The sequence below is a fragment of the Ketobacter sp. GenoA1 genome (assembly GCF_003671475.1).
Classification (GTDB): Bacteria; Pseudomonadota; Gammaproteobacteria; order Pseudomonadales; family Ketobacteraceae; genus Ketobacter.
In genome coordinates this window covers 57,672-252,809 of record NZ_RCHM01000032.1, presented here as the reverse complement: position 1 = coordinate 252,809, position 195,138 = coordinate 57,672, and the positions used below count along the sequence as shown (strand labels likewise).

Sequence of the window (195,138 nt, the reverse complement as noted above, 5' to 3'; positions counted from 1 at the left end):
TCCCTTAGCGGGTGCGGGGAGTGAGCTCTCTCTTATATTATCCATAGTAGTGTCCACTTATTTTTTAGTGGACACTATGGTCAAGCAGCTAAGCAGGCTTATCCAGATGGGTTTGCCGGACGGTTACGATCGAACTGGCTTTTAGAGAGATAGAAAAAATGGATGATTCTGATAAAAAGGAGATAATTAAGCTTCTTGTTGACTGGAACAAATGGCTTGTTGGTGTAGAAACCATAGCGATATCAGCATTGGGTTTGATTTTCAAAGAGAGAGATGGCGTGTCTCATGTGGCCATTGGTTGTGCGTCTGCCTCATTAGTCTTCTTTTTAGTGTCAATATTTTTGTCATCTATGCTGCTGCTAAACCTCCCCTTCATGGCAGGAAATTCAAAAGATCTTAATGCTGATTCGTTTCAGCACAACGAGATATATTTTGAATCGAAGGAGCAAGACATAACTCGTAAAAGGTGGACTATAGGTAGCTACACATCGAATATCACAAGGACATTTGGGTTTGGCCTATTTTTATTCGTTCTGGCACTGATTACGGGATTTTATCTAGATGCATAGTCTCAGTTTAAATGAATCAAATGCATAACAAGTGACTGTGGTGTCAATAGCCCCAATTAAATCTCAGTGCGCCCATAACTCATTCTGTTTAACCATTGAATTTAATATGGTGATGAACTTTCTCATCACAGCGGTTAACGCAACTTTTTTGTGCTTACCCTGCTTAACCAGATGGCGATAGAAGCCGCCTAAAATTGGATTGCATTGGATCGCACTTAAGGTCGCCATAAAGAGCGTTGTTCTCACTGTATGACGACCGCCCTTAATACGCCGTTTACCTTTGAGATTGCCGCTATCACGATTCATCGGCGCTAAGCCAGCCAGGGCTGAAATCTGTTTATTCGAGAGTTCACCCAGCTCTGGCAGATCGGCAAGCAATGTGTAAACGAGGGTATCGCCCACACCAGGCATGCTGAGAAGAATCTCTTTTCGTTGGGACCATTCTTCTTGAAGCTCAACGGCTTTGGCCAAGTGTTTCTCCGTCCACTCGATTTCGAGATTGAGTGATTTGATGATGCGATTACAGGAGCGCTCAATTTTAGAGCCCATGATTTTTGCTCGATTGTATTCCTGGGTTCGCATTTCAACCAGTTGACGGCGGCGGCATATTAGGTCTTTGATTAACCTAATATTTTTGCCTTTGTGGGTGCTGAGCTCAGGCTTCATCGCCGAAGCAAAACGGGCGATCACCTTGGCATCCAGTTTGTCGGTTTTGGCAATCTGATTGTCTGCTTGGGCGAATTTTCGTACCCGAATAGGATTGACGATACAGACAGGAAGGCCCTTTTCAAATGCAGCAGTGGCGAACTCCAACTCATATCGCCCAGTGGCCTCCAGTACAATCCTGGACACTTTGAATCGGCTGATAACCTTGATGGCTTCCTTGATGCCGGAAGGGGAATTCTCTACCGAGAAATACCGGTCTCTTTCCAGGATATGAATGTCCAATTGAAACTTACCGACGTCTACGCCGACATTAATTCCCGCTCGCTCTTTAGGGTTTGTCATAGTGACTCATCCTTGCTAAATTCGGGCTCTGAGGCCCATTCGACTGTTCGAGTTAAAAATCGGGTCGGATCTGCGCCCACACTTGTTAACGGTTTCGAAAAACCTACCATGCATCGGGCTACAGATCCGGTAACTTGGTGGCACAAGTTACGGGTCTCACTTTATCGAATTCAGGGGAATTGAACCATACAATTCGATGCACGCGGAGCCAGTTACGCTCCACATATATTATGGTATCGCTACGCTCTTTTACCATAATATATGCTCCACTACACTGGCCCGGTGATCGAGGCGTTAGCTGTAATCGAGAAAATGTGCATGGAACATAGAATCAACCCATTTAGAAAAGCCGGACTCGTCTTGCTGACCATAGGCATTATTGATATTGGTGTTATGGCCTATTGTATTGCGAACGAAATGAGCTATTCCTCAAGCTTCAATATATTTGCGGTCATAGCAGGAATATTTCTAATGAAAGGTGGCGTAAAAACTGCTCGAGTTGTTCGCTGGTTCAGCGCCTTCGCTGTTGTGGCTTTTATAGGTCTGATCTTGGTTATACCGTTTATTACTCCTATTAGCCTACTGGTAACACAAATAAAGCTTAATGCTTTGTCCATGTTAGGCTCCTTTATTTTTGGGCTGGTGCTTATAGGTGTGCTTGTTTGGGTTCACATTCAGCTATCAACACCAGAATCATTAAAGCTTTTGGCAAATGAGGGCTACAAAACGGACAAACCTAAATCAGCCTATATTGCTGGTGCCGCTTTATTGATTTTAGCAGTTGGCATATCTGTGGTTTTCCTAAATGGAGAATCAGCGCAAAAAGCTAAGTCTCTTGCTCAAACACAGCTTGGCACTGAATATCAATATCATGTTTCCAGTATGTCAATATCTGGTAATTCTGGTCATGCTTCAGTTATTGCGTATAACCGTATGGAGGTCCGTAGTGTCGAGGTGCGTTGGTAAGTCACAGCTAAAAAGTGAATATACGGACCGAAGGGTCCGTACTATCACACTGTTAGATTTTTACCCAGCGCAAAAAAACAAGGAGGCAACTATGCCCTTACTTTCGAAATCGGACTTGAAATACACCTACTCATGGACGGCGATCGCCCCTGATGATCCTAAAGTGACTGGCAAACCAGATAGCACTCTTCTAAACCGCAACGAGGGTTATGAAGTTTTAGCCTTTATAAATCGGTTCGCCGAGACACACAATTTTAAAAACAAGGCTTCTGGAATAAAAACCGAAAAACTGATCAAGGAACATCTTCCCGGTGACACTCGAAGCCATAAAAATGTAAGCAAGTGGCTTGTAGGTAACTGGAAGAAATATGACTAAATCTAACAAAAACAGGCAGCAGGACGCAGCATAGCTGCGTCTCTGCTGTTAGCGTTAGCTGAAATCGAGAAAATGGAGTCTATGTGAAGAATAATCTTCAAGTCGTTGTTAAAAAGCACGGTGGACCTGAAGTTTTAGAGATTGTTCAGGGGGTAGCACCCGAGCCAAAACCCAATGAGATAAGAGTAAAAATAACAGTTGCTGGTGTTGGCTACTCTGATGTTATGGCCCAGCGAGGCGGATATCCGCTTGCACCTAAGCCGCCATTCATTCCAGGATATGATTTTTCTGGTACGGTCGACGAAATAGGTGATGGGGTTACTGATTTTAAAAAGGGTGATAGCGTTGTAGGCTTGAACCCATATTTCGGGTGTTATTCTGAGTATTTGTGTATTCCATCTAAGTTTGTTGTCCCGTATCCGAATCATTTGGATTCTTCAGATGTTTGCAGTCTGGTTCTTAATTACTTAACTGCTTACTGCATCTTATATAAGAAGGCAAAGGTCAAAACTGGACAAAATATTCTGGTTCATTCAGCAGCAGGAGGGGTTGGTTCCGCTTTGGTTCAGTTGGCTATTTTGTCAGGCGCGAATGTATTTGGTACAGCTTCTTTGCAAAAACATGAATTAGTTAGAGGGTTGGGCGCCATTCCTATTGATTATAAATCAGATGATTTCGTTGAATTCATAAAGTCAAAATATCCAAAAGGTATTGATGCCGCATTTGACCCCATTGGGGGAAATAATCTTCGTCGTAGCTATAGCATTGTTAAGAGCGGTGGTACGGTAGTGAGTTATGGGTTTGCTGGAAATAGCTTTGGTGGAATAGTTCCAATGATATATGGCGTAATCCAGTTGGCACTATTAAAAGCTATGCCGGATGGTAAAAAAGTTTATCTTTGCGCACTACCTGCTGAGTCAAAGAAAGACATCCTTTGGTATCGAGAGGCTTTATCTTCCTTAGTTGTTTTACTAGAAGAGGGAAAGATCAAACCAATTGTAGGGGAAAAGGTAAAACTGAAGGAAGCTTACAAAGCGCATGAGCTTTTAGAGGCTGGGACAGTAAGTGGTAAAATTGTGTTGCAATGCAGCTAACAACATCGCATGCACAGGAAGCCAACTGCGCGCACTTTACCACATATTGGCTCCACTCCGTTTTTCCCATGATGCAGGCGTTAGGTGAGGATGCCATGCGAATACTATATTCAGCTAAGCAAGACCCAATGGTGATAGATACACGTAGCGCCCTCACGGAACTCAGCGAACGAGTTAGAACTATGGCTGCTTCCGCGAACCAGTTTGCTGAGTATCCGGCAGCGGTGTCTGGTCGGCCAGCACCGTACGATGAGTTGTTGAAGGGGATGCGAATAAAGATCACTCAAGGCCAAAGTAATGTAGAAATATCTCGGGATCGTTGGCTAAATTTGGAGTTGTCTTGCGGTGATCTGGACAAATTGTGTGACAACTTAATCGTAAATGAAGATGGTGCACATAATCACTTATATACAACACCAATATCATTAATAATTGAAGCCGATGATAATTTATTCTAGTGGATAGCGAAATCGGTAGCCGACGGGCGCTCTCCCTCAGCCCCCACACCACCCAGCGTGCAGATCCGCACTGAGCTGATCGTTAACCATGGTGAAGTGTATTCATTAGCTCATATGAAAACCAATCCCAGCTTATCCAGCTACCCTAATGAAATCCCTAAATTAATCTCCGGTGATTTCGCGCTGTGCCAATAGCACATTCGAAAGCGACGCCGAATCTAGTGGTCAAAATAAATGAAAATCTGGTAGCAGTCATTTATACCGAAGTAATTGATTCATCCTCTTAGATACCGACTCGCTAGGGTTTCTCCGCTATGGAGCCAAAGGCCAGGCAATCTTGAGATAATGGGCATAAGCCCCGGCTATGGCGGATCAGGGATAAGGCACGTATTATCTATATACCGGTAATATGAAAAAAACATCTACCCAAATAACCTGTTTTTGAAAACTTAGGGAATCAAACAACCACAACAGAGAAAATCCAGCCTTCGCTGTATGTTACAACAGCAAAAGAGGATACTAATGGTGGCGAGGCACTATTGAGCCGGGATGAATTGATTCTGGCTCACAAGAAACCAAACAGATCAGAATATACTGGAACAAGCAATGATGTTACTGAAATACTCGATTCAAACGTGACAAGCGAAATCAGCAAATAGCTATAACAATCCGATAAACCAAGAACAGGAGATCAACATGGCAATGGGTTCTCGATCTACAATGAATATTATTGGTATCGCTCTCGCTGTGCTTGGGATTGGTCTTGCGGTATGGGGGTATCAATTATCTGGTTCTTTCGGATCACAAATCACACAAGCGGTTACAGGTTCAGATACCGATAAGGTAATGACTTTCTACATTGCTGGTGCAGTCAGTTTTGTTGTGGGCATCTATCTTCTCGTTAAAAAGTAACACTGGAGGCAACATGGATATCATAAGCTTGATAATATTTTTAGTAGTTGGCGCGCTGGTTGGATGGCTTGCTGGCATTATTGTGAAAGGAAAAGGGTTTGGTGCGATAGGTAATATAATTGTAGGCATCGTTGGTTCAGTAATAGGTGGTTTTGTGTTCGGCTTGCTTGGCATAACGACAGGTGGGCTATTAGGCTCTATCGTCATGGCCACGATTGGCGCTGTTATATTGCTATTTCTAATTAGAGTTATTAAGAAGGCTTAGCGCAGATCGCGATCGATCACAGGCTCATATTGACTATCTGACGACTAATAAGATCCGAATCAGTATGAGTCGCAGGGGTAATTTCTGGTGGGGAACACCAGGGCATAGAGATAGAAATTTTATGTATATGTCACATCGTAAGTATTTAGGGATACTAGCACTAATCTTTGGGGTTGTGTTTTTGGTTCTAGCCGTTTCACCTCACGATCGGAGCGATTGGGCTTTGGAGAATGCCCTTGTTCTGGTATTCGCTATAGTTCTTGGTTTGTCATATAAAAGGTTCCCTCTTTCCAGAATTTCATACACGCTTATATTTATCTTTATGTGCTTGCATGAAATTGGGGCACATTTTACGTATGCAGAAGTCCCCTACGACGAGTTTTTTGTAGATGTATTTGGGTTTAGTTTGAACGAATATATGGGGTGGAGCAGAAATCATTTTGATCGGGCGGTCCATTTTCTATTTGGTGTCCTTTTGGCATATCCGGTAAGGGAGCTATATTGCAGAATTGCTGATTCGAAAGGGTTTTGGTCTTACTTTTTCCCTTTGGAACTTACCATGGCAGCTTCAATGATGTTTGAGTTGTTCGAATGGGGTGCCGCAGAGATGTTTGGCGGGGATCTAGGTGTTGCGTATCTGGGCACACAAGGTGATGTGTGGGATGCCCATAAAGATATGGCATTGGCGAGCCTTGGTGCGTTACTAACTATGTCTTTTACCCTACTGCTAAACTGGAAGATACAAAGCAACTTCCGCGATGAATGGCACGATAGCTTATCTGTAAAAAACAAGAACCCCCTTGGCGAAGATGAAATAGTACGGTTGATACATGACAAGCATAAAAAATAGTGGGTCTCCTGATGATACCCTATATGATAAAGGCGTTGATGTGTAGATTAGAAGACTGATATTGGAGCAAAGCGATATATATTTAAGTCTTTTATAACCAGCTTTGAAATGAGAATAGCAATGGATGAAATTAAGGAGCCAATATCGTGATTGATCATATGGGAATCAGTGTTAGCGATTTTGAGAAGAGCAAGCAATTCTATCAGGCGGCCCTCTCGCCTATCGGTTATACGCTAATAATGGAGCTGCCTGCTTCGGTGACCAAGCACACCGATGTCGCTGGATTCGGTGAGCCGCCCAAACCCGACTTTTGGATCAGTGCAGGCACCCCAAACTCCCCTCCCATCCATGTAGCATTTCGGGTACCTACCCGGGCGCTGGTGGACGCGTTTTACAGCGCCGCCATGGAAGCAGGTGGCCGTGATAACGGGGCTCCGGGAGTCAGGCCGCATTATCATGCAGACTATTACGGTGCCTTTGTTCTGGACCCGGATGGCCACAATATTGAAGCAGTATGTCATGAGCATGAATAGGTGTTAGCAATGGTTAAGACGACGATTTGCATCAAGAGAAAGCAAGGGATCAGCAGGGAAGAGTTCTTCGATTATTGGGAGAATCATCATGCCGAGCTAATCAAGACACTCAAAGATGATCTGAAAATTAAGCGATATGTTCAGTCACACTCTGTGGACAACGCAATAAGCGCTGCGCTGAGGGCATCCAGGGGTGGCCCCGAAATGTACGATGGCGTGGGTGAAGCTTGGTTTGAGTCTATGGAGACTTTGGCCTCCATCGGCCAGGATGAATCCTCCCTTAAAGCGATTGCACGGCTAATTGAAGATGAATCCAAATTTATAGACCTTTTAAATTCGCCATTCTGGGTATCAGTAGAAAAAGAGATAATTTAGCGAACTGCGCTATCATTTAGTTAGTACCTATACGTAGTTAGTACCGACAAGGTCATTTAGATCGCCTAATAATAGTTGGGGTAGGCAGTATGAGTTTTATTGAATCAGCTTCAGACTGGGTTGGTTTTGCTATTCTTTTGGTTTCCTATATTTTTTGTGCTTGCCATAGCCTTTCAAAAATCCACAGTTTAGGGCCTGGGCTCTTTGTTTTTCTGGCCAATCGGTTTGGTCTTTATTCTGCTTAATTTCAAAGACACCAGCTTCTGGTTTGGTGGTATGGTTTTGGGTTTTGCGATACTCAGTATATTTTAGCTAATCTTACTTTCCGGATCGTTGCTGGGGGCTTGAACCTTTTCTATTGATGTTCTGAAAAGGCCTTCACAGCTCCGAAATCCAACCCATAACGATCCAAAACCTGTTTAACACGATGTGAGTCGTTATTTGATTTCTTTAGTGCCCGACTGACGTTAAACAACTTCCTTCCCGCCTCTGCCATCGAGTCGGAGGCACGGCACACCTCAACAATATTCAACAGTTTCACCTGATCATAGTAATCCATCTGATCGACTGTCTCGATCCCAAGCAACGGCTCTAAAACTCTTCTTGGATTACTACCCTGGTCCACTCCCTGCTGCCATTTCCGTCTTAGCCGTTTGATCTCATCTTCCACCACATCCAGGGTAATGCGCCCACCATCTGCCAGTGTTCCCATGCGGGTAATACTGGCATTCAGATCCCGAAAGTTGGCAGCCCAGGTGGCTTCGGCAGAGCGGCCAAATGCCAGATATCGTTTGCGTGCATCCTTATTAAAACTCATGAGATAACCGGAACGCTTAGCGAACTTTTCAATTTCGTAATCGATATTGGGTTCCAGGTCTTCTATGCGCTCCTGCAATGAGGGTAATTGATAGGTCCACAGATCAATACGGGCCAACAGATCATCACGAAACTCACCCTGTCGGGACAACAAGGTCAGGTCTTTGTTGGTACCTGCAATCAGTTGAAAATCGCTACTTACTTCCCGATCTGATCCCAAAGGCATAAACATTTTATCTTCAATGGCGCGCAGCAGCATGGCTTGCTCATCCAAGCCAAGCTCACCGATTTCATCCAAGAATAAAAGGCCTTTATGAGCTTCCTTCAACAACCCGGGTCGCTCAGACACAGCTCCGGTATAAGCCCCCTTCTTGTGTCCGAACAAGGTGGACATGGCATTTTCACCCCGCAGGGTAGCGCAGTTAACCGCCACAAGCTTGCCGTCAATCTTACCCCGCTGCTTTCTCAGCTCATACACACGTTGCGCCAATTGGGATTTGCCGGCTCCAGTGGGGCCGGTTAGGAGGATGGGCTCCTGGGAGCGGATAGACACCTTTTCCAGCTGTTCGATCATAGTGTTGAAGGCGCGGTTATTGGTTTCGATGCCGCCCTTGAGGTAAACGGTACCTTCCTGATGCTCCTTCTGGAAGCGGGAAGCGATCTGATCATAGCGGGACAAGTCCAGATCAATGACCTGATATTGTCCGGCCGCATCGCTGTTGCGGGGAGCGGGCGAGGTTTGCAGCAATTTGCCCGGCAGGTAACCCGCCTCTGTAAGCAGGTACAAGCAGATCTGCGCTACGTGAGTACCGGTGGTGATGTGAACCAAGTATTGTTCCTTGCTATGCCGAAATGGATAGGCGCGGGCAAAGTCCAGTAACGCACTGTAGACACCTTCAAAGTCCCAGGGGTCGCGGAAATTGACGTTGTGGTACACCACTTCGGTTTCCGGTGATACACGGGCAATGTCTTCGGTAACTTGGCGAGCTAAACCTATAGAGTGGTTATCGAATAGCAGTTCCAGCCGGTCGATAAGCAGGTCATCGTGCTGGCACATTGAAATAGTGGGGCGCCATTTATCCCAACGCTTGTCGCCCTTGCCGCGCCGATCCATTGTGGTGCCCAATATACTGATTACTACCGTTTTCATGGTATCTAGAATATTAGATAGCTATCTATTTGGATAGTATTTTTTGATTATGCAGGATTCCCGAGCGCTGAACACCACCGCTCACAAAGAGAATAATCCCATTATAAACAATAGCTTATAAATTGTTTTTCAAGAAAAGCCGATTTTGGCACTCCATTCGCAATGTTTTGGGTATAACCAAGTAGATAAAACGAAAAGAAGGATAAGCGTCATGGAAAATCAAACATATGAAGTCATGCATGACGGTGGGGTACCCATCAAGTCCTGGACCGTGGGTGTGCCCTTTGAAGATCAGGCCAGACAGCAATTGAAGAACATTTCCCGTATGCCCTTTATTCATAAATGGGTGTCCGTAATGCCGGACGTACATCTCGGTAAAGGAGCCACCATCGGTAGCGTGGTGCCTACCTTGGGCGCTGTGATACCAGCAGCAGTGGGTGTGGATATTGGATGCGGAATGATGGCGGTCAAGACCAGCCTGACCGCAACACAATTACCGGATAACCTGAGCGCGTTGCGCACTGCCATTGAACGCGCAGTGCCCCATGGACGCACCTCGGGCCGTGGCCGAGTGCGTGATAAGGGTGCTTGGGAAAACGTACCCAATGATGTAATGGATGGATGGGTGCCGCTGGCGAAGCAATTCGATGTACTGCAGGAGAAGCATCCGTTATTGAAGAACACCAACAACATAAAGCATTTGGGAACCCTGGGAACAGGCAACCATTTTATTGAGATGTGCCTGGATGAGCAGGATAGCGTGTGGCTAATGCTTCACAGCGGATCACGCGGTGTGGGAAATCGTATCGGTACCCATTTTATCGAGTTGGCAAAAAAGGATATGGAACGCTGGCATATTCATTTGCCTGATTCCGATCTGGCCTATCTGCCGGAAGGAACCGATCACTTCAACGAATATGTTGAGGCGGTGGAATGGGCTCAGCACTTCGCCCGTATCAACCGCGAGGTGATGATGGCGCGGGTAATTGCCGCAGTGCGCACAACACTAGGGTTGGAGTTTGAGGCCCGCATGGAAGCGGTGAATTGCCACCATAACTATGTGTCCCGTGAGCATCACTACGGTGCAGATGTGCTGGTAACCCGAAAAGGCGCAGTGCGTGCACGCCTGGGTGAAATGGGGATTATCCCAGGAAGCATGGGAGCCAAATCCTTTATCGTGCGCGGCCTGGGTAACGCGGAAAGCTTCTGTAGTTGCAGCCACGGCGCAGGTCGGGTGATGTCACGAACCCAAGCAAAGAAGCTGGTGTCTCTGGAAGAACACCGCCAGGCCACCGCAGATGTAGAGTGCCGTAAGGATGCCGGGGTGATTGATGAGACCCCATCAGCCTACAAGCCCATTGATCAGGTAATGGCGGCGCAAAAGGATCTGGTGGAAGTTGTGTACACCCTAAAGCAGGTATTGTGTGTAAAAGGTTGAAGGTGCGGACAGGATGTTGGATTGGCCAGGGGATGGCCGTTTGATTTGGCACCGAAGAATAGATTAAGAGGAAAACATTGTGATTGTTATAGACGGATCTCAAGGTGAAGGCGGCGGGCAAATTTTTCGGACTGCTCTGACCCTGGCCATGTGTAACGGCCAAACGGTGCGAATTGAGAATATTCGCGCTGGACGAGCTAAACCCGGTTTGCTGCGGCAACACCTGACCTGCCTGCGTGCAGCGCAAGCCATCTGCAATGCCCAGGTATCCGGGGATAAGCTGGGCTCACAAAAGGTGACCTTTACACCAGGCTCTGTGCAACCCGGCGAATATCGCTTTGCAGTAGGTTCCGCTGGCAGCACAACGCTGGTGTTCCAAACAGTCTTTCTACCCCTGGCCCTGAGCCGGGGCGTGAGCGAGCTGTATCTGGAAGGGGGTACGCACAATGACATGGCGCCCTCTGTTGATTTCATTAACCACAGCTTTCTACCGGTTTTGGCTGAGCTGGGTTGGGCCACAGAGTTGGAACTGGAACGTTATGGGTTTTATCCTTCCGGAGGTGGAGCCTGGAGGGTGCGAATACATCCTGCAGGAACGATTCGAGCGTTGGCCTTAGCACAACGGGGCGAAATCAGTGAGCAACAGGCGGTGGCCGTGTCTGCCAATATTCCTGCGCATGTAACGGCGCGAGAGCTGGAACAGGTGCATAAGCGCTGCTATTGGCCCAAAGCGGATCTACAGCAGAAGCTTGTGCGCTCAATCGGGCCAGGCAACATTGTGTCCCTGCGCCTGAAGATGCCGGAGCTGACAGCCGTGTTTGAAGCCTCCGGCGCCAAGGCAATAACCGCGGAGCGGGTAGCAGGCAAGGCCATCAAGGCCATGCGCAATTATTTAAGCAGCGAAGCGGTGGTGTGTGAGCATTTGGCAGATCAATTGATTCTACCATTGGTGCTGGGTCAGGGTGGGCATTTCACTACCCTGGAACTAAGTCAGCATCTACGCACCAATATCGACGTGGTGAAGCAACTAACCGGTGCCAATATCGGCTTGAAACAACTCGCTAAACACTGCTGGCAGGTGAATGTGGAACCACTCGATAAACAAGACTTTAAGCCGTTGGCCTGATTAGCGGAGCTGTTTCTGTAGAGCAGCCTGGCGCAAGCATCCATGATGTAATGCGTACCGATCTGTGCCGAACACTTGAAGATAACTATGTAGCTCAGTTGGGTAGAGCAATCGACTAATCATCGATGGGTCGCAGGTTCAAATCCTGCCCTAGTTACCGTCGTCTATCAAACGACTCTGGTAAAGGCGAGAGCCTGGGGTTCAACTCCCCACAAGGCTAGTACCCTTGTTGAAATCTAAACGAGGCCCATGGCTCAGCTGCAGCCATAGCGCAACCGGCAACTTATGTGCCGGACGGCTGTGACAGCAGCGAAGCGCCGACCATGCAGCCGCTTTGGATGGCTGGGCCGGCACGGCAACTATTAAAGTTGAAAGTTGTGCGTCGCCACGCAGGGATACTGACTGCCGGCCCGCATTAATGACAGCCTCTGGATAGTCCGCCCTGCCCTCCCTAAATCTTTAGCCTCTGTGTGCTCGGGTGGGCCTCACCCTATTTGAAAGGAAGCAGTATAAGGAGAAGTACCATGTTGCTATGGAAAACCATAGATGTTGCAGATAATGAGCGGGTTTTACTATTCCGCCGCAACCGTTTTGAAACTGTTTTAGAGGCAGGTCGCCATCGGGTGAACACGCTGAGCGGCAACTTGCGCCTGGAAACCTTTGACCTGAGCCAGGTACTGTTTGAACATCCGCAGGCCAAGTTCCTACTGAATACTCAAGGTCAAAAACTGAAGCCTTATCTCGACGTATTCGAGGTGGCAGATAAGCAGATCGGCCTGTTGTATCGGGATGGACATCTGGTTGATGTCCTTGCACCCGGCACCTTTATGGCCGCCTGGAAAGGGGTGGAAGATGTGCGCGTGGAGATCCTGGACATCAGTACCGAGTATTCCATCGACGATAATCTGCTGGATCTGTTAAGCCGCGGTGCAAAGATCGGCAAAAGCAAAAATTTTGCATCTTCCATTTACTACACGGAAGTGCCTGATGAACACGTAGGCCTATTGCTGGTAAATGGTCGCCTGCAAAAATTATTGCTGGCAGGTAGTTACGGCTATTGGAAATACAATCGTTCCGTAGCGGTGAAATTGCTGGATCTGCGCTTGCAGTCCGTTGAAGTCGGTGGCCAGGACATCCTGACCAAAGACCGGGTAAGCCTGCGCGTTAACCTAAGTGGCAGTTACCGTATCAACGATCCGGAAACCGTCGCATTGAAGGTGAATGACTACGCAGGCTTTGTGTACCGGGAGCTGCAGCTTCGGCTGCGGGAGAGCGTGGGCACCCGCACTTTAGACGAACTACTGGAAGACAAGGACAGCTTGAACAATGCGATCACAGTAGGTGCCAAATCCACCTTCGCCGACTACGGTGTAATGATGGTGAGTTTGGGTGTGAAAGATATCATTCTGCCGGGTGATATGAAGCAGATCCTGAATCAGGTAGTGGAGGCACAAAAAGAGTCCGAAGCCAATCTGATCAAACGCCGCGAGGAAACTCAGGCCATGCGATCACTGCATAACACGGCCAAAATGATGGAAAACAACCCTGTGTTAATGCGCCTGAAGGAGCTGGAAGCACTGGAAAAAGTCACAGCACGCATCGACCGGATCTCCGTTTATGGCGGACTGGAAGGAGTGCTGAATGATCTGGTAAAGCTGGCCCCTTCCGCCAGGGCGCAAAAAGCCTTGGGGCTGGGCAATCGGTGACATTCAACTCCATTAATACAGGAGTTGAATGTCCTCTTCTAATTGAAGAGCTCCTAATCAATAAACCTCAAACAACCCCGCAGCCCCCATGCCGCCGCCAATGCACATGGTGATCACCACATACTTCACACCGCGGCGCTTACCTTCCAGCAGGGCATGGCCCACCATGCGGGCGCCGCTCATGCCAAAGGGATGGCCGATGGAGATGGCGCCACCGTTTACGTTCATTTTGGCCGGGTCAATTTCCAGTTTTTGTTGACAGTACAATACCTGTGAGGCAAAGGCTTCGTTCAACTCCCACAGGCCGATGTCGTCCACGGTTAGGCCGTGGCGTGCCAGCAGTTTGGGCACGGCAAACACCGGCCCGATGCCCATCTCATCCGCCTTGCAGCCGGCAACTGCCACGCCGCGATAGGCACCCAGTGGATTCAGGCCCAGTTTTTCGGCCATTTTGCTGTCCATCAACAACGATGCCGAGGCGCCATCGGAAAGTTGGGATGCATTGCCAGCGGTGATGAATTTGCCTTGCTTCACCCAATTGCCGTCTTTCCATACCGGTTCTAATGCAGTGAGGCTTTCCAGCGTGGTGCTGGGGCGATTGCATTCATCCTGGGTGATGGTGACTTCTTCAAAGCTGGTCTCTTTGGTTTCTTTGTTGAAGTTGGCCTTGTTCACTGTCATGGCAATGATTTCGTCGGCAAACAGGTTGTTTTGTTGTGCCGCTGCCGTGCGCTGCTGGCTCAGCAATGAGTATTCATCCTGCGCCTGGCGCGAGATACCATACCGCTGCGCTACGATTTCGGCGGTTTCGATCATGGGGATATAGGCAGTGGGATCAATGCCGGTAACGGTTTTGGATACGCTGCGATAGGTGTTTTTGTGTTTGTTCTGGGTGAGGGAGATGGATTCCACACCGCCGCCGATGGCCACGTCGTATTCGTTGCACATGATGGCCTTGGCCACCGTGGCAATGGACATCAAACCGGAGGAGCACTGGCGCTCAATGGCCATGCCTGCGGTGGTTTCCGGCAGGCCACCGGCCACGGCGCAGAGGCGGCCCAGGTTATAGGCCTGGGTGCCCTGTTGGGCGGCGGCGCCGAACACGCAATCTTCCACCAACGCAGGATCGATACCGGCTTTGGCCACCACCGCGTTTACGGTGGCGCCACCCAATGCGGGTGCTTCGGTATCATTGAAAGCGCCACGGAATGATTTGGCCAGGGCAGTTCGGGCGGTTGAGACGATAACAGCTTCACGCATGGGAAATTCCTGTGTTTATATTAAATGGGATTCTTTTCAAGCAGGGTAGTAACGGGAGATGGTATCCACCACGCAGGCGGGCCGGTCTTCCCCTTCGATTTCCACGGTGACGCGAATCACCGCCTGCACTGCATTTTTCACCTGTTCTACGGCAATCAGTTCACCCACACCGCGCACCCGGGAGTTCACTTTTACCGGGGCGGGAAAGCGCAGTTTGTCCGAGCCGTAATTCACGCCCATGCTGATGCCCTGCACGTCCACAATTTGTGGCAGGAACAGGTTCACCAGCGAGAGGGTGAGGTAGCCGTGGGCAATGGTGCAGCCAAAGCTGCCCTGCTTGGCCTTTTCCGGATCCACATGAATCCACTGGTGATCACCGGTGGCATCGGCAAACAAGTTGATGCGCGCCTGGTCGATGGTAAGCCATTCACTGCTGCCCAGGTTCTGGCCCACGGCGGCTTCCAGATCGAGGGGGGATTTAAATACGGTGGTCACAATGATCTCTCCTACGGTTTTTCGGTTGCCGTGGTTAGGCGTGTTGGCTGGAGCAGGACAGGATTTCCCCGGTCATATAACTGGAGTAATCCGATACCAGGAACATCATGATGTTGGCGATCTCCCAGGTTTCAGCACCGCGTCCATAGGCCTCACGGCCTTCCAGTTCCGCCAACAAATCCGCAGGGGCGGATTTTTTCAGCATGGGGTGTACCGCCAGCGAGGGTGATACTGCATTGATGCGCACACCGAACTCGGCGGCCTCCAACGCGGCACATCGGGTCAGGGCCATCACCCCGGCCTTGGCGGCGGCATAATGGCTTTGCTCTTTTTGCGCCCGCCAACCCAACACCGAGGCGTTATTGACTATCACGCCGCCCTGCCCTCTTGCCTTCATGGTGCGCATCATGGCGCGGGTCATGCGCATGGTGCCGTTCAGGGTGACATCGATCACTTTGAACCATTCGTCGTCGTCCATTTCCACCAGGGTGCGGCTGGTGCCCAGCCCGGCGTTGTTGATCAACACGTCCACGCCATTCAATTGCTGTTCGGCAAAGGCAATCAGGGCCTGCACGTCATCTTCCTGGGCCACGTTGCCCACTTTGCCATACACAGCATCCAACCCGGTTTCGTCTTTCAGTTTCTGCACGGATTGTTGCAGGCGGCCTTCGTGAATATCGCTCAACACAATACCGCGGCAGCCTTCTTCCACCGCCTTTTTGGCCGCTGCAAAACCGATACCGGCCCCGGCGGCGGCGGTGATCAGCACGGATTTACCAGCCAGTAACTGGTGGCCCGGCACGTAACTTGGGTTATGAATGTCCATGGGTTCTCCTACTGAATTCCTGTTTTTATAAGCGCGTTGTTGTAAGCGCGTTGTTATAAACGCGGTTCTTTGGGCATGCCCAAGCCGCGCTCGGCAATAATGTTGCGCTGGATCTGATTGGTGCCGCCGTAAATGGTGTCCGAGCGCACGAACAGGTACATGGCCTGCAGGCGGCTCAGTTGATAGGGTGCCGCTTCCAATATCTGGCTTTGTGGGCCCAACACATCCATGGCCAACTCACCCAGCTCCCGGTGCCAGCTGGCCCAGAACAATTTGTAGATCAGCGCCTCACGCTGCAGGGCACCATCGCCGCCGGACTGGCCGGAGAGCATGCGCATGGCGTTGTAACGCATGATCTTCAACTCGGTGTGGGCCTTGGCAATGCGTTGGCGCAGGGCCGGGTCCTGGGCTGCGCCATTACTTTTGGCGATCTTGACGATCTCATTAAATTCATTCTGGAACTGCATTTGCTGGCCCAGTGTGGAGACACCCCGCTCAAAGCCCAGCAATCCCATAGCCACCTTCCAGCCTTCACCGGGGGCGCCTACGATGTCGTCGGCAGCACACACGGCATCGTCAAAAAACACTTCATTGAATTCACTGGTGCCGGTCATTTGCTGAATCGGGCGCACTTCTATACCGGGCTGATCCATCTTCACCAGAAAAAAGCCCAGGCCTTTGTGGGCACGGGAATCAGGATCGGTGCGGGCCAGCACAAAGCAGTAATCCGCCTCCTGCGCCAGTGAGGTCCAGACTTTCTGGCCGTTGATCACCCATTGTTGTGTGGCTTCATCAAACCGGGCTTTGGTTTTTACATTGGCCAGGTCTGAACCGGCGCCGGGTTCGGAATAGCCCTGACACCAGAGCTCCTTGCCGCTGACAATACCCGGTAGGTATTTTTGTTTTTGCGCTTCGTTGCCGAAGGCGATGATGGTGGGGCCTGCCAAGCCTTCTCCAATGTGACCCACCCGCCCCGGGCCACCGGCACGGGCATACTCTTCAAAAAAGATCACCTGCTGTTCGATGGAGCAACCGCGGCCGCCATACTGCTGGGGCCAGCCCACACAGGTCCAGCCCCCTTTGGCCATGCGTTGTTCCCAGGCGTGGCGTTCATGGTGATACATGTGCTCATCACCGGGGCCGCCCCGATAGCGGATGGGTTCAAATTCGCCCTGCAGGTTCTGCTGCAGCCAATCGGCGACTTCCTCACGAAACTGTTCGTCTGCGGCGCTGAAACTCAATTTCACAGCACGCCCTCCCCATCCAATAGCAACGCAGCCAAGCGCTCCCGATGCCAGGCCCCGGTTCCCAAAAACTGTTCGGATGCCTTGGCCCGCTTAAAATACAAATGCACATCGTACTCCCAGGTAAAGCCCACGCCGCCATGGATCTGGATGGCCTCACTGGCATTTTTAAAAAACGCATCAGAGCAATAGGCCTTGGCCACACTGGCGGCCTCCTGCAATGCGGCCCCATCCACCGGGGTGCCAGCCTGTAACGCCTGCAGGGCCTCTTCTGCTACACAGGCTGCGTAGTACACACCAGAGCGGGCCACTTCCACCCGCAGCATCATATCCGCCGCTTTGTGTTTGATGGCCTGAAACCCTGCAATAGCACGGCCGAACTGGTTGCGCTCTTTGCTGTAGGCTACGGTCATATCCAATAATTGTTGCGCACCGCCCATCTGCTCTGCCGCCAGGGCGATGGTGGCCAGATCCAGTATCACGGCCAGGGATTGAGCCCCGTTGCATTCAACCGCTTTCGATTCATCACCCAGCAACGACGCCTTGGGTAACGTCACATTGTTCAATTTGATGCGCGCCCACTTGCGGGTTTGGTCCATGGTGGGCAGCAATTCACGCTCAATACCCTTGGTATCAGCCGCCGCAATAAACAGGTGAATGCCCTCATCTGCCTGACTTGCTGCATCGCGGGCAGCCAGTATCAGGTAATCAGCGGAGGCGCCATCGGTAACAAATTCATATCTGCCGTTCAGCTGGTAGTGTTCGCCCTGAGCGGTAAAGGTGGCATCCACTGTGGCCACATCCCAGCGGCCACCACGGGCCGCGGCCGCCGCACCGGCAAAGGCCAGGGTTGCTGTTTTGCCGGCGCAGAATTCAGGCAGATACTGTTGCTGTTGTTGGGCGCTGCCGGCCACCAACAGTGCGTTAATGCCCAGGCACACTGAAGAGAAATACGGGGAGCAAAACAGAAAGCGCCCCATCTGTTCCTGCATGGCCACCAGTTCCACATAACCCAGGCCCATGCCGCCGCAATCCTCAGGAGTATGAATCGCCTGCCAGACCAGATCCGTGCATACGGTCTGCCACAGGGCGGGATCGTAGCCCCGTTCGGTTGCCATGGCATCACGAATGGCCGCGCTGGTGGAGACTTCCTGCAGAAAGGATTCGGCAGTATCACGAATCATGTTCTGCTCGTCTGTAAACACAAACTCCATAGCGGTTCTTTACTCCTGATCCTGAATAAAAAAAGGGAGTTTCATAACGAGGGATTATGTTATGAACTCCCTAAACCCAAACTGTTTACGCACCGTAAACCTTTTGTGCGGGTATCTCTTTGGTCAGCAACTCGTCCATTGCCGTGGAAATTTCTGCCGCCTCCCAACGGGCGCCTTTGTCCACACCGGCGGTGGAACGCCAACCGTCGGCAATGGAGATCTTGCCACCTTCCACTTCAAAAACCCGGCCACTGACACCAGCGGATTCTGCACTGCACAGCCACACCACCAACGGTGCCACGTTGGCCGGGTCATAGTAGTCAAAGCCGTCTTCCGGTTTGCGCATCATGTCCGCAAACACCTCTTCGGTCATGCCGGTGCGGGCTGCGGGGGCCAGGGCATTGGCGGTGACACCATAGCGGCGCAGTTCGGCCGCCTGATTCAATGTGAGGGAGGCGATGCCCCCCTTGGCGGCAGCATAATTGGATTGCCCCACGGAGCCATTAAGCCCGGCCCCGGAGGACGTATTGATAATGCGGGCATCCACCTTCTCGCCCTGTTTGCTGCGATCGCGCCAGTGATGCACGGCGTGGCTGCTGATGCAGAAGTGGCCTTTCAGATGCACGGCAATCACGGCATCCCAATCCGCCTCACTCAGGGAGGCGAACATGCGATCGCGACAAATACCGGCGTTGTTCACCACCGCGTGCAGATCACCAAAGCATTCAATGGCCTGTTTTACGGCATTGGCGGAATCATCGTAGTTTGTGATGTCGGAGGTATTGGCAATCGCCTCACCACCGGCTGTCTTGATGGCATCCACCGTGGTTTGGGCGGCAGCGGCATTGATGTCGTTTACCACCACCTTGGCACCTTCTGCGGCCAGGGCCTTGGCATAAGCCGCCCCCAATCCACCACCGGCGCCGGTGATGATGACCACTCTGTCTTTACATATCGCTGAGCTTGGCATAATGGTTCGCTCCAGAATCCGGTTCTTGATCCGTGGTTATAATTTTTCGATGATGGTGACGTTGGCCTGGCCACCGCCTTCGCACATGGTTTGCAATCCGTAACGGCCACCAGTGCGCTCCAGTTCATGGAGCAAGGTGGTCATCAGCTTGGTGCCGGTGGCGCCCAAGGGATGGCCCAAGGCGATGGCGCCGCCGTTGACATTGGTTTTGGCGTGATCGTAATCAAGCTCCTGCAACCAGGCCAAAGGTACCGAGGCAAAGGCTTCGTTAATCTCCACCAGATCGATGTCGTTCATGGTCATGCCCGCTTTCTTCAGGGCATAACGGGTGGCGGGAATGGGTGCGGTGAGCATCCAGATGGGATCTTCTGCGCGCACGGAAATATGATGAATGCGGGCCCTGGGTGTGAGGTTGTAACGCTTCAGGGCCTGCTCCGACACAATCAGCATGGCGGATGCGGCATCACAGGTTTGCGATGAAACCCCGGCGGTGACTTTGTCGCAGCCGAACAGAAAATCCAGTTCCGCCATTTTTTCCAATGAGGTGTCCCTTGGTGTTTCATCCATGGTGACGCCTTCCAGCGGTACGATCTCGCGATCGAAACGGCCTTCGGCGATGGCGCGCAGGGCACGCTGGTGGGACTCGTAGGAGAATTCTTCCAATGCCCGGCGGGACAGATTCCATTTATCGGCAATCATCTGGGCCGAGCGGAACTGTGTGGGTGGCTGATCGCCATAGCGGGCAACCCAACCTTTTGAGCCGGTGAAGGGATCGCTGAAGCCCAGGGGTTCCGCTGCCATCATGGCAGATGAGATCGGAATCTGGGTCATGGTCTGCACACCACCGGCAATCACCACATCCATGGTGCCGGACATTACCGCCTGGGCGGCAAAATGCACCGACTGCTGGGAAGAGCCGCACTGACGATCAATGGTGGTGCCGGGCACTTCATCACTTAAGCCGGCGGCAAGCCAGCACGTGCGGGCGATATCACCGGCCAAGGGCCCGATGGTATCGACACAACCGAAGATCACGTCATCGTATTCGTTATCCGGTATCGGGTTGCGCGCTACCAAACTGCGCAACACATGGGCACCCAGGTCGGCACCGTGAACATGGGCCAGCCCCCCTTTGCGGCGGCCGGTGGGGCTGCGCAGTGCATCTACAATATAGGCTTCAGCCATGTTAATTCTCTCTCGTTGCGTTAATTTTTATGCTGTTCGCCGAAGGTTTTATCGGCGCCGATCTTGGCATTGGGATTCATCAGCCATTGGTGCAGGCGATTTTTATGGAACCCCGAATGGCCCCAGAATTTATCCAGCGCCCAGGCCCGCTTCATCCAGATGTGGAGATTGCATTCCCAGGTATAACCCATGGCGCCGTGGGACTGAATGCCGTTTTTTGCAGCCAGTAATGCCGCTTCACCGGCCGCCACTTTGGCATGGGACACCGCAAAATCGGCGTGCACCGGGCGCTGACTGACGGTATAGGCGGCACGGTACAATGCCGGTTTGGCAAACTCGGTTTTAACCGCACAGTTGGCCATGTGATGTTTCAACGCCTGATTGGCCCCGATCGCGCGGCCAAACTGATGACGCTCCGTGGTGTATTGCACAGTCATATCCACCATGGCTTCTGCCAGGCCAATCAACTGCGCCGCCATGCCCAATGCACCCCGATTCAGGGTCGCTGCCATGGCGGATACCCCCGGTGCGCCATTCACCAGACGGGTCTCTTCCTCGGCCCGCCAGTCCACCTTGAACAGGCGGCGGCTGGGGTCTACGCTCTGCAGCGGTATCAGGGTCACCCGTTCCCGTTCCACCAGATGGTATTCATTACCACTGGGCAACAGCAGATAGTCGGCAATGTGGGCATCGCTCACCGTGGGATTTACCGCATGCCCCACCGCTACCCGTCGCTCACCGCTGGCAATTTTTTCCAACAGGGTGGCGCAGCGGGTATCCCGTTGTGCCTGGCATGCCAATAGCGGGGTTGCCACCAATGCGGTTTCCACCAGGGGTTCGCACAACGCCACCCGGCCGCATTCCTGTGCCAGCAAGATAAAATCCAATTCGTTCATGCCCAGGCCACCGTAGGATTCCGGCACCAGCATGGCCGTAAGGCCCAGCTCCACCATTTTCTGCCACAGGCCGGGGTCACGGCCGGTATCGGTATCCCAACCGCTACGAATCTGATCGGCGCTGATTTCCTTATGCAGGAACTGTTTAACGTTATCGCACAACACCCGTTGATCATCGCTGAAGGTAAAATCCATGCCTTGCTACCTCTTACTCTATTTGCGTGGCATGCCCAGCAGACGCTCGGCAATGATGTTACGTTGAATTTCGTTGGTGCCGGCGTAGATGGGCCCGGATTGCGCAAACAGGAATCCATCCATCCAGTTACCCACAAGGCTCTCGGTGTGTTCGCCGGGCAGCAACTCAGCGTGATGGGCCAGTATGCGCATGGCGGTTTCGTGCATCAGTTGATCCAGCTCTGACCAGAAAATCTTGTTGACGGACGCCTCGGAGCCGATGCTGCCGCCGTTCATCAAACGGGATGCGGTTTGATAGGTGGATAGTGCATAGGCCTCCGCATCCATAAAGGATTTCACCACAGCATCCTCCACACTCAGATCCACAATATCGTTTGCGTGTTGGCGATAAAGGGCCACCAGGCGTTTCGCGGTTTCCTGAAACCGGGCCGGGCTGCGCAACATCAGGCCCCGTTCAAAGCCGGCGGTGGCCATGGCTATCTGCCAACCTTTGCCTTCATCACCCAACCGGTTGCTAACCGGCACACGCACATCGTCAAAAAAGATTTCGGCAAATCCCGGCAAGCCGTTGAGCTGGGGGATGGGGCGTACCGTAATGCCCGGCGCATCCAGCGGCACCAGAATAAAAGACAGGCCGTGGTGACGTTCAGAATCAGGGTCGGTTCGAAAAATACAGAATACCCAATCGGCAAACACCGCACGGGTGGACCAGACCTTCTGCCCATTGAGAACATACTCATCCCCGTCGCGCAGGGCTTTGGATCGAATCGCGGCCATATCACTGCCGGCACCGGGTTCAGACCAACCCTGCGCCCACATGTCTTCACCGCTGGCCATGCGGGTAATGAAGCGTTCTTTCTGTTGGCTGGTGCCGTATTCCATGAGCGTGGGGCCAAGCAAAAATATGCCATTCTGATTGACCCGCAACGGAGCCTGGGCACGATAATATTCTTCTTCAAAAATCAGCCATTCAATCAAATTGCAACCACGGCCCCCGTATTCCTTGGGCCAGGTCACCATACCCCAGTTGCCTTGCGCCAGGGTTTGTTCCCACTGCCGGTGCTGCTCGAATCCTTCCCGGGTATCGAAGGATTTCAGGGCGGTAGCCGGTACGTTTTCCTGCAACCATTGCCGCACCTCGTGGCGAAACGCAATCTGCTCTGGCGTGTAATTCAGATCCATACAATACTGCCCTCTATCAACCCTGTGCGTCGTTAAAGTTGGCACCGCGCTTTTCCACAAACGCATCGCGAGCCTCCTGGGAATCCTCGATGCGATACGCTTCCAGGGTAAAACCCTGCTCCCAACGGTATTTGTCTTCCAGGCTGCCATCCTCAATGCCGGTGAGCGCTTCTTTGGCCAGCTGAATCATGGGTGAACTTTTCTCGGCGATCTTCGCGGCAATGGCCATCGCCTCTTCCCGCAAGCGGGCCAACGCCACTACCCGTTCCACCGCACCCAGGCGGTAAGCTTCCTGGGCGTCAATGAAGTCACCGGTGTAATACATGTAACGCACTTTCTGTACCGGAAACATGCGCTGCAGATGGGCGCCACCGCCCATGGCGCCGCGATCCACTTCCGGCACGCCAAAGCGCGCACACTCAGATGCCACGATAATGTCCGCAGCACCGGAGATACCAATACCGCCACCCAGTACAAAGCCGTGCAGCGCCACAATCACCGGTTTGGGATTGAGGTGAATGGATTTGAACGTGTCGTAATTGCCCTTGTTCACCGCCACAATCTTGTTGCTGTCTGCCGCCAACTCTTTTATGTCCACACCGGCGCAAAAGCCTTTGCCTTCGGCCCGGATCACAATCACTTTAACAGCGGAATCCTGGCCCAATTCATCCAGGCGCCGGGAAATAGCCGCCCATTCCTCACTGTTAAACGCATTCACCGGGGGTTTGCAGAACACCAGTTCCGCAATACCATTTTCGATCACAGTTTCAAATGCCATGGGGTTCCCCAATTCTGCCGGGAGACATTACATTCCCGGCTCGGTTGTTGGTTAGTGGTTCAGTTGTGTGCCACCAGCTCGGCACTGTTGGCCGCCGTGCTGGCGGCGGCAAATCGATTGAGCACCGCTTCGGCTTCTGCAACGATCTGCTGTATCAGTTCTTCAACGGCCGGCAAATCGCCGATGGTGCCGGCGATCTGGCCACTGGGCAGGATTCCCTGCTGGGGATGCCCTTTCACCATGGCTTCCTGAATCATCATGGGGGCATTGGCCGCCATCAGGGTTTGCCCCAAGGTCATGCCGTTGCTCTGTTTCATCTTCCAGGCGGAACCCAGCATGCCTAAAAGGGAGCCGCCGGTAAGCCGGGTAAAAGCCAGGCCATTGCGTACCGCCAGCCACAACATACCCAACGCCGACCGGGTTTCCAGTTGCTGCAGGCACTGATTCAGAATCATGCGCTGCGGCATGCCATCGAGTTTCCTGCTGACAATAATCTGCTCGGTGGCGGATTTTAGGTATTCCTGTTTGGTGGCGTCCGGCACCGGACATTCCCGGGTCAGCAGAAAGCGGGTGCCCATGGCGATGCCTTCAGCACCATAGGACAACGCCGCCATCAAGCCGCGCCCGTCTTTGAAACCGCCGGCGGCGATTACCGGAACGTTGAGTGCATCCACCACCTGTGGCAGCAGAATATTGGAAGACACCGAGCCCGTATGGCCGCCCCCTTCACCACCCTGTACCACCACCGCGTCGGCGCCCATGGCCACCGCTTTTTCGGCATGCTTTAACGCCCCCACCGTGGGCATACAGACGATGCCGGCCTGCTTGAGTTTTTCCACCGAGCTTTTCGCCGGTGAACGGCTGTAGCTCACCGCGCGCACCCGCTGTTGAATACAGATGTCAATGATCTGGTCGGCACCGGGGGCATACATGTGAAAGTTGACACCAAAAGGGCGTGTGGTTTTTTCCTTGATGGCTGCAATGCCCTGCTCTACCTGCGCCGGGGTCATGACCGCACCGGCCAGAAAACCAAAGCCACCGGCGTTGCAGGTTGCCGCCACCAGATTCGGATCCGCCACCCAACCCATCGCGGTTTGAATAATGGGGTATTCGCAATCCAGCAACTGGCACAATCTGGTATTCAACACAGGGTTCGTCATGAGCCGTTCACCGCTTCAAGATGACAGATGAGCCGTGTCCAAACAGGCCCTGGTTTGCGGTGATACCAACCCTGGCCCCCGCCACCTGACGCGCTCCGGCATCACCACGCAACTGCCAGGTCAGTTCGCACACCTGGGCAATGGCCTGAGCCGGTACCGCCTCACCAAAACAGGCCAGGCCACCGGATGGGTTGATGGGGAGGCGGCCACCGACCCGGGTATCACCCGCCCGCACCAGCTGCGCGGCCTGCCCCCGCTCACACAATTGCAGATCCTCCATCCAATCCAACTCCAGCGCGGTGGAAAGATCATAGACTTCGGCCACATCCACATCCGCCGGGCCGATGCCGGCTTCTTCATAGGCTTTTACCGGCAATGCCGCACGAAAGCTGTGCGCCGCCACCACGGCGGCGGAATCCGTAGCAATGTCCGGCATCTCAATTACAGAAGAGGCATAGGTTGGGGTAACGGTGGAAACCGCCGCCACCTTCACCGCATCGGCGCGGCCGATTTTGCGGGCGAACTCCAGACTGGACACCACCAGGGCAGCGCCACCGTCTGAAGTGGCGCAAATGTCCATCAGGCGTAACGGGTCGGCCACCATGTTGGAGGCCGACACCTCTTCGGCTGAGAATTTTTTTCGGTAACGGGCATTTTCATTGCGGAACCCATGCTCGGCGTTCTTGACCTTCACCTGGGCAAAGTCATCCTGGGTGTCGCCGTACAACGCCATGCGACGGCGGGCATACAGAGCAAAATAGGTTGGATTGGTAATACCCAGACGAAAGCGCACCCAATCCGGATCATCCGGGCGCTCGCCTTTTTGCGGCGCCAGAAAACCTTTGGGCGTGGTGTCGGCTCCCACCACCAATGCCACATCACAGGCACCGGACAGAATCTTGGCGCGGGCTGCGGCCAACGCCTGCGATCCCGAGGCACAGGCCGCATAGCTGGTGTTGACTTCGGCGCCCTGCCAGCCCAATGCCTGGGCGAAGGTGGCGCCGGCCACATAGCCGGGATAACCACAACGCATGGTGGCGGCACCGGACACAAAGCCCACATCCTGCCACCGCACACCGGAATCCTCTAAGGCATCGCGGGCGGCTTTAACTCCGTATTCAACAAAGTTACGGCCCCATTTACCCCAGGGGTGCATGCCCACGCCCAGTACGGCGATTTCGTTATTCATACTGCTGCTCATAATGGTTTCCACTTCCAGGTGATGTGCTCCGCCGCATCGTCTTCAAACAAGGTATCCAGCACCAGTTCCATATCCATACCGGCCTCCAGGTCAGATGGATTGACGCCGGCCACCACCTGCCCCAACACAATCATTTTTTCTTTTTCCAGTTCCACCGCGGCAATGGTAAAAGGCACGAAGGGATCGGCAGCCACATAGGGTGCCGGGGGCTGGTATGCCGCATTGGTGAACGACCACACTTTACCGGTGCGGCTTAGCTGCACATCTTCAAAGTGGTCGCCATTGCAGGCGGGGTTCTTGCAAAAGTTCCGGGCACGGGGAAAGTAAAAGGTGCCGCAATCGGCGCATTGATTACCGATCAGATGGGGCTTTTCATTATCGAGGGTGAACCAGCCTTCCAGGGCCGGTTGCCTGTGTTTTTTACCAGCTGCCGCGTTAGTTTCTTCACTCATGTCGTCACCGCTGTTATCAAATTGTAGTGTGCTGCTGCCGGTTCTTTTCGTCAGCGCCGATCCCCGGGAGGATTGTCTTTCAATTGCCTGGCCCGCAGGTTCAACGGATCCATCTGCCCAATGATCTCCATCTGCAATGGGGTGGGGGCCGCGGTGGTTGGCACCTGCGCCGGTACCTGTACTTCAAAACCGGTATTGTCCAATACCTGCTCCACACTGATTCCCGGATGCAGGCTTATCAGTTGCAGCATGTGTTGCGGCCCGTTCCAATCCATCACGCACAGATCCGTAATCACCAGCCGAATGTCAATATCATCCAGTGTGTAACCCCGGGGCAGGCGCTGCGGGTTGTAACCCACGGAGCACACCACATCGCATTCATCCTCAACAAACACCCGTTTGCTGTGGGCCGGCACAAAAAAAGAATTGGCATGGCTAATGGAATTGCCGGGAAACCCGCGCGCCCCCAGCATCTGTACCTTGGGTTGCTGATAGGTGCCGCCCAATGCGGAAATATTGGTTTGTCCGTAGCGATCAATCTGCGACGGCCCCACCATGGCATGGCGTTTGCCGCTCCACACATTGTCGAAGATGCGGGAGAACCCCATCCAGGTTTCCTGCGCCTGGCCCGCGTGCGACTTGCGCCCGCTCACTGGATTAGGCTCACTCAACAGATAGGCCTCGGAATCCGTCATCATCATATCCGGGTTGCAGGTTTTCATGGCCAGGCTCGCGGCCAGGCGCGGCAACAACCCAATACCCGTTGCCAGCACTTCCCCGTCGCCACGAAACGCGTCGGCGGCAGCGGCAATCATCAGTTCCGCCAGGCTGTAATCTTGTACTGTCTGATTCATCATTGTGTTCCCGTAACGGTCCGCCCGTGTTTAATACACCGGCAGCGGTAGCGCCTGAATGGCCTCCAGGCCACCCACCGCCTGTTGGTAATCCTGCTCATCGGTTCCACTGAGGAAGCGGCTGCGATAGGCATCAAAACCGCCCTCTTTCACTGATGCGGCATACGCTTTGAAATGGTTGACGTCGAATCCGTATTCAGGATTGCAGGAAGACGGATGGGCACCACCGGCGATGGGCACCACCGCCTGGGTTTGTGCCCGCTCCCAGAAAACGTAGCGTGCTTCGTCTCCAGCGTGAAAGTAGTCGGTCTCCACCAGCTCTTCGCAACTGACCAATGTGCTGTTGGCGGCGCGGGCGAACCAATCATCCATATACAGATCAGGCCCTTTAATCTGGCACACACCGCGCGCGTCTGCCCGGTCCACATGCAACAGCGATACATCCAGGTTCAACGCCGGCATGGCCAGCCATTCCTTGTCATCATAGGGGCTGTCGATCACCTTCAGGTCGGGGCAGTGACGGATGATGTCTGTACCCAGGCCGATGGCCGTGGGAATGTAGGGCAAGCGCCACGCCGCCGCCCGCAGGCCCAGCAGCATCAGCCCTTCGTCCAATTCCATTACCTCGATATCACCTTGCTGACGGGCCAGCCGGAAATAGGGTTCCAGCGGAATGAAATCCAGTGAAACAAAGGCATACACCACTTTCCTCACCTTACCGGCGGCGCACAGCATACCCACATCGGCGCCACCGTAGGACACCAGCGTCAGATCCTGCACATCGCTGCGCAACAGTTCGCGGATCAGCGCCATGGGTTTGCGCCGGGGCCCCCAGCCACCGATGCCGATGGTCATACCGCTTTTTATCTGGCTTACGGCCTCTTGAGCGGACTGCACTTTATTCATGATCTGGCTCTCTTTAACAGGTCAGGTCTTATTATCGGGATTGAGGTGCTTTCTCTTTACATAACACGCAGTTAGGGGCGGTGAGCAGAGCCTTCAATGCGTTGAAAAAAAGCAAGCCTGAGTGCTTATTGGGCATTATGGGAATTTTACCTGTCACTAAAATCGTCCAAGTGGACTAGGACACTCTGCAACGGTTTCGATACTTTTTTGCCATAGGTTACGCACCACAAAACAATACGTTGAACAGGCAAACACCATCATGCAGAACCCCATCACCACCATTCCCAAACTGGTGGCACAGGCCGCTCGGCAATACGGCGACACGCTCTTTCTGGAAGAAGGCCAGACCCGTATTCCGTTCGATGATTTTGCCCGCCAGGTGCATTCGGTGGTGGCAGCGCTGATTGAACTCGATATCCAACCGGGTGACCGCGTTGCGGTGTGGGCGCCGAACATCAGCGAGTGGGTGATTGCGGCCATTGGCGCCCAATGCGCCGGCGCGATACTGGTCACCCTCAACACCCGTTACAAAGGCAATGAAGCCGCCTACATTCTGCAGCAAAGCCGGGCGCGCATACTGTTTTCCATCGGTTCGTTTCTGGGTTGCGATTACCCTGCGCAACTGGATCAGGAAACGTTGCCGGATCTGCAACACCTGGTGGTATTCCGTCAAGCCGACTCAGCCACGGCAACAACACGCCACCTGACCCCCTGGGAAACCTTTTTGGAACAGGGCTGCCGTGTACCGGCAGGTGCCGTGCAGCAACGGATGCAGGGTGTCAGCGACACCCACGTATCAGACATTCTGTTTACGTCCGGCACCACCGGACACCCCAAAGGCGTGATGACAAGTCACGAGCAGAATCTTCGCGCCTTTACCCATTTTGCGGAAATCGTCGGCCTGCAAAGCGGTGATCGCTATCTGGTGATCAATCCGTTCTTTCACAGCTTCGGCTACAAAGCCGGTATTCTTGCCTGTCTGTTGAAAGGGGTGACATTGCTGCCCCACGCGGTGTTTGACACCGAAGACATTCTGCAACGCATCAGCCGTGACCGTATATCGGTGCTGCCGGGGCCGCCCACCTTATTTCAGTCATTGCTGGCACATCCCGATCTGCACCAGTACGACCTTTCCACCCTGCAGCGGGCCACCACCGGGGCCGCCGTAATTCCGGTGGAGATGATCCGGCACATGAAATCCCGGCTGGGCTTCAGCACTGTGATCACCGCCTACGGCCTCACTGAAAGCTGCGGGCTGGTGACCGCCTGCCGCCAGGGGGACAGTGCCGAGATCATCGCCACTACCTCCGGGCGGGCCATCCCCGATGTGGAAGTACGTTGCGTTGACGCCAACAACCAGGAGGTACCCTGCGGTGAGCCGGGGGAAATTGTGGTACGGGGCTTTAACGTAATGCAGGGCTATTTTGAAAATGAGGCGGCTACCCGCGATGCCATCGATGCCGACAACTGGTTGCACACCGGCGACATCGGGGTGATGGACACAGCAGGCAACCTGAAAATCACCGACCGCCTGAAAGACATGTTCATCACCGGCGGTTTTAACTGCTATCCCGCGGAAATTGAAAAGACCATTGCCGCTCATCCCGACATTGTCATGAATGCGGTGATCGGCGTACCCGATCCGCGCCTGGGTGAGGTGGCAAAAGTATTTGCGGTACGCACCCCGGGCAGCACGCTGGACGCAGAACAGTTGATCAGTTGGTGCCGCGACACCATGGCAAATTACAAGGTACCCCGCCAGGTGGCGTTTGTGGACAGCTTACCCATGAATGCTTCCGGCAAAGTATTAAAACCGGAACTGCGCAAGTTATCCGGACACAGGGTATCGGGACACGGTATATCGGGACAATAGAACTCACGTTTGAGGAAAACAACAATGAAAATTCACAGCCTGGGCTACATCGGCGTTAACTGTACCGACCCATCCCGTTGGGCCCACTATGGCACACAGGTGCTGGGTATGATGGATGTCTCCCATCAGCTGGCCGACGACGACAGCGTCTATCTGAAAATGGACGATCGTCCCTGGCGCATCGTCATTCAATCTTCCGATACCGACTGCTACGCCTTCAGCGGGTGGGAAGTGGCCGGACCTGATGATTTCGCCGACGCCATCAATACCCTGGAACAACACGGCATCAACTTCGAGCGCGCCGGCGCCGAACTGACGGCGCAACGGCGGGTGCAAGATCTGGTGAGCTTTACCGATCCCGATGGCAATCGCCATGAAGTGTACTGGGGCCCCATATCGGACTTTGGCCAGTTTGCCTCGCCCCTGGGCATCCGGCAATTCATTACCGGTGAGCAGGGTTTTGGCCACGTGGTATTGCCCACACCGGGATTTGACGGCTGCTATGAGTTTTACAAAAACGTCATGGGCTTTGCGGTTTCCGATCTGATGAAGGTGCGCTTCACCCCGGATCCCAATGAGCCGGAAAAGCGCCTCTACTTTATGCATTGCAATGAACGCCACCACAGCCTGGCCATCTTCGAATCCCCCATGCCCGCCGGTTGCGTGCATGTGATGGTGGAAGTGGACCGGGTGGATGAAGTGGGCCGTTGCCTGGACCGCATCAAAGCCCACAACGTCAAGCTTACCGGCACCCTGGGCCGCCACGCCAACGACCATATGGTGAGTTTCTACATGGCCACACCTTCCGGTTTCATGCTCGAGTATGGCGCCGAAGGCCGCACGGTGGCCGATTGGAGCCGTTATTCTCCGTTCCAGAGTACAGTCAACAGTTTTTGGGGCCACGATTTCAGCGTCGGCATGGAATAGGCCATTTGAGGTAGGACATTTCACAGGGCCATTGAGACGATAGCAACAGGACAACAAGAGTAATGAACCATGTCAAAGAATGTGTCACAAGCCGGATCACGGGTTGAGCCTCAGATCGATCAGAAAGCCTTTCGCACAGCCCTGGGGCAATTTGCCACCGGGGTGACGGTGATCACCACCTGCGATGCCCGGGGCAACAAAGTGGGCATGACCGTCAACAGCTTCAGTTCTGTATCGCTCGATCCCATGCTGGTGCTGTGGAGCATTGCCCGCACCTCAAAATCCTATGAAGAATTTATCCATGCCGATCGCTTTGCCGTTCATGTCTTGAACTCACAGCAGCAGGCCATCTCCAACCAGTTTGCCTCCAATTGTGCCGACCGGTTCTGCGACGTTGAGCACACCGTGGGCGTGGGTGGTATTCCGCTGTTGAAAGACTACAGTGCACTGTTCCAGTGCCAGACGGAACACCAATACGAAGGTGGTGATCACGTCATTATCGTGGGGCGCGTGGTGGAGTTTGACAATCGTCAGCTGCCGCCGCTGATTTTTCATGCCGGGCGCTATGCCGACCTGGATTTACCGGTGGCCGTCTAAACCCGCAGCCGCTAAATCAATGGCCAATTAACAGTTCATAAAGACAAGCGAGATTCATCATGACAGCACAAGAACAAAGTCTGCAGGACGTGACCCCGGAACTGATCATACAGCGGGCCAGGGATATGATTCCATTCCTGCAGGAACAGGCAACCCACGCGCAAGCAGAACGCAAAATCCCTGATGCCACCATCGCCAAGATGCACGACGCCGGTTTCTTCCGGGTACTGCAACCCAAGCGTTGGGGCGGCTATGAAATGGACCCGCAGGTGTTCTTTGAAGTGCAGATGGCATTAGCCGAAGGCTGCATGTCAACGGCATGGATCTACGGTGTGATCGCCGTACACAACTGGCAGATCGCGTTGTTTGATCTGCAGGCGCAGGAAGATGTCTGGCGCGACGACACCAGCGTGCTGATCGCCTCTTCCTACATGCCGGTGGGCAAAGTGGAGCCCGTGGACGGCGGCTTTAAATTCAGCGGACGCTGGGCGTTTTCCAGTGGCTGCGATCATTGCGACTGGGTGTTCCTGGGCGGCGTGGTGCCTCCCACCGCTGACAACCCTAACCCGGATTACCGCACGTTTTTGGTACCCCGGGGTGATTTCAAAGTCATGGATACCTGGCATACCTTTGGTTTACAGGGCACCGGTTCCAATGACATTGTGGTAGAAGACGCCTTTGTTCCGGATTACCGCACGCACAGCTCCCTGGATGGCTTCCGCGGCACCAACCCCGGCATCGATTCCAGGGAGATTCCACTGTATAAAATACCCTTTGGCCAACTGTTCCCACGGGCGGTATCCACCTCCACCATTGGTGCAACCCAGGGCGCCATTAATGCCTATCGGGATGTGGCATCCAAACGGGTCGGCACCAACTCCGGTTCCAAAACCGCAGAAGATCCGCAGGCGCAGATGGCGGTGGCCCGTGCCCAGGCGCTGGTGGATCAACTGAAACTGCGGCTGATGCAGACCTACGATCAATTGATGGCGGATGCCCGCCAAGGTCAGCCCACCGACCTCAACTTACGCATTCAATACCGTTACGAATCCGCTGCCGTACCGGAGGCCTGTCTGGCGGAAGTGCTGGAACTGCAAAAGATGTGTGGCGGTCGCGCTATCTTCACCAACAGTCCACTGCAGCGTTTTGTACTGGACATTCTGGCCGGGCGCGCTCACGTGGCCAACAATCCCTACCAGTATGGACGTAATTACGGTGCCATTCAGCTGGGTCTGGACAACACGGACTTCTTCCTCTGAGGACACGGCACCATGACCATGAACCTGTCCCCTCGAGTGGTATTGGTAACCGGCGCCTCCCGCGGCGCCGGCAAAGGCATCGCCCAGGCATTCGGTCGCCTGGGCGACATCGTTTATGTGACCGGCCGCAGCCAACAGGAGGGTGATGCACCGTTACCCGGTACTGTCTATGCCACCGCTGAAGCGGTCACCCGCCTGGGCGGCGTTGGCGTTCCCGTCATCTGCGACCATGCCGATGACGAACAGGTGGCCTCACTTTTCCGACAGATTCAAAAAGAGCGCGGGCAGTTGGATATTCTGGTGAACAACGCCACCTGCCTGCACGATGATCTGGTGGTTCCCGGCCCGTTCTGGGAAAAATCACTGCAACTGGTGGACATCCTTAATGTGGGATTGCGTTCCAGTTACGTGGCCAGCTATCACGCCGCCAAGCTCATGGCGGCACAAAAAAGCGGGCTGATCATCAACACCAGTTCACCGGGAGCGGCCTGCTATATGCACGGCCCTGCCTATGGCGCGCAAAAAGCCGGGAGCGACAAAATGATCTGGGATATGGCCCAGGATCTGAAACCCTTCAACATCGCCTGTGCCTCCATCTGGATGGGCGTGTTGAAAACCGAGCGCCTGGACGCGGTGATGGCCGCCGACCCGGAAAAGTACGCGGCGTTTTTTCAGATGGCGGAATCACCCGAGTTCACCGGACGCGTCATTGATGCATTGTACCGGGACAAAGATCTGATGGAGAAAACCGGGCAGGCCTTTATCGGTGCCGAAATCGGCCAGGAATTGGGTGTCTGCGATGTGGACGGTTCGCAACCCCAATCCCATCGCGAAATGCTGGGTGGGCCACTGCCGTACAACCCGGCTGTTGTCATGTAGCAGCACCGTGTAAACGGCGCCCCATAACGCTTTCTATTAACAACAAGAGCAACACAATATGACCGTGCCAGCCAAACCGCAAAGCCAACAACTTAAGGTGCTGAATGATCTCAGCATTCGCTATTGTGAACTGGGCCCCGCTGGAGGCTACCCCGTTGTTTTTCTCCAAGGCAGTGGCCCCGGTGCCAGCGGCTGGCTGAATTTCCGCTACAACGCCTACGCCTTTGCCGAAGCCGGTTACCGCACCATCATTCCGGACCTGCCGGGGTTCGGTGACAGCGACAAGCCGGATACAGACTACACCCTGGATTTTTTTGTCAGCAGTGTAATCAGCATGGCGGATCAACTGGATCTGGCGCAGTTCGCCCTGGTGGGAAATTCACTGGGCGGTGCCATCAGCCTGGGGCTGGCGTTACAGCATCCGCAACGGGTCAGCCATCTTATTCTAATGGGCTGTGGTGGCCTGGAAGACCAGATCACCTACTTCCAAACCATGCCCGGCATCCAGGCCATGACCAAGATTCCGCTGGATTCCCCGGAATTCACGCCAGCCTACCTGAAAGAAGTGTTACAGCTGATCGTGTTCGATCCCTCGTTCATTACCGATGAGCTGGTCGCAGAACGCTTTCGTGTCCTGCAGAGCCAAAACAGCAGTGTGTTCAAGCGCATGGTGATCCCCAACCTGACAGAAAAACTCGCGCAGATAACCCAACCTGTTCTGGGATTCTGGGGTGCAAAGGATCACTTCTGCCCCGTATCCGGTGCGGAGAAAATTGTCACCCACTGCCCCGATGCCCAGATGATCACCCTGAGCAAATGTGGCCATTGGGCCATGATCGAACACGCGGATTTATTCAACCAGCGCAGTATTGAATTTTTGGAAGCCAACCTGCTATGAGCCTGACGCCGCAGCAACGACAACACCTGGGTGAAGAACTGTTTCATGCCTTGAGTGCGGGGCAAACCCTGGTACCACTCACTGAGCGCTTCAGTGACATCGATATTGAAGATGCCTATCACATTTCCCAGGCCATGTTGCAGGCACGCTTACATCACACCAAAGAAAAAGTGGTGGGAAAAAAAATCGGCGTAACCTCCTTGGCGGTGCAGGAAATGCTGGGCGTGTATCAACCGGATTTCGGGTTTCTTACCTCAGCCATGGAAGTGGCCAACAATGGGGAGTGCCCCATCGCCGGCAATCTGATCCAACCCCGGGCGGAAGCCGAAATCGCCTTTCTGCTGAAGCAGGATCTGCAAGGGCCCGGTGTTACCGAGCAGGATGTACTGGATGCCACCGAGTGCATCATGCCCTGCTTCGAGATTGTGGATTCCCGTATTCAGGACTGGAACATAAAAATTCAGGACACCATCGCCGACAACGCCTCCTGCGGTGTCTACGTGATCGGCGACCAACAGGTGAATCCCCATGCTGTGGATCTGCCCAACCTGGAAGTTACCGTATTTAAAAACGGCAATAAAATCAGCAGCGGCAAAGGCTCGGCCGTACAGGGTAATCCGCTGACCGCTGTGGCCTGGCTGGCCAACACCTTGGGTGAATTTGGTATTCCGTTTAAAGCGGGGGAAGTGATTCTCTCCGGGTCACTGGTTCCGCTGGAACCAGTGCTGCCGGGGGATGAAATGCACATGGAGCTGTCGGGAGTAGGCAGCGCCACCATAACGTTTCGATAAGCACGCACACAGCGGAGGACTGGGTTCTTTTCAGCATCATTCTCACGCCGCCGAGCATCGCAGAAACAATCGGATTAAGGCGACGGTTGTCTGAGCCCAAAGGGCGAGTTTCGTCGCCGCCGATTGTTTCGAGAAGCACAGGGCAGCCGCAGGCCAAGTGACATGATGCTGAAAAGAACCCAGTCCTCAGCGAACTCCGAAGTGCTAACTCGACAGACAGGAATTATTGAAGATCACCCTTTTTAAAGATTACGAGGACACAACACCATGTCACAAAAACTCAGGGCTGCCATCATCGGCCCCGGCAACATCGGCACCGACCTGCTCATGAAAGCCATGCGCAGTGACTGGATCGAACCGGTCTGGATGGTGGGCATCGAAGAATCCGAAGGCATCAAACGGGCACGGGATTTTGGTATGAAAGTCTCCACCAACGGGGTGGATGGCCTGGTCCCCCATATGAAGGAAGACAACATCCAGATTGTCTTCGACGCCACCTCCGCCTATGTGCATGCAGAAAATTCCCGCAAGGTGACTGAACAGGGCGCCATCATGATCGACCTGACACCGGCGGCCATCGGCCCCTACTGCATTCCGCCGGTTAACCTGCACCAACTGTTGCAGGAAGGGCGCAAGGAAAACGTCAACATGGTTACTTGCGGCGGTCAGGCCACTATCCCCATGGTGGCGGCGGTAAGCCGGGTGCAGCCGGTGGATTACGGCGAGATCGTGGCCACCGTAGCCTCCAAATCCGTAGGCCCCGGCACCCGCAAAAACATTGACGAGTTCACCCGCACCACCGCCGGCGCCATCGAACAAATCGGCGGTGCTAAAAAGGGTAAGGCCATCATCATCGTCAACCCGGCCGAACCACCGCTGATCATGCGCGACACTGTACACTGCCTCACTGCCAGCGAGCCGGACCAGGATAAAATCCTCGCCTCCATTCACGCCATGGTGGCAGACGTGCAGCAATATGTTCCCGGCTACCAGCTTACCAACGATCCGGTGTTTGACGGCAATCGCGTCACCATCTTTCTGCAGGTGGAAGGTTTGGGGGATTTTCTGCCGAACTATTCCGGCAACCTGGACATCATGACCGCCGCCGCCTTGCGTACCGCGGAAATGTATGCGGAAAAAGGAGCACTGTAATGAACTTTAAAGGCAAGAAAATCACTTTGCATGACATGTGCCTGCGGGACGGCATGCACCCCAAGCGCCATCAGATCAGTGTTGAGCAGATGATTGATATCGCCTGCGCCCTGGATGACGCCGGCGTTCCCCTTATTGAAGTCACCCACGGTGACGGCCTGGGCGGCGCGTCCGTCAACTACGGTTTCCCGGCTGCGACCGATGAAGCCTACCTGGACGCGGTGATTCCCAAGCTAAAACAGGCCAAGGTCTCGGCCCTGTTGTTACCGGGCATCGGCACCGTGGATCACCTGAAGATGGCGGCGGACATGGGGGTGGGCACCATTCGCGTGGCCACCCACTGCACCGAGGCCGATGTCTCCGAACAACACATCGGCATGGCGCGCCAGATGGGGCTGGATACGGTGGGCTTTTTAATGATGGCCCACATGATCAGCGCGGAAGAGCTGCTGCAACAGGCATTGCTGATGGAAAGCTATGGCGCCAACTGCATCTACTGCACCGATTCCGCGGGCTACATGCTGCCCCATGAAGTCAGCGCGCGCATCAGCCTGCTGCGCGCCAACCTGAAACCGGAAACCGAGCTGGGCTTTCATGGCCACCACAACCTGGCCCTGGGCGTGGCCAACTCCATGGCCGCTGTGGAGGCCGGCGCCAACCGCATCGATGGCTCCGCGGCCGGCCTCGGCGCCGGTGCCGGCAATACCCCCCTGGAAGTATTTGCGGCGGTACTGGACCGCATGGAGGCCGATACCGGCGTGGACATTTTCAAACTGATGGCCGTTGCCGAAGAAAAAATCATTCCCATCATGGATCACCTGGTGCGGGTGGACCGGGATTCGCTGGTGCTGGGTTATGCCGGGGTTTACTCCTCCTTCCTGCTGTTTGCGAAACGGGCCGGCGCCAAATACGGTGTGCCCTCGCAGGACATCCTGCTGGAGATGGCCAAGCGCAAGGCAATCGGTGGTCAGGAGGATCTGATCGAAGATGTGGCCATGCAGCTGGCCCGCGCCAAGGCTGGCTGAACACAAACCCCAACCTGTTGATATTGCATGGACTTTCATCGACAGGTTGGGAAAGTTTCGGCGCTTTACTTGGGTATTTAGAGGTAAGTAAGGTAATATCGAACATTCCAGAACGATAAGACTTGCCCCATGCAATCGATTGCGAAGCAAGCATATTGAGAAGTGCCCATGTCCCTGAATATCGACCACGTAGCCCTGTCTGATCTGCTGTGCTCCCTGTATGGCTCAGCGGCATCATCCCAGGCCACCAACAAGGACTTTCTCACCCGTCTGAAAGGGTTGCTGAATCTGCAACATGCCACCCTGATCGTACGCCCCCCCACCACCCACGATGCGGGGCTGATCTACAGCAGTGGCGACCACAGCGATATTGTATTGTTGGGCAGTGAGGAAGGCAGCTACACCCAGCTTTACGCACAAGACCCGCTGGTTAACCTGCCCCTCAAGGAAGTGGTGACCCTGGATGAACACACCCCCCGCGCCCAGTTGCTGAAGAGCGAATACTACGAGCTGTTCCTGAAGCCCTTTGATATTTACTATATCGCCGGAATCGACTGGCTGTACGACAAGAATTCCCGCATCTCCATTCGCTTTACCCGGGAAAAAAAACAGGGCAACTTTGTCGAGGAAGAAAAAGAATTTCTGCGCCTGTTGATTCCCCACCTGGAACAGTCTGTTGCGCTGGGCATTCAACTTCGGCAACTGGATTCCGAGCGGCAGATTTACGCGGATTCCATTTCCCGTCGCTCCATTGGCATATTCACCCTGGACAAGCACGGCGGCATTTTGCAATCCAACACCAAAGCAGAGCAGTTTTTAAAAGCCAGTGATGGCTTTCACCAGGCCCAGAACAAGATCAAACTCAATAACAGCTCCCTCAATGACACCTTCAACAAACAGATTCATGAAGCCATTGAACGGGTGCGACACAATCAAAGGGGCCAGGTCTACGCCCTGTCAGTGCCCCGTGACAACGGTAAACAGCCCTACCAGCTGCTGATCAAACCCATGCCGGTTGCCCCCCACGACGAATCCGACGTCACCCCCTATGTGACCATTCTGATTCAGGATCCGGAGAAAAACCTGGAAATCTCCGTGCGCACCCTGATGGATCTGTACCAGCTCACCATGTCCGAAGCCACCATCGCCATTCTGCTGGCGGAAGGCCACACCACCGATGAAGTGGCGGCCGAGCTGGACATCAAGAAGAACACCGTCCGCGCCCACCTGCGCTCCATGTTCGTCAAGATGGGGGTAACCCAGCAATCCATGCTGGTAACACTGGTGTTGACGAGTCTGGCCTCGGCGCAATAACCTACACTGTAGCAACCCTCTCAGCACGCAAACCAACAAGGACTGCACCGTGGCGTTAATCGTTCTGGGCCTGATACTTTGGTCAGCTGTACATCTGATACCCTCGGCCGCCCCGGGTATCAAAGCCAAATGGATTGGTGCACTTGGCAAGGGGGGGTACCGCGCGACCTTTTCCCTGCTGATCATTGCCGCCATCGTGCTCATGGTGATGGGCTGGCGCTATGCTCTGCCCACCTATCTCTATACGTTGTCGGAACAGATTCATCTGGCCACCATCGGTATCATGGCCTTTGCCGCGGTGCTTTTTGTGGCAGCCAAACTGCCCACCCGGATTAAGCGCATTATCAGGCATCCTCAACTCACTGCAGTGGCTCTGTGGGCCCTGGCCCATCTTTTGGCGAACGGGGATTCTCGATCTGTTGTATTATTCGGCGGTATGCTGGTATGGTCGGTTTTGGAAATGTTCCTGATTAATCGTCGGGAAGGCAGCCGGCCACCAACGCCGGTTACAGGGTTTGCCATCGAAATTGTGGTGCTGGCCCTGGGGGGAGCGCTGTTCATCGGCTTGATGATAGCTCACCCTTATTTATCTGGAATAACGCTGGGGTAATCAACCGGCATACGCTTGTTAGTACACAACGCAATAACAAAAAAAGAGAAGGAACGACTCATGAAGAACCCACTATGGACACGGCTCCTGGCCGTCATTCTGTGCACGCTGTTTTTATCCGCCTGTGGTGGCGGCAGCCCCGCGCAACCCACCTGGCTTAATGATGATGCCGGGCTAACCAGCAGTGTTACAGTGCTGGATGACGGTACCCAGCTGGTAAAAGACACCACTGAAATGTACCTGCGTGCCAGCACCGGTGAGCGCATCACCACTGTCAGCCTGCCCCGTGGTGCCTTTAGCGTTGCGCTCTCCAAAGGTGATCACTTTGCCCTGTACGGCATTACCGGTGGGGATGTCTGGCGCAGCACGTTATCCGCTAGCGGAGTGGTTGATTCCGACAACGTCATCTATTCCGGCACGGATCTGCCTCTGTCCCCCAGCCTGAAACAATTTGGCAGCACCGCCATTCTCTATTGGCGCGATGGCGACCTGTTCACCTGGTACTCGGAAAACGATCTCAGTGGCGGACAATATCCCCAGCCGGTTACCGACCTCACCTACACCATGACACCGGATCAACACTTCTGGTATGTGGATCCGGCCACCACGGAACTGGTTGAAACAGACCTGAACACCTTCACTGAACTCAGCCGGACACCACTGGATCCTGAATTTCAGCAGATCGGCCGCCTGTATGTGAATGACGGCTTTGCAGTGGGCACCCTGGCCACCGACCTGCACAGCGGTGTTGACCTGATCATGCAGGACCGGGCCAATCAACGCATAAGCTATGCCCGCTCCTTTGGGGGATTTGGCACCTTCAAACTGAATATGCTGGGGCAGGACGCCCAGGGCAATATTTACTATTACTACTTTGCGGCCGTGGCGCACAGCGGCTTCAGCACCGGCATGCATGTTCGCGCCATCTCCAACACCAGCCCGGAAGCCTGGGATTATAAGATTGCATCCAGCGAACCATTCACCACCCCCATCCGGGTCCATACGCTGGACAGCGGCCTGCAGATGACCCACATTGGCGAATCCACATCGTTGGTAAGCTTTGGTTTTGAGCGCACCAGTACCAGCTACTATACTCATCTCGCTGCCGACAAGACCGTAGTGGATTCATTCTTTCTGCAACCCCACAGTGTGCTGCTACCGCCCGGCAATGCCAGTTATCCGCAGCTGCAGGAACTGGGCTATCTGGTGGATCGATTTGCCACCACGGCATCCGGGGTGGTTTACATCTATGGCCGTACCGGCTATTCCACCACTACCCCTACCACCTATTTCGCCGCGCAATATTGAAGCTACACACTGGATCACCCGATATGCACCGGGTGATCCATCTCTTTAACGGGCAGGCTCCATTTGTGGAGCTGCCATTCCGCCTTGTTTCTGCCCCCCTGTCATCAAGCTGACCCAATCCTGCATCATGCTGGTCATGATCCTGCCCTTGAGCCATGATGATGACCGCGAAGCAGTGACTATGATCAAAGCAACTCTCGTCCAATTGCCGCGCCTGCTGCGCCACAGTTTTTTGCCTACCGCCGATGGGCCTTACCCTCGACTGTCACTGCAACGGATTCTGGTGATGGCCCTGTTCTGGCCGCTGTTCCTCAGCTACCTGACCATCACCGCCCTGTGTCTGGCCCTGGATCACCTGCTGTTTCCCGACTTTCGCCGAATCACCATCAAACAACCCTTGTTTGTGATTGGTGTGCCCCGCAGCGGCACCACATTCCTGCACCGTTTACTGGCCGCTGATGAGCAACGCTTTACCACCATGAGCCTGCAGGAGCTGCTGTTTGCGCCCTCCATCACCCAGCGCATGTTCTGGCGCGGTGTGGCGGGATTGGACCGCACGGTGGGCAGTCCGCTGCAACGGCTGCTGGGCTGGGCTGAAAACAAAGTGTTTGCCGGGCTGGATGCTGTGCACCACACCCGCCTCAATGATCCGGAGGAAGACTACCTGGCACTGATCCCCGTACTGCAGTGTTTTTTGCTGATCCTGCCGTTCGGCGATCCGGCGCTGATGCAGCTAAGCCGGTTCGACCAAGTGGGCAGCCCGCAACAGAAACGCATTCTGATTCATTTTTACCGGGGCCTGATCCAGCGCCATCTGTATGTCCACGGCCGCCACAAGACCTTTCTTTCCAAGAACCCAAGCTTCACCCCCATGCTGCAGACCCTGGCCCGGGGATTTCCGGATGCCCGCTTCATCGGTTGTGTGCGTAATCCCAATCAGGCAGTGCCGTCGCAGGTCAGCTCCATTCTGATGGGAGCCCGCATTTTCAGTGGCTACACCAACAACCAATGGTGGCGCCGCGAGCTGATGCAGATGCTGGCGTATTACTACCATCATCTGCTGCAAACATTGCCTGCCGAGGCTGCGGGGGGACACACTCTGGTCAAGATGGAGCAACTGGCAACCGCCCCCCTGAACACCATCGAACACCTGTACCAACACTTCGATCTGACTTTAAGCCTCGACTATGGCCAGTGGCTGCGCCACGAAGATGAAAAAGCGCAACGCTATCGTAGTGGCCATGTTTACCGGAGCCAACAACTCGGCATTTCCAGCCAGGCCCTGAAAGCCTGCTATTGCTCGGTGTATCAGGCACTGGACTATGCCCTACCGGAATAACCTGTGCCCTGCTGGAATATTTTGAAACAGGTTTCGGCCCGCTGGTAACAAAACTTCAATAATCCATCACGATACTGTGCACGATGATGAACTCAGAATTGCGAATACTGTTTATTGTGGATGCCATTCAGGGGCGCAATGGAGTCGGCACCTATTTTCAGGATCTGACTTCCCATTTGGGCAAGCGCGTAGCGCGGGTGGAACTGGTGGCGCCGAATCTGCAATCGTGCCATCCCTGCCAGGGCATGGCCCTGCCCATGCCCGGTGACGCCACCCAACAGGTGTTTCTGCCGCGCATGCGTCAACTGACGCTGCTGGCAATGGAGATGAAGCCCCAGGTTATTGTAGTGCCGGGGCCCGGCCTGTTTGCCCTGGCCGGTTTCTGGCTGGCCGGCAAACTGGGTATACCGGTGTGCATGACCCACCAAACCGATTATTCACAACTGGTGAACCTGTACTGGAAAGGCACTGGCGGCCGCATTGCCCAGGCCCTGCTGCACTGGACCAATCTGTTCATGTTTCGCGGCAGCACCACCATTGCCACCGTTAGCCGACCCCTTGCACAGCAGTTGCGTCAGCGGGGCATCACTAACCCACATCTGGTGGGTACCCCTCTCGCACCGCAGTTTATCAATGCTCCCATTATTGAACCCAAAGGCAGCGTCACCCGCATTCTGTTTGTCGGGCGCCTGGCGGCCGAAAAGAATTTGCCGGATTTTCTGCAGCTGGCGGCACAGCGGCCGGACCTTGAATTCAGCATCGTTGGTGATGGACCGCTGCGCCACAGTGTACAGGAACAGGCACAACGCACGCACAATATTCAGTTTCTTGGTTGGTGCTCCAGAGAGTGCGTGCAACAACAGTTGGATTTACACGATTTGCTGATCCTGCCCTCCTCGGTGGAGGCGTTCGGTACCGTGGCGCTGGAGGCCATGGCACGTAAACGACTGGTACTGACCACCCCGGCCTGTGGTATCAACGATTGGAAGCCCCTGGCCAAAGGATTACTCACCATGAATCCGGGGGAGTCACTGCTTCAGGCAGTGCAACGCATCGAATCCCTGGGTGCAGCACAGCGGCATTATATCTGCCAGCAGGCTTATCACGGCGCCCGCTCCCTGAATCAGGAAGCCATTGAACAGTGGCTATCGGTGTTGCAGATCACCGCCAACAAAGCACATTTGCTGCCCCGCCGCATACCGTCTGCCACCTTCGCCCTGTTGCGCCGCCTGGCGGCGTATCAAACCTGAGCGCCCACCATGAACAGCGTCAACAATGGCCTGTGTGCGCTGGTCAGCGTGCACGATGTGATGCCGGAAACCCGCACCCCGATCAGCCTGCTGTTACAACAGTTGCAGCGTGTGGAGGGATTACACCCCCAGCACATCACCCTACTGGTGGTGCCGGGCAAATCCTGGCAAACAGCGGATCTGAACTGGTTGCAGTCATTAGCCCACGCCGGACACCCATTGGCCGGGCACGGCTGGAGTCATCGGGCACCTCCCCCCGGCACGCTGTATCACCAGGTGCACAGCCTGCTGCTGTCAAGACGGGCGGCAGAACACCTGTCCCGCCCGCCGGCTGCATTGCGGCAACGCGTGCAGGCGTGTCACGACTGGTTCGTACACCACAGCCTGCCACACTGCGGCCTGTATGTACCGCCGGCCTGGGCCAACGGTAAACTGGACTGGGCCACCTGGCACGAGCGGCCGTTTTCACAACTGGAAACCCTGCATGGGGTGACCAGTCTCGACACCGGTCAACACCAGCCACTGCCGCTGACCGGTTATGAAGCCGATACCGCTGTGCGCGCCTGGTTCCTTGCCCGCTTTAACCACTGCAGCAAAGCCATCGCCCGCCACCGCAACCGGCCGCTCCGAATCAGCCTGCACCCATTTGATCTCACCTATGGTTTGGCGCAGAATGCACTGCAGGATCTTGCCGCGGCCACCCGGTTCCTGAATTATCAGGATCTGCCCGCTCGCCACTGAAGGCAAAGATCAACGGCGCTATTGCCAACCCGTTCATTGCCCATAAGGCCGTTCAGCATGACAAAGAATCATCCTGCATTATTTTATCTGTACCTCTTTATCGGCGTTGCCGCGTTGCTGCTCACCTGGGTTCACATTACCAGCTACCTCGGGCTGGGTGTGGTGGAAGCCAACGTACAGTTCTGGAAAGACGCCCTGATCAACGCCAACCCGGCCAGCACCTTTCTGGCAGTGGACATCCTGTTTCTGGCCATCGCGGTGGAGATCTGGATGGTAGTGGAGAGCCGCCGCATTAACATGAAATTCGTCTGGCTCTATATCATCATTGCCACCTTTGTCGGCATCAGCTTTGCTGTGCCTCTGTATCTGGCCATGCGTGAAAAACAGTTGGCCGCAAACAACGGCGATGTGCGCCTGGCGCTGAAAAGTTATGACATGATCTTGCTGTGCTTGCTCGGTGCCGTCACTTTGGCAACCGGGATATGGTTATATGTGAGGTAAGCAGCCAATTAATCACTCTGCTCTTCAACATAGCGATACCAGTATGCATAACAGGCTCTATGCCAAGGCATAGAAATATTCTGATATGAGCGAAAATCCCTAGTACAAATCAGCCGTCCAAAACGCCTGGCAATAGGTGGCTGTTGTTCAATTTGTTTTAACTCACTCGAAAACTCTTCACGGGAGTGTTCTTTTAAAGTATCCAAAACATCCAACAGCCTCACTGTATCAATTTGTAACGAAATGATATCTTTGCTCAGATAAGGTGGTAACTGCCTGCGTTCCGCTATTTCTTTTGCAAGATTAACGTAAAAATCAATCTCATTAGGAGTAGGATCTTTCCAAGGTTCAACCCCTTCCACTAGAGGATATGAAAAATCAAAAGATATTTCAGGTCCATGTCGAAGAAACTCCGTCCAGTAATACAAGCAGTGCTGGGCATACTGAAAACTGATGGTATGGGCAAATTCATCAAGCCCTTGACTGGCGCAAGAATATCGATCGTACACCTTCCACCATTTATTCTTACTTTTGGCATAGTTTATTTCCTCAATCGGAAGCATTTCTCGAATCATAGAAACTCCCATCATAAACCGCACAAAGCGCTCATCCACAAAACCGTAATCTATTTCCAGCTGGGCATGATCAGGAATAGGCTGCGACATCACCGTACCAATCTGATCCGGGCTCATACGGAGAACTTTTTGCAAATATTCCGGCACGCTGTATGACGCCTCAGAGCGGGTAAAATTGGTAAACAACAACAAAACCACGGCAACTACCAATATAAAAACTTTGTTATTGGTCATATTTCTTCTTTGCTGGCACAGCCCTGACGCATACCCAGCTGAACCAGCATTTCTCCCTTAACGTTTATTCTTCTTGTGCGCGGACAAATACCATACGGACCCAAAAGTCAAAAATCAGACTTCCATTAAATCTACTGGGATCAGTTGAATTGGGCAACTCGTAAGTTAGCGTAAATTTGTCAGGAGGATGAGAAATAACTCACGCAAAAAACCAGTTAAAACACACATCCAGATCAATCGCTACCCGGACTTCGACTCACACTTACTTTGCTTAAAGTCATAATTCTTCGTATTGATCTATGGTTATATATCCGGTAATCACTCCAATACGATTATTGAAAGAGGTGCTATCGTGGCCCAATTTGTTAAAAGCCCCCTGGACGCCGTATCCGGCATCTGCTCAAATCAATGTGTGTGGGTGCACTCCATGGCAGCAACCCCTTGGGTATTGCTGGACGCCCTGGCGGAGCATGCGTTGCAACACAGCAATATCGAACTGTACCAATTGCACCTGGAACACGCCGAAGGGCTGGCCAAGGCCGTGGATGGCGGCCACCTTGCACCCAAAGCCTATTTCGCCAGTGAATACAACCGACAGCTGATCCAGGCAGGCAAGGCCGACTATATTCCTATTTCTTTATCGGACATTCCGCGCCTGTTTCGCAAGGGTGAGCAACGTATCGATGTGGCCTTGATTCAGGTTGCACCACCGGACCGGCACGGCATCTGTTCACTGGGCATTTCCGTGGAAGCCACCCGCGCTGCCTGTGAAGTGGCCGACATTGTGATTGCGCACATCAATCCGCAAATGCCCCGCACGCACGGTGACGCGTTTATTCACCTGAACCAGATCGATATCGCCTATGAACAGGATCTTCCCCTGCCGGAACACAGCCCGTCGGTTCTCAACCAGATCAATCGCCGCATCGGCGAACAGATCGCCACCTTGATTGATGATGGTGACTGTCTGCAAATGGGCATCGGCGATATTCCCGACGCCACCCTGGCCTGCCTGGGTCAACACCAACACCTGGGCATTCACACCGAAATGTTTTCCGATGGTGTGATCGAATTGTGTGAACGCGGTGTCATCGACAACAGCCGGAAGCGTAAGCATGCGGGCAAATTGGTCACCGGCTTTGTCCTGGGCAGCAAAAAACTGTACGACTTTGTGGATGACAACTCGGCAGTGGTGTTCCTGGATATTGAATACATCAACAGCATCGAAACCATTTGCCGCAACCCCAACATGGTGAGCATCAACAGTGCCCTGCAGGTGGATCTCTCAGGCCAGATTTGTGCCGATTCTCTGGGTACGCATATTTATTCCGGTGTGGGAGGTCAACTGGATTTTGTCATGGGTGCCAACCTGTCGGATCACGGCCGTTCCATTCTGGCCTTTCCCTCCACTGCCGGTGGTGGCCAATATTCCCGCATTGTTCCCGTTTTGGCACTGGGCTCCGGCGTGGTGACCCCCAGAGGCAGCGTACACTATGTGGTAACGGAATACGGCACCGCCAATCTGCGCGGTAAAAGCCTGCGTGAGCGCAGCCGGGCGCTGATCAACATAGCCCATCCGGATTTTCGTGAAACACTGGAAAAGCAGGCGTACGAATACTGGCACGTGCGCGGGTAACACACCGCCGCTGTAACAATCTCCAATGCCGAGACTCTATCAATAGTGCCCGGGCATATTGGAGCTAACCATGATGAAATCATTTAGTTTTACCTTACTGCTGACCCTGCTATCGACCCTGCTGCTGCCGGCAACGGCACACCCGAAGGCCAGCCGCCTGTACATCAGCCAAGGCCCCCATACCCAACTGCTGGAACTGTACACCTCCCAAGGCTGCAGCAGCTGCCCACCAGCGGACCGCTGGCTCAGCCAATGGCAGCATGACCCCCGGCTCTGGCAACAGGTGGTACCGGTGGCGTTTCATGTGGATTACTGGGACTGGATCGGATGGCAGGATGCTTTTGCCACCCCCGCCTACGGCCAGCGGCAACGCAACTATAAACAATCCGGCGCCATCAAATCCGTTTACACCCCCGGTTTCGTGCTGGACGGCCGGGAGTGGCGGGGCTGGTTCAGTGGCGGATCGTTGCCCCCAGCGACAACCAAGAAAGGCACACTGACCACCCGCATTGCCGACCAGCGAATGACCGTGCAATACCAAGCCCAATCCCTTCCCGGCAATCTTATAGTGCATGTGGCGTTACTGGGTTTTGATTTACAAACCAAGATCATGGCCGGGGAAAATACCCAGCTCAACCTGCACGAGGATTTTGTTGTACTCTGGCATCAAACCGCCGACCAGTCGCAACCCTGGGAATTTCAGATGCCGGATAAAAACACCTTACCCACCCGGCAACTGGGATTTGCCGCCTGGATCATCCAAGCCGGCCACCCGCAACCGGTACAAGTGGTGGGTGGCATGTTCTGAAGCGGACATTGATCACAGAGCCGCCATCGCAGCAGGCTTTTCATTTACATTTACGGTCATTGTGGTATCCCGGTAAGGGAACCCATAACCGAGAACACCAAACCAATGGAGAGCAAATGATGATCAACACTTACCTGAACGCTATTAAACTCGGTCTACTTGTGTTGCTGGCTGGTTTGGCCCAGGGTTGCACTGTCTACTGGAGTGGCATGGTGGACAACAAAAGCGGCGCCAACATTACGGTGACCGGCAAGGGGCCCGACGCAACCACCTGGCAGGTCAATGCCGATGAAGAAGTGAAGATCACCTGGAAATACAAATGTCTGGAAGTGGCGGAAGCGGGAACATCCTATTATTTTGATGCCCGTAACCCACCCAAGGAAGCCAGGAAAATGACCGGCATCACCTACACCATCTATACCCTGTACCGGGATCAGCAAATGTATTATGTCATGGAAGGTGGCAATCCCCAGGCACTGCCCGTGCTGGACAGCTGCCCCGCTGCCTGAATGCGCCGGTAGAACCGTACTCCGCTGTAATTCCGGTGTGATTCACTGGGCCCGCCTGCCTCAGTGAATCACGCCGCCTGCTTCCACTATTTTCAGTGTGTTGGTGCCACCGTTGACGTTAACGTAATCGCCCTTGGTCAGTATCACCTTATCGCCGGTCTCGACCACGGCTTGCTCCATCAGCAGATCCACCACTTTCTGGTTCACCTCACTGGGGGCAAGCGCAGCGCTGTCAAAGTTTACGGTACTGATTCCACGATACACAGCCAGGCGCCGCTGACAGGCGGCGTGGGGTGTGAATGCAAAAATCGGCAGGCCGGATCGAATGCGGGACATCATCATCGGCGTGGCACCGGTTTCGGTCATGGCGATAATGGCTTTCACCCCCGCCAGACGATTGGCCACGAACATGGCAGCAGTGGCAATGGATTCATCAATCAAAGTGGGAACATGATCATCCCGTTTCCATTGATCGCGCATCTGATAAGAGCGCTCCGCACCCAGGATGATGCGATGCATGGCCTGCACCGTGGCCTCGGGAAACTGACCCGTGGCGGTTTCGGCCGACAGCATCACCGCATCGGTACCATCCAGCACCGCATTGGCAACATCCGACACCTCGGCCCGGGTGGGCTGGGGATGATTGATCATAGATTCCATCATCTGGGTGGCGGTGATCACAAACCGGTTCAGCTGACGGGCACGCCAGGTAATGTGCTTCTGCACGCCCACCAACTCGGCATCGCCGATCTCCACCGCCAGATCACCCCGCGCCACCATCACGCCATCGGAAGCCAGAATAATATTATCCAGCGTGGTATTGTCGGCCACCGCTTCCGCCCGTTCAATCTTGGCCACGATGCCGCCCTGACCACCGGCCTCGCGGTACAGTTGCCGCGCCTCGTTCACATCCGCTTCATCCCGGGGGAACGACAGCGCCACATAATCCACATCCATCGCCGCCGCAGTGACTATATCGGCTTTATCTTTTGCGGTGAGTGCTTTGGCGGTAAGGCCACCGCCTTTACGGTTAACCCCTTTTTTATCGCTCAGCACACCACCCTGTACCACGCGGCAATGCACCGCCGGGCCTTCGACACTTTCCACCGTCAGCTCAAGCAAACCGTCATTCAATAACAGGGTGTCACCGGCCTCGCAATCATTGGGCAGTTCCTTGTACGCCAGGCCTACGGCGTGTTCATCTCCGGCACTCTCATCCATTGCCGCATCCAGCACAAAGGGCTCGCCTCTGTGCAGGGTAACCTCCCCTGCGCGGAAGCGGGCAATGCGAATCTTGGGACCCTGCAAATCCACCAGCGTTGCCACATTGCTGCCTGCCTCTGCCGCCACTTTGCGAATGCGTTTGCCAACCGCCTGATGATGTTCCGCGGATCCGTGTGAAAAGTTAAGACGAAATACATTCACACCCGCATCGATTAATGTTCTGAGCATGGCTTCGCTGTCGCAGGCAGGGCCTACGGTTGCAACAATTTTGGTACGACGAACCATTGATTACCCCTGGATAAACGCCATCACGGTGACAGCATATTGGCTGGTATCACTAATTTATCGTAATCGGCTGCATTAAGAAAACCCAATGTGGTGACAGCGTGTTTCAAAGAGGCGTTGTTTTCATAGGCCCATTTGGCGGCCAGCGCGGCATTGTCGTAGCCAATATGGGGGGTTAATGCCGTTACCAGCATTAAAGACTGTGCCATGTATTCATCCAACTGCTGCTCATTGGCGACAATGCCCATCAGACAATTGCAATTGAAACTGTTGATGCCGTCGGCCAGCAGGGTAATGGATTCCCACAGGGTGTGAAGGATCAGCGGCTTGTATACATTCAATTCGAACTGGCCCTGGGTGTTGGCCATGGCAACGGCGGAATCATTCGCCATCACCCGCAGACACACCATGGTGAGCGCTTCGATCTGCGTGGGATTCACCTTGCCGGGCATAATCGAACTGCCCGGTTCATTGGCCGGCAGTTTGATCTCGGCCAAACCACAGCGGGGGCCGCTGCCCATCAAACGCAAATCACTGGCCATTTTGTAAAGCGAGGTGGCCAGCAACCGTAAGCGGCCATGACAATCCAGCAGGGCATCGTGGGCGGCCATGAACATGAATTTATTGTCCGCCGGCCGGTAGGCAATGCCCGTCAGGTTGGAAATTTTCTGCACCACCGCGTCGCTCCAGCGGGCATGGGTGTTCAATCCGGTACCCACGGCACTGCCGCCAATGGCAAGGCACTGCAGAGCAGGTTGCACCGCAGTAAGCTGTTCCCGGGCAAATTCAATCTGACTGTAATAAGCACCGAATTCCTGCCCCAAGGTCACCGGGGTTGCATCCATCATATGGGTGCGGCCGCTCTTGATGCGCTGTTCAAACTGCCGCTGTTTCTGTTGCAGGGCTTGCAACAAGCCATCCAGCGCCGGCGCCAGACATTGCAACAACCCCTGCATGACCGTCAGGTGCATGGCGGTGGGAAAGGTATCATTGGAAGACTGGGACAGATTCACATGATCATTGGGATGCACCGGTGTGCGACTGCCGCGGTCATGGCCTGCCAGTTCATTGGCGCGGTTGGCAATTACCTCGTTCAGATTCATATTGGTCTGGGTGCCACTGCCGGTTTGCCAGATTGATATGGGAAACTGATCGCGATGCAGACCGGCAATGACCTCGTCGCAGGCATCCACAATAAAACCGGACAACTCGGCACTGAGTTTGCCCAGTTCCAGATTGGTCAGGGCTGCTGCCTTTTTCAGAATGGCGTACTGCTCGATGAATTCCGGTGGGAAGGTCTGGGTGCCGATTTTGAAATTTTGCAGGGCGCGTTGGGTTTGGGCGCCCCACAATGCCTGTTCCGGCACCTCTATTTCACCCAGTGCATCCGCTTCCTTACGTGTTGCCATAACATTCTACCCAACTAATTGTTTGAGAACGTAATGCAATATTCCACCGCTGATGAAGTACTGGAATTCATCTTCCGTATCCAACCGGCACTTCAATTCACAACTTTCACGGGAACCGTCCGAGCGCACCACGGTAAGCACGATGGGTGCTCCGATGGTAAGCTCCGCCAGCCCAGCCAACTCAATCTGTTCACTGCCATCCAGTTGTAATGTTTTTCGATTGACACCGTCGGGAAATTCCAGCGGCAATACTCCCATCCCCACCAGGTTGGAACGGTGGATACGCTCAAAGCTTTCCGCAATGACCGCTTTCACACCCAATAAGCGCGTGCCTTTCGCCGCCCAATCGCGGCTTGAACCGGTGCCGTATTCACTGCCGGCGATCACCACCAGCGGTGTGTTCTGCTGCAAGTACTTCATGGCGGCATCATAAATGGACATCTCATCGCCATCCGGTTGCAGGCGCGTTACCCCGCCTTCCACACCGGGGCACATTTCATTTTTGATGCGGACATTGGCAAAGGTGCCCCGCATCATCACCTCATGATTACCGCGCCGCGAACCATAGGAATTGAAATCCTTTTTCTCAACACCATGCTCTTTCAGATAGCGCCCGGCAGGGCTGGCCTCGGCAATGCTGCCGGCCGGCGAAATATGATCGGTGGTAATGCTGTCACCCAACAGGGCCAGAATACGGGCACCGCTGATATCGCTCAGCGCCGGCTGGGTTTCGCCGGTGAAATAAGGCGGGTTCTGGATATAGGTGGAATCATGGCGCCAGGGATAGGTTTTACTGGGCTCGGCCTGAATGGCCTGCCACTGTTCGTCACCAGTGAACACATCCGCGTACTGCGCGCTGAACATATCGCTGGTTACGCTGGCCATAGCCTGCTGGATTTCCGCGTTGGTAGGCCAGACATCCCGCAGGTAAATTTTTTCTCCCTGGGCGTTTTCGCCGATGGCATCGGTATCCAGATTCAATAACGTGGTACCAGCCAGTGCCAGCACCACCACCAAGGGCGGAGAAGCCAGCCAGTTACCGCGCACTTTAGGGTGAATGCGGCCCTCGAAATTGCGATTTCCGGAAAGTACCGAGCACACGGTGAGCTGCCCGGCTTCGATGGCCTCTTCAATGGGGTCCGGCAAAGGGCCGGAGTTACCGATACAGGTGGTGCATCCGTAGCCCACCAGATTGAAGCCCAATTGATCCAGCGCATCCTGCACCCCGGCTTTCGCCAGATAGTCGGTTACTACTTTTGAGCCCGGTGCCAGCGATGTTTTGACCCAGGGCTTGCGCTGTAAGCCTTTGGCCAGTGCCTTCTGTGCCACCAGCCCCGCCGCCAGCATCACCGCCGGGTTGGAGGTGTTGGTACAGGAAGTGATGGCGGCAATAACCACATCGCCATCGTTCAAGGAATAGGATTCACCGGCCACCGGCACCGCATCCGGTTCAGCGCGGCCGGAAAGATTGATCAGCTCGGTGACCGCCTTACCCAACTCCGGCAGGGCAACCCGATCCTGGGGTCGTTTGGGCCCGGCCACACTGGGCATGACGCTATCCAGGTTCAGGCTCAGGCTGCTGCTGTAAACCCGGGGATGGGATTCATCCCGCCACAGACCCTGTGCCTTGCAATACTGTTCCACCAGTTTGATCTGATGCTCACTGCGCCCGGACAACGCCAGGTAATTCAGTGTTTCCTGATCCACCGGAAAGAATCCGCAGGTGGCACCGTATTCCGGCGCCATGTTGGCGATGGTGGCCCGATCCGCCAGCGGCAATTGATCCAGCCCACTGCCATAGAACTCCACGAACTTACCCACCACACTGTGCTGACGCAACATCTGCACCACGGTGAGCACCAGATCCGTGGCGGTGACGCCATCCCGCAACTGTCCGCTCAATTCAAAGCCCACCACTTCGGGAATCAGCATCGACACCGGCTGCCCCAACATGGCCGCTTCCGCTTCGATGCCACCAACACCCCAGCCCAAAACACCCAGGCCGTTGATCATGGTGGTGTGGCTGTCAGTGCCCACCAGCGTGTCCGGATAGACATAGGTTTTGCCGTCGATCTCTTTGTACCAGGCCACCTTGGCCAGGTATTCCAGATTCACCTGATGGCAAATACCGGTACCCGGCGGTACCACGCGAAAGTCATTAAACGCCGACTGCCCCCAGCGCAAAAACTGGTAACGCTCCTGATTGCGTTCCATCTCGATGGCAACGTTGTCGGCGTAGGCAGACGCATCGGCAAAGCGGTCCACCATCACGGAATGATCGATTACCAGATCCACCTGGCTCAGCGGATTGATGACGGCGGGATCTTTGCCCAGGTTGGCAACCGCATCGCGCATGGCCGCCAAATCCACCACTGCCGGTACCCCGGTGAAATCCTGCATCAAAACCCGCGCCGGGCGATAGGCTATCTCCTGGCTCGATGACCGGGTTGCGGGCCAGGCCAGAATGGCCTCGATATGCTCCGGCTTGACCGAGCGTCCGTCTTCATTGCGCAGCAGATTTTCCAGCAGAACTTTAAGGGAGTAGGGCAGCTGTTCCACTGCGCCTTGGCCCTGCTGCAGTTTGGATAGATTAAAAAAGTGGTACGTCTGATTATCAACGCTGAGTTGATCAAGAACCTGAAATGAATCTTCGTCGGATGCGGACATAGAAACCCTCCAATGGATTAAGCGCTAGGCTGTTAGACAGCAACCCCGGGAGCGGGATTCGGCGAGCGGGTGACTAAGTCTTTTTCATGGTGAAGCGTTAACCGGACGTTGTCAAATCAGGCCCCGAAACCGGGGCCCTTGATCAACGTGCCAAACGGGTAACCGGGGTGAAGGTGGTATCCGCCCGGGTGGCTTTGACACGCTCCGGAAACTGCTCACGGGCGGCTTTTTCCGCCAGCTTCACCAGCCATTGATTGGCGCCGGGGATCGACATGCGCAGCAGCTCCGATCCCATCCGCAGCGGTGCCTGGGCCGGCCAGAAATACTTGGCCAGGCGATTGTTCCGCAAGCCCAACTGATCCCCCGCCCTGTCACCCAGGATAAATCGACTGTAACCGGCCCGCAGGGTTTGCTCCAGATCCCCCAGCCGCTGTTGCCACCAGGCATCCCCATCAATGGTGGGAGGGGCACTGGCCAGCGACTGTCCCAGCGCCAGGGTATCGGCATCGGCGTCGCAGACGGTGGCAATGGTGTGATACAACGCGCGCATGGAGTCCGCCTCGCAGGCCGGCAGCACACGCTCCTCCACACCCATCAGATAGCCCACATAGCGCCACAGATGAATCACGGCTTCGCGCTCCCGTTTGGTGAACAAGAAACCGATGGCGCGCAAACCGGTAAGAAAAATCGATGAAAATTCCAAAATGGTGGCCATGCTGTCCCATTGGTTCAGGGGGTGCCCCCAGGCCGGATCCCACTTACTGGAATCCAGCAGCATACGCCGCACCTGGGCATGCATCAGGCGCACCCGCACGGCACTTTTGAAACCGTCCTGATCACGTTCCAGGCCGCCCACGGTGGTCACGTCCATCCAGAATTTTCCGGTTTCCACCAAACGCCTGGGGGTGCGCTTGTCCAGTTGCCCGGTAAACACCAGGGGCTTGGCCGCCGCCCCACCCAGATAGCCGCCCATCAACGCCAGATTGCGCAACACCAGTTCGCCATAGGGGCCCACACGACGGGAAACATCACAACCCAGTTTCAGCTTGTCACGATCCAGCCAGATGGGCTCATCATCCACCTGGGCAAACAGATCGAGCAACGGTTGGGGCGGATTCGCAATGCTTGCGATGCCCTGCTCCAGCGCCTGATCCAGCAGCTTGCGACCCTCGCCGGGGTTCAGATCCTTGTACATCTGCACCACCGCATCGGCCAACGGATCCCCCATCAGCATATGCCGCTCGATATCCTGCATCTGTGCCGCAGTGGGATGAGGATCACTGCCGTAGATCAACTTGAAGGCCCGGCGCACGGTTTTAAGCTGCGGCCGGTTGATATCCCCCATACGGGAGACGTAGCGGATATTCTGGTTGACGCTCATGTTCATGACTGTTCCCTCCCACAGAAAACGCCTTGCCACAGAAAACGCCTTGATTGCCGCTGCATGTTATTCGCTGCAGTTGACGACTGGCAGGCGCAGAATCAGATGGGCCCTGAACAGAACCCATGAGTTCTGCTCAGGTTAGCAAGGTATCCATCAGGAAACAAGCTTCATATTCTGTCTCAGCCTTTGCGGGCTCTGTCCTAGTTTACCTGCCGCTCCCGGCCTTCCCAGTATGGCTTGCGCAGCTCCCGCTTCAGCAATTTACCAGAGGGATTGCGGGGCAGAGCATCCAGGAAATCCACTGACTTGGGCACCTTGTAACCAGCGATTCTCTGCCGGGCAAAGGCGATGATGTCATCGGCGGACGCGTCCGCACCGGGCTTCAGCACCACACAGGCTTTCACCGCCTCGCCCCACTTGTCATCGGGCACACCAATCACCGCCACATCGGCCACCGCGTCCATGTCGAACAGAGCACTTTCCACTTCCGCCGGGTAGACGTTTTCACCCCCGGACAGCACCATGTCCTTGATGCGATCCTGCACGTAGACATAACCGTCCTCATCCTTGTAGCCCGCATCACCGGTATGAATCCAACCATCGATCAGGGTGGATTCGGTGGCCTGCGGTCGCTTCCAGTAGCCCAGCATATTAGACGGCGATTTGATGCAGATTTCGCCGATGGTGCCACGGGGCACGATATTGCCGGATTTATCCTTGATCTCCACTTCTATGCCGGGGCGGGTTTTGCCGGCAGAGCGCATCCGCGGATTGCCGTTGGGATCGTGATCTTCCGCCGGCAGGTAGGTGCCATAGCCGATGGTTTCGGTCATACCGTATAGCTGCACGAACCCACACTGAAACACCTCCATGGCCTGTTTCAGTAACGGCAATGGAATGGGAGAAGCACCATACACCATGTATTTCAGGGTGGAGAAATCCGTGTCCTTGCAGGTGGGGTCCGCCAGCACAAACTGCATGGCCGCCGGTACAATGAACATCTTGCTGATGCCGTGATCGCGGATGGCCTGCAGGCAAGCAGCCGGGGTGAACTCACTCAACACCACGTTTTTGGCGCCGGCATAAAGGCCGATCAGGGCCCAGCCTGTGCCGCCGATGTGGAAATTGGGCATGGCGTTGAGGCTGACGTCATCGGCGCTCCAGGTGGTCCACTCCTCTTCCGGCTGGCCGGAATGTTCCTGGGCTTCATTCAAGGCATAGAAAGCATAATGGGACACCATAACGCCCTTGGGATGGCCGGTGGTGCCGCTGGTGTACATCTGCACCGCCACAGCGTCGGGTTGCACTTCCACCGCAGGGTCCACCGTGGATTGCGCATCCCGCCAGGCCGGGAAGCTCTCGTATTGATCGGCGCTGTTTTCCAGCAAAATCACCTTTTTCACATGGCCCATCTGCCCTTTGATTTGCTCGTACAGAGGCAGGAACTCCCGCTCCAGCAAAAGCACCGGTGCCTCCGCATCCTGGAGAATGTACGCCACTTCCGGTGGTGCCAGGCGCCAGTTGATCCCCACGGTCACCATGCCGGCCTTGGCCGCACCGATCAGCAGCTCGTAGTACCAGTCGGAATTCTTGCCCATCACCGCAATGCGGGATTGAGGCGCTAGATCCAGTGCCAGCAGACCGTTGGCAATCTGGTTGGTGTGTTCATCATAGGCCCGGTAGGTGGTGGTGCGATCGCCGAAAATAAAGGCGGTGGCGTTGGGCCGCTGGCGGCCATGGAAGCGGGCGATGTCTCCCAGGTTTTTGATTGCCGGGTAATATGGCATGTTGGTATCCCTCTGAAACGGTTTGAACATTATTCTTATGGAGTCTGCTTTAGAGCCTAATCAGGGTGATAACCCAAATCAATGGCGCGAACGCTCAAGGAATCAGGGCCGAATCGACCACTCCGGCAACCTGCAATCCCCCTGCAGGCTGGGTTAAGATGCAGGGCAAGCCCACTTGAAGACCCGGTGCACTATGCCCGAAACACCAGCGAACACCGTGCCCCATCTGGTACCTGATCTGCATACCCAGCTGAGCCAGCTGCTGGGGCCACGGCTGTCCTGCAACCGAGACATCTGCCGCCAGCACGGCCATGGGGAAAGCCACCATCCCCCCGCACCGCCTGCGGCGGTGGCCTTCGTGGAATCGGAGGCAGAACTGATCCGCGTGGTGCGCCTGTGCCATCAACATCACACGCCCATGGTGGCCTTTGGCGCCGGCACCAGCGTTGAAGGGCAACTGCAATGCCTGGAAGGGGGTTTGTGCATCGATTTCTCCCCCATGAACCGCATTCTGGCGATCAATGCCGCCGACCAGAATTGCGTGGTGGAACCCGGTGTGACCCGGGAACAGCTGAATCACCAACTAAGGCATCAGGGCTTGTTCTTTCCGGTGGACCCCGGCGCCAATGCCAGCCTCGGCGGTATGGTGGCCACCGGCGCCTCCGGCACCACCACCCTGCGTTACGGCAGCATGAAACACAATGTCCTGTCCCTGCGGGCGGTACTGGCCAACGGTGAATGCATCACCACCGGCAGCGGCGCCCGCAAATCCAGCGCCGGATACAATCTGGGAGATTTGCTGGTGGGCTCGGAAGGCACCCTTGCCCTGATCAGCGCCATACAACTGAAACTGTACGCTATTCCGGAGCAGGTCACCGCTGCCCGGGTGCAGTTTGCCAGCGTGCAGCAGGCGGTGAACGCAGTAATCAGCATGATCCAGCACAATGTTCCGGTGGCACGACTGGAGCTGTTGGATGCCGGTAGTTTACGCGCTGTTAACCGGTACTGCCGGACACACTACCCGGAGCAACCCACACTGTTCATCGAATTTCACGGTACGGCCAATGCCCTTGGTGAACAGGTCGACACCGCCAACACCCTGTGCCGGGCGCAAGCCGGATTCGATTTCGTCTGGACCGAACGCGAAGAAGAAAAGAAACAGATGTGGCATGCCCGCCACAACGCCTACTATGCGGCACTGGCCCAGGTGCCCGACGGCAAAGGCTGGGTAACCGACGTCTGTGTGCCCCTGTCCGCCCTGGCGGAGTGTATCGAGGCCACACAGGCAGACCTGGCCGGCGAGCAGCTTGATATTCCCATTGTGGGGCATGTGGGGGATGGTAACTTTCATCTGCTGTTCAGCATTCCCCCACAGGATGACCGGCTGCTGCAAAAAGCACAGCGCATTAACCAACGCCTGATTCAGCGGGCCCATCAATTGGGTGGCACCTGTACCGGTGAACACGGCATCGGCCTGGGTAAAAAGGATTACCTGCTGCAGGAGAAAGGCGCGGCGGGCATTGCCGTGATGCAAGCCATCAAACAGGCACTGGATCCTTTACACTTGTTAAACCCCGGTAAAATTTTCTGACCCGATGGCATACACTTCAGGTTTAATCAATCAGGAGCCAACATGGACGCGCTGCTAGATCTGTTCGAAAACTTCAATGCCGATTCCATTAACCAACTGGACCAGTATTACACCGAAGACTGTTATTTCCGCGACCCGTTTAACGAGGTACACAACCGTGACCAGTTGCGTGAATTGTTTAAAGACATGCTGAAACTGAAAGATCTCTCGTTCGAGGTGCATGAAAAAATCCAACAGGGTGACAAAGCCTTCATCAACTGGGATTTTCGCTTCAGCATCCTGGGCAAACCACAATGCATTCACGGCGGCAGTTTGTTGCACTTTGCCGCCGATGGTAAAGTGCAACGCCATGTGGATTACTGGGATGCCGCAGAAGGTGTCTACGAAAAGCTGCCGGGCTTCGGCACCCTGGTGCGGCTGGTGAAAAAACTGTTTTAGCAGGCAGTTGGCATTGTGCCTGAATCAGAGTTTGAGGTGCTCGATCACCTTCGCCATCCGGCTGGAGAGTTCCGCCAGAATCTGCGCTGCTCCGGCATTGCGCTTGACGCTTTCCGATACGGACTCCATCTCCTCACTGAGTTTGGTGACGCTGCCGCTGACGTCTTCCACCGTTTTGGTCTGTTGAATGATGCTCTGCGCAATTTGCCCGTTGGCATCGTTTATGGCCTGCACGTTACTGGCGATTTCATGGATCACCTTGTCGGCGCTGTCCGCCTGCTCAACACAACGTTGCGCTGCATCGGAACGGGCATTCATTACTTCCACCGCCGTGCTGGAGCTGGATTCCAGCTTATGCAGCATGACTTTGATTTCCTCGGTGGAATCCTGCACCCGCCGGGCCAGGTTACGCACCTCATCGGCCACCACCGCAAAGCCCCGGCCCTGCTCGCCGGCGCGGGCAGCCTCAATCGCGGCGTTCAGCGCCAGTAGATTAGTCTGCTCTGCAATGGAATTGATCACGTCCAACGCGCTACTGATGGCCCCGGTTTCCTCCGCCAGTTGCTGTACCACTTCGGCACTTTCGCGAATGTCGGCCGCCAACCGGGTGATGGATTCCACCACGTATTCAATCTGCTGATTACCTTCTGCCGCCACCGTCACCGAGGCCAGGGAACGCTGGTTGTTGTCCGTGGCGTTATCCTGCACGTGCTGGTTGTTGGCCGCCATATGGGTAATGGCATCCACCAGGCGGGTGGCTTCGCCCTGTTGCACCTCAATACTACGGGCATTGCCATCCACCTCCTGCACCAGATTCTTCGACATCACGTCCATGGTCATGGCAGCCGAACGGATCTCGGTCACAATTCGCGCCAGATCTTTCACCATGCCATTGAAGGCTTCGGTCATCTGACCCACTTCATCACGGGAGCGGGATTCCACGCTCACCCGCAGATCGCCCCGCTGCTGCACTTCATTCATGGTATCCCGCAGCAGCTGCATGGGTTTGGACACAAACTGGATCAGCATCTGGGAGCAAAACAGCACCACCAACATGGCAAGAAAAACCAACACCGCATAGTAGGGCGCCTTATCCAAAGCCAGCTCCAGCAATGATGGCTGCTTCAGAGCCAGGCCCAGGGTGCGGCCACCCCGGGTGCGATAACTGAGGTAGCGCAGGTCATCGGCCACGAACACATCGTGCCAGACCCGGCTGAGCCAATTACGGCCCGCCAGGGCATCATCGAACCCACTGGCCGGTTTTGCCGCCGCCCCGGCCTGCTTGCCCACCAGGGCCCAGCGTTGCTGCAGATCCCCGGTGGTCATGGAGGAATCAGGGGAGCCGAGCCAGGATGCGCGGCCACCTTCCACCTCAAACAGACCCGGCACCGCAAACGGCATACGGGGAGAGGTGGCGGTATCGGCCCCGGCCACCAGCGACAAGGTCTGCTCCGCCTGTCGTACGGCCTGTTGCAACATCCCCTGCCGGTAATCCACCAGGGCAGACAGCACCAAAATCAACAGCGCGGCAAAGCTCACGCCATTTAGCAGCCAGAATTTGAATTTAAGCGGTAAATCAATAAGATAGCGAATCAAAATACAAAACCATCAGATGAAATAGTGACTCTATGTGATTGATTATAGTAGACATTAGCGCCCCTGCAGGGATGGTTCATTAACCGGCATTAGTGTGTTGTTGCAGGTTTGAAAGTGCCCGGGCCAACCTCCCTCTCCATACGCAGTGTAGAGGCCGGAACCCTGCTTGATGGGTATGTTATAGGGTGGGATTCAGCACCTAATTGAAATCAATCTTATATAAAACATGACAGCATAACGGGCTATCAATGGGAACATCGGGATGGTCAAATTCATAACCAGCAGAATACATACCGATCTTCTTCATGACAGCTTGTGAGCGCGTGTTAACTTTAGCGGTAAACGATACGACTTGATTGATATTTAACGTATTTGCAGCATAGCTTAACGAAGCGGTTGCCGCCTCCGTCGCATAACCATTGCCCCAGTATGATTTTGCCAAGCGCCACGCGACCTCAACACTGGGCGAAAAAGGTAACGCCATATTGGTTTTTTGCAGGCCTACCACACCAATAAACTCACCGGACGATCTAAGCTCAACAGCCCAAGGCCCCCACCCTTCAATTCTGATCTTATTACGAATTGCTCGTGCAAGCTCATCACTCTCTGACCGAGAAAGTACGCTTGGAAAAAATTCCATAACCTCTGGATCAGCATTCAACTCAGCAAATGGCTCTAAATCGTTATCTGTCCAATCTCTTAATATAAGCCTGTCTGTTTTCATTAGCTTTGATTCAAAATCTGTAAGCGCAAAAAAAGCACAACAACCACCTTTTTTATTAGCGCCTGAATTCAGTAATCTTCTCTAACTCCAAAATTGATTCGTTTATATCTTCAACTCGTTTTTGAAGTATTGCCTGGGCATCATAGAGCCCCCTATTGTAAAAATACGAACCAATTTCTTCCGATACAAAATCCAGGAGAAACAGCGCATCAAACTGACCGATCTCGGAGTTAAGCTCGTCTCTGAAATATGCTTGAATTTTCTGGGCTAATATTTCCTTTTCATCTTTGGAAAATTCTATTGTCGACAAAATTACCTCCATCCAGGGGTCACTGCTATATTCGAAAGATTGTTCTGGGGCTTATCAGGGCCGTACGTAAGACACAAGCAAACTTTTTAATGACCAGTACAACCAACCAATGCAATCCACATCTCTACCTGCAACCAAAAAACTTTTGCTGTTCCGAATTGATGCACCGCCAGTGAAATATTGGTACAGCAACTTAATGAACCAAACCTTCGTGATTTCCAAGGACCAAATCACGCTACCCCCGGCATATCCAAATTATGGTCTTGCTTTGTGCGGCCCCTGTCCACTGTATATACGTACACATCCATAGCAATTGTGCCCAACAACATATTTATAAGCCGGGGCATTTATGCGAAGCTTCGCCCCTGACATTTTCAGCCCATTCTGACCAGCCAAGGAGACAACCGTGCCCGGATTGTTACCCCATATCGACCCCGATGGACTTTTGGAATACTCCGTTGTATTCACCGACCGTTCGTTGAACCACATGTCCCAACAGTTCCAGCAGGTGATGCGGGATATCTCAGAAAACCTGAAAGAGGTCTACCAGGCCGAGGCTGTGGTGGTGGTGCCCGGCGGTGGCACCTATGGTATGGAGGCGGTGGCTCGCCAGTTCGCCCACGACAAACGTTGCCTGGTGATCCGCAATGGCTGGTTCAGTTTTCGCTGGAGTCAGATCTTTGAAGCCGGCAGCATTCCCGCCAGCTGTACAGTGCTGAAAGCCAAGCCGCAAAGCGATGCCCCCCATTCACCCTTTGCCCCGGCGGCCATCGATGAGGTGGTGAACACCATCCTGACGGAGAAACCCGATCTGGTATTTGCACCCCATGTGGAAACGGCTTCGGGTATCATGTTGCCCGATGCCTATATCAAGGCGGTGGGGGAAGCCGTTCACCAGGTAGGGGGGTTGTTCGTACTGGATTGCATCGCCTCAGGCACAGTGTGGGTGGACATGGAGGCCAACCAGGTGGACATCCTGATTTCCGCACCGCAAAAAGGCTGGAGTGCGTCGCCCTGCAGCGCTCTGGTAATGCTGGGTAAAGAGGCCCGCGATCGCATTGAACAGACAAACAGCAGCAGCTTTGCCTGCGATCTGAAAAAATGGCTGCAGATCATGGAGGCTTACGAAAACGGTGGCCACGCCTATCATGCCACCATGCCCACCGACGCCTTGAAAAAATTCCGTGACACTATGCTGGAAACCAAGGCCCTGGGCCTGGACAACCTGCGGCAGCAACAGCTGGAACTGGGTAAACGGGTGCGGGAACTGTTTGCGCAACAGGGTTACCAGAGCGTGGCCGCGGATGGTTTCGGCGCCCCCGGTGTGGCTGTGTTCTACACCGATGACGCAACACTGCAAACTGGAAAGCCGTTTCTGCAACAGGGATTGCAGGTGGCCGCCGGGGTGCCATTGCAATGTGATGAACCGGCGGATTACCGATCTTTCCGAATCGGCCTGTTCGGTCTGGATAAACTGCAGAACATCGAGCGCACGGTGGCCAATCTGCAAACCGCGTTACAACAGGTACAACAAGACACGTAAGCCTAGATGCCGGCTCTGCCCCAGGGCCGGGCCGATGTTACAGGCCGGCTACAGCTCCGGTTCGGCCGCAGGTTCTGCCTGCGCCTCTGCGCGCTGATTGGCCGCCTGTATGGCCTGCAGCTGTTCGGTTAACGCCTTCACCTTGGCTTCCAGCGACTGCTCCAACTCGGCCACCCGTTGATTGATTTCCTCTGTTGCTGCCTGATTAGCTGTGCCTTTATCTGTATTTTTATCTACCTCTTTAACTGCCCCTTTTTCTGCCTCTGCCACTAACTCTGACTCAGCCTTTTGTGCTGTAGGCCGACCTGCAGGCTGCCCATCCTTATTGTGTTGCGCAGCGGCCGTTAACAGATCCACCTGTGTCATCAACTCCTGATCGCGCACATCATCGGCACCGATGGCACCGGCCATGGTATGCAACTTGGTGGTCAGTAATATCAACCAGCGCTCCATGGATTGACGATCCATATTCACCAGTTTCTGCATATCCGCAGCCACGGCACTGGCAATGGCAAGCGAGAACTCAGCCTCCCGTTTTGCAGCCAGAATAGCGGCTTCATCACGGCTATTCTGTGCCACCACCCTGTTGGCTTTATTCAGGGCGCCCAGCGCGTTACTGTAGCTCAACGCCGCATAGCGCCCCACCAAGGCATGCTCGTGCCACTCTACCTGACGGCTCAACTCGTACAGATAAAAACGCTGGGCGGCGGCTATCTCCAACGCCCGTTGCCTCTGCAACAATCGCGGCAGACCCTGCACCGCCTTGTCTGACCTTCCATCCGCCACATATTCTACGAGGCTGATCTGAGCGCGCTCCAATTCCTGATACTCATACCGGAAATGCACCGGTGCCTGAAACTTCTTCAACCAGGTGAAGTTTTCATTTGCTTCGGCAAAAATGGAATCCGCCTGCCGCTTGTTGGCTTCCGCCCTGGACAAGGCTTCATTGGCCTGGGCCAGCAACGACAAAGCCTGGCCACCCATCGAATCGCCGAAGAACAATGAAATGGATTTATTGACGTTGTCCGGATCCGCCTGGAAACGCTCCGCATAACGACGCGCCTCTGCCAACGCACTGCGGGCCTGGGCCATTTGATCCGGAGCATAGGTTTCTACGTGATCAGCCTGGGCCTTGGCCAGGCGCGCCTCGGTCACCTGCAAGGCCGACAGCACCTGATCGATTCGCTGCTGATCACTGCTTTGCTGCTCAACCTGGTCCACCATCCTGGCGCTGTGTGATGAGCAGCCTGTAAGCAGAAGCCCCTGCACCATCGCCAGCAGTAATAGCCACGATGATACGGATAATGAAAAAGCGGGAACTTTAACTGAAACATTCATGGGATAGTCCTTCCTTAACGCCACCCTGAAATCCGGGATATACAAAGAAAGCCTATGAAAGATTTCCCATTCACGTCAGATTAATGGGGAGTTAAAAAGCACCGCCATATGGTTCACCAAAATAATCAAATCAATCATGGCGTTATCCGGCAAACTCAATGTGAGTTCACCAGCTGCGCCGCTTATTGGCTGATTATCCTTCAGGTTTTCATGAGCCGCCCCGATTGCTGGCGACTTACTAAGCCGACTTACCAAGGCACTTGCGCAGCCTGGGCTTCGGCTACTGCCGCGGCAAAATCTGCGGGCAACAAAAAGCCCTGTTCCAGCGCAACGCCCGCTGCCGCCGTGAAGCGGGCAACGTATTCCTCATGGGAGGAATACAATGCGGCCAGTTTTTTCTGATCGAAGGGTACCGAGTTGCCCAGGAACGGGCAGGCAAAGGAGTTTACCAAAAAATTTCCTCCACTGCCGATCACACCGTAATTGGCATAGTTGTGGGTTGCCGTTGGCACCTCCAGGTGCGGCAAACGGATTCCGCCCAGAGCATTGCCGTGTTCATCCCGCACCACCTTCCAGTTACGGTATTCAATGCGGTCAGATTGTGGCGGAGGCTCACCGCCGGTAATCCATTGGCTCATGGCAGACAGCGCGGCGTTCACAACATAATGCTGCGGAATCTGATTGAGGGAGTTGCGGCATACCAACTGAATGGTGGATAGCGCCGGAAAGTCCCGCTGGTACTGGGGCAGAAGATTGCCCACCCCATAGGCATCGTAATGGGATGCACCGGGCAACTCCCAGCTACGCAAATACTCGGTGTCTGCCTGCCGCGCCAGTCGGAACAGGAACATAAAAATATCCTGCTCGGTTTCAAACTGCAGAATCTTAAGGCGATTATCCGGGCGAATGTATACCCGCGAAGGGGACACCAGGCTGATACCGGCTTTTAAAGGTGCCGCCAGGGCAAAACGGGAATACAGCAAGATGGCATCGTACATCTGCACTGCCTGGGCCTGAAAGGCGTTGACGTAAGTGGTCAGCCGGATGGCTGACTGGGATTCTCCCGCCCCGATTATTCCCTTTACCGGCAATCCATCCAGCAACAACGCCGATTGATTGCGCACGGCGTTGGCCGCTTGCGAGAAAAGATCATAAGACACCCCATCATTGGGTAGGCTCAATTCACCGTAACGTTCCCTGTCCCAGGATTTCAACATGGTGACACCGAAGAACTGAGCACTGACTCCGATCCAGGCATACCCCTCCCGCAACAACTCATCATGGGATTGCGCCCAGATTACATCCACGTCCATAAACGCCGTATTGTTGAGCCATTCCACCACGACAATGCCGTTGAACTGTTGCGGATCGGCTGGACGACGTACCAGCAGGCGCGTTGCATAGGGTACATCCGCCTGGGCAATGGTGGTATTCCAAAGCCCATCACTGCGCCAGCGGCCATCGGCATCGTAAAGATTGGCGGTGCCGGACATCTGAAATTCACGCTCAACATAACCATATTGGGATAAATCAAGAATGGATGAGATGAACGGTCGTTGCTTGAGGCCGGCATTATCCGGTATTGGGGTCAACAGCGGCTGTGCCACCAGGGCATCTGCGTGGCTGCTCGGCGACAGTAATACAGTGAGGCTGGCCAACCACAGGATAAGCAGCCTTAGCATCACGCGGGAATCAATTTGCGTTGGCATCATACATTCCTTGTCTCATTTTTATTATGTTGGTTTGTATTTTTTGATAGTGGGTTGTGTGCAGCCAGGGGGCAGCCGGTAACAACATCAGAATTCAATATACCGAACAAGCAAAAACCACCACTACCCACACAACTGCCCGCACCACTACCCACACAGTCTTATCCCACTGCATGCAACAGCGCAACCCCGCACAGCAAATTGCATATATTGAACAATCGTTTACGACAAAGCGCCGTGCTGCTTTCGTTTCTTGACCTAAGTCAACGCGTTTTCATGACCGAACCGATAATGTTGCAACACCATAACTAAACAACAATGTTGCTTATATAAATCGGGAGATTCACATTATGCCTACGACGGCCCCACCACAGTATTTCGATTGTGATAACCATTTTTATGAATCGGCTGAATCCTTTCTGCGCTACTTGCCGGAACAGTACAAACAAGCCCTGCAGTTCGTTGACGTTGAAGGCCGAACAAAAATGATGGTCAACGGCAAACTATCGGATTACATCCCCAACCCAACCTTTGAGGTGGTGGCAGCACCGGGCAGCACGGTGGAGTATTTCAAGGGCAACAACCCGGATGGGAAATCCTACCGTGATTTTATGGTGGTAGAGCGCTGCATTCCTGAGTACCGTATCAAGACCGCAGAACGCTACCAACTGCTGCAACAACATGGCCTCCGTGGCACCCTGATATTCCCGACTCTGGCTTCGGTGGTGGAAGGACACATGTACGAGGATCCCGATCTGTGTCATGCCATGATTCACTCCCTGAACCGGTGGATGCTGGATGAATGGGGTTTTGGTGAGGATGGCAAGTTCTTCGCCACGCCGGTGATTACCCTGATGGATGCCGACAAAGCCCTGGAAGAAGCCAAATGGATTGCTGCGCAGGGCTCAAAAGTTGTGTTGATGCGGCCCTCATACGTGCCCGGCGCAAATGGAAATCGCGGTATGGGTTCGGCGGAATTCGATCCCGTCTATTCCCTGCTTGAAGCGCACGATATTGTCATCACCTTTCATAACTCCGATAACGGCGTGTACGACCTGTATGAGCGCCATCAACGCAGTGAGGTGGCTCTGCAAGGGGAATATCAACCCTTTAAAAAGAGTGATCCGCTGGAGATGGTGATGGACCTGAACCAGGTCACCGTTGGCCATAACCTGGCCGGCCTCATTTGCCACGGCGTATTCGATCGCCACCCCAAATTGAAAGTTTGCTATGTGGAAACCGGCGTCGCCTGGCTTTATCCGCTGTGGGATAGGCTGGAGCACGTCTACAAAATGGCGCCCCAGCTTTTCACCGAACACCCGCACGACACCATCCGCAAACACGTCTGGTTCCACCCCCACTTTGAAGAAAACGTCGACAGGCTGGTGGCCATGGTAGGGGTGGACCACATCATTTTTGGCAGCGACTGGCCGCATCCGGAAGGGCTGGCGAGGCCCGCTGACTGGGTGGAATGCCTGGCCAATTTCAGCGACGAAGACAAGGCCAAGATCATGGGCGGCAATATGATGAAGTTGCTGAACCTTGATGACAGCCAGAATGACAGGGCCGCCGGCACACAGGTGGCTTGAGGCAATGCATCAGGTGCCGACTGATCAAGGGGCCAGAGTCTGCGCCCCTTGTTTTTTTCCGCCATTTTGTTCTGCGCCAAACTCAGCGTTGCACGGTGTAATTGGATTCTTTCAATACCCAGGTGGACGCTGTAATGCCCTGCTCGCGCAACTTGAACTTCTGCACTTTGTTGGTGGGCGTATAGGGTAAGGTCTCCACAAATTCCATGTACTGCGGCACAAAATAATAGGGGGCATTCTGGTTGATGTACTCCGCCATTTGCTCGTAGGTAATATCCGCATCGGGCTTTAACACCAGATTCAATTTCAACAGGGATTCCCCCTTCACCTCATCTGATGGTATTCCGAATGCCGCCACATCCTTCACCAGTGGATGTTTGCGCAACACCATCTCCACTTCCATGGTGGAAATGTTACGGCCGGCAAAACGCAGCGCGTCCTTTTTACGATCCACAAACCAGTAGGCACCGCTGGGGTCTTTCTTACCTACATCCCCGGTGTGATACCAGCCATCCCTGAACGCCTCCTGCGTGGCTTTGGGATCATCAAAGTAACCGTTAAATATCAGGTTGGGTTCAAGGCACTTGATACAGATTTCACCCACCTCACCATCGGCCACCGGATTACCGTCGTCATCCAACAGTGCCAGCTCGGTGTCGTCCAGCGGCATCCCCAGGGAACTGAACGGCACTTTGCCCAGGCAATTCACCGGTGTACAGATCAGCATGGCTTCACTCTGCCCCAACCCCATGGGCAACAGCTCTACCCCGAAGCGTTCGGAGAATGGCGCCACCATGGCTTCCGGCATGGGCACCATCTGGGCAATGCGTAACGGGTTGTCACGATCATCCGGCTGTGGCGGTGCATTAAACAAAAAGTGGTGCATGGCACCCAGGGTAAAGGTTTGGGTGGCACCGAAATGCCGTATGCGATCCCAGAACGTGGTCACCGAAAAGCGCTTTTCCAGTACCACCGGAATGCCTTCGTACAAGGCTCTGAATACCGCCGTGATCCAGGCACCGGAATTGTAGAGCGGCAACACATTGTAGATCACATCCCCTTCACGACTGCCAAAGTAAAGGGAAGCGGCCTGGGCGATAGGGCGAATCCAGCAATTATGGCTCTGCAACACACCTTTTGATTTGCCGGTGGTGCCGGAGGTCCAGAGCACCGCACAAGTATCCCCGTAGTCCATGCCGGTGTAGTCCGGCGTGATGGGCGCATGATCACCAAGGGCGGCAAAACTGATGGCACCCGGCAATCTGATCTGGTCATCTGCCCCCAACACCACCAGTTTTTCGCCACTCAGGGCTTCAGAGACGGCCTCCACACGATCCAGCAATGCCACTTCGGTAACCAGTACCTTGGCCCGACTGCGTTGCAGGGTATCGCTCAACCAGGCACCTTTGTAATCGGTGTTGATGGGCACCCACACCGCCCCCAGCTTGTTGGTGGCCAGGGCCAGCAACACGGTTTCAATACCGCTGTCCAGATAAAAGCAGACCCGATCACCGGCCTGCACACCCAGCGCCTGCAAACCGGCGGCAATGCAATTACATTCCGCTTCGGCCTGGGCAAAGGTCAGGCGGCGTTCATCGGTGATCAAAAACTCGGTGTCCCCCCCCTGCTGGGCTTGCATGGCCAGCATTTTGGGCAGAATACGATTGCGGGTATCGGTCAGATCGAGCTTGTTCACGGGGCCTCTCTACAGTCGGCTGGACTCGTTATTGGTTGTTGTATTGGCCGCATTCTGTGGGCGACCACCATTTATGCAATTATTTTTGCAATATACTAGCATAATGATAGACTGGCGCAACCGCTCTGGCGTATCCACAACAATAACGAAGGCAAGCTCCATGGCAAGTGAAACCACCGCAACGCAATTGGATCAGCTCCCCGGTACCGGGGTGGAACCGCCTCTGATCGCCGAGGCCGACAGCCTGAACTGGAATGACAGCTTTGATGTAATCGTGGTGGGATTGGGGGCCGCCGGGGTCAGCTCGGCCATTGAGGCGGCCGATCGCGGCGCCAGGGTTGCCTTCATCGACCGTTTTGAAGGGGGTGGCACCACCGCCCGCAGCGGCAGCGTCATGTACGCCGGCGGCGGCACCGCCCTGCAGCGGCGGCTGGGGGTAGAGGACACGCCGGACAACATGTTCAACTGCCTGCGCCACGAGGTACAGGATGCGGTCAGTGAAGCCACATTGCGCCGGTTTTGTACCGACAGCCCGGCCAACTTTGACTTTGTCACCGCCAACGGCACCCGCTACAGCGGCACACTGTTCCCCAACAAAACCAGTTACCCCGTGCACGGACACAGCCTCTATTATTCCGGCAATGAACTGATCTATACCCAGGATGCAAAACCCGCCCCCAGGGGCCACCTGGCTGATGGGATCAAGCGTTTTACCGCCTTCGGCCCGGCCTTTATCGGCCCGCTGATCAAGAGCGCATTGAAAAAAGGCGTCACCCCGATTCGCAGAACCCGGGTCACCCGGCTGATCAAAAACAACAACGGCGAGATCATCGGCGTGGAGGCCATGCAGGTGCCCGGCGGCTGGACCGGCCTCAAACACAAGGTGCTGTCCACCCTCGCCTCCTACGCGCAGATTTATTTTGCCCCGGCTGCCCGGGGCTATCGCAAGAAATTGTTTGCACTGGAACAGCGCTGCGCCCACCCGGTCCGTTATCGCGCCGGGGGCGGTGTGGTGCTCGCGGCCGGGGGCTTCATCCTCAACAAAGAAATGACCGCCCGATACCTGCCTGACTTTCAACGGGCGCTGAAGCTGGGCACCACCGGTGACACCGGTGCCGGCATTGCCCTGGGGGTCAGTGTGGGCGGTGTCGCACAACGCCTGGGAACGGCCACCGCCTGGCGTTTCATTAATCCGCCCCAGGACTGGCCCAAGGCGGCCATCGTCAACCTGCAGGGCAAACGTTATGTCAACGAAGCCATGTACGGTGCGGTAATCGGCACCCGCATGATGGCGGAAAACAACGGCGAGTGCATTCTGATAATGGACAAACCATTGTTTGAATCCAGCCTGGCCAACCTGAATCTGAAAAGCTCCCGCCTGGTTACCTGGATGCAGGCCAAAACTGCTGTACGCACCGCCAAGTCGGCAGCGACGCTGGATGAATTGGCAGCACGCCTGAAGATTGATGGACAGCAACTGAAGCTCACCATCGAGCATTACAATGCTGCCGCCCGTGGTGAACGCCAGGACGAGTTCGGCAAGGCCCCCGGTGACATGCAAACCATCACCCAAGGGCCGTTCTACGCCATCAATATGTCCGTCGGAAAAGGCGACATCACCTCAGTGATTTCCCTCGGCGGGCTCAAGGTATGCGAGCAGACCGGATCGGTGCTGGATGCCGACAACCAACCCATTCCCGGTTTATTTGCTGCCGGCCGTAGTGCCATCGGCGTGGCATCCAATGCCTATGTCAGCGGATTGTCCATTGCCGATGGTGTTTTTTCCGGGCGCCGTGCCGGCCAGTACGCCTGGCAACGGGCACAGGGCACACAGCAGCCCCAGCCGGACGCCACTGCCCGGGGCACCGCGCAACCGGCATAAGAACTGTGGTACCGACAATGGTACCGGCTGCCGGGTTGCCCGGTTAGCCTCCGGCTGCGGTAATAGTTCCGATTTTCTCCACCTGCAGTTTATGCCAGTATGGGTTTCCACCCCCCCATCTGAAAGGAGCCACAGCATGTGCCCACAGGGAGAAAACGATTTTCAATCGGTGAGACCCAGGGACTGGAAGCCCATCAACCATTCTCACCTGCAAACCATCATCGGCAACTGGCGCCAATGCCGGGACACCGATCGATCCGGGGAATCGATTCTTGAATACGATTTGCATCAGTTCAACGAATACACCCACGGCAACGGCAAGTACGTTTGCATCGCTGCCCGGGGCAGTGGGGAGGCCAGAAATGCCACCCGTTACCTTTATCAGTTTGAACGCAACAACGCCGACAACAGTTACGATCTGTACTGGGCAGCCCGCTGTGCCGATCACAACTATAATAATCCGCGCAGCATTGACTTTCCGTCGAATCAGTACCGTATTGCTGCGCCTGTTCCGGTGGTGGCCCCTGCTCCTGTACCCGCACCGGCCCCGGCACCAGCCCCGGTAGTAGCGCCGGTAGTAGCGCCGGCACCGGCGCAAACGCCGCCCGCCAATGCCACCCCCACCTGGGCCAGTATCGTCAGGGGCGGCAAGTAATCCCACTTACATCCAGTGATTACGTCCGCGTACTGAGTTGATACTTTTGCCGTAGCTCAGTACCTGGCAATCCACATCGTATTTGGTGGCATAGCCGCTGGTGACCCAGAAATCGATAAACCAGTTTCTGAAGCCGTCTACGGTTTCAAACCAGAACTCGCCGTAGTTGGGATCCATAAAGCAGACATCCTGACCAACCCAGGCCGCCATGGCATGACCGCCGCCTTCGCGGTGAATGGAAATGGAACGGTAACCCCAGCGCCCTTTTAAAATACGGTTAACCATCTGCACCGCACGGCCGTAAGGTGTCGCCCCCGTGTCCACATCCTCAAAAATCATGGCATTGCTGTGGCCCTGCAAAATAATGCCCACGGTTTTCAGTATATTGTTTTCCCACAGGGTTTGATTGCCATTGGCTTTGGACTGCTTATGGGCGTCGATCAGCATGGCGGCAGAACTGACTTTGACAAAACCATCCTGAATCAACCAGCCCCAGAAATCTTCATCGTTGGCATGATTGGCTATCCAGAAGGTAGACATGGCCTTACACACACCGTGCATACCCTGGGGCTTATAATATTTTCCCACCCCCAATTGCGCCATCTGGGTCTTTCCCTTGGCTTCATTCGGGGTGCCCCCCTGGACAAAAATCTTGGTGCAGGCGCCCTGGTTTTCCAGCGCTTTGGCCTGGATCTTTGCCATTTTGGCGGTACGGTTAAGGTCAGCATCGATTAAATGTGCATTCGGTAGAACAGTGGTGCGTGGCATTGTGTTTCCTCATTGAAATCCGGTTTTGTGTTTTACTGCTGCTCAACCGGATAGTTTCAACAAAGGTGCCAGGTTCCCCGGCCAAAACTGTGACATATGGCGGGTTTGCCGGGGGGCACATTACCCGCCGGCGCGGCTGACGTGTCACTTCCGCCGCAGGCACATGTCACAGCCGGTATATCACCCTGGCGCACCGTTTCCAGACAAATATGCATTATATTTGCAATATAGTTGCATAATAAGTACTATCCTATTCAATCAACATCCAAATTCACTTAAAAGAATGACGCATTATGGATACCCGATTCAGTCAAGATCAACAGACCCTGCGCCAGGAGCTGCGTGAATACTTCACCAATCTGATGAGCCCGGACAAGGTAGCAGCCTGTATGGGCAAAGAAGGGGGGCCGGTATTCCGCGGCCTGGTGGAGCAACTGGGCGCCGACGGCATGCTGACACTGGGCTGGCCCGAGCAGTACGGGGGTAAAAACTTCACGGCCATTGAGCAGTTGATTCTGTTTGAAGAGGCCTGGAAAACCCACGCGCCTTTTCCGCTGATCACCCTGAACTCGGTGGCCCCCTCGCTGATGGCCTTTGGTACCGAAGAGCAAAAGCAGACCTTTCTGCCGCAGATTTCCGCCGGTAAATGCATCTTTGCCATCGGCTACACCGAGCCCGGTTCGGGCACCGACCTGGCCTCACTGAAAACCAAGGCTGAATTTGATGGTGAACACTGGATCATCAACGGCACCAAGGTCTGGACCAGTGCCGGCCATGATTGCGAATACATCTGGCTGGCGGCCCGCACCAGTAACGAAGGCAAACGCCCGTCCGATGGCATCACCCTGTTTATCGTCGATGCCAATGATCCCGGTTACAGCCATGCGCCTATCCATACCCTGGCCGGCGTGGATACCAATATGACCTATTACGAAAACGTTAAGGTGCCCGCCAACCGGGTGGTGGGGGAAGTCAATGGGGGTTGGAAGGTCATCACCTCGCAGTTAAATCACGAGCGTATTGTACTGGCCGCCATGTCTGTCATTTCCCGCAAACAATACGGTTATGTGCTGCAGGCGCTGTCGCAGACGGATGCCGACGGCAAACGGCGCCTGGATGACCCGCTGGTGGCCAGCAAAATGGGGGCGCTCTACGCCCGCCTGCACGCCATGGAGGTATTGAACCTGCGCAATGCCAACATGGTGGACGAACACAAAATCGATGTGGGGCTGGCCTCCGGTGGCAAGGTCTTCAATACCCTGGAACAGATCCGCATTCTACGGGAATTGCAGGAGCTGGCCGGTGAAGACATTGCCGTACAGTATCAAAGCCCGGATGCGTTGTTTAATGGCCATCTGGAGTACGATTACCGTGCGGCCCAGATCATGACGGTGGGCGGTGGCGTAATGGAAGTGATGCGTTCCATGACGGCCTCCTTCGCCTTACGCATGCCCAATACCATTGTCTGACCAGCGCCGGGAGTCGATCATGAATTTTGAGTACAGTGAAGATCAGCAATCCATCCAGGATGTGGCAGTAAGGATGTTCCGCGACTGGTGTGCTGACGAAACCATACGGAACCTTTATAAATCACCTCAACCCATGCACCAGGAACTCTGGCAACAGGTCGCGCAAAGCGGCTTGCTGGGCACGACCCTGCCGCTGGAATACGGCGGCTCAGCCATGGGGATCACTGAGCTGTGCCTGATACTGGAGCAGCAGGGCAGGAACGTTGCCCCCATCCCCATTCTGGAATCGGTGGTGGCGGCGGCCATGCCCATTGCCCGCTTTGCCAACGACGATTTGAAACAGCGCTGGCTGCCGGGAGTAATCAGTGGCGACACAATCCTGTCAACGGCCCACCCCTACCAGGGTTTGCAGAATCGGGCTCCGCTCAGCGCCCGTGCCTGTGGAGACGGCTGGGAACTGAGCGGCCACAGCAACCTGGTGGGTTACGCGAGCCTGGCCCAGGGCTTTGTGGTGAGCGCGCAACTGGATGACGGTGGCCATTGGGTGGGCTTTGTGGCGGCCGACAGCGCGGGTTTGAGCATCACGGCGCAACGGGCTACCAACGGCGAAGCCTGCGGCCACCTGTATTTCGATGGGGTTAGCGTGACGCCCGGCAACCTGATCGCCACCCACAGCGAGGCCGAAACCCTGTTGCAGTGGCAACGTCAGCACACCTTTGCCGCCATGGCGGCGCTGCAGCTGGGGGTTTTACAGGAAGGCCTGCAGCGGGCGGCGCAATACACCACCGAGCGCACTCAGTTCGGGCGCCCCCTGGCCGCCTTCCAGGCGGTTTCCCAGCAGGCAGCCGACGCCTATATGGCCATTGAAGCGCTGCGCGGCGTGTACTGGCGTTTGCTGGACATTCTGGATAATGGTGCCGACGAGCTGGAAACCAATCTTGCCGCTCACAGCGTCAAATTCTGGATCTGCGAATCCGGCCATATCGCGGCGCACATCATCCTGCACGTTCACGGCGGTATTGGTCAGGATCTGGATTATCCAGTGCATCGTTTCTTCAGCTGGGCCAAGAAAAACGAAGCCTACCTGGGTGGCGCCGATCAGCATGCCGCGCAACTGGGCCACCTGATCCAAAGTAACCCGCAGGCTTTGATCTGAATACAAAAGAAGGGCGCCAAACGACGCCCTTCTTGCAATACCCGGGTATTTCCCGGCATTGTTTACACGTTGCCTAAGTTATTGCCAGGCAATTGCAGTGCCGTGATGCACCGGTTCAGGCCACCTGGGTTTCATGCTTCTGCTCTTTTTCGGAATCAAAATCCAGCAACTTGGATTTGCAATCCCGCACGGCATCAAAGAAATCCTCGCCCCATTGCTGGATATCATGATGGGCGACAATATCAAAAGCCTCGCGAATGCGGCTGCGTGCTTCATCCTTATTCATGGTTAGCCCCAGATAACAGGCATTGACCATTTCCTGCGGATCATAGGGGTTGGCCAGCACCGCACCACGCAATTCGGCAGCGGCTCCGGCAAACTCCGACAACACCAGAACCCCGTTCCCTTCCGCCATGCCCTGGGCCGCAATGTATTCCTTGGCCACCAGATTCAGGCCATCCCGCAACGGTGTAATCCACATCACATCGGCAATGGTGTAATAGGCCACCAGTTCTTCGAAGGGGAACGCTCTGAAGAAAAACTGCACCGGAGTCCAACCAACCTTGGCAAAGCGGCCATTGATGCGCCCCACCGCCTGCTCGATCTGGTTTTGCAATTTGCGGTAGATGGTCATCTCTTGGGCTGCAGGCACACACACCATAAACAGCGACACTTTGCCCTGCAGTTCATCATGCTCTGCCAACAGTCGCTCATAGGCTTCCAGCTTCTCCAGGATACCCTTGGTGTAATCCAGGCGCTCCACCGACAGAATCAGTTTGGTGCGACTGAACTCATACCGCAGTTGCGCCATCTTGGCCTGAATACCGGAATCGTCCAACGCGGAGGAAACCCGTTTTAAATCCAGCCCCACCGGATGTGCCACCAGCCGGATGCGGCGATCATAGACCTGTATTTCCGTGGTCATTTCATCCAGCCCCACGGCGCAACCATAGGTGAGGAAACGCGGTGCGCAATTGGCCTTGGCCTTGACCTCCACCGGCATCACGCCGCGCGCCACATCCACAAAATTTTCGGCCTGCCGCGGAATATGAAAACCAATGACGTCGCACTGCATCAGGCTGCCGACAATCTGTTTCCGCCAGGGCAGCACATTGAACACATCCGCCGAGGGAAAATAGGTATGATGAAAAAAGGCAATGATCACATCCGGCCGCAATTCCCGCAGAAACGCCGGCACCATCCACAGGTTGTAATCGTGAATCCAGACGGTTGCCCCCTCTGCGGCTTCCGCCGCCGTGCGCTCGGCAAAGGCCTTGTTCACTTTCAGGAACACCTGCCAATGATCCTCACGGAAATTGGCGCGCTCCCAAAAGGTATGCAATGTGGGCCAGAATGCTTCCTTGGAAAAGCGCTTGTAGAATATGTCCACTTCTTTTTTGGTGAGCGGCACCCTTGCCGCCACCAAATGGGGATATTTCTGCGCATCCACCTCGGTGTGGGTTTCAAAACTCGATGCTTTACCTTCATGCACTGACCAGGCGACCCAGGAACCGGGCTTGTCATCGGAAAAGAAGCTCAGCAAAGTGGGAATGATCCCGTTGGGGGATTTGGGCCTGCGCCGTATCATTTTCCCATTTTCCTCAACTTCCTCGTAAGGAAGGCGGTGATACACAATCACCAGATCCGATTGCCCCGGCTCCAGTACATCCTGGGTTTCCGCGGCAATTCCCTTGGTACCGAGAAATCCAAAGTGTTCGATGGCTTCCAGAATACCACCGCACCCTGGCGCTTGCGCATGCAGAACCCGGGTGGAATTTTCCGTGGCGGTGAGCAGCCCTTTTTCGGAGGCGCCGACACACACGCCGTTATAGCCTTGCTCAAACAGGGAAAGATCGTTCAGGGTATCCCCTGCCACCAGCACATGGCTTTGTTCAATTTGCAGATGTTCAACCAGGTTACGCAGGGTTTTGCCCTTGTTCACACCCCGGGGTAAAACATCCAGGAACTTGTTCGAGGAATACAACAGATCACATCCCAGATCTTCCACAATGCCCTTCAGTTCATCGGTCACGGCATCGACGCTGCAAAAATAGGAACAGCGGCGTTCCTGCGGCACTTCCTGTCGTTGCAGCCCTTCAATGTGCGCAACGGATTCCTCAATCAAACGCTCACCGGGCCAGAGATTATCAATCTCGCCCTGGATGGCCTGCACCGGTTGCTGGGTGCGGCCGTCCACCACGGTCCCCCCCACATCACAAATAATGTAATCCGGTTGCGGCAGGGTAGGGTCGGATAACAACGGCAATACGGATTCCAGTCCGCGCCCGGTGACAAACACCAATTGAATTTCGGGGTGGGAAACCACCAGTTGATAGAGTTTTAATCGACTGTCTGGGTCACCGGCTAGAAAGGTACCATCGAGATCGGTCGCTAAAAGCATTGTTTCCTCCTGATTGGGGCGCTCGATAAAAATCGCGGCAGGTGTGCCCGCGAAATCCGCGCCGTTCAGCACTTAATGTGTCAGGAGATCAGAAAACCACGCGCATAGTGCTGCAGAAAAACGCGGCGATTAGGTTCAGGAACAAGCGTTGGATACTTTCAACCCCTAGAATCGAACTCCAGACACTGATCATGGTTAAATAAGCAAGAAATGCACCAAAACGGTTCACGGCTAGGGCGATTCTTCTACAGAGCACGCCGGGCGGGGGCTGGAGCGCAACGATGCGTTCCGGGCCCCGGGCCAACGGCCTGGTCAGTTATGCAACGCTTGGGTGCACTGCGTAAATATTAGCCGTGGAAAGTCTGTTCCGAGCCATCCTGCTCGTCTATATAGGTTATGGTGGACGTATTAAAATTCAAGTCAACAAACAGATGGCAGTAATGTTCACCATGACGCCAAGCCATGGCCACGCTGGAATCATTGGAATAATTCAGTTCAAAGCGCCCCTGAAAAGCCGGGTAATTTGAGCGGAAACGCATCAGACGCAGCAAACGTTGCACCACCGGTTGCTCCACGGCCTCGTCCACTTCCTCCAGCGTATAGTACTTGCGATTGATGTCCCGTAACTCACCGGTGCGCTCCATCAAATCCCGATCGTTCACTCCGGCCAGCAGGCCTACGTAATACACCTGCGGTATGCCCGGCGCAAAAAACTGAATGGCCCGGGCTGCAATGTAGGCATCATCGTTCTGCATCATGGCATCATAGAAGGTGCAGGTAAGCTGATAGATGGCACCCACGCTGTGAATATTGGCCGCCGAGCGCCGCAGTATGGGATCAGCCGAGCGGGCATCGATGTTATCAATCAGATCCTTGATCTTGTCATCCGGCAACACGCCTTCCACATCGGGAATACAGATTCCATCATGGGTATCCAGTACGGTTATCATATTGCGCGGACACATTCGCAGCCAGTTTTTCAGATACACACTGTTAGCATCCAGCAGGGAATAGAGCAGCAGGGGCGGTAACGCAAACCCATAAGGATGCATATTGCGGCGGGAGATCGCGTATTGGTAACTGGTATGGTCGTGCACCTCCGGCAAACACTCGGCGCCGTGGCGCTGCGCCACTTCGTTCACCCATTCCAGTATGCGATACACATTCGGCTCCACCAAAAAGCAGCTGGTGCCGATTTTTTTGGTGGTGTAACCGAAGGCATCCAGACGAAACAGAGTAACGCCCTTCTCCGTCAGAAAACGGATATAGCGCTCCATCAACTCATAGGTTTTTTCCGATTCATAATTCAGGTCGATCTGATGCTCGGTGAAAGTACACCACACAGATGCCCTGCCACCGTTGGCAAACTCCACTTCCCGAAACGGTTCCTTTTCCTTGCGGATGTGAATCTTGGCCATGTCATCCGGTGTGATCTCACCGAACTTTTCCACATCCACAAACAGATCCGCGTATTCAGAATCGAAGCCCTTGGCAACGAAGTCCCTGAACTCCACTGACTCATCGGAAATGTGATTGACGGTAAGATCCGCGCACAGATCGTAACGACTGGAAATGCGTTCGATGTCTTCCCAGGTACCGAAGGCAGGATCCACCTCTTCATGGGTCAGCGGCGAAAACCCGCCATCGGCGTTGGACGGATAGAAAGGAAGAATGTGCACACCACCAATGGCATCGTGCAGGTGTTTTTCAATCACCGTATTCAGGTCACGAAGATTATTTCCCAAGCGATCCGGATAGCAAATCAATTGAACAGCGTTGCGCAGTGGCATATTTTGCTCCAAGACATTCTTGATGGTTTTTTACCATACCGACTTCGAAACCGGTGTGCAAATGGGTCGGCCTGGCAACGAAATCAGGCAATCCAGATCTGCTGGGTATTCACAAATTCCCGGATACCATGTGGCCCCAGTTCACGCCCGTAACCGGAGCGGCCGATACCGCCGGAAGGCAACCGGGGATCGGTTTTCACAATACCGTTGACAGCGATTTGCCCTGCTTGCAGCGAGGCAATGGCCAGATTGATGCAATCCTGGTTGGTGGTCCAGATGCTGGCGCCCAAACCGTACTCCGTGGCATTGGCCAGCGTCAGCGCCTGCTCGATATCATTGACCGGTGTTATGCTCAGCACCGGGCCAAAGGTTTCTTCTTCGAATACCGGCATACCCGGCTGCACATCCAGCAGCAAGGTGGGCGGATAAAAAAATCCACCACCGGCCGGCAGGTCTCCCCCCAGAATGCAGCGGGCTCCGGCGTTAACCGAATCCGTTACCTGCTGATGCAGATGCTCCCGTAAATCCGAGCGTGCCAATGGCCCCAGTTGGTTGCTCTCATTGCGCGGGTCACCCATGGCGATCTTACTGAAACGCTCATATAACTTTTCACAAAAACTGTCATAGATACTGGCTTCAACCAATAGCCGTTTGGCGGCAATACAGGATTGGCCGGCATTGATCATGCGTGACAAGGTAACAATATCGGCGGCCTTTTCCAGATCGGCATCCGCCATCACAATACAGGGATCAGAACCACCCAGCTCCAGTACCGCCGGTTTTAATCCAGCCGCTGCCCTCGCCGCAACCTTTTGTCCGGCACCACTGGAACCGGTGAACGACACCGCTTTAACCGCCGGGTGATCAATGGCGGCCGCCACCTGTTCGTTGGTGATGGGCAGGTTAGCCATGACGTTTTGCGGCAGGCCGGATGCGTGAAACACCTCGGTTAACCGGCGTGCTGTTGCCGGTACATTGGGATCCGCTTTCATAACACAGGTGTTACCCGCCATCAGCGCCGGGGCCACAAAACGCAATGCCAGCCACACCGGTGCATTCCAGGGCAGTATGCCCAACACCGTACCCAGGGGCGGATACTGTACGTAACTGGTGCTGGCATCGGAATCCAGAAACTCCGGCGCCAGATACTGATCTGCGTGATCGGCATAAAATTCCGCGCACCAGGCGCCTTTCTCCACCTCACCCAATCCTTCGGCCAGTGGCTTACCCATTTCAAGCGCCATCAGCTCTGCCAGCTCGGACTTCGCCTCCCGCATGCCGGTGGCCATGTTGCGCAGATAAACCGCCCGTTCAGCGATGGATTTGGCGCGCCACGCGGTAAACCCTGCAGCCACCTGCGCAATCAGATCATGGGCGGCATCCGGCGCCAGAGACTGCGCCGTCGGCAGCGCTTCTCCGGTGGTGGGATTAACTGGTGTTAGCATACTTTTCTCCTAGCTTAATTCTTACACGGGTTGTCACACAGATCTCAAACAGGGGATACGGACTTCCTGCGCGTTTTTGATGCTTTCACATTGCTGTCCGTATTGGCGTCCGCTGGGGCATCCTCCGCTTCAGCCTGACGCGATTGCACCAGCTCCATGTGTTCGCCGGATGCAGCGCCCTCGGACTTTACGGTAAAATCCCGCTCCAACGTAAAGAATGAACGACAACCGTCGTCGGTGATCACAATGGTGTCCGAAATTCCACAGGTCTTATCACCATCCACCCCCCACATCCACGGAATCATGTGGAAGGTCATGCCTTCTTTCAAAACCGCCGAGTTACCCTGTTTCAGGCTAATGATGTAACCCTCATCCCAACTGGGGGGAAAGGCAATTCCGATGGAATAACCGGAACGGGTAATCAGGCGCGCACCCACGTTGTTGTCAGTAATGATGTTACGCACCATGTTATCCACGTCCGACACGGTCATGCCGGGCTGAACCATACGGTGAACAGCATTCAATGCCCGCTTCATGGTTTCCTGGGCTTCGTACATGGAATCTGTCATTTCACCCAGCAACACGGTACGCATCATGGCGGTGTGATAGCGCCGGTAACAGCCACCCACTTCCAGAAACACATGCTCACCGGGCTGCACTACACGCCCTTCAAAGGTGGCATGACCAATCATGGTACGGGGGCCCGACGTGACATAAGGCATCACCGCCGGGGTCTCGCCACCGGCACGGAACATGGCGGCGCTGATGGCCGCGCCGATTTCGTTTTCTGTAATCCCGGCACGACAGGCTTCAATCCCCGCTTTCATTCCCGCTTCGGTGGCAATGGCGGCCCGCTGCATGACCTCAATCTCCACGGCGGATTTGCAAATACGGCCTTCCTCCACGATACCAAAGCAATCCAATAGCTTACCGTCCTTGAGGGAGGTATGAATGCAATCCTGCTGGTAGGCAGGGAAGAAGTAGCTGTTGCGCTCATATCCGATGCGTTTATCGGCCAGCCCGAATTCGCGCAGGGCGTCCACCAGCATCTGAATGGCATCACCGGTATCCGGGTAGGGCCGGGTCACCTCCACCCAGGTGCGGGCGAACACATTGGATTCTTCCAATGCCCGGGTAATCATGAACGGCTCCTTTTCCAACGGCACCACCAGGGCCTGGAAGAAGGAATAGCCGGTGGTCTGATAATCCGTCAGATAAGCGATATTCTCCGGATCGGTGATCACCACCGCATCCAGATGGCGCTCGGCAATGCGCTGCCGCAATTCCACCAACCGACGCTGGAATTCCGAATAGGGAAACGTCATGTCATCACGTTCAATCATGCGGCCTCCTCCATCACAAAACGCACCGCGTCCACCAGAATATCCAAACCGGCCAGCAAGTCCTCCCGGGGAATGGTAAGCGGTGGTATCAGCTTCAACACCCGGCCGCCGGTACCACAGCTCGCAATAATCAAACCGTGTTCAAAGCAGCGTTTGACGATGGCCGTGGCACGTTCACCATTGCGCACATCCAACCCCATGATCAGGCCCTTGCCACGCAGCTGCAGACTGTTGTCTGCCTTCAGCAACGGCTCCAGTTGGGTGCGGGTCAATTGCGTTTTCTCCGCGACTTCCTGCATCAACTCATCGTTCTCGAAATAACTCAACGCCTCCGCACCGGCCACGAACGACAGGTTCTGGCCACGAAATGTGCCGGTGTGTTCTCCCGGGGACCAATGCTTATCCAGTTCGGGATGCACCAGATTCATGGCCATGGGTGTGCCAATGCCGCCAATACCTTTTGCCAGACAGATGATATCTGGCTCTACATCCATATCGTCAAAACTGAAATAAGAACCGGTCCGGCCACAGCCCACCTGAATCTCGTCCACGATCAGTACGGCACCCAGTTCCCGAGCCAATGCGGACAACGCTTTCAGCCATTCCTTGCCCGCCACATTAACGCCGCCTTCGGCTTGTATCACTTCCACCAGAAACGCCGCCGGTGCATCCAGGCCGCTGGAAGGATCCCGGTAACGGGACGCCAGCGCCTGCAATGACTGGATGCCACAATCGGCTTCACACCCAACACACCGGGTTTCGCAGCCAAAGGGTTCATGACTGACGTGTAGCAAAGGCACGCCGGATGCACCACGAAAATACTGATTGGCGGTGGCCGCCAGGGCCCCCAGTGTCATGCCGTGAAAACCATGGCTGAATGCCACGATCTGGTGGCGACCGGTGGCCCGCCGTGCCAGTTTCATGGCCGCCTCCACCGCATTGGTGCCGGTTGGCCCCATAAACTGCATGCGGTGCGGCATGTTCCTGGGCGCAAGAATCACGTCAGTGAAACGCTGCATGAAATTGGCCTTGGCGCTGGTCTGCATATCCAGACTGTGCAGCACACCATCTTTCTGCATGTAGTCGATCATTGCCTGAATCATGCGCTCGTTGTTGTGGCCAAAATTCAAAACCCCGGCACCGGCAAAAAAATCAATGTATTCCTTTCCATTCTCATCGGTTTGACGGGCATTCTTCGCTGAAGAAAACACCACGGGAAACATCCGGCTATAGGCACGGATACTGGACTCTCGTTCTTCAAAGATGCTCATGTTCTCTCCTTTGTTTTCCGTTATTAGATTGCAGACAAGCCCGCCAAGCGGCAAAACCACCGGCAGACATCTGCAATCAATCGATCATTAAAGTCATAGTGAGGGCTGTGGCAGGGAACATGATGACCCTGGCCATCATCGCTGCCGATCAGCGCAAAGGCGCCGGGAATTGCCTGCAGGTAGTAACTGAAATCTTCCGACGCCATGATCGGCATCGGGTGACCATGCTGCAGCGTTTCCGCACCGAACAGATCAACCCAGGCCTGCCGCGCCTGTGTGGCCGGCGCGGCATGATTGATGGTGGCCTGGTAGCGGGGTTCATGGGTTACGGTGCATTGCACCCCCCAGGATGCCGCGGTTTGTGTGGCCACCTCGGTAATGAGTTGATTAATGGTGTGCCGGGTAGATTCATCGGGGACGCGAATGCTGCCGCCCAATTGCGCTGTTTCGGGGATCACGGTGGGGGCGGTACCGGCATTAAACTGGGTAACACTGATCACCGCCGCAGCCTGGGGCGACAGACGGCGGCTTACGATTTGCTGCAAAGCGAGGGTGATGGCGCTGGCGGCGAGCAAAGGGTCGCGACAGGCTTCCGGTTGGCTGGCATGGCCGCCGCGTCCGATCACATCAATAATAAAGGTGCCATTGCCGCACATGACCAGTGAATCAGGGCAGGCCATGGCGCCATAAGGCAACGCCGGCCAATTGTGCCAGCCATAAATACAGGCAACCCCTTCCAGGGCACCGTCACGAATCATTTCCCGCGCTCCGTGAAAACCCTCTTCCGCGGGCTGGAAGATCAGTACCACCGGTTGTGGTAACTGCGATTCATGCCGTTTCAACCAGCGGGCGGTGGCCAATAGCGTTGCCGTATGACCATCGTGGCCGCAGGCATGCATGCAGCCTTCGTTTTGTGACTGCCAGTCTTTGCCGGTTTGCTCCGTGATGGGCAAGGCATCCATATCCCCTCGCAGCGCGATGGCCGGGCCCCCTGCCCCGGAATTCAACCAGGCGATGGTGCCGGTTTCAGCGCAGGGCCGCCAGGGGATCGATAACTCATCCAGTTCATGACGCACCGCCAAAGCGGTCTGATGCTCTTGCCAACTTAATTCCGGACGCGCATGTAGTTGTCTTCGAAATGCCTGCGCAAATTCGACGGTGTCTTGCCAATGGTTCGGCATTCAGCGTCTCCTGCCTGTGTTCACGAAGCCCCGAATGCAAATAGCAGGGTACCTACTGCAACAACTAGTACACTTAACTATAGATAGCAAGGCGCGTTTTCAGTGCGGCTGACTGATAACAGTGCGGGTGCAAGGGCTGTTCCACACACCGGAAAAACTGCTTTCCGAACCCCGGAACAGGCACATAAACCCCTGCAAAAACAGGTATCTAGATGCATTGATTTTTTTTGGTCAGGGCATATACGGGAGGGGGTGGCGCACCACGACACGCCTGATCAGCACATTGTAGTGCATAGCGATGTGGTGCACAGCGATCAGAAAGCGATCGATTTGATTTATTGGTTGGAAATCAAACGCTCCTTACGGGCCTCATACTGCTTTTTCTTTTCCTCAATACGGCCCAGCTCTTCCAGCGTGACCAAGCCCGGCCCACGGACACCGGACATCACCAACAGCGCCACCGGGTTGTAGCGCAGCACCCGGGGCACCGCCCGCGCGTACCCGCGCAACCGTTTGCACAGTTTTTCGTAGGCGGCCTGATCCCGATCGCTCCAGGGCAGATCAAAACGCTGCCGGTACAGTGGGTGCAACGCGCCGATGGCGGCAACCCGCATGGTAGGGTACACCAGCTTGCGATGCAGCTTATCCGCCAGGGGTTGGGCCGATTTAACGTGCTTCAAACGGGCCGGCAGTTCGATACCACGGCTGGTGAGGAACTTCACGGTATCGTTATAGGTCATGGTGTTGAGGATCAGATCTTCATAATAGGCGTAGAAATCTTTCAACGTGGGCTCGATATGACGCTGAGGAATACCCAGCAGCAGACACAACTGCGTGTATTCCTCATACAACACCGCTTTCTCCCGGGTGCTCAGCGGTTTGCCCATATCCTCGCGAATGCGAATTACCCCATCCAGGAAGGTATCCGGTACGATTCGGAAGGTTTTCGGATCAAGGGCGTAGTATTTGGAACCATCATCCAGGGTACCCTTGATGTTGGCGTGCAGGCTGCGCAGGTCGGTGGCTTCACGCTGCGCGAAATCACCGCCGTCGTACAAAAACCGAATCATGGACCAGTTGGTGCGCCGCCCCCGGGCCTGGGGATCCGACTTGTATATGCCGTACCGGTTCACTGCGGTACCCACCGCAGGCAACGCCGATTGCATGGTGGCAATGGGCAACATCAACGGAAAGTGTGCCAGATCCGTTAACGTATCCCACATGATGGAACCTCGACCGGGCGCACGCCCCCGGGGTACTGCTTTCACCGCTGCCATTCCACCTCTCCTGTCATAGCCGGTTGAATTACGGAACACACCAACAGGTGCCACTGGAAAGGCTTATTGTAATGCGAGAAATTCTAGCTTACTCTCACATTATACAAAATCGAATTATCGTCTCAAAGAACAAGATATTCTTTTTAAAATCAAAATATTACAAGCGGATCACAAACCGAAGACCCTGAGCGCGGTCGCGGCTAGCCCCGGACGCTCGTGTTTTCGGCACTATTCCAGCACGGGGTTCAATAAGGGTAAGGGGGCTTCCCAACCGCTCAGGCAAACTGCCCAGGGGCCCGGTTCACACTCATCCCGACCGGCGCGCCGCAGGCCAATGATACGGGCCTGATCCACACCTTCCGCTGAATAGGCGGCAAAGTCCGAGGATGAATCGCCAAAAGCCGCCATCACTTCCCAGCCCCGTGTCTGCCATTCCCGCAGCACACGGCGTTTGAAGGTTTCGGCGTCGGCCCGATCCGCAGCGCTCTGGGTCACATACAGGTTACCCAGCGGAAACCCCTCATCCTCCAGCCAACCGGGAATATGGCATTGCAACAGCTGAATGCGGGCGGTGATGTAGATGATTTCATAGCCCAGCGCCGCGTATTGACTCACCGCCGCGGCAGCCCCGTCGCGGGCACGCCAGAACTGCCAGGGGGAAGGGGTAAGGGTACCGTCAATATCAAACACCACGGCGCTTTGCTGTGTGGGCGTAGCGTTAGGAAAACGCTCCGGCAGATTCGCACAGGCGGAGCAGAACAGGATCAGGCCGATGAGAAAATGAATACGCATAGAACCTCCCGCCAAGGCCGGTCGGAGTCGCCGATAGACGCATTATTGCAAAAATACGAAAATTATTCCCCCTGCCTCATATAATGCAGGGGTAAAACAGGTTCTTAACCAAGGCATTCACGTGCACGGAAAACAACCCCGCAAGCGGCGGCGCCCGCAACAGGCGCGCGCCATTAAAAAGTACAATGAAATTCTGGATGCCAGTGCCCGGGTGTTGGAAAACCTGGGCTTTCAACAGGCCACCATGAGCGAAATACACCTGGAAAGCGGCCACCCTTACGCCACCATCTATCAGTATTTCAGCAACAAAGAGGACGTTTACCTGGCTTGGCTGGAACGTTTTATGGATGAAGCCATCTTTGAGCTGGCCCACCGTGTCGCCAAAACACCGGGCACGGACCTGACCCAACGTATTGAACTGGGGGTACATTACTCACTGCAGCAAATCATTACCCACCGCCACACTCTGGAAAAACTGCTCAATGGCATGTCACTGGTTACCTCGCGCATGGTGGAGCACCTGGAAGACAAGAGCCGCAGGCTGATCCAACAGGCTTTCGCCCGCCAATTGCAAGCCTCGCCGGACGACGCTCTGTTTGAACAACTGCTTACCGCCACCCGTGCCGGCAATGGCTATTGGCTGATGTTGATGCTCAATACCCGCCACGACATCCATCTTGAAAGAGAAACCCGTAATGTCACGTCTTTGATCCGGGCGCTGCTTGCCAATTAAACTGGTGCCATCTATTCGGAGAATCGAAATGCAGCGGGCGTACAGCCAGTGGCACAGCGAAAGGCATAGGAAAAACTGGCCGGTGTACTGTAGCCCAGACGATATGCAATTTCCTTCAAAGAAAGATCGGTCTCAAGCAGATAGGCTTTCGCCCTGGCGATCTTAACAGACTTGATATACTGCGAAATGGAGCAACCGGTTTGCTCACGAAACAACTTGGAGAAATAGCGCTCGCTGAAACCACACAGCGATGCCAGCTCCGTCACACTGGGCGCTTTGCCATCAGCACTCGACAAACACTGCTCAATCAATTCAAAATCCTGAGCGCTTAACCGTCTGGGTTGACTGGCCGGCTGTTTTTCCACATACGACCAGTGGGCACATTCCACCAGCAATGCCTGACCCAGGGCATCCACAACTTTGTCACTGATAGGGCTGGGATAAATGGCTTCATTCATCAGTCTGAACATAATGGAAGACACCAATGTGCTTCGCACATCCAATGCATCCAACAAACGCACCTGGGAAATGGCCGCCAGGGAGCCCATAATGCTTTCCGCATAGCCGACGCTGAAGGTACAGGTTACGGTGCGCATCACCCCAGCCGAGATAGTCGCTATGATTTCACGGCCGGGCAGCATCATCATCAAGGCACTGGAACCCAATGCGCGGGGCTCCTCCCCTCCATAGCCGTACCTTACCGCTGCCGTGGATGCCACCAGCAACGAAAAACCCATCCGGTTGGGCATGAAGTTCAATACCGTAGGCTGGGTAAACCTGAGCTCATTAACGGCAATAACGGCATGCTTCGCTTCGTGCAGGATTGCGCCCTGGCGCAACTTGGCCTTAAGTGGCGAAGCGGACTCGGTGATGGTGGGTTCACAATTGATTTCCAGGGAGGATTGCAGTGAATCATCCTGCCACTGCACCAGAAAATCCGGTGCGTTATTCTTATTATTCATGAACAGCGGAGCCAACGGCTGATAAAATTCGTTTGATCTTCTATTCTATCGCTTGTTGATAGGACCAGGCAATCAGCTCCCGCAGCAACTCTGCGTTGAAGTTTTCTACCCGTTGAATGGTAATCCAGTAGCCATCGTGAGCGTTGTTCGCTTGCCGCACCTGAGGCGGATTAGGCAATTCAACAAAATGTTCCGGACTCACCCGCAGGCTGAACTGCCATTGGATGGGTACCGCCGTTTCAAAGTAGCCGAAGGTTTTTTCTCCCACCATCAGTGCAAACGCATTACCCGTCGGACTTAACCCGCTGCGCCGGGATTGTGGTAAGGATAAGCAGTATTTCATCACATCAACGTATTTCATACTGTGCCACGGCACTCAGCATTTGAGCGCTTCACTCCAGTCCTTGGCCCAACGTGCTGCCGTATAATGCGGCCGCTCATCCACCTGGGCATCGATGGTCAGCATGTTTCCCACGGGGATAGCACCGGAGCGATAGAGTGCATCCTCCAGCAATAACCCGGCATGGGCAAAGCGGGGATAACCGCGATCCCCCAGCGCAATCACACCGTACTTTCGGCCGCACAGATCCAGCGCTTCGTTATCCAGTGCCGCATACACCGGGTAGATATTGCGAGGCACATCCCCATCGCCGGTGGTGGAGCAACAGACCAGTATTGTTTCAGTTGGGTCACGCAGCAAATCCTGGGGCCTGGCTTCTTCGTTAACCTCGGTACCATAGCCCAGGGCCTGCAATATAGCGGCAGCAGCCTGAGCTGCTTTCCAGGCGCTGCCGTTCACGGTGCCAACAATAATCTGAATTCTATCCATGTTCATACCAAGGCAAAAATCACTCCAGCCGCGCCCTGTCGAACGGAATTTTTAGAGCATAGGAATCAGACAGTTAGGTGAGCCATGCCCGTGGATCGTTAAAACCCGCCTGTGCCGAATCCGACAATTGGAAAGTTCAATACATACATCAACGCAACGCCAACGACGGTTGTCAGCGATCTAAGCAAGAAAAAACTAAAACGAAGAGCCCGGCTGCTGTAGAAAACTCTGCTCCTGCTCGGTGGAAACCCGGCCCAGGGTGTGATTGCGATGGGGATAGCGACCGTACTGGTCAATGATGGCTTTGTGGCGCAACTCGAAATCGAGATTTTTTTCCAGACCCGGTTGTTGAAACAGAACCACTGCCTGCTGATGAATGGAGACCGACTCACTATGCATATAGGGTAGATACAAGAAACTTTTTTCCGCGGCCGACAGCGGCTGATCGGCACCGCACCCTACCGCTTCCTGCGCCAGCGCCAACGCCATGCTGTCCAGGGCGAAGGCTCGGGCATCATCCCGATACAGGTTACGGGAGAATTGATCCAGTATGATGACCTCGGCCAACCGCCCCCGCGGCGCCACGCGCCAGGCAAATAATTCCGCCCGGGAAGCACTGGCGTGCAAAGCCCCGAAACGATCCCGGATCAACTGATCGAATGCCGGATCTTTCTTCCACCAGGATGCTTCACTGATCTCTTCAAACCAGAAACCCAGTACCTCGTCATACCCTGTCACAGCACCTCCTGGTGTTGATCGATTACCCGCAACAACTGCTCCACACTGGGTCTGGTTTTATAATCCAGGGCACTGTGTGACCACACCACCACACCCGCCTGATTAATTAAAAACACCGAGGCCACGGCGAATTTATGGTGAGTTCGCCCGCTCCAGTCTTCCACATTGATGCCGTACTCACGATACTTGGGAATCAGCTTGTCATCCAGCTGCATGGTGACCTTGAACAGGTCATGCACCACCAGATCCGGGTCAGACAGCACCGGAAACGGAATCTCATAGGTGCGCATTGCCATCGCCGCTGCATCGGGTTTGTCCACACTGATCAGTACCGGCACAACCTCACGCTGCTTGAACGCCGGCCAGGCCTCGGTCAACTGCCGAATCTGACGATTGCAATACGGACACCAGCCACCGCGATAAAACACCACCAGCAAATTGCCCCTGGTTTTCAGCTCTTCCAGGGTGATCGAGTTTCCCTGATGATCATTAACGGTGAAACCCGGCACAATGGTACCCGGAGGCAAGCCGATATCATCCGCCAATGTGCCCAGGTCGGCGGCCGCCGTCACCTCCAGCTGCGGTAACTCGGCGGGCAATTGAATCTCACCGGCGTGGCTTGCGGTGTAAACGCAACACAAGGCCACAACCGCAATAGAATGAAAAAACAAAAAAGAGGATCGCATAGCACACTCCCTGGCCAGTGGATCAGAATGAAAATTTATCCCGCTTGTTTGTCCTGATATTTCGACGCATCCGTTGTGTATTCCGGATGCCCGTACTCCACCAGCAATCGATTGATCTTATTGATCAGGACCTGGTCCACAATATTATCCACAACCGGAATACGCTGTGCCACCCTGGTGGCGATCACCTGTGGTAACACATAAGCACTCACCATCGCAAAGAAAAGATAGTCCAGGGGAGAGGCCGCCACTTGCATTTTTCTGGCCAGCGAGCGATTGCCTTCACTTAAGAGCACGCGGTTGAAAAACACTTTGGCAAAGCCTTTTTCCACCTCGTTGAAGATCCGGCTTTTGATGGACTTGTCCCGGGGCCGATAGGCCCCCATGGTGGCCCTCACCAGAGCACCACAGGTGGCATCGTCATAGCCATCCCGCAAGGTGCCTGAATAGGCCATCATCACGTCCACAATGGCCTGGGGGGTTGCCGGCAACAGCGCCTCGGGCAAGCCCAGTAAAAAACTCTGGTAGCGGCACAGCTCCACGATGGCCCGCTCCTGGGGGGTAAACGTTTTGCGCTTGCGGCCAATGGCATTGAAAGCAGCCAGAAACGCCGGAATGGTTCCTGCCGGCATTTGATCCACCTGGGGAATGGGAATGCCGTAGACCTTCACATCCCACTTTTCCGATCGCGTCAACAGATTGAAGCGCACCATGGAATGCATCAGGCGCACCATGGCCGCCGCTTTAAAACCAACGCCATAGCGGCGCAGGGCACCGGGCAGCGTCGCGGTGGTGAAAAAGCTGGCGGTTTCATTCACCCGCTGCACGGCGGATTCCCCGGACAGGGTACCGGTGAGGGCCATGGGCAAACCGGAGTACTGATTCATAAAAGTAGCGATAAACGCCCCCCGAATAGCAAAGGGAGTCAGATTGGCCATCTGATTGCGGCTGATGCGGGCGCCCTCATCCACCAGATCCAAATCCAGCCAATGGGGGGTGTTTTCCATGGCGCCGATAAAATCGTGCAACTCCGGGGGCGCATCGGGTACCGCAGCCAAGCCTTGATCACAGGCTGTTTTCAACATATCAATCAGGGGGCGAAAACCATAGCGGGGCATCAACGCGGCATAGGCATCCGCCACAATATCCCCCAGCATGGTATAGGCCCGGGCCCGCTCCACCCGCTCCTGATCCGCCAGCAGCGGGCCCCTGAACCGTTTCGCCAGGCGCCGCGGCATTTGTGATTTAACATTGGGGTCAGCGGTGAAACGTAACGGGGTATGATCGAAATCCACCGCGCCATACAGAGATGGAATTTTTTCTTTCTGCGAACGTACCTGTTGCTGTAATTCTGTTAACGAAATGCTCATGTTGTCGGTCTCGTCTGACGGCCCGGGAGGCGATGACTGTTAAGTCATTCTATATCAGATCCTCTTAGTCTGCAGAGGCCAGCCAAACCGCCAGGCCCTGTGCATTCAGTTTCATGTCCAGCGCCAGGATGCGCTCCAGTTCATCGTCCGCAAGGGTGCACCCATGCCGCCTGGCGCGGTTTACCGTATAGCCGGTGAGCAGGCCAACCAAGCGCTGCTCCCACTGCTCCAGAGGGGCCTGTGCCTGCACCCGGCGGGCCATGGCAACATAATCATCCACCTGTAATAGTAATTGCTCAGCCAACGCCGGCACCCCATCAACGGCACCGTAATGAGTTAGGTACATACGGCCGGGCTGTAACGACAACAACTTGGTAATGGAATTTTTCAGGGCCTGCGGATCGAACTGCACCGGGGTGGTGGAGAGCATGATAAAAGGCCCATTGGCCGTGTTCAGGGTGGGGTACGCCAGGCCAAAGGTATCACCGCTGAATACGCCATTGGACTGCAGGTCATGCACACAGAAATGATGGCGTGCGTGGCCCGGCGTATCATAAAACACCAGGGTGCGGTTACCCAGCGTAACCTGCTCGGCATCCTGCATCTGCCGCACGCGATGGGGCTCAACCGGTATCAGGTCACCGTAAATTTGCTGAAAAACCTCGGCGCCGTAAACGGCCGTGGCACCGGCCTTGAGTTGCGCCGGGTCAATCATATGACGGGCGCCCCTGGGGTGTACCAGCAAGGTTGCCTGAGGTAATCGCTGCATCAGCCCCCCCACTCCGCCGGCATGATCCAGGTGCACATGGGTGGGAATTATATACTTCACCTGCATGGGGTCGATCCCGCGCGCCTGCAACAACGCCATGATCGTGGCAATACTGTGTTGGGTACCGGTTTCCACCAGCGCCCATTCATCCTCGCTGCCCACCAGATACAGTGCTGCCAGGCCCTCATGAATCATACCCGTGTCAATTCGGGTTATGCCCTGTCCCAGATCTTCATAGGTTTTAAACGTCATGGTGAACTACGATGCTCCCCTGAGCCTGCTCTTTGTTGTGTTACTATAGTCCACTTCCGTCGGCAAACTGAATCGTATTATGAACCGTTTTCCCATCGACTACATTGAGCCTGTATTCCGCCCTCCCTCAGAGGGGCGCTCGTTGATTCTGCAGGTAACCAATGGCTGTTCCTACAATCAATGCACCTTCTGCGACATGTACACCGCAGCACAGAAAAAGTTTCGCCCCAAGGCCGAGGCGGATATTCTGGCAGAGATCGATGCAGTTGCGGGGCTGGCGGTACGCAAAGTGTTTCTGGCCGATGGCGACGCCATGGTACTGTCGGTACGCCGCCTCACCACCATCCTGCAGGCCATCAAAGATCGTATGCCCCAGGTAGAACGCGTGTCCGCCTACTGCCTTCCCAGCAACATCAAAAACAAATCCGTGGCAGAACTGGCCACCCTGCGGGAACTGGGGCTGGGTATGGTCTATGTGGGATGTGAATCCGGTGATGACGAAGTGCTGGGCTACATCAATAAAGGGGAAACCTTTGCAAGCTCCCGGGCGGCGCTGGTGAAATTAAAGCAGGCGGGAATTCAGAGTTCCGTCATGATACTCAATGGCATGGGTGGACGCCGTTTCTCACAACAGCACGCCATTAATTCAGCGCGCCTGATGAACGCAACCCAACCGGAGTACCTGTCCACCCTGGTGGTGTCCTTTCCCCTGGGGGAGGAGAGGGTACAGGCGGGATTCAACGGCCAGTTTGAACCCCTTGATCAGATGTCACTGTTTCACGAAATTCGCACGCTGCTGCAGCATCTTGAGCTGGACAACACTGTGTTTCGTTCTGATCACGCCTCCAATTACCTGGTATTGAAAGGCACCCTGGGTGCAGACAAACAGGCCATGCTGGAGAAGGTGGACCTGGCGATCAATCAGCCGGGGCGGATTCCATTGCGGCCGGAATGGATGCGGGGATTGTAAGCACAGTAACCTGCCACCCCTGGTACTTTTTGTTCTTTCGCACCACCACTAGTTAACTGGATTGACGCTGCCAACTCCCTAGACTGGATACTCCAAACCAGCACAAGGAGCGTTCGTCATGTTCAGTTTTCTTCCTCACAAGCTATGCCTTGTATTATCGGCAATCCTGCTCAGTACCACAGCCAGCATCAGCCATGCCGTCACCAAACAGACCTTCAGTGGCACCCAGTGCGAAAGCGTGTACAGCGCCAGCACGGTATACGGTGCCGGTATAGGCTATCAATATGGGGCCATTGAAAATAACAGCAGTACCCACTGGGGATACATCGACTGCCCGGTACCCCGTGCCAACGGTTACAGCAGCGGCACCATCGCCGATCTGGAAGTCAGCGTAACCGATACCGACGGGGGCATGTGGTGCACCGCCATCAACCGCAACCGCTTTGGTGACACAGTGGCATCGGAAACCGTTTACTCCACCGGTACCGGTGATCGGGTTCTAGATTTCGGCAGTGTTGCCGGAACCGCCTACGAAGGATACATCACCGTATTCTGCGTTTTGCCCAAGAGCGGCGGCAAGATTCACAGCATCGTTCTCGATCTCAACTGATCCTCATGGGAGCGGTAACATGAGCGGGTTTAGCGTAAAAGGAGTCCATCCGATTGTGCCGGGATTGGCCTGCACCGTTTTGGTAATCGGCATAGTTTATGGGCTCCGGGTACAACAAACGGTGGTGCAACTGCAACAGCAATCGGTAAACCTGAGCGCGCAGATTGCAGGGTATCAAAGCAGAATCGTCAACCTGGAAACTGAACTGGCCTTGCTATCGCAACGGATTGCCCGGGCCGATGCCCGGCAATCCCCTCTCCAGGCAGAGCTTGCCGCCAACACAGCCGTCAACACAACCACTAACACACACGCTGCAATGTCGGAGGCCACAATGGATCAAGCCAGTGACCTGTACTCTGCGCTGCCTCTCAACGATGAAATCGCTGAACACAGCAATGCACTGGAACTTCAGGCAATACGCGATCAGGCGAGCCAACGTTATTACCAGGATTTCCGTGATGAGCGTTGGGCCGAGGAGCAGGAAGCCAACGTGTTGGAGCTTTTGTCTCAAGCCGAGCATTTTTCCGGTGTCAGCTTGGATTATCTGGATTGTAGAAGTGAAACCTGCCTGCTGGAACTGCGCGTCTCACAGGAGAGGTCAAAACACGCAGAAGTGATGCTGGCCGGTGTGTTGGGAAAAGAGCTGCCCCATGCGGTGTGGGAGAGGGATGGCGACAAACTGATATTGCAGCTGAGCCGTTAAGCGGGTATTCAATCCAGCTCGGCCAACGCAGCCAACTGATCGGCCACAGCAGACCAGCCTGTATCAAAGCCCATTTTCAGGTGCTGATCGCGGGCCGCCGCCGTCCAGTGCCGGGCGCGTGCTACATAACGGGTACCAACACCTTCATCACTGATCTCGATGATGCCGATCATGAAAGGATCAAGGGGTTCCCACTGAGCGTTAACCGCGTCGGTAAACACCAGACGCTCACCGGGTACCACCTCCAGAAACACGCCCTGACTGGCAACAAGCTCACCTTCAGGCCCATGCAGGGTGAGATTGAACGGGCCGCCCGATCGCCATTCTATGGCATCCACCGTAACCCGCCAGGGTTTGGGGCACCACCAGTCCGCCAACTGGCGGGTCATTACCTGCCACACCTGCTCGGGTGACGCCGAAATGTAACGGGTAACAGACAGTTCCAGATTGCGCTCGGTCATCATCGATCTCCTGGTCAGAAGGTCCTGCATCATAGGTGATCTGTTTCAGAATGGAAATAACCTCTAATCCGCCTTGTTGTCGATATACTGATTAATCTTGTATTGCAAATAAATACTCTGGAAGAAAAAGGTCAGCGCCGGATTGATACGGAATGTGTTGACACCATGACTTCTGGCGATTTCCAGCAATCTGGCGCGGAAGGTAAACAGCCACACCAGGTAAAAAACCAGGTACAAAACCGAGACCGCTACAATCCCGTAGAGCATAACCGGCTCCTGATAGACTGATTCAGGCAACAGCGAGCTGCCGAAGTACACCACATAGGTTATCAGGGAGCCGTATACCAGCCCATCGGCAATTTTATTGTCATGAAAGGCATTCAATACCCGGGTACGCGTGTAAAACCAGTACATCATATAAATGCCGAACGTGATCACTGAAAGGCCAAACACACCCCATGCCGTAAAGCGCTCAAAGTTGTCCATATCACCATCGGGGGCCGCGCTCAATTCAGCAGCGGGAGTTTTATATATGTCGCTCATGGTAATGCCTCTTCGGGTTGGGTTCCGTGAGTCTAACCCATCGCCCGGCTTGACTCATCCCGGCAAACTTGAAATCATGCCCGGGCGATCGGTTCTCCGAGCGTTTCATCACGGGGCTTGGCCCCAGGGTGAAAGCTCCGGGGTTACCCCGGGGGCGATTCAACAGTAAGAACACACCGTAGTTGGTACGGCGCTGCGCTGCACGCAGTACCGTACTGAATGGACCAGACTGGTCGGAGACCGATTGCAACCCTGCTTATTGCAACCCTGCTTGCTGTGATACTTTGCTATGACCAATTCTGTTCGTGCGCGCCGGCTGGCATTGTCCATCATCGACGGAGAGTGGACACAACCTGCGGTGACAGATCGCCTGCGGCGCGTACTGGAGCTTCATCCCCAAGACATCAAGCAGCTGGCGGCACGCCTGTGCTTTCTGTATGAGCAGCCCCCGGCATCCTTCAAGCGGTTAGCCACATTACTGCTGAACGAACCGCTACTGGAATATTTCTGGCAACATGCTGCGCAACAGGACATACCCGGCATATTGCTGGACACACCGCAAATGCAACCGCCGCCGGCTAATCTGCGCTGCTTCCCCCTGCCCCGGCTGGATACCCTGAAGGACGTTGCCCTGTGGCTGGCAGTACAACCACGGGAGCTGGACTGGCTGGCGGATATCAATGGCCGGCAGGCGCAGGTGGTCGAACCCAGACTGCACCATTATCGCTATCGCTGGGTCAATAAACGCAGTGGCGGCCAGCGCCTGATTGAAATACCCAAATCACAACTCAAGCGTATTCAACGCCTGATTCTGCACGACATACTGGATCGCATCCTGCCCCACGATGCTGCTCATGGATTCGTACGCAATCGATCCTGCGCCAGCTATGTTGCAGCCCACGTGGGTCAACCGGTTATATTGCACCTGGATCTCAAGGATTTTTTTCACAGCGTTCCCATCACCAAAGTGCTCGCGTTTTTTCGCACCCTTGGCTATCCGGCGGCGGTGGCCCGCACCCTGATGGGATTATGCAGTCACGGGGTGTCACCCAGCCTGGCCGGTAAACCCTTTGCTGATCAATCATGGCAACGGCGCAGGCAACTGCGGCATCCGCACCTGCCACAGGGTGCCCCCACCTCCGGTGCCCTGGCCAATTTCTCTGCCTATCGCCTGGATTGTCGACTGGCGGGGTTGGCCAGGCGCTATGGCCTGCGTTACTCCCGTTACGCCGACGATCTGGTTTTCTCCGGCCCGGAAACCCTGCGGCCACAGGCAGCCTGGATTGAATCAGTAACCGGGGCCATTGCACTGGAAGAAGGGTTTTGCCTGAACCACCGCAAGACCCGGGTCCGCAGCCAATCACAGAGCCAACGCATCACCGGCCTGGTGATCAATGAAAAGATCAATATCAGCCGTACCGACTACGACCAGTTAAAAGCCACTCTTCACAACTGTGTGCGTCACGGCAGTGAAAGCCAGAACCGGTGCGCGCACCCGGATTTCCGCGCCCACCTGGCGGGCAGGATCGCCCATGTGACCCACATCAACCCCCAGCGGGGCAAAAAACTGCAGCAACTGTTCAATGCCGTGCACTGGGAGGATTAACCGGGGGCTTGACCGGGAGCCTTTAGACCTTGTGTCAGGCGCCGGACCGCAGCGCCAATAAGTGACGTTCGATGGTAAAGACATGCTCATCCACCTCGTTGAGTTCCCGCAGGGCATGGGCCAATTGCAACAGGTAATCGCTGTTCTCGCCGCTGGGCCCTGCGCAATCGGCAATATGGCGGGCGATCTCCTGCTCCGTTGCCGGCCCCAGATAGGCACGGTTATCCGGCGCCGCAATGTAAACCACACCAGTGGCTTGGGTTGCGTCCTGAAAGTACACATCTGTCACCAGCCGCACATAACCGTTCTTTTCACGATGATCCAGATGGGCAAACTCCTGGGCAGTAATGCGATAGGCCATGCCTTCACACACAGCCCCGGGTGTTTTGATCAAAGTCACCACCCTTCCGGGTTTATCCGGTGTACCGCGATGATCATGGGAGCCCTGCCAAAAACGCCTTGACCAGTTAAATATTCGCCCGGGTCTGCGTTCCAACCAGGGAAAATCCACTTTATAGATCAAAGACCCATAGCCGAACAGCCAAAACGTTGCCTGATCATCAAATGGAATCGACATTGAATTTGGCGTCACCACAGATTCGTACCCTTTTTTACGGCATAGAAGGAATCATACGGATGACCATAGCCAGCTGCAATTGGGTTTATTTCCCGCTATTTTGACGCCCAATTACCACTAAGCTAGTCTTTAGAAACACGCCAGGCTTGAACACGGATGTCAATTGCTTATGGAAGTGCTTTTACCCGAGTCTATTGTTCGGTTACGACACCAGGTACAGGAACTCACCCTTTCCCACATCGCCCCCCAGGCCAGTCAGACAGATCAAGATGCACGCTGGCCGCTGCACAGCATGCAGGCATTGGCCGAGGCCGGCGTGATGGGGCTGCATGTACCGAAACGGTTTGGCGGCCACGAGCAGGGGCTGCTGGCCCTGGCGGTGCTGGGTGAAACCATAGCACAAGGCTGCACCTCATCGGCTCTGTGTTATGCCATGCATTGTGTGGGCAGCGCCGTGATCACGGCCAAAGCCACTGCTTATCACGAAGAAAAGTATTTGGTGCCCATCGCTGAAAACCGTCACATCACCACATTGGCACTGTCTGAGCACGGTACCGGTGCCCACTTTTATCTGCCCCAAACCGAATTAGCCCTCAGTGGCGCACACTACATCGTCAACGGCACCAAACAGTTTGTTACCAACGGTGGCCACGCCGATTCCTACGTAATCTCCACCATGGCCAGTGCTGAAAATACCGAAGATGGCGATTTCTCCTGTCTGATCGTGGACAGGGACAGTGCCGGGATCACCTGGCTTGAACCCTGGGCCGGACTGGGTATGCGCGGTAACTCATCCAGGGCGATGCAATTGAACCAGGTGCGGCTGCCACGGGAAAATCTGCTGGGGCAGGAAGGCGATCAGATCTGGTACACCTTTGAGGTGGTGGCGCCTTATTTTCTCATTGCCATGGCCGGTGCCTACCTGGGCTTGGCCCAGGCGGCTCTGAATGCCACCATTGAACACGTTAAAGCGCGGCGCTACAGCCACTCCGGTGAACGCCTGGCGGACATCCATACACTGCAATACCGCCTGGCTGAAATGAATATTGCGGTGCACAAAAGCCGTGGTCTGCTGTATCAGGCAGCGTATCAGGGGGATGTAGGTGATCCGCAGGCAACCAACATGATTCTGATGGCAAAAGCCGATGCCGCCGATCTTGCGGTTGCGGTCACCAATGATGCCATGACCTGCTGTGGTGGTTTTGCCTATCGTGAAAACGGACAATTATCCCGCTTGCTGCGTGATGCGCGGGCGGCTCATGTCATGTCGCCCACCACCGATATTCTGAAACTGTGGAGCGGACGACTGCTGCTGGATCTTCCGCTGATTTAAATCACTATGACGACACACGCGTTATACATCGACGCCGCAGGTTGCTGGCAACAAACCTTTGAACAGGTGGCATTCGTATGCCAACGCTGCAACCTGCCGATGCCCACGCATATTGATGCCGACAGCAACACGCTGCCTGCTGTACTGGCGCGGCAGGACACTCTGGATTTTTGCATCGCGTTCATTGGCCCGCACACGCGCAAGCCCCTTGAAACAGCCAAAAAACTCAGCCATGTCATTGACGATCTGTATTTCATTTTCCTGGTGAACGATACCGGCAAATCACTCCAGCATCGCCTGCAATCACCGGTATCCACGCTTGGCCATCACTGGGAGATTGTGGATCCCACCGGCGCCCAGTTTGCGGATACACTTGCTCGCAGCCTGAGCGCCGCCATCAAGAAAAGAAAGTTTCGCACTACCCTGTCTCAACTGAACCGCAAACTGCAGCACAACACCAAACCACGTGTTTCACCATTGCAACGTGCCTCGGTGTCCCTTGAGTATCTGTCTCATATTGTCGAACACGCCCACGATGGAATCATTGCCACCGCCGTGGACGGCGTGATTGTTAAGTGGAATCTGGCCGCCTCCGCCCTGTTGGGCATGACATCAGATCAGGTTACAGGGCTTTCCATCTTTTCCATTCTGGATCCGCAGTGGGGTCAGCAGCTGCGCCCCCTTTACACTGAACTGAGCGCATCCGCCAACAACCACAGTGAACATGAAATTGTGCTGAACACAGCAAACCATCAGCAGCAGGTACTGGCCATTACGTTGTCACGGATACTGGATAACAACAAACAGGCGATCGGCATTGCCATCTTCATGCGCAACATCACTGAACGGAAAGTAACGGAGCAGGTACTGGAGGATTTGAGAAAAGATCTGGAAAGGATGTCCTTTGAAGACGGCCTTACCGGTGTTGCCAATCGCAGGATGTTCGACAAACAACTGGAGCAGGAGTGGCGGCGCATGCAACGTAGCCGGCACCCCCTGTCCATCGTCCTGATTGACATTGACTACTTCAAACATTACAACGATTTTTATGGTCACCAGGCCGGTGATGATTGCCTGAGGCAAGTGGCTTCAGCGCTCAGGCAACAGGCGAGCCGATCCTCGGATCTGGTGGCACGCTATGGCGGCGAAGAGTTTGTGATTTTGCTGCCGGAGACCAACGCAGACGAAGCCTACGCACTGGCTTTGCACTGCGCCAAGGCCGTTCGAGCCCTGACTATAGCGCACCAGCGATCGGTAGCGTCCGAGCACGTAACCATCAGCGGCGGGGTAGCCACCCTGGTGCCAGACAGCAGCAACACACCGCAACAACTGCTGCATGACGCCGACAAACAACTATATCAAGCCAAGCAAAAAGGTCGCGATCAGATCCGGCGGGCCTGATGCCACCTATTGGTGAATCCGGCGCTGCTCCCTGTCCCGCATCCGGTTGCCATCATCCACTGCGGTCACGGTGCTGATTTTACTGTGAATATAGTGCTCCGGGAGGCCCAGCTCCAGCGCACCCACCAATACATGATTCAAATACCAGGAGTAGGGCTTCAGCTGGACATCAAACTGGGTGGCCACGTAGGTCAGCGCCGGAATGGTAAACCCGGCGCCATCGATCACCATTACCTGCTTTAACTCGTACCCGTTCCCCAACCCTTCCGCCGCATCCAGATTCGGTTTCTCACTGCGCTCGATGGTGAACAGGGCGCCATGAATCACGTCATGGTCATCACCGGTAAAGTAGGCATCCGCCTTACTGGAACCATCATGGCCCCGCTTATGAAAGCGCAGGTCGTGCCGGTTCAGCCGGCAACAGCCTTGCAATACCGCACTGGGCGTCCTGCCGTGCAAACGGGCAATGGACATATTGGAACCATAGGCAAAATAATTCAGGGTACTCATAGATTAGATGTCCCAAGTGACTTCCCAGGCACTGTTTTGCAATCAATGTCACAATGCTAAGCCGCACCCCCTTGCTTCCAGGCTTTGTTCCGCAACGGATAATATTTTGATTTTTGTTATGGCCGCAGTCATCACTACAACATTGGCTTTAACCGGTATGAAGCGGTCCGCCTTTTCCGGCGCTGAGGCGCTTATGGGTAAACGAACTGCCCCTCTGCCATCAGCACCACATTACCACCAATGCGGCACTTGGCCTGCTGGCCGCCCCGGTAATCGAACTCCATGTGAATCAGGCTCTGGCGGGCCGCGGGGTGGCCACGATCAATGCTGGTGGTGTGGGTGCCGATGGCGGTACCCTCGCAGCAACACAGATAGGCAATGAACTCGGGGATCACTGAGCCGATGGGAGGGCAGGCTGCGGCTTCATAGTGGGGTGTAACAAGACGGCCATGAAAGTGTGCGCGGCCACCCACGGAGCCCGGTGCCACCAAGAGAATGGCCGTGGCGTAGATCTCAGAGAGCAATGGTGCCCACTGACCGGTATCCAGACGCGCGGCGACAACGTGATCAGGCCGAGTCATCGGTACCACCAGCACCGGCGTATCCACTGCCACCAAGCGGGGTTTGTAGCGGGAATAGGCGAGATGTTTAACCTCGGTATTCAAGGCCCGGGCAATATCCGACAATTCAGGCACAAAACGATCGGTGGTGAAATCAAAATGACGGGCAAACAGAGTCAAGCCACCGACACCGTGCCCGCTAGCATCCCGGAAGGTATTCACCGACAATCCACCATCCTGCAGCAGGTACTCAGAGTAGCCTTCGGCCTGCTTGCCGTAGCCCAGCTCAAAGGCCCTGGCAGCAGCAGCCAAAGTGGTGTGGGCGCCAAACGACGTTTTACCCTGCCCGTTATACACCGCAAAGGGGGAAGCCGGGTTGGACGGATCAACAAACACGGTTTCCGAGCAGCCAAGCTCGGCCGTAATCCTGGTTTTCAGCGCATCATCCAAGGGAACATCCGCCATCACCACGGCAATGGGCGTACCCGCAAACGGCTCGTCGGCAAAGACATCGTATAAGCGATAGGAAATAGTCATCTGCACACCCTTTTTCAATGATTATTGTTATGGGTGTCAGTGTAGCGCAGGAAAGCAACCCGTGCCTGTGTAATCCGCCGCAGCTATGGCAAGAAACATAGCCCTGATTGAGCTAAACGATCATCAGGTCAATCAGGCACCTGTGCAACCTTGAACCAAGGTGACTCATACCGTTACTCCGGCTCTTTCACCAATGTCATGTCAAAGTCTTTTTGATCCAGATCCCATGCCCCCGGTGAAATCAACCCTATGGCAGGCACCAGGAACAGAAATCCGCCGATGGCATCCAATACCCCGGTGGTGGTGATATGGGTACGAACCGTTTTGCTGGAGGTAATATAACCCGGCTTTTGACAGGCAACCTCAATGTCCTTATTGGTTACGACGCTGAACGTTGCAGGTGAACTCTTATGCTCACCGTTTACACTGGCAATCGCAGCATCCGGCTCACAGCGAACATTCACATCCGTGTATTTGTTGGATTTCATGGCAGAACACCCCACAGCCATGAACAGGACGATCAACACTACCGTTATTTTTCTCATGCATTCCTCTGCATTACCATCACATCAAGAGCGACATTGCGCTTAAAAAAAATTGGCCAGTATAGGTTAAAGGCCACCCTGACGAAAGCGCGTAACGCGTCAGGGTGGCGCCTGCCGGAGCCCGGCGTCAGAAGGGTTGGGTCTCGTCGTCAATGGACAGCAGAAACGCTTTCAGGTACTCAAGATCATCCGCATCACTGATCACACTGGAAATCGGTTGCCCTCCTGATTGCGGTAACCGATGCCGATCAAAGACCTCCTCCAGCGTGGCGGCACTGCCATCGTGCAGGTAAGGGGCATGGTAGGCCACCCCTAACAGTGAAGGCACATTGAACCCCGCACCACCCAATGACGCAAAGCCCTGGGTAGACTGTGGTGATACTTCCACCCCTTCGTTGGGATCACCGGGAATGGAGATCAGGCCGCCACCAATGGCACCGGCACCCCGAATTTCCAGGGGGTTGCTTCCGTCCCGGGTACCCACATCATCCAGCAACCTGAGTACGTCGCCCTGTATTGCCAGCGCCACGATCTGCGGACCGGCCACCGTCAGATTGGGGTCCAGTGCAGGTTGCCGGCCTTGAGCAAAGAAATTGGCCGCCAACGGGTTAGCCGCAAAGGTTGGATTGTTCTGGTACGCCAACACCGAACTTTTTGTCCATTTTTCACCCCCGTGGCAACTGCTGCAGTTGGCAGCAAATAACTGGCGGCCGGTGTATTCGGCATCGCTGTCCGGTGCCAGCATGATGGGTGCCCGCACCGCCGTGGCCACCCACTCGGTCATCGCATCCAGCGCATCACTGATTCCGCTGGTGGGGCCGTGATTGAAAATCTCTGCACTGCGATTGACTCCCCCTACATCCGTTGCATGGCCGATACCACCCTGCACGCCGCGGGAATTATTATTGAAGTCCGTTACGCTGCCGCGCACCGCATTCCAATTCAAAATGCGCTGATCCCGGGGATCGCTGTTGGCAAACGTGCCTTCCAGGGCAATGGTTTGGCGCGGCCCGGTGGGGAATATCCAGGTTACGTTATCGCTGTGGCCATCATCGTGACAGGATGCGCAACTGCTCCAGGCATTGTCCGACGCTTTGCCGCGGAAAGCCAGCGGCTGGATGTCCCGCACATCGATATCAAAGTTGCCGTCCTTGTCCAGATCCAACACATCAGGCATCCCCAGGGCAGTGAAGAACGCCAGCTTGCCCAGCAGGCTGCGGTGCTTGGCTGTTCCGGGCGCGGGGGGGTTACTGGAGGCGATATCCAGTTGCAATACCTGATTGCCGATCAGGTCCAGTGCCGTCACCGACGTACTGACTTCGTTGTTGGTATAGGCTCGCGTACCATCCTGACTCATCACCACACCAGTGGGTATGTTACCGGTCTGGAAACGCACCACATTACCGGGTGCCCCCAGGTCAAGACTGCCGTCCGGTGCCACTGTGGCCCGCATGACGTAGTTGCCGCCACGGCTCACCACCAGGAAGTCGTCGCCGCTCTTGTTGGCATCAATGGCCACCACATCATTGGCAAACAAACGGGCCAGGGATGTGCCGGGATCAGCAGGCGGAGTTTCCGTTTTGATTTGGTTGTTCAGGTTGGTGGTAACCTGGTAGCCGGAGCCCACATCCAGTGTGGTCACCAGTGCCTGCACATTCAGGTTGAACCTAACCGGCGGCTCCGGTGAGGCACCCACATTGGGCACATATAGGTTATAATCCCGCAGCACCGCACTGAACAGCTGATTGGGGTAGGCGCCCTGAACATCACGGCCAATGGCACCGCCGGCTGAAGCATCCACACTGAAATTATCCGGACAGAACACATCGCTGGCCAGCGACGCGGCTCCGTCGCCATCACCATCGACGCCCGCATTAAAGAACACCACATCCCCCTGACTCTGCAGAATATCCCGGGTGTTACCACAGAACTGACGGCGATCCGCGCTGAAACCACTGTCAGCGAGGGGTTCAATATAAAGCTGTGCCACGCCAGCACCGGAAGCAATGGCCGCCCCTACCCCGAAATAATCAATTACACCCCGTTTGGCATCATTAAAACCATCGGGCCGGTTGACCGGGTCGGCCAGTTCGGAAAAAAAACGGGTGACGTACACCGTTTCGTCACGATCATCCAGATCGCCATCATTACTGATGGTCACCGCCATGGGATTACCGCCCACGTACACCGTGTTGATGACCTGATTGGTACGGATCTGGATGACAGAAACCGACCCCTCTGTATGGTTGGCTACAAAGGCATAGGTTCCATTGGGGGTGATGGCAATACCCCGGGGTTCGCTGCCCACTGCAATCGGGTTGCCTTTCAGCTTGGGGGTAGCGGCGGCCAGATCGATCACCGATACACTACCATCCACGGCATTCGTCACGTAAGCCGCCTGATCATCAGGGGTGATCGCCACATATCGCGGTTCCTTACCCACGCTGATCTCTGCCAATTTGGCATCAACGTCGACGTCGTTGCCATCTTTCACCTGAATTACCGATACCGAATCATTCTGACGATTCACCACCACCAGACGCCGATCATCGGAGGTCAAGGCAATATTGGTGGAGCGGGCAGGCAACCTGGCGGTCACGCCCGCATCCGGCTGGCCGCCTCCGCCTCCACCATCTCCTCCGCCACCGCAGCCCAGCAACAGACTGGTGAGCGCCATCGAGCAGAACAGCAATCGGGTTCCATACTGTGTGTTGTGTTTCATATTTTTCTCCCTGGCAATGATCAATTGGTTGCAATAACAGATAAGGGATCTGTCTCAGGGAGATACGCTGTAGCCGATGCGAAAGTTGCAACGGGAGGCGCGAACAACTTGTTATTTTTTCACAGTAATTTTTATATTTTGATGCAACTTTTTTACATGGGCAGCGTAGAGAAGGCGGTTGCGGCATCACCTGCGCCACATGGAAATTGCGAATTATCACACCCTTTTTGTAGGACCTTCGCTATTACTTCAGGGTGATTAATGCAGACCGCCTGTGGCAATAGTTAACCGAGGTCAACCGACACAGACCGTACAATGACTCAATACATCATACGAATTGAAAGGGAAATCAACAATGACCAACGGCAAACCACGCGCTGACCATCGTGGCCATGCACCAGCTGGCCTGGACGCCATTTTCAGTAGAATTTTATTAGCCTGTCTGCTTACCACGATCGCATCCGTACCCACAGTGCTGCTGGCACAAACACGCAGCACCACTACCACTACTACCACTACCGCACAGATACAGACTCAGCCCTCGCTTAACCTGGTGTTGGATGCGGAATATTCTTATGAAAACAGTGAGGATTTCAACGGGGCTCTGCCCTATCCCACCCAACTGCCTTTCCTGGGCACCGATCTGCTGAGCTGGTATCGCAGCCTTACCGGCGTGAGTAAATCCGTAGACAACATCACCAGCACCGAACCTGAGCCGAACCCGTATCTGTTGCTGAAACTGGCCACGCAGTATCAGCAACAGAGCGCAGGCATTATGCAACCCAGCACCACCATCACCAGCGGCGGCCCTGTGTTCGATGTGGATGAATTCGAGCAGGGCATCATTGACAAACTGGACAGTGAAACCGTGGGCTACGCCTATGTTATCAACTTCAAGAAAAAACATTCCCGCTCTGATGGACGTGGTGCCGCCCGCAATAACAACGACTCCTATCTGGCACAAAGCCAATACAAGCGCATGAACATAGCCAGTATTTCCAAGACCATCACTGCGGTGGCGGTACTGCAATTACTGGAGCTGAACGATTTAAATGTGTTTGACCCGGTGGGCCCATGGCTACCGGATGATTGGACGAAAGGCTACGGCTTTGCCAATCCACAAATCATCACGTTCTACGATCTGCTTACCCACAAATCCGGAATCAAACAGACCGCGATGGCAATCCAGAATTTCGATGCGGAATTCGCTGCCCTCAATCTGGTGAAATGGAACGGACTGAAAGCCATGGTGGAATACGGCATCATGCCCCAGTTTCACGGTGGTGAAGAAAATCAGTCTTACTCGAACATCAACTACGCCCTGTTTCGCGTCATCATCCCGGCTCTGTGGGAAGCGGCCGGCCAGCCTATCAATGCGCTGGATGCAAACGAGGCAGCAGCGGTGTACCAGGCTTATGTGGCCGAGAACGTGTTTCTCCCCCTCGACATTCACCAGCCCAGTTGCGTCAGTGCTACCGGTGATTACGACCCCACCCGCTATTACAACGTATTCGAAGCCAACGGCACCGGTGCAGAAGCCGGCAACTGGACGCTCTCCTGTGGTTCCGGCGGCTGGTATCTGTCGGCCTATGAACTGGCCAAATTCATGGCCTACCTGCGCTACAGCGACCGGATTTTATCGGATTCCATGCGTGAACTGATGGACCTGTTGGATCTGGGCTGGTCATACAACTGGAGTCTGTCCGGTGATCACGGACGCTACCAGGCACACGCCGGCGCCTTGTACTTTGATTCTGTGGAATGGCCCGAACGGCGCGAGCAGCAGGGCTGTATTATGAAATTCCCCATTCAGGTGGAAGCGGTACTGTTGGTGAATTCATCCATCGAAACCAATACCCTGCCCTGCACGGTATTGCGCAACGCATTCGATGCCGCATGGGTTAACTGAGTGACAATTGGGTTTCCCGTATGGAATCCCCGGCCTGTTCAATAAAGCGATAGCTCAAACTGGGGCCCAGTTCCCCCAGTTCGAGCTTGCGGAACGCCGGTAGCTGATGGATACGGGGAAGCACCTGCATCTGGGGTTGACCGATATAGCTGTGAATGCGCGCCAATGAAATCAGATCCACCAGATCCGCCTCACCATCGTGTTCGCGCAACCAGTTTTCACGGTGCTTCGCCACATTCTGAAAACTCACAGCCATACCCCAGTGGCGCAACACCGCGGCCCCCACCCGGGCAGAGTGCTGCTTCAACAGGGCATCCACTGCCGCTGCATCGTTGATCAAGGCAACATCCCGGGCAGCTTTATCCAGTAGTGGCAGCATGCCGATATCCTGCAACAGGCCCGCCAACAGCGCCTCATCGGGATCAAAACCCTGACTGTGTTGCGCCATCACCTTGGCTAACGCAGCCACTAAGGTGCTTTGCTTCCAAATGGCCGTAAGCCAGGTGGACAATGCCCGATTACGGGGCTTGAACAAGCTGCGTGCAGCATAGGTCATGGCAAGATTCTGAGTGGTTTTCATGCCCAAGCGTGACAGGGCCTGCTGCACATTGTGCAACTCCCCAATGCCGCGGTAGAGGGGCGAATTGGCGGAATTCACCAGATACCCGCAAAATGCCGGATCGGTCTGCACGACTTTGGCAAGGCTGGAAAGATCCTGGTTAGGATTGGCAACGGCCTCTCTGACCATAAGGGTAACCTTAGGGAGGGACGGTAATTGTAAGTCTCCTGCCACCAGATCCTTATTGATCTGTAAAACAATATTGGTACGACTCATCGCTAATACCAGTACTCCACGGAACGGGAGCCGACATCCAGGTAGTTGAAAGCCAGTAGGGCCGATGTATTCACTGATTCATTCAGTTTAGCCTATGGCAAACACCCGTCCACCCGGCTCTGCCGATCACACCTTCGCTGGCGCTGCGTTTGCCCCATTCTTCAACGCCAGGCCAAGGCCCACCAGCAACAGTACAATACCCAGCAAATTAAGCTGCCAGGGTGAAGAAGCCGGGGTGGCCAGGGATGTATTATAAGCGCCCACCATACTGGGCACATGTTCTACCACACCTATCACCATCATGGCCCAGTAACACCAAGGCTCCCGACGCCTGAACGGAATCCACAACAATATGCCGATGGCAACGGCCGCTGCCAGCATACCCGCGCCTTCGGTACGCATCATACCAAGGTACAACACCTGGACCGGATCACTCAGGCTGCTCCATTGCCGCCCTATGGCATTAGCGTGAAACGGCAGAAACTCGCCACTGAAAGTGTAAATCAGACCAAACGCAAACAGTCCGACCGCATTAAAGCAATAACAGAAGAAAGCCACTTTCATTTTCATTGTCTTTATCACCAATCCATTGTTGATCCACTACACACCCTTAAATGGCTCACTTGTTTTGCTCTGTCGGGGCATCGGCGACCTCGCCTTCAACAGCAATATGATCCCTTACCGGTAGTTTTTCCCAGCCGTAGCCGTCGCGGGTAAACGCTTTGTTCTCTGCATCATAAGCCAGGCCCCAGGTAGCGCCGGTTTTGGTATCCACCAGGATGGTTTTCTTACGCAGGTACATTCGTTCGCCCTTCCATGCGCTGTATGTGCCTTCAGTCACAACGTACCGATTGGTTGCACACCCAGCCAAAAGCCCAACCAGGATCACTGACAGCATCAATCTACTCATTACAATAGTCCTCACCTACCCGATTAAACGACATATAGAAGTTACCCATCTCCGGCACACCGGAACCAAACTGATTAACATCGGCAAAGGCAGGCGGCTCGCCATTGAACGGCATAATACCCAGATGTAAATGGGGTAAAGCACTGATGCCGACGTTACCGGACAATGCGATGACATCGCCCTGGTTGACAACCATACCCGACGAAACGCAGGCTCCGAATTGTTTGATATGCAGGTAGGCCGCGTAGCTTCCATCAAGATGATCAATGTAGACAAAATTATTCGAACAGTTTTTTTCGATCGGGCAATTACCGCTTTGAGAATCCTGAACAGCGGTTACCACCCCTGACCGGGCTGCAAGCACCGGTGTCCCTACCGGCATGACAAAATCCAGTTCAAAACCAGAATGCCCAAACGGCCCACTGTACCCCTGAATCACAAATCGGTCTTCACCATAGGTGTAAGGCAGACGATAGGGCCGTTCACTGTCATACAGGGTCGGCTCTTCACTGTCACGGCGACAGCCGGACAATAACACCAGGGAACACAAGAACACCATCAGAATACATCGGTTTGATCTTTCCATGAGATAACTCATACTTCCGTTTCCATTTCCATGCAGCACAAAGCTGTTAATGAACCAACGCATAATCAGGTGGCGAACCGGGCCCGTCCATCTGATTATCAGTCTCCTGGTGACAGTCTAACGTCTTCCTGACGTTTTACCCACCCCCACTGCGCACTTTCTCTTTACTGCTCTATCAGGGCCGCTTTATCAGGATATACTCGGGGCCTTCGATTACTGTTCACCTCGCAACAGCTGGATCGCATGCGCCGATTCAACTTAAGTACGATCCTGGGGACAACGGGTGTTGTTCCCAGGATTGACTGTTCTTATTTAACGTTACTGCCGTTGATGACTTTTATCTTCGTGCCAGCGGGGAGGTTGGCTTTTCCTACCTCATCAGTCAAAAGATCGTCTGCAAAGATACTGATGTTGTCGGTATCAAGCGCAAGAAAATAGGGGAGCGCGCCAACGCCGTAACCTTGCGACAATGACCCGCCAAAGCTCGCTCTGGAGAAGCTGCCATTCACGACCGCGAAGAACTTAAGCGGGGTACCCTGCGGTGTGGAGACGTTTCTCTCTGCCGACAGGTATTCCCTGGGTTTATTAAGAATCGATCGCAACTCAGATTTGGGCATCGGCACTGAGAACGGGGTGGCCACATAAGTGAAATTAAGTGCTTGTGTCGCAGCATCATAACCACCCGCCAGAGTGGGAACCGTCAACGCCACATCACAGGACAGGGAGTCAGCCCACTCAAACAGCTTGGGGAGTTCCTTGTCCAAAAAGCTTGCAAGTGCCTGTCGTGAATCCGTCTCGCTGGCATCAAGGCCGCCCCAGGCCTTGTGAACATTCACATGCGCCAACCATCTGGCCTTGTCTTCCTCACCACCACAATTTTCAGAGTCTGCGCAAAAGTATTGGCCGAAATGGTCGGATTTTATGGCGCTGTAGGCCAGGGCGGTGAGCACAGTGTAGGGTTGGAATCCGCTTTTCGCAGCGTAGTAGTTGCCATAATTATCCCGGTGGCTGATTTTGTCCGGAGTAAATTCACCGCGCTGATTTTTCAGCGTGCATAGCAAGCCGTAATAGTCCGTGGACTGTGCAAGCCGCCCCTTGAATGCGTCCGCAAACTGCTTGCGCTGGTCATAGCGCGGGAAAACATCGTATTCCGGTGCGGCACCCAGTAAAGCCTTTCCCTGATGGATGCGAACGTACAAGTCACGGAAGGTTGCCGAGGGGTCTTGAATTAAAGCGTAGTCACCCTTGTGGAAGGGAAAGGCTGCAAAATAGTTGGCCTGCGCTTCCCAGGGTATCAGGGGAATCTGATGGGGTTTGATGTTATCAAGGGAAAGGTCTGTACTGCGTGCCGTGACAGGGACCAACGCTTTGTGCCCCTTGCTTGCTTTCGTGATCGATGGTTTGCTGTTGCTGCCAACACTTTTGGTCGGCGCTGCGACCTGGGTGATCGCAACAGTCTGGTTGCGCTCCAGTGAGACCGGATCGTTAATGAACAGTGTTGCCACTTTAGAACGCATTTTCTGCTTTGGTATTTCAAGGTACTTGGGTTCTTCACCTTTAAGTGAAACCAGGGCGAATACGAATTTCCCATCCACTTCCGTGGTAAAGCCGACGCGTTCGTGATCCGTGATCACCAGAAACGGGCTCTCCTTAAACACCGGATTGAATGGGCCGATCTGTTCGAGGTTTCCGGACAGGGGATTTTTGGCCCTGAAGCTATGATTGGGGGTTAATTGACTGATCAAGGTCGAGGTTTCGGTCGGAATATCGTAGAGCCATAAGCCGATCTCCTCAGGTGAGCCTTCGGAGCGATAAAATACGTAGCGGTTTGCATCGATCCACACCGCCTCCTTGTTCCATCCAATCGCTGGCAGTTCAGGCAACGGGGTAATCTCGTTGGTCATTCTGTGAATTCGGTAACGCTGCTTTTTGAGGGCCGGACGTGCTGCCTCACCGCTGCCGAATTCATCGTAGCCTTCTATACGAATGTCGATATAGTCACCACCCGGTACCAGGCTAACATCGCGGGCACTGACCGAGCGTGGAAATTTCGCAATAAACTCGGGTATATCGGTGATGAGTTTGTGCTCTCGCTTTTCCAGGTCATACCAAGCGCTGCCACTGAAAAACACCATACTGCTGACCCAGAAATCCGGGTTGATTTCGACACCTGCGGTGTGATCCCTCGAGACCAGTCCTTGACGGCGGTAGGCATGGTAAGCGTCCATGGTGAACTCTTCATGGGTGGCGAGATCATAAACATGGAGCAGCTTGTCGTTATCGCCATGATTGATTCTATAACGGCCGTCCGGGCTACCGTACCGCCCCATTAATGCTTGTGAATACGGCAGGGTGTCCGTCGCGCCAGTGTCAGTGTTGACGCGCAGAACAGGCTTGTCAATTCGCTTTTTCGTATGCAGATAGATTTCGTTTCCGTACCAGGCCAAGATCTGAGGTTGGTACAACTCACCGCTGTTTGTCAGGTTTTTAGGGGAGGAAAAGCTGCCTTCCTGCCAATTGACGGTGGCGATCCAGAGGTCACCTTGCTTGACCTCAATAAATCGCCGCAGATCCCTGGACACAAACAGATCGCCGTCTTTGGGCTCCGGTATCGGCCTGATCTGTGGCGTGCCCGGTGCTGCCGTTGCATAGGGGATGAAGGGCAAAACGCCAGGAACAGCACTGCGGCCATCATTCTCGGCTGGCCAGTACTTACCGGGCAACTCTTCAATAGGGCGAAGACTGTCAGCAATCCAGTTATTGTCCAGTAACTTGCCGGTGCTGACATCCCACAGGGTGTTGCTAAGCTGCAGTAGGTTCTCAGGGGCGACTTTTTGTTCCCAAGGCAGACTCTGCTGAAGCATGTCCTCTTTTACTTTCGCATTTTTGTTCGCATTCAATAAAAATTCATGACGGGTCGAATACAGGCGGACATTCTCCTCATAGTTCAGGGAGAAATTACAGAATTTTTCTTTCGGTACACAACGCAAGCCGATCATGTGGCTGCCAAGCGGGACAATGCTCACATCAAATGATTTCTCAAGATCAGGATATTCAATTTTCCCTTTGGCTTTGTTTCCGGTAAGTTCGATGTTCTTCAACACAATAGGGCTGTTGGCCGGTGCCACATTGCGGTAATCCTGGGTCATTCTTCCCCAGATTTCCCGGTCCGCATCCTGCGCGGCAACCAGGGTTCGAAGCGGCGTCATATCCGGCTGGTGGCTTGTTGCAACCGGCGTCGTGACGGTAGCCGATGATGGCTGTTGCGCAGCGGCAATGGTGTAGCCACCTGCAGGAAATGCAGACCGCGGGAATTGTTTATTGAATTGCCCGTTCTCGTCAAGCACCATCGTTACCTTGCGTTCTGTGTTGATCCCCCCGGGCATCATGGCAATCACGGTGGCGGTGTGGGATACGGGGGCGCCGGGCGACATGCTCTGGTGCAAACGAAGTTTCCCGTTTTCATTGCCATCCACGGTATACAACGGTTCTTTCAACGTGGCCTTGATTGTCATCGATGCCTTGTAAATCGGCAGCATATTATTCCCGGCATTTTCCAGGCTGTTAAAGGCAATCCCGGTGAGTTCCAGGTGAGCAGGAAGCTGGGCGATGATGTCCGGTTTGATGTCTTCAATGGTTAGCGTGCTGGCTGAAGAGAGTTGTGAAGAAAATGCGCCAAACAACAGGACACTCAACAAGGTACAACGATGCAACAGTCGATAGGTCATTGCTTTCTAAACTCTCCTGGCTATGTGGAATCAATACGTTCAGGTACCCGCATGGGCGGTCAGGCGTTCTAGTTTTTTTTGGTAAATGATTCCGGGCACATACCCCTGAAATTCTCATACTCAGCAATGAAGCGAGCAGTCGTTACAGCACCTTGCTCGATCGTAATGGTGGAGACTGCGATATCGAACGGTCTGCCACTACATTCACTATCAATGGTAAGTTTTAAACCAGCGTCAATTTCCCTATATTGCCCTGGCGAGGACGCATCCTGATTTTTTAACACTTCGGTGTGCGCCTCATCGAGACCAGGCCCATATGAAATTTTGAGTTCAGCAGGTTGCTTTTTCCACTCAGCAACGCTGATAGAATCAAAGACGCGATCTTCAAACGATAAGTGATAGATAGAGTTTCCTACCGCTTCAACCTTAAACCGTTGAGATTGGACCAGGTTGGCCGGGTTCTGGTACGTACAGGTTCTGCTCCAATATGCAAATCGGGTGCGACCATGGGGGCGCCTTACTTCTGGATTATCAATGCTTTGACACTGCCAATTTTTACCCGTCGTAGCGATCATCGCATCAACTTCGGCTTTGGAACTGAGCAGGGATATGCCCAGAATTTCAGTGAGTTTATCCAGATCAGGTTGGTCAGCGTCTGCGAAGGCTGTGTGCGCACACGATAAAACAGCACACATTAGAATGGCTTTCAGTTTCATGCTTATCCCCAAATTAAAATTTATATCGCGAAACCGCACTAAGAATAGCGCGTTCAAAATTAACATAAGCTGAACGGGAACATATTATCACAGTCCGTATGTGCATGACCTCATTCAAGCTTGCTTGATGCAATAAGATGTTTGCTTTCCGCGTCTCTTATACGCCTCTTCTGATCAGCAGTAACCGGGCTTGAGCCTTACGTGCTCCTGAAATTTCACCCACCCGTTAATGCAGCCCATCAATGCAATTTTTTCTTTGCCGCTTTATCAGGAAACGCACGAGCCCTTCAATTGCTGTTTCCCTCTGTAACCAGGTGGATGATATTGGACGGGCTGGACACCCAAAATGCCTTCATCCCCTCGGGCAGCGGTTCAATTTCATCTCTGCGCTGGCAGCCACTGGCTTTGAAATAGTCTGCGGCCTGCTCAATATCGTCGGTAAGGACCTCCAACCAGATTTCGGACTGACTCAAGCCCGGCATGCAATCCAACCACAGAACCTTATCCCCGAACCGGAATCTGGGTGTGTCATCCGGGTGACGGGCCGACAGCTCTTCAAAGCGCAGAATTTCCCGATAAAATCGCAGGGTATGCTCATACTCGTGAGTAGGAATTTTCATGGCAATATTTTTGCCTGGGTGAAATGCAGGTTTCATTCACTGGGTTCTCCCTGATGTAAGCTCAGTGTCATAATATAATCAACACCAGACCCTCTATATCAACGGACCTGGCGCACCATTTTGCCGGCCCACACCGGCTCTGAGTTGTATTCAGTAAGATAGGTATCCGTTAACCGAAACCCGTGTTTCTCATAGAGAGCAATGGCGGGGCTGTTGGAGCAGGCCACGTACAGGCACAAGTCACCAGGGAACCTATCCACTACCCACCGTAACAAAGCCTCTCCCACCCCCATTCCCCGATATCGGGAACACACAAACAAAGCTCTGATTTCCAAATCATGGACAGCTGTAAATCCTATGATCCCGCCCTGCTCATAGACATAGAGATCGGACTCCAGAAGCGCCTTTCTGCGCTTACTGTCACGCTCCAGGGGCAGCAGCTTAAAGGGGGTAGCTTCATACCTTAACTCATCCAGTTTGGAGGCGTTATAGATCTCACAGATCCGATTGTAATCATTCTGGTTATATGGTCGAATCATGCAGCCCGCCGGATATTGGATCTGCCTTGTATCCACTGCCAGTTACCTGGATTCCAGATACTCTTTGAGGGCAGCGGCATTGTTGAATCTGGCCTCTTTAGAGCTGAACAACAGTGTTACCTGTTTATCTTTATAGTCAGCCAGAAACTCTGCGATCAAATTTTCGTTTGCCTTTAGCTCTTGAAAATACCTCGCCTTAAACTCCGGCCACTTATCATGATCGTGGTTATACCATTTGCGTAATTCGGTTGATGGTGAAATCGCCTTTACCCAGGCATCGATATGGGCCTTGTCTTTGGCCAGCCCTCTTGGCCACAGCCGATCCACCAGCACACGTGTGCCGTCACCCTGAGCGGCGGCATCATAAACCCGTTTCACCTTTATCTTCATGACGCTCTCGTTTTACAAAGGTTTGTTCGTTCATCGAGCATAAGAAACCCGGACAGCCCTGAATCTTGGATGCAGCGCACAGAGCGTTGTTACAGTGCTGCGAGCGGTCGGTGCATTAATACAGCTCCCGGGCCATAGGCGTCACTCAGCGTTTGCTCGGGAGCCGGGCTAAAACCTTGCTTAGCCCAAAAAGTTTGCGAATGTTGCACGGCAACCAGTAGCGCGCTTTCAAACATCCGGACGCTGGTTTGATTGAGTAAATGCTGGACCATCATCCTGCCCAGCCCCATTCCGGCGTGGGATGTGGCCACCACCAGATCATGGATGAATAAATACTTCCCTTCACTTGTTTCAGCCAGGGGCTCAAACAGGTTGGGGGGCGCTATTGAATGCCAGGAATGGGCCAGCAAATACGCAACCACTGCCTGCTCTTGCTCAAACACAAAACACAAATCCGGTGACGCCAGCCATTTACTTCTGAGCGTCTCTTTTGATTCGGGAGCAATATCAGAATAGGCGGCGGCCTCCAGCTGGACAATTTGATCCCACCTATCCTCGGTTATCTCTTTAATTGACACGGCCACCTCGACGACGAAACACAGCCTCTGTTTAATAAAACACTCAACGGTTTGCACAGCAAAAAAGCGGAGTTCAATTGGAAGCAGTTTCTACTAGTTGTTATGTAGATCCTGGTTTAAACCGCCCCATTCCGTACCACCGGTTGGTAACACTTCAACGCATCCGGTTTGGCTGTTACGTCTGAAGAGCAGCCCGGATTGCCCTGATAATGTGCGTGCAGCCACCACCTCGCCATCAGGCAGCCTGACTTTGGTTCCAGCCGTCACATACAACCCGGCTTCCACAACACAATCATTACCCAGGGATATACCAATACCGGAATTGGCACCAAGCAAGCTGTTCTCGCCAATGGAGTTTACCTGCTTACCGCCGCCGGAGAGCGTGCCCATTATGGAGGAACCTGCACCAACGTCCGAGTGATTGCCCACAATGACGCCTGGCGTAATGCGGCCTTCCACCATGGACTCACCGAGCGTGCCGGCATTAAAGTTTATGAATCCTTCATGCATCACCGTGGTGCCACTGGCGACATGAGCACCAAGGCGAACCCGGTCGGCGTCCGCAATTCTGACCCCATCCGGAATCACATAGTCTGACATACGTGGAAACTTATCTATGGAGGGCACCGAGAACGTATGAACTTCTTCAGCGATCAACTCCCTTAATGCTTCTACTCTTTCCGGTAGCACCGGCCCCGCAGACGTCCAGGCGACATTGTTCAGCAAGCTGAACAGGCCCTGCAAATTCACTTCATTGGGTTTGACCTGGCATTCAGACAAAAGATGCAGACGTAAGTAGACGTCTTCCACCGTTGCCGGTGGTGCCTGCAAATCTCCGATTGGCACGGTAACAAACGCATCGTTCAGCACACCGTATTTCTTGGCCAGGCAATTTCGCGAAATGGCCCTGTTCGACCTCGGAAACCAGACATCCACCACCCGGTTTGATTCAGCATCGATATATTTGTGCCCAATTCTTTCCACGTTCCCTGACTCCTCTACCTGTTTCTTCAGACAGAGGCTAGCCTACAAGAATACGGCGCCGGTGACCATTCACCGGGGCCATTCACCGGGTCACCGGAGCTATTCAACAGGCTAGAACGAGGTTACGTCAGCCAATAGCGCAGGGAACTGTTTTGGGCTGTGGGTCAATCAGGCCTGTATCGGAGTCCCGGTAAACTTCAGTTTGGCCATGGCCACCTTGATAAACCCACTCATGTGATTATTGTCGTCCACGGTGGCGGTGTACTTCAGGGTCAGCTTCATGGGTTTGGTGGTTTTGCTTTTCCAGGTAAGGGTTTCACCGTCGAACTTGCCGTCTTCGATTTCCTGCACACCGTATTCTTCGCTGTTCATAGTGCCGGTGAGGGTTTCCCCGTCTGACTTTAAACTCACAATGCTTTTTTCTTCCTTACCGCCGGGGGCCTTTACCACAAAATCCCAGGTGCAATCGATCTGTTTGGACATGGTTGTTCTCCTTGTTGAAAATAAACGACTTCTTGTTATAAATCATGGAACACGGTTGTCTCCGCCAACGGCGCGCGCCCCATTCGGGTGTTATTAATGGGATCAGCGGCATCCTCGTAGCCAAACGAGATACCGAACAACAACTTCTGACTGGCGTCCACCTCCAATACCTCACGCACCGCATCGGCATGGAACCCCAGGGAGGTCTGCGGGCAGCTGGCCAGTCCGTGGGCGGTCAGGGCCAACATCAGGGTCTGGGCGTACATGCCTACATCGGCGGCTTCCCGCAGACCGAAATGCTCCGGCAAAAACAGGAACGCCACATGGGGCGCACCAAAGAAACTGTAGTTACGCAGGAACACCGCCTGACGCTGCTCTTTATCTTTGCGCTCCAGGCCCACGGCAGCGTACATTTGATTGGCGGCATCGTACTGGCGCTGCTGATAGACGCCGTGGTACTTGGGCTCATAGGGGTAATCCAGGGTCATGCGGCCACGCAGGGTGTTCACCGGCAGGATATCGCGCAGTCGTTCCAGTTTCTCGCCCCCCACCACATGGGTGGCCCAGGGTTGGGTATTGCAGTTGGAAGGGGCCCGTGCCGCCAGGCTGAAGATGTGTTCGATCTGCTCCCGCGCAACCGGCTGTTTGAGAAAACCGCGCACCGAGCGGCGCTGGTTAACGACGGCGTCAAAGCATTCGGCCAGTGTGGCTTGTTCCAGATTCATGATGTTCCCCCTGAGTGACAAATAAGATCAAGAAGGCTCATAGTAATACATATGACCGACCAGTTCTCGCTTCGCCCGCCCCTGCTGCAACAGATAATGCAGATGCGCCACCACCTCCCCCACCGCCAGGAAATTCTGGAATGAATCCAATGGTTTATTGAATAGCTCACGGGTAATTTGCTGGGCGGTTTTGGGTTCCTGCAATAATCCCAAAAGGGCACTCAGGCGCTCCTGGTGATGATCGACCACCGCCTGCAGGCGGGCATGCAAGCCATAGAACGGCAGTTGATGGGCCGGCAACACCAGGACGGAATCCGGTACCCGCGCCGCCATGGTGGCATGGGCCTCGATCCAGTCCTGAAGAGGATTGTCCGCCGGCTGGCTGGGGGACACGCTCACGTTGGAGGTGATTTTCGGCAACACTTGATCGCCGGAAATCAGGATATTCTGCTCCCGGCAGTACAGGCACAGGTGTTCCGGTGCATGACCGCGGGTGGTAATGGCCTCCCACTGCTGGCAACCAATCTGAATACGATCCCCGTCCTTAAGACGATGAAAGGCGGCAGGCACTGCGGAGACCAGATGATTGTAATCCTGGTTGGCCAGCAACGCCTTGCGATCCGTTTCAGCAATGCCGGTTTGATCGAAATACCGTTGTACTTCCCAGTAAGGTTGTTGCGGCGGCGCGGTGTTGAAAGCACGGGTGTAGAAATACTCGGTTTCGGTGGTGTACAGCGGCACCTGATGGGCATCGCAAAGCCAGCCCGCCAGCCCCACATGATCCGGATGATGATGGGTGACGATGACCCGGGTAATGGGATCACCCTCCAACTGGCTTTCGATTACATCCAACCATTGCTGTTTGGCGGCGTCGCCATTCATACCGGTATCCAGTATGCACCAGCCCTGCTCCCCTGCGGCATTCTGATCCCGCAGCAGATAGCAGTTGATGTGGTTCAAAGACAGGGGCAATGGGGAGCGCAGCCATTTGATATCCGGTGTTATGGATACGGTTTGCCCCGCTCCCGGAGGCTGCTGGAATGGATAGCGCAGACTCATAACCGCTTCGCCACTTCGCTGTACATCACTTCGGTGGCACCGCCGCCAATGGTGAGTACGCGGGCATCGCGATACATACGTTCAATCACGCTCTCTTCCATAAAGCCCATGCCGCCGTGCAGCTGTACACATTCGTACATGACCTGATTGGCCACTTCGCAGGCCCAGGCCTTGAGGCCGGAGACCTCCTTAATGCAATCTGCACCCTGCGCATCCAGCCAGGCCACGTAGTACAGATAATTGCGCGCCGCATCCACCTGGGTCTGGGCCTGGGCCAGTTTCATGCGCACCACATCCTTGTCAAACAGACGGCCACCAAAGGCCTGCCGTTGCTTGACGGTTTCAATGGTGAGATCCAGCGCTTTCTGCGCTTCCCCCACCCCCATGGCCGCCAGCATAATACGTTCGTGCTGAAAGTTTTTCATCACCGCATAGAAGCCCCGGTTTTCAGCACCCAGCAGGTTGGCAGCCGGTACACGCACATCATCAAAGAACAGTTCGGCGGTATCGGAACTGCGCCAGCCGTGTTTTTTCAGCGAGCGCCCCACGCTGAACCCGGGGCTGCCCTTTTCCACCATGAACATGGAAATTCCGCGGGAACCTTTGGCGCCGGGATCGGTTTTCGCGGCCACAAAATAAAGATCAGCGTGCACACCGTTGGTGATGAAGAGTTTGCTGCCGTTGATGATCCAGTCATCACCCTGGCGCTGGGCCCGGGTTTTGATGCCCGCCACATCAGAACCGGCGGCCGCTTCGGTAACACAAACAGCGGTGATGCATTTGCCTTGAATAATATCCGGCAGATAACGCTGCTTTTGTTCGGCGCTGCCTGCCAGCGCCAGGTGGGGCGACGCCATGTTGGTGTGCACCAGGGCAGTGATGGTGACCCCGGCATAGCTGCTGCGGCCCAACTCTTCTGCCAGCACGGTGGCGGCGCGTACATCCAGGCCACTGCCGCCATAGGCGGTTTCATGGGTTAACCCCAGAAAGCCCAGTTCACCCATTTTCAGCAACAGCGCCCGGGGCACGCAGCCATCCTGTTCCCAGGCGTCGCCATTGGGTACGATTTCTTTTTCCACGAAGCGGCGTACCTGCTCCCGCAACAGTTGGTGTTCTTCCTGAAAATAGGGATACAGCTGCATGGTTCAGGCTTCCGCTTCTATGCTAATGAGTAAGGCGCCGTCTTCTACTTTGTCGCCAGCGGCCACCATCACCTGATCCACGATGCCGGTAACCGGGCACGGCAAATTGTGAATCAGTTTCATGGCTTCCATCACCGCAGCAATATCACCCGCCTGCACACGATCCCCCGGCTTCACCAATACATCGGTGACCAGCCCCGGCATGGCGGCACGCACTTCGTTGCCGGCCTGTTTGGCGGCCGCAGCCGCTCCCAACTGACTTTCTTCCAAGCCGATAAAATGATAACTGCGGCGCAGGCGGGGTGAACTCAGTGCCACCTGCTGCCCCTGAATCACGATGTCCAGATTACGGTGGGTGCCTTCCAGCTCCACCCGCCATTGGCCGCCTGTTTGCTGCGGCGCATACAGGGAAATGGGAAAGGTGGTGGTTTCACCTGCGCCTTTCTCTGTCGGCAGCAGCGACACCCGATACTCGCCGTGGCGCCCCTGGATGCTGATTTCCTGCAATCCCCCGGCGCCGTTCAACCACAACCGGCTGTTGGCCGGGGTTCCACAGGGTTGCGTCAAACGCCAGCCACCCATGGCCTGCCAGGGGCTGCCGTTGAGCGGCGCCCCGTTACGGGCGGATTCCTGCTGCATGGCGTAGGCCGCCGCCGCAATGGCGGTGTGCATGGCCTCGCCCCAGGGCTGCCAACCATCGGGAAACTGCCGGCTTAGATACTGGGTAGTGAGTTCCTGATGGAACGCCGGCCGGGTGATGATGCTGGTGAGAAATTCCTGATTGGTCTTCACACCACCGATGGCAAAATGGTTCAGCCCCTGTAACAGGCGCTGGGCCGCCAACCCCCGACTACTGCCATGGGCAATAATCTTGGCCACCATGGAATCGTAAAACGGTGTGATCTCCGATCCCTGCGCCACGCCGCTGTCAATGCGCAGACCTTCTCCGTTAGGCTCACGGTACAGAGTAACGGTACCGGTCTCGGGCAGGTAATCATTGGCCGGATCCTCGGCGTTGATTCGTGCCTCGATGGCATGGCCGGTGGCGTGCACATCGGCCTGGCTCCACAGCAGGGCTTCGCCCCTGGCCACCCGGATCTGCCACTCCACCAGATCAATTCCGGTCACCATTTCGGTGGTGGGATGCTCCACCTGCAGGCGGGTATTCATTTCCAGGAAATACGCTTCGCGGCTGTCCGCATCCAGAATAAATTCCACCGTGCCGGCACCCTGATAATTCAGATGTTGACCCAGGCGGACCGCACAATCGAACAATTGTTGCCGCACGGCATCATCCAAATGGCTCACCGGCGCCTCTTCGATGACTTTCTGATAGTTGCGTTGAATGGAGCATTCGCGATCCAGCAGATGCAATACCCTGCCCTGGCAATCCCCCAGCAGTTGCACTTCAATATGGCGCGGACGTACGATGTATTTTTCCAGCAGTACGCGATCGTCGCCAAACGCATTGAGGGCTTCCTGCCGCGCCTGCTTCAAAGCACTTTCAAATTCCGCCGCCGCATGCACAATGCGCATGCCTTTACCACCGCCGCCGGCGCTGGCTTTGATCAACAGCGGAAACCCGATGCGATTGCCCTCATTGAGCAGGGTATCCTGATCCTGTGCCTCGCCGTTGTAACCCGGTACCGTGGGGATATCCAAAGATTGGGCGATGGCCTTGGCCTCAATTTTCGAGCCCATGGCGGCGATGCTTTCCACGCTGGGCCCGACAAAAATAATGTCATGCTGTTGGCACAGGGAGATCAGCGCGGTACTTTCTGATAAAAAGCCATAGCCTGGATGAATGGCATCGGCACTGATCTTCTGTGCTGCTGCCACAATGGCGTCGGCATTCAGGTAACTTGCGCTGGCGGCAGCGCCACCGATGTGCACGGCCATGTCCGCCTGCAGCACGTGCTGACTGTGGCGATCGGCGTCGGAAAACACCGCCACGGATTCTATTCCCAGCCGTTTACAGGCACGAATCACACGGCAGGCGATCTCGCCCCGGTTGGCAATCAGCAGACGCTTGATGGCTTTCATTTCTGCCTCCAACTGGGAGTTTCCTTATTGAAAAAACAATGAATGCCCTCCTGGCCTTCTGCCGATTCCCAGGTATCGGCCAGCAGATTGGCGGTGTAAATCAGGTTGGTATCGGTATCATGGCTGTCCACATAAAAAATCAGCTTCTTGGTGGCGGCGATGGCGCCAGGGCCGCACTGCAACAGGTATTTGAGTTCTTCTTCCACTGCATGGTCCAGCTCAGCGTCGGGCACCACTTCATCCACCAGATTCAGCTCCCGGGCTTTGGCGGCGGTCAGCGGGCGGGCGTTGAGGAACGTGCGCCGGGCATTCGCCCGCCCCATCTTGGCCACCACAAATGTTGATATGTTGGCGGGGGTTAATCCCAGGCGTACTTCGGTCAGGGCAAAGTTGGCCGACTCTACGGCAATGGTGATATCGCACACCGACATCATGCCGGTGCCGCCACCATAGGCCTGGCCATTTATACGACCGATCAGGGGTTTGGACAGCTCGTTCAGGGTGCGCAGCATGCGCGCCAGGCGGGCACTGTCCTCCACCCGTTCGGCGCGACTGGCGTCAAAGATACCCTGCATCCATTTCAGGTCGCCACCGGCGCAGAACGACTCGCCTGCACCGGTCAGCACAACGGCGCGAACCGCGGGGTTGTTATCCATTTCAATGGCCGCGTCCGTTACCTCACGAATCAGCTCATCGTTCATGGCGTTGTGACGTTGGGGGCGATTCAATAACAGGGTCGCGACGCCGCGCTCATCGATGCTGACCCGGATGGTGTTGTAATTCATGGTTTTACTCACTTGCTCTCAGTTTGGAGTCCGGCGCCGGCAGACAGCGTGCCTGGGGACCACTGCCTGGCATCCCGCAACACACCGCACACCGAATCCTCAGCGCCATTTTCTAAATTCATTTACATGCGATAAACATAACGACGCTCATCTTCCGGCGGCAGAGTGGCGGCCACCGCCAGACACAATGCCAGTACATCCCGGGTCTGGCCGGGTTCAATGATGCCGTCATCCCAGATCCGTGAAGTGGCGTAATAGGCATTGCTTTTCTCGGCATACATGGCGCGGGTTTCCTGATCCAGTTTGGCCAGTGATTCCGCTGTGGCTTGATTACTGATACTGGATTTGGCCAGCTCCAACACCACATTGGTGCCAATGTCCGGGCTCATGGTGGCCACCACGGAATTGGGCCAGGCAAACATCAGATTGGGCCGGAAGCCGCGGCCGCACATACCATAGTTACCCGCCCCGTACGAGCCACCCACCACCACGGTAAAGCGTGGCACCCTGGCGCAGGACATGGCGTACACCAGCTTGGCGCTGTGCTTGGAAATACCGCCCTGCTCGGCGGCTTTACCCACCATAAAGCCCGGTACATTCTGCAGGAACAGCAGGGGAATATGGCGTTGTTCGCACAGCGAAATAAAATGCGCACCCTTAACCGAAGCATCGGAAAACAGGGGGCCATTGTTGCCCAGAATGCCCACCGGATAGCCGTCGATGTGCGCGGTGCCACAAATCAGGCTGGTGCCCCATTGCGGCTTGAATTCCTGAAACTCACTGGCGTCCACCAACCGTGCAATCACTTCGCGCATATCATAGGGCTGGGCAAAATCCTTGCTCACAATGCCCTTCAACTCGTCCACATCGTATACCGGAGGCCGGCTTTGCTGACGACGCTGATGACACTGAGAGCTGCGGTTCAACCCCGCCACGATGTCGCGCATGCGGGCCAGGGCCTCCTGCTCGGTTTCGGCGATGTAATCCGATACACCGGAAACCGTGGTGTGCATCTCGGCGCCACCCAATTCCTCCGGACTGATTTCCTCGTTGATGGCCACTTTTACAATGGACGGCCCACCCAGGTGAATGGTGGCATTGCCGCGCACCATCACCACTTCATCAGACAAGGCGGGAATATAGGCCGCACCGGCGGTACTGACACCAAACACCGCCGCCAGTTGCGGCAAGCCCTGGGCGGACATATTGCACTGGCGGAAGAAAATATTGCCGAAATGATCCCGATCCGGGAACACGCGATCCCATTCATGCAAATAGGCGCCGCCACAGTCCACCAGATAAATGCACGGCAGTTGATGCTGTTGCGCAATCTCCTGGGCACGGATGTGTTTCTTAACGGTTTCCGGATAATAGGCGCCGCCTTTCACGGTGGAATCATTGGCCACAATCACGCAATGGGTACCGTGGACAACACCAATGCCGGTGACCACCCCGGCGCTGTGCACCCGGCCGCCATACTGCTCATAGGCCGCCAGGGTGGAGAACTCAAGAAACGGTGTGCAGGGGTCTACCAACAAATCGATACGCTCACGGGGCAGGAGTTTACCGCGCTTGCGATGGCGTTCGATCAGGTGATCCCTGCCACCGCTGACAGCGTCGGCCATGCGCTGGCGCAACTGCTGCGCCAGTTCGCTGTGGTAGGCATGGTTCTCGCGAAAACTGTCAGCGTTCTTGTTGACCTTGGACGTAATTCTACTCATGTACTGTCTCTGTTGTTATGGGCCCGGGCTATTTGGTGCGGCCGGTTCCTTCCCAATAGGGTGCGCGAATCAACTTGCGGCTCATTTTGCCCACCGGCGTACGGGGCAGGGGCGTGGTTTGAATCTCAACCTTGATGGGTTTCTTGTAGGAACCCAGTTCGTTGGCACACATGTCGATGAGTTCCTGCTCGCTCACCAGGGCAGGGTCTTTCACCATCACGATGGCATAGGGGGATTCACCGAAGCGATCATGGGGTACACCGAATGCCACCACCTCGATAACCTGTTCATGGGTGGCCAACACGTTCTCCAATTCAGTGGGCCAGATATTGAATCCACCGGACAGAATCATGTCGTCTTTGCGATCGAACATATACAGGTAGCCGTTGTGATCCAGGTAACCCACATCGCCGGTGTGTATGAACCCGCGAATAATGGTTTTTTCACTGGCTTGCGGATTCTCCCAGTAACCACTCATCTGGCCGTCATTGCGGAAACAGATTTCCCCTTCCTCGCCATAGGGCAGTACGGCATGGGTTTCCGGATCGCGGATTTCCACTTCACAGAACGGGTGCACCTTGCCCAGTGAGCGCAAGGGATTGGAGCCTTCCACTTCGGTCACCCACTCGGAGGCCATGGTCATGGTCACCGGCACCCCTTCTGACTGCCCGTACAACTGACACAGAGCATCCCCCCAGATACTGTGAGCCTTGCACACCGCAGCTTCGGTGATGGGGGCAGCGCCAATCATCAGGCATTTGAGGTGTGACCAGTCCTTGCTGTCCACCCCCGCCACCTGCATGATGTCGTTGACCATGGTGGGCGCCACAAACATATAGGCCACCTGCTCTTTCTCCATCAACGATACCACGGTATCAACCTGGTATTTTTCCACCACCAGGTTCACACCACCCATGAGCCAGATGGGCACAAACATATAACCGGAGGCATGGGAGATCGGCGCAATGTGCATGCAGACATCGCCCGGGCTAACCGGCGGCAGGGTAAAGAACCAGTTACGGCCAATCTCAAGCCAGGCGCGGTGCGTGAATGCCACCCCTTTGGGTTTACCGGTGGTACCACCGGTGTGACGAATCACATAATTCTGTTCCGGCGCCACCGCCACGTCCGGGTCGGTGTCCGGAAAGCTGGCCAGCCAGTCTTCATACTGATTGTTCTGGCGTACGATGATGTGCTCCAGCTCCGGCAGCTCATTGTTCATACCCTCCAGCTGATCAGCATAGTGCTCGGCCACCACCACCGCTTTACAATGGGTATGCTCCATCATGTACAGGTGGCTGCTGCGGGCGTTGCGGGCGTACAACGGTACCCGGGTGATATTGGCAATGGCGGCACCGAGAAAAAAGTCCACGGCTTCCAGCGTGTTGTCTTCCAGAGAGGCAACGGCATCGCCGGGTTTCAACCCCATGGACAACAACAGATTCGCCATGCGGCAGCCCCGCGCCCAGGCCTGGGCAAACGTGAGGCGGGATTCACCTGCAATGATGGCAGGCCGGTGGGCATGGAACTGGGCAGAGCGGCGCATCATATCTCGAATGTTCATAGTGGATTCCTCTTTTATTCTTATGTCCTGTCCTGAAAAATTTACTGCCTGTTTAACTGCCTTGATTACGGTTGCCTGAAGGGCGGCCGGGTGGCCGGAGGTTTACCGTCCACATAGGCGGGAAACAGCGCCTGCATGACACCATCCTGCTCGCTCACCAGGGCGCGGGTTTGAATGTGTTCACTGTTCAAGGCCTGGGCCAAGGGAGCCACCCGGTTGACACAACAATCCACCTGCCCAAAGCGCTGCTCACATTCCCACATGGTCAAGCCGGCAAAATAGTGTTCCAGCTCACGCTGTAGTTCGGTTTGTGGCAACCCATCGTTGATACGCTCGATCCACTCAGGATGATCCGCCGCCAAACAGAACGCCTGCCAGAATTTGGGCTCCACCGCCCCCAGTGCCAGCCACTGATCGTCGGCGGTTTTATAGGTGCGGTAACGGGCCGCACCGCCGTTCAACAGCGCGCGGCCACGGGGCATGCCCTGTTGATTCTGTTGCGCCTCCACCAGCGAAAACAGCATCAGCGGCATGACGGAATCCGCCAGTGCCACCTCAATGTGCGCACCCCGGCCACTGCGCTCCCGTTCCAGCAATGCCGCCAGCACGGCGCTCATGCCGAACAGGGAAGCGGAGCAATCCGCCAACGGTGGCCAGGGTGCAACCGCGTGTTCTGCAGTACCGGTGCCTTCCAGTACCCCGTTCATGGCCAGGTAATTGATGTCATGCCCCACCGCTTGCTGCAGCGGGCTGTGCTCGCCATAGCCATTCAGGGAACAGATCACCAGGCGGGGAAATTCCTGCCGCAACAGCGGGATCGACAAGCCCAGTCTTTCCAATACACCGGGGCGGAAGGATTCAAACATCACATCCGCATCCTGCAACATTTCCAGCAACCCGGCCCGGCCTTCCGCTGTTTTCAGATTCAGCTGCACCCCCAGCTTGCCGCTGTTGACCGCGTCAAAATAACCGGAGTATCCGTTGGGGCCCTCCGGGCCGATAAAACGCAATTCCTCACCACCGGGGGGTTCCACCTTGATCACCCGGGCCCCCAGATCCAGCATCATCAACGATGCCAACGGCCCAGGCAGATGGCGGCTCAGATCCACCACCTTGATGCCTTGTAGAAACTGGTTGATACGGTTCATGGCCGGGCCCTGCGTGTGGCTTAGGTAAAGGTCACATCCAGACCCAGTTCCTTGGCGATGATCATGGTCTGAATCTGGCTGGAACCATCACCGATGCGGGTAATGCGGGTATCACGCAAGTAGCGGGAAACCGGACAATCGTTCATAAAGCCGTAACCACCGTGGACCTGTACCGCCAGATCCGCCACTTCCGACGACGCTTCACAGCAGTAGTATTTGGCCATGGCCAACTCGTAAATGCTGGCGGTGCCGGCGTCCGCTTTCATGGCGGCGGAGCGGGCCAGCAGGCGTGAGGTTTCCACTTTCACAGCCATATCGGCAATCATCTTCTGGATCATCTGCAAGCCTCCCAGGGTGCGGCCAAATGCCTCCCGCTCGTTGGCGTAGGCAATGGAATGATCCAGGCAGGCCTGCGACAATCCCAAGGCACAGGCGGACAGAAAACAGCGGGCAAACTGATAGGTTTTGTGCACGATGTAGCGGCCCTCACCTTCTTTACCCACCATCATTTCGTCACCCACTTCTGCGCCATCCAGATAAATGGGGTGGGTATCCGAGGAACGCCAGCCCAGTTTGTCGTAGGATTTACCGATGGCGACCCCCGGTGTGCCTGCCGGAACCAGGAACAAACTCATCTTGGTTTTTTCGGCATCCTTGGGGCTGGTCACGGCCCCCACCAGGTTGTAGGCGGTGATATCGGTGCCGGAGTTGGTGATGAAGGCTTTCTCGCCGGAGATAGACCACTTGTCACCCTGCTTGTCCGCCCGCGTGGTAAAACCGGCGGTCCAGGAACCGGCCTGGGGCTCGGTACCGGCGATGGAACCCACAGCGGTACCGGCCACAATACCGGGCAGAAATTCCTGCTTGTGCAGATCACTGCCGAAGGTCTGCAGGGTCAACCCCGTGGCCACCGCCACCATAACCGACAGGGCAAAGGTCTGATCCGCCCGGGCCAACTCCTCGATGGCCAGCGACATTTCCAGAATCCCCAGGCCCAGACCACCATGTTCCTCCTTGAACGGAATGGCGCAAACACCGATGTCCTTGTTCATTTTCAGGTACAGCTCGGTGGGAAATTCCGCTTTCTGATCAAGCTCATAAGCAATCGGCGCCAACTCGGAGCGAGCCCATTCACGCACTGTGTGCTGCAGGTTTTTCTGGTCTTCCGTCAATTCAAACATCGTGAGGATTCCGTTACTGAAAGAAAAAGTCGTCTGTGGGTTTAAGCGTTATTCTTCAATGAAATCATTATGCGGAGATGCCTGTGGTGACCCATCGTCCAAGTGGACTAGGACATTCACAGGCCCCTGCAATACCGTTTGGATTCCAGAATCAGCAGCTTCATCACATCAGGCCTGACATGAGCGAATCCCCACCCAAGCACGCTGTGCTCAACAGCCGGTTACTGGGACACACCCTGTGGCTGACCATGAACCAGCCGGAAAACCTCAATGCCCTGGGCTTTGACCTGGTGGCCGCCCTGCAGGAGGCACTGGCCTCTGCGGCAACCAATAATGACATCCGGGTACTGGTGTTAAGCGGAACCGGGCGTGGCTTTTGTGCCGGAGCCGACCTCAAAACCATGACCGGTGAATACGCGCCCGGTGAACCCGATGTGCTGGACAGGATTGTCGATCTGTTTGCGGTGTTGCGTGATTTTCCCAAACCGGTGATCGCCGCCGTCAACGGCATTACCGCGGCCGGCGGCCTGGAATTGATGCTGTGTTGCGATCTGATCTACGCCGCGCGCAGCGCCCGGGTGGGCGACGCCCACTGCAACTACGGCATTGTTCCCGGCGGCGGGGGCGCGGCGATTCTGCCGCGCATTCTGCCCGCCCCCATTGCCAAATACCTGTTATTCACCGGTGAGCTGCTGGCGGCGGAGACACTGGCCCCCTACGGCCTGTTTAACGAAGTGGTGGACGATGAGCAACTGTTGCACCGGGTGGCCGGCGTTGCCGACATCATTGCCGCGAAAAGCCCCATCGGCCTGACCCGCACCAAACAGGTGGCCAACCAATCGCTGGATAAAACGGCGGCCGATGCCATTCTGCACGAGCGCCTGATGGCGCGGGATCAGTTCCGCTCCCATGATTACCGGGAAGGTCTGCAGGCTTTTCTGGAAAAACGCACACCACAATTCAAGGGTTATTGAGTGTCTGATATCTATATCATCGGAGTGGGCATGACCCGTTTCGGCCGCCACCCGCAGCACAGTCTGAAGCAGCTCAGTGCCAGCGCCGTGGAGGAGGCCCTCACCGATGCAACGCTGGAAAAAAATCACATCGAAGAAATTCATTTTGCCAATTGTGTGCAGGGTTACATGGATGGCCAGCACATGATTCGCGGCCATGCCATTTTCCTGGAGCAGGGCTTCCAGGGGATTCCCATCTTTAATCTGGAAAGCGGTTGCGCCAGCGGCAGTATGGCCTTTCATATGGCGGTACGCAGCCTGCTCTCGGGCCAGGCCGACATCGCCCTGGCGGTTGGCGCCGAAAAAATGGTATGCGAGGACAAACGCAAAATGTTCAATGCGTTTACCAGCGCCTGGGATGTGCAACGCAGCCAATGGCAAATGGACATCATCAACCGCATGGCCGCCGTGGTGGACAGTCCACAAGGCAGCCAGTCACCCCGGCCCTACAGCCCGTTTATGGACGTGTACAAAGCAGAGTTCGCCCAGCACCAGGCTCTGTACGGCAGCAGTCAGGAACAGGTGGCGGCCATTTGCGCCAAGAATCACCAACATTCGGTGCACAACCCGAAGGCGCAATTTCAACAGGCCTTTAGCATCGCCGACATCCTGCAGGCTCCCCCCATTACCTACCCGCTGACACTGCCCATGTGTGCGCCCATCAGTGACGGCGCCGCGGCGGTCATTGTCTGTAACGGCAGTAAACTGGCGCAGCTGGGTGTACAGGGGCGGGCGGTCAGAATACTGGCCACTGTCACCGGCTCGGGCCGGGAACGGGCGGCGAGCGATTTGCAGCAGCATCTGGTCACCCGCCTTGCCGACCAGGCCTATGCCAAAGCCGGTGTCGGGCCAGAGGAGGTCAGTGTGGCGGAAGTGCACGACGCCACCGCCGTGGGGGAATTGATTGAAACAGAGAATCTGCACCTGTGTGAACCGGGTGCCGGCGGCACACTGGCGCAACGGGGTGACACCTGCATCGGTGGCCGCATCCCCATCAACACCTCCGGGGGTTTGGAATCACGGGGCCACCCCATTGCCGCCACCGGCATTGCCCAGCTGTATGACCTGGTAACACAGCTGCGGGGAGAAGCCGGCCCGCGCCAGATCAACCACCCGCGCATTGGCCTGCAATGTAATGTTGGCGGTTTCTGGGGTGTGGAAGAGGCGTCAGCCCATGTTGCACTGCTGAGCCGTTAACCCGGTTGGAACGTGGTCAAAGCATCTGCCGCAGCTCAATAGAAACGATCCATAAAATATTCGTCGCCGTCTTTTTTGCGTTGCCAACGGGCATTTAAGTCTTGCAGCTTTTCATGTTGGGGATTGATTTCCAAACCTTTGGCGATCAACTCCCGGGAAACCTCAAGATTCTCCTGTTTGAAATAACGCTTGCCCGCCGCGAAGAATGCATTGGCGTAAACATCATGGGCAACACTCACTTTGGGATCGTTGTAATGATTGTTCAACACCGACATATAGGAGGCATAGGCTTTGTTCAGATCGTCCAGGGTAACGTTTTCTTTCTGCCGCAACACCGCAATCCAGGTTTCCAGTTTTTCCATGGATTCCAGATAACGCACGCGCTCCACCGCCTTCAGCATGGACTGCACGTCCGCCTTCTTACCATCGGATACCGCATCCAGTTCCGCCACACTGGCGGCGCGATCAACAAAGCCCTGGGCCTGCTGCAGATCGCCGGCGTTTAACTGTCGGCTGGCCATGGACAGATATTTTGCCACCACACGATCCAATCCCCGTTGGGCGGCAGGGTGATCAGGATCAAGGGCCAACACCTGTTGGTATAAGCTGTAGGCACTGTTCTTCAGGGGCACCATCAGCCGGTCCCGGCGCAACGCCCCATCGGCCCGGGCCACCAATGCCTCCACTTCTGCTGTGCCGGTGTAATCCTCCATGGATTCGCCAGCGGACGGATTCTCTGCCAGCGGTTGCTCGCTGACGGTCTGCAATAACGCCACCTGTACCGCCTGATCTTGCGCGTTCTCTATCGAGTCCGCTGCTTCAGCACTGGCGATAATCTGCATGCCGCCGGCCTGTTGTTCTGCTTCCGCCGCGGCAGGCTCGGCTTCTGGGAGGGGCCCATCGGCATCCTCAGTAACAGCAGATGCCTGGGCAGTGTCGGCATCGGCGGCAGCACTAAAGGCAGCATCAGAGGCAACATCAGATTCCGGGTCATATTCCGGATCAGATTCCAGGTCAGAGGCAGGCTGCTCGAGCTGCACCAGATAATCGTTCAGCACATCGTTGGCGGGCGCGGGCGCAGCAACGGAAACGCTATCATCCACTGCCGTCTCTGCTCCACCACGGGCTGGCTCAGGCGCCTGCTGCAGGGCCACCTCGGGGATGGTTTGCGCGGCTGCGGTTTTGGTGGCAGGCGCAGCGCTACCGCGCTCTGCCACGGGCGCGGTAGCCGTGGCCTTATCCTGCATGTCCACCACTGCAACGGCACCCGCCAGCAGTACCACACCGGCGGCGATGGCAGCGGCCTTGCCGCGCTCCCGCTGCACCCAGTCACGGCCATGCTTCAGGGCATCCCCCATGCGATGCTGCCACTGTACGGCAACATCCGACAGCCGGGTGAGTCGTTGTGAACTCTGGCCTGCACCATGCAGGGTGGGAGCAGAAGCACTGTAAGCGCGGCTGGAAGGCATGGGCGCGGGGGTGGCAACCGAAGTGCCATGCTGCCCGGTACTGCGTACCATAATGCGGGTGCCGCCCTCGGTTTCACTTTCAAAATCCTGCAGTACCACCGATTGCCAGTTATCCGGCGCCGTCCGCAGATAGGGCTCCAGCGCTTGCGCCACCTCCAGGGCAGACTGGAAGCGGTCGGCCGGTGCCTTTGCCACCATCCGCTCCAGGATGGGCTGCAGATAAGCAAAGGTTTGCGGTAATTGCGGGATCGGTTCCGAGATGTGTTTGATCGCTGCGGCAACGGAGGAGTTGGCATCGTACAAAGGCCTGCCCACCAGCACTTCGTAAAACACCACCCCCAGGCTGTAGATGTCGGAGCGGGTATCGATGTCCCGGGCCAATGCCTGTTCCGGGCTCATGTAATGAGGAGAGCCAACGATCATGCCGGTGGAGGTCATATTGCAATCGGAGGTATCCAAGGCCTTGGCAATACCAAAGTCGGTCAACACCACGGTGTTGTCTTCACGGAACAGGATGTTTTCCGGTTTGATGTCGCGATGGATATAGGATTTGGAGTGGGCGTAGGACAGGGCCATGGCGATTTCATAGATCACGTGCAGCGCCTCGTCGGCACGCATACCCTGCTTCAGACGCTGTTTCAAATCACCGCCGGGCAGATATTCCATGGAAAGATAATGATGATCCCCGGCCCGCCCCACATCAAACACCGGCACGATATTGCGATGATTGAGGCTGGCGATGATGCGCGCCTCACGAAAAAAACGCTCACTGAAAACGTCGTCGCCCGTGAGGTGTCGCGCCATGATTTTCAACGCGACCTGACGATCAAAACTGTTTTGCACGGCCACATAAACTGTCGCCATGCCACCCTTTCCGATTTCTTTGACTATTTCATAGCCAGGTATAACCACATCCATTGTTGTACACCACCTCTCGCACGGTGCCCCGGGTTGACGATTGGTAGAAAAAGAACCCTATTTTGGAACCGTTTTTAAAGCATTGTCCACCGTCATCAGGCTGCTCTGTGAAAATTACGTGTTTTGGGTGGCAGAACCCCCCACCACCGATCAAACTTCCACCTAAACTGTGTTTTCAAAACCGGGGAAACGGCTCACACAGCATCCAGCTTGATTATTAAGTTGCCATCACAAAGGTGCTGATAGTAGCCTAATCCCAGATTGCTGCTATCGGGGATTAGGGTATGTCGTATTTCATCAAGGCCGCCGAAATCTGGCAGCCGGATGTGAGCGGGCAGTTTCTGGTGCTGTCGTCGGCTCACTACGGGGAGCTGGCAGATTTCCGGTGCGCCAGTCAAACCATGGGCTTCAATTTCGGAGAAGGGTTACCCGGCCAAACCTGGGCGCAACGACGGCCATTGATCTGGACCGATCTGAATACTTCACACTTCAAACGCAGCCAACTGGCAAACGAGGCCGGCCTGTCCTGCGGCCTTTCCATTCCGGTGTTCGCCGGGGATTTTCTACTGGGCATTGTGGTGCTGTTCTGCGGTTCGGAACCGGCTTTATCCGGCGCGGTGGAAGTTTGGCACAACCGTTATAACAGCCATAATGAATTGAAACTGTCCGATGGCTACTATGGACAACTGGAGCGTTTTGAATGGCTGTCGCGCCGCCTGACCATCATTCACGGGCGAGGTTTACCGGGGCGCGCCTGGGATCAGAACCGGCCGGTGCTGATGAACAACCTGCCCAGCTCCAACAGCTTTCTGCGGGCGCGCAATGCCGAAGAATGCGGCATTACGTCAGGCCTCGCCATTCCTTTCACCTACACCGACGGCGAGGTGCAGGTGGTCACGTTCCTCTCCACTCTGGAAACCCCAATGGCACGCCGCTTTGAGATCTGGATGCCTGACCTGGACGATCGCTACCTGCTGTTTAAATCCGGTTTCTGCTGCCAGGGCAGTGATCTGGAACAACGTTATCTGGACACGGCCTTTGTGCGGGGCCAAAGCGCGTTGGGGGAAGTCTGGCTCACCGGCCGCCCACTGGTGGAGGAAAGTGATCACCTGCAACATGAGCGTACGGTATTCATTCCCTTCATCATCAAAGGCAAACTGCAATCGGTGGTGTGTCTGGTGTTTTAAACCCACACCGTCAGCTGCATGGTTTCCGGCGGATGGCAGCTGTCCTCTGTGCACACCTGCAGGGTTAATTTCACACTAAGGGCCGTACCCGGCAGAAACGGGGTAACCAGGTTTATTGCCGAGGGTTCCGTCAACCGCTCCTGCCGGGGCAGCCTGATCCCGGCGGCCTGCGGCTGAACCTGAATGCCGATGGCCGCAGTCTGCACATAGCATCCCGGTCTCATGCCCAGCACCAGGCGAATGGTCGTTGGGCCCTCCTGTTGCCGCGACACAGCATCCAACCGGCACCATGCAGCCCCGCCGGCGGCGTATTGAACATCATCCACATTGCCGAATTTCAGAGCGGCCACGCCTTGCAGGAACACCGGTGAAGACAACGGGTTTTTATTCACCACTGCCGCGAACACCTGCACCTGCCGACGAATATGATTCTGCAATAACAGTTCACCGCTACGGGCGAGCAACGCCTGTAGATTATGCAGCATCATGGCATTCCCGCTGACCGTGGCAGTGTCGGCAATATTTTTACTGTTAACCAGCAACGGCCCGCTGGACTGCTGCGCACTGACAAAGAAACCAGCGGCCTGTTTATCCCAATACAGCTCCATTACCCCACAATAAAGTGACATGGCCTGCTCTAACCAGAAACGGTCCTGCTGCACGTCATAAAGCGCAATGAGCGCCGCCAGCAGCTGCGCGTAATCTTCCAGCAGAGCCTGTTGGCTGCTTACCCCCGCCAGGCTCAAACGCCACAGGGCTCCATCCTCCCGACGATGCCGCCGCAGGATCTGGCGGGCGGCATGGGCTGCAATGAGATAGTAATCTTCACGCTGCAACAGCCGCGCGGCCAACGCAAACGCGGCAATCATCATCCCATTCCACTCGGTAATGATTTTCTGATCCAGCATCGGCGCTACGCGCTTGGCGCGGTGAGCATAGAGGCATTGCCGAATTTCACGGATGCGCTGGCACAGATACCCATAGTCCAGCCCCAGCCGAAGGGCCAGCGACTGCAGATCCGCCTGCAGATTCAATACGGTTTTTCCATCAAAGTTACCCGCTTCGTCAATCTGATAGCATTGACACAACAAAGCGTAATCCGGTGCAGACAACAGCATCTTCAGTTCGGGTTGGCTCCAGATAAAAAAGCGCCCCTCTTCCCCTTCACTGTCGGCATCGCTGGCGGAATAAAACAGTCCCTGCTCATCACGCAATTCCGTGCTCACGTAGGCCAGTGTTTCCTCCACCACGCGCCGGTACTCCGGATTTCCGGATATGGCGTGGGCCCGGGCGTACACCTGCACCAGTTGCGCCTGGTTATACAGCATCTTTTCAAAATGCGGCACCTGCCACCGATGATCCACCGCGTAACGATGAAAGCCACCCCCTACCTGATCATAGATACCTCCCCGCAACATGGCGTCCAGAGCCCGGTGCACTTCCTGCCACAATGGGTTATCCGCCAAGGTTGCTTGCGGCTGGCGGGCCACCTGATCCAGCAGAAACAACAGATACGGTTCCTGAGGAAACTTCGGTGCCTGTCCGAAGCCGCCGTGGCGGGTGTCGGAGAGTTTGTGCAGGTGCCCGGCAACAGCGGATATCAAGTCAGTATTCAGGGTCTGGCCGGTGACCGCCGGTTCCAGGTATTGCCTGACTGACGCCAACAGTTGCGCGCCTTGCCGGATCAGATCCTGCCGTTCCTCCTGCCACAGGGCATGCACCTGCTGCAACACCTGCAAAAACTGAGGCTTGCTGTAATACGTGCCGCCAAAAAAAGGCGCCCCCTGCGGTGTCAAAAACATGGACATCGGCCAGCCGCCATTGCCGCGAATCACTTGTAACGCGGTCATATACACCTCATCCAGATCCGGCCTTTGCTCACGATCCAGCTTGATGGCAACAAAGTTTTCATTGATGTACTCGGCCACTTCCACATCATCAAAACTTTCTTCTTCCATGACGTGGCACCAATGGCAGGTGCTGTAACCCACCGACAGAAACACCGGTTTGTTTTGCTCCTGCGCCAGTTGAAAACTGACATCGTTCCAACTGCGCCAATGCACCGGATTATGCGCATGCTGCAACAGGTAGGGCGACACCTCCTGAATCAGATGATTCACGTACAACGGCCTGCCCTCCGCATCCAGGTGCCGGGTGCGAATGTCGTATTGTCCGCTTTTCTGTTCCTGTGCCGCTTTCAGTCCAATGCTGTGAATCATAACCTGTTACCCAACTCCACCTGTCTCCACATTGTCGCAAATAAAACAATGTCATCTAACGGCCAAGGAAATCAAACCGGCGCGGCCTGACACAAACCCGACAAAACCCCACTAACCAATTGATATGAATATCTTTTTCAGAAATCAAAGCGGCAACAGCAGGGTTCACCAGACTGGTTCGATGATTGCAGAATCCATTCCACTATCGTGCCGCAAGGGGAGACACCACCATGACCATGGAAAACCTGGCCACCACCACCGACCATGACTGCGTCGCAGATGCCGTCTGCGGCAACGGTGAATTAATCGTGGCCTTTGCCTCATCCGACGGTGATCTGGTGGATCAGCACTTTGGTTCGGCGCAGGCATTTTTTGTTTTCAGCGTCGGCACCGAAGACGCCCGCCTGATCACCAGCAAGGACTTTGGCTATGAGAAAAAAGACGGCAATGAAGACAAGCTGAAACCGAAACTGGCCTGGCTGGTGGGCGCCGATATTGTCTACTGCGGCTCGGTGGGCGGCTCTGCCAGCCGCCAGTTGATCGCCCTTGGCATTACACCAATGAAAGTCAGCGGTGGCCCCGACGTGGAAGAGTTGATCGACGCCATTCAGAGCCAACTCAACGGCGAACCCGAGTTCTGGTTGGCGAACATACTGAAGAAAAAACAGGGCCCGGGGGAGAACCGCTTCGACCTGATGGACGAAGAAGGCTGGGACGACTGACCCTGAATGGATACATTGAATTATATTTCAGTACTGGAACGCAGTCTGAAAGCTCACATACGCCTTAACCCCTGCGCCGACGAACCTCAAAACTGGAAACTGGACATCCAACTGTTCTACCAAGGCCACCCCGCCGGCACCACCAGCTTCAACCTGCACGGCTATACCCGGGAAGAGGCGGAACAGGTGGCACGCACGGTAAAAGACAACCAGTTCATGATGCGCGAGATCGATGAGTATCTGTGGGGTGAGAGCGATTAGCTCCCGGTAATACCCTATAAAAAAGGGCCCGTTGCGGGCCCTTTGCTGATCGGTTAAAGAACTATTTCAGTTCGATAAAGATGGGGTTGGTGTGGAACCAGATATCCGCCCAGGCTTCCACATCCGCTGTCAGCACGCCATTCACGTGGGGTGGACAGGCGGCATCCTCACACAAAATATTGTCACTCAGGTTATCCGCCAGTGGGTTGCCGTACATATCACGCTCGTTGGGCGTAGCGGCGGGAATATTGCTGCCGCGAGCACGAACATAGGCATCTTCGGTAGCACGGAAGCTGTAGAGCAGTTTTATTCTGTTGTCCTTCTCAGCCTTCCGGTGAGCCCATCTATGACCCCAACCATGGCCGGAACCACCCAGGTCATCCCAGGTTTTCACAATGCGGGTAGACGCCGGCGCCAGGGGATTATAATACTCCGGATCCGTTGGATTCAGCTCAGTGCCCACAGCCCCCATGATCAGGTCAACCTGGGCCAGCTCCGGCTCGTTCAGAGGCACGTTCATACCGATCTGCAGCAACGATGGATTGGCAAAGCTGTACTTGCTGTTGTTCTTGCCTGCCGGATCGGTCACCTCCAACAACACGTGCACCATTTGCCCTCTGCGAACCGCCAGCGTTTCACCCATGGTGGCACACTGCTGTCGTGTACAGGCCTTGAACTCCAGATCGCCGCTGATGAGCTGCCCCTGTACCGTGAACGAGTTACCGGTGCGCAAACCGTCAACGATGGCCTGGGCGCGATCTTCGGCTTCCGCGTCTTCGATCCAGACAAAATTCTGTTGATACTCGCCGGGCCAGAAATCATTGGTTGATTCAAAATCCAGGGGGCCAAAACTGCCGCGACTGTGCCAATCGGAACTGGCAAAGAACCAGAAACGACGCCCCTCGCTCAACATGGCATCCCACATGGTACGCACACCCGGTCGGCACAGTGTTACCTTGGCCGGGTCCATGTTGTCTGGAATCACCTCATACTCCGAACCGGCGGCAAAATCAGCCTGTGTCAAAGGCGTTCCATCAAAGTGCAGACCGGGCCTGGCCGCTTCCGCCGCGCCATAGCAACCGGTACCGCCATAGGTGAACAACCCCGCAGTGGGGCGACCCGCATTGTAGCTGCCACGATCATAGACAGCCTGATGGCCAGGCTGACTTTCAAAGCCGAAAGCCACATCCGGGGCTACGGTGTTCCAGTCACGCATGTGTTCAACGTTGTAGCCTTCATCATCCTGGGCAATGAATGCACCCTGGCGTTCAACGTGTGACTGTACCGCAAACGCCGCGCCGGGGAAGTTTTCCTGCATCCACAATACCGCGGCGGTGGATTTCACATGCTCACCACCATCGTCGATATTAATGCCGCCAACCAATGTGGAGTTGTAGTCAGCGGTGCCTTCTTCCGGCCGCCCGGCGAACAGGGATTTAATAGTGTTGTTACCCTGTTCAGACAATTCACAGGTCCAGCCCTGCCCACCGCCTTGACTGGTATCGTCGGAGTTACGCGCAAAGCAATATTCAAACTGCGCAAGTGCATCGGAATTCGGTGACTCGCCATATTGGCCCGCACTGATGGAGTTACTGGAATGCTCGTGCCCGGGCACGACCCACTCAACTCCCAGGAAAGCGGACTTATCTTCGTTACCCGGCAGGTTACGCTCTTCCACAATATCACCCAGGTTGAATTCCTGCAGGCTCTGCCAGCGCCACATGGATTCCACCTGAGCACCATTGCGCATGGTGTCGTAGCGCACGTCACCCTTGATATCCGCCGCACCGGCCGGCAGTGAGTTCACCCACAAGCCACGGTTGTATTCACTGTCGCGATTTAAGTACAGGAAATCGCTGACCCGGCAATCCCGGGCACCGCGGCCGCTGTGGCCAACATGAATAAACCAGTCCAAATACTCCAGTGATTTTCGGGTCAGTGTTTTAACCGACGTAGAACCATCGGAACAGGTCGTGTGGTTATGGAAATCACCTGACAGGTACTGCCCGGCGCTGACATTTCCCGCCGCACTGACCACCGCTGCCGCCAGAGCAGCAGACATTACATTTTTGTTCATGGAAGAACCCCCGAGTTCTTTTTAGATAACATTGACATTGATAGGTGAAGCAAGACACTGCTTGATGCACTTGACCCTATCTCGTCTGACGACAAGCCCTTCCATGGATTGCAACCGGCCAAGTTGACAGGGATAGTTTTTAAACCCTGTTAATGTCATTTAGGTGATGATTTTTTGAAGTTTCACTAACGAAATATTGCAATCAGAATACACAGCGGATGTTTGTCGTTTCATATTTCTGTAGCACAAACGTTTTATTAATAGCGTTCCAGCTTGCTTCATGCTGTTTCATTAAGGCCGCCGGTACGGACACCTTTGCGACCTGCTTCGCTTAACCACAAGCACCGTAGGAAAAGTACCCAAGACTATGCCTTCTTCATTGTTCTCATCCTGGCTTCGTGAACCGTTGATTCAGTTCTTGCTCCTGGCGCTGTTAATGTTTGCGCTGGACAGCTATGTGCTGGGCAACCGACCGGACCCCCGCCACATTGTTATTGATGATGCACGCTTGCTGGAATTCATCGATATCTTTGAGGAGGGCCAGGGGCGCGAGCCTTCTGCGGATGAACTCAACAACATGATCGTTAAATGGTCGCAGAATGAAATCCTCTACCGTGAAGCGCTGCAGATGGAGATGGATCAGGGGGATGAGATGATTCGCAACCGTCTGGTCCTGAAAATGCGCAACGTATTATTCAACCGCATCATCGTTGACACGCCGACCGAAGCGGAACTCACTGACTTTTTCCAGTTCAACCGGGACCGATACGACCTGCCGACGGCTTACGATTTCGAGCAGTTTCCGCTTACCGCAACCTATACCCTGCCACAGGCCGAAACCCTGGCACAGGCCCTGAATCAGGGCGAACCTCTGCCCGATGAATTGCAACCCAGCCTGCGTCATTATCGCCAACGGCCCGCCAGCAACCTGGAAACCATGCTGGGCGCGACGGCCAGTGGAACCCTGCTCGGCAACGCCACCAACCGGTGGCAGGTGATCGAACAGGACAACCGCCTGCGCATGGTTCGCATCACCGGCATCCACCCGGGCCAGCCCGCTGTTTTGGAATCCGTTAGAAACCAGGTGATCCGGGATTGGAAACAGTTCCGTAACGACATTCAACTGGCTGACCAAACCAAGAGCCTGGCTGATCGCTATCGCATAGAACTTGCCCTCAGCCCCCATTTATCGGCACGCCTGAATACAGCGCAGACAACACCTTTGGATGCCGTCAGCAGCAGGGTCAACTAACATGAAACCCATCCCCCTGGTTTGTCTGTTCCTGCTCGCGCTGACCTGTACCAAGGCTTTGGCCCATGAAACACCGATTGCGCTGCTCACCATCAGCGAGCGCCAAACCGGGCTCTTTAATGTAGAGTGGACCTATTCCTCATCCACCAATCAGTTCCCCCCCACGGTGGTGTTTCCCGCCCACTGTGAATTTGACTATCCGCGTCTGCAATGTGGCGAGAAGAATCTGTACGGTACACTCGCCCTGCAGCAATTGGGAGAGCGTTATTCCGCCGCGGTGGTACAGATAGACCGGATCGATCAGCAACCCCAGACCTACACCCTCACCGGGGCCAACCCCGATATTGCTCTCAATCCAAACGGCAATCTGCCGATTACGCGGATCATGGCCTCCTACCTTCCTCTGGGGTTTGAACACATTATGCTGGGTGTGGATCACCTGCTGTTCGTGCTCGGATTAATGTGGCTGGTGGGCAACCGCTGGATGCTGTTCAAGACCATCACGGCGTTCACCGTGGCCCACAGCATGACACTGGGTGCCGTGACCTTGGGCTGGCTGGGGGTACCCGAGAAGCCGGTAAACGCAGCAATCGCACTCAGTATCGCCATCGTTGCCGTGGAAGTACTCAAATTCAAGCGCGGTGAGCCCTGCGTGAGTGCACGCATGCCCTGGGCCATCGCCTTTGGTTTCGGCCTGCTGCACGGATTTGGATTCGCCGGCGCCCTGACCGGGATCGGATTGCCGGAAGCAAATCTGCCGGCGGCACTGCTGTTTTTCAATGTGGGCGTGGAGTTGGGCCAGCTGAGTTTTGTGCTGATTGTGCTGGCCCTGTTGTGGAGTCACCGCAGCCTGCAATCCCATTTTCCCCGCTGGATGGAAACCACTGCCATCTATGCGGTGGGCAGCATCGGCTGCTTTTGGTTCCTGACCCGGTTAGACATGCTGCTGAGCCCGATTTAATTCCCAACCACCCATTGCACGCAGAATAGAAGGTACTTCCCATGCCCCATCACCACAGGCCAATATCCTCTTCGCACCCAATGTGTGGCGCACTTGTGCTGCTGCTCATCTGTGCGGTCGCCAACCCGGCCCACGCCCATACCGAGGCCGGGGTCGCCGGTGGCCTCAGCAGCGGATTTTTGCACCCCATGCTTGGCCTGGATCACTTGGTGGCCATGGTGGCGGTTGGACTGTGGGGAGCCCAGTTGGGTAAACCTGCCATCTGGCTGTTGCCCATAACCTTTCCCATGGTCATGGCGGCGGGCGGGGTCATGGGATTGGCAGGCCTGCCGTTACCTGCCATCGAAACCGGCATCGCCCTCTCTGCCTTGATTCTCGGCCTGATGGTGCTGTTCAGCCTGCGCCCACCGCTGGAGATCGCCGCGCTTTTGGTGGGCTGCTTTGCGGTGTTTCACGGCCATGCCCACGGCACCGAACTGCCGGCGGCGGCCAACCCCCTGGCCTATGGAGTAGGCTTTGTGATCAGCACCGGCCTGTTGCACCTGGTGGGCATCGTACTGGGCACGCTCACCCGCTGGCCTGCGGGTACCCGGGCAATACGCGGCCTGGGCGGCATGATCGCCGCATTGGGTGTGTACTTCTCGGCGGCCAGCCTGGGTTGGATGTAATCCCATGAAACGATGGCTGTTGTTGTTCTGTCTGCTCACGCCACAGTGGGCTCATGCCCATCTGGTTTCCACCCGTTTCGGCGAGTACTACGCCGGCTTGCTGCACCCGGTGATCACACTGTCCCATCTCATTCCCTGGTTGGCGCTGGCCCTGGTGGCAGGTTTACAGAACACCGCGTCGGCGCGCACCGCATTGCCGCTGTTTCCTCTGGCGGTATTGGCGGGCGCGGCATTGGGCAGCACTCTGCCGGCACAGCAATGGATTGCCGTGATAAACCTGATTTCGTTTCTGGTGCTGGGTGGCCTGGTGCTTGCGGCCCGGCCCCTGCCACCCCGTTTTTTCATTGCATTGGTGATGGCAACCGGGCTCAGTCACGGGTACGCCAACGGCATGCCGGAACTGTTTGGCCAGGGGCTGGTGCTCTACCTGGCCGGGGTTACCTGTGCCGCCTATTTGCTGGTAAGCATCCTCACCGCCGCCAGCCATCAGCTCATCACCCAACGATCCTGGGGCATCATCGCCGTGCGCGCCGGTGGTAGCTGGATCGCGGCGATCGGTTTCCTGTATCTGGCCTTCACGCTTTTCGTTACAGGTGCAGCCGGGTCATGATCCAGGTGCGGTATCCCCTGTTTCTGCTGGTGGTCATCTTATCCGGCTTGGCCGGCCTGGGTTACCAGATGGTCTGGACCCGGTTACTGACGGTTTCACTGGGCCACGAAATGATTGCCGTGATTGCCGTGGTGGCCGCCTTCTTTGTGGGATTGGCGATGGGTGGTTTTACCCTGAACCGATTCATGCGCAGCACTGCTTATCCACACCACTGGTACTTTGGGCTGGAATTGGCGATCGCCTTCTGGTCGCTGATGTTGACCCAACTGATCCCCTTGTATAATGAGTGGCTGCCCACCCTGATGGGGGCCACCCCCTCCGCCTTACGTCACTGGTGTATCGCCTTCGGCGCCTCTTTGCTGGTACTGCTGCCGGCCACCTTTGCCATGGGCGCCACCCTGCCGGCGATGGAGCGCATGAGTTCCATGTTATGGCAGCAATCCGGCACCGTCGCCGGACTCTATGGGGCAAACACCCTGGGTGCGGTTCTGGGCACATTGGGTGCGACCTTTTTGTTGATTCCAAATCTGGGGCTGCATACCACCCAATGGATGTTGGCCGGCATCAACCTGCTCTGCGCATTGTCTGTTCCCGTGCTGTTTTTCCACCAAACCAGGTCACCAACCACCACCCCGGTTGCGCTCTGCGCTCCTGCCACCGCTCCCCGCGCACTGATTCTGTTCTGCAGCGGCCTGTTGGGTATCGGCTATGAAATTCTGGTGGTGAGAGTGCTGAGCCAGGTGCTCGAGAACACGGTTTACAGTTTTGCGGTAGTGCTGGCGGTGTACCTGGTTGGTATCAGCATCGGCGCCGGGTTCTATCAGCACAGGCTGTCGGCTCGGCTCGGCGCCAGCCACGCTCAGCATCAACTGACTCTGTTACTGAGCATGACCAGCGTGTTCTGCCTGCTGGGAATCGGCTGCCTGTGGCTGGCCAATACCCTGTACCCGTTTCTGCTGCAGGGAATGGGATCGGGCTCTGTCAATGCCATCCTGGCCGAGTTGATGCTGGCCGCCCTGGTGTTTTTGCCGCCCACTGCCTGCATGGGCGCGCTGTTCAGTCATCTGGCCAGCCACGCCATCGGCGGCAATGGCCTGGGTCATGCCCTGGGCTGGAACACCCTGGGTGCCGCCGTGGCACCACTGGTGTTCGGCATCGTTCTGTTGCCGGCCCTGGGGGCCAAGGTGGCCTTGCTGCTTATCCCTGTGGGTTACCTGTTACTGGCGGCCACCCGGCGCAACACCGAGTGGCCCTTGCGGCTGCGCTACGGAGCAATTCCCGCCCTGCTCTGTGTGGGGATGTTACTGCAACCTGTGCCCCTGCGCTTTATCAACAGCAGTACGCACAGCCGGGTTCTCGACTACCGCGACGGCATCATGGCGGCGGTTGCCGTGGTGGAAGACACCGCCGGGGCCCGTCATCTCAAAGTGAACAACCACTTCACCATGGGCGGTACCGCCTCCCGGTTCTCTGATCATCGCCAGTCACACCTTCCCCTTCTGCTGCAGGGGCTGCCTGAATCCGCGTTGTATTTGGGGCTGGGTACCGGCATCACATTTGAAGCCAGCCAATACTACCCGGATCTGCACACCACCGCCGTTGAACTCATACCGGAAGCAATCGAACTCATGCCACACTTTGGTGTGCAGGTGACCTCCTCCGCCTGGAATAACTCACCGACTATCATTGCGGCGGATGCACGGCGCTTTGTGCTTGCCAGTGATGCTGCTTTTGATGTCATCATTGCCGAGATCTTTCATCCATCACGGGATGGGGCCGGCTCGCTCTACACCCGGGAGCACTTTTCTGCCATCAGGAATCGCCTTGCCCCCGACGGTGTATTCTGCCAGTGGCTGCCGCTGTTCCAACTGGATCTGGATACCTTGCGCACCATCATCCGTACCTTCATCGACGTGTTCCCCATCGCCCAGCTGCACCTGGGCCACTTCAGCCTGGATCAACCGATCCTGTGTCTGGCGGGCTTTCAAAGCGCACCGCAATACGAGGCCAACTGGTTGCAGCAGCGGGTACACTACCCGCCCCTGCAGCAACAGCTGGTGCAGGGACGGCTGAATTCCGACTTTGCATTGTTCGGCGGCTTTTTGGGAGACACCCGGGCCCTGGCGCGTTTTGCCGGAGCCGGCCCCATCAATACCGATGATTTCCCCGTGGTTGCCTACCAGGCACCGCGCTTTGTCTATCAAACCCAGGATCAGCCCTCTGCGCGCCTGCTCAGATTGCTGCAGGCCCTGGCACCCTTGCGCGGCAGTCTGCTGCCTGATGCGGAGGCAGCGACGGAATTTGGCCGGCGCCTGCAATCCTACTGGCAGGCGCGGGATCGCTTTATCGAAGCAGGGCACCACGCCCGGGGCAGCCAAAATATCGGTCAGCTGGTGGCGTCAAGTAAAGCGCCATTGCTGGACATCGTGCGCAGCAGCGAAGATTTCACCCCGGCCTATCGCACACTGTTGATGAGTGCCCGCGGCCTGGCCCGGGAGCAACCCCAGGCGGCTTACCGCTTGCTGTCGGAATTACAGCAGGCAAGCCCACAGCAAATGGAAGCCCTGCAACTGCGCCAACATTTATTCGGTAACTGAAGGCATCACTGGCCTGCGAAACGAACCTCGTAATCCCAGCTTCTCAAGCGTTCCGGCAAGGCATTAAAGGCGATGGTAATGCGTTCACCCCCTTCATTGCGGGGCACTGCGTGCAACATGTAGCTGGGGAACAGCATCAGATCACCACGGCGCATATCGCTGGCCACCCAACGCTCTCCATTGTAGGGAGTGGTAGTGGATTGTGCATGCTGGTTGGAAAACACGAACTGGCGGCTACCCATGCTGTTGTGAAACACGGTGCGGGCCGACTCATCTGAATCCGTTAGATATATCACACCGGAAATAAAGCTGTTGGCATGGGAGTGCATCACCTGATGCCCACCGTGGGACAGGCGGTTCATCCACATCTCCTTGATGTGCCAATTCAGGTTTTCACCAAACAACAGGAAGCCGAAATCCCGCAGGCTTTCCTGTGCCAGTTCATCCAGTTGCTGATAGTGGGGGTTCTGCTGCGGCCGAATCACTTCCGTATGGGCCAGCAAGTCAGTCTGGGCATTTTTCAATTGCGGTGAGCGGCGAATCGCGGCGAGCACGTCGTCTGTGGCCCGCCGGCTGAGAAACCCCTCCACCCGCATCACCGGCACCGGAAACAGGTTATGGATGTGTATCTGCGCCATCATTGCCTCCCGGCCCGTCGAAAGGCATGCACAGCGGCCTCCTGTTCATCAACACTGCCATCCTGATTGGTGTCGGCCACCTGCAATGCCGCAAAAACAAATTGCCGGTACTCCTCTACACTGATCAACTCATTGCGATCGGTATCCATTCTCTGGAAAAGATACAGGTTCTGTTGTGGGGTGGAATGCGGCATGGACTGGGCGAACTCAACCGCGGAAATACTCCGTGATCGATCGCGATCGGCAAAGAAATACAGCTCGAAGAAATGTTCATCCACCTCGCCCTGTTCTATCTCGCCCTTTTTCTCACAATCCAGCACACTGAATATCGGCTGAATAAAATGCAGCGCCGCCTGATGCTCATCGACAAAGTGGTCAGTGGCCGGGGCCGGCGCAACAGGGCTCTGCATGGTGCAGGCAGCCAGCGTCAACACCAGCATGAGCGCCGCACGGCGCGCAATATACGGAACAGCAAACGGAAGCGTCATAGTTCATCCACAGAAGTCACAACGGACCCAGCAACCTAACATGGCTTCATGACTCTAATTTGACAGCAGTGTGACCATCCCCCGGGGCGTTACAGCACCAGGCTGCGGAATATTTTGTTGGCCAGGCGCAGGTGCTCCTCCATCATGGTGGCCTCGTCAAACTCATCCCCCAGTAAACGCTGCTGCATGCCCCGCGTCGAAAAAATTCCCAGAATCACATTGGTGCAGGTCATCATGTTGGCCACCACCCGGGTTTTATGCACTGAATCCGAATCCGTCTCCGGCAGGCTTGCCATGAAGCGCTGGGACTGTTCCACAAACTGCTGCTGCCATTGCAGTACTTTGAGGCTGATGCGGTGGGGCTGGCTGGTAAATTCCCGATGCAGAATCTGCGCGCAGTAGGGATGCCGTGCGTGCAGCGCCAGCAAGCGGGCGGGCATATCAAACAGCGTCTGCAGTGTTATCTTCGGCATGCTCCAATCCAGCAGCGCATCACTGAAAGGAATCAGGGCGCGGTCAATCACGCCATCGTAGATGGCTTCCTTGTTGGCGAAATGGGCGTATAGGCTCGGCTCCCGGATACCCACCAGGGTGGCTATCTCCCGCAAGGTTGTACCTTCGTATGCGTTGTGGGCAAACAGTTGTTCTGCCGCATCCAGTATGCGTTCCCGGGTGGAGTCCGCCCGCGGGCGAATTGATTCAATCTGTTCTGCCATGTTCGTCTCGGTAAACCCGTTTGGTATTGTGACTGATAAAGCGTATGGCATTGCGCCGGCTGAGTATACGCCGCAACACCCAATTCACCACCCGGTTCAAGCGTCCGGCAATGTGTGTGGGCCGCCGCCCCAACTGCTGCAGAGCTTCCCTGACCACCGCATCCGGCTGCATGGGATAAACGGTTTTTTGCCGGTGCCGGGGCGTTAAGGCATCAAACGTGGGTGTATGGGTTGCACCGGCCACCAGGGCCAGCACATCCACACCGTCTTCCTGCAGTTCCGACCAGAGCCCCTCTGCCAACACGGTATTGAACGCCTTGGTAGCTGCATAGGTTGCCACCATGGCACTACCCTGAAAACCGGACAGGGACGACATCAGCAGAATACCGCCATGACCCCGGCGCTGCATGGCGGGCGCCAGCGCATCAATCAACAGCAAGGGCCCGCGCACGTTCACGTCCACCATTTTCAGTTTATCCGCCAGCGAAATCTGCAAATACTCACCGATCACGGAATGGCAGGCGACGTACACCAGCAGGCCCACCTGCCGCCGGGCAATCAGGTCCGGCAGGCGGGCAACCGCCGACGCATCGGCCAGGTCCATTTCCAGGCAAAGCGTTGCAATGCCATGGCGCTGTTCCAGCCGGGCCGCTTGCTGCGTAAGGCCGGTTCCCGTCAGGGCAATCATCACCAGATTCAGCCCCCTGGCGGCCAACTGCTCACTGAAGCTGGCACCGATTCCGGTGGAAGCCCCCGCCACCACAGCCCATGGGCCATACCGTTGTCGCCAATCAATTTCCAAGCCTCCAATCATCCCGGCCCTCCTATCATCCCGGTTCTCCTATCACCCAAGCCCCCTCACTCCAATCACCCAAGCCCCTTATACCGTCGGCTTGATGGTAACCCACCCATTATTGAGATCTTTTTGCAATATATATTGCATTTATAGGGATCATACTTTAACGTGCGATAAAAAACTAATGATTGATAGGTAACATGTCATGGCCATCCAGCAACCTGTTGTTTCCCTGCACAACCAAGTCGCCTTGATCACCGGTGCCGGCCAGGGCGTGGGGCAAGGTATTGCGCTGGCCATGGCCGACGCCGGGGCCCGCATTGCCGTAACCGGGCGCACCCTGGAAAAACTCCAGCACACCTGTGACCTGATCCGGGAACGGGGCGCACAGGCCATCGCCATTCAGTGCAACGTCATGGATGATGAATCCCTGCAGCACACAGTGCAGGAGGTGGTCGACCACTTCGGCACGATTGATATTCTGGTGAACAATGCCCAGGAGATGTGCCTGGGCTCGTTGCTGGATCTGAGTGATGAGCAGCTGGACAACGGCTGGCGTTCGGGCCCCCGCGCCACCTTTAAACTGATGAAACTGTGTTATCCGCACCTGAAGCCGGGGGGCTGCATCGTCAACCTGGCCTCCACTGCCGCCAAACGCTGGGACAGCTCCGGCTATGGCGGGTACGCCGCTGTGAAAGACGCAATCCGGGCACTGACCCGGGCCGCCGCCTGCGAATGGGGGCCGGATGGCATTCGCAGCAATGTCATCCTGCCGTTGGCATCCTCGCCGGGGTTACAGTGGTGGATGGACAACAACCCGCAGGAATCCCAGGCCTTTATCCGCTCCCTGCCCATGCAGAGAGTGGGTGACTGTGAAACCGACATTGGCCGTTTCGTGGCAACCCTGTGCAGCGATCAATGCGCCTATATCAATGGCCAGAGCATTGCCATTGACGGCGGACAGGCGTACCTGGGCTGACACCGTGGAGTGCTATCAATGAAAACCGCCATTGCTGTTCTCAACCGATTTCGCAAAATCACCTTGTGGTGGCGTCAGCTGCGCGGAGTGACGCCGGAATCCCTGGCCCAGCAACGCATTCTCTCCGGCCAGAGCTGGGAGGAATTCTGCGACACCTTGAAAGCCGCCGGCGCATCACTGAGTTTTCCCGGCACCCCCCAGGATGCCTTCAATCAGGCGGAAGGCTATCGTTACCTGACGCGGCTGACCCGGGCCGGACTGATGGCGTTTGTGGAGCACGCCGATCCCAAGGCTCCGGTACTGCACCGGGTGGTACACGAGACCGTAAAAATGGGCGCCGACAATCCGGACAACTACTACCAGACCGCCTGCATCAGCGGTGAATACGAGTACCGCATCCGCGGCCGCCGCAACAGTGTGCACTACCTGGGCTTTGGCACCCAGATCGGACACTACGGGCAAGGGGGCGGCATGCCGCCATCAGGCTACCTGGAGGCATCTCAGCTGGCCATTGATGACGATGGCTGTTTCGAAATCATCGTCAGCTGCCAGCCCCAGCCGAACAACTGGCTGCCCATGCAACCGAACAGCGGCAACCTGATCGTACGCCAAACGTTCCTGGATCGGGAACGGGAAACACCGGCAGAGCTGAGCATTGAGCGCATCTGCCCGCCGGGCGAAACTGCCGTCCCCGGCAGGGTCACCCCGGAGCAGGTGGACAGCGGGCTTAGATCTACCAGCACGCTGGTGGCAGGCGCCTCCCTGCTGTTTGCCAAATGGGCCCGGGATTTTCAACAACACAGCAATACGCTGCCTCAGTTTGATCCTGAGGTTTCCACTGCCGCCGGCGGTGATCCCAACATTATCTACTACCACAGCCACTGGGCGCTGACCGCCGATGAGGCCCTGCTCATCGAAGTCACCCCGCCGCAATGCGAGCACTGGAATTTCCAGCTGAATAACTATTGGATGGAATCCCTGGACTATACCCATTTCCAGATTCACACCAACAAACACCTGGCACAACTTGAAGACGATGGCTCGGTGCGCATTATCGTTGCCCACCAGGACCCGGGGCTGCCCAACTGGATCAACACCACCGGCCATGCCAGCGGCACCATGTGCTTTCGCTGGATCAGGGCCCGGCAACATCCGCAACCCAGTACACGCGTCGTCAAGCTGTCGCAACTGCAGTCGCTACAAACAAAACAACAAACCGCTACAGCATAAGAGTTCATCATGGGGAAAAAACCGCTGCAAACCGGCAATCAATACCATAAACCCTACCGGCCGCTGCCCATTGCCCTGTTTAACCGCGCCGGACGGGTGGCCGAGAAGATGGGTGTATTGGGCCAGTTGGATACAGAGCAACTGATTGCCAACGCCCGGCGCAAAAGCGGGCTCACGGATTTCGGCGACGAATGGTTTCGCACACCGCTGTCGGTGCTGGTGAACGCCATCAATGAGGAAGCCAACCTCACTCCACTGGGCAAACTGATCCAGAAAAACCGTCTGGAAGCGGCCCTGATGGTGCGCTTGCGGGCTCAGCAATTACTGCAAGCGCACCCGGAGATTCTGCAGATTGACCTGGGCAAAATCATCATCATTGCCGGCCTGCAGCGCACCGGCACCACCACATTGCACCGGCTTTTAGCCGCCGATCCCAACATGCGTGCCCTGCTCTCCTGGGAGGCCCTGAACCCGTTGCCGTTACCCAGGGAGAAAACCGGCAATCCCAAAAAACGGATCGCCATGGCGCGCACGGCGGAAAAAGGCCTGGCCTATCTGGCGCCGGAGTTTTTTGCCATCCACCCGGTGGAACACGATGCCCCGGAGGAGGATGTGCTGTTACTGGATTTGAGCTTTATGAGCCAATCCCCGGAAGCCACCCTGCACGTTCCTACCTATGCAAATTGGCTGGAAAAGCAGGATCATACCCCGGCCTACGAGTACCTGCGAACACTGCTGAAAATTCTCACCTGGCAACGGCCGGCGGCCAACTGGGTGCTGAAAACCCCACACCACATGGAGTATCTGGATGTCATCCTTAAGGTGTTTCCAGAGGCCACCATTGTGCAAACTCACCGTGACCCGCAGAAAACCACCGGCTCGTTCTGCAGCATGGTCGCCCACGGCCGGGGCGTGTTCAGTGATCAGGTGGACGCACGGGACGTGGCCCGCCACTGGGTACGCAAAGTGAATCGACTCATGCAAGTGTCCATCGACGTGCGTGAGCGGGCCAACCCGCAACGCTTTATTGATGTGTCTTACTACGATCTGCTTAAAGATCCCATTGCCGAAGTAGCGCGCATCTACCGAGCCGCCGGCCTGCCCTTTGATGAACGTGTTGCTCAGGCCGCCGAAGCCACCCGCCAACGCAACGTGCAACACCGTTACGGCAAGCACGTTTACCGGCTGGAGGATTTTGGCCTGACCCGGGAAGACATAGAAACACAGACTGCTTTCTACCGCCGCCGTTATGGAATTCCCTATGAACAATAATCACAACAATCGCGGGGCCAGCGGCGTCGGCCACAAAGGTGTGATCAGCGCGGTCACTACCGCTCTGCTGGATCTGTTCAGCCGGCAGGAACAATTACCGGGCTTACCCGATGCACAACGCATCGACGGCAAAGTTTGCCTGATCACCGGCGCCAACAGCGGCTTGGGCAAAGCCGTGGCCATCGATCTGGCGCGGCGCGGCGGACATATCATCATGGCCTGCCGCAGTGGCATTCCGGCTGCGGGGGAAGAGGTTAAACGTGCCTCCGGTAACCCCAACGTCGAGATGCTGGCGGTGGATTTATCGGATCTGCGTTCGGTGACACGGTTGTGTGACCAGATGCAGGCGCGCAATATCAAACTCGATATCGCGGTCATGAACGCCGGCCTGATGCCGCTGCATGCGCGCAAAACACCACAGGGCTACGAGATCATGTTTGCCGTTCACTTTCTGGCGAACCGCTTGTTGCTGGCGCGCTGGTGCCGGGATGGCGTGCTGCCGTTGCAGGGGCGCCGGGCCGATGTTCCCCGGGTGGTGTTTGTTTCCTCCGAAGCCCATCAATCCTCCGCCCCCATCGACTTCGATCACTTTGCCGCCTTTCACCACTACGGCATCAAGGACGGAATGAAATTCTACGGCCAAAGCAAGCTCCATCTCTCCACTTTTGCCCAGGAACTGCATCGCCGCCTGAACCCCAACGGCGAACTGAACGTTGCGGTGCACAGCCTCTGCCCCGGCCCCATCGCCTCCAATATCGCGCGGGAATCACCGGCCTACATCAAGCCCATCCTGTCGCCCATTATGAAGTTGCTGTTTCGCTCACCGCAGCAGGCCGCCGCTCCGGTTTGCTACCTGGCCTGCGCTGATGACATGGCCAGCCGCAGCGGTGTCTACCTGCACATGATGCGGGAAAAACAACCGTCCCCATTGGCACTGGATCCATCCAATGGACAGCGGCTGTGGGCCATGAGTGGCGACCTGATCCAACCGTTTCTGCACACCAACCAGAGGGAAAAGGAATGCCTTTAAGCGATGTCACCACGGCAGTCAGCAGCGTCGCGCGACGTCTGCTGACCAAACCGCCCATGGCAATGCCCGTTGATCTACACCCTAAAACCGCCATTGTCACCGGCGCCTCCCCCGGCTCCATCGGCTATGAAACCGCTATCACCCTGGCCGCCTGGGGCGCCCGGGTCATTATTACCACCCGCAGCAATACCGATACCAGTGTTGAAAAGATGCGGCGTGAACTGCAGGCCGATGGTTTTCACCACCAACTGCACGGCCACCCCCTGGATCTGACCCGGGCCGATTCCGTGGAAGACTTTGTTGCATGGTACCGCCACACCATCGGTGATAGCCTGCACATTCTCATCAACAATGCCGGCATCCACGCCGACATCCTCGGCAGCTGGCGTGAGCCGCACCTGTCCGCCGACGGCTTCGAAATTCATTGGCGCACCAATTTTATGGGGCCCATGCACCTGACCCGGCGACTGCTGCCGTTACTGGAGCAATCCGGTACAGTGTCAGAACCGGCGCGGGTGGTCTTTGTGGCATCACATCTGCACCAGAAGGGGCTTAACAGCGAACTGTTTCATGCCAGCCAGCCCTACAACTCCTGGCAAACCTATGGCCAATCCAAACTGGGCCTGGTGCACGCAGCCTTTGAATTACAACGACGCTACGGGCACAGAAACATTCAAAGCTACGCCCTGCACCCGGGCTCCATTGCCACCAATATCGCCATCCGGGGATTGGAAACCAACCAACGTATGCAACGGTTACTGCAGTGGGTTAATCCACTGCAGATGCTGTTTATGCTGACCCCGCGCCAGGGGGCACAGACCCAGATTTATTGCGCCACGGCGCCGGGGCTTGCCGGCGGACGCTACTTTGATCGCTGTGCCGCCGCGGCCCCCAACCCCGAGGCCAACCATGAACAGGTAGGCAAACGCCTGTGGGATGAAACCCTGGCGTGGATTGACAGCCTGCCGTCTACCGATTGCGGCACCGGTTCAGCACAGGACGCTGCCCGCGCCAACGCCACCGGGCAGGCGAGTACCGCCTGATGCCCAGCTTTACTGTTTACTCCGACCGGGTTGAGATCAACGCGCCGCAACAACGGGTGTGGCAGATTCTTTACGACCTGAAACGCTATCCCGAGTGGAATCCCTTTACCGAAAAAGTGGTGACCAGCTTCAAGCCCGGCAGCCCGGTGGAGCTGCACGTGAACTTGCCCGGGCGCGGCAAACGCCTGCAGCGGGAATTCATCACCGGCGTCAAGCCACCGCAATCCCTTGGCTGGGGCATGAACATGCTGCACGACAGCATCCTGAAAGCCCGCCGCTGGCAAACCGTCGAAGCACTGGCGGACGGGCGCTGCTGTTATCACACCGAGGATCACATCAGCGGTGCCTTGAGCCCACTGGTAAAATGGTTGTTCTATCGATCCATGCGCGATGGTTTCAACGCCATGGCCTATGCCCTGAAACAACGGGCCGAACACCCCCTTCAGCCCCAAATCCCCAAGTCACGGGAGAAGCCAAAGGAGAACCAACGGTGAACGCACTGGAGCAACGCCTGCAAAGGCTGGAAGACATTGAAGCGATTCGACAATTGAAAGCAGCCTATCTGCATCATTGCGATCGCAAAAACATCGCTGCCATTCGAGAGTGTTTTGCCGCCGGTGCAGTACACATCGACTATGGCACACTGGGCACGTTCACCACGCGGGATGAGTTTCTGAGCCTGTATGAAGAGCTTGCCTGCCACGCCCACATCATCGACATGCATCATGGCCAGAATGCCCGCATCCAGTGGCATTCACCACACCAGGCCAGTGCCGTCTGGGATCTATATTTCCACCAGATCGACAACCACCATCAGACCCTGACCCAACTGGCGGGCTATTACGAAGATGACTATGAGAGGCGGGATAACCGCTGGCTGATCACCCGCAGCGTGTTTCGGGTGACCTCCTCCTGCGTAGTCCAAATGGACGATACCCAACTTCGCCTGCTGTTCGCCGGAGCCCAACCACCGGCGGCATAATTATTCATAAAATCATTAACTTAAGATACTCGCGACCCTGCAACTAAAAGCGTGATCAAGCTGCGGCCTGACACCACGGGTCGGGCGCCGGCGCGCGCGCTATTGATGTCCCTGCCAAATAGGTATACGGTGTAAACCTGTATCTTAGCCATGACAACAAAAACGAGAAATATTGCAGGAGAGGATTCCATGTACATTGGTAAAACCCTACCAGAACGCCCCATTCCCTTTGAGCAGTTTGATCCCGATTATCTGGCCAATTTTGTGCGCGACAACATCTTGCCCAAGTGCGTCACCGAGCGCCAGAAGCTGATCTGCCAGAACTTCGTTGACCATGCCAGTGCCGAGTGCAAAGGTGATTATGAAACGCTGATGGCCTCCTGTTCACAGCGGCGCCAGGATTACCGTCGCTGGGGCAAGGGTGATGACGGATTGATGGAAGGCATCCAGCCGCAATCCTATGATGAGCTGTGTGTATTCTACGGTAATCTGGTGACCTTCAACCTGTTTGTCATTCACCTGGAACTGGAAAAGTTCATCGTCGGTGAAGACACCCTGGTGCTGGAAGGCAACGTGCATCAAATGTACCCGGGCGCCATGCTGCCGGTGGCATTCGGTATCGAACCCGATGACGAAGACGCCGTGTACATGCTCACCATCCGCATGGCACTGTTCTTTATTTTCGATGAGGATGGCATGGGCTGCGGCGAGCAATCCTATACCAACGGCGATCCCACCGAAGCCAGTTTCGTTAAAGTGCCCAACGAGCACGTACCACAACGGTTCTGGGACAACATGAAAAAACAACAGGAGCTGCAGGACGCAGACGACTGATTCCTTTCCCTGCAGGATCGCCGCCGGAGCCTGTTTCCGGCGGCACGGATACGCCAGCATTGAACCGGTGACAAGGGAGAATCGTTATGACGGCAACCGCACAGCTGCCACCCGGCCCCAGGGACATGAAAGTAAAACAGGCCATGAACATGGGTTATGGACTGTGGCAGTACCTGGAAAAGCAACAACAGACCTTCGGTGATTACTTTACCCTGCGCCTGCCCGGACAGGGCCCCATGGTGATCCTCTCCGATCCCAAAGCCATCAAGGATGTGTTTTCCCTGAGGCCGGATCAGTACGACGCCTCCCGCACCCAACTGCCTATGGATGTGGGGGAGGACAACACGGTATTCCTGAATCAGAAACCCCATCAGGATTCCCGCAAGATGATCATCCCCCCGCTCAACACCCACCGCCTGAAAGACCGGGCCGGGGTGATGCATGATATTGTCACCGAGCACCTGAATGCCTGGCAGGTGGGGGACGAATTCAATATTCCACGCCTGGTGGGCGACATCACACTGGATGTGATCTGCTACACCGTTTTCAATTTACGCCGGGGTGATCGCAAGGACACCTACAAGCGGCTGATGCTGGGCTGGTTGCTGTCTGCCTGCAGCGACGCCAATTTTGCCGTGGGCTCCATGATCGGCGCCAAACGTTACCGCGGCATGCTCAACAAGGCCTACCTGAAACGCACCCGGAAAGGGGATTTCGGCAACGGCAGGAAAGGCCTGTTCCCCTGGAAACAGGCCATCGATCTGAAGGTACAACTGGCGGACATGATCCGGCAGGATATTCGCGCCATTCGTGCCCGCATGGATGCCGGGGAAAGCCACATGCTGTCGGTGCTGGCACGGGCCACCGATGAAGACGGCAACCTGCTGGCAGAAGAACGGGTCATCTCAGAAACCGTTGGCCTGCTCATCGGTGGCCACGAAACCAGCGCTGCCACCTCGGCCTGGTTTATGCTCTGGCTGCTGAAAAAGCCCGAGGTCCTGCAGCGCATCCGCGAGGAAGTGAAAGCCTCCATTGCCGCAGAAGGCAGGTTTGATCCGCTGAAAGTGGCTGAGCTGCCCTACCTGACCGCCTGCCTCAATGAATCCCAGCGCCTGACACCGTCTGCGGTGGGCACGGTACGCTGGCTGACCCAGGATGCCCAGATCGGCGATTGGCTGATACCGGCAGGCAACTGCGTGTTCCCCTGCATTTACCTCACCCAGCGCAACAAATCAGTGTACGGTGATGATGCCGAAGAATATCGGCCGCAACGCTGGCTTGAAAACAACAAGTTCGGCCCTAACGAGTATTTCCCCTTTGGCGGCGGCCGCCGGGCCTGTGTGGGCATGAACCAGGCGCGTCAGCAATTGCGGATCATCTTTGCGGAGTTTGCCCGCCGGGTTCGTTTCAGCTCCATTCACGATGGTGGCGCCAACTGGCCAACACCGCGCCAGATCGGCGGACAAACCGAACCGGACGTGGGGGTGATCGTGAAAGTGGAGGAAATACGCCCCGAATCCGCCGACTTTCCGGCAGCAGATACGGCCACCAGAGTTGCCCAAGGGGCCTGATTTGCAAATCATTACCCTTCTACTACAAAGCCCCACAAGTGGGGCTTTTTCCTTTTTCTATCAGACACTTCCCCGCCCGGGGAACGCCTACCTGTTTGTTCTGTAAGGGAAACTCGATTTGACAATACCCATTGTCAAAAAATATTATGGCATCACAAATATTATGGCGGCGCACGGTTGCCTGCAATACCGCCGCGACAAGCAACACAATGACCGCTCAACAATAAATAAAACACGCAAGCAAGGGATGCTTGCCAACAATAACAACCAGACCGGGACGAGCTATTGCGATGCACTCTGTCGCACGACGTGAGTTATGCAACGTCCGTACAAAAGGTCATGTTTGGGGACGAAGTAATGCACCAGGGAATCCATCGATCTATCCGCCTACTGCTTTGCACCGTTGTGGCAGGGGGCTTACTGAGCGCCTGTATTGGAGAGGATTCAGCTTCCAATGACAACAACAGCAGCCAACGCACCAGCAATCCAGCAGAAACCTCCGCTGGTAACACTGAATCACCCCTGCCTGCTGATGAACAGATCATTCTCAACGACGATGCCCAGGCGGTGCTGGAAACCAGTGGCAGCGGCACTATCTATCAGCGGGCCGCAGAATACCCCAAAGCGGTGAACCTGCCCCTGCAGTTCATCGATACCATTTACGGCAAGAAACTGAGCGCCAGGGTTACCGTTCCCGCCGATGAGAACGGCCAGCCGATACCCGGCCAGTTCCCGGTTATCCTCACTCAATCCGCCTACAACACCAACCTGATGAGCCTGCTGCTGGGCAAGGTACCGGGTAATCTGCTACTGGGTGTTACCGATTCCTTTATTGTGCGGCGGGGCTATGTGCAGGTGGCGGTGGATGCCTACGGCACCGGCGCTTCCAGCGGCGGCTGGGATCTGCTGGGCCCCAATGAACAAGCCGCTTACTCCGATGCGGCGCAATGGGCCAAAACCCAGCCCTGGTCCAACGGTAAACTGGGGGTGGCGGGGGTATCCTACATGGCCATTACCTCGCTGTTCACATCACAACTACGCCCGGACCTGGTGGACGCGGCCTTCGTCAGCCTGCCCATGGGCGACGCCATGCGCGGCACCGTGGGCATCGGCGGCATGCTCAATGGCCTGTTCATGAGCCGCTGGCTGCAGCTGACCCACTTCACGTCCACCCAGAACGTGCCCACATCGCTACTCAACCCCAAACACATGCAGCATCTGATCAGCGCCACCGACGAACATGTGGCACAGATGAGAAGCTATTTTCTGCCGTTGATCAACCAGGCCCTGGACGGCGAGCCCACCTATAACTTCCAGACCGAGTATTGGAGCCTGCGCTCACCCATTACCAATATGGATAAAGTGGAAGCCCCCACCCTGATTCTGGGTGCCTTGCACGACCTGTTTCAGCGGGATGAGCCGCTGTTGTACGAGATTCTCAAAAACAAAGGAGTGGACAGCCGCCTGGTAATCTATGACGGCAGTCACTTTGTGAACTTTGTGGCCACCCACATTGGTAATGAAACCGTGCCGCCGGTGGATCTGATGCTGCTGCAGTGGTTTGACAAATACCTGAAAGGCATCGACACCAACACCGAATCCATGCCCCAGGTTACCCAGTTTGTGAAAAACTATCCTACCCCCAGCACCCCCGCCCAATTCAAGGGTGATCACTTCGCCACGGCCACTGACTGGCCGCACCCATTGATGACACCGGAGCGCTGGTATCTGCGGGAAGATCAGGGCCTGAGCAAAACCGCACCCACCACCGAAGAAAGCGGCCCGCAGATGACCCAACCGGAACATCCCAGCGGTTTCGCCTACGATGCCAATGGCCTGCTGGGTGTGGAGCTGAACATCAACGACGGCACCGAATGTTCACGCAGTTTCGATCAATGGACACTGGGCCTGAACCTGCCCAAGGCCTGCTTCAGCAACAGCGACCTGGTACCCCAGCAGCGGGTGATTTTTGAATCCGAGCCCATGGCGGAAGACTACTACATCAACGGCCCCATCCAGGCCGATATCTGGATCGACAGCACAGTGACCGAAGCGGTGGTCTCCGTGCAGGTTGAAGAGGTGTCCGCGCGCCAATCCCTGCCCATCACCAATGGCCAGCTACTGGCCTCCGGCCGCCTGGTGGACGAATCCCGCTCCCGCTTTGTGGAGGGTGTGATGATTCAGCCCTATCACCCCTTTGCAGAAGCCACCAGCGCACCGCTGGTACCGGGCGAAGTGGTGAAAATGCAAATTGAAGTATTCCCCACCAGCGCCATCATTCGCCAGGGCAATAAACTGCGAATTTCCATCAGCCCCAGCAACCAGGCTCAGGCCATGCTGAATTACCCGCGCCAGGCCATGGCGGAAGGCGGGGTGACCACCATTCATATCAGTCCGCAGTACCCGTCCAGTGTGGTGCTGCCCATGGTGCCCACCTCCGCCCTCAATTAAGACCTAAAAAAGCAGTATGGATACGACTTCAACATTTAAGATGGCGGCGCGGCTGAACCTGCGCCGCCCTATGGAAGAGTCAAGCGGAAGAGTTAAGCGGCAGAGTAGCGCGCTTTCAATTCACGCATGGTACCCAACACCATCAGGGTGCTGCTTTCCACCAACACATTTTGCCGGATCTCATAGCCACTCAGCATCCAATGCACCGCCACCGCCGACACCGCGCCATTAATGGCGGCCGCCAAAGCCTTGGCAAAATCATCGGATACCTGCAAATCGGGATTGTCCATGCGCAACATTGTTAATGCCAATGCCGACAGCGCCACCACGTTCTCGTGTAGAATTTCCTTCACCCGATCGGTACCCACCAGGCTTTCGATATAGAGCACGCGAACAACACGGTCATTGCGCATCGATGTGAAATACAATTCCAGGCAAGCGCTGATACGGTCTTCCAGCTCCTCGGGCAGATTCGGTAACAGCGCCAGAAAACGCTGGGCGCTAAGATCAATCTGCCGGCGAAACACGGCACAAAACAGATCGTCGGTATCGGTGAAGGATTCGTAGAAATATCGTTCGGTAAGACTGGCTTCCTTGCACAGTTTGCGCACCGTGGCACCCCGCATACCCAGGCTGCCGAACACTTCCAGACCGGCTTCCAGAAAACGCTCGCGCCGCTCGTTTACACGCTCGGTCTCGCTCAGGCCACCGTAGGTTCGTTTTGATGATTTTTTGTCTGATGAAGTCGTCATAGATGAATTTCACTACAAAGCCCGGCCACAGTAAAGCAACTCCGGGCAGACCCCATGCAGACCAAACAGTCGGTCAACAGCAATCGCTGTTGACCGCATAGTCCTGTTGTGCCGGGCTTAGTAATCCTGCTGGGCAATGGTGACCTTCATGCCGTCCATGTCATCCGTCAGCGTAATCTGACAGGATAGACGGGAGTTATCCTTATAATGCTCAGTACTGCTTACCAGCTGCAGTTCATCCTCACTGGGAGCATGCAACTTCTCTTTCCATCCATCTTCAATATAACAATGGCAGGACGAACAGGAACAAACCCCGCCGCAAATGGCCAGCACATCGTCGTAACCGTTGTCCCGCAACGCTTCCATCAATGTTTCGCCGGAATTGGCTTCCAGGGATGTCACGTTACCCGCCAGGTCTGTAATCTCTAAAGTCGGCATCTCTCTACTCCTGCTTTTTTCTTATCACTTGCTGATGAAATTCCCGGTGTAAAACCTTTTTAGGGACATGGCAATTGACAGGCCACCCCTTGAATGAATTAGTATACACCGTATACTTTAAACAACAACCGCTAATCAATACCCCAACAATAAAAATGAAGGCCACTGCAAAGCATGAGGAGCCCAGAGCATGAATGACCAACAGACCTGTATCATCATTGGCGCCAGCCACGCCGGGGCGCAACTGGCAACCAGCGTACGCAAGGAAGGCTGGCAGGGTCGTATTCTTCTGATCGGTGATGAGCCACAGGCACCCTATCACCGCCCTCCGCTGTCCAAGGCTCTGCTGATGCAGGAAAAAACCGCCGGGGAACTGGATATTTTCAAACCCACGGTATACGACAAGGCCGGGGTTGAATTGCAACTGGGCCGCCGGGTCAAAGCCATTGACCGCGCCGGCAAAACCCTGATTCTGGACAACAATGAAACCCTGCCCTACGACAAACTGGCACTGTGCACCGGTGCCCGGGTACGCACGCTGGACATTCCCGGTGCCGATCTGGCCGGGGTACATTACCTGCGCACCCTGGCCGATGCCGAAGCCATACAGCAACAGGTAAAACCCGGTGCCAAAGCGGTCATCGTGGGGGGCGGCTACATTGGGCTGGAAACCGCCGCCTCGCTGCGCAAGCTGGGCATGGAGGTCACGGTGCTGGAGATGATGAACCGGGTACTGGAACGGGTTACCGCGCCGCAGCTGTCGGACTACTACAGTCGGCTGCACCGGCAACAGGGTGTAAACATCATCACCAACGCCCAGGCGCAGGCCATCCTTGGCAACGGCCGGGTACAACAGGTTCAGTGCAACAACGACCTGGTGCTGGACGCCGACCTTGTTATCATCGGCATCGGCGTCATCCCCAATACGGAGTTGGCCGCCGCCGCCGGGCTCGCCATTGAAAACGGCATCGTGGTGGATGAATTTGCCGGCACCGGCGATCCGGACATCGTGGCCGCCGGTGACTGCACCTTCCACCCCAACGATCTGCTGGGCTATCGTCTGCGCCTGGAATCCGTACCCAACGCCATGGAGCAGGCCAAAACCGCCGCCGCCACCCTCTGTGGCAAAGCCAGGGCCTATCACGCCCTGCCCTGGTTCTGGTCTGACCAGTACCACATCAAGCTGCAGATTGCCGGTTTCAATAAAGGCTATGATCGCGTGGTGCTGCGGGGCAGCCCGGATTCCCACCAGTTTGTGGCCTGGTATCTACAAGGGGATAAAATCCTCGCCGCGGACTGCATCAACAGCCCCAGGGAGTTTATGCAGGCCAAAAAAATTATCGGCCAGCAACTGGCCCTGAAGGCCACCGATCTGGCAGACTGCCAACAGGATCTGGCCCAGTTGGTGCTGTCTGCAGCGGCGGCCTGAGCCTGCGGGAACCAATTATGCATTATAATTGCAATATATATGCATAATTGGTTACAATCCAGCGGTAACCATAACAAGAATGATCAACCGCACATGAGGGAGTAGCCATGTCGCAAGCGTCGCCTGCGGAGATTCTTGAACGAATCAAACCGTTAATGCACAAACGCGTGGGGCCTTACAACAGCTGGAATCCGGTGACCCGCACCCACATCTGGCAATGGTGCAGCGCCATGGGGGACAACAACCCCCTCTACCTGGATGATGACTACCGCGGCACGCACAGCGAATTTAACCGGGACCGGGCCGTTGCGCCGCCGGCCATGATGCAAATGTGGTCCATGCGGGATGTGCACGGCAACGACGGCCCCGGCTCCACCACCGACAACCTGTTTGAGATTCTGGATGCCCTGGAAGCAGAAGGCTACGCGGGCATTATGGCGGTAAGCTACGACCAGACTTTTCACCGCTATCTGGAGGAAGGCGATCGCGCCCATCACTACAGCACCATCATCAACGTCAGCGACCTGAAAACCACCGCCATCGGCAAGGGCTTTTTTGTGACCCAACTGGCGGAATTCATGGATCAGAACGATGAGCTGTTTGCGGAAGCGAAAATCACCTATTTCAAATATCAGGTTCCCAAGCAGCCCCCCGGCGCCAAACCCAGCAGCACCCCCACCAAGATCAACCGTATCCACCCGGTGGAAAACCATGATCACGAGCATTTCTGGCAGGGCCTGCGTGACGGCAAGCTGCTGATCCAACAATGCAGTGACTGCGGCAAACTGCGCCACCCACCGCAACCCATGTGCGAACATTGCCAATCACTGAACTGGACCACCATTGAATCCAAGGGCAAAGGCACCGTGTACACCTACACCGTAATGCACTATCCGGAAATCCCGCCCTTCGATTACCCCAACGCCATCGTGCTGGTGGAGCTGGAAGAAGGGGTTCGCATCGTCTCGCAACTGGTGGGCACCAAACCGGAGGACATCCGCATTGGTATGCCTGTGGCGATGAAGCTCACCAACGTGCAGGAAGGTATGACCCTGCCATTGTTCCACGCTGCAGACAACGCATAAGGAGGCGGCCATGACAGACTTCAACAACGTTTATGCCCAACAGCTGCGCGTGGGTGACACCCTGCCGGAATTCGAATTACCCATCACTGCCCGCCTGGTGGTTTCCACCGCACTGGCCTCACAGGATTTTCAGGACGTGCACCACGACAAGGACGCCGCCATTGCCAAAGGCACACCGGACATTTTTATGAACATTCTCACCACCAACGGCTTTGTGGGCCGTTACCTCACCGATTGGGCCGGCCCCGGCAGCCGTATCAAGAAGATCCAGTTCAACCTGGGCGCCCCCAACTTTCCCGGCGACACCATGATCATGAGCGGTGAGGTCATTGAGTTGAGCGAGGATGGCGAACAGCAGCTGGCCCACGTGACGTTCAAAGGCAAAAACGGCATGGGCAATCACGTCAGCGGCGTGGCGGTGGTACAACTTGCCCACCCAGCCGGGCACGGGGGTAACGCATCATGAGCCAATCTGGATCCCCCGCAACACTGGCCCGCAAAGCCGCCATCGTCGGCATTGGTGCCACGGAGTTTTCCAAGGATTCCGGCCGCAGTGAAATGCAACTGGCCTGCGAGGCGGTGAAGGCCGCGCTGGATGATGCCGGACTCCACGGCAGCGCCATTGATGGCATGGCTTCCTTCAGCATGGACAACAACTGGGAAAACGAAATTCTGCGTCAAGTCGGCGGCAACGAGTTGAAATTTTTCGCCCGCACGGAGTTTGGCGGCGGCGCCGCCTGCGGTCCGTTTGTGCACGCGGCCACCGCCATTGCCAGCGGTCTGTGCGACACGGTGGTGATCTATCGCGCCCTCAACGAACGCTCCGGCCTGCGCTTCGGCAGTGGCCAGATGATGAACAACAGCCCGCTGGACCCGAACATCATCAACTTCAGCCATTATTTTCCCTACGGCTTCATGACACCGGCCGCCTGGATTGCCTTCAGTGCGCGCCGTTACATGCACGAATACGGCGCCACCAGCGAAGATTTCGGCCGGGTCGCCGTGGCCATGCGCGATTTCGCCGCCACCAACCCCAATGCGTTCTTTTACCAGCGCCCCATCACACTGGAAGAGCACCAAGGCTCGCGCATGATCGCCGACCCGCTACGCCTGTACGATTGTTGCCAGGAAAGCGATGGCGCCGTGGCCTTTGTGGTGACCTCAGTGGAACGCGCCCGTGACCTGGCCAATACTCCGGCACTGATCGCCGGAGCCCGCCAGAGCATTGTCAAAGAGTCCCGCATGATGACGCCGTTCTACGGTGACAGCCTCTCCGGCATTGCCGAATTTGATGCCTGCGCCGGGGACGTCTACAGCATGGCCGGATTAGCCCCGGACGACATCGACGTGGCTTGCCTCTACGACCACTTCTCACCCTGGGTACTGCCGCAACTGGAAGCCTTCGGTTTTTGTGATCGCGGCGAGGCCAAGGATTTCATCAAGGACGGGCACATTGCCCGCGGCGGCAAACTGCCGGTGAACCCCCACGGCGGACAACTGGGGGAAGCCTATATCCATGGCATGAACGGCATTGCCGAAGCGGTACGGCAGATTCGCGGCACCTCGGTGAATCAGGTTGCGGGGGTTAATCACGTGCTGATTACCGCCGGTGCCGGTGTACCCACCGGTGCGGCCATACTGGAGAAAGGTTAAGCCCATGGGCACTATCCCGGAAGGTTTCGACAGCTCGGGCTTTGCCGCCTATTCCGATCATTGCGGCCCCATTCTCTACAAACGGGAGCGAATGGAAGACGGCAGCGTGCGCGGTTGGGCCGGGGTGCTGTTACAGGCCCACCACATCGGAGGCAACAACCGCGGCCACGGTGGTTTGCTGATGACCATTCTGGATGAAGCACTGGGCATGAATGCCTGCATCAGCCGCGATATGCAACCGGCGGTAACGGTTTCCATGAACACCCAGTTTTTCGCTCCCATGGTGGCCGGCCAATTTTTGCAGGCCTATGGCGAAGTCACCCACGCCAGCAAATCCATGGCCTTCATGGCAGGCAAAGCCTGGTGCGGCGACGTGCTGGTAGGCAGTGCCAACGGCGTCTGGAAATACCTGACCGTACAACAATAGAGGCGCGACATGTTTGATTTTTCCGGCAAAATCGTAATCGTGACCGGCGGCGGCAAAGGCGTCGGCTACGGTATCAGTGAAGCCTTCCTGGCGGCCGGTGCCGAGGTTTTTATTTGCGGCCGCCGTCAACCGCAACCGCTGCCACAGGCCAATGGCCGCAGCGCCATCTTTTTTGCGGTTGATGTGCGCGAGCCCGACGCCACCCAGGGCTTGATCGATGCCGTTCTGCAGCACAGCGGGCGCCTGGACGTGCTGATCAACAACGCCGGTGGCAGCCCACCGGTGGACGCCGCCAGTGCCTCTCCCAAGCTGACCGAAGCCGTGATCCGACTCAACCTGATTGCCCCGTTGATCTGCGCACAACAGGCCTACCATGCCATGCAGCCACAAGGGGGCGGCAGTATCATCAACATCGCCAGCGTGTCCGGCCAGCGCCCATCCCCGGGCACCACCGCCTACGGCGCAGCCAAAGCCGGCCTGATCAATGCCACCCGCTCCCTGGCACAGGAATGGGGTAGCCACAATGTAAGGGTCAACGCCATCATCGCCGGTTTGATCAAAACCGAGGCCGCCAACGATCATTATGGCGGTTCTGCCGGCATTAAACTGATCGAGGAATCCCTGCCCATGCAACGCATGGCCGTGCCGGCCGACATCGCCAATGCCTGCCTGTTTCTGGCGGACAACACTAAAGCGGCCTATATCAGCGGCGCCGCACTGGAAGTGTACGGCGGTGGTGAGCCACCCAGCTTTCTGCAGCTGGCCCGGCAGGCCCATGCCCTGGGTCAGTAATCAGAACGGCTGAGAAATGCTGAATTCCAGCAGGAACATTTCCAGCTCCACATTCAGGTCCGATCCGGCATAGGGGCTGTAAATCAGTTTCGAAGGGTCCAGTGAGTTGCCCACCTGAGCGCTGCCACCGGGCATCTCCAGGCTGGATTTCATGTAGCCGATGCCCACTTCTATCACCGCATCGCTGTCCAGCTTCAGGCCCAGACCGGCACCGTACAATGTGCCCGAGCCCAAGGGCAACAAGGGCGTCAAGCCATCATCCGGCAGCGAGGTGGGCCGATCCTCCACCCCAAACCGCACTACGCTGTTGGTGGAATACTGGTATTCAACACCCAGCGCCCAGTTCCAGGTGTCCTCTAACCCTAGCGGGAACGCGATGCGCTGCTTGCCCGCCAGATCCGGCTGAATAATTTCCGCCAAGCGCAGAAAGTCCACCGGTTCGGAAAACGTCACCTCCAACACCTGCCAGGAGGACCAGCCGGAAAACTTATAATCCACATTGACCTTAAGATAATCGGTGACCTGCAAGCTGAGCCCCAACATAAGTTGCTCCGGCATCTCCATGGCAATACTGGCATCCCCTTCGGTCAGGTTTTGGCCCTGGGGAAACGACCATCCCATGAGCGACAGCGCCGAGTTCAACTGGCCCGCCAGGGAAACGCCATTGGCATCCGGTTGCAACAGTGGCTCCATGAACGCCACCCAGTTATCGCCATTGGTCCAGCGGAACCAGCCATCCATTTCAATGGGAAACGAGTGAATATAATTGGCCCCCAGAGTCAGCCATTCGGTGGGGCTCCACAACAGGCCCACATTCAGCCCCGGCACCAGTTCCTGTTCCACTTCGAATTCCAGATAGGCTAATTGGTTATACAACCCCAGGCGTTCCCCCCGGCATAACTGCGGGGCCAGGTCCTGAAAGCCAACAAACTCCTCCCGCAACACAAAGTCACACTGACTCTGCAGATCCCCCAGAAATAGCTGACCCGCATGGGGTGCCCGTATGGGCAGGTCCATACCCACACCAACATAATTGAAGGTCAGAGCCGCCCCCACCGCGAATTCATCAGTCACTTTCAAACCAAAGCTGGGCGAGAAATAGGTGAGGTGCATGAGCGACATACGCTCGCCAATAAATCGGCCGGGGTCGTCTTCCTGCCGATAAAAACCCACCATCATCGGCGCATAAACATTGGTGGCGAAGGTAACATCCTTGCCCGGAGGGGAATAGGATGCACCACCTAACGGCGCCGCAATGGCCGGCAGTTCGGTTAAACCAAAAAACGGCAACATCAACGCGGCGCCTTCGGTTTCGCTGGTGCTCATGTGCGCTTCGTCATCAAAATAACCGTCTTCGAACAAGCCGGTGGCTTCCATTTCCTGCAGGCGGTTCTTGCGGGCATCCACGTAATCGCCAATGTCCATCACCACCGAAAAATCCGCCGCCACCATTTTAAGCTGCAACACCCGCCCCTTGATGCGGGCCAGGCCGGCCGGGTTGAAGTGGATAGAATCAATGCCGGGGGGATCGGCGGTCACGGCATTGCCCAGGGATAATGCTTTGGCATTGCCAATGGTCAGACTGTCCGCCACCACGGGCCAGGCACTGGAAACCCATAGCGACAACACAAAAAACGCCAGTGCGCGTGGCAGCATGCCGGCGCACCATCCGCCAGTAGATGATTCCATTGATTCTCCCTAACAGGCGGGGAAACAACAGAATTACCAGCGTTCAACTTTACCTGCTGGTACAACAAATCCTGTTACTGCTCACGTTCCCTGAACACAGTTTCAGTATTGATAGTTGGCCGACAGGCCGATAAAGATCGATTCCACCGTTTGCAACCCGGGGCAGCCGGACTTGACCAGTTGCCCGGCCCGGCAAGTGGGCGTATCCACTGGATTGCCATTGCTGTCATAGGGTTGATCAATGGTGTATTCCACCGCCGCATAGTTAAAGCCGATGTCCAGCAACCAACGATCCACCTGCGTTCCATAGCCGATGTAAAACGAATCCTGTTTATCCGCCGGGGGCGGGGTAAACGCATTGGTGTATTCCGGGGGCGTGGCACTGTTGCCAAAGCTGTAACCAAAGCGCAGAAACTGATCGCGCTTGAAATTCCACTCCACACCAAAACTCCACACATCGGCGTCTTCCCAATCCAGTTTCTGGCCCAACCGGTCCAGCCCGCTGACTTCAAAAATCGGCTCTTTTAGCTCGACAATAAAATCCTTGTTGGATTCGGAGAAATACCCACGCCGCCAATCCATGGCAAACAGCACCGTGGGTGTCACTTGCAGGGCGATACCCAACTCAATGGCTTCGGCGGTGGACCAGGAAATCTCAGAATCAATGTCCGTGGCAATCTTCTCGGCGATGTTATAAATGTTGTCTTTGCTGGTGATCGATACCAACTGGGAAACACCGGGTACCGAGTTCACCAGATCTGCGTAAGCGCCCACCGGTAAACTACCCAGGGTATCCAGCGCTGGATCGATCAGCATATTGGAACCCAATACCACATCGGTGGTGCCTTTCATGGTGGTGGTGGTTTTGGTGCGATAGGCCGCGGCCACAGAAAGATATTCGGTGAGATCATACGTGACACCCAAGAGAATACCCGGAGTACCCACGCCGTACATTTTCGATTGCACCTGGGTATAGCCCAGCCCATAGGAGCCCACCGGGGAATCCGGTTCCGTAAACGCTCCGGCAAAGTCCTCTGTGGTTTGCTGCTCGAACATACCGAAGGGAAAGCGAAACGACACGCCCACCTTCAATCGATCGTTCACCCGGTAACTGACGGGAAACGCCAGTTCAAACAAGGCGAGGTTCACCATTTCCTCGCGCCCATACGAAAGGCACTGATCATTGTTGATGGCGTCCGCGTCCAGCGTAACACCGCCACTGCCGTCGTTAATGATGACGTCTTCCGGGGATCGGGTGCAGGTTTTGCCGGTACCATAACGTTTAACACCGTCATAGCCACCGCCAAACCCCAGGGCCAGGTAAAACGAAGCACCGAAGGACAGATCCTCGGAGTATTTATTGACGTAACCCCAAAAGGGTAAGGGCACTGCAATCCAGTCCGATTCCTGATAATGGTCAGGCCCGGCAAAAGAGCCGCCCAGCTTCACGCCCAACAGGGTGAACGCACTCTGATTCTGGGAGGTTTCGTTTTCCACCAGGTTGGCGGGATTATGTAATACCGCAGCCGGGCTCTTGAGGTGGGCCAGCCCTGCGCCCCCCATCCCCATATTGCGCGCATCATACATGCCCGGGGCTTCTGGGTTTCCCTGGCAGATTGCCGGAACAATGGCGCACATAAGCCATCCCAGCAAACCGAAAAACCGTGTCATCTGTACTCCTTAGAGGGAACAACCGAGCACAGAACGGCCAATATGAGACATGGGTTGATATACGGAGATGACTTTGCGGTCACCCTGAAAGGGGACTGCCCCTCTTTACTCCCACCAACGTCACTTGAGCCCTGCGTATTCTTGTTGTTTATCCCTGCTATTGGCTTCTTATTCTTATGAGAGGGCACGCCCTCAATCAGCTGAATCGAGTCAACTGTAAACATAGTGTCCAAACACAATTTATTTTGCAATATCTTTTGCAAAATAAATTGTCAAAATAATGCTAAATGTAGCCGCAGGCCACGGGGGCCGCCACAACATGTACTAAGGTACCAGAAATAAGATAATTTGGGTCAGAAAACACTCAGTTGCCGACCAGTGGTGACCGGAATATACAAGTTAGAAAAAAGACCTGGAAAATAAGGCTGTTAGCGGCTCACACCCACCTGATAGACGCCGCCAATCACCAGAAATTCCTGCTCTCCCTGTAACACACCCGGCAGCAGGTCATACCAAAACAGCAGTTTTGCCAGGGGTACATCGGTGCTTAAGATGGTATCGCCAAAGGTACAGGAACGGTGGCGGTCGCTGGTGAAAGAGTTCAGGTTGTTGAGCAACACCACCGCTTCCCCCTCGGTGGTGTGATCCAATACGTCATGGCGCCGCAGTTGGTTCACCCCGCGATACAAACGCCAGTGGGTTGCGCCCGGCAGGCGCCTGTGCAGCTCATACTGGCAAAAGCAGTACAGTAAATCCAACTGCGCCTCCAGGGCATTGGCATTATACAAACCGCGCACATAGTCTGCCTGGTACGCCAGATAGCGTGGCTCCTCTGCGCTGTGGATGGGCCCTTTGTGGCTGCGTGGTATGAGCCCGAACCGCGATTCGACCCAGCGTTTCATCACCGCGCCCTCAATACCATCGGCATCGAACATCCAGCCGCGCAACAACCGCAGATAGTCCGCCTTGCCACGCACAACACGCTGCGCCTGCGGTGCCAATCCTGCACGCTCCTTGTGGTCCAACAAAAATGACGCGCTCATGTAATCACGAAAATACAGCGCCCGGGTCTGTTGATCCTCAACCTGATCCAACGACAAAAACAAAGCACGATGCACCTCGGCGACGCCATCGATGAGCAGGGGCACCGGATGCCGTTGAAACGGCAGTCCACCCAAAACCTCCGCCGGTAAATTACAACGGTTGAAGGCACTGCGTGCCTGCGCGGGCAAGGAAGCACTATCCGGGGTCTGCACGAAACGGGTATTGAATCTCTGGAAACGGAAGGTCGATAATAGCGGCAAATAATCCAGCAGTGTGGTGCATTTCACCAATGATTGATCGAGAGCAACGATATCAGGGCTGTTTGACCGGATTGGCAACAGGGGATGCGGTGGGCACCACACTGGAGTTCCAGGAGCGGGGCAGCTTTACCCCGATTACCGACCTGGTGGGCGGTGGCCCATTCAACCTGCAAGCGGGGCAATGGACCGACGACACCTCCATGGCGTTGTGCCTGGCCCATTCGCTGCTGGATGCCGATGGATTTGATGCCGACGACCAAATGCACCGCTATTGTGCGTGGCGCAGCAACGGCTACATGAGCAGCACCGGCCGCTGCTTTGATATTGGTGTCACCGTATCCGAGTCCATCAGTCAATACCTGAAAACCGGCGACCCGTTCTCCGGTTCCAGCGATCCTTTTTCGGCCGGCAATGGTTCACTGATGCGACTGGCACCGGTGGCGATGTATTACAGCCCCGACCTGGAGAGCGTAATCCACTATTGCGGGTTAAGCTCCCGCACCACCCATGGCGCCGCTGAGTGCATTGACGCCTGCCGCTATTTCGGCACGCTGCTGCATGCGGCCTTTGGCGGCCTGGACAAGCAGGCGCTCCTGCAGTGTGATCTGTACCAACCGGAAACAAAAAAAGTCGCCGCCATTCAGGCGGGCAGCTACCGCAATAAACACATTCAGCAGATTCGTGGCAGCGGCTATGTCATCGATTGCCTGGAAGCCAGTCTCTGGTGTTTCGCCAACACCGGCGATTTCGCCTCGGCCATTCTGGCCGCGGCCAACCTGGGTGACGACGCCGACACCACCGCCGCCGTCTGCGGGCAGATCGCAGGGGCCTACTATGGCTGGAACGGCATTCCCCAGTCGTGGCGTGAACGGTTGACCATGGGTGCGGATATTCGGGCATTGGCCAGCGGCTTGATGAACGCCGGTGACCCCGCCTGATCACAACCGCTCACCGATTATGGCTGATCCAGAGAACGGTATTTTTTACATTGCTTCCCCCTACCCGCTCCCTTATATTCACCTTCCAAACAAAATTAGTCTCTATACGAAGGAGCTTTGATTATGTCACTCAGGAAGACAATCTCACTTTTACTGATTCCCTGTGCAATGGGCACCGCCAGCAACCTGTTTGCCCACGCCAACACCAAACCTAAAGATAACCTTGATACCTATTCCGGCCGCAGCTATCAGGAAAACAGCAGTGCTTATGTGGATCTGGTGCTGTCCCACGGATGTGATGGTGAAGCAACGGTGCACGCTGCCGTATTGTTGCCCAATGCCAACGACTTGAGCGGCAACACCTCCTCCGGCCCGGATGGCAACTATGCCGGCAATGCCTTGATGGGCGCCAAAGCCCAACTCAATGCCAATTGGAAACACATTGCCTACGGCAAGGGTAGCGTACCCACCTACTACCTTCGTGGTGAACAACAAGAGGATGTACGTGCCATTCACTGGCAACGGGGCTATGTGCCTGACGACGTCATCGAACTGCTGACCTTTCGCGCGGACACCCCCAAACTGGAGGGTTGTGTATCCAAACTGAAAGTTAACATTCCCACGGTTCAGTACTGCACACACGGTAAAGTAAAGGCCTGGATCAAACAGCCCACTGCCGTTTTTGGTGAGGAGGTTATTTCCGCAGGTTTTTCGCCTTCCATCGACGTGGTGCGTGACACCGTCAACAATCCTCTTCCCGAAGAATGTGGCGCCGGTATCGAAGTGGAAGCGTACCCCACCAACGAGGAAATCGATCAGTATCTAAGTCGGCAAAGAAAGCCATAAAACAGCGCCGGCAACCACAGTAACCGGGCGCTGTTTCTAAAGCAGCGCCCGGTTGTTGCAGACCAATCCTTTATTCACCGGCCAAGCCCAGGAACATGGCCAAGCCCACCAGTGCCCGCTTCTCTTCCTTGCTGATCTTACTGCCGAACATACCGAGAAAGCCACCGGACGCTTCCGCCACCGACTTGCCGATGCTCAACATGGAAACCTTGAATTTGTGGGACTCTTCGGCGCTCAGCTTGCCATCAAGCACTCTCAAAATCTGCTCGAGCTTTTCCTTGGCATCCACCTCCTGCTTGAGAAACGCACCAATCATCCCTTCAAAATCGGACACAACGTGCACCATGACTTTCTGCATGAGTTCGCTGTCGGTAATGATGCCTTTCAACAATTCCACCTGAAACGCTTTGACTTCCTTTTTATCGATGGAACCATCCGCCGCCGCCACAATGCAGAAAACCGCAATCGGCGCGTAAGCCAGTAATTTAATATCATCATCGGAAAGCGGGCCAGCGGCTGCGGCCTGACCCGCTTCGGCAAAAGGATCATTGTGCGGATCGAAGCCATATTCAAACATATCATCCACTGCGATTTCCGCCGCATGCCGCTGCAGCCGCTGCCATTCATCCCCACTCAATCCCGGCGCAAGCAGTACATTTTCACTTATCCATTGCGCCCGCTCGCCAATCATTCGTGCCAGCTCATGCAGAGGCACAAACTGTTGTTTTCGCTCATCATCATTACGGGAAAGATCCGCGTCACTCACCAGGGTGATCAGGGTATTCTTGTCAACAAACAACGTTGGCACCCCTTCCGTATAGGTGCTGAGCCGAACGTTGCGGTCACCTTGTTTGTTGCCCAGGACGATGATGGTGGCCTGATACACATCCTCTTTATCGAAATAGTTGAGCTTCTTTAAGCGGGCGAAAAATTCCTGTGCCACACGGGACTTGTCTTGCGTCATCTGGGTAAATACGCGCTTACCCAATTCCATGGTGCGGTTTACACCCGAGAGCTTGATCGACGATTCCGGGTTACGGGTATAGGATTGCAGAATTGCCGCCAGACAACTTTTGCAATGGTCTTTCAGCCAGGCCTCTCCGTAGGCCGCCTGGAAATCCGGTAACGTCATCTCCTCGTTATCTTCCGGTTCAATCCGTGTGCCATGCAAGCTGGCCACGGCTTCCACCAGTTTAAGCGCCAGGCGATAATCATCCGGTGAACTGGCGGCAAATATTCGTACCTGGAGTACTTCATCACTGTAATCCACCTCCAGGGCCCGCGCCGACACCTCATCACGATAGACATAGGTGAGCCCCTGAGGCCAGGCATCGGCCTGCGGTTGCGGATAACCTTCAACGAAGCGAACATCATTGTATCCAGTGGCGGCCATGACTTTAGCCACATCCAGTTGAGGGATTGGTTTGAGATAAAAAGAATGACTCATTGGGTGACCTTTTATTAGTGTATAAATATTATTATTCAGGCATAAATATAAGCATTACGGTGCAAAGCATCCGCAACAGCCTTCATGGGTATGACCAGCACGCAGAATGTTACTGGCTGCCCCAGATAAAGTTGCATTTGAATCCGTAGCGAAACAAGGCGTAATACTGGAACAGTAACAACGGCAGCAGTACCACCAGCAGCAGGACAACCACCATCACCAGGCTTGCCGCCTGGTCCGGCTGCAGGGTGTCCGTTGTGGCAATACTGTATGCATCGTAGCCCATCACCATCGGCAACGCCAACTTCCATACAACGGGCACCAGCAGGCGCTTTTGATATGCGAATCCATACAGGCCCGATAATACAATGCCATAGATAACGCTCTCCAACGCCAGGTCGCCGTACTGCACTTCCTCCCCGGCGAGCATCCCCAATAGCGATAACGCTTCCAGTGTCAGCATCAACCAGAAGAAACACTTCCAACGTTTTTTGGGTCGCTCAGTGTGTTCCCCCAACAGCTCCGCTGCCGGTGCCTGATACACATTCGTCACCGTTCCATTCTCCTGTTCACACCCGCTCTTTTCAGAATAGACTACTCGTCGGGAAGCCACGCCGGGCAGCGGCGCTTCCCCATAAAAAAAGCCTGCGGTCTTTTAACCACAGGCCTTTTACTGTTCCGGTGAAAGCTGATCTCACTGCTGATCAGAGCACCGCCAGTGCCGCTGCATAATCAGGTTCATCGGCGATCTCTCCCACCTGCTCCGAGTGCAGCACCCTGCCGTTTTCATCAAGCACAACCACCGCACGGGACAACAACCCAACCAACGGGCCGGTCTTGAACGTGACACCGAAATCGTTGCCAAAGGTAGAGCGGAAGGTGGATCCCACTTTAACATTCTCAATGCCTTCCGCACCGCAGAAGCGCGTCAGGGCAAAGGGCAAATCCGCTGCCACACACACCACCACGGTGTTATCCAGTGCCGCTGCTTTTTGATTGAAGGTGCGTACCGATGTTGCGCAGGTAGGGGTATCGATGGAAGGAAAAATATTCAGAATAACGCGTTTACCCACCAGGGATTCAGAGGTGAGTTCCGACAGATCTCCCTGCACCAGGGTAAAAGCCGGAGCCTGACTGCCCGGCGCCGGTAATTCACCAATGGTTTCTATGGGATTACCTTGTAATGTAACCGTTGCCATATTGCGATCCTTATCAATTGCGTCAATTGCGTTTACTGAGACGGGCCTAAAGACCCTACATAAGACAAGGCATGCCGTACTGCTCGCTTGCCTTGCCAACAAAAACTGCCCCGTCATTATGCGCCATCACACTCAGCATTCATAATCGATACACATTCTGACCATAAAAAAAGCGGCTGTTGACACTGCCAGCAGCCGCTTTATTCCGCGCCGGTATACCTTACTTGGGCGCGCGCTTGCGTTCGTTTTCTTTCAGCAATTTTTTACGGATACGAATGGATTCCGGCGTGACTTCAACCAGCTCGTCCTTATCGATAAAGTCCAGCGCCTGCTCCAGGGAATAGCGAATCGGCGGCGTCAGTACAATGTTCTCATCAGTACCGGCGGCACGAATGTTGGTGAGCTGCTTGGCCTTGGTGGGGTTCACCACCAGATCGTTGCCCCGGGAGTGAATGCCGATCACCTGACCTTCATACACCTCCACTGCCGGATCGATCATCAGGCGCCCACGTTCCTGCAGGTTGAACAACGCGTAGCCCAAAGTTTTGCCGGTGATCATGGAGATCAACACCCCATTCTGGCGCTTGGTGACCTCGCCCTCTTTCATGGGGCCGTAGTGGCTGAACGTGGAGTTCATAATACCGGTGCCGGAGGTGAGGGTCAGGAACTCGGAACGGAAGCCGATCAAACCACGGGACGGGGCGATGAAGTCCATGCGCACACGACCTTTGCCATCGGGCACCATATCACTCATTTCGGCTTTGCGCAGACCCAGCTGCTCCATGATAGATCCCTGGTGCTGCTCTTCGATGTCAATCATCAACTGTTCGTAGGGTTCCTGCTTTTCACCCTCGATTTCCTTGATGATAACTTCCGGGCTGCCCACCGCCAATTCGAAGCCTTCACGGCGCATGTTTTCGATCAACACCGACAGATGCAACTCACCCCGGCCGGACACACGAAAACGATCGGGGCTGTCGGTATCTTCCACCCGCAACGCCACATTGTGAATCAACTCTTTTTCCAGGCGCTCACGAATATTGCGCGAGGTGACGAACTTACCTTCCTTGCCGGCAAAAGGCGAGGTGTTGACCTGGAAGATCATGCTCACGGTGGGCTCATCCACCGTTAACGGCGGCAATGCCTCCGGTTTGTCCGGTGCACACACCGTGTCGGAGATAAACAGCTCGTCGATGCCGGTAATGCATACGATATCCCCGGCAGTGGCTTCCGACACTTCCACTCGATCCAGGCCCAGGTGACCCATGATCTTGAGGATTTTGCCGTTACGCACTTTGCCATTGCGATCCACGACTTTAACCGGGGAGCCGGCCTTGATTTTGCCGCGCTTGATGCGGCCGATACCGATAACCCCCAGGAAACTGGAGTAATCCAGGGAGCTGATCTGCATCTGGAAAGGTCCATCCAGATCCACTTCCGGTGGCGATACCTTTTCCACGATGGCCTCAAACAACGGATTCATGTCTTCCGCCATGGCATCGGCATCCAGACCGGCAATACCGTTCAAGGCAGAGGCATAGATCACGGGGAAGTCCAGTTGCTCGTCTGTCGCACCCAATCGGTCGAACAGATCAAATACCTGATCCATTACCCAGTCAGGGCGGGCACCGGGGCGATCGATCTTGTTGATCACCACAATGGGGTTCAATCCCTGGGCAAAGGCTTTCTGAGTCACAAAACGGGTCTGGGGCATGGGGCCGTCTACGGCATCCACCAGCAGCAGCACGGAATCCACCATGGACATCACCCGCTCAACCTCGCCCCCGAAATCGGCGTGCCCGGGAGTGTCCACAATATTAATATGGTAATCGTTCCAGCGAATGGCGGTGTTTTTGGCCAGGATGGTGATCCCACGCTCTTTTTCCAAATCATTGGAATCCATCAAGCGCTCCCCTTCGTCTTTGCGACCCAGGGTGCCGGATTGTTGTAACAGCTTGTCAACCAAGGTGGTTTTACCATGGTCAACGTGCGCGATGATGGCGATATTACGGATTTTCTCGATCACAAACTTACAGCCTCAGCCCTAATACACTACTTTAAGGCGGCGGAGTATACAGGAATTGGGGGGCAACCGTGCAGCATGTTCTTACAAATAGGCAACAAATTTACCAGTTTTCGGCCGCCGGGGTGTGATTACAGAAGGAAAGGGATCAGGAAAGGCCTGATGCAGAGCGTTTCCGCACAGGCCTTTCCGAGCCGGGCATTATTCAACAATCACCAATTGGGCACTGTAGCCGCCGATGGTGTTGTTGGTCAGGGTCAGGACCGCCGGTGGCGTGGTCACGGAATCCACTGTATAGGAGCCATCCGAATTGGTCGTGCCCGTTCCTCCGGAGAGGGACCAACTGTAGTCAGAGGCACCATAGGTAAGGGTGGTCCAACGGGTGGCCGGGCGGAAAGTCTGAGCCACGCTGAAATCGATAATGGCATTGGCGATGTACTCGCCGTTGGGGCCGGTAATCTCAATCAATTCATTGGTCAGCTCCTCGATGGGCGCGCCGGTACCCGGCGACAGATCATCGCCATCGATGTCGGTGAAAAGCCGGTATGAGTTGGTGGTGGACTTGGAAGAAAAAATCACTTGATGATCCCCTACCCTGGGCACAAACGCGAAGCGATAAACGTACTGGTTGTCCAGATCAATCCGCTCTTCCACTGCATTGATTTGATTGGCAATGAGGGATTCAGCATAGCTGTATTCGCCAGCCACCAGGGTCAGGTTATCGGTTGCTTCCGCCAGCACGGACAACGGCGTGTACGTTTCACCAACGGCAGTGCCGCCCACCACATAGTAAAACACCGGTTTATATTGATAGCGGGTGTTACTGGTGGAGGCACCGGTGTATTTGACAAACGCCTGCGACTGAATCGCTTTGGACATGGTTTCAACATCCATCTCCAGGGATGTCTCGGAACCGGAGGAGAAGATCACCAACTGACTGAGGGCGATGCCGTTTTTGCTGGCACGGTCCACCAGATCATTGTCGCCATCGGCATCAAACGCATAATCATCTTTGTTGTAGCGGCCGATTGCTTCCACCACGGTACGGTGAATGCTGGTGCCATAGCCCAGGTCCACGGCGTCATACAGGGTGACAATCTGATCCAGCAAACCATTCAGTGTCCCTATGTCGTTAGTGAAGCCGGAGGTCAGCTCCCTCGGCTCATTGGCAAACACCCAGAGCGTGAATTGCTGTGACGCGATCATCGGGTTGGAACTCAGCTGCACCTGAGCCAGATAGGTTTTCGCCTCATCCACCAGCGCCTGCATGCTCACATCCGACATACTGCCACTGATATCAAATACCAGCGCGGTCTGCAGACTGGTGGGCACACCGATCACTTTCTGCAACAGGGGAAAACTTTCCGCCGGGGAGATCTCAATGCCGTCCACCTTAACCGAGTAGTTGGCAACCTGGGCATTGGCCACTGGTTGCAGGGTGGCGGACGCCACCGGGCTGATCAAATAGGATTTGATCCATGGCGCATCATAATCCGATGCGAACACGCCGTCCTGATCTGCCCCTGAAAACTCTTTGAAACTCTCGTACACGCTCAGTGGCAGATAACTGATGCCATCGGAGTTCGTCGGAGTGGATTCATCATCCTGCTCTTGCTCCTGCTCTTCAGTGGAATCGGAAATGGTGCGCTGATTCTCAGAGTCGTCATCCTCAAAGACATCACTGCCCCCACCGCCGCCACCGCAACCCGCCAGCAAGAAAACGGGCAACAGCAAGCCTGCCGCCAGATATTTATAGTTCCCCATTGATTTCACCTTAACTTGAATTATAAGTGTCATTCCTTAGTCACGCTGAAAACGCCGGAACAGGCCGGTCTGTTTTCACACGGAGCCAGTATAACCAAAGGTTCTAGCGAACTTAAAGTGAAAGAACGTAAACGTCTGTACGATGACTTTTCAGCGGTTTTCTGTATAATGCGCGGCCCTTAATTCAATACAGTCTCTTTACGAGATCCCTGAACCAGATAGTGGGTATCCATGGCTATGCAACGAAAAGCAATTGCTCTGATTTCCGGTGGGCTGGACTCTATGCTGGCGGTAAAAGCCGTTCAAAAACAAGGCATTATTGTCGAAGGCGTCAATTTTTACACCGGTTTCTGCGTTGAGGGCCACACCCACGCCATCCGCAAGAAAGACAAGGAAAAACAGAAGCGCAACAACGCCTTATGGGTGGCGGAGCAGCTGGGCATCCGCATGAACATTGTGGACATTTCAGAAGAATACAAAAAGATTGTATTGAACCCCCAGCATGGCTACGGCGCCAACCTGAACCCCTGCCTGGACTGCAAGATTTTCATGGTGGACAAAGCCCGGGCCATGCTCAACAAAGCCCGAGAGATCGCCGATGACAAAGGCTTTGATTTTATCATTACCGGCGAAGTTATAGGGCAGCGCCCAAAATCCCAGCGCAAGGAAACCATGCCGTTGATTGCCCGGGAATCCGGCGCCGAAGACCGCCTGCTGCGCCCCCTGTGCGCCAAATTGCTGCCCCCCACCCTGCCGGAACGGGAGGGCTGGGTAGACCGGGATCAGTTGTACGATTTCAACGGCCGCAATCGCAAACCGCAGATCGCCCTGGCACAGGAATTCGGCCTGGAGGACTTTGCCCAGCCCAGTGGCGGTTGCTGCTTCCTAACCGATGAAAGCTATTCCCGCAAACTGGCGGACCTGTGGACCGCCCGCGGCCGCAAGGATTACGAACTGGACGACATCATGCTGTTAAAGGTGGGGCGCCATATCCGCCCTGCCCGGCATTACAAGGTCATCATCAGCCGGGAAGAAGGGGAGAACAATTTTCTGAGCGGCTATAAAAAGCAGTTCCATTCCATCAAGTGCGTCAGCCACGGTGGGCCACTGAGCCTGGTGGACGGTGCTCCCACAAAGGATGACCTGCTCACCGCCGCACGCATTGCCACCCGCTTCAGCCAGGGCAAGCACAGCGAGCGGGTGACCGTTGAAATTCAGGACAAAAATGGCGTGGCCCAGCTGCTGGAGGTGGCCCCCATGCCGGCCGACGACATCCAGCAGGCCTGGTACGTGTAACCACTAGAAATGAGAACAATTATCATTTATAGTGGGCGCCTGTGTAAGTCGCCGATGGGTTGTACGGATTGTGGAAAGCAAATGGGTTAACAGTCTGGCACTGGTGGTGGTGTTGCTGATTCACGGCGGCGCCCTGGCCACCGCGTCTCTCTGGCCACCGTCAGCGCCCGTTGCTGACCAACTGCCAACCATCAATGGCGTACTCATCGATGCACCGCCTGCGGATGTGGTACAACCCCCTGCCGCTGCCAGCAAACCACCGCAGCCCGAGCCGCAACCGAAAGAAAAACCAATACTCTCTGAGCCCAAACCCGAGCCTGAACCAAAGCCCGAGCCCAAGCCCAAGCCGGTGGAAAAACCGCAGACTAAAGCGCAGCCGGAAAAGGCCGTCACACCACCGCCCGAGCCTCCCGCCGAAACCGTGGCGGCCGACCCACCGCCACCAAAAACCACCGCCGCCACCCAGGCCACACCCAATTCCGCGGCGGGGGCACCGGTTACCGTACCCCGGATTGATGCCAAGCACCGTAATAACCCGGCACCGGCTTATCCCCGATTATCCCGCCGCCGGGGCGAAGAAGGCACCGTCGTTCTGGAGCTGATGGTACTGAAAGACGGTACCGTGGAAGAGATCACGATCAAGGAGTCCAGCGGCTACCCACGACTGGACAAGTCCGCCATGGAGGCGGTACGCCGCTGGAAATACAACCCCGCCACCCGTGGCGGACAACCCATTGACTATCGATATTTGCAACCGGTCACCTTCAGTTTGAAAGGCTGACCCAAAAGGAGCGTAAGCATGGATAACAATCCCTACGGCATCGCCGCCCTGTGGCAACAGGGTGATCCCGTCATTAAAGGCGTGGCCATTATTCTGTTGGCCATGTCCGTGCTTTCCTGGTATGTGATGCTGGTGCGCACAGTGGGCCTGTTGCGTCTGCGGCGGGTGGCCAACAGCACCCAAAACTTCTGGCATGCCCGCAGCCTGGGTGAAGGGTTGCAGATCATCAGCAGCGGACGCCAGCAAAACCCGTTTCACAAACTGGTGGAAGATGGCCAGACCGCATTGGACCACCATGTCAATCATCATGAGGACCTGCACGGCAAGCTGCCGTTGGCCGACTGGCTGACCACCAGTCTGCGCGGTTCCATTGATGAGGGCAGCGAGCGTTTGCAGAAGGGCCTGTCGATTCTGGCTTCGGTGGGCAGCACTGCGCCATTCATCGGCCTGTTCGGTACGGTTTGGGGGATTTATCACGCCTTGGTGGGCATCGGCGTATCCGGCCAGGCCAGCATCGATAAAGTGGCCGGCCCGGTGGGTGAAGCCCTGATCATGACGGCATTTGGGCTGGCAGTGGCCATTCCCGCAGTGCTGGGCTACAACGGGCTGCAACGCCAGAACAAATTGATCCTGGGGCGCCTGAACCGCTTCGCCCATCAATTGCATGCCTTCTACCTGACCGGCTCCCCCATCGCCAGAAACAACAGCAAAAATGTCACGCCCTTTTCCAAGCGGGAGGCGAAATAACATGGCCTTCGGCAGCGGACTGGACGACAACGACGAAGCCATGAGCGAGATCAACATGACCCCCCTGGTGGACGTCATGCTGGTATTGCTGATTATATTCATTATTACGGTTCCGGTGCTCACCCATTCCGTCAAGGTGGACCTGCCCCAGGCCAGCAACACGCCCAATGAACTGAAGCCGGAAACCATTGCCATCAGCGTCACTGCCGAAGGCGACATTCACTGGAACGATGATGTCATCGCGTTCGCTGAACTGGAATCCAGGCTGGCGCAAGAAGCCGGTAAAGCCGAACAAGCGGAAATTCACCTGCGGGGCGACAAAGACGTGACTTACGAACACGTCATTAAAGTGATGGCAGCAGTGCAACGGGCGGGGCTGGAAAAGTTGGGGTTTGTCACTCAGCCGAATGAATGATGACTCCTGCGCCGGGGGTGAAAAGCCTGCCCGTTTCCAATAAAACAGGCACTGACAAAGCAGTTCCACACGCCAGCCAGCGTTACATTTATGCGTCACTGCAGAACTGGAACTAAATCATGAAAGACATCAGTGTTTTATCGATTTGACTGAAGATCATATGAATCCTGTTCAACCAATTGTGCAAAGAGTTCTGTTGGCCACAGGCTTTGGCTTTATCGTTTTCTTCTCGTTTGTATTGCTGTCCGCTTTTCTGGTTCGCAACGACACCCAGTTTCAGCGACTCCTGTACCAACAGGATTTCACATATCTTTATCAAATCGGCATGATTGCAACAGTTTGCGCCTTTGCCGCCTATTGCGGGGGAGCTTCACGTATCAAAGTATTGATAAAAACTGTTTTTTTATTGCCTGGAAGCGCCAGCCCATGGGTGACATCGATATACTGGGTATCCATAGTCAGCCTCTACTTCAGTCTGTTCTTTTCTCGATAGATAGTTGTGCGCACTGTGTCTCTATTCTTAGGAGCAACACATTAAAAGGATAGAACGCATGGAACCTAATTATGCACACGTACCAGCAAGCCTGGATCAGTGCGACAAGGAAGCTCTGAATAAAATCAATGCAATGGACATGTTACCCACCAAACCGATCTGGGCATTTACATCGGCGACATCGAGAACGGGAAAGACTTCCAGTAACGACCAAACCTGCCCTCAAAAACCAACACTGGCTATATAAGCTGACGCAGGCATCCAGGCCTCCTTTAATGTGTCACAGCAAAATTACACAGGGTGGGTTTCACCAAACGCTTGAACACCCCGGTGTCCATTTTTATCACTTCTGTGTGCGTACCGGCGTTGAAAGCGATCCAGTCCGCCCCCAGCAGCGACTCATCCATGTACACCGGCATACGGTAAAGCTCACCCAATGGCGGCATGCCGCCCAGCTCACACAGTGGAAAGCGATCGGCAAACTCACTCTCCTCCGCCAGCCGCAAGGTTTCAGCCTGCAACAGATCCTGCAACACCCGGCAATCCACGTGCTGATGAGCCGGTAACACTGCCATCACCAGCTCACCATCGGCATTGCAGATCACCGTCTTGGCCAAATTGGCCGCCGGTATATGACTGGATTGGGAAACCTCGAGCGAAGTAACCGCGGGCGCGTGATTGCAGGCATGATAATCAACTTTGTTCTGATCAAGATATTCAGTAACGGATCGGACTGGCATGGCACACCTCCTGTGTCTCCATTGGCCCAGGTGCTGACAACCTTTTAAAGATAAGCCTTAAACCTGCCGCAGGGAAAGAATGTTCCCGCATAAAAGCCACCCCATACAGGACATATATTCTTAAGCATCGGTAATGGTTATCATAGGCGCCCGGAGGATCTGCCATGAACCAACAACAACTCGATGCCCGTGGGCTATTGTGCCCGATGCCGGTCATCAAAACCCAGAATGCCGTCCAGCAACTGCAACCGGGGGACCAGCTTCAGGTGCTGGCCACCGACCCCGGTGTACTGCACGACATCCCCGCCTGGTGCCGGGTAAATGGCCATAAAGTGATCTCCAGTCAGGAGCTTGACCGGGAAATCACCATTGTGATCGAGGTCTGCGAATCCTAGCGCCCCAAATAGGGGCGTGACGCACCACATTGGACCACAACGGCTTCCGGCCGCCCTTTATTGGTGCAGGTTGTTTTTTCACTACAGCTCAAGGCCTTGAACAGGCTGTATTATGGCCTGTGCACGCCTCTCTGGAGCCCGCACCATTAGTGGGCTGCGTCAGTGACCAAAAAAAACTTCCGATTACTGACCTGAGCCCCTTTCAACTCAAAATCCAATGGCATATATTTTGCTTTCCTGTGAGGCAAGACCAATACATCCGCATTGTGGATCGACTAATTCTTCGCAACTGTCGGTTGGGGCTGTCGACACCCCAGGGGGATTCGGCAGAGACTTCTTCACTTGGTCACACCCCCTAATCTCAATATCCATTGGAGGACACACAAGAATGTCTGCAAAGACCACTTCTCTTATCAAAGAAAATAATGTTCGCTGGGTTGATCTGCGATTCACCGATTCTCGCGGTAAAGAACAACACGTTTCCCTGCCGGTTGGCGAAATCGGAGACGACTTCTTCACTGACGGTAAAATGTTTGACGGCTCCTCAATCGCCGGCTGGAAAGGCATCAACGAATCCGACATGATCCTGATGCCGGATGACAGCACTGCGGTAATCGATCCTTTTACCGACGAAACCACCCTGAACCTGCGCTGCGACATCGTTGAACCTTCCTCCATGCAAGGTTACGAGCGCGATCCCCGCTCTGTTGGCCGTCGTGCAGAAGAGTACCTGAAGTCCACCGGCATCGCCGATGGCTGCCTGTTTGGCCCGGAGCCCGAATTCTTCGTTTTCGATTCCGTACAATGGAAATCCGACATGAGCGGCTCCATGTACTCTATCCATTCCGAAGAGGCGGCCTGGGTATCCAATGAAGATTTCGACCGTGCCAACATCGGTCACCGCCCAGGTGTTAAAGGCGGTTACTTCCCCGTTCCTCCCGTTGATTCCCTCCATGACCTGCGTGCCGCCATGTGTGCCGCTATGGAGCAAATGGGATTGCACATCGAAGTACACCACCACGAAGTGGGCACCGCGGGCCAGTGTGAGATCGGCGTTGGCCCCAACAGCCTGGTAGCCAAGGCAGACGAAGTACAGATCCTCAAGTACTGCGTACACAACGTGGCCCATGCCTACGGCAAAACCGCCACCTTCATGCCCAAGCCGCTGGTAGGTGACAACGGCTCCGGTATGCACTGCCACCAGTCTCTGTCCAAAGACGGCAAAAACCTGTTTGCCGGTGACGAGTACGCCGGTCTGTCCAAAGAAGCCCTGTACTACATCGGCGGCATCATCAAGCACGCGCGCGCGATCAACGCCTTCACCAACGCTTCCACCAACTCTTACAAGCGTCTGGTACCCGGCTTTGAAGCGCCTGTTATGCTGGCTTACTCTGCCCGTAACCGTTCTGCTTCCATCCGTATACCCTGGGTTAGCAGCGCGAAAGCCCGCCGTATCGAAGTTCGCTTCCCTGACCCAACCGCCAACCCCTACCTGGGCTTTGCCGCCATGCTGATGGCCGGTCTGGACGGGATCAAGAACAAGATTCACCCCGGCGATGCTGCGGACAAGGATCTGTACGACCTGCCGGCCGAAGAGGCCGCTGCGATCCCAACGGTAGCGTCCACCCTGTCCCAGGCTCTGGATGCACTGGAAGCGGACAGCGACTTCCTCACCGAAGGCGGCGTGTTCACCGAAGACATGCTCGGTGGTTACATTGACCTGAAACGCGGCGAAGTAGAACGCCTGAACATGACCACTCACCCGGTTGAGTTCGACATGTACTACTCTTGCTAAGCGCCTGAGCGATCCTGCAGGAACGGAAAAAGCTCCCATTTTTGGGAGCTTTTTTTGTATAAGGAACTCTAAATGGTTTTTAATGAGTAAATAACCACGACCATGGAGCAGCAAGATGATCCGCACCCCGGCGATAGTGGCCATCCTGGCCCTGATTAGCACCCCTGTCCTGGCGGCCAAGGTGTATAAGTACACCGACGACAGCGGCAACACCGTATTTACCGATGAACCGGTCAAGGGCGCGGAAGAGCTGGATGTTCAGCCTGTTCCCACCATACCCGCCATCATTCCCAAGGTGGATACCGCACCGGCCACGGAAACGGAAGCGGAATTCAGCTACAACAAGATGACCATCATTCTCCCCGGTGACGGCGAGCATTTCGTTAACAACGGTGGGGAAGTGACCGTGCAGGTGGCCTTATCCCCTGCCCTGCGCAATACCGACAAACTGCAGCTGTTTTTCAATGGTTCAGCCTACGGCGAGCCGAAGCGAACCAACACATTCAAGCTCAACAATCTGGATCGCGGGGAATACGCAGCCTATGTGGCCGCCATTGACAATAAAGGCAAAGAAGTAGGTAAAAGCGACACCGTAACCTTTTATGTGAAGCGATCCGCAGTCGGTGGCCCCAAAAAGTAACTCCCGCAATTTGCTTGCACCATATTGGTTCACAGACAAGCGACCATAGCCTAATATTCCTCCTTAACTGCACTTGGGAAACCCAATAGAGGGCATCCCAAGTGCCCATGTACCAATTCAACTCGTAATTCACCGACTTGCCAGCGCCAAAAGAGGGATTTTGTTGCGGCTAAGGATCACGATTTTGGCCCTTTCTCCTGCTTTGCGCACCAAAGTCTACCCACCGCCACATAGGTGGTTTGGATTTTGCATTGGCTACTTCCATAGCTTTTGAGGTCCACATGAATCCAGTGAATACAGTAAGGGTATCAACCAATTACGATCAGTCCCGTCGCCTGATGGACCACCTCACCACCGCTGTGGTGTTGCTGGACGAACAACTGAAAGTTCAATTCGTTAATCCCGCGGCCGAGCAGTTGATGGCCGCCAGCTCCTCACAACTGGCGGGCATGGCCATTAACATGCTGATTCACGACAAAGACCAGACCACCCAGGCGGATCTGGAAACCGCGCTGCGTGACCTGCACCCCTTCACCAAACGGGAAGCCCAGGTCTATATACTGAACAACCCGCAGCAGGCCACGGTGGACTACACCATTACACCGATTCGGGAAAACACCCACACCCACAGCCTGTTACTGGAACTGCGGCCACTGGACCGGCTGATGCGTATCAGTCGGGAAGACAACCTGATCAACGCCCACCATGCCACCCGGGCCCTGGTGCGCGGGGTAGCCCATGAAGTCAAGAATCCTCTTGGGGGGATACGTGGCGCAGCACAGCTTCTGGCAAGGGAACTGCCGGATGACTCCCTGCGGGAATACACTGACATCATCATCGCCGAAGTGGACCGTCTGCGAAACCTGGTGGACCAGATGCTTGGGCCCCGCAAATTACCGAAATGGGCGCAGATCAATATCCACGAGATTCTGGAGCGGGTGCGCTCGGTATTGACCGCCGAAACCGGCGACCCGGTGGTAATTGAACGGGATTACGACCCCAGCCTGCCGGAAATGTGCGGCGATAAGGATCAATTGATTCAGGCCATCCTGAACATTGTGCGCAACGCCAAACAGGCTCTGATGGACGATGAGGAGCAGAAAAACCCAACGGTGATTCTGCGCACCCGCGCCCTGCGCCAGTTCACCATCGGCCATACCCGGCACCGCCTGATCCTACTGGTGGAAATCGAAGACAACGGCCCGGGCATCAGTCAGGAAATGCAGGAAACGATGTTTTATCCCATGATCAGTGGCCGCGCCAGCGGGACTGGTCTGGGACTTTCAATCTCGCAATCCATTATTAATCAACACCACGGGTTGGTGGAATGCGAAAGCAGCCCGGGTAAAACCACTTTTAGACTATTGCTGCCTCTGGAACAACCGGAAGAGCAAACCAATGTTGGAGCGTAGAATCATGCAGGGTGATGAAAACGTCTGGATTATTGATGATGATAAATCCATTCGCTGGGTACTGGAAAAAGCCTTGTCACAGGAAGGCATTCACACATCAACGTTCGAGTCCGGCGACTCGGCCATGAACAAACTGCGCAACACGCAGCCGGATGTGATTATTACGGATGTGCGCATGCCGGGTACCGACGGTTTGGGGTTGCTGGCTCATATTCAGGATAACTTTCCGAATCTGCCGGTGATCATCATGACCGCCCACTCCGATCTGGACAGCGCGGTGCAATCCTACCAGGGCGGTGCCTTTGAATACCTGCCCAAACCCTTCGACCTGGACGATGCCGTCTCCCTGGTGAAACGGGCCGTGACCCACAGCCAGGAGCAACAGGCAACCGGTGGGGAACCGGTGATCAACAACAACACCGACATCATCGGTGAAGCACCGGCCATGCAGGAAGTGTTTCGCGCCATCGGCCGTTTATCCCACTCCAATATTACCGTGCTGATCAACGGTGAATCCGGAACCGGTAAAGAACTGGTGGCCGGTGCGCTGCATCGCCACAGCCCCCGCTCCGACAAACCCTTTATCGCCCTCAACATGGCGGCCATTCCCAAGGATCTGATTGAATCGGAGCTGTTCGGGCATGAGAAAGGCGCCTTTACCGGGGCGGCGGCCCAACGCCAGGGCCGCTTTGAGCAGGCCAACGGCGGCACCCTGTTTCTGGATGAAATCGGCGATATGCCACTGGATGCGCAAACCCGTTTGCTGCGGGTGCTGGCGGACGGCACCTTCTACCGTGTGGGCGGACACACCGCAGTAAAGGTGGATGTGCGTATCATTGCCGCAACACACCAGAATCTGGAAACACTGGTTAAAGACGGTAAATTCCGCGAGGATTTGTTCCACCGCCTGAACGTCATCCGCGTTCACCTGCCCAAACTCAATGAGCGGCGCGAGGACATTCCACAACTGGCCGGGCATTTCCTGCAGAAAGCCGCCAAAGAACTGAACGTGGAAACCAAGGTATTACTGCCCGAAACCGAAGAATACATGATGACGCTGGACTGGAAAGGTAACGTGCGTCAGTTGGAGAACACCTGCCGCTGGTTAACAGTCATGGCGTCCGGCCGCGAAGTACTGATCAGTGATCTGCCGCCGGAGCTGCAGGAATCCCACGGCTCACAGGATGCCTCATCCAACTGGGAGCAGGGCCTGCGTGCCTGGGCCGATCAGGCGCTGGCCCGGGGTCAGCGGGGGCTGCTGGACAAAGCGGTACCGGCCTTTGAGCGTATCATGATTGAAACGGCCTTGAAGCATACCGCCGGACGGCGCCGGGATGCGGCCGAATTGCTGGGCTGGGGGCGCAACACCCTGACCCGGAAGATCAAAGAGTTGGGAATGAACGGCAACAATTCCGACGACGATGACGACAGCGACGAATAATCAGAGCCGCTTCAGAACAATTCAACATCACCGGTAATATCCTGATCCTGAGACGCCCCACCTGCGTGGGGCGAGCAGGGCGCCGGTTGCTCTATCACGCCTTTCAACAGCGCCTGTTGCCGCTCCGATAAATGCTCCAACAACCGACACACCGTTTGAAATGAAGCCCGCGCGCTCTCGCCGCTTTCAATTATGCCGTGGGTGGTTTGCAAGGCGCCGTCCAGGGTGGTAATCAAGTATTTTTCCTGATCATCCTCCAACCCCAACCGGGGAATCCGGTCATCCAGTTCTTCGATGGTCTGACGCAGCAACAACAGCACCTCGCTCTGAGTGCTCTGCAGGTTACTGCCCACCTGCACCAATGTTTCCCGCACAACACCGAAGGAATGGGTCAGGTTGCGGGTCTGCTCCACCAGCGCCCACTCCGTATCCAGCGCCTTGATCTTGGCATCCGTGGAACCCAGCATGGTGGGTAAAAAATCCTTGTAACGCCCATAGGCTTCCTGATCTTCCAACGGCATGTTTTTTACCAGCAACGCCACCCGTGAATAGTTGATCTGGGTGCGACAGCCAAAATCATTGAAGCGTTTACCGGCATCATACAGCGTTGCCATCACTTCCTGCTCCAACGGTGAGACCGTACCCCTGGCGCTGAAAAACTGTCGGTTGAGGCGGGTTTGAAACATCAGGCTGCAGTTCAGGCCCAACTGATTGGTCACATCAAAAAAGCGCCGGGCGATGGTATCAAAGTCCGCTGCATTGTAGGTGGCTTCGATAAACTGGATAGCCAGGCCCAATTCACTGGAACCGCGCATGGCCACAAACGCCGTGGCAGAGGCACTTTGTGCACGCAGATCCAGTGCCTCACGATCACGCTTGAACTGACCCAGCAATCTGAGTTTGGCCAGCAGCTCATCGGTTGCAAAGGGTTTGACGATGTAATCCGTTGCCCCCATCTCGTAGCCCAGCATGCGCTCGCGCAAACTGCTGTGGCTGGATAGAAACAACACGGGTTTATCCTGGGTAGCGGGGTTCTGCTTTAGGCGATCACAGACTTCGTATCCATTCAGCCCCGGCATTTCCACATCCAGCAAAACAAAATCCGGGTTTTCCGACTGGACTTTTTCTATTCCATCCAGGCCGTTTTCTGCGGTAACGGTTTCATACTCTTCCGACAAGGCACGGCAAATGACATTACGCACCGTCCGATCATCATCCACCACCAATACTTTTACTGCACCCACGTCAGCCTCGCCATCGATCCCTGACCATCTCATAAGTGTAGATAAGATGGCCGTGCTCACAATGGGCAATTGGATATATAGAAATCATCTCTAAGAATAAAAACAAGGCACCGCCGCTAACCCGGTTAGTCAAACCAAGTCTGTGGATGCGCAGCGGATGCCGCCACAAAGGCGGCCTGTATGTCTTCTTCAAGGTTTTTACCCAACGACAACGGCGGCAGGTCATCCGGTGCAAAAAAATCCGCCTGATGGGTTTCCAGGCCCGCTGCAGGCTTGCTCTTGCCATCGCATTCGCAGATAAAGTGCAGCTTATAAAAATCCCGCGCATCGGCCGGATACCCGCCACTGGCTTTATGGCGTAACGCATACAAGTGCTTTGCCGTTACCGTAAGGCAGGCTTCTTCCTGCACTTCCTTTTCCACATTGCGCGCTGCCGATAAACCAACGTCAGCATAGCCTCCGGGCATGGCCCAGCGCCCGTCTTCCTTTTCCTGTACCAATAAAATCCGGCCCCCTCGTATCACCGCACCCCGCACTTCCACCTTGGGCGTTACATAACCCGTCTCCCCGGTGGCAAACAAACCCCGCACCTGTTCAAGAGGCACCGCACCCAACTGCGCCAGCATGCACTGGGCAATGGATTCTATTTCCTGATAGCGCTCGCGATCAAAATCACAACCGGTAAACTGCTGACCGGTTTGGGCCAGAGCCTGCAAGCGTTTTGCCATTGACAGCCAGTGGGATTCCATCAAAAAGCCTTTTCGATAATGCTGTCCGGCACCATCGGCATGACCCGCCCCAACACCGACCAGGGCAGCGCCGGTACGATGATGTTGGCTTTACCTTTCACAATACCGTCAACGATATCTTTCGCGGCTTTTTCGGCACTGATCACAAAAGGATACTTTTCCATGTTGGGGGCAATGTCGGTTTTGACAAATCCGGGGTGTACCGCCACCACGCTGATGCCGTGTTTCTTGAGTTCAATCCGAGTGGTATCCAGGTAACTGCTGAAGCCGGCTTTTGATGCGGAATAGGCCGCGCTGCCGGGAATACCCTTAAACGCCGACACCGAGGAAATCCCCACTGCCGTACCCTTGCCCTGCTGCCGAAAAATCCGCGCAGCACCGTCAATGGTGGCCATACCGCCTACCAGGTTAATCTGGATAATACGTTGATCCTTGGCGAAATCCCCGGCGCCGGTTTTATTGACGCCGGTAATACCTGCATTGGCAACCACACAATCCAGTTGCCCCAGCTGCGCCTGCGCTTGTTCCAGCACCGGCAATATGCTGTCGGTGTCGGCCACATCAAGGGCGATGCAGTGCACCTTGACCTGAGGGTACTGCCGCTGGATATCGGCCGCAATTTCTTCCAACACCTCCTGGCGCCGGGCCAGCAACGCCAGATGGATACTGCGCCGGGCAAACTCATAGGCAAGCGCTTTTCCAATACCGGAAGAAGCACCAGTTATCGCCACTGTCTGGATCATTCGAATCACCTTTCCTTTCATATTCCGGTAACTGCTGACACAACCTGGTAACAGTTGCAATCAACAAGTGCGGGTTACGTTAACAGATGCGGGGCCACCGGTCACCCACTCTCAAGAGGCGTCACTGGCCGGGTTGCGGATGATCTCCGGCTCATGCATGAGGTCGTCTATTTCGTCTGCGCGCTTCAGCACCTTCATCATCTGCTGGGCAATGCGGCGGTGCCAGGCAACCCATTGCGTCGCCTGACTCACATCGTGACTGAATACCTCGTGGCTGCGCAGACGTGAAAACACTTCCCGGTTGACGCGTTCGGCATCCAGCAGTACTGCATCCAGTTTCTCACTGATCCGTTCTCTGGGTTCCTCACCGGCCACGGCCTGGATAAAACGGCGAAAACTCGCCTCAAACGGCAACAGGATCGCTTCAAAGGCTGAATCCTTGGGCCTGGCATCGGACTTCAGTGTAAGTTGGTACCACTGCAGGGCATTGGCGAGGCTCTGACTGCATTTAATGATTTTACTGAAGGCATCCGCGTTCACATGGGCCATGGGTTGACGCAAGGTGGCCACTACGTAGCCATCAAATTTCTCCAGCAATTCAAACAGGGTTTGAATCTGTTCATGGGTATCCGGGCCGTTTTCTTCACGCACAATGATCGACGCCACCAATTGCGCCAGATTATCCAACTCCTTACTGATGGATTGCAGGGCCAGAGGCGGCATCTGCACGATATTTTTATCCAGAAAACGCAAGCGCAGATGGGCGCTTTCGCGCTTGCCGAAGCGCCGCGATAAAAAGCGTGTGACCCGGGGTTCCAGCGGGATCATGATCATCACCCCCGCCAGATTAAACAGTGAATGATAGATGGCAAGCCAGAACGCAGCGTTGCCGCCCATCAACTGCCGGTTATAGGCCTCTGTAAACAAACCCGAGACCAGGGGCAACAACAGCAAGGCGGCAAACCCGGCCGTGATATTAAACGCCACATGAGCCCAGGCCACCCGCTTGGCATTGGCGGTGGCCCCCAGGGTCGCCAGCAACGCAGTAGAGGTGGTGCCCACGTTCGCGCCGATCACGGCGGCAGCCCCCAGGGAAAGCGGAATGAGCCCGCCGTTGACCAGGGTCAGTATCATCGCCAT

At 55.3% G+C, this 195,138-nt stretch carries 179 protein-coding genes, 1 tRNA gene and 1 pseudogene (1 of these 181 cut by a window edge); 86 read left to right on the top strand and 95 right to left on the bottom strand.

The annotated features are described in order from the left end of the window. The first annotated feature begins 158 nt into the window (after positions 1-158). Positions 159-569: a hypothetical protein gene (locus D9N13_RS14025; RefSeq protein ID WP_290591326.1), complete on the top strand. Its 411-nt coding sequence runs from the start codon at positions 159-161 to the stop codon at positions 567-569. A gap of 63 nt (positions 570-632) precedes the next feature. Here D9N13_RS14025 and D9N13_RS14020 read toward each other — a convergent pair whose 3' ends face one another. Beyond that, positions 633-1,577 (bottom strand): IS110 family transposase, encoded by a 945-nt coding sequence (locus tag D9N13_RS14020; protein ID WP_290591324.1) that lies wholly within the window; start codon positions 1,575-1,577, stop codon positions 633-635. A 318-nt stretch (positions 1,578-1,895) separates the two neighbouring features. Here D9N13_RS14020 and D9N13_RS14015 point away from each other — a divergent pair, with 318 nt between their 5' ends. The 8 genes from D9N13_RS14015 (at position 1,896) to D9N13_RS13980 (ending at position 7,406) form a co-directional block, all read left to right on the top strand. After that, a complete protein-coding gene (locus D9N13_RS14015; RefSeq protein WP_290591321.1) occupies positions 1,896-2,543 on the top strand; it encodes a hypothetical protein in 648 nt (215 codons plus the stop codon). Positions 2,544-2,634: 91 nt separating this feature from the next. Further along, on the top strand, positions 2,635-2,919 hold the full coding sequence (locus D9N13_RS14010) for a hypothetical protein (protein WP_290591318.1): 285 nt from the start codon (positions 2,635-2,637) through the stop codon (positions 2,917-2,919). 83 nt (positions 2,920-3,002) lie between these two features. After that, complete coding sequence (locus D9N13_RS14005) at positions 3,003-4,013, top strand: medium chain dehydrogenase/reductase family protein (protein ID WP_290591315.1); 1,011 nt, start codon at positions 3,003-3,005, stop codon at positions 4,011-4,013. A 1,154-nt stretch (positions 4,014-5,167) separates the two neighbouring features. Beyond that, complete coding sequence (locus D9N13_RS14000) at positions 5,168-5,383, top strand: DUF3185 family protein (RefSeq protein WP_290591312.1); 216 nt, start codon at positions 5,168-5,170, stop codon at positions 5,381-5,383. A gap of 13 nt (positions 5,384-5,396) precedes the next feature. After that, complete coding sequence (locus D9N13_RS13995) at positions 5,397-5,648, top strand: GlsB/YeaQ/YmgE family stress response membrane protein (RefSeq protein WP_317622506.1); 252 nt, start codon at positions 5,397-5,399, stop codon at positions 5,646-5,648. A 127-nt stretch (positions 5,649-5,775) separates the two neighbouring features. Then, complete coding sequence (locus D9N13_RS13990; protein WP_290591308.1) at positions 5,776-6,498, top strand: DUF2238 domain-containing protein; 723 nt, start codon at positions 5,776-5,778, stop codon at positions 6,496-6,498. Between the two features lie 146 nt (positions 6,499-6,644). Continuing rightward, the gene (locus tag D9N13_RS13985; protein ID WP_290591305.1) at positions 6,645-7,031 is read left to right on the top strand and encodes a VOC family protein; all 387 of its coding nucleotides are present in this window, start codon (positions 6,645-6,647) and stop codon (positions 7,029-7,031) included. 9 nt (positions 7,032-7,040) lie between these two features. Then, a complete protein-coding gene (locus D9N13_RS13980) occupies positions 7,041-7,406 on the top strand; it encodes an EthD domain-containing protein (protein WP_290591302.1) in 366 nt (121 codons plus the stop codon). 355 nt (positions 7,407-7,761) lie between these two features. Here D9N13_RS13980 and rtcR read toward each other — a convergent pair whose 3' ends face one another. Beyond that, positions 7,762-9,372: an RNA repair transcriptional activator RtcR gene (gene rtcR / locus D9N13_RS13975; protein ID WP_290591299.1), complete on the bottom strand. Its 1,611-nt coding sequence runs from the start codon at positions 9,370-9,372 to the stop codon at positions 7,762-7,764. Between the two features lie 211 nt (positions 9,373-9,583). On the opposite strand from rtcR, the gene D9N13_RS13970 reads away from it, so the two are divergent. From D9N13_RS13970 to D9N13_RS13955, 4 genes are all read left to right on the top strand, one after another. Next, positions 9,584-10,810, top strand: coding sequence for an RtcB family protein (locus tag D9N13_RS13970; protein ID WP_290591296.1), 1,227 nt, complete (start codon positions 9,584-9,586; stop codon positions 10,808-10,810). Positions 10,811-10,889: 79 nt separating this feature from the next. Then, the gene (gene rtcA, locus D9N13_RS13965; protein ID WP_290591288.1) at positions 10,890-11,936 is read left to right on the top strand and encodes an RNA 3'-terminal phosphate cyclase; all 1,047 of its coding nucleotides are present in this window, start codon (positions 10,890-10,892) and stop codon (positions 11,934-11,936) included. 83 nt (positions 11,937-12,019) lie between these two features. Then, a tRNA-Ile gene (locus D9N13_RS13960) sits at positions 12,020-12,093 on the top strand. 367 nt (positions 12,094-12,460) lie between these two features. Continuing rightward, positions 12,461-13,642, top strand: a complete 1,182-nt coding sequence (locus tag D9N13_RS13955; protein ID WP_290591279.1) for a slipin family protein — start codon at positions 12,461-12,463, stop codon at positions 13,640-13,642. A 57-nt stretch (positions 13,643-13,699) separates the two neighbouring features. On the opposite strand, the gene D9N13_RS13950 is transcribed toward D9N13_RS13955, so the two are convergent. From D9N13_RS13950 to D9N13_RS13880, 15 genes are all read right to left on the bottom strand, one after another. Then, the gene (locus tag D9N13_RS13950) at positions 13,700-14,902 is read right to left on the bottom strand and encodes an acetyl-CoA C-acyltransferase (protein WP_290591276.1); all 1,203 of its coding nucleotides are present in this window, start codon (positions 14,900-14,902) and stop codon (positions 13,700-13,702) included. Between the two features lie 36 nt (positions 14,903-14,938). Next, positions 14,939-15,397, bottom strand: coding sequence for a MaoC family dehydratase (locus tag D9N13_RS13945; RefSeq protein WP_317622505.1), 459 nt, complete (start codon positions 15,395-15,397; stop codon positions 14,939-14,941). Between the two features lie 34 nt (positions 15,398-15,431). After that, positions 15,432-16,223, bottom strand: a complete 792-nt coding sequence (locus tag D9N13_RS13940; protein WP_290591271.1) for an SDR family oxidoreductase — start codon at positions 16,221-16,223, stop codon at positions 15,432-15,434. A 53-nt stretch (positions 16,224-16,276) separates the two neighbouring features. Then, a complete protein-coding gene (locus D9N13_RS13935) occupies positions 16,277-17,470 on the bottom strand; it encodes an acyl-CoA dehydrogenase family protein (protein ID WP_290591262.1) in 1,194 nt (397 codons plus the stop codon). Continuing rightward, positions 17,467-18,681 (bottom strand): acyl-CoA dehydrogenase family protein, encoded by a 1,215-nt coding sequence (locus D9N13_RS13930; protein WP_290591259.1) that lies wholly within the window; start codon positions 18,679-18,681, stop codon positions 17,467-17,469. Before D9N13_RS13930 ends, D9N13_RS13935 begins: the two co-directional genes overlap by 4 nt. Before the next feature lie 85 nt (positions 18,682-18,766). Continuing rightward, the gene (locus D9N13_RS13925; protein WP_290591252.1) at positions 18,767-19,651 is read right to left on the bottom strand and encodes an SDR family oxidoreductase; all 885 of its coding nucleotides are present in this window, start codon (positions 19,649-19,651) and stop codon (positions 18,767-18,769) included. A 36-nt stretch (positions 19,652-19,687) separates the two neighbouring features. After that, complete coding sequence (locus D9N13_RS13920; protein WP_290591244.1) at positions 19,688-20,836, bottom strand: acetyl-CoA C-acetyltransferase; 1,149 nt, start codon at positions 20,834-20,836, stop codon at positions 19,688-19,690. 20 nt (positions 20,837-20,856) lie between these two features. Continuing rightward, entirely contained in the window at positions 20,857-21,927 is a 1,071-nt protein-coding gene (locus tag D9N13_RS13915; protein ID WP_290591241.1) for an acyl-CoA dehydrogenase family protein, read from the bottom strand. Positions 21,928-21,945: 18 nt separating this feature from the next. After that, positions 21,946-23,109 (bottom strand): acyl-CoA dehydrogenase, encoded by a 1,164-nt coding sequence (locus D9N13_RS13910; protein WP_290591238.1) that lies wholly within the window; start codon positions 23,107-23,109, stop codon positions 21,946-21,948. 16 nt (positions 23,110-23,125) lie between these two features. Beyond that, on the bottom strand, positions 23,126-23,887 hold the full coding sequence (locus D9N13_RS13905; protein ID WP_290591236.1) for an enoyl-CoA hydratase family protein: 762 nt from the start codon (positions 23,885-23,887) through the stop codon (positions 23,126-23,128). A 59-nt stretch (positions 23,888-23,946) separates the two neighbouring features. Next, entirely contained in the window at positions 23,947-25,047 is a 1,101-nt protein-coding gene (locus D9N13_RS13900) for an NAD(P)H-dependent flavin oxidoreductase (RefSeq protein ID WP_290591229.1), read from the bottom strand. Positions 25,048-25,054: 7 nt separating this feature from the next. Continuing rightward, complete coding sequence (locus D9N13_RS13895; RefSeq protein ID WP_290591221.1) at positions 25,055-26,248, bottom strand: lipid-transfer protein; 1,194 nt, start codon at positions 26,246-26,248, stop codon at positions 25,055-25,057. After that, complete coding sequence (locus tag D9N13_RS13890; protein ID WP_290591218.1) at positions 26,245-26,700, bottom strand: Zn-ribbon domain-containing OB-fold protein; 456 nt, start codon at positions 26,698-26,700, stop codon at positions 26,245-26,247. Before D9N13_RS13890 ends, D9N13_RS13895 begins: the two co-directional genes overlap by 4 nt. Positions 26,701-26,750: 50 nt before the next feature. Then, a complete protein-coding gene (locus D9N13_RS13885; protein WP_317622508.1) occupies positions 26,751-27,554 on the bottom strand; it encodes a CoA-transferase subunit beta in 804 nt (267 codons plus the stop codon). Between the two features lie 30 nt (positions 27,555-27,584). After that, positions 27,585-28,460, bottom strand: coding sequence for a CoA transferase subunit A (locus tag D9N13_RS13880; RefSeq protein ID WP_290591212.1), 876 nt, complete (start codon positions 28,458-28,460; stop codon positions 27,585-27,587). A gap of 259 nt (positions 28,461-28,719) precedes the next feature. Between D9N13_RS13880 and D9N13_RS13875 the strand changes: the two genes are divergently transcribed. From D9N13_RS13875 to D9N13_RS13800, 16 genes are all read left to right on the top strand, one after another. Beyond that, complete coding sequence (locus D9N13_RS13875) at positions 28,720-30,333, top strand: FadD3 family acyl-CoA ligase (protein ID WP_290591205.1); 1,614 nt, start codon at positions 28,720-28,722, stop codon at positions 30,331-30,333. Positions 30,334-30,357: 24 nt separating this feature from the next. Further along, a complete protein-coding gene (locus D9N13_RS13870; protein WP_290591199.1) occupies positions 30,358-31,260 on the top strand; it encodes a VOC family protein in 903 nt (300 codons plus the stop codon). A 69-nt stretch (positions 31,261-31,329) separates the two neighbouring features. Beyond that, a complete protein-coding gene (locus tag D9N13_RS13865; protein WP_290591196.1) occupies positions 31,330-31,857 on the top strand; it encodes a flavin reductase family protein in 528 nt (175 codons plus the stop codon). 59 nt (positions 31,858-31,916) lie between these two features. Beyond that, positions 31,917-33,116, top strand: a complete 1,200-nt coding sequence (locus D9N13_RS13860; RefSeq protein ID WP_290591190.1) for a flavin-dependent monooxygenase — start codon at positions 31,917-31,919, stop codon at positions 33,114-33,116. A 12-nt stretch (positions 33,117-33,128) separates the two neighbouring features. Then, the gene (locus D9N13_RS13855; protein WP_290591185.1) at positions 33,129-33,995 is read left to right on the top strand and encodes an SDR family NAD(P)-dependent oxidoreductase; all 867 of its coding nucleotides are present in this window, start codon (positions 33,129-33,131) and stop codon (positions 33,993-33,995) included. A 58-nt stretch (positions 33,996-34,053) separates the two neighbouring features. Beyond that, complete coding sequence (locus D9N13_RS13850) at positions 34,054-34,893, top strand: alpha/beta fold hydrolase (protein ID WP_290591182.1); 840 nt, start codon at positions 34,054-34,056, stop codon at positions 34,891-34,893. A gap of 2 nt (positions 34,894-34,895) precedes the next feature. Continuing rightward, positions 34,896-35,684, top strand: coding sequence for a fumarylacetoacetate hydrolase family protein (locus D9N13_RS13845; RefSeq protein WP_317622507.1), 789 nt, complete (start codon positions 34,896-34,898; stop codon positions 35,682-35,684). 267 nt (positions 35,685-35,951) lie between these two features. After that, positions 35,952-36,836 (top strand): acetaldehyde dehydrogenase (acetylating), encoded by an 885-nt coding sequence (locus D9N13_RS13840; protein WP_290591176.1) that lies wholly within the window; start codon positions 35,952-35,954, stop codon positions 36,834-36,836. Beyond that, on the top strand, positions 36,836-37,861 hold the full coding sequence (gene dmpG / locus D9N13_RS13835; protein WP_290591171.1) for a 4-hydroxy-2-oxovalerate aldolase: 1,026 nt from the start codon (positions 36,836-36,838) through the stop codon (positions 37,859-37,861). The genes D9N13_RS13840 and dmpG overlap by 1 nt, the downstream gene beginning before the upstream one ends. Positions 37,862-38,029: 168 nt before the next feature. Further along, positions 38,030-39,175: a helix-turn-helix transcriptional regulator gene (locus D9N13_RS13830; RefSeq protein WP_290591168.1), complete on the top strand. Its 1,146-nt coding sequence runs from the start codon at positions 38,030-38,032 to the stop codon at positions 39,173-39,175. A 49-nt stretch (positions 39,176-39,224) separates the two neighbouring features. Next, the gene (locus D9N13_RS13825; protein WP_290591165.1) at positions 39,225-39,785 is read left to right on the top strand and encodes an NnrU family protein; all 561 of its coding nucleotides are present in this window, start codon (positions 39,225-39,227) and stop codon (positions 39,783-39,785) included. A gap of 60 nt (positions 39,786-39,845) precedes the next feature. Next, positions 39,846-41,093 carry a hypothetical protein gene (locus tag D9N13_RS13820; RefSeq protein WP_290591162.1) on the top strand — a complete coding sequence of 416 codons (1,248 nt, stop codon included), beginning with the start codon at positions 39,846-39,848 and terminating at the stop codon, positions 41,091-41,093. Between the two features lie 181 nt (positions 41,094-41,274). Beyond that, positions 41,275-42,432 carry a sulfotransferase family protein gene (locus tag D9N13_RS13815; protein WP_290591159.1) on the top strand — a complete coding sequence of 386 codons (1,158 nt, stop codon included), beginning with the start codon at positions 41,275-41,277 and terminating at the stop codon, positions 42,430-42,432. A gap of 83 nt (positions 42,433-42,515) precedes the next feature. After that, positions 42,516-43,682, top strand: coding sequence for a glycosyltransferase (locus D9N13_RS13810; RefSeq protein WP_290591156.1), 1,167 nt, complete (start codon positions 42,516-42,518; stop codon positions 43,680-43,682). A 9-nt stretch (positions 43,683-43,691) separates the two neighbouring features. After that, positions 43,692-44,423: a DUF2334 domain-containing protein gene (locus D9N13_RS13805; protein WP_290591154.1), complete on the top strand. Its 732-nt coding sequence runs from the start codon at positions 43,692-43,694 to the stop codon at positions 44,421-44,423. A gap of 57 nt (positions 44,424-44,480) precedes the next feature. Continuing rightward, entirely contained in the window at positions 44,481-44,924 is a 444-nt protein-coding gene (locus tag D9N13_RS13800; RefSeq protein WP_290591151.1) for a DUF2834 domain-containing protein, read from the top strand. Between the two features lie 8 nt (positions 44,925-44,932). Here D9N13_RS13800 and D9N13_RS13795 read toward each other — a convergent pair whose 3' ends face one another. Then, on the bottom strand, positions 44,933-45,733 hold the full coding sequence (locus tag D9N13_RS13795; RefSeq protein ID WP_290591148.1) for a hypothetical protein: 801 nt from the start codon (positions 45,731-45,733) through the stop codon (positions 44,933-44,935). Positions 45,734-46,160: 427 nt separating this feature from the next. Here D9N13_RS13795 and D9N13_RS13790 point away from each other — a divergent pair, with 427 nt between their 5' ends. The 3 genes from D9N13_RS13790 (at position 46,161) to D9N13_RS13780 (ending at position 48,686) form a co-directional block, all read left to right on the top strand. Beyond that, complete coding sequence (locus D9N13_RS13790; protein ID WP_411268168.1) at positions 46,161-47,369, top strand: acetyl-CoA hydrolase/transferase family protein; 1,209 nt, start codon at positions 46,161-46,163, stop codon at positions 47,367-47,369. 70 nt (positions 47,370-47,439) lie between these two features. Next, the gene (locus D9N13_RS13785) at positions 47,440-48,177 is read left to right on the top strand and encodes a DUF1223 domain-containing protein (protein ID WP_290591145.1); all 738 of its coding nucleotides are present in this window, start codon (positions 47,440-47,442) and stop codon (positions 48,175-48,177) included. A gap of 116 nt (positions 48,178-48,293) precedes the next feature. Further along, positions 48,294-48,686 carry a hypothetical protein gene (locus tag D9N13_RS13780; RefSeq protein WP_290591142.1) on the top strand — a complete coding sequence of 131 codons (393 nt, stop codon included), beginning with the start codon at positions 48,294-48,296 and terminating at the stop codon, positions 48,684-48,686. A gap of 60 nt (positions 48,687-48,746) precedes the next feature. Here D9N13_RS13780 and pyk read toward each other — a convergent pair whose 3' ends face one another. From pyk to D9N13_RS13755, 5 genes are all read right to left on the bottom strand, one after another. Further along, the gene (gene pyk, locus D9N13_RS13775; RefSeq protein ID WP_290591139.1) at positions 48,747-50,195 is read right to left on the bottom strand and encodes a pyruvate kinase; all 1,449 of its coding nucleotides are present in this window, start codon (positions 50,193-50,195) and stop codon (positions 48,747-48,749) included. 23 nt (positions 50,196-50,218) lie between these two features. Beyond that, entirely contained in the window at positions 50,219-51,604 is a 1,386-nt protein-coding gene (locus D9N13_RS13770; protein WP_290591136.1) for a class II fumarate hydratase, read from the bottom strand. A gap of 6 nt (positions 51,605-51,610) precedes the next feature. Continuing rightward, a complete protein-coding gene (gene acnA / locus D9N13_RS13765) occupies positions 51,611-54,271 on the bottom strand; it encodes an aconitate hydratase AcnA (protein ID WP_290591133.1) in 2,661 nt (886 codons plus the stop codon). Between the two features lie 142 nt (positions 54,272-54,413). Next, positions 54,414-55,658, bottom strand: coding sequence for an oxygenase MpaB family protein (locus tag D9N13_RS13760; protein WP_290591130.1), 1,245 nt, complete (start codon positions 55,656-55,658; stop codon positions 54,414-54,416). 197 nt (positions 55,659-55,855) lie between these two features. Continuing rightward, positions 55,856-57,442: a fatty acid--CoA ligase gene (locus D9N13_RS13755; protein ID WP_290591127.1), complete on the bottom strand. Its 1,587-nt coding sequence runs from the start codon at positions 57,440-57,442 to the stop codon at positions 55,856-55,858. A 193-nt stretch (positions 57,443-57,635) separates the two neighbouring features. Here D9N13_RS13755 and D9N13_RS13750 point away from each other — a divergent pair, with 193 nt between their 5' ends. Both D9N13_RS13750 and D9N13_RS13745 read left to right on the top strand, forming a co-directional pair. Next, complete coding sequence (locus D9N13_RS13750) at positions 57,636-59,033, top strand: FAD-binding oxidoreductase (RefSeq protein WP_290591123.1); 1,398 nt, start codon at positions 57,636-57,638, stop codon at positions 59,031-59,033. A gap of 42 nt (positions 59,034-59,075) precedes the next feature. Further along, positions 59,076-59,471 (top strand): nuclear transport factor 2 family protein, encoded by a 396-nt coding sequence (locus D9N13_RS13745; protein ID WP_290591116.1) that lies wholly within the window; start codon positions 59,076-59,078, stop codon positions 59,469-59,471. A 24-nt stretch (positions 59,472-59,495) separates the two neighbouring features. Here D9N13_RS13745 and D9N13_RS13740 read toward each other — a convergent pair whose 3' ends face one another. The 3 genes from D9N13_RS13740 to D9N13_RS13730 all read right to left on the bottom strand — a co-directional run bounded on the left by D9N13_RS13740 (position 59,496) and on the right by D9N13_RS13730 (position 62,101). Then, positions 59,496-61,067, bottom strand: coding sequence for a methyl-accepting chemotaxis protein (locus D9N13_RS13740; protein ID WP_290591109.1), 1,572 nt, complete (start codon positions 61,065-61,067; stop codon positions 59,496-59,498). Between the two features lie 199 nt (positions 61,068-61,266). Continuing rightward, positions 61,267-61,791, bottom strand: a complete 525-nt coding sequence (locus D9N13_RS13735) for a GNAT family N-acetyltransferase (RefSeq protein ID WP_290591106.1) — start codon at positions 61,789-61,791, stop codon at positions 61,267-61,269. 55 nt (positions 61,792-61,846) lie between these two features. Further along, positions 61,847-62,101 carry a DUF2164 domain-containing protein gene (locus D9N13_RS13730; protein WP_290591103.1) on the bottom strand — a complete coding sequence of 85 codons (255 nt, stop codon included), beginning with the start codon at positions 62,099-62,101 and terminating at the stop codon, positions 61,847-61,849. 406 nt (positions 62,102-62,507) lie between these two features. On the opposite strand from D9N13_RS13730, the gene D9N13_RS13725 reads away from it, so the two are divergent. Further along, on the top strand, positions 62,508-63,644 hold the full coding sequence (locus D9N13_RS13725) for an aminotransferase class V-fold PLP-dependent enzyme (protein WP_290591100.1): 1,137 nt from the start codon (positions 62,508-62,510) through the stop codon (positions 63,642-63,644). 48 nt (positions 63,645-63,692) lie between these two features. On the opposite strand, the gene D9N13_RS13720 is transcribed toward D9N13_RS13725, so the two are convergent. Next, positions 63,693-64,982: a hypothetical protein gene (locus D9N13_RS13720; RefSeq protein ID WP_290591097.1), complete on the bottom strand. Its 1,290-nt coding sequence runs from the start codon at positions 64,980-64,982 to the stop codon at positions 63,693-63,695. A gap of 248 nt (positions 64,983-65,230) precedes the next feature. Beyond that, positions 65,231-66,691: an alpha/beta hydrolase domain-containing protein gene (locus D9N13_RS13715; protein WP_290591094.1), complete on the bottom strand. Its 1,461-nt coding sequence runs from the start codon at positions 66,689-66,691 to the stop codon at positions 65,231-65,233. Positions 66,692-67,041: 350 nt separating this feature from the next. Between D9N13_RS13715 and D9N13_RS13710 the strand changes: the two genes are divergently transcribed. Next, positions 67,042-68,280 (top strand): amidohydrolase family protein, encoded by a 1,239-nt coding sequence (locus D9N13_RS13710; RefSeq protein ID WP_290591091.1) that lies wholly within the window; start codon positions 67,042-67,044, stop codon positions 68,278-68,280. Between the two features lie 82 nt (positions 68,281-68,362). On the opposite strand, the gene D9N13_RS13705 is transcribed toward D9N13_RS13710, so the two are convergent. Then, entirely contained in the window at positions 68,363-69,976 is a 1,614-nt protein-coding gene (locus tag D9N13_RS13705) for an AMP-binding protein (RefSeq protein WP_290591088.1), read from the bottom strand. Between the two features lie 160 nt (positions 69,977-70,136). On the opposite strand from D9N13_RS13705, the gene D9N13_RS13700 reads away from it, so the two are divergent. Next, on the top strand, positions 70,137-71,858 hold the full coding sequence (locus tag D9N13_RS13700) for an FAD-binding protein (RefSeq protein WP_290591085.1): 1,722 nt from the start codon (positions 70,137-70,139) through the stop codon (positions 71,856-71,858). 136 nt (positions 71,859-71,994) lie between these two features. Further along, positions 71,995-72,513, top strand: a complete 519-nt coding sequence (locus D9N13_RS13695) for a hypothetical protein (protein ID WP_290591082.1) — start codon at positions 71,995-71,997, stop codon at positions 72,511-72,513. Between the two features lie 6 nt (positions 72,514-72,519). Here D9N13_RS13695 and D9N13_RS13690 read toward each other — a convergent pair whose 3' ends face one another. Next, positions 72,520-73,281, bottom strand: coding sequence for a YopT-type cysteine protease domain-containing protein (locus D9N13_RS13690; RefSeq protein WP_290591079.1), 762 nt, complete (start codon positions 73,279-73,281; stop codon positions 72,520-72,522). A 293-nt stretch (positions 73,282-73,574) separates the two neighbouring features. On the opposite strand from D9N13_RS13690, the gene D9N13_RS13685 reads away from it, so the two are divergent. Both D9N13_RS13685 and D9N13_RS13680 read left to right on the top strand, forming a co-directional pair. After that, entirely contained in the window at positions 73,575-74,750 is a 1,176-nt protein-coding gene (locus D9N13_RS13685) for an acyl-CoA dehydrogenase family protein (protein WP_290591076.1), read from the top strand. 19 nt (positions 74,751-74,769) lie between these two features. Continuing rightward, a complete protein-coding gene (locus D9N13_RS13680) occupies positions 74,770-75,906 on the top strand; it encodes an acyl-CoA dehydrogenase family protein (RefSeq protein WP_290591073.1) in 1,137 nt (378 codons plus the stop codon). 115 nt (positions 75,907-76,021) lie between these two features. On the opposite strand, the gene ggpS is transcribed toward D9N13_RS13680, so the two are convergent. The 8 genes from ggpS to D9N13_RS13640 form a co-directional block, all read right to left on the bottom strand. Continuing rightward, positions 76,022-78,307 carry a glucosylglycerol-phosphate synthase gene (gene ggpS / locus D9N13_RS13675; RefSeq protein WP_290591071.1) on the bottom strand — a complete coding sequence of 762 codons (2,286 nt, stop codon included), beginning with the start codon at positions 78,305-78,307 and terminating at the stop codon, positions 76,022-76,024. 347 nt (positions 78,308-78,654) lie between these two features. Continuing rightward, on the bottom strand, positions 78,655-80,097 hold the full coding sequence (gtfA, locus tag D9N13_RS13670) for a sucrose phosphorylase (RefSeq protein ID WP_290591068.1): 1,443 nt from the start codon (positions 80,095-80,097) through the stop codon (positions 78,655-78,657). Between the two features lie 83 nt (positions 80,098-80,180). Beyond that, positions 80,181-81,542, bottom strand: coding sequence for an NAD-dependent succinate-semialdehyde dehydrogenase (locus D9N13_RS13665; RefSeq protein WP_290591065.1), 1,362 nt, complete (start codon positions 81,540-81,542; stop codon positions 80,181-80,183). Positions 81,543-81,586: 44 nt separating this feature from the next. After that, complete coding sequence (gene doeA / locus D9N13_RS13660) at positions 81,587-82,885, bottom strand: ectoine hydrolase (protein ID WP_290591062.1); 1,299 nt, start codon at positions 82,883-82,885, stop codon at positions 81,587-81,589. Beyond that, the gene (locus tag D9N13_RS13655) at positions 82,882-84,156 is read right to left on the bottom strand and encodes an aspartate aminotransferase family protein (protein WP_290591059.1); all 1,275 of its coding nucleotides are present in this window, start codon (positions 84,154-84,156) and stop codon (positions 82,882-82,884) included. Before D9N13_RS13655 ends, doeA begins: the two co-directional genes overlap by 4 nt. 23 nt (positions 84,157-84,179) lie before the next feature. Continuing rightward, on the bottom strand, positions 84,180-85,337 hold the full coding sequence (gene doeB2 / locus D9N13_RS13650) for a N(2)-acetyl-L-2,4-diaminobutanoate deacetylase DoeB2 (protein WP_290591056.1): 1,158 nt from the start codon (positions 85,335-85,337) through the stop codon (positions 84,180-84,182). A gap of 335 nt (positions 85,338-85,672) precedes the next feature. Further along, positions 85,673-86,614: an oxygenase MpaB family protein gene (locus D9N13_RS13645; protein WP_290591053.1), complete on the bottom strand. Its 942-nt coding sequence runs from the start codon at positions 86,612-86,614 to the stop codon at positions 85,673-85,675. A 228-nt stretch (positions 86,615-86,842) separates the two neighbouring features. Next, positions 86,843-87,406: a hypothetical protein gene (locus D9N13_RS13640; protein WP_290591050.1), complete on the bottom strand. Its 564-nt coding sequence runs from the start codon at positions 87,404-87,406 to the stop codon at positions 86,843-86,845. Between the two features lie 121 nt (positions 87,407-87,527). Here D9N13_RS13640 and D9N13_RS13635 point away from each other — a divergent pair, with 121 nt between their 5' ends. Beyond that, positions 87,528-88,139: a TetR/AcrR family transcriptional regulator gene (locus tag D9N13_RS13635; RefSeq protein ID WP_290591047.1), complete on the top strand. Its 612-nt coding sequence runs from the start codon at positions 87,528-87,530 to the stop codon at positions 88,137-88,139. Positions 88,140-88,150: 11 nt separating this feature from the next. Here the strand turns inward: D9N13_RS13635 and D9N13_RS13630 are convergent, their stop codons facing one another. The 7 genes from D9N13_RS13630 to D9N13_RS13600 form a co-directional block, all read right to left on the bottom strand. Beyond that, entirely contained in the window at positions 88,151-89,101 is a 951-nt protein-coding gene (locus D9N13_RS13630) for a helix-turn-helix domain-containing protein (protein WP_290591044.1), read from the bottom strand. Positions 89,102-89,141: 40 nt separating this feature from the next. Further along, positions 89,142-89,462 (bottom strand): hypothetical protein, encoded by a 321-nt coding sequence (locus D9N13_RS13625; protein ID WP_290591041.1) that lies wholly within the window; start codon positions 89,460-89,462, stop codon positions 89,142-89,144. 15 nt (positions 89,463-89,477) lie between these two features. Then, positions 89,478-89,930, bottom strand: coding sequence for a flavodoxin domain-containing protein (locus D9N13_RS13620; RefSeq protein ID WP_290591038.1), 453 nt, complete (start codon positions 89,928-89,930; stop codon positions 89,478-89,480). Positions 89,931-90,125: 195 nt separating this feature from the next. Further along, positions 90,126-90,668, bottom strand: a complete 543-nt coding sequence (locus tag D9N13_RS13615; RefSeq protein ID WP_290591035.1) for a DUF924 family protein — start codon at positions 90,666-90,668, stop codon at positions 90,126-90,128. Beyond that, entirely contained in the window at positions 90,665-91,354 is a 690-nt protein-coding gene (locus tag D9N13_RS13610) for a peroxiredoxin family protein (RefSeq protein ID WP_290591032.1), read from the bottom strand. The genes D9N13_RS13615 and D9N13_RS13610 overlap by 4 nt, the downstream gene beginning before the upstream one ends. 35 nt (positions 91,355-91,389) lie before the next feature. Beyond that, complete coding sequence (locus D9N13_RS13605) at positions 91,390-92,724, bottom strand: oxygenase MpaB family protein (protein ID WP_290591029.1); 1,335 nt, start codon at positions 92,722-92,724, stop codon at positions 91,390-91,392. Between the two features lie 64 nt (positions 92,725-92,788). Beyond that, positions 92,789-93,745, bottom strand: a complete 957-nt coding sequence (locus tag D9N13_RS13600) for an MBL fold metallo-hydrolase (RefSeq protein WP_290591026.1) — start codon at positions 93,743-93,745, stop codon at positions 92,789-92,791. A gap of 79 nt (positions 93,746-93,824) precedes the next feature. On the opposite strand from D9N13_RS13600, the gene D9N13_RS13595 reads away from it, so the two are divergent. The 3 genes from D9N13_RS13595 (at position 93,825) to D9N13_RS13585 (ending at position 96,028) form a co-directional block, all read left to right on the top strand. Next, the gene (locus D9N13_RS13595) at positions 93,825-94,715 is read left to right on the top strand and encodes a radical SAM protein (RefSeq protein WP_290591023.1); all 891 of its coding nucleotides are present in this window, start codon (positions 93,825-93,827) and stop codon (positions 94,713-94,715) included. Between the two features lie 118 nt (positions 94,716-94,833). Then, positions 94,834-95,325, top strand: a complete 492-nt coding sequence (locus tag D9N13_RS13590; protein WP_290591019.1) for a hypothetical protein — start codon at positions 94,834-94,836, stop codon at positions 95,323-95,325. A 19-nt stretch (positions 95,326-95,344) separates the two neighbouring features. Continuing rightward, positions 95,345-96,028 (top strand): hypothetical protein, encoded by a 684-nt coding sequence (locus D9N13_RS13585; RefSeq protein WP_290591017.1) that lies wholly within the window; start codon positions 95,345-95,347, stop codon positions 96,026-96,028. Between the two features lie 8 nt (positions 96,029-96,036). Here the strand turns inward: D9N13_RS13585 and D9N13_RS13580 are convergent, their stop codons facing one another. Together D9N13_RS13580 and D9N13_RS13575 are read right to left on the bottom strand one after the other, a co-directional pair. Next, on the bottom strand, positions 96,037-96,492 hold the full coding sequence (locus tag D9N13_RS13580; protein WP_290591014.1) for an SRPBCC family protein: 456 nt from the start codon (positions 96,490-96,492) through the stop codon (positions 96,037-96,039). A gap of 60 nt (positions 96,493-96,552) precedes the next feature. After that, the gene (locus D9N13_RS13575) at positions 96,553-97,032 is read right to left on the bottom strand and encodes a DUF4234 domain-containing protein (RefSeq protein WP_290591011.1); all 480 of its coding nucleotides are present in this window, start codon (positions 97,030-97,032) and stop codon (positions 96,553-96,555) included. Between the two features lie 289 nt (positions 97,033-97,321). On the opposite strand from D9N13_RS13575, the gene D9N13_RS13570 reads away from it, so the two are divergent. After that, the gene (locus tag D9N13_RS13570; protein ID WP_290591008.1) at positions 97,322-98,638 is read left to right on the top strand and encodes a reverse transcriptase family protein; all 1,317 of its coding nucleotides are present in this window, start codon (positions 97,322-97,324) and stop codon (positions 98,636-98,638) included. A gap of 34 nt (positions 98,639-98,672) precedes the next feature. Here D9N13_RS13570 and D9N13_RS13565 read toward each other — a convergent pair whose 3' ends face one another. After that, a complete protein-coding gene (locus D9N13_RS13565; protein WP_290591005.1) occupies positions 98,673-99,215 on the bottom strand; it encodes a gamma-glutamylcyclotransferase in 543 nt (180 codons plus the stop codon). A 169-nt stretch (positions 99,216-99,384) separates the two neighbouring features. On the opposite strand from D9N13_RS13565, the gene D9N13_RS13560 reads away from it, so the two are divergent. Together D9N13_RS13560 and D9N13_RS13555 are read left to right on the top strand one after the other, a co-directional pair. Next, positions 99,385-100,548 carry an acyl-CoA dehydrogenase family protein gene (locus D9N13_RS13560; RefSeq protein WP_290591002.1) on the top strand — a complete coding sequence of 388 codons (1,164 nt, stop codon included), beginning with the start codon at positions 99,385-99,387 and terminating at the stop codon, positions 100,546-100,548. Positions 100,549-100,554: 6 nt separating this feature from the next. Continuing rightward, positions 100,555-101,949, top strand: a complete 1,395-nt coding sequence (locus tag D9N13_RS13555; RefSeq protein ID WP_290590999.1) for a GGDEF domain-containing protein — start codon at positions 100,555-100,557, stop codon at positions 101,947-101,949. A gap of 6 nt (positions 101,950-101,955) precedes the next feature. On the opposite strand, the gene D9N13_RS13550 is transcribed toward D9N13_RS13555, so the two are convergent. From D9N13_RS13550 to D9N13_RS13535, 4 genes are all read right to left on the bottom strand, one after another. Further along, positions 101,956-102,459 carry a gamma-glutamylcyclotransferase family protein gene (locus D9N13_RS13550; RefSeq protein WP_290590996.1) on the bottom strand — a complete coding sequence of 168 codons (504 nt, stop codon included), beginning with the start codon at positions 102,457-102,459 and terminating at the stop codon, positions 101,956-101,958. A 191-nt stretch (positions 102,460-102,650) separates the two neighbouring features. After that, entirely contained in the window at positions 102,651-103,556 is a 906-nt protein-coding gene (locus tag D9N13_RS13545; RefSeq protein WP_290590994.1) for a PhzF family phenazine biosynthesis protein, read from the bottom strand. Positions 103,557-103,729: 173 nt separating this feature from the next. After that, positions 103,730-104,101, bottom strand: a complete 372-nt coding sequence (locus tag D9N13_RS13540; RefSeq protein WP_290590992.1) for a hypothetical protein — start codon at positions 104,099-104,101, stop codon at positions 103,730-103,732. A gap of 127 nt (positions 104,102-104,228) precedes the next feature. Next, positions 104,229-106,823 (bottom strand): beta-propeller fold lactonase family protein, encoded by a 2,595-nt coding sequence (locus D9N13_RS13535; protein WP_290590991.1) that lies wholly within the window; start codon positions 106,821-106,823, stop codon positions 104,229-104,231. 355 nt (positions 106,824-107,178) lie between these two features. Here D9N13_RS13535 and D9N13_RS13530 point away from each other — a divergent pair, with 355 nt between their 5' ends. Then, the gene (locus D9N13_RS13530; protein ID WP_290590989.1) at positions 107,179-108,732 is read left to right on the top strand and encodes a serine hydrolase domain-containing protein; all 1,554 of its coding nucleotides are present in this window, start codon (positions 107,179-107,181) and stop codon (positions 108,730-108,732) included. On the opposite strand, the gene D9N13_RS13525 is transcribed toward D9N13_RS13530, so the two are convergent. The 21 genes and pseudogenes from D9N13_RS13525 to D9N13_RS13425 form a co-directional block, all read right to left on the bottom strand. Then, the gene (locus D9N13_RS13525) at positions 108,725-109,567 is read right to left on the bottom strand and encodes an HDOD domain-containing protein (protein ID WP_290590987.1); all 843 of its coding nucleotides are present in this window, start codon (positions 109,565-109,567) and stop codon (positions 108,725-108,727) included. The genes D9N13_RS13530 and D9N13_RS13525 overlap by 8 nt on opposite strands. A gap of 126 nt (positions 109,568-109,693) precedes the next feature. Then, positions 109,694-110,137 (bottom strand): hypothetical protein, encoded by a 444-nt coding sequence (locus D9N13_RS13520; protein WP_290590985.1) that lies wholly within the window; start codon positions 110,135-110,137, stop codon positions 109,694-109,696. Between the two features lie 49 nt (positions 110,138-110,186). Beyond that, positions 110,187-110,369, bottom strand: a complete 183-nt coding sequence (locus tag D9N13_RS13515; RefSeq protein ID WP_290590983.1) for a hypothetical protein — start codon at positions 110,367-110,369, stop codon at positions 110,187-110,189. A gap of 100 nt (positions 110,370-110,469) precedes the next feature. Further along, positions 110,470-111,063: a M23 family metallopeptidase gene (locus D9N13_RS13510; RefSeq protein WP_290590981.1), complete on the bottom strand. Its 594-nt coding sequence runs from the start codon at positions 111,061-111,063 to the stop codon at positions 110,470-110,472. 308 nt (positions 111,064-111,371) lie between these two features. After that, a complete protein-coding gene (locus D9N13_RS13505) occupies positions 111,372-114,746 on the bottom strand; it encodes a hypothetical protein (RefSeq protein WP_290590979.1) in 3,375 nt (1,124 codons plus the stop codon). A 113-nt stretch (positions 114,747-114,859) separates the two neighbouring features. Then, positions 114,860-115,507 (bottom strand): hypothetical protein, encoded by a 648-nt coding sequence (locus tag D9N13_RS13500; RefSeq protein WP_290590977.1) that lies wholly within the window; start codon positions 115,505-115,507, stop codon positions 114,860-114,862. Between the two features lie 287 nt (positions 115,508-115,794). After that, entirely contained in the window at positions 115,795-116,163 is a 369-nt protein-coding gene (locus D9N13_RS13495; protein ID WP_290590975.1) for a VOC family protein, read from the bottom strand. Between the two features lie 62 nt (positions 116,164-116,225). Next, positions 116,226-116,666, bottom strand: a complete 441-nt coding sequence (locus D9N13_RS13490; RefSeq protein WP_290590973.1) for a GNAT family N-acetyltransferase — start codon at positions 116,664-116,666, stop codon at positions 116,226-116,228. Between the two features lie 42 nt (positions 116,667-116,708). Next, a complete protein-coding gene (locus tag D9N13_RS13485; RefSeq protein WP_290590971.1) occupies positions 116,709-117,056 on the bottom strand; it encodes a DUF488 domain-containing protein in 348 nt (115 codons plus the stop codon). Between the two features lie 89 nt (positions 117,057-117,145). After that, positions 117,146-117,634: a GNAT family N-acetyltransferase gene (locus D9N13_RS13480; RefSeq protein ID WP_290590969.1), complete on the bottom strand. Its 489-nt coding sequence runs from the start codon at positions 117,632-117,634 to the stop codon at positions 117,146-117,148. A 93-nt stretch (positions 117,635-117,727) separates the two neighbouring features. Next, positions 117,728-118,432 (bottom strand): annotated as a pseudogene (locus tag D9N13_RS13475) (DapH/DapD/GlmU-related protein); the annotation flags it as partial. A 354-nt stretch (positions 118,433-118,786) separates the two neighbouring features. Then, a complete protein-coding gene (locus tag D9N13_RS13470) occupies positions 118,787-119,101 on the bottom strand; it encodes a hypothetical protein (protein WP_290590965.1) in 315 nt (104 codons plus the stop codon). 35 nt (positions 119,102-119,136) lie between these two features. Beyond that, positions 119,137-119,826 carry a nitroreductase gene (locus tag D9N13_RS13465; protein WP_290590963.1) on the bottom strand — a complete coding sequence of 230 codons (690 nt, stop codon included), beginning with the start codon at positions 119,824-119,826 and terminating at the stop codon, positions 119,137-119,139. A gap of 27 nt (positions 119,827-119,853) precedes the next feature. Next, on the bottom strand, positions 119,854-120,885 hold the full coding sequence (locus tag D9N13_RS13460; RefSeq protein ID WP_290590961.1) for an MBL fold metallo-hydrolase: 1,032 nt from the start codon (positions 120,883-120,885) through the stop codon (positions 119,854-119,856). Further along, positions 120,882-122,027 carry an acyl-CoA dehydrogenase family protein gene (locus tag D9N13_RS13455; RefSeq protein ID WP_290590959.1) on the bottom strand — a complete coding sequence of 382 codons (1,146 nt, stop codon included), beginning with the start codon at positions 122,025-122,027 and terminating at the stop codon, positions 120,882-120,884. Before D9N13_RS13455 ends, D9N13_RS13460 begins: the two co-directional genes overlap by 4 nt. 3 nt (positions 122,028-122,030) lie before the next feature. Next, on the bottom strand, positions 122,031-124,070 hold the full coding sequence (locus tag D9N13_RS13450) for a biotin carboxylase N-terminal domain-containing protein (protein WP_290590957.1): 2,040 nt from the start codon (positions 124,068-124,070) through the stop codon (positions 122,031-122,033). Next, the gene (locus tag D9N13_RS13445) at positions 124,067-124,855 is read right to left on the bottom strand and encodes a crotonase/enoyl-CoA hydratase family protein (RefSeq protein ID WP_290590955.1); all 789 of its coding nucleotides are present in this window, start codon (positions 124,853-124,855) and stop codon (positions 124,067-124,069) included. Before D9N13_RS13445 ends, D9N13_RS13450 begins: the two co-directional genes overlap by 4 nt. 122 nt (positions 124,856-124,977) lie before the next feature. Continuing rightward, positions 124,978-126,576: an acyl-CoA carboxylase subunit beta gene (locus tag D9N13_RS13440; RefSeq protein ID WP_290590953.1), complete on the bottom strand. Its 1,599-nt coding sequence runs from the start codon at positions 126,574-126,576 to the stop codon at positions 124,978-124,980. 28 nt (positions 126,577-126,604) lie between these two features. Next, positions 126,605-128,140 carry a class I adenylate-forming enzyme family protein gene (locus tag D9N13_RS13435; RefSeq protein WP_290590951.1) on the bottom strand — a complete coding sequence of 512 codons (1,536 nt, stop codon included), beginning with the start codon at positions 128,138-128,140 and terminating at the stop codon, positions 126,605-126,607. Between the two features lie 65 nt (positions 128,141-128,205). Further along, positions 128,206-129,288 carry a CaiB/BaiF CoA transferase family protein gene (locus D9N13_RS13430; RefSeq protein WP_290590949.1) on the bottom strand — a complete coding sequence of 361 codons (1,083 nt, stop codon included), beginning with the start codon at positions 129,286-129,288 and terminating at the stop codon, positions 128,206-128,208. A 20-nt stretch (positions 129,289-129,308) separates the two neighbouring features. Further along, complete coding sequence (locus D9N13_RS13425) at positions 129,309-130,469, bottom strand: acyl-CoA dehydrogenase family protein (protein ID WP_290590946.1); 1,161 nt, start codon at positions 130,467-130,469, stop codon at positions 129,309-129,311. Positions 130,470-130,648: 179 nt separating this feature from the next. Between D9N13_RS13425 and D9N13_RS13420 the strand changes: the two genes are divergently transcribed. Continuing rightward, positions 130,649-131,443, top strand: coding sequence for an enoyl-CoA hydratase/isomerase family protein (locus D9N13_RS13420; RefSeq protein WP_290590943.1), 795 nt, complete (start codon positions 130,649-130,651; stop codon positions 131,441-131,443). Beyond that, entirely contained in the window at positions 131,444-132,679 is a 1,236-nt protein-coding gene (locus D9N13_RS13415) for a thiolase family protein (RefSeq protein ID WP_290590940.1), read from the top strand. Between the two features lie 35 nt (positions 132,680-132,714). Here the strand turns inward: D9N13_RS13415 and D9N13_RS13410 are convergent, their stop codons facing one another. Further along, positions 132,715-135,066 (bottom strand): serine/threonine protein kinase, encoded by a 2,352-nt coding sequence (locus tag D9N13_RS13410; protein ID WP_290590937.1) that lies wholly within the window; start codon positions 135,064-135,066, stop codon positions 132,715-132,717. Positions 135,067-135,350: 284 nt separating this feature from the next. On the opposite strand from D9N13_RS13410, the gene D9N13_RS13405 reads away from it, so the two are divergent. Further along, on the top strand, positions 135,351-136,253 hold the full coding sequence (locus D9N13_RS13405) for a GAF domain-containing protein (RefSeq protein ID WP_290590934.1): 903 nt from the start codon (positions 135,351-135,353) through the stop codon (positions 136,251-136,253). On the opposite strand, the gene D9N13_RS13400 is transcribed toward D9N13_RS13405, so the two are convergent. Further along, the gene (locus tag D9N13_RS13400) at positions 136,250-138,472 is read right to left on the bottom strand and encodes a thioredoxin domain-containing protein (RefSeq protein WP_290590931.1); all 2,223 of its coding nucleotides are present in this window, start codon (positions 138,470-138,472) and stop codon (positions 136,250-136,252) included. The two genes, D9N13_RS13405 and D9N13_RS13400, sit on opposite strands and share 4 nt — an antisense overlap. 230 nt (positions 138,473-138,702) lie before the next feature. Between D9N13_RS13400 and D9N13_RS13395 the strand changes: the two genes are divergently transcribed. Then, positions 138,703-139,194 (top strand): NifB/NifX family molybdenum-iron cluster-binding protein, encoded by a 492-nt coding sequence (locus D9N13_RS13395; RefSeq protein ID WP_290590928.1) that lies wholly within the window; start codon positions 138,703-138,705, stop codon positions 139,192-139,194. A 6-nt stretch (positions 139,195-139,200) separates the two neighbouring features. Continuing rightward, positions 139,201-139,455 (top strand): hypothetical protein, encoded by a 255-nt coding sequence (locus D9N13_RS13390; protein WP_290590925.1) that lies wholly within the window; start codon positions 139,201-139,203, stop codon positions 139,453-139,455. Between the two features lie 61 nt (positions 139,456-139,516). On the opposite strand, the gene D9N13_RS13385 is transcribed toward D9N13_RS13390, so the two are convergent. Further along, positions 139,517-141,532, bottom strand: coding sequence for a hypothetical protein (locus tag D9N13_RS13385; protein WP_290590922.1), 2,016 nt, complete (start codon positions 141,530-141,532; stop codon positions 139,517-139,519). Between the two features lie 367 nt (positions 141,533-141,899). Between D9N13_RS13385 and D9N13_RS13380 the strand changes: the two genes are divergently transcribed. The 5 genes from D9N13_RS13380 (at position 141,900) to D9N13_RS13360 (ending at position 147,620) form a co-directional block, all read left to right on the top strand. Continuing rightward, positions 141,900-142,784 (top strand): peptidylprolyl isomerase, encoded by an 885-nt coding sequence (locus tag D9N13_RS13380; protein WP_290590920.1) that lies wholly within the window; start codon positions 141,900-141,902, stop codon positions 142,782-142,784. 1 nt (position 142,785) lies between these two features. Beyond that, the gene (locus D9N13_RS13375) at positions 142,786-143,745 is read left to right on the top strand and encodes a HupE/UreJ family protein (RefSeq protein ID WP_290590917.1); all 960 of its coding nucleotides are present in this window, start codon (positions 142,786-142,788) and stop codon (positions 143,743-143,745) included. Between the two features lie 95 nt (positions 143,746-143,840). After that, on the top strand, positions 143,841-144,413 hold the full coding sequence (locus D9N13_RS13370) for a HupE/UreJ family protein (RefSeq protein ID WP_290590914.1): 573 nt from the start codon (positions 143,841-143,843) through the stop codon (positions 144,411-144,413). 4 nt (positions 144,414-144,417) lie between these two features. After that, a complete protein-coding gene (locus D9N13_RS13365; RefSeq protein ID WP_290590911.1) occupies positions 144,418-145,023 on the top strand; it encodes a HupE/UreJ family protein in 606 nt (201 codons plus the stop codon). Further along, positions 145,020-147,620, top strand: coding sequence for a hypothetical protein (locus D9N13_RS13360; RefSeq protein WP_290590908.1), 2,601 nt, complete (start codon positions 145,020-145,022; stop codon positions 147,618-147,620). The genes D9N13_RS13365 and D9N13_RS13360 overlap by 4 nt, the downstream gene beginning before the upstream one ends. Before the next feature lie 5 nt (positions 147,621-147,625). Here D9N13_RS13360 and D9N13_RS13355 read toward each other — a convergent pair whose 3' ends face one another. From D9N13_RS13355 to D9N13_RS13340, 4 genes are all read right to left on the bottom strand, one after another. Beyond that, positions 147,626-148,261, bottom strand: coding sequence for a putative 2OG-Fe(II) oxygenase (locus D9N13_RS13355; RefSeq protein ID WP_290590905.1), 636 nt, complete (start codon positions 148,259-148,261; stop codon positions 147,626-147,628). Continuing rightward, on the bottom strand, positions 148,258-148,746 hold the full coding sequence (locus D9N13_RS13350; RefSeq protein WP_290590902.1) for a hypothetical protein: 489 nt from the start codon (positions 148,744-148,746) through the stop codon (positions 148,258-148,260). The genes D9N13_RS13355 and D9N13_RS13350 overlap by 4 nt, the downstream gene beginning before the upstream one ends. An 89-nt stretch (positions 148,747-148,835) precedes the next feature. Next, the gene (locus tag D9N13_RS13345; RefSeq protein ID WP_290590899.1) at positions 148,836-149,462 is read right to left on the bottom strand and encodes a TetR/AcrR family transcriptional regulator; all 627 of its coding nucleotides are present in this window, start codon (positions 149,460-149,462) and stop codon (positions 148,836-148,838) included. After that, a complete protein-coding gene (locus D9N13_RS13340; RefSeq protein WP_290590898.1) occupies positions 149,446-150,276 on the bottom strand; it encodes an SDR family NAD(P)-dependent oxidoreductase in 831 nt (276 codons plus the stop codon). Before D9N13_RS13340 ends, D9N13_RS13345 begins: the two co-directional genes overlap by 17 nt. Positions 150,277-150,463: 187 nt before the next feature. On the opposite strand from D9N13_RS13340, the gene D9N13_RS13335 reads away from it, so the two are divergent. The 10 genes from D9N13_RS13335 (at position 150,464) to D9N13_RS13290 (ending at position 161,650) form a co-directional block, all read left to right on the top strand. Beyond that, complete coding sequence (locus tag D9N13_RS13335) at positions 150,464-151,237, top strand: SDR family NAD(P)-dependent oxidoreductase (protein WP_290590897.1); 774 nt, start codon at positions 150,464-150,466, stop codon at positions 151,235-151,237. Positions 151,238-151,255: 18 nt separating this feature from the next. Further along, positions 151,256-152,467 carry a DUF1214 domain-containing protein gene (locus tag D9N13_RS13330; RefSeq protein ID WP_290590895.1) on the top strand — a complete coding sequence of 404 codons (1,212 nt, stop codon included), beginning with the start codon at positions 151,256-151,258 and terminating at the stop codon, positions 152,465-152,467. 9 nt (positions 152,468-152,476) lie between these two features. After that, entirely contained in the window at positions 152,477-153,739 is a 1,263-nt protein-coding gene (locus tag D9N13_RS13325) for a sulfotransferase family protein (RefSeq protein ID WP_290590893.1), read from the top strand. Then, positions 153,729-154,769 (top strand): SDR family NAD(P)-dependent oxidoreductase, encoded by a 1,041-nt coding sequence (locus tag D9N13_RS13320; RefSeq protein ID WP_290590891.1) that lies wholly within the window; start codon positions 153,729-153,731, stop codon positions 154,767-154,769. The genes D9N13_RS13325 and D9N13_RS13320 overlap by 11 nt, the downstream gene beginning before the upstream one ends. Next, on the top strand, positions 154,760-155,812 hold the full coding sequence (locus D9N13_RS13315) for an SDR family NAD(P)-dependent oxidoreductase (RefSeq protein ID WP_290590889.1): 1,053 nt from the start codon (positions 154,760-154,762) through the stop codon (positions 155,810-155,812). The genes D9N13_RS13320 and D9N13_RS13315 overlap by 10 nt, the downstream gene beginning before the upstream one ends. Continuing rightward, positions 155,812-156,306: an SRPBCC domain-containing protein gene (locus D9N13_RS13310; protein WP_290590887.1), complete on the top strand. Its 495-nt coding sequence runs from the start codon at positions 155,812-155,814 to the stop codon at positions 156,304-156,306. The genes D9N13_RS13315 and D9N13_RS13310 overlap by 1 nt, the downstream gene beginning before the upstream one ends. Beyond that, positions 156,303-156,794 carry a nuclear transport factor 2 family protein gene (locus tag D9N13_RS13305; protein ID WP_290590885.1) on the top strand — a complete coding sequence of 164 codons (492 nt, stop codon included), beginning with the start codon at positions 156,303-156,305 and terminating at the stop codon, positions 156,792-156,794. The genes D9N13_RS13310 and D9N13_RS13305 overlap by 4 nt, the downstream gene beginning before the upstream one ends. A gap of 189 nt (positions 156,795-156,983) precedes the next feature. Then, the gene (locus D9N13_RS13300; protein WP_290590882.1) at positions 156,984-157,628 is read left to right on the top strand and encodes a hypothetical protein; all 645 of its coding nucleotides are present in this window, start codon (positions 156,984-156,986) and stop codon (positions 157,626-157,628) included. 86 nt (positions 157,629-157,714) lie between these two features. Continuing rightward, complete coding sequence (locus D9N13_RS13295; protein WP_290590879.1) at positions 157,715-159,199, top strand: cytochrome P450; 1,485 nt, start codon at positions 157,715-157,717, stop codon at positions 159,197-159,199. A 357-nt stretch (positions 159,200-159,556) separates the two neighbouring features. Next, the gene (locus D9N13_RS13290; protein ID WP_290590876.1) at positions 159,557-161,650 is read left to right on the top strand and encodes a CocE/NonD family hydrolase; all 2,094 of its coding nucleotides are present in this window, start codon (positions 159,557-159,559) and stop codon (positions 161,648-161,650) included. A 92-nt stretch (positions 161,651-161,742) separates the two neighbouring features. Here D9N13_RS13290 and D9N13_RS13285 read toward each other — a convergent pair whose 3' ends face one another. Both D9N13_RS13285 and D9N13_RS13280 read right to left on the bottom strand, forming a co-directional pair. Continuing rightward, positions 161,743-162,402 carry a TetR/AcrR family transcriptional regulator gene (locus D9N13_RS13285; RefSeq protein WP_290590873.1) on the bottom strand — a complete coding sequence of 220 codons (660 nt, stop codon included), beginning with the start codon at positions 162,400-162,402 and terminating at the stop codon, positions 161,743-161,745. A gap of 117 nt (positions 162,403-162,519) precedes the next feature. Beyond that, complete coding sequence (locus tag D9N13_RS13280) at positions 162,520-162,840, bottom strand: 2Fe-2S iron-sulfur cluster-binding protein (protein WP_290590870.1); 321 nt, start codon at positions 162,838-162,840, stop codon at positions 162,520-162,522. A 190-nt stretch (positions 162,841-163,030) separates the two neighbouring features. On the opposite strand from D9N13_RS13280, the gene D9N13_RS13275 reads away from it, so the two are divergent. The 6 genes from D9N13_RS13275 (at position 163,031) to D9N13_RS13250 (ending at position 168,226) form a co-directional block, all read left to right on the top strand. Further along, positions 163,031-164,269, top strand: a complete 1,239-nt coding sequence (locus D9N13_RS13275) for an NAD(P)/FAD-dependent oxidoreductase (protein ID WP_290590867.1) — start codon at positions 163,031-163,033, stop codon at positions 164,267-164,269. A 107-nt stretch (positions 164,270-164,376) separates the two neighbouring features. Continuing rightward, a complete protein-coding gene (locus D9N13_RS13270) occupies positions 164,377-165,354 on the top strand; it encodes a Zn-ribbon domain-containing OB-fold protein (RefSeq protein WP_290590864.1) in 978 nt (325 codons plus the stop codon). Between the two features lie 10 nt (positions 165,355-165,364). Continuing rightward, positions 165,365-165,820 (top strand): MaoC family dehydratase, encoded by a 456-nt coding sequence (locus D9N13_RS13265; protein WP_290590861.1) that lies wholly within the window; start codon positions 165,365-165,367, stop codon positions 165,818-165,820. Continuing rightward, positions 165,817-167,007, top strand: a complete 1,191-nt coding sequence (locus D9N13_RS13260; protein ID WP_290590858.1) for a lipid-transfer protein — start codon at positions 165,817-165,819, stop codon at positions 167,005-167,007. Before D9N13_RS13265 ends, D9N13_RS13260 begins: the two co-directional genes overlap by 4 nt. 4 nt (positions 167,008-167,011) lie before the next feature. Next, positions 167,012-167,434, top strand: coding sequence for a PaaI family thioesterase (locus D9N13_RS13255; RefSeq protein ID WP_290590855.1), 423 nt, complete (start codon positions 167,012-167,014; stop codon positions 167,432-167,434). A 9-nt stretch (positions 167,435-167,443) separates the two neighbouring features. After that, positions 167,444-168,226 carry an SDR family oxidoreductase gene (locus tag D9N13_RS13250; protein ID WP_290590852.1) on the top strand — a complete coding sequence of 261 codons (783 nt, stop codon included), beginning with the start codon at positions 167,444-167,446 and terminating at the stop codon, positions 168,224-168,226. Here the strand turns inward: D9N13_RS13250 and D9N13_RS13245 are convergent, their stop codons facing one another. The 3 genes from D9N13_RS13245 to D9N13_RS13235 form a co-directional block, all read right to left on the bottom strand. Next, complete coding sequence (locus tag D9N13_RS13245) at positions 168,227-169,915, bottom strand: OmpP1/FadL family transporter (protein WP_290590849.1); 1,689 nt, start codon at positions 169,913-169,915, stop codon at positions 168,227-168,229. Between the two features lie 102 nt (positions 169,916-170,017). Continuing rightward, positions 170,018-171,586, bottom strand: a complete 1,569-nt coding sequence (locus D9N13_RS13240; RefSeq protein ID WP_290590847.1) for an OmpP1/FadL family transporter — start codon at positions 171,584-171,586, stop codon at positions 170,018-170,020. A gap of 428 nt (positions 171,587-172,014) precedes the next feature. Further along, positions 172,015-172,917 (bottom strand): NAD(+)--dinitrogen-reductase ADP-D-ribosyltransferase, encoded by a 903-nt coding sequence (locus D9N13_RS13235; RefSeq protein WP_290590844.1) that lies wholly within the window; start codon positions 172,915-172,917, stop codon positions 172,015-172,017. A gap of 2 nt (positions 172,918-172,919) precedes the next feature. Between D9N13_RS13235 and D9N13_RS13230 the strand changes: the two genes are divergently transcribed. Both D9N13_RS13230 and D9N13_RS13225 read left to right on the top strand, forming a co-directional pair. Next, a complete protein-coding gene (locus tag D9N13_RS13230) occupies positions 172,920-173,828 on the top strand; it encodes an ADP-ribosylglycohydrolase family protein (protein ID WP_290590841.1) in 909 nt (302 codons plus the stop codon). A gap of 123 nt (positions 173,829-173,951) precedes the next feature. Continuing rightward, positions 173,952-174,674, top strand: coding sequence for a DUF1775 domain-containing protein (locus D9N13_RS13225; protein WP_290590838.1), 723 nt, complete (start codon positions 173,952-173,954; stop codon positions 174,672-174,674). Between the two features lie 70 nt (positions 174,675-174,744). Here the strand turns inward: D9N13_RS13225 and D9N13_RS13220 are convergent, their stop codons facing one another. From D9N13_RS13220 to D9N13_RS13200, 5 genes are all read right to left on the bottom strand, one after another. Then, positions 174,745-176,121, bottom strand: coding sequence for a DUF4299 family protein (locus D9N13_RS13220; protein WP_290590835.1), 1,377 nt, complete (start codon positions 176,119-176,121; stop codon positions 174,745-174,747). 109 nt (positions 176,122-176,230) lie between these two features. After that, positions 176,231-176,674: a hypothetical protein gene (locus D9N13_RS13215; RefSeq protein ID WP_290590832.1), complete on the bottom strand. Its 444-nt coding sequence runs from the start codon at positions 176,672-176,674 to the stop codon at positions 176,231-176,233. A gap of 151 nt (positions 176,675-176,825) precedes the next feature. Continuing rightward, complete coding sequence (tpx, locus tag D9N13_RS13210) at positions 176,826-177,320, bottom strand: thiol peroxidase (RefSeq protein WP_290590829.1); 495 nt, start codon at positions 177,318-177,320, stop codon at positions 176,826-176,828. 220 nt (positions 177,321-177,540) lie between these two features. Further along, positions 177,541-179,346: a translational GTPase TypA gene (typA, locus tag D9N13_RS13205; RefSeq protein WP_290590827.1), complete on the bottom strand. Its 1,806-nt coding sequence runs from the start codon at positions 179,344-179,346 to the stop codon at positions 177,541-177,543. Positions 179,347-179,544: 198 nt separating this feature from the next. Further along, positions 179,545-181,107, bottom strand: a complete 1,563-nt coding sequence (locus tag D9N13_RS13200; RefSeq protein ID WP_290590824.1) for a hypothetical protein — start codon at positions 181,105-181,107, stop codon at positions 179,545-179,547. A gap of 237 nt (positions 181,108-181,344) precedes the next feature. Here D9N13_RS13200 and D9N13_RS13195 point away from each other — a divergent pair, with 237 nt between their 5' ends. The 5 genes from D9N13_RS13195 to D9N13_RS13175 all read left to right on the top strand — a co-directional run bounded on the left by D9N13_RS13195 (position 181,345) and on the right by D9N13_RS13175 (position 184,839). Continuing rightward, complete coding sequence (locus tag D9N13_RS13195) at positions 181,345-182,403, top strand: tRNA (5-methylaminomethyl-2-thiouridylate)-methyltransferase (RefSeq protein ID WP_290590821.1); 1,059 nt, start codon at positions 181,345-181,347, stop codon at positions 182,401-182,403. 70 nt (positions 182,404-182,473) lie between these two features. Next, the gene (locus tag D9N13_RS13190) at positions 182,474-183,184 is read left to right on the top strand and encodes an energy transducer TonB (protein ID WP_290590818.1); all 711 of its coding nucleotides are present in this window, start codon (positions 182,474-182,476) and stop codon (positions 183,182-183,184) included. A gap of 18 nt (positions 183,185-183,202) precedes the next feature. Next, a complete protein-coding gene (locus D9N13_RS13185) occupies positions 183,203-183,931 on the top strand; it encodes a MotA/TolQ/ExbB proton channel family protein (protein WP_290590815.1) in 729 nt (242 codons plus the stop codon). 1 nt (position 183,932) lies between these two features. Then, positions 183,933-184,346: an ExbD/TolR family protein gene (locus D9N13_RS13180; protein WP_290590812.1), complete on the top strand. Its 414-nt coding sequence runs from the start codon at positions 183,933-183,935 to the stop codon at positions 184,344-184,346. A 160-nt stretch (positions 184,347-184,506) separates the two neighbouring features. Continuing rightward, entirely contained in the window at positions 184,507-184,839 is a 333-nt protein-coding gene (locus D9N13_RS13175) for a hypothetical protein (RefSeq protein ID WP_290590809.1), read from the top strand. Positions 184,840-185,111: 272 nt separating this feature from the next. Here D9N13_RS13175 and D9N13_RS13170 read toward each other — a convergent pair whose 3' ends face one another. After that, the gene (locus tag D9N13_RS13170; RefSeq protein WP_290590807.1) at positions 185,112-185,579 is read right to left on the bottom strand and encodes an aminoacyl-tRNA deacylase; all 468 of its coding nucleotides are present in this window, start codon (positions 185,577-185,579) and stop codon (positions 185,112-185,114) included. A 164-nt stretch (positions 185,580-185,743) separates the two neighbouring features. On the opposite strand from D9N13_RS13170, the gene D9N13_RS13165 reads away from it, so the two are divergent. The 5 genes from D9N13_RS13165 (at position 185,744) to glnG (ending at position 191,262) form a co-directional block, all read left to right on the top strand. Then, positions 185,744-185,974: a sulfurtransferase TusA family protein gene (locus D9N13_RS13165; RefSeq protein WP_290590803.1), complete on the top strand. Its 231-nt coding sequence runs from the start codon at positions 185,744-185,746 to the stop codon at positions 185,972-185,974. A gap of 388 nt (positions 185,975-186,362) precedes the next feature. Then, positions 186,363-187,769 (top strand): glutamate--ammonia ligase, encoded by a 1,407-nt coding sequence (glnA, locus tag D9N13_RS13160; protein ID WP_290590800.1) that lies wholly within the window; start codon positions 186,363-186,365, stop codon positions 187,767-187,769. Positions 187,770-187,884: 115 nt separating this feature from the next. Next, positions 187,885-188,409, top strand: coding sequence for a DUF4124 domain-containing protein (locus D9N13_RS13155; RefSeq protein ID WP_290590797.1), 525 nt, complete (start codon positions 187,885-187,887; stop codon positions 188,407-188,409). Between the two features lie 281 nt (positions 188,410-188,690). Next, positions 188,691-189,821 carry a nitrogen regulation protein NR(II) gene (gene glnL, locus D9N13_RS13150; protein WP_290590794.1) on the top strand — a complete coding sequence of 377 codons (1,131 nt, stop codon included), beginning with the start codon at positions 188,691-188,693 and terminating at the stop codon, positions 189,819-189,821. 4 nt (positions 189,822-189,825) lie between these two features. Then, positions 189,826-191,262: a nitrogen regulation protein NR(I) gene (gene glnG / locus D9N13_RS13145; RefSeq protein ID WP_290591328.1), complete on the top strand. Its 1,437-nt coding sequence runs from the start codon at positions 189,826-189,828 to the stop codon at positions 191,260-191,262. Positions 191,263-191,273: 11 nt separating this feature from the next. Here glnG and D9N13_RS13140 read toward each other — a convergent pair whose 3' ends face one another. The 4 genes from D9N13_RS13140 to D9N13_RS13125 form a co-directional block, all read right to left on the bottom strand. Further along, entirely contained in the window at positions 191,274-192,506 is a 1,233-nt protein-coding gene (locus D9N13_RS13140) for a response regulator transcription factor (protein WP_290590791.1), read from the bottom strand. A gap of 125 nt (positions 192,507-192,631) precedes the next feature. Beyond that, a complete protein-coding gene (locus D9N13_RS13135) occupies positions 192,632-193,255 on the bottom strand; it encodes an NUDIX hydrolase (protein WP_290594788.1) in 624 nt (207 codons plus the stop codon). After that, complete coding sequence (locus D9N13_RS13130; RefSeq protein WP_290590786.1) at positions 193,255-193,998, bottom strand: SDR family NAD(P)-dependent oxidoreductase; 744 nt, start codon at positions 193,996-193,998, stop codon at positions 193,255-193,257. The genes D9N13_RS13135 and D9N13_RS13130 overlap by 1 nt, the downstream gene beginning before the upstream one ends. Positions 193,999-194,109: 111 nt before the next feature. Beyond that, positions 194,110-195,138, bottom strand: partial view of a Na/Pi cotransporter family protein gene (locus tag D9N13_RS13125; RefSeq protein ID WP_290590783.1) — the 3' portion only. Its footprint extends 591 nt past the window's final position; the window shows 1,029 of its 1,620 coding nt (coding positions 592-1,620); its start codon lies off the right edge, out of view; its stop codon occupies positions 194,110-194,112.

What these genes read in the sequence shown, in the direction of transcription:
- D9N13_RS13405 (WP_290590934.1), top strand. Translation starts at nt 135,351, where the DNA reads ATGTCGTATTTCATCAAGGCCGCCGAAATCTGGCAGCCGGATGTGAGC.
- D9N13_RS13855 (WP_290591185.1), top strand. Translation starts at nt 33,129, where the DNA reads ATGACCATGAACCTGTCCCCTCGAGTGGTATTGGTAACCGGCGCCTCC.
- D9N13_RS13800 (WP_290591151.1), top strand. Translation starts at nt 44,481, where the DNA reads ATGACAAAGAATCATCCTGCATTATTTTATCTGTACCTCTTTATCGGC.
- D9N13_RS13645 (WP_290591053.1), bottom strand. Translation starts at nt 86,614, where the DNA reads ATGGCAGCGGTGAAAGCAGTACCCCGGGGGCGTGCGCCCGGTCGAGGT.
- D9N13_RS13275 (WP_290590867.1), top strand. Translation starts at nt 163,031, where the DNA reads ATGAATGACCAACAGACCTGTATCATCATTGGCGCCAGCCACGCCGGG.
- D9N13_RS13240 (WP_290590847.1), bottom strand. Translation starts at nt 171,586, where the DNA reads ATGACACGGTTTTTCGGTTTGCTGGGATGGCTTATGTGCGCCATTGTT.
- D9N13_RS13165 (WP_290590803.1), top strand. Translation starts at nt 185,744, where the DNA reads ATGAACCAACAACAACTCGATGCCCGTGGGCTATTGTGCCCGATGCCG.
- D9N13_RS13685 (WP_290591076.1), top strand. Translation starts at nt 73,575, where the DNA reads ATGGATACCCGATTCAGTCAAGATCAACAGACCCTGCGCCAGGAGCTG.
- ggpS (WP_290591071.1), bottom strand. Translation starts at nt 78,307, where the DNA reads ATGCTTTTAGCGACCGATCTCGATGGTACCTTTCTAGCCGGTGACCCA.
- D9N13_RS13885 (WP_317622508.1), bottom strand. Translation starts at nt 27,554, where the DNA reads ATGAATCAGACAGTACAAGATTACAGCCTGGCGGAACTGATGATTGCC.
- D9N13_RS13360 (WP_290590908.1), top strand. Translation starts at nt 145,020, where the DNA reads ATGATCCAGGTGCGGTATCCCCTGTTTCTGCTGGTGGTCATCTTATCC.
- D9N13_RS13280 (WP_290590870.1), bottom strand. Translation starts at nt 162,840, where the DNA reads ATGCCGACTTTAGAGATTACAGACCTGGCGGGTAACGTGACATCCCTG.
- D9N13_RS13655 (WP_290591059.1), bottom strand. Translation starts at nt 84,156, where the DNA reads ATGAGCATCTTTGAAGAACGAGAGTCCAGTATCCGTGCCTATAGCCGG.
- D9N13_RS13820 (WP_290591162.1), top strand. Translation starts at nt 39,846, where the DNA reads ATGAAGAACCCACTATGGACACGGCTCCTGGCCGTCATTCTGTGCACG.
- D9N13_RS13525 (WP_290590987.1), bottom strand. Translation starts at nt 109,567, where the DNA reads ATGAGTCGTACCAATATTGTTTTACAGATCAATAAGGATCTGGTGGCA.
- D9N13_RS13435 (WP_290590951.1), bottom strand. Translation starts at nt 128,140, where the DNA reads ATGAACATTCGAGATATGATGCGCCGCTCTGCCCAGTTCCATGCCCAC.
- D9N13_RS13755 (WP_290591127.1), bottom strand. Translation starts at nt 57,442, where the DNA reads ATGCCATATTACCCGGCAATCAAAAACCTGGGAGACATCGCCCGCTTC.
- D9N13_RS13455 (WP_290590959.1), bottom strand. Translation starts at nt 122,027, where the DNA reads ATGCAGCTGTATCCCTATTTTCAGGAAGAACACCAACTGTTGCGGGAG.
- D9N13_RS13265 (WP_290590861.1), top strand. Translation starts at nt 165,365, where the DNA reads ATGACAGACTTCAACAACGTTTATGCCCAACAGCTGCGCGTGGGTGAC.
- D9N13_RS13570 (WP_290591008.1), top strand. Translation starts at nt 97,322, where the DNA reads ATGACCAATTCTGTTCGTGCGCGCCGGCTGGCATTGTCCATCATCGAC.
- dmpG (WP_290591171.1), top strand. Translation starts at nt 36,836, where the DNA reads ATGAACTTTAAAGGCAAGAAAATCACTTTGCATGACATGTGCCTGCGG.
- D9N13_RS13925 (WP_290591252.1), bottom strand. Translation starts at nt 19,651, where the DNA reads ATGCCAAGCTCAGCGATATGTAAAGACAGAGTGGTCATCATCACCGGC.
- D9N13_RS13220 (WP_290590835.1), bottom strand. Translation starts at nt 176,121, where the DNA reads ATGAGTCATTCTTTTTATCTCAAACCAATCCCTCAACTGGATGTGGCT.
- D9N13_RS14015 (WP_290591321.1), top strand. Translation starts at nt 1,896, where the DNA reads ATGGAACATAGAATCAACCCATTTAGAAAAGCCGGACTCGTCTTGCTG.
- D9N13_RS13735 (WP_290591106.1), bottom strand. Translation starts at nt 61,791, where the DNA reads ATGAAAACAGACAGGCTTATATTAAGAGATTGGACAGATAACGATTTA.
- D9N13_RS13310 (WP_290590887.1), top strand. Translation starts at nt 155,812, where the DNA reads ATGCCCAGCTTTACTGTTTACTCCGACCGGGTTGAGATCAACGCGCCG.
- D9N13_RS13515 (WP_290590983.1), bottom strand. Translation starts at nt 110,369, where the DNA reads ATGTACCTGCGTAAGAAAACCATCCTGGTGGATACCAAAACCGGCGCT.
- D9N13_RS13560 (WP_290591002.1), top strand. Translation starts at nt 99,385, where the DNA reads ATGGAAGTGCTTTTACCCGAGTCTATTGTTCGGTTACGACACCAGGTA.
- D9N13_RS13255 (WP_290590855.1), top strand. Translation starts at nt 167,012, where the DNA reads ATGGGCACTATCCCGGAAGGTTTCGACAGCTCGGGCTTTGCCGCCTAT.
- D9N13_RS13750 (WP_290591123.1), top strand. Translation starts at nt 57,636, where the DNA reads ATGCCCGAAACACCAGCGAACACCGTGCCCCATCTGGTACCTGATCTG.
- D9N13_RS13950 (WP_290591276.1), bottom strand. Translation starts at nt 14,902, where the DNA reads ATGCGTGAAGCTGTTATCGTCTCAACCGCCCGAACTGCCCTGGCCAAA.
- D9N13_RS13640 (WP_290591050.1), bottom strand. Translation starts at nt 87,406, where the DNA reads ATGCGTATTCATTTTCTCATCGGCCTGATCCTGTTCTGCTCCGCCTGT.
- D9N13_RS13345 (WP_290590899.1), bottom strand. Translation starts at nt 149,462, where the DNA reads ATGGCAGAACAGATTGAATCAATTCGCCCGCGGGCGGACTCCACCCGG.
- D9N13_RS13315 (WP_290590889.1), top strand. Translation starts at nt 154,760, where the DNA reads ATGCCTTTAAGCGATGTCACCACGGCAGTCAGCAGCGTCGCGCGACGT.
- D9N13_RS13710 (WP_290591091.1), top strand. Translation starts at nt 67,042, where the DNA reads ATGCCTACGACGGCCCCACCACAGTATTTCGATTGTGATAACCATTTT.
- D9N13_RS13395 (WP_290590928.1), top strand. Translation starts at nt 138,703, where the DNA reads ATGACCATGGAAAACCTGGCCACCACCACCGACCATGACTGCGTCGCA.
- D9N13_RS14010 (WP_290591318.1), top strand. Translation starts at nt 2,635, where the DNA reads ATGCCCTTACTTTCGAAATCGGACTTGAAATACACCTACTCATGGACG.
- D9N13_RS13620 (WP_290591038.1), bottom strand. Translation starts at nt 89,930, where the DNA reads ATGGATAGAATTCAGATTATTGTTGGCACCGTGAACGGCAGCGCCTGG.
- D9N13_RS13900 (WP_290591229.1), bottom strand. Translation starts at nt 25,047, where the DNA reads ATGACGAACCCTGTGTTGAATACCAGATTGTGCCAGTTGCTGGATTGC.
- doeB2 (WP_290591056.1), bottom strand. Translation starts at nt 85,337, where the DNA reads ATGCCGAACCATTGGCAAGACACCGTCGAATTTGCGCAGGCATTTCGA.
- D9N13_RS13905 (WP_290591236.1), bottom strand. Translation starts at nt 23,887, where the DNA reads ATGGCATTTGAAACTGTGATCGAAAATGGTATTGCGGAACTGGTGTTC.
- D9N13_RS13990 (WP_290591308.1), top strand. Translation starts at nt 5,776, where the DNA reads ATGTCACATCGTAAGTATTTAGGGATACTAGCACTAATCTTTGGGGTT.
- D9N13_RS13785 (WP_290591145.1), top strand. Translation starts at nt 47,440, where the DNA reads ATGATGAAATCATTTAGTTTTACCTTACTGCTGACCCTGCTATCGACC.
- D9N13_RS13745 (WP_290591116.1), top strand. Translation starts at nt 59,076, where the DNA reads ATGGACGCGCTGCTAGATCTGTTCGAAAACTTCAATGCCGATTCCATT.
- D9N13_RS13410 (WP_290590937.1), bottom strand. Translation starts at nt 135,066, where the DNA reads ATGGATGTGGTTATACCTGGCTATGAAATAGTCAAAGAAATCGGAAAG.
- D9N13_RS13300 (WP_290590882.1), top strand. Translation starts at nt 156,984, where the DNA reads ATGTACATTGGTAAAACCCTACCAGAACGCCCCATTCCCTTTGAGCAG.
- D9N13_RS13200 (WP_290590824.1), bottom strand. Translation starts at nt 181,107, where the DNA reads ATGGGGAACTATAAATATCTGGCGGCAGGCTTGCTGTTGCCCGTTTTC.
- D9N13_RS13495 (WP_290590975.1), bottom strand. Translation starts at nt 116,163, where the DNA reads ATGAAACCTGCATTTCACCCAGGCAAAAATATTGCCATGAAAATTCCT.
- D9N13_RS13355 (WP_290590905.1), bottom strand. Translation starts at nt 148,261, where the DNA reads ATGATGGCGCAGATACACATCCATAACCTGTTTCCGGTGCCGGTGATG.
- glnA (WP_290590800.1), top strand. Translation starts at nt 186,363, where the DNA reads ATGTCTGCAAAGACCACTTCTCTTATCAAAGAAAATAATGTTCGCTGG.
- D9N13_RS13500 (WP_290590977.1), bottom strand. Translation starts at nt 115,507, where the DNA reads ATGAAACTGAAAGCCATTCTAATGTGTGCTGTTTTATCGTGTGCGCAC.
- D9N13_RS13850 (WP_290591182.1), top strand. Translation starts at nt 34,054, where the DNA reads ATGACCGTGCCAGCCAAACCGCAAAGCCAACAACTTAAGGTGCTGAAT.
- D9N13_RS13185 (WP_290590815.1), top strand. Translation starts at nt 183,203, where the DNA reads ATGGATAACAATCCCTACGGCATCGCCGCCCTGTGGCAACAGGGTGAT.
- D9N13_RS13320 (WP_290590891.1), top strand. Translation starts at nt 153,729, where the DNA reads ATGAACAATAATCACAACAATCGCGGGGCCAGCGGCGTCGGCCACAAA.
- D9N13_RS13970 (WP_290591296.1), top strand. Translation starts at nt 9,584, where the DNA reads ATGGAAAATCAAACATATGAAGTCATGCATGACGGTGGGGTACCCATC.
- D9N13_RS13295 (WP_290590879.1), top strand. Translation starts at nt 157,715, where the DNA reads ATGACGGCAACCGCACAGCTGCCACCCGGCCCCAGGGACATGAAAGTA.
- D9N13_RS13940 (WP_290591271.1), bottom strand. Translation starts at nt 16,223, where the DNA reads ATGGACATTCATAACCCAAGTTACGTGCCGGGCCACCAGTTACTGGCT.
- D9N13_RS13545 (WP_290590994.1), bottom strand. Translation starts at nt 103,556, where the DNA reads ATGACTATTTCCTATCGCTTATACGATGTCTTTGCCGACGAGCCGTTT.
- D9N13_RS13230 (WP_290590841.1), top strand. Translation starts at nt 172,920, where the DNA reads ATGATTGATCGAGAGCAACGATATCAGGGCTGTTTGACCGGATTGGCA.
- D9N13_RS13880 (WP_290591212.1), bottom strand. Translation starts at nt 28,460, where the DNA reads ATGAATAAAGTGCAGTCCGCTCAAGAGGCCGTAAGCCAGATAAAAAGC.
- D9N13_RS13870 (WP_290591199.1), top strand. Translation starts at nt 30,358, where the DNA reads ATGAAAATTCACAGCCTGGGCTACATCGGCGTTAACTGTACCGACCCA.
- D9N13_RS13610 (WP_290591032.1), bottom strand. Translation starts at nt 91,354, where the DNA reads ATGCGATCCTCTTTTTTGTTTTTTCATTCTATTGCGGTTGTGGCCTTG.
- doeA (WP_290591062.1), bottom strand. Translation starts at nt 82,885, where the DNA reads ATGATTGAACGTGATGACATGACGTTTCCCTATTCGGAATTCCAGCGT.
- D9N13_RS13585 (WP_290591017.1), top strand. Translation starts at nt 95,345, where the DNA reads ATGAGCGGGTTTAGCGTAAAAGGAGTCCATCCGATTGTGCCGGGATTG.
- D9N13_RS13815 (WP_290591159.1), top strand. Translation starts at nt 41,275, where the DNA reads ATGATCAAAGCAACTCTCGTCCAATTGCCGCGCCTGCTGCGCCACAGT.
- D9N13_RS13715 (WP_290591094.1), bottom strand. Translation starts at nt 66,691, where the DNA reads ATGCCAACGCAAATTGATTCCCGCGTGATGCTAAGGCTGCTTATCCTG.
- glnG (WP_290591328.1), top strand. Translation starts at nt 189,826, where the DNA reads ATGCAGGGTGATGAAAACGTCTGGATTATTGATGATGATAAATCCATT.
- D9N13_RS13175 (WP_290590809.1), top strand. Translation starts at nt 184,507, where the DNA reads ATGAATCCTGTTCAACCAATTGTGCAAAGAGTTCTGTTGGCCACAGGC.
- acnA (WP_290591133.1), bottom strand. Translation starts at nt 54,271, where the DNA reads ATGTCCGCATCCGACGAAGATTCATTTCAGGTTCTTGATCAACTCAGC.
- D9N13_RS13955 (WP_290591279.1), top strand. Translation starts at nt 12,461, where the DNA reads ATGTTGCTATGGAAAACCATAGATGTTGCAGATAATGAGCGGGTTTTA.
- D9N13_RS13830 (WP_290591168.1), top strand. Translation starts at nt 38,030, where the DNA reads ATGTCCCTGAATATCGACCACGTAGCCCTGTCTGATCTGCTGTGCTCC.
- D9N13_RS13180 (WP_290590812.1), top strand. Translation starts at nt 183,933, where the DNA reads ATGGCCTTCGGCAGCGGACTGGACGACAACGACGAAGCCATGAGCGAG.
- D9N13_RS13875 (WP_290591205.1), top strand. Translation starts at nt 28,720, where the DNA reads ATGCAGAACCCCATCACCACCATTCCCAAACTGGTGGCACAGGCCGCT.
- D9N13_RS13260 (WP_290590858.1), top strand. Translation starts at nt 165,817, where the DNA reads ATGAGCCAATCTGGATCCCCCGCAACACTGGCCCGCAAAGCCGCCATC.
- D9N13_RS13375 (WP_290590917.1), top strand. Translation starts at nt 142,786, where the DNA reads ATGAAACCCATCCCCCTGGTTTGTCTGTTCCTGCTCGCGCTGACCTGT.
- D9N13_RS13680 (WP_290591073.1), top strand. Translation starts at nt 74,770, where the DNA reads ATGAATTTTGAGTACAGTGAAGATCAGCAATCCATCCAGGATGTGGCA.
- D9N13_RS13170 (WP_290590807.1), bottom strand. Translation starts at nt 185,579, where the DNA reads ATGCCAGTCCGATCCGTTACTGAATATCTTGATCAGAACAAAGTTGAT.
- D9N13_RS13460 (WP_290590961.1), bottom strand. Translation starts at nt 120,885, where the DNA reads ATGAGTCTGCGCTATCCATTCCAGCAGCCTCCGGGAGCGGGGCAAACC.
- D9N13_RS13445 (WP_290590955.1), bottom strand. Translation starts at nt 124,855, where the DNA reads ATGAATTACAACACCATCCGGGTCAGCATCGATGAGCGCGGCGTCGCG.
- D9N13_RS13575 (WP_290591011.1), bottom strand. Translation starts at nt 97,032, where the DNA reads ATGAGCGACATATATAAAACTCCCGCTGCTGAATTGAGCGCGGCCCCC.
- D9N13_RS13490 (WP_290590973.1), bottom strand. Translation starts at nt 116,666, where the DNA reads ATGATTCGACCATATAACCAGAATGATTACAATCGGATCTGTGAGATC.
- D9N13_RS13390 (WP_290590925.1), top strand. Translation starts at nt 139,201, where the DNA reads ATGGATACATTGAATTATATTTCAGTACTGGAACGCAGTCTGAAAGCT.
- D9N13_RS13245 (WP_290590849.1), bottom strand. Translation starts at nt 169,915, where the DNA reads ATGGAATCATCTACTGGCGGATGGTGCGCCGGCATGCTGCCACGCGCA.
- D9N13_RS14020 (WP_290591324.1), bottom strand. Translation starts at nt 1,577, where the DNA reads ATGACAAACCCTAAAGAGCGAGCGGGAATTAATGTCGGCGTAGACGTC.
- D9N13_RS13915 (WP_290591241.1), bottom strand. Translation starts at nt 21,927, where the DNA reads ATGGATTTTACCTTCAGCGATGATCAACGGGTGTTGTGCGATAACGTT.
- D9N13_RS13535 (WP_290590991.1), bottom strand. Translation starts at nt 106,823, where the DNA reads ATGAAACACAACACACAGTATGGAACCCGATTGCTGTTCTGCTCGATG.
- D9N13_RS13325 (WP_290590893.1), top strand. Translation starts at nt 152,477, where the DNA reads ATGGGGAAAAAACCGCTGCAAACCGGCAATCAATACCATAAACCCTAC.
- D9N13_RS13530 (WP_290590989.1), top strand. Translation starts at nt 107,179, where the DNA reads ATGACCAACGGCAAACCACGCGCTGACCATCGTGGCCATGCACCAGCT.
- D9N13_RS13590 (WP_290591019.1), top strand. Translation starts at nt 94,834, where the DNA reads ATGTTCAGTTTTCTTCCTCACAAGCTATGCCTTGTATTATCGGCAATC.
- D9N13_RS13770 (WP_290591136.1), bottom strand. Translation starts at nt 51,604, where the DNA reads ATGGCAACACGTAAGGAAGCGGATGCACTGGGTGAAATAGAGGTGCCG.
- D9N13_RS13790 (WP_411268168.1), top strand. Translation starts at nt 46,161, where the DNA reads ATGGCAGCAACCCCTTGGGTATTGCTGGACGCCCTGGCGGAGCATGCG.
- D9N13_RS13690 (WP_290591079.1), bottom strand. Translation starts at nt 73,281, where the DNA reads ATGCCACGCACCACTGTTCTACCGAATGCACATTTAATCGATGCTGAC.
- D9N13_RS14025 (WP_290591326.1), top strand. Translation starts at nt 159, where the DNA reads ATGGATGATTCTGATAAAAAGGAGATAATTAAGCTTCTTGTTGACTGG.
- D9N13_RS13270 (WP_290590864.1), top strand. Translation starts at nt 164,377, where the DNA reads ATGTCGCAAGCGTCGCCTGCGGAGATTCTTGAACGAATCAAACCGTTA.
- D9N13_RS13510 (WP_290590981.1), bottom strand. Translation starts at nt 111,063, where the DNA reads ATGGAAAGATCAAACCGATGTATTCTGATGGTGTTCTTGTGTTCCCTG.
- gtfA (WP_290591068.1), bottom strand. Translation starts at nt 80,097, where the DNA reads ATGCCACTGCGCAACGCTGTTCAATTGATTTGCTATCCGGATCGCTTG.
- D9N13_RS13135 (WP_290594788.1), bottom strand. Translation starts at nt 193,255, where the DNA reads ATGGAATCCCACTGGCTGTCAATGGCAAAACGCTTGCAGGCTCTGGCC.
- D9N13_RS13350 (WP_290590902.1), bottom strand. Translation starts at nt 148,746, where the DNA reads ATGACGCTTCCGTTTGCTGTTCCGTATATTGCGCGCCGTGCGGCGCTC.
- D9N13_RS13430 (WP_290590949.1), bottom strand. Translation starts at nt 129,288, where the DNA reads ATGAACCGTATCAACCAGTTTCTACAAGGCATCAAGGTGGTGGATCTG.
- D9N13_RS13795 (WP_290591148.1), bottom strand. Translation starts at nt 45,733, where the DNA reads ATGACCAATAACAAAGTTTTTATATTGGTAGTTGCCGTGGTTTTGTTG.
- D9N13_RS13195 (WP_290590821.1), top strand. Translation starts at nt 181,345, where the DNA reads ATGCAACGAAAAGCAATTGCTCTGATTTCCGGTGGGCTGGACTCTATG.
- D9N13_RS13420 (WP_290590943.1), top strand. Translation starts at nt 130,649, where the DNA reads ATGAGCGAATCCCCACCCAAGCACGCTGTGCTCAACAGCCGGTTACTG.
- D9N13_RS13485 (WP_290590971.1), bottom strand. Translation starts at nt 117,056, where the DNA reads ATGAAGATAAAGGTGAAACGGGTTTATGATGCCGCCGCTCAGGGTGAC.
- D9N13_RS13130 (WP_290590786.1), bottom strand. Translation starts at nt 193,998, where the DNA reads ATGATCCAGACAGTGGCGATAACTGGTGCTTCTTCCGGTATTGGAAAA.
- D9N13_RS13470 (WP_290590965.1), bottom strand. Translation starts at nt 119,101, where the DNA reads ATGTCCAAACAGATCGATTGCACCTGGGATTTTGTGGTAAAGGCCCCC.
- D9N13_RS13810 (WP_290591156.1), top strand. Translation starts at nt 42,516, where the DNA reads ATGATGAACTCAGAATTGCGAATACTGTTTATTGTGGATGCCATTCAG.
- tpx (WP_290590829.1), bottom strand. Translation starts at nt 177,320, where the DNA reads ATGGCAACGGTTACATTACAAGGTAATCCCATAGAAACCATTGGTGAA.
- D9N13_RS13330 (WP_290590895.1), top strand. Translation starts at nt 151,256, where the DNA reads ATGAAAACCGCCATTGCTGTTCTCAACCGATTTCGCAAAATCACCTTG.
- D9N13_RS13565 (WP_290591005.1), bottom strand. Translation starts at nt 99,215, where the DNA reads ATGTCGATTCCATTTGATGATCAGGCAACGTTTTGGCTGTTCGGCTAT.
- rtcR (WP_290591299.1), bottom strand. Translation starts at nt 9,372, where the DNA reads ATGAAAACGGTAGTAATCAGTATATTGGGCACCACAATGGATCGGCGC.
- D9N13_RS13595 (WP_290591023.1), top strand. Translation starts at nt 93,825, where the DNA reads ATGAACCGTTTTCCCATCGACTACATTGAGCCTGTATTCCGCCCTCCC.
- D9N13_RS13425 (WP_290590946.1), bottom strand. Translation starts at nt 130,469, where the DNA reads ATGTTTGAATTGACGGAAGACCAGAAAAACCTGCAGCACACAGTGCGT.
- D9N13_RS14000 (WP_290591312.1), top strand. Translation starts at nt 5,168, where the DNA reads ATGGCAATGGGTTCTCGATCTACAATGAATATTATTGGTATCGCTCTC.
- D9N13_RS13930 (WP_290591259.1), bottom strand. Translation starts at nt 18,681, where the DNA reads ATGGAGTTTGTGTTTACAGACGAGCAGAACATGATTCGTGATACTGCC.
- D9N13_RS13665 (WP_290591065.1), bottom strand. Translation starts at nt 81,542, where the DNA reads ATGCTAACACCAGTTAATCCCACCACCGGAGAAGCGCTGCCGACGGCG.
- D9N13_RS13285 (WP_290590873.1), bottom strand. Translation starts at nt 162,402, where the DNA reads ATGACGACTTCATCAGACAAAAAATCATCAAAACGAACCTACGGTGGC.
- D9N13_RS13365 (WP_290590911.1), top strand. Translation starts at nt 144,418, where the DNA reads ATGAAACGATGGCTGTTGTTGTTCTGTCTGCTCACGCCACAGTGGGCT.
- D9N13_RS13340 (WP_290590898.1), bottom strand. Translation starts at nt 150,276, where the DNA reads ATGATTGGAGGCTTGGAAATTGATTGGCGACAACGGTATGGCCCATGG.
- D9N13_RS13860 (WP_290591190.1), top strand. Translation starts at nt 31,917, where the DNA reads ATGACAGCACAAGAACAAAGTCTGCAGGACGTGACCCCGGAACTGATC.
- D9N13_RS13895 (WP_290591221.1), bottom strand. Translation starts at nt 26,248, where the DNA reads ATGAGCAGCAGTATGAATAACGAAATCGCCGTACTGGGCGTGGGCATG.
- D9N13_RS13890 (WP_290591218.1), bottom strand. Translation starts at nt 26,700, where the DNA reads ATGAGTGAAGAAACTAACGCGGCAGCTGGTAAAAAACACAGGCAACCG.
- D9N13_RS13250 (WP_290590852.1), top strand. Translation starts at nt 167,444, where the DNA reads ATGTTTGATTTTTCCGGCAAAATCGTAATCGTGACCGGCGGCGGCAAA.
- D9N13_RS13385 (WP_290590922.1), bottom strand. Translation starts at nt 141,532, where the DNA reads ATGAACAAAAATGTAATGTCTGCTGCTCTGGCGGCAGCGGTGGTCAGT.
- D9N13_RS13840 (WP_290591176.1), top strand. Translation starts at nt 35,952, where the DNA reads ATGTCACAAAAACTCAGGGCTGCCATCATCGGCCCCGGCAACATCGGC.
- D9N13_RS13580 (WP_290591014.1), bottom strand. Translation starts at nt 96,492, where the DNA reads ATGATGACCGAGCGCAATCTGGAACTGTCTGTTACCCGTTACATTTCG.
- D9N13_RS13910 (WP_290591238.1), bottom strand. Translation starts at nt 23,109, where the DNA reads ATGGATCTGAATTACACGCCAGAGCAGATTGCGTTTCGCCACGAGGTG.
- D9N13_RS13400 (WP_290590931.1), bottom strand. Translation starts at nt 138,472, where the DNA reads ATGATTCACAGCATTGGACTGAAAGCGGCACAGGAACAGAAAAGCGGA.
- D9N13_RS13695 (WP_290591082.1), top strand. Translation starts at nt 71,995, where the DNA reads ATGTGCCCACAGGGAGAAAACGATTTTCAATCGGTGAGACCCAGGGAC.
- D9N13_RS13440 (WP_290590953.1), bottom strand. Translation starts at nt 126,576, where the DNA reads ATGAGTAGAATTACGTCCAAGGTCAACAAGAACGCTGACAGTTTTCGC.
- D9N13_RS13805 (WP_290591154.1), top strand. Translation starts at nt 43,692, where the DNA reads ATGAACAGCGTCAACAATGGCCTGTGTGCGCTGGTCAGCGTGCACGAT.
- D9N13_RS13625 (WP_290591041.1), bottom strand. Translation starts at nt 89,462, where the DNA reads ATGAAATACGTTGATGTGATGAAATACTGCTTATCCTTACCACAATCC.
- D9N13_RS13865 (WP_290591196.1), top strand. Translation starts at nt 31,330, where the DNA reads ATGTCAAAGAATGTGTCACAAGCCGGATCACGGGTTGAGCCTCAGATC.
- D9N13_RS13520 (WP_290590985.1), bottom strand. Translation starts at nt 110,137, where the DNA reads ATGAAAATGAAAGTGGCTTTCTTCTGTTATTGCTTTAATGCGGTCGGA.
- D9N13_RS13780 (WP_290591142.1), top strand. Translation starts at nt 48,294, where the DNA reads ATGATGATCAACACTTACCTGAACGCTATTAAACTCGGTCTACTTGTG.
- D9N13_RS13540 (WP_290590992.1), bottom strand. Translation starts at nt 104,101, where the DNA reads ATGAGAAAAATAACGGTAGTGTTGATCGTCCTGTTCATGGCTGTGGGG.
- D9N13_RS13720 (WP_290591097.1), bottom strand. Translation starts at nt 64,982, where the DNA reads ATGAATGTTTCAGTTAAAGTTCCCGCTTTTTCATTATCCGTATCATCG.
- D9N13_RS13700 (WP_290591085.1), top strand. Translation starts at nt 70,137, where the DNA reads ATGGCAAGTGAAACCACCGCAACGCAATTGGATCAGCTCCCCGGTACC.
- D9N13_RS13550 (WP_290590996.1), bottom strand. Translation starts at nt 102,459, where the DNA reads ATGAGTACCCTGAATTATTTTGCCTATGGTTCCAATATGTCCATTGCC.
- D9N13_RS13225 (WP_290590838.1), top strand. Translation starts at nt 173,952, where the DNA reads ATGTCACTCAGGAAGACAATCTCACTTTTACTGATTCCCTGTGCAATG.
- D9N13_RS13465 (WP_290590963.1), bottom strand. Translation starts at nt 119,826, where the DNA reads ATGAATCTGGAACAAGCCACACTGGCCGAATGCTTTGACGCCGTCGTT.
- D9N13_RS13600 (WP_290591026.1), bottom strand. Translation starts at nt 93,745, where the DNA reads ATGACGTTTAAAACCTATGAAGATCTGGGACAGGGCATAACCCGAATT.
- D9N13_RS13450 (WP_290590957.1), bottom strand. Translation starts at nt 124,070, where the DNA reads ATGAAAGCCATCAAGCGTCTGCTGATTGCCAACCGGGGCGAGATCGCC.
- D9N13_RS13555 (WP_290590999.1), top strand. Translation starts at nt 100,555, where the DNA reads ATGACGACACACGCGTTATACATCGACGCCGCAGGTTGCTGGCAACAA.
- glnL (WP_290590794.1), top strand. Translation starts at nt 188,691, where the DNA reads ATGAATCCAGTGAATACAGTAAGGGTATCAACCAATTACGATCAGTCC.
- D9N13_RS13155 (WP_290590797.1), top strand. Translation starts at nt 187,885, where the DNA reads ATGATCCGCACCCCGGCGATAGTGGCCATCCTGGCCCTGATTAGCACC.
- pyk (WP_290591139.1), bottom strand. Translation starts at nt 50,195, where the DNA reads ATGGTTCGTCGTACCAAAATTGTTGCAACCGTAGGCCCTGCCTGCGAC.
- D9N13_RS13605 (WP_290591029.1), bottom strand. Translation starts at nt 92,724, where the DNA reads ATGAGCATTTCGTTAACAGAATTACAGCAACAGGTACGTTCGCAGAAA.
- D9N13_RS13630 (WP_290591044.1), bottom strand. Translation starts at nt 89,101, where the DNA reads ATGAATAATAAGAATAACGCACCGGATTTTCTGGTGCAGTGGCAGGAT.
- D9N13_RS13335 (WP_290590897.1), top strand. Translation starts at nt 150,464, where the DNA reads ATGGCCATCCAGCAACCTGTTGTTTCCCTGCACAACCAAGTCGCCTTG.
- D9N13_RS13290 (WP_290590876.1), top strand. Translation starts at nt 159,557, where the DNA reads ATGCACCAGGGAATCCATCGATCTATCCGCCTACTGCTTTGCACCGTT.
- D9N13_RS13995 (WP_317622506.1), top strand. Translation starts at nt 5,397, where the DNA reads ATGGATATCATAAGCTTGATAATATTTTTAGTAGTTGGCGCGCTGGTT.
- D9N13_RS13380 (WP_290590920.1), top strand. Translation starts at nt 141,900, where the DNA reads ATGCCTTCTTCATTGTTCTCATCCTGGCTTCGTGAACCGTTGATTCAG.
- D9N13_RS13760 (WP_290591130.1), bottom strand. Translation starts at nt 55,658, where the DNA reads ATGAACATGAGCGTCAACCAGAATATCCGCTACGTCTCCCGTATGGGG.
- D9N13_RS13920 (WP_290591244.1), bottom strand. Translation starts at nt 20,836, where the DNA reads ATGGCTGAAGCCTATATTGTAGATGCACTGCGCAGCCCCACCGGCCGC.
- D9N13_RS13980 (WP_290591302.1), top strand. Translation starts at nt 7,041, where the DNA reads ATGGTTAAGACGACGATTTGCATCAAGAGAAAGCAAGGGATCAGCAGG.